The following is a 230,686-nucleotide window of genomic DNA, read 5'->3' as shown; positions in this document are numbered from 1 at the left end:
AGGTCTTTATCGATCACGGCTTCCACGCCTTTGAGCTTGCCGTCTTCGCCATACATTGTCGGAATGCCGCCACCGCCGGCGCAAATTACGATGCTGCCTTTCTCCAGCAGCCATTTGATCGGGCGAATTTCGAAGATGCGCTTGGGCCTTGGGCTGGCCACCACTCGACGGTATTTGTCGCCATCCGGTGCAATGCTCCAGCCTTTTTCCTGAGCCAGACGCTCGGCTTCTTCTTTTGAATAGACCGGACCGATGGGCTTGCTTGGGTGCTGAAACGCCGGGTCGTTGCCATCGACTTCGACTTGGGTCAGTAGGGTAGCGAAGGGTTTTTCAATGGGCAGCATATTGCCCAATTCCTGTTCGATCATGTAGCCGATCATGCCCTCGGTTTCTGCCCCGAGTACGTCCAGCGGGTACGGCGAAACCGAGGTGTAGGCTGCCGCCTGCAAGGACAACAGCCCGACTTGCGGACCATTGCCGTGGGCGACGACCAGTTCATTGTTGGGGGAAATTTTGGCGATCTGTTCGGCGGCGATGCGGATATTGATCCGCTGATTATCAGCCGTCATTGGCTCGCCACGGCGGAGCAGGGCGTTACCGCCCAGAGCAACGACGATACGCATGATGGTTTTTCCTTTCTAATATGAATGCCCGTCGAATTCTTCGCAGGCAAGCCTGCTCCCACAGATTGCGATGTTTCCCGACTCGGTGTTTGGCACACCCCTATCGGTGGTTCCCGACACTGTGGGAGCAGGCTTGCCTGAGGATCCGATTTTTCATGCGCCGATGATCTTGAATCAGCCAGCCAATGCCGCCACCAAGATCGCCTTGATCGTGTGCATGCGGTTTTCCGCTTGCTCGAAGGCGATATTGGCCGGGGATTCGAAGACGTCTTCGGTCACTTCAACGCCGTTGGCCAGGTTCGGATAACGGCTGGCAATGTCTTTGCCGACTTTGGTTTCGCTGTTATGGAACGCAGGCAGGCAATGCATGAATTTTACCCGAGGGTTGCCCGCCGCTTTCATCATCGCGCTGTTGACCTGGTACGGCAGCAATTGCTCGATGCGCTCGTCCCAGGCTTCCACCGGCTCGCCCATGGACACCCAAATATCGGTGTGAATGAAATCGACGCCTTTGACCGCTTCTTTCGGGTCTTCGGTAATGGTGATGCGTGCGCCGCTTTCTTCGGCGAAGACTTTGCATTGGGCGATGAAATCTTCATGCGGCCACAGCGCTTTGGGTGCGCCGATACGCACGTCCATGCCCAGCTTGGCGCCGATCATCAACAGCGAATTGCCCATGTTGTAGCGCGCATCGCCCAGGTAGGCGTAGCTGATGTCGTGCAGCGGTTTGTCGCTGTGTTCGCGCATGGTCATGGTGTCGGCGATCATTTGCGTCGGGTGAAACTCAGCGGTCAAGCCATTGAAAATTGGCACGCCGGCAAACTTGGCCAGCTCTTCGACGATCTCCTGCTCAAAGCCACGGTATTCAATGGCGTCGAACATCCGGCCAAGAACGCGGGCGGTGTCTTTCATGCTTTCTTTGTGGCCAATTTGCGACGACACCGGGTCGATGTAGGTGACGTGTGCTCCTTGATCGTGAGCGGCTACTTCAAATGCGCAACGGGTGCGGGTTGAGGTTTTTTCGAAGATCAGCGCAATGTTTTTGCCTTTTAGATGCTGCTGTTCGGTGCCGGTGTACTTCGCGCGCTTGAGGTCGCGGGACAGGTCGAGCAAGTAGTGCAGCTCACGGGTGGTGTGGTGCATCAAACTCAGCAGGCTGCGGTTACGCATATTAAAAGCCATGTTCAACTCTCCCTTGTAGTGGGCAAAAATCAGTAACTAACGGAATCACGAGCGATTGGGCAGGTCATGCAATGGCCGCCGCCGCGACCTCGGCCCAATTCGCTGGCACTGATGGTGATGACTTCGACACCAGCCTTGCGCAGCAGGGTGTTGGTGTAGGTATTGCGGTCGTACCCGATGACCACGCCCGGCTCCAAGGCGACAACGTTGTTGCCGTCGTCCCACTGCTCGCGCTCGGCGGCGAAGCTGTTGCCGCCGGTTTCCACCACGCGCAGGGTTTTGAGGTTAAGCGCTGCGGCCACGGTGTCGAGAAAGTGGGTGTCTTCGCGACGGATGTCGATGCCGCCCGGTTTGCTTTCGTCAGGGCGCAGGGTGAAAGCGACGATTTGATTGACCACGTCCGGGAAAATCGTGACCAGGTCGCGGTCGCAGAAACTGAACACGGTGTCCAGGTGCATCGCGGCGCGGGATTTTGGCAGCCCGGCGACGATTACGCGTTCTACCGCGTTGTACTTGAACAGGTTGCGCGCCAGTTGGCCGATGGCCTGATGCGAGGAGCGCTCGCCCATGCCGATCAACACCACACCGTTGCCGATGGGCATCACGTCGCCGCCTTCAAGGCTGGCGCTGCCGTGGTCTTCGTCCGGGTCGCCGTACCAGATACGGAAGTCAGCATTGACGAACTCGGCGTGAAATTTGTAGATAGCGCTGGCGAGCAGGGTTTCCTGTCGGCGCGCAGGCCAATGCATAGGGTTCAACGTGACGCCGCCGTAGATCCAGCAGGTGGTGTCACGGGTGAAGATGGTGTTTGGCAGCGGCGGCAGAATGAAGCTGGCATGGCCTAGAAAGTCGCGAAATATCTCCAGGGTCTTGCCGCCGAAGTCGCTGGGCAGGTCATCAGCGGACACGCCGCCAATCAGGTATTCGGCGATCTTGCGCGGCTCCAGGCTGCGCAGCCAGGCGTTGGTCTCGTTGATTAAACCGATGCCAACGGAATTCGCACTGATCTTGCGCTCCAGAATCCAGTCGAGGGCTTCGGGAGTTGCCACGATATCGCTCAGCAGGTTGTGCATTTCCAGCACATCGACGCCGCGTTCACGCATTTTGGTGACGAAATCAAAATGGTCACGCTTGGCCTGATTGACCCACAGCACGTCATCGAACAGCAGTTCATCGCAGTTATTGGGGGTCAGGCGTTGATGGGCGAGGCCGGGTGAACAAACCAAGACCTTTTTTAGCTTTCCTACTTCAGAGTGGACGCCAAGTTTGACGGGTTCAGCGGACATTTCTGTACTCCTCCAATGACATGAGTAGGGGTGTTACAGGGTCAGGAAACCGGCGTAGAGACCATAGGCAGCTACCAGCGCCCCGACCACGACGACGGCAAAAATCACTTTCTCCAGGTTGGTAAAAACCGGTTGGCCGACTTCGCGTTTGGCTTTGGCAAACAAAATAACGCCGGGGGCATAGAGCAGGGCCGAGAGCAGCAGGTATTTCACGCCGCCGGCATAGATCAGCCAGACCGCGTAGATCAGCGCAACGGCAGCGATGAACAGGTCTTTCTTGCGTTCGGCCATGGCTTTTTCGTAGGTCTCGCCACGCACCGCCAGCAGCACGGCATAGGCCGCGGACCACAAGTAAGGGATCAATATCATTGAAGTTGCGAGGTAGATCAGTGACAGGTACGTGCTGGCAGAGAACAAGGTGATGATCAGGAACACCTGAACCATGGCATTGGTCAGCCACAGCGCATTGGCCGGTACGTGGTTGGCGTTTTCACGCTTGAGGAAGGCCGGCATGGTGTGGTCTTTGGCCGCGGCGAACATGATTTCCGCACACAGCAACACCCACGACAGCAGGGCCCCGAGCAGGGAGATGATCAAACCTACGCTGATCAACACGGCGCCCCAGTGCCCAACCACGTGCTCCAGCACGGCAGCCATCGACGGGTTCTGCAGTTTGGCCAATTCTGGCTGAGTCATGATGCCCAGCGACAGCACGTTCACGAACACTAGAAACAGCAGCACGGTGATGAAACCAATGATGGTGGCCTTGCCCACGTCCGAGCGCTTTTCGGCACGGGCGGAGAAGATGCTCGCGCCTTCAATGCCGATAAACACCCAAACGGTGACCAGCATCATGTTGCGCACCTGGTTCATCACGCTGCCCAGGTCCGGGTTCTTGATGCCCCAAATGTCAGCGGTGAAAATGTCCAGCTTGAACGCGAAGACCGCGATCAGCACGAACAGCAACAGAGGCACAACCTTGGCGACGGTGGTGACCAGGTTGATGAACGCGGCTTCCTTGATCCCACGCAGGACAAGGAAATGCACCGCCCACAGCAAAATCGACGCACCGACTATCGCGGCCGGTGTGTTGCCTTGACCGAAAATCGGGAAGAAATAACCGAGGGTGCTAAATAGCAGTACGAAGTAACCGACGTTGCCCAGCCAGGCGCTGATCCAGTAGCCCCAGGCCGAGGAGAAACCCATGTAGTCGCCGAAGCCGGCTTTGGCGTAAGCGTAGACCCCGCCGTCAAGGGTCGGCTTGCGGTTGGCCAAGGTCTGAAATACGAACGCGAGGGTCAACATGCCCACGGCGGTGATGGCCCAACCGATCAAAATGGCCCCGACATCGGCGCTGGCCGCCATGTTTTGCGGCAGCGAGAATATTCCCCCGCCGATCATCGATCCTACTACCAAGGCGACTAGCGCGCCGAGTCGAAGTTTGCCAGGAGAATCAGACATCGCACAGCCCCATCCAGGAGAAGGAATTCACAACGGTAGTTCAATCGCTGTACCGGCAGATGACGCAGATCAAGGAGTTACGCTATTGCCGTGACAATTTGTCGCTGGCTAGGTCTGTAGGAGAATCCGCCACGTCTTCGACGCCGCGCTGTCGCGCAGCAAACTGTGTGGCACTTTGTGTGGTTTGAGGTTGCAGGGTGTCAGGACTGAAGCCTTCCCGAATAAATTCGGTCCCACAGAGGTGGGCGATTCACAGATTCTTTAGCTGCCGAAGGCTGCGATAAGGTCCGAAGGACCTTCGCCAACACGTTGGCTCCTACAGAGGAACCGGTTCGGGCCTTGACCAGATCCAGAGGTTGCCAAGGCTCATGCCGCCGAGGGCGAGGAACAGCGGCCAACGGTGTTCGAGCAGGGTCAGCATCGCCACGGCGCAGACCAACATGCTGACGGTGGCGCTGATTTTGGCGCGGCGGGCAATCAGGCGGCCGTTGCGCCAGTTGCTCAGCATCGGTCCAAAAAGCCGATGGTTTTCCAGCCAAGCGCTTAACCGGGGTGAGCTTTTTGTGGCCGCCCAGGCGGCCAGCAGGATGAATTCTGTGGTGGGCAAACCGGGCACGACAATGGCGATCAAGCCGATCGTCAAGCTGACGTACGCAAGAATACCGAACAGCACGCGGGCGGTTTTTGAGCCCATTGCTGTGTGAGGTTTGGTCGAAAGGGTCATGGGGCGTCTGTCCATTTAACAACCCAAGCAGTTTAACAGGGCTGGCCGGGCATGCCTGATTCAAGCGATTTCAACCTGCTGTGCGGCGACTGGGCGATCATCCAGCGCCTGAACGACGCGCAGGTAAATTTAATGCAGCGCGTCCTTAGCGCTAGAGAGGTTGCCCACTGAGCTTTGCAACGTTTGCGGTACGTCGTGCGAGGGGAAGGAAGATGTCGTTGACGCGCCACTGAGTCACGGGGTACCTGACCAACAAACCAGCAGATGATAATTTTTTATCATCTGCGATATTGGTCAAGCCGTTATTGGTGATTTATTGCGCGACTAGGCAGCCAGGTTACTCGGCGTTGTGCAGCGCCAGGCAGTTGTCCAGCATACGGTTTGAGAACCCCCATTCGTTGTCATACCAGGCCAATACCTTCAGCAGTTTGCCACTGACCTTGGTGTGATTGGCATCGAAGATCGACGACAGCGGGTTGTGGTTGAAATCGCTGGAGACCAACGGCAGCGTGTTGTAGCCGAGCACTTTCGAGTGGCGGCTGGCTTCCTTGAAGATCTCGTTGACTTCGTCGGCAGTGGTTTCCCGCTTAAGCTGCACGGTCAGGTCCACCAACGAGACGTTGATCACCGGTACCCGCACCGACATGCCCGTCAATTTGCCCGCCAGTTCCGGAAGCACCAAGCCCACGGCTTCAGCCGCGCCAGTTTTACTCGGGATCATGTTGTGCGTGGCAGAGCGCGCACGGTACGGGTCGGTGTGATAAACATCAGTCAGGTTTTGATCGTTGGTGTACGCATGAATCGTGGTCATCAAACCGTTTTCAATGCCCAGCTCGCGGTGGAGCACTTGGGCCACTGGCGCCAGGCAGTTAGTGGTGCACGACGCATTGGAAATAATCTGATGCGATTGACGCAGCACGTCGTGGTTAACGCCGTAAACCACGGTGGCATCGGCGCCTTTGGCCGGTGCGGAGATAATCACTTTACGAGCGCCGGCGGTGATATGCGCGGCGGCTTTGTTGCGGTCGGTGAACAAACCAGTGCATTCAAATACAACATCGATGTTCTGAGCTTTCCACGGCAAATCGGCCGGGTTGCGGATGGAACTGACCGCAATTCGGTCACCATTGACGGTCAGGCTTTCGTCGTCGAACTCGACGGTGCCGCCGAAATGACCGTGTACGGTGTCGAATTGCAGCAGATGCGCGTTGATCGCGCTGTCGCCCAAATCGTTGATGGCGACGACCTGCAAGTCTTGCCGGTAGCCTTGGGTATAGAGTGCGCGTAGGACATTGCGGCCAATGCGGCCAAAGCCATTGATTGCGATACGAAGCGTCATACAGCCGTCCTCTCTGAAATTTGTTGTTGGAATTACAAGATTATTCGCATAAAAATAGAAAACAAGCCTTTTTAATGGCAATATTTTGTTTTATCTACAACGAGTAACCCGTAAGCCCAGTACAGTTGTTCGAAATCGTGCCTTTGCTCAGCCTAGGCCTGACGACCGAAAATTGGAATCATCTGAACGGGTCACCTATCCGCTAGCCTGGAGTTCATCACATGCATCCCCGCGTTCTTGAGGTAACTGAGCGGCTAATTGCCCGTAGTCGTGCGACACGTGAGCGCTATCTGCACATGATCCATGGCGCAGCCAGCGATGGCCCAATGCGCGGCAAACTGCAATGTGCCAACTTCGCCCACGGCGTGGCCGGTTGCGGCACCGAAGACAAACAAAGCCTGAAAATGATGAACGCCGCCAACGTGGCCATCGTTTCGTCTTACAACGACATGCTTTCGGCGCACCAGCCGTACCAGCATTACCCGGAGCAGATCAAACAAGCCCTGCGCGAAATCGGCTCGGTGGGTCAGTTCGCCGGCGGGGTTCCCGCCATGTGCGATGGCGTTACCCAGGGCGAACCGGGCATGGAGCTGGGCATTGCCAGCCGTGAAGTGATCGCCATGTCGACAGCCATCGCGTTGTCGCACAACATGTTCGATGCCACACTGTGCCTCGGAATTTGCGACAAAATCGTGCCGGGCTTGTTGATGGGCGCTTTGCGCTTTGGTCATCTGCCCACCTTGTTCGTACCGGGCGGTCCGATGCCGTCGGGCATATCCAACAAGGAAAAAGCCGACGTTCGCCAGCGCTATGCAGAGGGTAAAGCTACCCGCGAAGAGCTGTTGGAAACGGAGATGAAGTCGTACCACAGCCCTGGCACCTGCACCTTTTACGGCACCGCCAATACCAACCAATTGCTGATGGAAGTCATGGGCCTGCATTTGCCGGGCGCATCCTTCGTCAATCCCTACACCCCGTTACGCGATGCACTGACCCGCGAAGCGGCGCACCAAGTCACTCGGTTGACCAAGCAAAGCGGGCAGTTCATGCCGCTGGGCGAAATTGTCGACGAGCGCTCGCTGGTGAACTCGATTGTGGCGCTGCACGCGACGGGCGGCTCGACCAATCACACGCTGCACATGCCCGCCATCGCCATGGCCGCCGGGATCATTTTGACCTGGCAAGACATGGCCGATTTGTCAGACGTGGTGCCGACCCTGACCCACGTTTATCCAAACGGTAAAGCGGATATCAACCACTTCCAGGCGGCCGGTGGAATGTCGTTCCTGATCCGTGAATTGCTGGAAGCCGGTTTGTTGCACGAAAACGTCAACACCGTCGCCGGGTTCGGCCTGAGCCGTTACACCCAGGAGCCGTTCCTCGAAAATGGCACGCTGGTATGGCGCGACGGTCCGATCGAAAGCCTCGATCAAGACATTTTGCGTCCAGTCGCTCGGCCTTTCTCGGCCGAGGGCGGCTTGCGCGTGATGGAAGGTAACCTCGGCCGGGGGGTGATGAAAGTGTCTGCGGTCGCCGCTGAACATCAAATCGTCGAAGCGCCAGCGCTGGTGTTTCAGGATCAGCAAGACTTGGCGGACGCATTCAAGGCCGGCCAGTTGGAACGTGATTTCATTGCGGTTATGCGGTTCCAGGGGCCGCGCTCCAACGGCATGCCAGAACTGCACAAAATGACGCCGTTCCTTGGTGTGCTGCAGGACCGAGGTTTCAAAGTGGCATTGGTCACTGACGGGCGTATGTCCGGCGCGTCCGGTAAGATCCCGGCAGCGATCCACGTCTGCCCTGAAGCGTTCGACGGTGGACCGCTGGCGCTGATTCGTGACGGAGACATTATCCGTCTCGACGGCGTTAAGGGTACATTGCACGTTCTGGTGGATCCGGCAGAACTGGCCGCCCGAGAACCTGCAATCGGTCTGCTCGACAACGGTGTCGGGTGTGGACGCGAACTGTTTGGCTTCATGCGCATGGCCTTTAGCTCGGCAGAGCAAGGGGCAAGCGCCTTTACCTCAAGTCTGGAGACGCTTAAGTGAAATTGGCTTTGGTGGGTGATATCGGCGGCACTAATGCGCGTTTTGCCATCTGGGAAGACGATACGTTGCATTCGGTCCGGGTGTTCCCGACCATCGATTACGCCAGCCCGGAAAAGGCCCTTGAGGTTTACCTCGAGGACTTGGACCTGCATCCGGGTGAAGTCGGCTCCGTTTGCCTGGCCGTTGCCGGACCGGTGGGCGGCGACGAATTTCATTTCACCAACAGCCACTGGCGCATCAGCCGTTCGGAATTCTGCGCTCATCTCAAGGTCGATAACCTGCTGATGGTTAACGACTTCACCGCGATGGCGCTGGGCATGACGCGCTTGAAAGACGACGAGTACCTGACGGTGTGCCACGGCATACCGGAAGAGGGGCGTCCCCGGGTAGTGATCGGCCCCGGAACCGGATTAGGCGTCGGCACGTTGATCGGTCTGGCGGATAACCACTGGTTGGCATTGCCAGGTGAAGGAGGGCACGTCGATCTTCCGCTGGGTACCCCTCGGGAAGCGCAGATCTGGGCGCGGTTGATGACCGAACACGAACACGTCAGTGCTGAAACCATACTCAGCGGTGCGGGTCTATTATTGCTTTATAAAACAAGCTGCTCGCTGGATAACCTCGAACCCACGCTCAAGTCACCGGCGGCTATTACCTCGGCGGCCGTGGCAGGCGATCCGATAGCGGCTGCGGTGCTGGAACAGTTCTGTTGCTGGTTGGGTCGCGTGGCGGGCAATAATGTATTGACCGTTGGGGGGCGCGGCGGTGTCTACATCTGCGGTGGTGTCATACCGCGCTTCTCTGATTTTTTCATGGCCAGTGGTTTTGCCCGATCGTTCGCTGAAAAGGGTTTGATGAAGGATTACTTCAACGGCGTACCGGTGTGGCTGGTAACAGCTGAGTATCCAGGGCTTATGGGTGCTGGAGTAGCATTGCAGCAAGCATTTGGTCAGGTTTAACTCACCCGGCCTCAACTATAAGAAACAGGTTTCATTGATAACAAGGACGCCCTCGTGAGTTCAGTCAGTAAATCAATTTTGCTGGTCGACGACGACCAGGAAATTTGTGAATTGCTGCAAACCTATTTGAGTCGTTGTGGCTTTGTTGTGCGCACCGTTGGCGATGGTGCCAGTTTTCGCCAGGCGCTCAACGATGAGCCCAGCGATCTGGTCATCCTCGATGTGATGCTGCCCGACGAAGACGGCTTCAGCCTGTGCCGTTGGGTGCGGCAACATCCGCGCTATGCCCAAGTCCCCATCATTATGCTTACCGCCAGTTCCGACGAAGCCGACCGGGTGATCGGTCTGGAATTGGGCGCCGATGACTATCTGGGTAAACCGTTCAGCCCGCGTGAATTGCAGGCGCGCATCAAGGCGTTATTGCGCCGCGCGCAGTTTGGTCATGAACGGGTCAGCGGCGACGTGTTGGTGTTCGATGACTGGCGGTTGGACATGGTCAGCCATCGACTGTTTCACCGTGACGGTGAAGAAGTCATCCTCTCCGGGGCAGATTTTGCGCTGCTCAAATTGTTCCTGGATAACCCGCAACAAATTCTTGATCGCGACACCATCGGCAATGCCACCCGTGGCCGCGAGTTGATGCCGCTGGAGCGTATCGTCGACATGGCGGTGAGTCGTCTGCGTCAGCGCTTGCGCGATACCGGCAAAGCGCCGCGTCTGATCCGTACCGTGCGCGGCAGCGGGTATTTGTTGGCGGCGAACGTGACCTTCCAGGCCAGCAATGGCTACTGACACCAAGCGCTGGCGTTTTCCGATGCCACGCTCGCTGCTCGGTCGCATGTTGCTGCTGACGTTGCTGGTGGTGTTGTTGGCGCAAGGGCTGTCCAGTGTCATTTGGGTCTCGCAGTTGCGCGCAACGCAAATGGAAGGCCTGATCACCAGTGCGCGTAGCCTCGCCCACTCCATGGCCGCCAGCGTCAGTTACTTTCGTTCGCTGCCGGTTGCCTATCGCCCGCTGGTGCTTGATCAACTGCGTAGCATGGGCGGCACCCGATTTGTCGTCTCCCTCAACGATAAACCCCTGGAAATGGAAGTCCTTGGTCCCACGCCGCGTAAGGACGCGGTGTTGACCGCCGTCGAAGAAGTGCTGCGGCAACATTTGGGCAGCGAACCGACGATTTCGGTGACCTTTGTACGACCTGAAGATCTAAGGATTTTCAATGGCGGGCTTAAACTCGATGAATTGCCCCGTTCGTGGGCGCATTACGCGTTGAGCCTGGAGCCGATCAATCCGCCGGTGCTGGTCACGCAAATCGAGTTGTCACCCGGCGAATGGTTGTACATCGCGTCGTTGTTGCCCGAACCCTATACCACGCTTGAAGAACAGAATCTGCCGACGCAGCAGGTGTGGTTCATTGGATTGACCAGTAGTTTTCTGCTGCTGTTTATTGGCCTGTTGGTGCATTGGCAGAGTCGGCCACTCAAACGGTTGGCACGGGCTGCGCGGGAGATGTCATTGGGGACGGTGGTCGAGCCGGTGATCGAGGGCGGCGGCAGTGAAGTGGTTGAAGTCAGCCGGGCATTCAACGCCATGCGCGAACGCATCAGCCGTTACCTGTCCGAACGTAGCCAATTGTTCAGCGCCATTTCCCATGACTTGCGAACGCCTATTACTCGACTGCGGTTACGGGTTGAACTGCTGGAAGACGAAAGTGTTCAGGCTAAGTTCAGCCGAGACCTTGATGAGCTGGAACTGCTGGTCAAAGGTGCCCTGCAATGCGTGAAAGACACCGATATTCACGAAAACATCGAACCGGTGGACCTCAATCATGTGTTGGATTGCTTGGTCGAACCCTACGTCTCGCCGGCCGGTAATGGCCGCGTGACCCAGCAGGGTCAAGCGGGTGCACTGTTCTTGGGCAAACCGCTGGCGCTCAAGCGTTGCATGGGTAACCTGATCGACAACGCCCTCAAGTACGGACAAAGGGCGCACCTGCACGTGACCGACGACATCAATGCGTTTGTCCTGCACGTCGACGACGAAGGCCCCGGTGTACCGGAGCAACGCCTTGAACAAGTATTCGAACCGCACTTCCGTTTAGCCAACAAGCAACAGCAAGGCTATGGGCTGGGATTGGGTATCGCCCGCAACATCGCCCACAGCCATGGCGGTGAAGTCAGCCTGCAAAACCTGCGCGAAGGCGGCCTGCGGGTGACGTTGCGCTTACCTCGGACGGTTGATTGATCAATATCTGCTTCCCTGAATTCTGTGGGAGCGAATTCATTCGCGAATGGTTTGACGCGATACGTCTGATTGACCGCTTCCCGAATGAATTCGGTCCCACAGAATCTTCGGCGTCTCCCGCGAGCCCCCATAGACCGGCTTGTACCATTTTGTGTGAATGTAACCACTCTGTGACCATTGCGCGTCCCTTCGTTACGGTGTTGCCTAATCCCTTGGTTAGAATCCATGCAGCGCAAGCACCAGACTTGCTCATGCATAACAACAAGAAAAGGTAATCAGATGAATTCAATTTCCCGCCTCGCCGTCGTCATTTCTCTCGCCTCGTTGTTCCCTCTGAGTGCTCAAGCTGCTGATTCCAAAGGTACCGTTGAAGTGGTGCATTGGTGGACCTCTGGTGGCGAAAAAGCTGCGGTCGATGTGTTGAAAGCCCAAGTTGAAAAAGATGGTTTCACCTGGAAAGACGGCGCTGTGGCGGGTGGTGGCGGTTCCACTGCCATGACTGTGCTGAAAAGTCGCGCGGTCGCCGGTAATCCGCCGGGCGCTGCCCAGATCAAGGGCCCGGATATTCAGGAGTGGGCCTCTACCGGGTTACTGGATACCGACGTCCTGAAAGACGTGGCCAAAGAAGAGAAATGGGACAGCCTGCTGGACAAGAAAGTGTCCGACACAGTGAAGTACGAAGGTAACTACGTGGCCGTTCCGGTGAACATTCACCGTGTGAATTGGCTGTGGATCAACCCCGAAGTCTTCAAGAAAGCCGGTATCGCTAAAGCCCCTACCACCCTCGAAGAATTCTACGCCGCCGGTGACAAGCTCAAGGCTGCCGGCTTCATCGCCTTGGCTCACGGTGGTCAACCATGGCAGGACAGCACCGTTTTTGAAGACGTCGTGCTCTCGGTCATGGGTGCTGATGGCTTCAAGAAAGCGTTCGTCGATCTCGACCCGGCAACCCTCACCGGCCCGGCAATGGTCAAGTCTTTCACTGAACTGAAGAAAGTCGCCACCTACATGGACCCTAACCGTGCGGGCCGTGACTGGAACCTCGCGGCTGCCGACGTTATCAATGGCAAGGCCGGTATGCAGATGATGGGCGACTGGGCCAAAAGTGAATGGACGGCGGCGCATAAGGTCGCGGGCAAGGATTATCAGTGCGTTCCGTTCCCCGGCACCGAGCATTCCTTCACCTACAACATCGATTCCCTTGCCATGTTCAAGCAAAAGGACAAGGGCACAACTGCAGCTCAACAGGACTTGGCGAAGGTCGCGTTGGGTGAAAACTTCCAGAAAGTCTTCAGCATCAACAAAGGCTCAATCCCGGTTCGTCTCGACATGCTGAACGACATGAGCAAGTACGGTTTTGACTCTTGTGCCCAAACGGCCGCCAAAGACTTCCTGGCTGACGCGAAAACCGGCGGTCTGCAGCCGAGCATGGCGCACAACATGGCGACTACGCTGGCTGTACAAGGCGCGATTTTCGATGTGGTCACCAACTACATCAATGACCCTAAAGCCGATCCTGCGAAAGCAGCGACCCAATTGGCGTCTGCAATCAAATCGGCCAAATAAGCTGTTGAATCCAACCACCGCTGGTTCGCCAGCGGTTAACCCCAGCCGCAGTTCGTGCTGATGAAACCGAGTTTGGTTTCAGGCCCGGCTGCGAACTGGAATTGATGTGTCTGACGTGGGTTTTTCGATGAGTTCTGTCGCTGTGATCAGCAAAGCCTCGCCGCTCGACGTGCTTCAACGCTGGTTACCGAAGTTGGTGCTGGCGCCGAGCATGTTCGTCGTATTGGTCGGCTTTTACGGTTATATCCTGTGGACGTTTGTGTTGTCGTTCACCACCTCTACCTTTCTGCCTTCCTATACATGGGCCGGATTGGCTCAGTACGCGCGCCTGTTCGATAACGATCGCTGGTGGGTTGCGAGTAAAAACCTGGCTGTATTTGGCAGCATGTTCATTGCCATTAGTCTGGTGGTTGGCGTTGTGTTGGCGGTATTCCTTGATCAGCGCATTCGCCGTGAAGGGTTTATTCGCACTATTTATCTTTACCCGATGGCGCTCTCGATGATCGTCACCGGTACCGCTTGGAAATGGCTGCTCAATCCCGGCATGGGCCTGGATAAAATGCTGCGGGACTGGGGTTGGGAAGGCTTTCGGCTGGACTGGTTGGTTGATCCGAATCGCGTGGTTTATTGCCTGGTCATTGCAGCGGTCTGGCAGGCGTCGGGCTTCATCATGGCGATGTTCCTCGCCGGATTACGCGGCGTCGATCAATCGATCATTCGGGCTGCGCAGATTGATGGCGCCAGCTTGCCGCACATCTACCTGAAAGTCGTTCTGCCAAGCCTGCGTCCGGTGTTCTTCAGCGCCGTGATGATCCTGGCGCACATCGCTATCAAGAGCTTTGACCTGGTAGCCGCGATGACCGCCGGTGGTCCCGGTTATTCCTCTGACCTGCCAGCGATGTTTATGTATTCGTTCACGTTCAGTCGCGGCCAAATGGGCATGGGCTCTGCCAGTGCGATGCTGATGCTCGGGGCGATTCTCGCCATCGTGGTGCCTTATCTGTATTCCGAATTGAGGGCCAAGCGCGATGAGTAGTCTGGCGAATAAACCATCTCTGAGTCTTAGCAGGATCGCGATTCACGCGGTCCTGATTTTTGCATGTTTGCTGTACCTGGTGCCTTTGGTAGTGATGTTGCTGACCAGCTTCAAAACACCAGAAGACATCAGTAACGGCAACTTGTTGAGTTGGCCAACCGTGGTGACTGCCATTGGCTGGGTCAAAGCCTGGGCGACTGTGGATGGCTATTTCTGGAACTCGATCAAAATCACCGTTCCGGCGGTGTTGATCTCTACGGCCATTGGTGCGCTGAACGGTTACGTACTGTCGATGTGGCGCTTTCGCGGTTCGCAATTGTTTTTCGGCTTATTGCTGTTCGGTTGCTTTCTGCCATTCCAGACCGTACTGCTGCCGGCGTCCTTTACCCTCGGGAAAATGGGCCTGGCCAGCACCACCACTGGGCTGGTGATCGTACACATCGTCTATGGCCTGGCCTTCACCACGCTGTTCTTCCGCAACTACTACGTGAGCATCCCGGATGCGCTGGTCAAGGCCGCGCGGCTTGACGGCGCCGGTTTTTTTACTATTTTCATGAAGATCATCCTGCCGATGTCGACGCCGATCATCATGGTCTGCCTGATCTGGCAATCCACTCAAATCTGGAATGACTTCCTGTTTGGTGTGGTGTTCTCCAGCGGCGATTCGCAACCGATCACCGTGGCGCTGAATAACCTGGTCAACACCAGCACCGGCGCCAAGGAATATAACGTCGATATGGCCGCTGCGATGATCGCCGGCCTGCCAACGCTGTTGGTGTACATCGTCGCTGGCAAGTATTTCGTGCGTGGCCTGACGGCCGGCGCGGTCAAGGGGTAAGGCATGGCAACTCTAGAATTACGTAACGTCAACAAGACCTACGGCAGCGGTTTGCCGGACACCTTGAAAAATATCGAGCTGAAGATCAATGACGGCGAGTTTTTGATCCTGGTGGGTCCGTCCGGCTGCGGTAAATCGACGTTGATGAATTGCATCGCCGGGCTGGAAAGCATCAGTGGCGGGTCGATTTTGATCGACGATGCTGACATCAGCGGCATGAGCCCCAAGGATCGTGACATCGCGATGGTGTTCCAGTCCTACGCGCTGTATCCAACCATGACCGTACGCGAAAACATTTCCTTTGGTCTGAAGATCCGCAAAATGTCCCCCGCGGCGATCGAGGAAGAGGTCGCCCGGGTGTCCAAACTGCTGCAAATCGAGCACTTGCTTAACCGCAAACCTGGGCAGCTGTCTGGCGGCCAACAACAGCGTGTGGCCATGGGTCGTGCCTTGGCGCGTCGGCCTAAAATCAATCTGTTCGATGAGCCGCTGTCCAACCTCGACGCCAAGTTGCGGGTTGAGATGCGCACCGAAATGAAATTGATGCACCAGCGCAACAAGACCACCACCGTTTACGTTACCCACGACCAGATTGAAGCCATGACCTTGGGCGATAAAGTCGCCGTGATGAAAGACGGGATAATCCAGCAGTTCGGTACGCCGCAGCAGATCTATAACGATCCGGCCAACTTGTTCGTGGCAAGCTTTATCGGGTCGCCACCCATGAACTTCATCCCATTGCGTCTTCAGCGCAAAGACGGACGCCTGTTGGCGCTATTGGACAGCGGGCAAGCACGCTGCGAACTGCCGTTGTCCATGCTCGACGCAGGGCTTGAGGATCGTGAAGTGATTCTCGGCATGCGCCCGGAGCAGATCGTTCTGGCGCCCGTTGAAGCCAATGGGTTACCGACTATTCGCGCTGAAGTTCAGGTCACCGAGCCAACCGGGCCTGACACCCTGGTATTCGTTTTGCTGAATGGCAGCAAGGTCTGCTGCCGCCTGGCACCCGATGTCGCACCGCAGGTGGGCGAGTCGCTGACCTTGCAGTTCGATCCGTCCAAAGTCCTGCTGTTCGACGCCAAGAGCGGTGAACGTTTGGGTGTCTTGGGAAAGCCACAACCCACTGAGCGTGTGGGTAATGTCACACAGATAAACCGTAGCCAGTGACGGCTGCTTGAGCACAGTTGGTTGATCGATTCTGCCGTGAAGGGCGGTCGGCCAGCAATACGGAGCAAATGCTGCAGACCACGTACTAACAAGCTAATAAAAATAAAATGAGGATTTAGGGATGAAAAAGCAACGCAACAACACCCGTTTGCTCTGCAAGCTGACAGCGGTTGCAGCGCTGGTTCTTTCTGCCAACGCGATGGCAGACGAGGCTTTCAGCGCCGATTCCAAATGGATGACTGGCGACTGGGGCGGCGAGCGGACCAAGCTGATCGAGCAGGGTATCGACATCAAGGCGGACTACGTCGGTGAAGTAGGCGGCAACCTGAGCGGTGGCTACAACAACGACAAGACCGCGCGTTACTCTGACCAGTTTGGTCTGGGCGTCGCGTTAGACCTGCAAAAGCTGGTGGGCTGGAATAACACCCAGGCCAAGATCCAGCTGACCAATCGTAATGGTCAAAACATCTCCAATGACCGTGTTGGCGATCCGCGTGCTGGCACTTTGAGTTCTTCCCAAGAAGTTTACGGCCGTGGCCACATGGTGCGTCTGACCCAATTGTGGATTCAGCATCAGTTCCTCGACAACAAGCTGGACATCAAAGCCGGTTACTTCGGTGAAGGTGAAGACTTCAACACGTTCCCTTGCGAATTCCAGAACCTGGCGTTCTGCGGTTCTCAAGCGGGTAACTGGGCGACGAACATTTGGTACAACTGGCCAGTCATGCAGGCCGCTTTGCGCGTGAAGTACAACATTACCCCTGAGTTTTATGCTCAGATCGGTGTGTACGACCAGAACCCATCGCAGTTGGAACACGGCAACGGCTTCAAGCTCAGCGGCAGTGGGACCAAGGGTGCCCTCATACCGGTCGAACTGGTCTGGTCGCCGAACCCCAACGGTCTGCCGGGCGAGTACCGTGTGGGTTACTACAAGAGCTCAGCCAACGCCAATGACGTTCTTGAGGACGACAACGGCAATAACGCAGCGACCACCGGTAACAGCTACAAAGTTCACAGCAGCAAGCACGGCTACTGGGGCGTAATACAACAGCAACTCACCACCCACAACGGCGACCCTACTCGCGGTCTGCAAGTCGCGGCCAACGTAACGTTCCACGACAAGGACACCAACTTCATCGACAACTATCAGTCGCTGATGTTTGTGTACAAAGGGCCGTTCGATATGCGTCCGAAGGATGACATGGGGATCGGTTTTGCGCGTATCCATGTTAACGATGACGTGAAGAAAAACGCCGAGTTGCTCAATGCCAGCAATGGCGTCACCGACTACGACAATCCGTTGTACGCCCCGCTGCGCAGCACCGAGTACAACTACGAACTCAACTACGGCTTTCACGTGACCAACTGGTTGACCGTGCGTCCTAACCTGCAATACATCACCCACCCAGGTGGCGTGGACAAAGTTGACAACGCGGTTGTGGCTGGCCTGAAAATTCAGACGGTGTTCTAACGCTGTTGCGATGAGCTGCTCCTCTCTGCGTCCATCTTGCGGATAGCCATGGCTATCCGCTTTTTTTTGGGAAACCGTGCAGAAACTGGGGTGGCAGCGGGCAAGCCTGCTACCACCTCTTCACCAAAGGTTTGGGCGACATGATTTTCAGGACTGTGGCATATGCTTGAGCACCCGCTACAGCGTTTTTTTACCTCGTCGCGGGCCAGGCCAACGTTTCAATGGGAACGTTATCAACAGCGTGATGTGTTGCTGATTGATCACCCTCGGTGCCAAGCGGTATTCAGTCGCCAAGGCGGGCAGTTACTGCACTTTCAACCTCGTGGTCAGCACCCCTGGCTTTGGTGCGCTGCGCATTGGCCGCAGGTCGGCGCTATCCGTGGCGGCGTGCCGATTTGCTGGCCTTGGTATGGTCGCCATCCCGCCGAGGGTGTGTGGCCCTCCCATGGCTGGGCACGGTTGCTGGATTGGAAACTGATCGACAGCACCGAAGACGAGGCAGGCGTTCATCTGCAGTGGCGCTTGAAGTTGTGGGATTGGCAGGTCGATCTTCACGCCGACTTGGGTCAAGGTATGGAGCTGCGCTTGAGCACCCAGCACCAAGACACCGAACCCTGTCTGTTCAGCCACGCCTTGCACGCTTACTGGCGCATCAGCGATGTGGCCGATGTGGCCCTGGGCGGGCTCGATGGCGCCCGTGGCTACGATCAACTGAATCGAAAGGCCTGCCTGCAAAAAGGCGAACTGCGGGTCGATGGCGGCTGTCAGCGAGTGTTCAGCCATGCCGGTGAGTTACAGCTTCAAGACCAAGCGTGGCAGCGCAACTTATGCATCGACACCAGTGACAGCACCAGCACCGTCGTCTGGCACCCCGGCAATCGGCCGCTAATGGGCGTCGGTGGTAACGAAGCGCTGGGTTTCGTCTGCGTCGAAGCCGCGTCAGGAGGCTCCAACAGCCTGAGCCTGGCACCGGGGGAGCAAGCGCATTTGAGCTTGCAGGCGCGGTCGGTGCTTTGAACCGATCGCGGGCAAGCGCGCTCCTACAATTGATCAGTGTTTGCTGTGCGACAGCGCGGCGGACCTCCCAAATGCTAGATCAACTCATCATCAATCGGGTACCGGCTCGCATTCAGGCTTGCTTTGATCTTGCGCAAATGCGGTTGGAAATCCACGCCTCGGCGCAGGGTCATGCCGGTTGCCAAGACATCGAGCACCGTGAGCTGGATGATCCGCGAAGTCATGGGCATATAGATGTCGGTGTCTTCGGGCAACGGAATGTTCAGGCTCAAGGTGCTGGCCTTGGCCAGTGGTGAACCCTCGGCAGTCAGTCCCAATACCGATGCGCCGTTCTCGCGGGCGATGCGCGCCACTTCGACAAGCTCCCGGGTACGCCCGGTGTAGGAAATGATCACGAACAACTCACCGGTATGGGCCACGGAGGCGATCATGCGTTGCATCAGCACGTCGGCGTGGGCGGTGACGGCCAAGTTAAAGCGAAAGAACTTGTGTTGCGCATCGAGCGCTACCGGGGCCGAGGCGCCGAGGCCGAAGAAGTGAATTTGCCGGGCCTGAATCAACAGGTCCACGGCTTTGCTGATCAGGTTCGGATCAAGTTGTTGCAGGGCGCTGTCCAGCGAGGCGATGGCGCTGCCGAAGATCTTCCGGGTGTAAGCCTCGGGAACATCGTCAGCTTCCACGGCGCGACTGACGTACGCCGCACCGCTGGCCAGGCTTTGCGCCAGTTGCAGTTTCAATTCGGGGTAGCCGCTGACGCCAAACGAGCGGCAGAAGCGGTTGACGGTGGGCTCGCTGACCTTCGCGGCCTGTGCCAGCGCAGCGATGCTCAACCGCGTTGCTTGTTGCGGGTTGAGCAAGATCACCTCGGCGACCTTGCGCTCAGCCTTGTTCAAATCGTCAAGCCGACCCTGAATGTGCTCCAGGAGATTACGCGTGCGGTCCATTTAATATCCTTGTCTGGCCAGCGTCAGACGGGCCTGATGGCTGCCTGTCATCGAGAGTCTTCCAAGTGCGGGCAAAGGTGGCCTATCGTACTGATGGGCCTCGTCGATCACCACTGGAATCTGGTTTTTGACGAAATGTTGTGGTTATTACTACATTTGGCCTTGAGTCCTGCCTTTAAAAAAGGTATTTGTAGCCTAACTTGATAAAAGAACAAACATTATGCCTCTGATAACGGTTGAACCGTGCACCTTTGCCTTGTTTGGCGCCGTGGGCGACTTGGCGTTGCGCAAGCTGTTTCCTGCTCTGTATCAACTGGACCAAGCCGGACTGCTGCACGCGGACACGCGCATTTTGGCGCTGGCCCGTGAACCTGGCGACGAACAGCACCATTTGGCGAACATCGACAGTCACCTGCGCCGCTTCGTGCCGGCAGCAGAATTGAACGAAGAAGTGGTCAGCCGTTTTCAGGCGCGTTTGAGCTACCTGCACGTCGACTTTCTCAAGGCTGACGATTATGTCGCACTGGCCGAACGGGTGGGCAACGCCGAGACGATGATCGCTTATTTCGCCACGCCGGCTTCGGTCTATGGCGCGATCTGCGAGAACCTAGCCTCGGTGAACTTGACTGGGCGCACCCGTGCGGTGCTTGAAAAACCGATCGGTCACGACCTGGCTTCTTCGCGTCGGGTCAACGACGCGGTGGCGCAGTATTTCCCGGAAAACCGCGTCTACCGGATCGACCATTACCTAGGCAAAGAAACGGTTCAGAACCTCATTGCCCTGCGGTTCGCCAACAGCTTGTTCGAAACCCAGTGGAACCAGAATCACATTTCCCACGTGGAAATTACGGTGGCGGAGCAGGTCGGGATTGAAGGCCGTTGGGGCTATTTCGATCAGGCCGGGCAGCTGCGCGACATGATCCAGAACCATTTGCTGCAACTGCTTTGCCTGATTGCCATGGACCCGCCAAGCGACCTGTCTGCCGACAGTATTCGTGACGAGAAGGTCAAAGTGCTCAAGGCCTTGGTACCGTTCACCGCAGAACGCCTCGCAACTCAAGTCGTACGCGGTCAGTACATCGCCGGTTACAGCGAAGGCAAATCGGTACCGGGTTACCTCGAAGAAGAGAACTCCAATACCCAGAGCGACACAGAAACCTTTGTTGCCCTGCGCGCTGATATTCGTAACTGGCGCTGGTCCGGCGTGCCGTTTTACTTGCGTACTGGTAAACGCATGCCGCAAAAATTGTCACAGATCGTGATCCATTTCAAAGAACCGCCGCACTATATTTTTGCCCCTGAACAACGGATGCAGATCAGCAACAAATTGATCATTCGCTTGCAGCCTGATGAAGGCATTTCCTTGCAGGTCATGACCAAAGATCAGGGTTTGGACAAGGGCATGCAGTTACGCAGCGGTCCTTTGAAACTGGATTTTTCCGACACCTATCGCAGCGCGCGGACCCCCGATGCCTACGAACGGTTATTGCTGGAAATCATGCGAGGCAACCAGAACCTGTTTGTCCGTAAAGATGAAATTGAGTCCGCATGGCAATGGTGTGACCAACTGATCGCAGGCTGGAAAAAGGCGGGCGATGCGCCCAAGCCATACGCCGCCGGATCCTGGGGGCCAATGAGCTCCATTGCCTTGATTACTCGCGATGGGAGGGCATGGTATGGCGATATATGAACTTGGACTGCCAGTGGGCCTTGTTGCCCACGAGTTCACAAAGCCGGCGCAATTGGCTAATGAATTGGCCGCTGCGGTGGCTGAGCAGTTAATCAATGCAATTGCGGCCAATGGCGTAGCCACCTTGGTGGTGTCAGGAGGGCGCAGCCCGGTGGCGTTCTTTCAGAGCCTGGCCGCGCACGTGCTGGACTGGTCGAAAGTGGTAATCAGCCTTGCGGATGAACGCTGGGTACCGGTGGAACACCCGGACAGTAACGCCGGCTTGCTCAAGCGCTATTTATTGCAAGGTCCGGTCGCCAAGGCGCGCTTTGTCGGCTTGTACAGCGCCGCAGCGAATCTGGAAGAGGCAGCGCAGGCCGCTGACCTGGCGCTGGCAGAGCTGCCAGCAATTGATGTGCTGGTGTTAGGCATGGGCGATGACGGCCATACCGCGTCGCTGTTCCCGAACAGCCCGAACTTGCGTGACGCACTAAACCTTGATGGTCAGCGCCGTTGCTTGCCAATGCTGGCGCCGACGGTACCGCATCAGCGATTGACCCTGACTCGCCAATTGTTGGCGTCGGCCCGTCTGCCGATTCTGTCCATTTCCGGGCAGGCCAAACTCGACACGTTGCGCACGGCGTTGGCGGGCGATGACCTCGCTCAAATGCCGATCCGTGCCTTCCTCAACTCCTCGTTAGAGATTTACTGGTGCCCATAAGCAAAGGATCCGCCGCCATGAAGCCAATCGAAAGCAACCTGCCGCTCAATAGCATGGCGAACAAGATTGCCAAAATCGACGAACTCTGCGCTAAAGCGAAGATTTTGCCGGTAATTACTATCGCTCGCGAACAAGACATTCTGCCGTTGGCGGATGCCTTGGCCGCTGGCGGTTTGACCACGCTGGAAGTGACTCTGCGTTCAGCGTTTGGCCTGACCGCGATTCGCGTTTTGCGTGAGCAGCGACCGGAATTGTGTGTCGGTGCCGGCACCATTTTGGACCGTAAGATGCTGGCAGACGCAGAGGCTGCCGGTGCGCAATTTATTGTCACTCCCGGCTGCACTCATGATTTGCTGTTGGCAGGCACCGAATCTGAGCTGCCCCTGTTGCCTGGCATCAGCAGCGCGTCAGAAATCATGGTCGGCTATGCCTTGGGCTACCGCCGCTTCAAACTGTTCCCGGCGGAGATCAGTGGTGGCGTTGCAGCCATCAAAGCCCTCGGTGGCCCGTTTGTCGACGTACGCTTTTGCCCGACTGGCGGCGTTAGCCCCGCCAACCTGCAAAGCTACATGGCCTTGCCTAACGTGATGTGCGTTGGCGGATCGTGGATGCTCGACAACGCCTGGATCAAAAACGGTGATTGGGCCCGTGTTCAAGCGGCCAGTGCCGAGGCGTTAGCGTTGTTCGGTTAATTATTCATTACGGGTGGTTGTTGTACGGTTTTTCACGGGGTGCCTTGGTCGGGTTCCCCGTGTTTTTTTTGGCCGCACGAACCTGCTTTATAGCCTGGTCATTCAGGGCGAAAGGGTCGTTTACTGTTGCGCAGCGGATCCAGTAATGCGCCCAAGCCGTTGTGATCAATTTCATGCATCAGGGCCAACAATGCGCCCAACTCGCCATTGGGAAATCCTTCCCGAGCGAACCAGTTCAAATACTGTCCCGGCAGATCAGCGATAAGTCGGCCTTTGTATTTGCCGTAGGGCATTTCTCGGGTAACCAGTAACTCTAGTTTTTCAGGGTTCATGTGTGCGCCCATTTAGTTGGATGTGCTCTGGGCCGAACACGCGGTGATGTCGCGTACGATACGTGCATTCTGCATGCAGGCCAAACGACAGTTCTTGCAGAAAGAGCGATTTTCGTGATCTTTTTAATTCATAACCTATTGAAATTAAACAATTATTATTTGAAATAAAAGCTGGCACGGTCGCTGCTCTCTCTATTGTCATCATCCACCAAAGAGGAATTGGAAATGACCGACATCAATAAAGAAGCCGTTTCAGTGCTTAACGATCTGATCGAAACCAGCAAAGACGGTGAGAAAGGTTTTCATACCAGCGCCGAGGACATTAAGAATCCGACCGTGAAGGGCTTTTTTATCACCCGTTCGCAGGAATGCGCCGCAGCAGTTCGTAAACTTCAGGCTGAAGTTCGCACACTCGGTGGTGATCCAGATGACAGCTCTAGCGTAGGTGCATCGCTGCACCGTGCGTGGGTTGACTTGAAATCTGCCGTTACCGGAAAAAGCGATGAGGCCATTCTCAATGAAGTAGAGCGCGGTGAAGACCATGCGCTCAAAGCCTATAAAGAGGCTCTGGAAAAAGCCACTTCGAAGAACTTGCCTTCCAGCGTTGTCGCGCTCATTCAAGAACAACTGATGGGCACACAACGCAATCACGACCAGGTAAAAGCCCTGCGTGATCAGGCTCGTGCTCGCAGCTAATCAGCGTGCAGTGATACAAAAACGCCAGTCAGTCTGGCGTTTTTTTAGGGCGGTGAATCGCCGAGTTGGGCGGTTAGCGAAACAGGGAAAATAGGGGCGATTCCGCATTCAACGCGGTTGCGTCCTTTACGTTTCGCCTGGTAAAGCGCCTTGTCCGCGATGCTGGTCAGGCTTGCGAGGGTGTCATCGGGCTGATTGAGCTGGGAAGCGATGCCGATGCTGACGGTGATGGGTTGCTCGTCATTGGCGAACCGTGGCAGTGCTTCGATGGTGGCACGGATTGACTCGGCAATGATTCGCGCGCCAGCGAGCGGCGTCTCCGCCAATACCACGCAAAACTCTTCGCCCCCATACCGTGCGGCAAGGTCACCAGGGCGCCGAATGCTGCTCAGTATCGCTGCGGCCACGTTGCGCAAAGCTTCGTCGCCGCCGTGGTGGCCGTGACGGTCATTGAACGCCTTGAAGTGGTCAACGTCGATCATCAACAACGACATGGGTTGGCCTGAACGCAGGCCCCGCGACCATTCCGCTTTTAGCACTTGGTCCAGCCGCCGGCGGTTGGCCAGACCGGTCAAACTGTCAGTGGCCGCCAATTGTGCTAATTCATGTTCGGCGTTTTGGCGTAAGCGTAATTCCCGGCACAGCAAGAAGGTCAGCCAGAAGATGCCAATGCACAAGATGCCGGTAGCGCCGCCCACCAGCCAGGTGTTGCGCAGCCAGATGGCATAGACCTCGTTGATCGATTGCCCGACGACCACGATAAGAGGCAACTCCCCGACTTTGGCAAAGGTATACAGGCGCTCTTGGCTGTCGATGCTGGAGACACTAATGAACGTGCCGGTGCCTTCTTGGATAAAACGCTTGAAGTTGGGCCGCTGACCGAAGTTCTCACCGACCAAATTTGTGCTGTCCGTTTCGGGTTGCCGTGCCAGGAGAAAACCGCTGGTATTGATCAGACTGACGCTGCTGTCCCGGCCGACGTCCAGGGTTTTGAAAAGCTCTTTGAAGTACACCAAGCGCATTGCTCCCGACGCAACGCCCATGAACTCGCCGGTGGGAGAAGACATTCGACGGCTGAAGCTGATGCACCAATCGCGATAGCCCGTGTGTAGTTTAAATGGGTCGCTGATCAGCAGGCCAAGGTCAGGATTGTCCCGATGCGCCTGAAAGTGAGCCCGGTCGGCGAGGTTCAGGGTTCTGGGTATGATCGACAGCGAGTCGGCCAGGGTGTCCCCGTTTTTGTCGAGCAGTAACAATTCACCTTTATACGGCGCCGCCGTAGATCGGTCGAACAACACCAGTTGGCGCATGGCCGCCGTGAGATTACGCACCTCAGGCCGTTGCCACGCGGAAATCATGCCCAGCAACGATGTGTCATAAAGCTCTGCGTTGCGTTGTACATCCGCGTCGATCAACTGAACGATGTTAGACGCCGAGCGGGCAGCGAAATCCCTCGCGCTAGCACGTTCGCGGATGAGCAATGACGTGACAATGGCCACGATAGCGATGACCGCCAGCGTGCTACCGAAAATCAAAATATTTTCCGGCCTGGACCTATTGCCTGAGCTTGCAAAGTGAGGAAACGTTGAGTTCATTTTTGAGGTCTGAGTGAATAAACAACAGCAGATTTCATAACTTATTGATTTAAAAGAAATAGATCAAATCGATTAAGTGTTTTGAATAAACGTAAATGTTTTTTATACACAGTGCGTTTCGCGGGTTGAATCAGAGTGCTTTTTTACAATTATTGCAAGTCGGACATGTCTTTAAAGAGTGTGCGATTGCATGTCGGCTGGCGAAAAAGACGCCTCGAAAGGGCGTAAAGGCGGGACATTCGTTAAACGTTACGCAAAAAAAAGCCACTGGTGACAGTGGCCATAAAAACAGTCGATCAAGAGTGAAGTCCAATCGACTGTCGAGGGAAACGGTTTAACCAGTGATCAGCTCTTTCGCGTCGTGTCGGAATTATCACGTTCCACCGACTTTTCCTGTGTCTGCTCTTTGCTTGGGATCTTCGCGGTCATTTCGGCTTGGGACTTCTCGATCGACGCGTGGCGGGCAGCGTTTTGCGCGGCGAACGACTGAGACTCTTCGGCAGATGCCTGTGCGGACAACAGAAATGAGGACAAAACGAAAATGCTGGCGATACCCATACCGGATGACATTTTTAAAACCTTCTTGCTGGCAAGTGCTAAATAAGTGCGACGAAAATATAGGGCGGGGGGCATTTGAAAAAGAGACATGTGCTCAATGAACTGTTGCGGGAACGGTAATAAAACAGTGTTTTAAAAAATCTGTACATCGCCAGAACCGTGGGACCGAATGTATTCGGGAAGGCTTCGGTCCTGACACGCTGCAATTTCAAACAACACACAGTGCCAACCAGTTTGCTGCGCGATAGCGCTGCGTTGGAGACGCTGGGGCGTCTCCTATAGCTCCGGGAACGGCAGGTTGATGCCGAAGGTGTTGATGCCTTCTTGGCTGCTTACAAAGACAGTACCGCCGTGCATCAGTGCGATGGCTTTGACGATGGCCAGACCCAGGCCATGGTTGGCGCCGCTGTTGCTGCGGGAGGCGTCGACGCGGTAGAAGCGCTCGAACAACATCGGCAGGTGTTCGCTGGCAATTTCGGCACCAGGGTTCGCGACGCCGATGCTAACGTGGTCACCTTCAGTCTGGATGTCGACCCGGATCACTTGGCCCGCAGCCGTGTGCTGCACGGCGTTGTGCAGCAGGTTGATCAGTGCCCGTCGCAGGTGGGCTTTTTCAATCCGAACGCTGGCATCGCCAACCACTTCGACGCGTACGTGCGCGTCCTCGAGGATGAAGTCCAAATAATCCAGAGTGGTGGCGACTTCTTCGGCCATTGAGGTGCAGGTCAGTGCGGTGGCTTTGCTGCCTTGGTCGGCGCTGGCGAGAAAGAGCATGTCGTTGATGATCGAACGTAATCGTTCAAGTTCTTCAAGGTTCGATTGCAGCACCTCGAAGTAATGTTCTGCCGAGCGCCCGCGCGTCAACGCCACCTGTGTCTGGCCAATCAGATTGGTTAAAGGGGAGCGCAGCTCATGGGCCACATCGGCATTGAACGATTCGAGCCTCGAATAAGCCTGCTCGACGCGCTCCAGCGTGGAATTGAAAGAGCTGACGAATTGATCCAGTTCGGGCGGCAATGGCGATAACTGTAAGCGCCCCGATAACCGGGGGGGTGCCAGTTTTTGCGCTTCCAGCGACAGGCTGACCAAGGGTTTCAAGCCGATCCGCGCCGCCCAATACCCCAACACCGACGCGAAGACAATGCCGATGGCCGCGAGGCTGATCAGCGCGAGCAATAACGCGTGTTGGGTATGCCAAAACGTATCGGTATCAATGCCGATCAAAAAGCGCAGAGGCGGACGTTCATCCTTCGCCGGAAATTGGCTCACCAACACTTTGAACGGGTATTCATGATCAGCCAGGGTCATGTCGCGCATGCCCAGCGGGCCTTTTGCAAAATCGCGAATCGCCTCGGTGGGGTTACCAAATTCATAGGCCGGGTTGTCACTGGTTACCCAAAACCGAATGCGCTTGTCGTCTTCGCTAAGCAGCTTGAGTTTGGCGCTGATCTTCGCCCAATGCTCTGGCGTGCCGAAGCGTGTAAGCGTTGATTGCAACACGCTATAACGCGCGTCCACTTCCGCGGCGGGTAATTGGCCGAGACCTTTGTTGACTTGCAGGTACAAGGCCCAGCCAATCAGCAAGAACACCAACAAGGCGACTAGCGCAAACATGCTACTCAGGCGTAGGGCGATGGAGTTAGTCGCCACTGCGGCTCTCCAAGACGTAGCCCATGCCGCGAATGGTGTGCAGCAGTTTTTCCTCGTACGGCCCATCCAGCTTGGCCCGCAGGCGTTTGATCGCAACCTCGACGACGTTGGCGTCGCTGTCGAAATTAATGTCCCAGACCATCTCGGCAATCGAGGTCTTCGAAAGAATCTGGCCTTGGCGCCGCGCCAATACACTGAGCAGTGAAAATTCCTTGGCGGTCAAGTCCAGGCGCAATCCGCGGCGACTGGCTTTGCGGCTGATCAAGTCCACCCACAGGTCGGCAATGCTGATCTGGACGGGCTCGTGCCCGCCACTGCGCCGGGTCAGGGCTTGCAGGCGTGCAACCAGTTCGAGAAAGGAGAACGGCTTGCCCAGGTAATCGTCGGCGCCTTCACGCAAGCCGCGAATGCGGTCGTCAACGTTTTCCCGTGCAGTGAGCATGATCACCGGCGTTTGCTTGCGGGCACGCAACGCGCGCAACACGCCGAAACCATCCAGGCCGGGGAGCATGACGTCGAGGATAATCACCGCGTAGTCACTCTCCAAGCCCAGGTGCAGGCCTTCGATACCCTCGCGGGCCAGGTCCACGGTGTAGCCTTGCTCGGTCAAGCCGCGATGCAGGTAATCAGCGGTCTTTTCTTCGTCTTCAATGATCAGCACGCGCATGGGCGACACTCACTTGTCTATGGCCAGAACCGGCGCTGGCCCAGCCGCAGGTTTTGGCTCGCGCCGGTGAAACAGCCGTTCAAGCTGCAGATAAATCACGGGTGTGGTGAATAGCGTTAGTACCTGACTGACCAGCAAACCCCCAACCACCGCGATACCCAACGGTTGGCGCAGCTCCGCGCCGACCCCGTAGCCGAGCATCAGCGGCAAGGCGCCGAGCAAGGCCGCCAAGGTGGTCATGATGATCGGTCGAAAACGCGTCAGACAGGCTTCAAAGATGGCGTCTTCAGGGTTTAGCCCACGATTGCGTTGTGCATCGAGAGCAAAGTCGACCAGCAGGATACCGTTTTTCTTGACGATACCGATCAATAGCACGATGCCGATCAAGGCCATGATTGAGAAATCCTGGCCCATCAACCACAGCAGCAACAGTGCGCCGATACCTGCGGATGGCAGCGTGGAGATGATCGTCAGCGGATGGACAAAGCTTTCGTATAGCACGCCTAGGATGATGTACACCGCAACCAGCGCCGCCAATACCAGCCAGGGTTGGTTGGCCAATGAACTCTGAAACGCCTGCGCCGCGCCTTGGAAGGCGCCGATGATGGTGTCTGGCATGCCGATGTCGGCTTTGGCCTGATTAACCATTAGCACCGCATCGCCCAACGCCACGCCTGGTGCGAGGTTAAAAGACAGGTTGGCGGCCGGGAACATGCCGTCATGGCTGATCGACAGCGGTCCCACGCTCGGTGGATCGACCTTGGCCAAGGCTGACAGCGGGACCATTTCGCCGCTGAGGGGCGAGCGCAGGTAGAAATAATTCAGGCTCTCGGCTTTGCCGCGTTGCTCGGCAGCGAGTTCGAGAATCACTTTGTATTGGTTGATGTCGGTCTGGAATTCATTAATCTGCCGCTGCCCGAACGCATCGTATAACGCCTGATCGACGTCGCTGGTGGTCAGGCCAAAGCGGGCTGCGGCGGTGCGATCAATGCTGATATGGGTAATGCTGCCACCCAGTTGCAAGTCGTTGGACAGGTCACGAAACGCCGGGCTTTCGCGCAGTTTTTCGGTTAGGCGTTGGGTCCAGGTGTTGAGGAGTTGGCCATCATTGCTCTTGAGCACGTACTGGTATTGAGCGCGACTCGGCCCCGAACTGAGGTTGATGTCTTGGCCCGCCCGCAAGTACAAAACGATGCCCGGCACTTTGGCCAGTTTCGGTCGCAAACGGTCGATGAACTCGCTGACGGAAACGTCGCGATCACTGCGGTTTTTCAGCGCAATCCAGAAGCGCCCGTTGGCGATGGTCTGGTTACTGCCGGTGACGCCCACCGAATGCGAGAACGCTTGAACGGCGGGGTCTTCGCCGACGATTTTCGCCAACGCCAAGTGTTTTTCGACCATGTCCGGGTAGGAAATATCGGCAGCGGCCTCGCTGGTGCCCAGCACGAACGCCGTATCCTGCACCGGGAAGAAGCCCTTGGGAATGAACACATAACCGACGATGGCGAGCACCAAGGTGATGCCGAAAATGCTCAGCATTGCCCGTTGGTGAGCCAGCGCCTTGCGTAAGCCACGCTCATACAGCGCTACTAAACGCTCGCCGAAACCGGGTTTGGCGTGAGGGTCGTGTTTAGGCGCACGCATGAACAACGCCGCGAGGGTCGGCGCCAGCGTCAGGGACACCACCACTGAAATCAAAATGGTCGCAGTGGCCGTCAGCGCAAATTCCTTGAACAGCCGCCCGACCACGCCCCCCATGAACAGCAGGGGGATGAACGCTGCGACCAGCGAGAAGCTGATGGAGACCACGGTGAAACCAATTTCGCCTGACCCTTTGATCGCGGCTTCGCGCATGCCGTCGCCCGCTTCGAGGTGACGGTGGATGTTTTCCACCACCACAATCGCATCATCGACCACAAACCCCACGGCCACCACGATCGCCACCAGCGTCAAGTTGTTCAGGCTGAAACCGGCGACGTACATCATCGCGAAACTGGAAATCAGCGATACGCCTAATACGGCGCTGACGATCAGCGTTGCGGACAATTGGCGCAGGAACAAGGCCATGACCGCGACCACCAACAGGATGGCGATCAACAGGGTGATTTCGACCTCATGCAGCGAGGCGCGAATGGTTTTGGTTCGGTCCACCAGAATCGAAACGTCCACCGAGGCCGGTAGCATTTCTTGCAGGCGCGGCAATTCGCGTTGGATGCGGTCTACGGTGTCGACAATGTTCGCGCCGGGCTGACGGAAGACCACGATATTCACGCCCTGTTGATCGCCGGTCCAGGCTTTGACGTAGGCGTTTTCCGAACCGTTGATTACCCGGGCGACGTCCTTCAGGTGTACGGGGGCGCCGTTTTTATAGGAAATGATCAGCGGTTCGTAGTCTTGGGCCTGGAACAGCTGATCGTTGGACGAAATGGTCGATACATTGTTTTTGCCGTAGAGCGCGCCTTTGGCCAGGTTCAAGCTGGTCTGTTGCAGCGCCACGCGAATGTCGGCAAGGGTCAAACCGAGGGCCGCCAACTTCTCCGGTGCGGCCTGCACTCGAATCGCCGGACGTTGCTGACCGGTAATGTTGACCAATCCTACGCCGTCAATCTGGCTGAGTTGGCGAGCGAGCAGCGATTCGGTGATATCACTGAGCTGGTTACCGGGCATCAGGTTGGAGCTGACGCTCAGAATCAGCACCGGGCTGTCTGCCGGGTTTACTTTGCGCCACGTGGGCAAGCTTGGCAGGTCGGCGGGCAGCCTGCCTGCCGCGGTGTTGATTGCTGCTTGAACTTCTTGCGCGGCGGTGTCGATGCTTTTATTGAGGCTGAATTGCAGTGTCAAGTTGGTGGAACCCAGCGCGCTGCTGGACGTCATCTGGATGATGCCGGGGACGGCGCTGAACTGGACTTCCAGCGGTGTAGCAACCGAAGACGCCATGGTTTCCGGGCTGGCGCCGGGCAAGGAGGCGGTGACCTGAATCGTCGGGAACTCAGCTTCCGGCAGCGGCGCTATCGGTAAGCGCGGAAAGGCGATCAGACCGAGCAGCACCATGGCGAATGTCAGCAGCAAGGTTGCGACCGGATGATCGACGCACCATGCAGAAGGTGAGCCTTTACCTTTCATCGTGCGTTCTCCAGCGCGGCGTCTTGGCTGGCCGGTTGATTGCCGAGAATATCAACGCGCGACCCTGGTTTTAGTCGCGACTGGCCGTCGCTGACCAGTACATCACCCGCGTTCGGGCCTTTGATCAGGGTCAGGTTGCTGTCCTGATACAGCACTTCAACCGGCACCACTTCGACTTTTCCGCCGTTCACCCGGTAGGCGAAATGGTTGTCGATGCCGCGCTGGACCACCTGGGGCGGAACCTTAAGCGCGTCACGGTCTACAGCGGTTTGAATCCTGATCGTCACCAACTGGCCCGGCCAGAGCTTTTCGTCTGGATTGCTGAATTCGGCCTTGGCGCGAATGGTGCCGGTATTGGCCGCGACCTGATTGTCGATCAAGGTCAACGTGCCTTGGCCTAACAACGTGCCGTTATCGCCGTCGCCGATATAGGCGTTAACCACCGCTGGGGTCGTGGCGTGAACAAGACCCTGCAAGGTCGGCAGCATTTGCTGCGGTAAAGAAAACTCGACGGACACCGGGTCAATTTGCGTCACAGAGAACAAACCGTCGGTGTCACTTACCCGCAGGAAATTACCTTCATCGACGGTACGAATACCGACGCGCCCGGTCACCGGTGAGTGAATCTGGGTGTAGGACAGTTGAACTTGGGAGGCACTGATCGATGCTTTATTGCCCAGTGACGTGGCTTCAAGCTGATGCACCAGCGCCTGTTGCTGGTCGAAAGTCTGCTTGGAAATGCTGTTGTCGGTGGTCAGCAAGCTATAGCGTTTCAAGTTGAGTTGCGCCACGTCTAATTGCGCCTGGCTTTGTGCCAGTTCGGCCTGGGCTTGGGCCAGCGTGGCGCGTATCGAGCGGTCATCAATGGTTGCCAACAGATCACCGGCTTTGACTTGCTGTCCTTCCTTGACCAGCAGCTTGGTCAGGATGCCGTCTACCTGCGGACGGACGATAACACTGTGCAATGACAACACTGATCCGATGCCGCTGACATAACGCGGCACGTCTTCTTTGACCACGCTGATGACCCGTACCGGGATAGCAGAGGGTGCTGAGACCTTGGCGGCAGCCGGGCGAGTGAAAAACCAGCCAATCAGCGCGATGAGCGCGATGACGATGAGGGCGGCGAATACGGTTCGGGTCGGTTTACGCATGCTGGATTGTCGCCGGGGCAGGTCAAGAAGAAGGGGGCTCGAAAGGTGGGTCGAGCATCCAGGAGTCAGCTCTTTCGTTATAGCCCTCCCATAGGGTCAGCAAACTGACGGCTAACTGACAGAATTGTCAGCAAACGCTGAGGGATCTTGGAAAAACTCAAGGCACGACTGTTTCTGCCGATAAAAATAATAGAGATCCGAAGTTGCGAATATTGTTTTTTAATGTAAATGATTGAACGCGTGTTGAAAGGTTGCTGAAAGAAAAGATAGGAAAGTTCCTACATGAAGCTTTCCTTTCTTAGAGTGAAACGCTTCAGGCGGAGCAGTGCGATGAGCAAAAAAACAGTGGGTTTTATCCTGTTTTCTATAGTGATTCTGGCTTTCAGCGCCGAAGTTGTCGCCAATGGTAACGGTATTAAATTCAAAGGCCAGGTTGTCAGATCATCGTGCGAGGTCCGGCGGTTGGTTGACATGAAATCCTTGAGGCAGACACAGCTGATTCGGGTTTCACCCCCTGTCATCGTGGGCCTGGACCGCTATCGCAATGCTTGCAGCGGCGATGACGCGGCCTTCAATGTGTCATTCGGCGGCGCCGCTAAAAATGACACATCCGCCGTCGGAGTTGTCATCGTGACCTATCAATAGTCAGTAACTCACCCTAAAAATGGTTTCAGCTTCATACACTCTCTAAGTTACCTATTCGTAATTCCTACCTTTGCCAAGGTTTTACATGTTGTGTCCGCGCTGTAAGCCCCGGTTTTTTGGGTGTTTAATCATTAATCTGAATTTGCCTACGGAAAAGGCCTGCATCCACTGTTGCCAAGTCGTTATCAATAAGATGGTTATTCTGACAGCGGCCTTTGGATCGGATCGTTATAGTTCAGCTCGTCCAGTGATGGGCAAACATGAACACACACAAGGAATGTTATTCTTATGAAAAAACTCTCTCTCGCATTAGCTGTACTGGGCGCTGTTGGTTTGGGTGCAATGAGCACTGCAAACGCTGCAAATAACGGGAAATTGGTGTTCAACGGCACGCTGACGAACATTTCCTGCGCAGTCGGCCCGGGCGCTGGCGTTGGCGCGGGTCCTAATGGGGACATCAACGTTGATCTGGGCAACGTATCGTTCTCTGATATTGGCGCTGCAAGCGATACCAAGCTGGAAACCGCTACGCCAGTTCAGTTACTGGTCAACTGCAGTGCGGGCGTTGAGCAATACAGCACGGTAAAAATGCGCTTCGTTGCCCGCTCCGGCAGCGGTTTGGATAACAACGACTCCAAACTGTTGCGCACTACGGGCGCTGCGGATGGCGTGGGTATTGGCCTGCTGAACGCTCAGAACCAGATCATGGACTTGAGCGGTACCGAAACCATCGACAAGCCATTGATCAAGGATGGTGCTGGAGGCGCAACGGCTGAGCTGAATTTCGGTGCGGTCTACGTGCTTAACGGCACGCCGACCAATCCAGGTAACGCGGACGGCTTCATGCCTTTCGTACTGGACTACGAGTAACAGCATTGACGGGGTGAGTTTTCTCACTCCGTCACACTTCGTTTTCAGGCGACTGCCATCATGGTTTACACCCCGATTCGATACGCCTGCTTATTGCTGGCGCTCATAACGGCCGCCGGCGTTCAAGCGGGCATTGTGCTCAACACCACCCGCATCATTTATCCCGCACAGGACAAAGAAGTCAGTTTCGGCGTACACAACAGCGGCGGCGGGGAAATCCTTTTGCAATCCTGGCTTGAAGCCACTGCCGAAGAGACGGGTAATTTGCCGTTCGTCATCACCCCTGCCTTAACTCGCATGCCGGGCGACGGTAAGCAACTGTTGCGGATCATGTATGCCGGTTCAGACATGCCTCAGGATCGCGAGTCGGTGTTCTGGCTCAATGTTCAAGAGATCCCGCAGACCGCCGCGGCCAACGCTTTGCAGATCGCTATTCGTCAGCGCATCAAAGTGTTTTTCCGCCCTCAGGGATTAAGGGATGTACCTGCCGAGGCACCGCAAACGCTGCGATGGCAGCTTTTACGCAATGACGTGCTGCGGGTGAGTAATCCAGGTTCATACCACGTGTCCATGGTCCGAATTGAGGCCCATGACGGCGCCACTCAGGTGATGAACAAGGAGAGTCATATGCTGGCTCCGAAACATTCGCTGGACATTACGCTGAGCAAACCGTCAGGGGACCGACCGGTGTCCGTCAGCTTCATCAGCATCAATGACTTCGGTGGGCAGGTGCAATATCGCGCCACCTTAAACGGGCGTGAAATCGCCAGTGCCGTCGTGCTCCAAAAAAGCGATCGCGCTCCCCAATAGCGATTAAAAACCTCTTCATATACCGAGCAATCCGAGTTGCGACCTGTGCGCATCCTCGGCGGGTTGCGCCTGTGCGAAAGGACTCTGCAGCGCGACTGTACTCCAAGGATTGAGTGATAACTGCACATGGAACGGTACCCGCTTAACAGCAAACGATTTTTCGCAAGCCATTTTTCAGAGCGTGCATCGAGCAAGCTGAGTGCGCTCAGTGTCGGCGTCGCCATGGCGTCGATGACTGCGCTGACCGCAACAGCCGATCAAGCCAGCACCTCTTCGCCGAGCGCTCCCGTCACCTTTAATACTGCTTTTATTCAGGGCACCAACGAGCCGGCGGACCTCGAAGAGTTTTTACGTGGGAACAGCGTGTTGCCCGGCACCTACAGTATCGACGTCTACGTCAATCGCACCTTGGCCGGGCGTCGTGACATCCGTTTTGTGCAAAGCCCGACATCGAAGAAGGTGGAGCCTTGCCTGACGCTGGACATGCTCCAGAGTTTTGGTCTCGACATTGAGCGCTTGCAGCAGGCTTCTGACTCAGTAAGCGACGGACTACCAACGGCGTGTTTTGATTTACCAACACACCTGCAGTTCGCACGCGTCGAATACCAGCCCAATAGCCTGCGCTTGTCCATCAGCGTGCCCCAGGCCGCGATGGCGCGTAGCGCTCGGGGTTACGTGGAACCAGAACTGTGGGACGAGGGCGATACCGCCGCGTTTATCAATTACAACTTCAGTGCGGTGCGCCGGCACAATCAGCAAGAGCAGACTGACCAATATTATTTAGGGCTGCGCAACGGTTTTAACCTCGGTGCGTGGCGCCTGCGCAATGAATCCTCGCTGACCTATGGCGGCAATCAGCCTTATCGGTTCGCTAGCAATCGTACCTACGCCCAGCGTGACCTGACGGCGCTCAGGAGCCAGCTCACCCTCGGTGAGGTCTATTCAAATTCATTGATTTTCGACAGCGTGCGGTTTAGAGGCGCGGCGATTGATTCGGATGACGGCATGCTGCCCGACAGTGAGCGGGTGTATGCGCCAACGATTCGGGGTATTGCCGAAACCAATGCCACGGTGGAAGTCCGTCAAAACGGTTATTTGTTGTACAGCAGCACCGTCTCCCCCGGTCCGTTCGAAATCAGTGACATTTACCCCAGCGGTTCCAATGGCGACCTTTTGGTCACCGTCGTCGAAGCGAATGGGAGTACGCGTTCATTCACTCAGACGTTTGCGTCGTTACCGATCATGATTCCGCAGGGGGCCCTGCGCTACAGCTTCGCCCTTGGGCAATACGACAGCAATAGCGACTACCAGGCAACACCCGCGTTCACCACTGGCACGCTGGTTTATGGAGTGTCCGAGCGGCTAACCGGTTTTGGGGGTGTGCAATGGGCGCAGGATTATCAGGCGGGCAACCTTGGCGCCGGTATCAACTCGCCAGTGGGGGCTTTTTCGGCGGACCTCACGCAGTCCATCAGTGAGATCCGCGCGCAATCCCGACAAGGGCAAAGCGTTCGCCTGCGTTACGCCAACACCCTGGATATGACCCGCACCACCTTTGCCGTCGCAGGCTACCGTTATTCCACGGACCAATTTCGCACGCTGGAAGACCACGTTGATGAACAGGCCGAGCGTATTGGTCAAACCGTGGTCGGTCGGGCAAAAGACCGGCTGGAAGTCAACATCAGTCAATCGTTGCCCGCGCAGTCAGGCTCGTTGAGCCTCACCGCCAGCGATCAGCGCTATTGGAACTTGCCAGGTAAAACCCGTCAGCTTTTTTTGTCGTACAACGCCGCGTGGAAAACCATCAGTTACAGTCTGTCGGTCGAGCGTAATCAGCAGATGAATGCGGATGGGCAAGCGAACACTGACCATCGCCTCTCTGTGGGCGTGACAGTGCCGTTGGGTTCAAGCTCAACATCGTCGAGGGCTTCGTTCAATCTGGTTCGCGACAGCGGCGGCGATTACAACGCCCAAGCGGGGCTCAATGGCCAAATGTTGGAAGACCGAAATAGCTTCTACTCGGTCCAGGCCGGACACGACCGTAGCGCTGGCTCGTTTGGCTCGGGAAAACTCACGACCACGAAGCCGTATGGCCGTTTCGAAGCAGGGTATAGCCAAGGCCGTGATTACGATGCAATGAGCCTCGGGGCTTCCGGTTCATTGGTGGGCCACAGCGGCGGGATTAACTTCGGGCAACCCTTGGGTGAAACCTTCGCGCTGGTGCAAGTGCCACAGGTCAAAGGCGCGAAGCTGACCAACTACAACAACGTTGAAACGTCGGCCAATGGTTATGCCGTGCTGCCTTATGCCCAGCCCTATCGCACGAATTGGGTTGCACTGGATACGCGGCGTTTGGGCGCCGACATCGATGTCGAAGACGCCATCGTTCAGGTGGTGCCCAGGCGGGGCGCGGTGAGTGTGGTGCATTTCAACGCGTCCATAGGGCGCCGGGTGCAATTCGAACTGGTGCGTGCCGATGACAGCAAAGTGCCGCTGGGCGCCACGGTTGAAGATGAACAGGGCAAGCCGTTGGCGGTGGTCGATCCCACCAGTCGCGCACTGGTTTTGAGCGATCAGGACGCGGGCGTGCTACGGGTCAAGTGGTCCGATCAAAGCTGCCAAGTACCTTACCGCTTGCCGCCTAAAGACCCGGCCCGGGCCTATGAACGACTGAAGGTCACCTGCCAATGATTCGATCAAGTTGGTTGTGGATGGGCCTGCTGCTCACCGTCAGTGCTGCACAGGCCGCTGTGTCGTTGAGCGGAACGCGATTGATCTTCGACGGTGCATTTCGCGAAGTCAGCATTGAGGTGGTTAATCGTAGCAATCATGAGGTGCTGCTCCAGGCGTGGCTCAGCGATGCAGAAGATCTCGACGCCGATCAATCTCACGACTTGCCTTTTGCGCTGACGCCGCATTTGTCTCAACTGTCGGCCAACGGCAAGCAGGCATTGCGTCTTCTGTATGAAGGCGTCGGCAGGCCTCAGACGCGCGAGTCTCTACTGCATTTGTACGTGATGGAAATTCCCCGGCGGGTGGAGGGTGAGAACCAGCTAAGCATTGCGATTCGCCAACGCATCAACGTGTTTTATCGACCGCAGGGTTTGTCTGGCGACCCGGCACAAACTGCCGAGGCGTTGCTGTGGAGTCTGATGCGTGACGAGGACGGTGCGAGTTTTCTGCGGGTCAGTAATCCCACGGCTTACCACGTCTCGTTACAACACCTGCAACTCGACGGCACAGCGGGGAAACAGCTCGTCAGCGATTATCAATTGCTGCCACCGGGGATGACCCACAACTTGCCACTGGGTGCTGTCGCGCCCGGCAATCCCGGGTGGCATCACTTGTCCTTCACGGCACTCACCGACTATGGCGGTCAGCGTTATTACAGCGCTGAGGTTGATGGGCGTTCGCCGTTCAACGCTCGTTTGCGGCAGGCCGCCGCTTCTCTCAAGGATGTTCAACCATGACCTACACCCGACGGATCCGCTCCCTATTGGCGTTATTACTGTTCATTCCGGCGACCTGTTTCGCGTTGGTGTGTAAAGACAAGGGAACGGGGGCTTCCGTGATCCAGGCTGATCTCGGCAGCACGGTCGCTATCCCTGCGTCGGCTCCAGAGGGCACGATTGTCTGGCGCTCGGAGCAGTTCAACGTTCAGGTCGAGTGCTACAAAGATGGTTTGCAGGCTCAGCAGGAAGAGGTTTTCATTTACCTCAACCCGGACAACCGGCTGATCGGGCAGGGTATCCGGGCTGGACTGACCCTCAATGGTGTCGACTATCTCCAAAACAGTGGCCGGTTCAGCACTGGCCAAAGCCTGCCGGTGTGCAGCGAAGGGGATGCGAATATTGGCGCTTGTCCGCGTATCAGCTTCAATTTGGCCTTATCGGTATTCATCGAAAAATTCGGTCCGACGCCGCCTTCGGGCGTGGCCAGCCAATTGTTGGACTACCGCTTGCTGCAATTGGACAGCGCGGCGGGGCTGAACCCGTTGCCCGGTTATAACCTCAGCTACGTCATCAATAATCTGAACGGCCTACGGTTTATCGCCTGTGATGCCCAACTGCAGGTCATTCCGGAGACCGTCGAGTTTGGCGCGATAGGTATTCAGCAGGTGGCGGTGGGCCGGGTGATTGATCGGCGGCCGTTTTCGTTGGTGACCAACCGCACCTGTGACACGCCTTTCAGCCTCGGCGCGCAGTTCAAACCGGTCTCGGGCATCGTGTCGGGGGATTTTCTGGTGCCAGTGGCCAACGACGGTGTTGGCATCCGCATCGTCAATGCCAGCAATGGGGCCACGCTGCCGTATAACCAGCCGTTCCATCTGGCCGATCTGCTGGGAAATGACGCGTCCGCCAAAGCTGATTTCGATGCTGAATTAGTCTGGCAAACCCCCAACCCCAAAGCAGGTGCGTTTGAGGCCGAAGTCATCATCGACTTGTTTTACAAATAGAAGGCGATGGGAGGTTGGAGGCGGTGGCGGCGGGCCGGCTGGGATTCAGGTATGCTGCGCGACCTTGGGCGACTGCCCATCATTCGCCACACGACTGACTCGATACTTTTGGAGCTTCCATGACTACCCCCGTACACACGCCAGCTCCTGAAGCCGTCGCCGAGCCGGGCACCGAGATCGTCGCAGGTAAGAAAGCTGCGATCATTCCCGACTTCAAGTTTTCGTTCAAACCTGCTGACTTTGCGCCGGTGAAGACCTTGGAAGAGCCGTATTACAAGAAGTCCGGCAAAGCCAGCCACAACAAGATTCCTGGTGCTGCGCCGCATGGCACGCGCAAGTCCATGGGCAAACGCTGATCCCTTAGCGTGTTTAGCGCTTAGGCATGCTGCTGAAAGCGTTCGCGGTACTGGGTCGGCGTTACCCCCAGGCGCTGGCTGAAAATCAGGCGCATGCGGCTGGCACTGCCAAAGCCGCAGTGATAGGCCACCGCCTTGATCGCTAATTGGCTGCCTTCGAGCAAATGACGCGCGGCGTCGATCCGCGCCCGTTGCACGAACTCAGCTGGGGTCACTTTCGCGTCTCGGGCGAAGATTCGCGCAAAGCTTCGCGGACTCATGGCGACCACTTCCGCCAGCCGCTCCACGGAGAATGGCTCGGCGATGTGTTCCATGACGTAGCGCTGGATTTTCGCCACCGGTGAGCTGTCATCGTCGGGCGCTATCAGATACGGGCTGAACTGCGATTGCCCGCCCTGGCGCTGCACTACCACCAACAAACGCTTGGCCACCAACAATGCCACTGCGGCCCCGTGGTCTTCCGAGACCAATGCCAAGGCCATGTCGATCCCGGCGGTAACCCCCGCGGAGGTCATGAGCCGGCCATCGCGCACATAAATCCGGTCAGGTTCGACACGCGCCAAAGGAAATTGCTCGGACAGTTGGTGCGCGTGGCTCCAGTGCGTTGCCGCCTGTTTGCCATCGAGCAGTCCGGCGTGTCCCAAAATAAATGCGCCGGTGCAGATCGACCCATAGCGCCCGGCCAACGGCACCGCTTTGCGTAACCAGGCGGTTATAGCCGGGAGGGCCGCGGTTTCCGGCAACAGCGGACCACCCGGCACCAGCACTACATCAAAGGCATAGGGAGCATCTTCGATCGCGAACTCGGCACCCAGCGGCATGCCGTTGGACGCCATGATCGGAAAGGGCGCGGTGCCAATTGTCACGATGCGGTAGCTGCTGGCCGCCGGGACAAAACGGTTAGCTTCAGCGAACACATCCAATGGCCCGGCGACGTCCAATGACTGGACGCCGGGAAAAATCACAATCGCCACGCTCTTCATTGATGATCGTTCACGTCTGTTGTAAAGGAGATGAAGGTGTAGTTCAGGGGCTCACGGGTGACCACCTGAGCGCCAGCCGATCTTAGGGTATCGGCGATTTGCGGGCCTGACACGTGAAATGACCAACCCGACTCGGCGGACAGTTGCGGCAACGTAGCGGCCTCGCCGATTTTTTGCAGGGCGGCGGCGAAGGCAGCCATGTCCGGCAGATAAGCGGTGAAGCCATCGCCCTTGAGTGCGGCGGTGCGAATCCCCAGTACCTTGCAGATGGCGTCTTTGGTGGCCACCTCATCGCGGTCTGCCTGCCGCGATTGTTCGATGAGAGCTATCAGTTGAGCGTCCACCACTTGGCCTCCGAGGATGAAGTCCGGTCCCTGTTCCCACGCTTGGGGCGGGCAGTCTTTGGCCTCGGGTCGTAACGGGATCTGGGGATTGATCTCCATTGGATAAATCCGGCACACCAGCGGGCGACGGTCATAGATGCGGCACAGGTTTTCTGCGTCAAGATTCCGGCAAGGTCCCAGGTTATACGCGGCGAAGGTGATGGCCACGTAAACACTCGCGCTGCCGCTGGGAACCTGGCATGAGCGACGCTGTGCGTGGGTACGTTGCAGCGCTGATACGCCGTATCCATCTTCAAGAAAAGCCTCGGCCAATACGATCACCGAACCGCCATCGGCCGCCCATTGTCTGGCTTCGAGCAATGTCAGGGGGACGTGATGGTCAGTGCAGCACTTGCCGCACCCTACACAAGAAAATTGAGTATTCATTGAAGTGGAAAGCCAAATTAGAGCGCGTGATGAGGGTGACAGATTTACCCGCACCGTCACTGCCGAAGCAGGTTTGTAGCAAGTTGTACGCCATTGAAGCGGGGTTGGTACGGGGGGGCGCGCGTGAGCTGTTTAAACCATGCTGGCAAGGCGGTGGCTAGTTAGGCATATTTTGGCGACCGCCCCGATCAGATCGTGTGTGCGGCGAATCAGAGGTCGCGCTTACTTTTTCGCGGGAGTTAGCATTGAGTCCCATTCGGTGACCACCGCCGTTTGGCTTTGGCGCTGATACAGGCACAGCTCGGTGCCGACTTTGTTTTTCATGTGCGCTTGTGGGTAGTGACCTTTGAGCAGCAGCGCGCTGTAGCCGATGCTGTCGTCGAACAGCGCTGCGGTGCCTGCCGGTTTCACGTCTTTGAGTTGGCTGGCTTTCACACAGCTGGCGATGATTGCTTTATCCAAATCACTCCACGCTTGGTCGCTGGATGCATTGGCTTGGGCGCCAATGACCATAAGGCCTGTGAGCAATAGCAGGGATGCTTTCATGTCGGGTTCCTCTTTGAGCAGTGTCCATTGAATGCCAAATTATGGCAGACAGGCTCGGTGGGGGCTCGTTAGTCAACGGCGGAGCGTTGGACATAACTCATGCCGGATGTTTCATACAGGCATCGAGCGGCGTGATTGGTCTCCAGCACATTGAGGTCGACACTGGCTTCGCCGCGCAGGTGGAATTGATGAAAAGCGTGACTCAGCAAGGCTTGCGCCAGCCCTTGGCGCCGAGCGCGGGGGTGGACCACCAGATCGCGGATGAAGGCGCTGGTCCAGCAGTGCGCCGCGCCGATCAAACCGTGTTCATCCGCGGCAATTATCCACAGCGAAGGGTCTGACTCCGGCCCCGTAGCGCACTTACTGCTCCAAGCCTCATACGGCGCAACGCTGCCGCCGCCGTGTTGGTAACCGATGACTAAAAGCGCGTGTAACTGCGGCGCGATGTCTGCGCTGAACCTGACTCGATGGCTGCTGCCGGGCCATTGCCGGGGACTGCTGGCTTGACGGACGTCACGCCGCATTAGCCAACAGTACGGGCCGCAATTATGACTCAGCGTTACGGACGCTTCTTCTGAGTCGGCTGGGTTTAGATGCCTTGGGCCTCGACCGTACGGGCCGCTTGAATCAAGCATTTAGTCAACTCGGGAGAAGAAAATTTAGTCAGCACAGCGTTCGCCCCGGCAGCGCTGGCTTTGTCGCTGTTCATTTTGCTGTCTAGGGAGGTGTGCAGCAGCACGTACAAATCCTTGAAATCCGGTGTCTCGCGCAACGTTCTGGTAAATGCAAAGCCATCCATCTCCGACATTTCAATGTCAGAAACCACCACATTGATCTGCTCGGCGGTGCCTTGTAGTTCAAGCAGTTGATCGATGGCTTCTTTGGCGCTGCGTGCCGTGTGGCAATGAACCCCAAGGGTGCGCAGTGTAATCAGGGATTGCTGCAAGGCCACCTGACTGTCGTCCACCAGCAGAATATTGGCCTTGGACAAAACCCGGGCTTCGTCTTCGCTCAATTGAGCGGGTTCAGTGACAATTTTTGCCGGAGCAATGCCGTGGATGACTTTTTCGATGTCCAAAACCTGTACTAGCACGCCATCGACTTGGGTGACGCCGGTGATAAATGATCGGTTACCGGAGCCGTAAGGGGGGGGGCGGATGTCGGTGGTCAGGCAATGGACAATCTTGCTCACCGCCTGGACATGCAGGCCCTGCTTGGAACGGCTCACGTCGGTGACGATCAGGCATCCACCAGACGGGTCCAACAGCGGTTGCTCACCGATGGCTCGGCTGAGGTCGATCACCGACAACGACAAGCCGCGCAAGACCGCGACGCCTTGAACGTGTGGGTGGGATTCGGGCAAACGGGTCAGGGGAGGGCAGGGGATGATTTCGCTGACTTTGAGCAAGTTGATTGCCATCATTTTGCCGCTGCGCAAGGTAAACAGCAGCAACGATAGAGAGTCTGCGCGGGCTTTATTCGAGGACATATAAACCTTCTGGAATTAAAGGCGTCGCTGTACATGAGCGGCGAACAGCTTTCGATGCCGGGTTATCGACTTGCCTGGAGCAGGCTTGAGGAGCATTTGCGCCCAAGGTCATCGGTGGTGCGTTGCATCTGTAGTCATTAAGACACGCCTGCGTCTTTTTGACTTCGATTCTGGAAGTGTCAATTTGACACGTTATATTCAAGGTGTTGATTTATATAGGATTAATACATGGCACGAAAGCTGATAAGTCAAGGTAACCCGTTAAAAAGCCTTGCGGCTCAGGAGTCATACCGTGTTGAACGCTCATGATCGTGCCATTGTTAAATCCACTGTGCCACTCCTCGAAAGCGGTGGCGAAACTTTAACCACGTATTTCTACCAAATGATGCTGCGGGAATACCCCGAGGTGCGTCCACTCTTTAACCAGGCTCACCAGGCCAGTGGTGATCAGCCTCGTGCGCTAGCCAATGGCGTTTTGATGTACGCACGGCACATTGACGAGCTGGAACAGTTGGGCAATTTGGTTGCGAAAATCATCAATAAGCACGTTGCGCTACAGATCTTGCCGCACCATTACCCCATCGTCGGCACCTGTCTGATTCGCGCCATCGAAGAGGTGCTGGGCAGCGACATCGCAACCCCTGAAGTTTTACAGGCGTGGGGCAATGCCTATAAACAGCTGTCGGATATTTTGATTGGCGCTGAGCGAGTTATTTATGAGGAGAAAGCCGAGGCGGTTGGCGGTTGGCGCGGGGCTCGGGAATTTGAAGTGGCTCGTCGCGTTGATGAAAGTACTGAAATTACCTCGTTCTATTTTGTGCCTGTCGACGGTGAGGCGGTTCTGGATTACACCGCAGGCCAATACATTGGCTTGCAGCTTTTTATCAACGGTGAGGAAACGCGCCGCAACTATTCGTTGTCGGCGATAGCCGATGGCATTCAGTACCGTATCAGCGTTAAGCGCGAACCCCATGGTGTGGCGTCGAATTTTCTGCATGACCACGTGCACGTTGGCGAGCGCATCAATCTGTTTACACCCTCGGGGGAGTTCACCTTGGTCGATAGTATCAAACCGCTGGTATTGATCAGCGGTGGGGTTGGCATTACGCCGACACTGGCCATGCTTGAAACCGCGCTGTCGACCTCGCGCCCCGTGCATTTTATTCACTGCGCGCGTAATGGCGGCGTGCATGCGTTCCGGGATTGGGTTAATGACTTGGCGAGCCTTCATCCGCAGTTGAAGCACTTTTATTGCTACGCCGAGGACGACGGCGTTAGCCCCCAAGCGCAAGCAGTCGGTTTGCTCGACCAACAACAACTGGAGCAATGGTTGCCTGAAGACCGTGACCTAGATGCTTACTTCTTGGGTCCGAAAGGATTTATGGCCTCGATCAAGCGCCAGCTCAAGGCAGCGGGCGTGCCCGAGCAGCAAAGTCGTTACGAGTTTTTCGGCCCTGCGGCCGCGCTGGAATTGTAGGCGCAGGCTTGTCCGCTCCACACTTGTTCCGCGTTTGCTCTTCGACAGCGCGGTATCGAAGATGTAGCGAACCCTCCTACAGATCCGGTGGCAGCGGTTGTGCGCTTGAGCTGGAAACGACTGCCCATGATTATCTTGGGCGATCAAGCCGTTGAGCCTTTACACTCCGTGCCACACCATTCGAAGGGTAAAGGGATGAGCGACAACTTGATGTACCTGAGACGAGAGAAGAAATTTCTGGTGCTGCTGGGGGTGATTTGCCTCGCGATGATTGGTGGTGCGTTGTACATGCAGGTGGTGCTGGATGAGGCGCCGTGCCCGCTGTGTATCTTGCAGCGCTATGCGTTGTTGTTCATCGCCATTTTTGCGTTCATTGGCGCGTGGATGCCGGGCCGCCTTAGCACAACGGTGTTCGAGGGGTTTGTGATGCTCAGCGCCATAGGTGGCGCGGTGGTGGCCGGGCGTCATGCTTATATTCTTGCGCACCCGACCGAAAGCTGCGGTATCGATGTGCTTCAACCGATCGTCGACAGCCTGCCGCTGGCGTATTTGTTTCCGCTGGGTTTCCAAGTGGATGGCTTCTGCACCACGCCCTATCCGCCAATACTTGGTTTGTCATTGGCGCAGTGGGCGTTGGTGGCGTTTGTATTAACGATAGTCCTCGTTCCGTTGGGAATAATGAGTAACCGCCGTAGCGCTCGGTGAGCTTCAAGGATAGAATTCAAATGCCCTACATTATCTGTGGATATAGGGCGTTTATCTGTACCGGGTTTAGCCCGGTATTTGATTTTTGCAGAATCTGATATGAACTGTTGCTGAATAAGTCATAGTCAGCAAATGGTTACATATCTACAATCGCCAGCATTAACCAGTCAGCACCGCTCGCAGTAGCAAGAAACGATGCCCCCAGCGTCTCTACGACCTTAGTAGACAGCGCCAGCATCAGGCGTTGACACCTCAGAACACCCGCACCAAATGGAATTGGTCTGCTAACCAGGCCGTTGCCACCATTCAAATAAGAAACCACAGATAATTTCGGATTTGTCGATCGGCTCTTGAGCTGCTTTGGCAGGCCCTTATTCAGATCAAAAAAATACGCCAACACCGGCAGGCTTTAGTGTCGGCGTTCGAATTCCAACTGACTGCGCAAGCTGCTTTAGAGGTCGTGAGATGAGTAGAAAAGGGTACCCCAGATTATTAGGCTTCTTGGCCTTTTTGAGCACGCTCGCGCTCAGTGGTTGCGGCATGTCCGTCCTTGATCCCAAAGGGCAGATAGGCATTGACGAGAAAAACCTGATCATCACCGCTACCGTGCTGATGTTGTTGGTCGTTGTGCCCGTAATCATCATGACGTTCGTGTTCGCCTGGAAATACCGCGCTTCGAACACCAACGCTACCTACGCACCGAACTGGGCTCACTCGCATAAAATCGAAGCCATTGTTTGGGGCGTTCCGACCGTTATCGTTATCGCGTTGGGCATACTGATCTGGAAATCCAGTCACGACCTCGACCCTTACAAACCGCTGGACTCGGCCATCAAGCCGGTGACCATTGAAGTGGTGATGATCGATTGGAAATGGCTGTTCATCTATCCGGACCTGGGCATCGCTACGGTCAACGAAATCAAGTTTCCGGCCAACGTACCGGTTAACTTTCGGATCACTTCCGACGCCACCATGGGTTCGTTCTTCATTCCAGGCCTGGGCGGTCAGATCTACGCCATGGCCGGTATGGAAACCAAATTACACCTGATCTCCAACGAGAATCATGTGTACGACGGGATGGCGGCCAACCTGACCGGCGAAGGATTCTCCGACCAAAAATTCAAGGCATACGCCACTTCACAGGCTGATTTCGACGCTTGGGTTGCCGCTGCCAAGAAAGCACCTAATCAGCTCGACCTGGCGCAATTCAACGAACTCGCCAAGCCTAGCGTGAAACACCCTGTCGAATACTTCGCCACCGTTCAGCCAGATCTGTTCCAGACCATCATCGATAAGTATGAAGGCATGAACAAAGGCACCGGTATGAAGCACGAAGCGGGTGAGAAGAGCGAAATGACGGGTATGGATATGACTAAGCATTCGGCTGCCGGGGCAGAGGAGTAACAGATGTTCGGTAAATTAACGCTGGACGCGATTCCCTTCCATGTTCCGATAGTGATGGTGACGCTGTGCGTCATCGCTCTGATTGGTGCGGGAGTGATCGCTCTAATTAGCTACAACCGTAAATGGGTTTATCTGTGGTCTGAATGGTTGACTTCGGTTGACCACAAGAAAATCGGGGTGATGTATATCATCGTTGCGCTGGTCATGTTGCTGCGCGGCTTTGCCGACGCCCTCATGATGCGCTCACAGTTGGCCTTGGCCAGCGCCGGTCACGAAGGCTATTTGCCGCCGGAACACTACGACCAGATCTTCACCGCCCACGGTGTGATCATGATTTTCTTCATGGCGATGCCTTTCATGGTCGGCCTGATGAACATCGTCGTACCGCTGCAGATTGGTGCTCGCGACGTTGCGTTCCCGTTCCTCAACTCGTTGAGCTTCTGGTTGTTCGTCGTCGGTGCGGTTCTGGTTAACCTGTCACTGGGTGTCGGCGAGTTCGCCCGTACCGGTTGGGTTGCCTATCCACCGCTCTCCGGCCTGGCTTACAGTCCGGGCGTCGGGGTCGATTACTACATCTGGGCCTTGCAGTTATCCGGGTTAGGGACTTTGCTGACGGGGGTGAACTTCATTGTCACCATCCTGAAAATGCGTGCGCCTGGCATGACCTTGATGAAAATGCCGGTGTTCACCTGGAACTGCCTGTGCACCGCGATCTTGATCGCGGCGTCGTTCCCGATCCTCACCGCCACCCTGATTCTGCTGACGCTTGATCGTTACCTGGGCATGCACTTCTTCACCAACGAGCTTGGTGGTAACCCGATGATGTACGTCAACCTCATCTGGGCTTGGGGCCATCCTGAGGTGTACATCCTGATCCTGCCGGCATTCGGTGTGTTCTCGGAAGTGACCTCGACGTTTGCCAAGAAAACCCTGTTCGGCTACAAATCGTTGGTCTACGCGACCATCGCAATCACCATTCTATCGTTCGTTGTTTGGCTGCACCACTTCTTCACCATGGGGTCGGGTGCCAACGTCAACGCGTTCTTCGGGATCATGACGATCATCATTGCCGTTCCCACGGGAGTGAAGATCTTCACCTGGCTGTTCACTATGTTCCGCGGTCGGCTTCAATTCACCACCCCGGTTCTATGGACGTTGGGCTTTATCGTAACCTTCACTATCGGCGGCATGACTGGCGTACTGCTGGCGGTGCCGGGCGCGGACTTTGTGTTGCACAACAGCCTGTTCCTGATCGCGCATTTCCATAACGTGATCATCGGCGGTGCGGTCTTCGGTTACCTGGCAGGCTTCACCTACTGGTTCCCGAAAGCGTTCGGCTTCTCGCTGAACGAGCGCCTGGGCAAGTACGCGTTCTGGTGCTGGCTCGTCGGCTTCTACCTGGCTTTCATGCCGCTCTATGTTTTGGGCTTCATGGGCATGACTCGTCGCCTGAACCACACCGATAACCCGCAATGGACACCTTGGCTCATCGCTGCCTTCCTGGGCTCGTTGATTATCATGGTCGGCATCGCGTTCCAGCTCATTCAACTGGTTGTCAGCATTCGTGACCGTGAGAAGAACCGTGATCTGACTGGCGATCCGTGGGATGCCCGGACCCTGGAGTGGTCAACTTCTTCGCCGCCACCGTTCTACAACTTTGCCGAGCAGCCGGTCGTTGACAACCTGGACGCGTACTGGGAAATGAAAGAGCGCGGCATCCAGACCAAAACCGCAGCTGATTACAAGAAAATCCACATGCCGCGCAACACCGGTGTGGGCTTCTACATTGGCTTTGGCAGCCTGATCTTTGGCTTTGCTTTGATCTGGCACATCTGGTGGCTGGCTGCGATCGGTCTGGTCGGGATGGTGGCAACCTTCATCATTCGCTCGAACGACGACGACATCGACTACTACGTCCCTGCCGAAGAAGTTGCGCGAATTGAAAACGAACGCCTTCAACTTATGGCTAAGCAGGCTTAAACCATGTCGAACTTAGTATTAGAAAGCCAGATTGCCCATGCTGAGGAGCATGGGCACGAGGATGCCGGGTCAATGACCGTGTTCGGCTTCTGGATCTACCTGATGACTGACTGCATCTTGTTCGCGACGATCTTCGCCGCGTACTCGGTGCTAAGCAACAACGTCGCAGGTGGCCCCTCGGGCAAAGACATCTTCGAACTGCCGTACGTCCTGGTAGAAACGTTCTGCCTGCTGTTCAGCAGTATCACCTACGGTTTCGCCATGCTGGCGATGCACAAGGGCAATAAGAAGGGCGTGATTTCCTGGTTGGCAGTGACCTTCTTACTGGGTCTCGGCTTCATCGGTATGGAAATCAACGAATTCCATCACCTGATCGCTGAAGGCTTCGGTCCTGATCGCAGCGCCTTCTTGTCCGGCTTCTTCACGCTGGTCGGGACCCACGGTCTGCACGTGACCTCCGGTTTGATCTGGATGGCCGTGTTGATGTTCCAGGTCAAGAAGAAAGGTTTGACCGCAACCAACATGACCCGCTTGAGCTGCCTGAGTTTGTTCTGGCACTTCCTGGACGTGGTCTGGATCTGCGTGTTCACCGTTGTCTACCTGATGGGAGCACTGTAAATGGATCACGCTAATATCAGCCATGCTGGCGCCGAACATGCTCATGTCGGCAGCGCCGGTGCCGACCACGGCAGCCTGAAGTCCTACGCTATCGGCTTTTTCCTGTCAGTAATCCTGACGGTTATTCCGTTCGGTCTGTTGATGCACCCGATCTTCGCGCAGCCGGTCACATTGGCTATCGTCGTGTTGTTCGCCGTGGTGCAGATCTTTGTTCACCTTGTGTTTTTCCTGCACATGAACAGGTCGTCCGAACAGCGTTGGAACATCGTCGCTTTTGCCTTCACCATCCTGATCATCGTGATCGTGGTTGGCCTGTCGTTGTGGGTGATGTACAGCATCCACACGAACATGATGGCGCACTGAGGAATCTGAATGTCCCTTAAGCACTTTATCCAAATCACCAAGCCGGGGATCATTTTCGGTAATGTGCTTTCGGTGGCAGGTGGCTTCTTCCTCGCTTCTAAAGGGCATGTCGACTTCGGCGTGTTTTTGGCTGCGGTGATAGGCACCTCGTTGGTGGTAGCGTCCGGTTGTGTCTTTAACAACTGCATCGACCGCGACATCGACGTGAAGATGGAGCGGACCAAGAATCGGGTGTTGGTGCAAGGACTGGTTTCGCTGAAACTGGCCCTGATCTACGCCACTGTTCTGGGCATCGCCGGGGTGGGCTTGCTTTACACCAAGGCCAATCCATTGGCAGCGCTGTTTGCGGTCATCGGTTTTGTGATTTACGTCGGCTTTTACAGCCTGTACCTGAAGCGCAAATCGGTGCATGGCACCTTGGTCGGAAGTCTGTCGGGGGCTATGCCGCCGGTGATTGGCTACGTCGCGGTGAGCAACAGCTTCGATCTGGCGGCACTGACGTTGTTGGTGATGTTCAGTTTGTGGCAGATGCCGCACTCCTATGCCATCGCGATTTTCCGTTTCAACGATTACCGAGCTGCGTCGATCCCGGTGCTTCCGGTGTTGCGCGGTATCGTTGTCGCCAAACGGCACATCTTGATCTACATCCTGGCGTTCCTCGTGGCGACGCTGATGCTGACCATCGGTGGTTATGCGGGCTTCAGTTACCTGGCCGTCGCGGCAGGCATGGGCATGTACTGGTTGTACATGGCTTGGACGGGCTACAAGGCGGTGGATGACACTGTTTGGGCACGCAAACTGTTTGTGTTCTCGATCCTCACCATCACCGCCCTGAGCGTGATGATGTCGGTGGATTTTCAAGTGCCCGCTGAGTTGTTGGTCACTTACGCACGTTGAAATAACGCAGGCACTCGAACAGAAACGTCCCGCTCTGCTAAGGAGAGGGGCGTTTTTTTTTGGATCTGATGGGGTAACGATCCGTCCAATTGACTTCGCGCAAAACGTGCGAACTGTAAAACTGGCAATGAGGCGATAGCCAAAGCTATCGCGTTGCAGCATGATATGCGCGATTAAGGCCTGTGAGAAAACGGTTGCGCCGCTGCTCCGAAATGTTGTCTGGCCTGACGGCCGGCACAGAGTGGACCCTGAAATGACTGCAGAGCCGCCTTCTCGGGCGTCGCTGTCGATGGACACCAGTAGAAACATCGAATGATGACTGAACAACTTACACCCAGAAAAGAACAAGCAGCGGATCTCAGTCCGCTGGTCTCCATTGTTGCGCCCTGCTACAACGCAGAAAAATACCTGGAGGAGGCGCTCAAGAGTATTTTTTCTCAGGACTACACCAATGTAGAAGTTATTATCGTCGACGATGGATCGACCGATAACAGCTATGCCATGTTAGTGGCGCTGCAAAATACTTACGATTTCCAGCTCTTTACCCAGACGAACCAAGGTGTAAGTGCAGCCCTTAATCACGGCCTGAAATATGCAAATGGTAAGTATGTGTCAACCCCGGACCTGGATGACATCATGCTTCCGGAGTCCGTGCGGGTGAGGGCTGACTACCTGGATAAACATCCTGAAGTGGGCTGTGTTGGCGCTTTGGTCGTCTACATGGACAGTGAGGGCAATAACGTCAAAACGCAGAAGCTGGCGGAAATTCAGCGTTTGGGTTTTGACGAGATTTTAAGCAACGCCATTGTGGTGGGTGCCCCGGTCTCGTTGTACCGAATGGACGCACTCCGGGCGGCTGGGTTTTACGAGCCGAGCATCAAAGTGCAAGACTTTCAGATGACGTTGAAGATAGCCGATCAGGGTTATCAGATACATGTACTGCCCATCAGTGTCACTCGGTATCGACGTCATCCGAACAACCTGTCTCGTCGCTACAAAGTTCTGCTGGATGCGGACATGAAAGCAATCAGCCCTTATCAGTCGCACCCTGGGTACGAGAAAGGCAGGACGGTTATCCTCAATAAAGCGCTTAAATACGCGGTCGTGACGGATAAAAAAGACGCCTGGCGTTTATTGCGAGCCATTCCCTTTCGCCGCTTCAACAAAACCACCTTTCGCCGATTGAAACGGTTGTTGCTACACCGCTAGTCGCGCGCCGCCGCTGCTTGGAACTTTAGCTAAATGTTCCCGGTCTCACTGCCATCTGAGAAGGGCACGTCCATGGGGTTTCTTGATTTTTTAAAAGAAAGGCGCACGCGAAAAATGCTCAGCGGCATGGACAAGCTTCATCGGTTACCCGAGAAAATCAGATTGCGCTACCCGAAGTACTCGTTCGGTGTCGGCACCTACGGTATGCCTGAGGTTATCCGGTTCGGTCAGGGCGCCGTTCTGACAGTCGGCGCCTATACGTCAATTGCCACGGGGGTCAAAATCTTGCTGGGGGGTGAGCATCGCACCGACTGGGTGACCACTTATCCATTCCCGGCGATGATCAGCGAAGTCAACGATATCCTCGACTTCTCGACCACCAAGGGCGACGTGGTCATCGGGAGCGACTGCTGGATTTGCACCGATGCAATGATTCTTTCCGGCGTTACCGTCGGTCATGGCGCTATCGTTGCCGCTGGCGCTATGGTGAACCGAAACGTCGCACCCTTCTCAGTGGTCGGCGGCAACCCATGTAAGTTCATTCGCTGGCGTTTTGACGAAGAAACCCGTGCAACACTGCTGCAATCGGCATGGTGGGAATGGCCGATCGAGGAGGTCAAGGCGATGGCGAGAACCTTGTGCAGTGCGGATATTGACGGGTTCATCCGCTATATCAATGAGCGCAACGTGGAGCAGGGGTTGGAATGACGCTGGCACATCTTGCTCAATATGGTGGCATCACAGTTATGCTTCCTGCCGCGATTGTCGTTGGCATCTGGCTTTACGTATCCGGCTCCAAACGCTCAGCATTGATATGGTTGGCGACAATGCTGTCGGTCTACGTGATCGTTGGGATAAGTAAAATTTTGTTCAAGGGCTGGGGCATTGGCCTGCACAGCCTCAATATTTCGGTCATCAGCGGTCACGCCATGCACACCTGCCTGGTGTTGCCCGTGGTCCTGAGTTTGCTCGCGCGTCAAATTGATCCACGGTTGCGTTGGCCGGCGGCTGGGGTGGGACTGATCTTCGGCTGGTGGTTTGCCACTTACTGCGTGGCGCCGTTCGTTCATCCGCTGCAAGAAGCCGTTGCGGGGGCTCTTCTCGGGACCGTAGCCGCGATTTCATTCTTGTACAGCGTGGACGGTCTCGAAATCCGTAAAATCCCCCTGGCCGCCTTAGTGCTTGGAATTTCGTTCATGGCGTTCAACGCCACGACCACCAAGTACACCGCCGAGAGCGTGCTCAACCGGATAGCCGTGACCCTTTCTGGCGGTGATCGGGCCTTCAAACAGCCGGAATGGCGAACACCTCAAGTGCAACTGCAACTCAAGCCGCCCAGCTGATCAAGCCCGCGGTCCTCAAGCCGTCTTCGCTACCCGCCGCCCCATGCGCAGTCGGTACAGACCCAGGATGAACAAAATCCATACCGGCATGATGTACACCGAAATGGCGATTCCGGGGATCATCAACATCATAATCAAAATCAAGGCCACGAAGGCCAGGCACAGGTAGTTGCTGAAAGGGGTCCAGAACGCCTTGAACCCAGGCACTACGCCTTGCTCGATCATGGCTTTACGAAACTTCAGGTGGGTCAGGCTGATCACGACCCAGTTGATGATCAGGGACGCGACGACCAGCGCCATCAGCAATTCCAACGCTTCGTGGGGCGCGACGTAATTGACCACGACACATAGCAGGGTCACCAGCGCCGAGACGCCAATGGCCAGTACGGGAACGCCTTGTTTATTCAGTTTCATCAGCGCTTTAGGGGCGTCGCCTTGTTCGGCCAGGCCGAAGAGCATGCGGCTGTTGCAGTAGACGCCGCTGTTATAGACCGACAGCGCCGCCGTCAGCACCACGACGTTAAGAATTTGCGCCGCTGTATCGTTACCGATCAACGCGAAAATCTGGACAAAAGGGCTACCGCTGTAGGCATCGCCGGATGCGCCGAGGGTCTGCAGCAACGAATCCCAGGGGTACAACGCCAGCAGGACAGTCAGCGCGCCGACGTAGAAAATCAGGATGCGGAACACCAACTGATTAATCGCTTTAGGAATGACTTTGCGTGGCTCACTCGCCTCTGCGGCGGTAATCCCGACCAACTCCAGCCCGCCGAACGAAAACATGATGAAGCACAGTGACATCAACAGCCCGCTCATCCCGTTCGGGAAGAAACCGCCGTGTGTCCAGAGGTTGCTGAACGATGCCTGAGGTCCACCGGTGCCGCTGATCAGCAGATAACCGCCGAGTACAATCATGCCGATGATGGCGACCACCTTGATGATCGCAAACCAGAACTCGGTCTCGCCGAAGACTTTGACATTGGTCAGGTTGATCAAATTGACCAACACGAAAAAAACCGCAGCGCTGACCCAGGACGGTACATCCGGCCACCAGAACTGGACGTATTTGCCGACGGCCGTTAGCTCGGCCATGCCCACCAGCACATACAGTACCCAGTAATTCCAACCGCACAAGAAGCCTGCGTAGCCGCCCCAATACTTGTGCGCGAAGTGACTGAAAGAGCCGGCCACTGGCTCCTCGACAATCATCTCGCCCAGCTGGCGCATGATTAAAAACGCAATGAAACCACAAATGGCATAACCCAAAATCATCGCCGGCCCGGCGGATTTGAGGACGCCAGCAGAGCCAAGAAACAGCCCGGTCCCAATCGCGCCACCGAGCGAAATCAGCTGAATATGGCGGTTTTTCAAGCCACGCTTGAGCAAGCCTGGCGTCAGGTCTTCACCTGTCATTGCTTTACCTTTCTGTATTTGGAATAGGGCGGAAGTGGAGCGGGTGTTGAAATTGGTCGCCATTCTAAAGCGACGAGTGCGTAGGAAGCATCCCTAAATTGCGGAAAGGGGCGCTGTGGGAGCAGGCTTGCCTGCGAAGAGGCCTGTAACTGCACCGCTAATGTTGACTTGAAACCTGGGGCGCTTGCGTTGACGCTTCGTTGGCAAGCCAACTCCCACAGGGTTATTTGGGTCCGCACGAGCTCAGCGATGGCATTGCAGAACCGAATGTGTGGGAGCAGGCTTGCCTGCGAAGAGGCCTGTAACTGCACCGCTAATGTTGACTTGAAACCTGGGGCGCTTGCGTTGACGCTTCGTTGGCAAGCCAACTCCCACAGGGTTATTTGGGTCCGCACGAGCTCAGCGATGGCATTGCAGAACCGAATGTGTGGGAGCAGGCTTGCCTGCGAAGAGGCCGGTAATCGCGCCGCTGATGTGGACCTGAAACCTGGGTCGCTTGCATTGACGCTTTCGTTGGCAAGCCCCACAGGGTGATTTGGGTCCGCACGAACTCAGCGATGGCATAGCAGAACCGAATCTGTGGGAGCAGGCTTGCCTGTGAAGAGGCCAGCAATTGCGCCGCTGATGTTGACCTGAAACCTGGGTCGCCTGCATTGACGTTTTCGTTGGCAAGCCAACTCCCACGGGGTGATTTGGGTCCGCACGAACTCAGCGATGGCATCGCAGAACCGAATCTGTGGGAGCAGGCTTGCCTGCGAAGAGGCCGGTAATCGCGCCGCTGATGTTGACCCGAAACCTGGGGCGCCTGCACTGACGCTTTCGTTGGCAAGCCAACTCCCACGGGGTGATTTTGGGTCCGCACGAACTCAGCGATGGCATCGCAGAACCCAATGTGTGGGAGCAGGCTTGCCTGCGAAGAGGCCAGCAATCGCGCCGCTGATGTCGACCCGAAACCTGGGTCGCCTGCAGTGACGCTTTCGTTGGCAAGCCCACGGGGTGATTTGGGTCCGCACGAACTCAGCGATGGCATAGCAGAACCGAATCTGTGGGAGCAGGCTTGCCTGCGAAGAGGCTGGCAATCGCGCCGCTGATGTTGACCCGAAACCTACGGCGCCTGCAGTGACGTTTTCGTTGGCAAGCCAACTCCCACGGGGTGATTTGGGTCCGCACGAACTCAGCGATGGCATCGCAGAACCGAATCTGTGGGAGCAGGCTTGCCTGCGAAGAGGCCAGCAATCGCGCCGCTGATGTTGACCTGAAACCTGGGTCGCCTGCATTGACGTTTTCGTTGACAAGCCAACTCCCACGGGGTGATTTGGGTCCGCACGAACTCAGCGATGGCATCGCAGAACCGAATCTGTGGGAGCAGGCTTGCCTGCGAAGAGGCCAGCAATCGCGCCGCTGATGTTGACCTGAAACCTGGGTCGCCTGCATTGACGCTTTCGTTGGCAAGCCAACTCCCACGGGGTGATTTGGGTCCGTATGAGCTCAGCGATGGCATTGTAGAACCAAATGTGGGAGCAGGCTTGCCTGCGAAGAGGCCAGCAATCGCGCCGCTAATGTTGACTTGAAACCTGGGGCGCTTGCGTTGACGCTTCGTTGGCAAGCCAACTCCCACGGGGTGATTTGGGTCCGCACGAGCTCAGCGATGGCATAGCAGAACCGAATGTGTGGGAGCAGGCTTGCCTGCGAAGAGGCCTGTAATTGCACCGCTAATGTTGACTTGAAACCTGGGTCGCCTGCGTTGACGCTTCGTTGGCAAGCCAACGCCCACAGAGACTTGGGTAGATTCGAAATCGTAGGGGCTGCGCTCAGATAGGCCATAAGCCTATCTGAACGGTATGCAGGATCCCGCTTTTAGCGATAGATCTCTCTACGGAAGATCATCGGTGACGGGCCTTGGTAGATGCCAAATCGAGCAACCCCAGCCGCCGCCTGGCGACCGGTGCCGTTCCAGTCATAGAAAAGCCATGACGGGGTGGCGGGCAGGCTGCCGAGTACTGAACCGCTGATGCCGGGAGGCTGCAGCTTCAACAGGCCTACACCGGCGACGGGTGCAATCATCGAGATGTTGCTATTGGGGTAGTTTGCCGCGGTAAGTTGCCCGGTATAACTGCTCACCGTTGGCGCCTGTAGAACGGCGGCGGTGGTGCAGGTATCTAGACCTTCGGCGTGGAAGCTGCCCCCCGCGATGTTTTGCCACGTCTCAATGCTCAGCGCCAGGTCGAGCTCTTCCAATTCAGAGCCGTGGGCATTTTCCAGGTGCAACCGCCCCAATCGTACTTCGCTGCCGGGGGTGCTGCTGAAGTCATAGCTGTAGGCAGTACACGCGGTGCCGTCGCCGTAACAAGCGCCATCGGCGTCGGTCAAGGTGGTGGCGCTGAAGTTCTGACGAATCGCTGCGGCAAACGGATAATCATCGGCCAACGGCAGGGCTGCCGGGGTGTATCGCAGGGTGTCACCGCTCCAGCGGAAACTTTCGGCACCGTCACCATCGTTGGCACCGGTTTGCGCCACGGTAGCGGTGGCGCTGTTGGTCAGGCGACCGGCGACGTCCAGGCTGACTTTGCCGGTGATTGAGGTGTACGCATCCCGGACCGGTGTTGCCAGTCTCCAAAACGCATCGCGGTCGTAATTGTAGGTGATGCCTTTGTTGCGGTTAAACGCGGTGACGATGAGGTCAGGTTCGTGCCCAACAGCAAACGCCATCGGTTGACCCTGATAACTGAAGGAAGTCCCGCAGCTCGGGGTCAGGCTCGCGCTGGCCTGCACGCCCAAGTAAGCCGGAATGAAGCGTCCGACCAAGCCACTTTGGCCGCCGCTGACGGTTTCGCCAAAGTAAGCGTTAGCCGCCGGGGTCGCTGTCAGCTGGAACACGCCGACTTCGGAAATAGACGTCGTTGCCGTGGTCTGGTTACCCAGCACTTGGCTGTACTGAGCCGGGGACAGTGTGCCGGCGTCGCCCGCAGCAGGCGCAACCAATACGCTGGCGAGTGGAATGTTGGGCATTTGGAAGTTGGAGGCAATGACCCGGCCGCTGCACAGCGATGCAGCAGTCAGCGGATCACCATCGGCCAGCCAGCCGACTGCCTGAACGCGAATTGGAAAGTTATCCCCCGCTCGCACACCGGGTAACGCTTTGCAGTCGGAGCTGACGCCAGCGACGGTACACACCGAGTCGGTTTGAATGCACAGGCCGTAGGGTTTGGAGACGAACTGGTCGCTGCCGCTCATGCTTAATCCGGCGTCATTGTTGGCGGTGCTGCCCAGATACGTGGCCGTAAGCATCATCTGTCCGGCGTCGTCATATTGAACGGTCAAGGACGCACTGCCGGTGCTGTCAAACGCCAAGCTAAGGCTGGTGGGTGTGCTGGTTACCGACGTGTTATTGACGATCACCGGCTTGCTGCCAGAAATGGGGCTGACGTAGGCCGAGCTGAAGTTCAAAGTACGAGTGACGTTGGAGAAACTTGGCACACACGCTTGTGAGGTGTCGCTTTTCTTCACCGCACGCAGAGAAATGCCGCTTTGTGGTCGAGCCGCGATCAGGGTCGGTACATCAAAAACAAAGCCGCTGTCGGCATAGGCGATGGTGCAGCCGGCGGTCGAACACACGGTCTGGCCATTGCTCCCCGGAATGGACGAACTCACTCCCACGCTTACGTTGCCCGGGCTGCCGCTGCTCAAATACGCTTGTGCGCTGCCACCGCTGAAGGTAATCGTGTTGCCGTTCATGATGGCGGGTGAGGCGGCTGTCCAGCCACTGGACGGACTCAGCGTGACACTGACAGGATTGGCAAACGGGCTGCAACTGGCAGTGGCGCACGCGGTGATGGTCACCGGTTGTGGATTACAGGTCAGTGCCGCGCTCGCGTAGCTGAAGGCGAAATGGTCGATAACGGCCACCGGCGGAAGAGGGGCTGGGGCCGCGCAGGAGGCATGGGCCGGGCTGGTGCTGCATCCGCCAGTGATGGACAGTGCGCCCACTGCTTGAGTGGTGCCGCCGACGCAGGTGTCAGTGGCGGTCAGAGCGGCGCCCGAGATGGCGTCTTTAATAATAGTCGCACCGGTCAGGGTCATCGCCGCTGCTGACTTGACGCCCGCGCCTACGCTGGTGCGGGTGAGCGTCATCGCAGCGCCCCCGTTTACGTCGCCACCGATACAGGTGTCAGTGGTGGTAATCACTGCGTCGGCGATGACGTTCCCCGAGACGCTTCCGCGGACCAAGGTCGCCGCTGCTTTTGTGTTGATGTTGCCGGTGATGGGGGTGTCGGTCATGGTCACCACGCCGAATGCCGTAATGTCACCGCCCACGGAGCCGCCTGTCAGGGTGATCGCCCCGGCTTTGCTGGTTACATTGCCGGTTATCGGTGCGCCGGTCGAGGTGATAGCACCCTCAGCAACAACGGCCCCAGCGATGCTGCCCCGGACAATGGTGATTGCGCCGGTGCTGCTGGTTAGATTGCCTTTGATCGCGGTATCGGAGGAGGTGGCTGCGCCATAACCCAGAACGTCGGCACCGACGCTGGAGTCAGTAAAGGTCAGTGCCCCGGCGCTGCTGGTCACCGATCCGGTAATCGCGGAGCCCGTTTTGAGGGTGATCGCCCCTGATGCCTGGACATAGCCGCCAACGGTGACAGTAGCCGCCGTAATGGCGCCTGTCGTGCTGATCAGATTGCCGCTGACCTTGGTGTTGGCGGCGGTGATCGCACCACCCGCCTGAGCATTACCGGCGATGGTGCTGCCAGCAAGGGTCATAGTGCCGTTGGTGGTCTGGACTGAGCCGGCCACCGTCGCGTTGGACAGATTAATCACCCCGGCGGTGGAGTTGATCGATGCGCTGAAGGTATTGCTTGTTCCTGCAACGGTGATTGCGCCAGCCGTCGAAACCAAGGTCACGGTGTTGCCGCTGGTACCAATCGTGTTGGTGTCCAGAGAATAGCCTTGGACCGCCACGACCGTGATATTGCCGACGATCAACGTACCCACGACCAATGAGTCGCCAGCACCGAGGATCACTTCGCCGGTACAGGTGAACGTATTACCGGTGCTGCTCCAAAGACCCGTGCAGGGTGCGTTTGTCCCAAGCAGGCTGAAGGAATAAGCCGTGGCGGCACTGGCCGTATCCGACAGCAACAGGCCACCCAAAAGCGCCACCCAAAGGCAGCTTTGCTTCACTACGTGCTTGCTCATGGAGTGCCTTTTTCTATAGTTGCTGTGAGTTGGCGGTAGGCGTAATCGGGACGGCTACCGGTGCTGCCGTTCTGTGCGGTCGAGGTGAAGTGAAAGATCTGCAGTGGCGAACCGTTGTTGTCCAAATAGTTGTTGCTGGTACACGCGACATTGACGCTGAATTGGGCCAGGTTGCTTGCGGAAAGACTCGGGCTCCCTTGGGTGCACAGGCCTGAACTGATCGATTGGGTGATGGCCCATTCCAACCCGGAGTTGGCCGATTGGTAGGCTCGGGCCTGCTGGATCGCAAGGCTGTTGGAACCGTGTTGTGCGGCAGACAGGTGCGCCATGGCCATCACCACCAGGGTGACCACTATCAGCAAAAACATCGCAGCTACCAGGCCAAATCCCTGGGCGCGTTGGGGCCAGCGGCGGTCAGGGCGCATTGTCGACGTGGACCTGTTGCAAGAGGTTGAAGCTTTCGTTGCCGATGGAGATCTGCAACGTCAGAGATAACAAGCCGCCGCGCTGGGTGCTGCCCACTTGATAGGTGAAATTCGTCTTCGAGCAGTCGACGTTTGATGCCAGTGGCTCAGGATTGGAGCCCGCCGGTGGCACGGACGGTATCGCGGAATATAGGGTGTTGTAGCTGTAGCGAATCAGTTGGTTGTTTTCACAGCGGTAACCCACCACTGACTGCGCCATGTACATGCGGTATTGCGGTGACGCATAGGCGAAGCGAAATCCGCCCACGGGCAAATTGCCCAGGGTGATCAGGCTTTCACCGGGGGGTGGTCCCGACAGTTGGGTGAACGTGGTGCCGGTCGGGGTGATAACCCCAGGGTTTGCGGGTGCCCAAACATTACTGCCGGGCACGGGTACACCGCCCGACTCGGCGCCAATGTTGTACATCACCATCCAGAGTGCGCCGGCGGTGTCGACTGACCCGTCCAATAGCTGCACTTCGTCACAGCGAGTATCGAGGGTGGAACTGCCGCACGTGCCCTTAAGGTCGGTGGAGAATCGCAGACCGTCGGTGTCCGTACGGTTCGGGCGATAACGCGCCGCACTTTGAATCAGCATGAGTTCCACGGCTTGGCCGTCTGCCGAAGCCCGCAGGGAGTTGGGGATCGCGAGGCGTACGTCGCGGGTCAATCGGTTCATGGCGCCCGCTGCTTGTTCCACCAGAACGCCGCGACGGCTCTGGTCCATCAAGCCCTGCAGCGGGTGCGCAAACACCGTGCTGATCACCACCACGATGACGCCGGACAAGGCAATGACGAGCACCAGCTCGACCAGGGTGAAGCCGCGTGTCAGTGCTGGTCTGTTCATCAATAGCGCGTCCGATAGCTGCCCAGCACTAACTTTTGGTTAGCGGGATCGGTGACGGTGACTTCGATGTACAGCGCGTTGGCTGAGTTCAGCCCCGCCCATGCTTGAGGGTTAACGGTGACGCTGATCTGATAGCTCGCCAGGGTTGAGATAGCGTTGCCGTCGGCGTCGTGGGCACCGTTGTCGTTTAGCCCGGCGTAGTCGCAGACCCGTTGGTACTGGCTACGGCTACTGGGTGGCGTGGTGCAAACGTTACCGCTGGCATCGACGTAATCCTTCAACAGGATTTCTTCAAGGTAGGCACTGGCGATGTCCAGGCTTTGCTGTCGCAGTAGCGGGTCAGCCGATTGACTGGTGATGGCCGCCATGGCGGTGAACAGTGCGGCGGCGGCGATACCGATGATCGCAATGGTGAGCACGAGCTCAACCAGGGTCACCCCCCGTTCGCGCTTCATTGCACCAGACCTGTGTCAGCGGTCACGCTGAACGAGTGGCCGCCATTCAAGGTGCCGATAGTTGCACTCGCTGCGCTGGACGGACGGCCCAGGGAATCGAATACAACGGGAAAATTGGCCGCTACCAGCGTCACATCAGTGGGCGCTGCAGCGGCAAAGGTTGCATCGCCATCCGGGCTCTGGACTTCGAGGCTATAAGCGCCGCTCGTACAGTTCATGGCTTGGCGCAGGTGGTATCCGTTGGTATCGAGGCTGACTTGAGTCAGGCAGCCGCTGGCCAGGGCAATCTTCTGCCCATAGCGCACGGCGGCCAGGCTCTCTTCGAAAAACAGGCGCTCGTTGAACACCTGTCGATCGAAGAAGCGTGGTCCTACAACAGCCGAAATGATCCCGATGATAACAATCACCAAAACCAGTTCGACCAGCGTGAAACCGCGCATGTCAGGCATTAGCAGCCGCTAGTTACAGGTGTAGAGACTACCGGGGCGCTTGATGCAGACGCTGCGGGTGTGTAGGTGAAATTACAGGTGTTACCCGGGGTTGTGGCATTTTTAGCGCCGACTGTCAGCACGGCAGTTGCGGCTACCGAAGGGGCGTCGTAATCAGTCTGAGAGATATTGGCTGCAACTAGAATGCCCACTGAGTCAGGGTAGCCATTGGCCATTGCAACGTTTTGGCCTTCTAGAACAACCGCACCGTTCGTTAAGCCTTCGGCAAGAAATGCCGAATGCGCTATGGCTGCCGCAGAGCGGATAGAACCTGCTGCGCCATTGAGGGTCGCCGCTTTTGCATCGCCAGTCAGGTTAGCGAAACGCGGAAGTGCGAATGCGGCCAGAACGCCGATGATCACGATCACCATGACGAGTTCGATCAGGGTGAAACCACTTTGTTGTCTTTTCATGTTTTTACTACCTTATGCAAAATGAGGTTCAGATGTTGCTGTTTGAAACGTCGCCGGTATTGGCGTCTTGTTGTTTGATCGATGTGAAACGGCAGTGGTAGCCCGTGCTCATCCATGTCCCTTTGCGGCCGCTGACAAATCCCACATGGGAAGAAAAACCCCCAATGCGAGAATCAGCACCATTAAGCCCATGGCCACTATCAGAATCGGTTCGATGGCATCGGCGAGTTGCTTGAGGTCGTAATCCACCTCTTGTTCGTAAAAATCTGCGACCTCGACAAACAGGTCGTCCAGTGCGCCGGCTTCTTCGCCTACGCCCATCATTTGCAGCACTAACGGGGTAAACAGTCCGCTGGCGGTGGCGGTCGTGGTTAACGATTCGCCGCGCTCCACGCCTTCGCGCATATCAAGAATGGCCCGACCGATGTAGCGGTTACTGACGGTCACGCTGTTGATCGACAAGGTTTGCAGCAGTGGCACACCTGCGCGATACATCATCGCGAAGGTCCGGGTAAAGCGGCCCAGGGCGATACGCTCAAAGAGCCCGCCAACAATCGGCAGGCGCAGCTTGATCTGATCCCAACGCAGTGCGCCGGCATCGGTTTGAGTCCATTTGGAAAAGCTATAAACGCCGCCAACCACCATCAAACCCATAGCCCACCAGTAATCCTGAAAGAACTGGGACATGCCGATCAAGAACCGGGTTGGCAAAGGCAGTTGCGCGTGAAATTGCGCGAATATTCGGGAGAACGCCGGGATCACCACCATGTTGATCACGGTCAACCCGATGCCCATGGCGATCAACACGAACATGGGGTAGCGCGTGGCTTGCTTGATGCGCTTAAGCGTTTCGCGCTCCAGCTCCAAATAAATCGCCAACTGGCGAAAGGCTTGATCCAGTTGGCCGGTGTTTTCGCCCACGCTGATCATGCTTACCATCAGCGTATTGAACACCTTCGGGTGCGAGTTGAAGGCCACGGCCAGGCTCATGCCGGCATCAAGGTCGCTGCGTACTTCTGTCAATACGTGGCAAAAGTGCTTGTTGTAGTTTGATTCGGCCAAACCGCCGATAGCGCGAATGATCGGCACACCGGCTTTGCTCAAGCTGTGCATTTGCCGACAGAAGATGATCAGTTCCAACAGCTCAACTTTCTTACTGCGCAAACGCTCGGTCAGCTGTTCCACCACGTCACCGACCGGTTCGACATGCTCAACAATGGTCAGCGGAACAATGCTCTGTGATAGCAATTCGCTGGCAAGCGCTTCTGCCGAGTTGCTGTCGCGATTGCCGCTCACCTGAACGCCACGGGCGTCCCGGCCAGTAAATCGGAATATAGTCATTGGCCCACGCCCTCAGTTCGAAAGCTCTGCGCTTGAGCGTCACCTTTAACGGCATGCAAAAAAACGCGCATTAGCTCAGCACCTCGTCAGTCCTGGAAATACTGACCTTCAGCACTTCCTCGACGCTGGTTAGCCCCTTCATCGCAAAGTCCAGCGCGCAGGTCGCCAGAGGTCGATAGAGGGGACTGGCGAGGGCTGCGTCAGCAAACCCTTGTGGGTCATTACTGCGCAGCGCGGCAATCATTTCGTCGTTCATTTCCAGCAATTCGTACACGCCTAACCGCCCGAGGTAGCCGGTGTTATGGCAGTTATGGCAACCGACGCCTTGGTAGAAAAGCTGACCGCGCAATGACCCACCGTAAAGGTTTTGCATCCAGGTGAGCTGATGCGGTTCGGGGACGTGGACCGCGCGGCAACTTTCGCAGACTCGACGAATCAGTCGCTGGGCCAAAACGGCGCTCAAGGCGGTGGCCACCAAAAACGGTTCGACACCCATATCGATCAGGCGCATGGCGGTGGTCGGGGCATCGTTGGTGTGCAGGGTGGACAACACCAAGTGACCGGTCATGGCTGCACGCAGGCCGATTTCAGCCGTTTCGTGGTCACGTATTTCCCCGATCAGCAGAATGTCCGGGTCCTGTCGAAGGGCGGCGCGCAAAACACGGGAAAAGGTCAGGTCGATCTTGGCGTTGACCTGTACCTGGTTCACCCGTGCCAGTCGGTATTCAACCGGGTCTTCGACGGTGATGATTTTCTTCTGCGGGCTGTTTAGCTCGCTGAGCCCGGCATACAGCGTAGTGGTCTTGCCCGAACCAGTGGGGCCAGTGACCAGCACCAGACCGAAAGGGCGTTGCAGCAATTGGCGAAAACGCGCAAGCATCTGCGTGGGCATGCCGCCTTTGTCCAAATCGGTGATGCCATTGGTTTGATCCAGCAAACGCATGACCACTGATTCGCCATGCTGCACCGGCATCGTCGACATACGGACGTCGATGGTGTGGTCTTTGACCCGGATATTGAAGCGGCCATCCTGCGGTAAACGTTTTTCGGAGATGTCCAGGCCTGACATGATTTTCAGGCGCATTACCAACGCGGAGGCCACCCGCGGTTCCTTCAAAATATGTTCGTTGAGCACACCGTCGATGCGCTGGCGAATGCGCAAAATGCCGTCGCCTGGCTCGATGTGAATGTCTGACGCGTTCATCTGCACGGCGTCTTCAAACAGGGTCCGCAGCAGGCGCACCACGGGGGCGTCGCTGTTATTGGTGGCGCCCAGCGCGGACAGGTCGAAGTCACTGTCTTTAAGGTCCCCTTCCAGCTCGCCAGCAATGGTGTCCAATTCGCTGGTACGCCGGTACAGCATATCGAGCGCCTTGAGCATTTCGGCTTCGCGTACGACGGCGGGGCGAACCGGAGTGCGCAACACACGCTCCATCTCATCGAGCGCGAACAGGTCGAGCGGGTCGCTCATGCCGACTACAAGGCCGTCCGCTGCTTGGGATAAAACAATAACGCGGAAGCGCCTTGCCAGGGTTTCCGGCAACATCTGGACCAGCGCTTTATCAAACTTGAAGTTCTTCAGTTCGATAAATGAAATCTTTAATTGCTCGGACAGTGCTGTCAGCAGGCGCTGTTCATCGATGAAGCCCAGGTCAACGACCGTGCGCCCAAGCTTGAAGCCCGTGCGCTTTTGTTCCTGCAGCGCCCGTTGCAACTGGAGGTCGTTGAGCAATCCGGCGTCGATCAGCAAATCGCCGAGACGCACCTTGCCACGACGTATCTCTTCCTTATCCATACAGCCTTACCCACATCAGAGCTAACCACATTGTCACTTACCTCCCAGTGCGACGGCACGCTCGCTAGCGAATCGCCGGGCACCGTCATCCAGACCTTGTCCCCGCTCAGCAAAGCGGTAATGGCGCGCCGCTTCGACGGGTTGCGCCAGTCGTTCCAAGGCGATTCCCAGCCCCAGCTGCCAGGCGGCTTGAGCGGGTCGCAATTGGGTCAACTGCTCATACAGGCCAGCACTTTTTTGCCACTGTGCGGTTTGCTGATAGCTGGCCGCGAGCAGGGCGTAATACGTAGGTTCCTGGGCCAGCGCCGGAGGGTTCTGCTCCAGCGTTGCCACTGCACCCCGGGCGTCACCGGATTGCAGTTGCGAGCGGGCAAACAACAGACGTAATTCGCTGTCGTTTGGCCATTGCTTGAGTTGAGACGGCAGCCATGTCAGCAGCAGCGCTTGTTGGCCGTTGGCCAAGTAGGCACGGGCCAGGGTACGGATAACATCCACGTCGTTCGGTCGAGACAGTTGCAGTTTTTTCAGGTCGCTGATGGCGCGCGGGTAGTCGCCGCTTTGGATGGCTTGCTGGGCTAAGCTCAGCGCATCTGGCTGGTACGGCGTGATTTTCATTTGCGGCGGGCCACTGACCGGAAGCGGTTTTACCACCGCAACCACGGCAGCGTTACGAGGCTGCTTGTCGGCTGGCGGAACAGGGGCGTTAGCCCAAGCGGGCAAAGGCGCCTCGGCCGTCGCGCTATCAACCGTGGCCGGTTCGTTTGCGGCCGAATTGTCGATGCCCATGGGTGTATTCGCCGCATCGGCAATGGTTGCCCTTACCGGCATGGGCACTTCAATCCTCAACAGCCAATCCTTGCCGGCGGGCTCCAACTGATCGCGCACTTGCAGGTTGTCACCCAGGCCGGTCAACAGCACTTGCACGTTCTGCCCTTGAGTTTGAACTCTCCAAGACAGGCTGCGGCCGTCGCGTTGCAATCGACCTTCGCGTATCGCGACGCCAAGCGGGGTGTTCAGTGTGGCGCCTAGAAGGTCGAGGGTGACTGAGCCGTTTTCATCACGGCGCTGGTAGGCCGCTGAGCGGTCCATCAATAATTGAAGGATGAGTCCGTTGCCGTCGTTTTGCGGCAGTACTTCCATAATGTGCACGGATGTGGGCGCTTGCACGATGGCCAGCGGTACCGGCGCCACAGGCACCAAAGGAATAACCAGCGAGTTCTGAGCTGGGGCGTGGGATTTGACCCACCGGTCAACGAGCAGGCCCAGTGGCAGCCCGACAATAACGACCAGCCCCAGGCCGATAAGGTTTCTCTGAAGACGTCGAGTGCGCTTGCGGCGCTCAGCCCCGGCTTCGTCAACGGCCGACAGGCCTTCTTGCTGCAACTGTTCGGAAGTTCCGGCACGGCGTTTTTCGAGGTCGCGGAGCATGTCATTGACCAAGCTCATATCAGCACCTCGCTGTAGTACATGAGGCAAAAACTGGCGGTGATCAACAGCAGCAATGCGAGTATGAGCACATGCCACCGAGACCAAAAGGTGTCTCGCTGCCCAAGAGGTTGCGCACCTTCAGTGTCATGCCAGGCCCGTTTTACGTGCTTGGCGGTAACGTGTTGGCGGCCCTCTCCGTAAGCTACCATCAACGCTTTGTGCGCAAGGATATTGATCAACCGAGGTATGCCGCCGCTGTCGTGTACCAGTCGGTGTATAGCGCCCTGATCAAATAAGGGCTCGCCCCGGTAGCCCGCAACGGCCATGCGCTCGTTTAGATATCGGGTGGTATCGTCCCTGTCCAACGTGCGCAGGCGATAGGAGAACGTAATGCGCTGGCGCAACTGACGCAGGTCGTTGCGTGCCAAGGTGGTGTCCAGTTCGGGTTGGCCGAACAGCACCACCTGAAGCAATTTTGATTGTTCGGTTTCCAGGTTGGTCAGCAGCCGCAAAGCCTCCAAGGTCACGTAGGGCAACCCTTGAGCTTCGTCGATCAACAGCACGGTGCTTTTACCGGTTTTTGCCAGGTCGATCAGGCGCCGATGCAACGCATCCAGCACGCCTTGAGTATCAAGCTCTTCGACGTCTTCAATGTGTAACTCACGGGCCAAGGCCTGGCGTAACCCGCTCGGGCTCATCCCTGGGTTGGGCAGGTACGCCAGCTGGTAGCGCGCGCTGTCCAACTGCTTGAGCAGGGTGCGGCAGATCAGGGTTTTACCCGTCCCTACCTCGCCGGTAATCTTGATAAAACCTTCGCCTTGCCCAAGTGCGACGTGCAACAAATTCAGGCATGCCTGATAGGGCGCCAGCTTGACCAGAAACTCTGTATTTGGGGTCAGCGCGAACGGTTTCTCGCGCAGGCCAAAGTAAGCTTCGTACATGGGTTTATTTCAAATCCTTGAATGTTTCGGCGGTTTTACGCAAGTCGCCCAGCCATACATCGTCGTTAACAACTTGGGGCCTCATGAGGATCACCAGTTCGCTTTTTTGCAGCGTGTTACGTTGTTGCTTGAACAGATTGCCAATGATCGGCAACTTGCTGGCCCACGGCACTGACGTGTTGCTGTCATCGCTCGAGTTTTGCAGCAAGCCACCGATCACCACTACCTGGCCGCTGTGGGCTCGGACGATGGAGTCAGACTGGCGGGTTGTAGACAACGCCAGCGGCAGCTCCAAAACGTTGTTCACGCCCAGCGTAATGGTTTTATTTTGGTCGGTAACCCGGCTGACGGTTGGGCGCACATGCAAGGTCACGGTGTCGTTCTGATCGATTTGCGGTGTCACGTCGAGCGAGATACCGGAAAAGAACGGGGTCAACGTAACGTTTTGGGTTGGCTGAGTAACGCCGGCGACGGTGGTGGTACCCGACGTGGACGACACGTCGGTCACGAAGAACTCGTCAGACCCGACCTTGATCACTGCCTTTTGGTTATTAAGTGTGGAAATCCGCGGGCTGGACAGCACTCGAACTTCTCCCTGAGTTTCAAGTAGCTGAATCAAACCGGAGAAGTCACCCACGTTAATGGTGCTGCTAAACACGCCGCCGACCGCCGTTGGGCCGGTCAGTGCCGCGCCCGTTAAGCTAGTGCCTAAATCGCCGCCCAATTTGGTCCAGCTGATGCCCGCCTGGAAGTTTTTGTTGAGCTGGACTTCAAGAATCTTGGTTTCCAGAACCACTTGGCGTTGCAGATTGCGTTGGGCCTTATCGAGAAAACGCGCGACGTTTTCTTGATCCGCGCTTTTAGCCCGCACGACCAGCAAGCTGGCTTGAGGGTTGACGATCACGCTGTTGCCGGGGTCATCACCCACGATCATTTCGACCACCTTGCCCACTTCCTTCCAGAAGTCGGCATCACTGGTGGTGGTTACTTGGCTGGCATTAAGGGTGGACTGCGAGTTGCTGTTGTTTTGTCCATTGCCGTTGCCACCGCTGCCGTAATCGCCGCCATTACCGTTATTGCTGTTGTTGTTGCCGTTGCTGTTGTTCCCGTGGTTACCGTTGCTGACCATTTGGCCGGCACTGACTCGGGTGTCAGTTTTGCCGACCCGTTGCAGGTTCAGGTAGTTGAGGTCATAGCTGCGTGTAATCACGCTGTTGGGCAGAATCTGATAGCCGTAGCTGGTGCGACGATAATCGTAGCCGTAGGTGTCTCGTACCGCACCGAGCACTTCTTCAAGCGTCACGCGACGCAGACTGAAGGTGATATCGCCGGTGACATCCGGGTTCACCACGATGTTTTGTCCGGCCCCTTGCATCAAGCTCAGGAAGAAATCGCGAGCAGGCATGTCTTTAGCCGACACGTCGAAACGAGCTTCATTCGCGGACGGGCCTTGGGTGGTATAGGGAGGCAGCAACGCCGCCTGGACCGAAGGAGGAGGCACTACGCGCGTTTGCGCTTGCTGGATGCTTTCACTGAGCAACTTGTTGCTCTGATCATAGAGCACCTGGTCGCCGCCTTTGAACGTCTGGCAGGCGGACAGCAAACACATCAGGAAAAATAGGCCGGGGCCCGACAGAAACTTCATCATGGGCATCATCGGCTCGGTTGTAGAACGGGATTGACCAGTCGCAGATATTCGCGCTTACCGTCGCGTTCAATCAGGACTGTTTGCGGATAAATAGCCAGTACCCGTGCGTCGGCATGTTTGTCGCCGACATGAAGGGTCTGGCCATCAATGACTGCTCGGCTGCCATGGGCGCCGAGTAGGATTTCTTGCAGCACCGGAATGTGCACCTGTTCACCCGGACGGACCGCCGTAAAGCGGGCAGGCGGCTGAGTCGGATCAATGGGCACTTGCGGGCTGGCTTGGGCTGTCGCGCTGTACAGCAGCGCGCTGAGAATAAGGAGTTTAAACACCGACCCACCCCGCATACCGACTCAAGGTGTACAGCTCAAGGCTGATCTGGGCGTGGGCGGCACCGTCATCGCCGACGCGATACTCGAGGCTGTCCCAGTTCAATTTCCATTCGGTGCCCTGAATCGATTGCAGGTAATGCAGAAGGTCGAAATAACCACCCTCCAACTTCAACTGCACACCGTGCCGATACAAGACAACGACGTTCGGGGCTGTTTTGGCTTTCGCTTTGGCCACCGGGTCAGTAGAGGGCAGTTCCACCGGGGCGCTGGAACTTTCCATGCTCAACAACTGCAAGCCTGGTTGGGCTTTAAGCAAGTCTCGGAGCACCGCGCGCATTTTGTCCGGGGAGATCAACTCGCTGGTGTTGTGATCGATCTGCGCCAACAAATTTGCGCTGTTGGTAGACGCCAGCAACAGGGCACGGTTGTACGGGATGTTGGGGTCCGCCTCAAGCGCTGCACGCAACTTGCCCAGCGCAGTCACGGCCTCATAGCCACGGGCCTCGGAAGCCTGGTATTCAGTGGTTTGTTTGGCCGCCGCGGTCGCCATGGAATTACCCAGCGCCATGACGTACAAAATGGCGCACAACGCCATGCCTGCGCCGTACGCCAGCCATTGCTCGCGAGGGGAGAGGATTTGCCAGCGGGCCAACCATTGCTCAGTATTCATGGGTGGTCCTTTGGATCGGTAACCCGTGAAGACAGGTCAAAGTGGAACAATTTGTCGTCGCCGCGTTGCACGTTGAAACGCGCAAACTCTCGCCCCTTGAAGGCCGCGTTCTCACCCAGCAGCCCCAGGTACTCCGGCAACATCTGTTGGTTTTGGCTAAAGCCCTGCAAACGCATCTGTGTGCCGCCGTCGCGCAAGGAAATAACGTTAAGCCACAGACCGCTGGGTGGATGTTGTGACGCCAGCGCTAAAAGCGGCGTAACAAAACCTACGCGCTGTTGGTTTGCCACCACTTTCAAATAGTCGATCAGACGTCCCAGTGCCCGGTTCTGCTCGTCCAGGTCGGCCAGCCGCAAAGGCAATTGAGGGTCCAAGACCGGCTGGACAAAAGAAGCCTTCGCCTCTTCGAGCTTGCGCACTTGCTGCTGTTCGAGGACTTGCGCTTTGGCCAACCGCTGTGCGCCCACATGCAAATTCCACCCTTGCCAGGCTAGGTGGCAAAGGCAAAGCACTGCGACTACTGCGAGTCCACCGAGAAACTCAAGCTTTTGCGGGCGGCGAGCAGATTTTTTCTCTGCTTTATAGAGATTGAGGTTCTGCATCATGGGCCTACCTGACGCAACGCGGCGCCGACGGCGGTGAAGCAAGAGGCTTGCATCTCTTCATCGATATCGGCGGCCGCTTGGCCTGGGAATAGTTGCCGCAAATCCAATGCCTTCACATTAACGGTCAGCCGTTCGTCCAGCGCCTGCAATGCTTCTGCGCCATCGCGTTTCATGGGCAGCAGCATCAGGCGGTTGATCTGACCTTTGCCCAGTTGACTTTCGAAATAATCAAGGGTGCGTTGAATTTCCAGCATGGCCGCAGAGATGTTCGCCCCGGCCAAATCGAGACCGTGCTCAATAACGCGGGCCATATACAGCTCGGCACCGTGCTGTACACAGAGCAAGCCGCCGCTGGCGCGTAAGCGCAGGACCGCGATATTCAGCTCGTCAGCACCCGCTAGCAATCCAATATTGCGGAAGGCCATTTCGGTGACATCGACGCTGACGAGGTTCAGATTCGCTTGTTTGATCAGGTTGCACCACTCCTGCAGCCGAGCCTTGTTCAGCACGGCGCAGTACGCCATGTGCGACCGGCCACGGTAGGCGTCGGTCGGCAAGGCAAATGCGTCCACGGCGACATCTTCAAGAGGTTCTTTGATGAGGTCTTTGATGCGCCAGCGCATGGCATCACCCAGCTCTGCGGCAGGGACGTCAGGACTTTCCAGCAGCAGCATCTGGTATTCGGCAGGGTGCAACACCAAATTAACGGGCAAACCCGCCAAACCCAGTTCGGCAATGAGGTTTTTCAAAACGGCAGCGTGCCGTTCCGGCGAAGACTCGCGGAACTGACAGTTGAGCAAAAGAGGCTGTTCGTTAGGACGCTGTAAAACATTAGCTAAAGCAATGCCGGAAGGGCTGAATTCAACGCCCAAGTGTCCGCTTGCAGTGGTTTTAACACGAGTAAACCACATGACTTCTCATCTCTTTACCTGGCGAGGTGCGCCAGTACCACATCGATACGCAAGAAGGCGATGTCAAAACAATAGCACGTATTGTAGGACAACCTGTTTTCTTCGATACACGGTCAGAATTCTGACACTCTCAATGATGGCAAAAAGACATATATTGTCATTTGGCTGGAAAGGCGAATGGCAGAAAAACAGTGTTGATTCGCACCAGCCTAACAGCTGCTGTTACTTAACTCCTTGTAATAACTCACTATATTGATTATTTCGGTAGTATAAAAACGTCATTAGGGAAACTCTGAAAAAGGTTTTCAAATCTGGTGAAATGTCCCCCATCACATGAGCCGAGCGGTTGCCCCCCCATGAAGCAAATTTCTTTCGCCGATGCCGAGTACGCCGGTAAACGTAAGCGAACCCGCCGTGAGATTTTCCTGAGCGAGATGGACAAGGTCGTCCCCTGGAAGGGGTTGATCGCTTTGATCGAGCCGCATTATCCAAAAGGCGAAGGGGGCCGCCCGGCGTATCCCTTGATGGCCATGTTGCGTGTGCACCTGATGCAGAACTGGTTCGGCTATAGCGATCCAGCAATGGAAGAGTCTCTTTATGAGACCACGATTCTGCGCCAGTTCGCGGGGTTGAATCTGGAACGCATTCCCGACGAAACCACGATTCTCAACTTCCGTCGCCTGCTGGAGAAAAACCATCTTGCCGGGGGAATCCTGGAGGTCATTAATGGCTACCTGGGAGACCGAGGTTTGATGCTTCGTCAGGGCACAATTGTTGATGCCACGATCATTCATGCGCCGACGTCGACCAAGAATAAAGAGGGTAAACGCGACCCCGAAATGCATCAGACCAAGAAAGGTAATCAATATTTTTTCGGGATGAAAGCGCACATCGGAGTAGACGCTGATACGGGTCTGACGCACAGCGTGGTGGGCACGGCAGCCAATGTCGCGGACGTCACTCAAGTCGATCAGTTGCTGCACGGCGAAGAGACCCATCTCTGTGGCGACGCGGGCTACACCGGCGTAGAAAAGCGGCTTGAACATGAGGGGCGCGAGATGATCTGGTCGATCTCCGCCAGGCCCAGCAGCCGCCGCAAACATGGAGAAAAAAGCGTCATTGGCCGTGCGTTGCGCAAGATTGAATACGCCAAATCGCAAACTCGGGCCAAGGTTGAGCACCCGTTTCGGGTGATCAAGCGCCAGTTTGGTTACACCAAGGTGCGGTTTCGCGGGTTGGTAAAGAACACGGCGCAGTTGGTGACACTGTTTGCACTGTCGAATCTGTGGATGGCGCGCCGACATTTGATGGAGCCTATAGGACAGGTGCGTCCGCAGTATGGAAATTAAGGGTTAATAAGTGCTTAAAACCGGCTTATTCATCAATAAAAGCCGATATTTTCGAAATTTCAGTGAAGTACTTTCTTTCGGAGCGCTTGACGCCCGATTTGCCAGAAAAAGAAGGTCTTATTTCAGACCTTCCTTAGGGGCTGAAAATAAGCAAGTTATTTATTTTCAATCCCTTCATTCGACTATGGTCTACTTTTCAAGGTTTACAAAATGCGAATGCATTGTTTAACTTAATTTAACGAAATTTCAGAGTAATCAGGCGGGGGGGTGTTTCGATGATCTGGGCTAGGGTGCCAGATATTGAATGTGCCAGAGCTGAAAACACGGCAAATCTAACAGGTAATTGACGCTCCCACTAACGGGTGTCAGATGACCGGTCAATAATCTTTTCCCACAGAAAAACCGGACTGATAACAGGTTTCTTTTCGTATTTACTAGCGGGTGCGGGGGGCCTGCAAGCCAACGGATTATCTGCTCTATAATAAGGCTCATTTGGAGCGATACTGCTCAGGCGGATGTGCAGCCGTCTGTATTGGGCGACTTAGCTAAATAGCATGACTAATCAGCTAACTGCCAGCAGATTACAACTTAATCCGCCTCCCGAAATAGTGATCCCCTGATCTTCTGAATCGGAGGGCAGTTCAACTTCAAACGCTAAAAATTCAGTTTTGTCATTATTATTGAAAGCGTTTAAATGATATTTCATGGTTCTGCCCTCCTTCTGGAATCTGCATTTTTGCTGCGCGATGATAGTTGTTCCTCATGGACGTTTCTGGTTTAACCGCCTAATGAATATGAGGCGTCGGCATAGTGCAGGATGTGGCGAATACATTCCCACGAGTGCCCTCTCGGAGCTTGCGAAACAGAGGGCACGTGAACCTAAGCCTAAGCCTCCCAGCCCGCCCCACTGACCGCCGCCTGCGCCAGTGGGTGCAAGTCCGCTCCCTGATGCGCTGTTTGCCACGCGAGCAACTCCATGCGCATGCCCGGCGTCCAGAACATCTTCAGGTGATTACGTACGCTGAGTACCGCCTGCTCCTGGTCGGGTTCACCGGCGAAGTGCTGGGCAATCTGGTTGACCATTTTGATCAGATTGGCAGTGCTCATCGGCGTACTCCGGGAGGTGTAACGGCGGTACGAGCTTGGCGGCGCTCATTGAGCAGGCTTTGTTGTTTGTCGCTGAACTCCTGATAGCGCTTTTGCCACTCGGAAGGGTGGTAAACGCGGCTGACTTCCACGGCGGTGACCTTGTACTCCGGACAGTTGGTGGCCCAGTCGGAGTTGTCGGTGGTGATCACGTTGGCTCCCGATTCAGGGAAGTGGAACGTGGTGTACACCACCCCCGGCGCCACCCGCTCGGTGACCCGTGCACGCAGTACGGTTTGCCCGGCGCGACTGCCGATGCCGACCCAGTCACCTTCGTTGATGCCACGGCTCTCAGCGTCGGTCGGGTGAATTTCCAGGCGGTCTTCGGCGTGCCAGGCGACGTTGTCGGTTCGCCGGGTCTGAGCGCCGACGTTGTACTGGCTGAGGATGCGTCCAGTGGTCAGCAAAAGGGGATAGCGACCGTTGACCTTTTCCTCAGTGGGCACGTAGTCGGTAAGCATGAACCGTCCTTTGCCGCGCACGAACTCGTCGATGTGCATGGTCGGCGTGCCATCGGGTGCCGCCGCATTGCACGGCCATTGCAGGCTGCCGTGGCGGTCCAATTCGGCATAGCTGACGTTGGTGAAGGTCGGCGTCAGGCTGGCGATTTCATCCATGATTTCGGAAGGATGCTTATAGCTCATTGGATAACCCAGCGCGTTGGCCAAAGCCACTGTGCCCTCCCAGTCGGCCTTGCCGCCCAGAGGCTCCATCACCTTGCGCACCCGGGAGATGCGCCGCTCGGCGTTGGTGAAGGTGCCGTCTTTTTCCAGGAACGAGCTGCCCGGCAGAAACACATGGGCGAACTTGGCGGTTTCGTTGAGGAAAATGTCCTGCACCACCACGCATTCCATGGCCGACAAGGCCGCTGTCACGTGCTGGGTATTGGGGTCGCTCTGGGCGATGTCTTCACCTTGGCAATACAGGCCCTTAAAACTGCCGCCCAGGGCTGCCTCGAACATGTTGGGAATGCGCAGGCCCGGATCGGGTTGCAGGGTGACGTTCCAGGCCTGTTCGAACTGCGCCCGCACCCCGTCGTTGGAGATGTGCCGATAGCCAGGCAGCTCGTGGGGGAAGGAGCCCATGTCGCAGGCGCCCTGAACGTTGTTCTGCCCACGTAGCGGATTCACCCCCACGCCTTCACGGCCGATGTTGCCGGTGACCATCGCCAAGTTGGCAATGCCCATGACGGCGGTGCTGCCTTGGCTGTGCTCGGTAATCCCAAGGCCGTAGTAGATCGCTGCGTTACCGGCGCCAGCATACAGACGAGCAGCGGCGCGGATGTCGGCAGCCGCTACACCGCAGATGGCGCCGAGGATGTCCGGCGAGTTTTCCGCGCGGCTGACGAATTCGCTCCAGCGGGCGAAATCGCTGCCCTCGCAACGGGCCTCGATAAAAGCGTGGTCGAGCAGGCCTTCGGTGACGATGACGTGGGCCAAGGCGTTGAGCATGGCGACGTTGGTGCCCGGACGCAGCGCCAAGTGCAGGTCGGCGCGGGCATGCACCGAGTCCACTAGATCAATGCGACGTGGGTCGATGACGATCAGCCGCGCGCCTTCGCGCAGGCGGCGTTTGAGCTGTGAGGCGAACACCGGGTGGGCGTCGCTGGGGTTAGCGCCCATCACCAGGATCACGTCGGCCTGCATCACCGAGTCGAAACTCTGGGTGCCGGCGGATTCGCCAAGGGTTTGTTTCAGGCCGTAGCCGGTAGGCGAGTGGCAGACCCGCGCGCAGGTGTCGACATTGTTGTTGCCGAAAGCGGTGCGCACCAGTTTTTGCACAAGATAGGTTTCTTCGTTGGTGCAGCGGCTGGAGGTGATGCCACCAATGGAGTCGCGACCGTAGGTTTGCTGCAGTCGACGGAATTCGCCAGCGGCATAGGTCACCGCTTCATCCCAGCTGACTTCCTGCCAAGGGTCGTTGATGTGCTTGCGGATCATCGGCTTGGTAATGCGATCCGGGTGGGTCGCGTAGCCCCAGGCAAAGCGCCCTTTGACACAGGAGTGGCCGTGGTTAGCGTGGCCGTTTTTGTCTGGAACCATGCGCACCAACGTGTCGCCTTTCATCTCGGCACGGAACGAGCAGCCCACGCCGCAGTAGGCGCAGGTGGTGATGACGCTGCGTTCCGGTTGACCCAGCTCAACCACGCTTTTTTCCATGAGGGTCGCGGTGGGGCAGGCCTGCACACAGGCACCGCAGGACACGCATTCCGAATCGAGGAAGTTCTCGCCACCGGCCGCCGCGATCCGCGATTCAAAACCGCGCCCGGTAATAGTCAGGGCAAACGTGCCTTGGGTTTCTTCGCACGCGCGTACGCAGCGGTTGCAGACAATGCACTTGCTCGGGTCATAGTCGAAATAGGGGTTGGAAGTGTCCTTCTGGTCGTCCAGGTGGTTGTCGCCTTCATAGCCGTAGCGCACCTCCCTGAGGCCAACCTGTCCGGCGACGGTTTGCAACTCACAGTTGCCGTTGGCCGAGCAGGTCAGGCAGTCCAGCGGGTGATCAGAGATATACAGCTCCATGACGTTACGGCGCAGGGTCGCGAGCTTCGGCGTCTGGGTGTGCACGCTCATGCCTTCGCTGACCGGCGTGGTGCAGGACGCCGGGTAACCGCGCATGCCGTCGATCTCCACCAAACACATACGGCACGAGCCGAACGCCTCCAGGCTGTCGGTGGCACAGAGTTTGGGAATCGTGGTGCCCATTAGTGCGGCGGCGCGCATCACCGAAGTGCCTTCGGGCACGCTGATGCTGCGGCCGTCGATGTTCAGGGTTATCTGCACCTGGCTGTCGCGGGCCGGGGTTCCAAGGTCAAGAGTGCCTAGGGCGATATCTGTTTTCGGGTCAAAGAGGGTGATCATTGGTCGGCCTCCGAGGGCTGCAGACCGAAGTCGGCGGGGAAGTACTTGAGGGCACTGGTCACCGGATAGGAGGTCATCCCGCCCAGCGCGCACAGCGAACCGAATTGCATGGTGTCGCACAGGTCCCTAAGGATAGTCGCCTGCTGATCACGACCACTCTGGTCTGGCGCGGCCAGCAGGCGGTCGATCACCTCCACGCCCCGGGTCGAACCGATGCGGCAGGGGGTGCATTTACCACAGGATTCCTCGGCACAAAACTGCATGGCGAAGCGCGCCATGTGGGCCATGTCCAGGCTGTCATCGGCCACCACCACACCCCCGTGCCCGAGCATGGCGCCCATGGCGGCGAAGGCTTCGTAATCGAGCGGGGTGTCGAATTGCGCGGGTGGTACCCAAGCGCCAAGGGGGCCGCCAACTTGCGCGGCCTTCAATGGTCGGCCACTGGCGGTACCGCCGCCGTAGTCTTCCACCAGTTCGCGCAAGGTCAGGCCAAAGGCCCGTTCCACCAAGCCGCCGTGACGAACATTGCCCGCCAATTGGAAGGGCATGGTGCCCAGCGAACGTCCCATGCCGTAATCACGATAAAACTGCGCGCCCTTGGCCAGAATCAGCGGCACCGAGGCTAACGTCACCACGTTGTGCACCAGAGTCGGTAACCCGAACAGACCCTTCAGGGCGGGGATGGGCGGCTTGGCGCGGACGATCCCACGCTTGCCTTCGAGTGAGTCCAACAACGCGGTTTCTTCACCGCAAATATAAGCGCCCGCACCCACGCGCACTTCCATATCGAAGGCCAGTCCACTGCCGCCGACATCGGCCCCGAGGTAACCAGCAGACCGGGCGATATTCAGCGCCTCGCGCAATGTGGCCACGGCCTGTGGATATTCCGAGCGCACATAAATGTAGCCGTAGTTGGCGCCGACGCTGATACCGGCAATCGCCATGCCTTCTATTAATAGAAAGGGATCGCCTTCCATCAACATGCGATCGGCGAACGTGCCGGAGTCGCCTTCGTCGGCGTTGCACACAATGTACTTCTGCGCAGACTGGGTGCCGCGCACCGTGCGCCATTTGATTCCGGCGGGAAACGCCGCGCCACCTCGGCCACGAAGACCTGAATCGAACACGGCGGTGGCGGTCTGCTCGCCGCCCAACGCGATGGCCTGGGTCAAACCCTCAAAGCCGCCGTTGGCCCGATAGTCATCTAAGGACAGCGGCCGGGTAATGCCGGCGCGAGCGAACAGCAGACGTTGTTGAGTCTTGAGATAAGGCAACTCTTCCACCAAGCCCAAGGCCAGTGGATGGTCGGACGCCTCGCTTTGCAGCGCATCGAGTAGGGATGGCACATCGGCAGCAGTCAGCGGGCCGAAGCCGATGCGGCCGTGCGGGCTGTCCACTTCGAGCAGCGGTTCGAGCCAATACAGGCCGCGAGAACTGGTGCGTTGCAGGTCCAGCGGCAAGTTGCGTTTCAGGGCTAGAGCGGCAAGGGCCACAGCGACCTCATCGGCACCCACAGCGCAAGCAAGCGAATCACCAGGCACATAAAAGCACGGCATCATGCGTCCTCCTGGCAAGCGTCGAGCAGGGCATTTAGGCGCTCGGCGTCGATCCTCGCATGCACCTGGCCATCCAGCTCCAGGGCTGGCGAGCAGGCGCAGGCTCCGAGGCAATACACGGGACGCAGGCTGATATTGCCGTCGGCGCTGCTGCCGTGGTCGTCCAATTGAAGGCGTTCGCGCAACTGCGCTGCAAGCTGTTCGGCGCCGCGGCTTTTGCACGACTCGGCCCGACACAGACGCAGAATATGCCGGGCCGGGGGCGCAGTACGGAAGTCATGGTAGAAGCTGATCACCCCGCGAATCTCGGCGTGGCTCTGATTGAGGGCGTGGGCGATTTCGGGGACGGCGGCATCAGGGATGAAGCCAAAGCCCGCTTGAATCTCATGAAGGATCGGCAACAGTGCGCCGGGTGAGCCCTTGTGGCTCTCCAACACGCTATTGATCATAGGCAGGTGCAACATATCATCGGGCATACAGCAATTCCTCACGGCCACGAGCGAACCAAGTGGTTGTCGATTGTCCGAAAGTGTCGGCTGCGGCACTCACACCACGTTACGGAAGCGTGGCATTTCAGGCCGCTGGCCAGGCACCCTTAGGGGCATCTTGTTGTTCCTAAGCGCGGTCTTAGCCGCACCCGTTGCAGGGATTAAAATCAGCTTGCCACGTCGGATGCGATTCTTCTACACCAAAGCGACGTGCTCGGTTCTTTTTGCGACCACCAAGTCAGCTTAGAGGCGTGCGAAGAAAGCGTAGTAAAACCCGATTTTCCGTGGCGGTGTGTCTGGTATACCGCGCCGTTGTCTTCGTGAGCAGGTTCCCACAGGTTGTTCCCCAAACGTGGCGTCAATGTAGTCAGCATTTCCCTTGACAGGGGGGGGCAAGCCGCCTAGCTTTGGCATCTATGCATACGTATGCATCCCATCCTTCTTTGCACGTGATTGCCGCCCATGACGCTCAGTCAATGAATGCGGTGGACCTTACCGCGTAGGCGCAGGGCCGAATGAAACTAACAATAAATATAAGACGAGGAAACCTATGCAAAACCCATCACTGGCAGGCAATCCTGTAGTGCCCATGGAGCAGGAAGAGCAACACCTGCTGCGAAAAGTAGCGTGGCGACTGGTCCCGCTGATTATGACCTGCTTCGTTGTGGCGTATTTTGACCGCGTCAATATCAGCTTCGCAAAGCTGCAGATGCAGTCAGAGTTAGGACTGAGTGATGCTGCCTACGGATTGGGCGCCAGCATGTTCTTCATCGGCTATCTGCTGTTTGAGATTCCCAGCAACCTGATTCTGGTGCGGGTCGGCGCGCGTCGATGGATTGCACGGATCATGGTCACCTGGGGCACGGCATCGGCGGCGATGATGTTCGTCCACACCGAAGCCATGTTCTACGTGCTGCGGTTTCTACTGGGTGTGTTAGAGGCGGGTTTTGTTCCCGGCGTCATGTACTTTTTCATGCAGTGGTTTCCCGCCAAGCAGCGGGGTCGAATCAACTCGTTCTTCTTCGGCGCGAGCGCCTTGTCCGGAATTCTGGGCGGACCGCTGGCGGGCGGCATCATGAAGTACCTGAACGGCATTCACGGACTGTCGGGCTGGCAGTGGTTGTTCCTCCTCGAAGGCATCCCGTCGGTCATTCTCGGCATTGTAGTTTTGTGTGTGCTCGATGATCGAATAGAAGATGCAAAATGGCTTAAACTTTCCGAAAAAACCATGCTGTCTGACCTTCTCCGTCGTGAGCATAAGGCGCACTCATCGCATTCGTTCAAGGATGCGTTGCGTAACCCTATCACCTACATGCTGTCGCTCATTTACTTGGGCTTGTGTGCGGGCATCTACGGGATTTTTTTCTGGATGCCGCAGTTAGTCAGAACCGCTGGCAACGCGGACCCGCTCGAGATCGGCATCATCACCATGCTGCCGTACTTCGCCGCCCTTATAGGTATTGTGCTCATTGGCCGAAGTTCGGACCGGACGGGTGAGCGGCGCTGGCACTTGGTAGGCTGTGTGCTCGCCGGACTGCTGGGTTATGTGGTGTGCGCCACCTTCGGCGATAACACGGTGCTGCTGGTCATTGGCCTTAGCATTGCAACGACAGGTCTGATTTCGTCCTTTGCGCTGTTCTGGGTATATCCGCCTCGTGTGCTGACCGGTGTAGCGGCAGCGGGGGGGATCGCGCTTATCAATTCCATCGGGCAGCTCGGCGGTGTTTTCGCGCCTTATATGGTCGGCAGGGTCAAAGACTTGACCGGCAGCGCCTCCATGGGTTTGTACGCTATCGCAGCCGTGTGCGGTGTGGCTGCCTTGTTGATCGCGTGGGGATTACCACGTGACATTCACTTTATTGAATCAAAGGAGACATCTGATGCGTCCTAACAGAGTGCTCGAATGTTGGGCCGACGGTCGTGCTGCAGTATCCGGTTGGTTGGCCATCGGCAATAGCTACAGTGCGGAAATTGTCGGATGGAGCGGGGTGGATTGCGTCACCGTGGATCTGCAACATGGCATGACCGACGTCCAACAAATGATCGGCATGTTGCAGGCCATCTCGGCAACACCGGCGACGCCGTTTGTCAGGGTGGGCTCGTGTGATGCGACGATCATGATGAAGGCGCTCGATGCTGGCGCTTATGGGCTGATTTGCCCCATGGTGGACAACGCGGGGCAAGCGCAGGAATTTGTCAGCGCGACCCACTATCCGCCCCTTGGATTGCGCAGCTTCGGCCCAACGCGCGGCCTGCTTTACGGCGGCCCGGATTATTTTCAGCACGCCGATCAAACCATCGTCCGGCTCGCCATGATCGAGACGCTGCCGGGCCTGGAGGCGGTGAAAGAGATCCTGGCGGTCGACGGCTTGCAAGGCATCTTTATCGGTCCTGCCGACCTGGGTTTAGCCTTAGGTAAAGGGCCGGTTGGGGACCCTGTCGATCCTCAGGTACTCGAAGCCATTGAGCTTTGCCGAAAAGCGGCGGTAGAGGCCGGAAAGTACATCGGTATTTTTTGCACCTCGGGCGCCGTCGCCGCACGTTACGCAGCACAAGGTTTCCATTTTGTTGTGCCTAATCACGACGCCAACCTGCTCAAGGCAGCCATGACGACGGAAGTAAAGGCCGCCAGAGGCTGATTTTGCGCTGAAGGCTATTCCTCACTGGGCGTTGATTATCCCGGTGAGGCGTTAGAAGCAATGAAGTGCTGGTCATTCCCTTGACCAGATGCTGCGAATCTCAACGATGCACTTCAATCATTATTCCGCAATACCGGCGTAAGGCACATCTTTGTGGCCATAGCGGCGGACGCGGATATTGGCTTGTTCTCCGTGTCCGGAAAAGCCTTCCAGCGCGCACAAACGAGAGCAATACGACCCGATCATTGCCGAGGCTTCGTCATTCATTATTTTCTGATACGTACAGGTCTTTAGAAACTTCCCGACCCACAATCCACCGGTATAACGCGCCGCCTTTTTGGTCGGTAGCGTGTGGTTAGTGCCGATAACTTTGTCGCCAAACGCCACGTTAGTACGCGGGCCCAAGAACAGCGCGCCGTAGTTGCGCATGTTCGCCAAGAACCAGTCTGGGTCCTTGGTCATCACCTGCACGTGCTCAAATGCCAGCTTGTTGGCGATGTCCAACATCTCTTCGTCACTGTCCGCAACGATGATCTCACCAAAATTCTCCCACGCTTTACGGGCGATGGGCGCAGTCGGCAAAATCGCCAACAGCCGCTCAATATGAGCCATGGTGTCGAGGGCCAGCGAATGTGAGGTGGTCAACAGAATGGCGGGGGAGTCCGGCCCGTGCTCCGCCTGCCCCAACAGATCCGTCGCACAAATCTCCCCATCGACGCTCTCGTCAGCGATTACCAACGTCTCGGTTGGTCCGGCAAACAGATCAATCCCCACGCGGCCAAACAGCTGACGCTTAGCCTCAGCCACAAACGCATTGCCCGGTCCGACCAGAATATCCACAGGGGATATGGTCTCAGTGCCGATCGCCATCGCACCAATCGCCTGAATACCCCCAAGGCAATAGATCTCATCAGCCCCCGCCATGTGCTGGGCGGCGACGATGGCGTGGGCTGGTTTGCCGTTGAATGGCGGCGCAGCAGTAATGATGCGCGGGACACCGGCTACCTTTGCGGTGATGACGGACATATGGGCAGACGCCAGCAAAGGATATTTCCCACCAGGCACATAACACCCCGCCGCGTTTACGGGCAGATTTTTGTGACCAAGAATGACGCCTGGCAGGGTCTCAACTTCAATGTCGTGGATGCTGTTGCGCTGGTGCTGTGCGAAATTTCGTACCTGAGTTTGGGCAAACTCAATGTCAGCGATGTCTCGTTTGGTCAGTTGTGAATAACACGCCTCAATTTCGGTAGTCGTTAACCGATAGCTGTCACGCTCCATTTTATCGAACTTGAACGCGAGCTCTCTCACCGCCGCGTCGCCGCGCGCCTCAATGTCGGCCAGTATAGTTTCAACTGTTTCACGAACCTGCCGGTCAGCCGATTTAACAGCCTCGACCCCCACGCTTCTCTTCAGCCAATTCGCCATGGTGCTCTCCAGAACTTATTTTTTACGAGTGATTGCATACGTATGCAATCTATCATAAAAGACTGTTGGGTAGTTTGGAAAGGGGTACATGGGTACGATGACGTAATTGTCGTCGAGCAGGATTTAACATTCATGGCTGAAACCATTCGCCGCCCTGTCACTGCGCACGATGTAGCGAGGCTGGCGGGCGTCTCTCAATCTGCGGTGTCACGCACCTACACCAAAGGCGCAAGCGTGGGGCAGAAGACTCGGGAGAAGGTCGAGGCGGCATCGGCAGCACTGGGTTATCGGCCTAACCTGGTGGCTCGGTCCCTCATCACTCGTCGTTCGAACCTTATCGGCGTCGTGGTACCCAGCCTGGAAAATCCGTTTTACTCCAATGTGCTTGAAGCGTTGTCCAAGGCATTTGAAGTTTCTGGATACGGTGTGTTGCTATTTTCCACAGCCGGTAAAGATGACTCCGATCCCGTACTAGAAGAAGTGCTGCGCCATCGAGTAGATGCGCTCATTCTGGTGTCTTCTAGCCTGTCGTCGCATTTCGCGCAAGAGTGCAAACAAATCGGTCTTCCGGTCGTGCTACTCAACCGAAAAAACGACAGCCTGGCGGTGTCCAGCGTGACCAGTGACAACGCTGAAGGGGGAGCGGTCATTGCTGATTTTCTGGTTGCATCGGGCCATAAATCGCTGGCCTTCATCGCCGGCATTAATGGCTCCTCAACCAGTCGAGACCGCGAGCACAGCTTTACAAAACGGCTTGAGGAACACGGGTATGAAGCACCGTTGCGAGAAGTAGGTGACTACACGTTTCAGGGTGCAATGGACGCTACGCGGCGGCTTATCGCCCGCGAAAATCGCCCCGACGGAATCTTTTGTGCAAATGATTTAATGGCCATCGCCGCCATTAACGTGATTGAGCGAGAGTATGGGCTGATCCCCGGGCGAGATATTTCGGTCATAGGCTTCGACAACATCGCCATGGCAGCCTGGCCAGCAGTCGCGCTGACTACTTATCGTCAACCTCTCGACCAATTCGTCCAAAACGCCGTCGACATTATCGAAGCGCAATTGACCAACCGCGCCACACCCGCGATACAAAAAGTACTCGCTGGGCACCTGATCGTTCGGGGAAGTGCGCGGTTGCCGGAGACAGGGTTTGCTGACGTTGATGGCGAGCGGGTATGGCGGGCGACAGTATAAACCTGCTACTGAGCCGTCCACCCACCATCGATCTTGAGCGACGTACCGGTCACCATTCGCGAAGCTGGCCCCGCAAGGTAAAGGGCCGCGCCAACGATGTCTTCCATCTGCGCCATGCGCCCCAGGGGGATTTTTGAGACAAAGCTTTCAATGGCGCCTGGTGCGCTGGCGATTTTTCGGATCATCGGCGTATCCACGAACGTTGGGCAAATCGTGTTGACCCTGATATTGCGGCTTGCAAATTCAATGGCCATTGCTTTGGTCAAACCCTCAACCGCGTGTTTGGTCATGCAATAGGCCGTCCGGTTGGCCGCACCCACATGGCCCATTTGCGAAGACACGTTGATCACCGAACCGCTCTCATGACCCGTGCGCTCCAGCATCTTCGCCACAGCCGCCTGCGCCACTACATAACACGCCCGGATGTTCAGATTCAGCATCTCGTCTAGGTGCTCATCTCGCATTTCCAACATAGGTTCTGGGTAATTGGTGCCTGCGTTGTTCACCAGAATGTCGAGGCTGGGCAGTGCATTGATCATCGCCCTAATGGCCGCGCTGTCCGTCACGTCACATACCACCGTGCGCGCCTGGCCGCCAGCCAGGCAAATCAACTCTGCGACCTCAATCAGCCTGGATTCTGTTCTTCCGACCAGCACCACACCAGCACCCGCAGCACTCAACGTATGAGCGATACCCGCTCCAATGCCCCCGCCCGCGCCGGTAATAAGTGCTGTTTTACCGTCCAGACGAAAGGACGGCATTCCAAAAAAATTGCTCGACACAACCATGATGACCTCAGTTTTGCATTCGTATGCAATCGATCATATAGAGTTTGGCAGATGAATGAAAAGGTTGAGGAGAGGAGGTGAGGTTGGTTTGATTGTATTTGACTAAGCAAGACGGATCAGGGAGGGCTTGAGTGCAATCAACTGATCCAGAAATGCCTGCATGCAAAAGCTACCAAACAAGCTTTCGCCCTAATCCAACCAATCACCCACAAAAAAGCCCGCTTTCGCGGGCTTCTTGTGTATCTAATACAAGCCGGTAGAGACCTGTACTTCCTGCTATTTGGTGCCCCGAGGGAGACTCGAACTCCCACTCCTTTCGAAAACGGATTTTGAATCCGCCGCGTCTACCGATTCCGCCATCAGGGCTTGTTGGCGGCGGAGTATAGAGATGAGACTACCGTTGGTCAACAACTGTTTCTTGGTGAATTTTAGCTATTTCCGCTAGACTCTACGGCCCTGCTAAACGAACCCCATCATGCGCGTTGCTGACTTTACCTTCGAGCTCCCGGATTCATTGATCGCTCGCCATCCTTTGGCTGAGCGTCGCGGCAGTCGTTTGTTGACCCTGGACGGGGTTAGCGGCGCGCTGGCTCATCGACAATTTACCGATTTGCTGGAGCATTTGCGCCCCGGTGATTTGATGGTGTTCAACAATACCCGGGTGATTCCGGCGCGGTTGTTCGGGCAGAAGGCGTCCGGCGGCAAGCTGGAGATTCTGATCGAGCGCGTGCTGGACAGCCATCGGGTGTTGGCGCATGTGCGGTCCAGCAAGTCGCCCAAGCCCGGCTCGATGATTTTGATCGATGGTGGTGGCGAGGCTGAGATGCTGGCGCGGCACGACACGCTGTTTGAGCTGCGGTTTGCCGAGGAAGTCTTGCCGTTGCTGGATCGGGTGGGCCACATGCCGTTGCCGCCTTATATAGATCGCCCAGACGACACGGCTGACCGCGAGCGTTATCAGACGGTCTATGCCCAGCGCTCCGGCGCGGTGGCTGCGCCCACTGCTGGGCTGCATTTCGATCAGCCGCTGATGGATGCGATTGCGCAGATGGGCGTTTCAACCGCGTTCGTCACCTTGCACGTCGGCGCGGGTACGTTCCAGCCGGTGCGTGTTGAACGCATCGAAGACCATCACATGCACAACGAATGGCTGGAAGTCAGCCAAGAGGTGGTCGATGCCGTCGCCGCCTGTCGTTTGCGCGGCGGGCGAGTCATTGCGGTGGGCACTACGAGCGTGCGCTCGCTGGAAAGCGCCGCCCGTGATGGCGTGTTGAAGCCGTTCAGCGGCGACACCGACATCTTCATCTACCCAGGCCGGCCGTTTCATGTGGTCGACGCCTTGGTCACCAATTTTCATTTGCCGGAATCCACGCTGTTGATGCTGGTTTCGGCATTCGCCGGTTACCCAGAAGCCATGGCTGCCTACGCGGCAGCGGTGGAGCATGGTTACCGCTTCTTTAGTTACGGGGATGCGATGTTTATCACGCGTAATCCCGCGCCGACCGCTCCGCAGGAATCGGAATCGGCCCCAGAGGATCAAGCATGAGTCGCACCAGTCGTATGTCTTTCGAGTTGCTGGCCACTGATGGCAAAGCGCGTCGTGGTCGCATTACTTTTCCCCGGGGCGTGGTTGAAACCCCTGCGTTCATGCCGGTCGGCACCTACGGCACGGTGAAAGGCATGCTGCCTCGGGACATTGTGGCCACCGGCGCGCAGATGATTCTGGGTAACACGTTCCACCTGTGGCTGCGCCCTGGCACTGAAGTCATCAAGCGTCACGGGGACTTGCATGACTTCATGCAGTGGAGCGGCCCGATTCTGACTGACTCCGGTGGTTTTCAGGTGTTCAGCCTCGGTGCCATGCGTAAGATCAAGGAGGAGGGCGTTACCTTCGCCTCTCCAGTGGACGGTGCCAAAGTGTTCATGGGGCCGGAAGAGTCGATGCAGGTCCAGCGTGATCTGGGTTCGGACATCGTGATGATTTTCGACGAATGCACGCCGTACCCGGCCGACGAAGACGTTGCGCGGATCTCCATGGAGCTGTCCTTGCGTTGGGCCAAGCGTTCGAAAATCGCCCATGGCGAGAACACGGCTGCGCTGTTCGGCATCGTCCAGGGCGGCATGCACCAGGATTTGCGCATGCGCTCCCTCGAAGGTCTGGATGAGATCGGCTTTGACGGCTTGGCCATCGGCGGTCTGTCGGTGGGCGAGCCCAAGCACGAGATGATCAAGGTGCTGGACTACCTGCCGGGAATGATGCCGGCTGACAAACCTCGTTACTTGATGGGCGTGGGCAAGCCTGAAGACTTGGTTGAAGGTGTGCGCCGCGGTATCGATATGTTCGATTGCGTGATGCCTACCCGCAACGCGCGCAACGGTCATTTGTTCATTGATACCGGCGTGCTGAAAATTCGCAATGCGTTCCATCGTCATGACGATTCGTCGTTGGATCCGACCTGCGATTGCTACACCTGCCAGAACTTCTCGCGCGCCTATTTGCACCACTTGGATAAGTGCGGAGAAATGCTAGGAAGTATGCTCAATACCATTCATAACTTGCGGCATTACCAAGTGCTTATGGCTGGTTTGCGCGAGGCTATTCAACAGGGTACATTGGCCGCCTTTGTGGATGCCTTCTATGCCAAACGCGGGCTGCCAACGCCGCCGTTGGATTGATTGAATACCGATTTTTTGCTGATTTCTAAAAATTTTGTAATTGGAGTGCTAAATGAGCTTTTTTATCCCTGCCGCTTTTGCGGACGCCGCTGCACCTGCCGCTGGTCCTGCTGGTTCGGGCTTTGAATGGATTTTCCTGGTCGGCTTTTTGGTCATCTTCTATTTGATGATCTGGCGCCCACAGTCCAAGCGTGCCAAAGAACAGAAAAACCTGCTGGGCAACTTGCAGAAAGGCGACGAAGTAGTCACCTCTGGCGGCATCGCTGGCAAGATCAACAAAGTGACTGATGACTTCGTGGTTATTGAAGTCTCTGACACGGTTGAACTGAAAATCCAGAAAGGCGCTATCGCCGCCACGCTGCCTAAAGGCACCTTGAAAGCGATCTAAGATTCAGTCTTTTACCAATCGACGGGGCGCGCAAGGCGCCCCGCGTTATAAGCGGGCGGCGTGATGCTGAACAAATACCCTCTGTGGAAATACGTACTGATCCTGGCAGTGCTGGTGGTCGGTGTTATTTATTCCGCACCCAATCTCTACCCTGACGATCCGGCTATTCAAATCAGCGGCGCGAGCACGGCGTTGCAGATTAATCAGGCTGACCTGGACCGAGTGAGCAAAGCGCTCGTCGACGCAGGTATTACGGTCAAAGGCGCGTCTCTGGCTGAGAATGGCAAGGGCGGTTTGTTACGTCTGACCAAGCAAGAAGACCAGTTGCCTGCCAAGGATGTCGTACGCAAGGCATTGGGCGATGATTATGTCGTTGCGCTGAACCTGGCTCGGACCACACCTACATGGTTGCGTGTCTTGGGTGCAAGCCCGATGAAGATGGGTCTGGACTTGTCTGGTGGTGTTCACTTCCTGTTGGAAGTAGACATCGACAAAGCACTGGATGCGCGCCTGAAAGTCTATGACGGCGAAGTCAAAACCTTGTTGCGCAAAGAGCGTCTGCGTTATCGCAGCCTGCCGCAGGTCGACAATGGAATCATGCTGGGTTTCGCTGATGCCGATACTCGCACTCAAGCCAGCGCACTGATTAAAAAGAACAACAACGATTTCACCTTGACCACCAGCGAGCGCGGCGATCAGTTCGTACTGCGGTTGGCCATGACTCCGGCGAAAATTGCCGAGATCCGCGAATACTCGATCAAGCAGAACTTGACCACGGTACGTAACCGGGTCAATGAACTGGGTGTCGCCGAACCTTTGGTTCAGCGTCAAGGCGCCAACCGTATTGTGGTTGAGCTGCCGGGCGTCCAAGACACCGCTGAAGCCAAACGTATTCTGGGCAAGACGGCCAACCTTGAATTCCGTCTGGGCGCAGGTCCCGACGATTCGAAAGCCACTACCGAAATGTTTGAGTTCCGTGAAGGCGGTCGCCCTGCGGCACCGGTTGAGCGTGGTCTGATCATCACCGGTGACCAGGTGACTGACGCCAAGGCGGGTTTCGACGAGCATGGTCGTCCGCAAGTGAACATCAAGCTTGATGGTCACGGCGGTGATCTGATGAGCCGTGCGACGCGCAGTAATGTTGGCCGTAGCATGGCGGTGATCTTCATCGAGCAGAAGCCTACAACGACTTACACCAAGCAGATGGTCAACGGCGTCGAGAAAGACGTGCCGGTGCAGTCGTTCACGGAAGAGAAGAAAATCATCAGCCTGGCGACTATCCAGTCGCCGCTGGGCAGTCAATTCCGCATCACGGGGCTGAACGGTCAGGGTGAAGCTTCCGAGCTGGCGCTGCTGCTGCGTGCCGGCGGTCTGGCTGCGCCGATGTACTTCGCTGAAGAGCGGACCATTGGTCCGAGCCTGGGCGCAGACAACATCACCAAGGGTATCCATGCATCGCTATGGGGCATGCTGTTTGTGTCGCTGTTCATTATGGCTATCTACCGTTTCTTCGGTCTGATTGCTACGGTTGCACTGGCGGTGAACATGGTGCTGCTGCTGGCATTGATGTCCTTGCTGGGTGCAACGCTGACCCTGCCAGGTATTGCCGGTATCGTCCTGACCATGGGTATGGCGGTGGACGCCAACGTGCTGATCTTCTCGCGAATACGTGAAGAGATCGCTGGGGGCATGACCATACAGCGCGCTATCAACGAAGGCTTCGGGCGCGCATTCACTGCGATCCTCGATGCCAACCTGACAACGTTACTGGTTGGCGGCATTCTCTTTGCGATGGGCACTGGCCCGGTCAAAGGCTTTGCGGTGACCATGTCGCTCGGGATCTTTACCTCGATGTTCACGGCCATCATGGTGACCCGCGCAATGGTCAACCTGATCTATGGCGGACGTGACTTCAAGAAGTTGTGGATTTAAGGGGCTGCCATGTTACGTACCATTAACTTTATGGGCGTTCGCAATATTGCGTTCGCTATCACCATGCTCCTTACGGTGCTGGCTTTGTTCAGCTTCTTTCATAAAGGCCTGAACTACGGTTTGGACTTTACCGGCGGTACGCTCATTGAGCTGACTTACGAGCGTGCGGCAGACTTGCCGAAAGTACGTCAGGAGTTGGAAACCGCGGGTTACCACGAAGCAGTCGTTCAAAGCTTTGGCGCAACGACGGATTTGCTGGTGCGTATGCCAGGCGAAGATCCGCAGTTGGGCAATCAGGTTGCTGCAGTGCTGCGCCAGACCGGTGCGGATAACCCCGTGACCGTCAAGCGTGTGGAGTTCGTTGGTCCTCAAGTGGGTTCAGAGCTTCGTGACCAAGGCGGCCTCGGCATGCTGATGGCATTGGGTGGCGTTCTGATCTACCTGGCCTTCCGCTTCCAGTGGAAGTTTGCCGTCGGCGCCATCGTCTCGTTGATCCATGACGTGGTGGTCACCGTGGGCATCCTGTCGTTTTTCCAGGTGACGTTTGACCTGACAGTACTCGCCGCTGTACTGGCGATCATTGGTTATTCGTTGAACGACACCATTGTGGTATTTGACCGGGTTCGGGAAAACTTCCGGATTTTGCGCAAGGCGACGTTGATCGAGAACATCAATGTTTCTACCACTCAGACGCTGCTGCGGACGATGGCAACTTCGATTTCGACGTTGCTGGCGATTGTCGCATTGTGGGTCTTTGGCGGTGACAGCTTGCACGGTTTCTCCGTCGCGCTGTTTATCGGTGTACTGGCGGGTACTTACTCGTCGATCTACATCGCTAACGTTGTGCTTATTTGGCTGAGCCTAACTACTGAGGACCTCATTCCTCCGGTGATTACAGACAAGGTTGATGATCGTCCTTAGAGGCGGCCGATTGACCATTAAGGGCGTGAGTGTTGAACTCACGCCCTTTTTTGTACTCCAAGGCTAGGATTAGCGTCGGACATTTCTATTTTATAAATGCCACGCATTACTGCCAGGAGGTTCAAGTGAACAAGTCGATGCTTGTCGGTACGGTATTGGGTGCGGTTGCCGTCACTGCCGGAGGTGCATTCGCCACCTATAGCTTGGTTAAAAGCGGCCCCGAATATGCAGATGTGCTGGGAGTCCAGCCCATCAAAGAACAAGTAAAAACCCCTCGTCAAGTCTGCAAAGAGGTGGCGGTTACCCGTCAGGCGCCGGTCAAGGACCAGCATCAGATATTGGGTAGCGTATTGGGTGCGGTAGCAGGTGGTTTGTTGGGCAACCAGGTAGGCGGCGGTAAAGGTAAAACCCTCGCTACGGTCGCCGGTGCGGCGGGTGGTGGATACGCCGGCAACCGCGTTCAGGAAGGCATGCAGGAGCGCGATACTTACACCACTAATCAAACGCGGTGTAATACCGTCAATGACATCAGCGATAAAGTTGTGGGTTATGACGTGAAGTATCAATTGAACGGTAAAGTTGGTCAGGTCCGTATGGACCGTGATCCCGGTAATCAAATTCCGGTGAACAAACAGGGCCAACTAATGTTGGGTCAAGACGCTCCGCCGCCACAAACTACACAGCAATAACGTTCCGACAGGGGCAGGCACAAAAAAACCGGCTATTGCCGGTTTTTTTTGTGCAGCATAAAACTTAGCGTTTTAGCGCGGCAGGCAAGTGCGGTGCAATCGAAGTCAACACAGCTTTAAAGCACTTGGTGTTACCGGCAACGATGTGGCCTTTTTCAAGGAAGTCGTGGCCACCGGTAAAGTCGCTCACCAAACCGCCTGCTTCTTGAATAAGCAACGCACCTGCGGCCATGTCCCATTCAGACAGGCCCGACTCCCAGAACGCGTCGAAACGACCGGCCGCTACATAAGCGAGGTCGAGACTGGCAGCGCCTGCGCGACGGATGCCGGCAGTTTGACCGACCAGGCTGCGGAACATGCCCAGGTAGTTTTCCAGGTTATCCATTTGGCCGTCACGGAACGGGAAGCCGGTACCGAGCAGGGCGCCTTCCAGGCTTTTACGCTGGCTGACACGCAGGCGGCGACCGTTAAGCGCGGCGCCACGGCCACGGCTGGCGGTGAATTCTTCCTGGCGAACCGGGTCGAGAACCACGGCGTGCTCAAGACGGCCACGGTATTTACAGGCGATGCTGACCGCGAAGTGCGGCACGCCCCGTACGAAGTTGGTGGTGCCATCGAGCGGGTCGATGATCCACAGGTAGTCGGTTCCGTCGCCGCTGCCTTCATGCAGGCCGCTTTCTTCGCCCAGAATGCCGTGGGTCGGATAGGCTTTTCGCAGGGCGGTAATAATACTCAGCTCGGCCGCGCGATCAATTTCGGTGACGTAATCTTTCGCTTCTTTTTCGTCGACCTTGATGGTATCCAAGCGCTCGATGGAGCGGAAAATCAATTCACTGGCGCTGCGGGCGGCGCGCAGCGCGATATTCAGCATGGGCTGCATGGACGTTTCACCTAGGTCGTTAAAGAAAGCCGAACATTGTAGGGGCACGGACCGATTATTTCCAGCGCGCATAGCGTCCGTAGCGTTAATCGAGGTGGTTCTGTAAGATTTGCTCCCCTTTCTCTCGTCTGTGAGAACTTGCATTGCTGCAAAATATTCGCGTTGTCCTGGTCGGTACCAGTCACCCCGGTAACATCGGCGGGGCTGCGCGCGCCATGAAAAACATGGGGCTTTCACGCTTGGTGCTGGTTGATCCGTTGGATTTCCCTTCTCATGAGGCCGAGGCGCGTGCGTCCGGGGCCAGTGATGTTCTCGCGAACGCCCACGTCGTGGCGACGCTAGAGGATGCCTTGGTGGGCTGCAATCTGGTGCTGGGCACCAGTGCCCGTGATCGCCGAATTCCCTGGCCGCTGCTTGATCCGCGTGAATGCGGTGTGATGGCGGCAGAGCAAGCAGCTGACGGCGCTGAAATTGCAATAGTGTTCGGGCGTGAATACGCTGGCTTGACCAATGAAGAGCTGCAGCGATGTCACTACCACGTGCATATCCCGTCTGACCCCGAGTTCAGTTCGCTGAATCTGGGGGCTGCGGTGCAGGTGCTGTGCTACGAAGTGCGGATGTCGTGGCTTGCCGCCCAAGGTCAGCCGACAAAAGTCGAGAAGGTCGAAGTGACCTCCACGCGTAGCTCTGAGCCTGTAACCATGGATGAGATGGAGCTGTTCTACGGCCATCTTGAAGCGACCCTGGTTGCTATCGGTTTTCTAGATCCGGAAAACCCGCGTCATCTGATGGCTCGGATGCGACGTTTGTTTGGGCGCAGTGCTGTGTACCGGTCAGAAATGAATATTTTGCGCGGCATCCTCACCGAGACGCAGAAAGTTGCGCGCGGTGAGCCCCATAAGCGGAAGGACCAATGATGTTCGAGCGTCTGCGAGAAGATATTCAAAGCGTATTCCATCGTGACCCTGCGGCGCGCAATGCGTTTGAGGTGTTGACCTGCTACCCCGGCATGCACGCGATCTGGCTTCACCGGCTGTCCCGCTATTTGTGGGATCTGGGCTGGAAATGGCTGGCGCGAGTGGTCTCTAACTTCGGGCGCTGGATGACCGGAATCGAGATTCATCCGGGGGCGACTATCGGCCGTCGTTTCTTCATCGATCACGGAATGGGCATTGTGATCGGCGAAACTGCAGAGATTGGCGATGACGTTACCTTGTACCAAGGCGTGACCTTGGGCGGCACGAGCTGGAACAAGGGAAAGCGCCATCCGACGTTGGAGGCGGGGGTGGTCGTCGGTGCTGGCGCCAAGGTGCTGGGGCCGTTCACTGTTGGTGCGGGCGCGAAGGTCGGCTCCAATGCAGTGGTCACCAAAGCCGTGCCAGCGGGTGCCACGGTTGTCGGTATTCCGGGGCGAATCATCATCAAGTCTGATGATGAGGTGGACGCCAAGCGCAAGGCCATTGCCGAGAAGCTTGGCTTCGACGCCTACGGAATCAGTGAAGACATGCCGGACCCGGTTGCGAAAGCGATTGGTCAACTGCTTGATCACATCCAAGCGGTGGATGCGCGCCTCGAAAGCATGGGCGAAGCGCTTAATAAGCTTGGCTGCGACTACAGCGCTAAAGAGCTGCCGGCGCTACGCGATGAGGTTTTTGAGTGCGTGAAAGACTGCAGCGAAACCAAAGTCGGCTAACCCTGACGCCCTGGAAGGCATAGGACCTACGGCGCGTGCCAACGCGCCTGGGTATTTGCTATGATGCTGCCGCGGTTTTGCCGGTAATCCCGACTAATTTACTAGGTCTTATAGTTGACTTAAATACTCGGGAATAGCATACTCGCCCTCATTCCGAACCTCCGCGGTACATGCCATGCGACTGACTACAAAAGGCCGATACGCTGTAACAGCCATGCTAGACCTGGCGTTACATGCGCAGCGCGGGCCAGTGTCCCTGGCCGATATTTCAGAGCGGCAAGGTATATCCCTGTCCTATCTTGAACAGCTGTTCGCCAAACTGCGTCGCAGTAATCTGGTGTCTAGCGTGCGTGGCCCAGGTGGTGGTTACCAGCTGTCCCGTGACATGCAAGGTATTCAGGTCGCGCAGGTGATCGATGCGGTTAACGAATCGGTCGATGCGACACGTTGCCAGGGGCTAGGTGATTGCCATGCTGGCGATACTTGTCTGACCCACCACTTATGGTGCGACCTCAGTCAGCAAATTCACGAATTCCTTAGCGGTATAAGCCTGGCTGACCTTGTCACTCGCCGTGAGGTACAAGAAGTCGCTCAGCGCCAGGATCTGCGTCGCAACGCATGCAGAACACCGCAGTTGGATAAGATTGAAACGTCCGCCGTCGAATGACCGTAGATGCATGAGCGGCGCGCCTGCCCGATAGGAGATATTCAATGAAATTGCCGATTTACCTCGATTACTCCGCGACGACTCCGGTCGATCCTCGCGTTGCGCAAAAAATGAGCGAATGCCTGCTGGTTGACGGAAACTTCGGCAACCCTGCATCGCGCTCTCACGTGTTCGGCTGGAAAGCAGAAGAATCCGTAGAGAATGCGCGCCGTCAGGTTGCTGATCTGGTCAACGCTGACCCACGTGAAATTGTCTGGACCTCCGGTGCCACCGAGTCCAACAATCTGGCAATCAAAGGTGTTGCACACTTTTATGCCAGCAAAGGCAAGCACCTCATCACCAACAAGATCGAGCACAAAGCGGTTTTGGACACCATGCGTCAACTGGAGCGTGAAGGGTTCGAAGTCACTTACATCGAGCCAGGCACAGACGGTCTGATCACTCCGGCGATGGTTGAAGCGGCGCTGCGCGAAGACACCATTCTGGTATCGGTCATGCACGTCAACAACGAAATCGGCACCATCAACGACATCGCGGCCATTGGTGAACTGACCCGTTCGCGCGGCGTGCTGTTCCACGTTGATGCTGCACAGTCCACCGGCAAAGTTGACATCGATCTGGCCAACCTCAAAGTTGACCTGATGTCGTTCTCCGCTCACAAAACCTACGGCCCTAAAGGCATCGGCGCGCTCTACGTGAGCCGCAAACCGCGTGTTCGCCTGGAAGCGACCATGCACGGTGGCGGTCATGAGCGTGGCATGCGTTCCGGTACGCTGGCGACTCACCAGATCGTTGGTATGGGTGAAGCGTTCCGGGTCGCCAAAGAAGACATGGCGGTTGAAAACGTCCGCATCAAAGCCTTGAGCGACCGTTTTTTCAAGCAGGTTGAACATTTGGAAGAGCTGTACGTGAACGGTAGCCAAATCTCCCGTGTACCGCACAACTTGAACCTGAGCTTCAACTACGTTGAAGGCGAATCGCTGATCATGGCGCTCAAGGATCTGGCGGTTTCGTCCGGCTCTGCGTGCACCTCGGCTTCCCTTGAGCCTTCTTATGTATTGCGCGCCCTGGGCCGCAATGACGAATTGGCGCACAGCTCGATTCGTTTTACCTTCGGCCGTTTTACCACCGAAGAAGAAATCGACTACGCCGCGCAGAAAGTGTGCGAGGCCGTTACCAAGCTGCGCGCTTTGTCGCCGCTGTGGGACATGTACAAAGACGGCGTCGACATCTCGAAGATCGAGTGGGCTGCGCACTGACAAGTCGCCAATAAGAGCGACTTTCTGATGAGTGAGGATTAAGTACCATGGCATATAGCGAAAAGGTCATAGACCACTACGAGAACCCGCGCAACGTCGGCAAGATGGACGCGGAAGATCCAGATGTTGGTACTGGCATGGTCGGCGCGCCGGCTTGCGGCGATGTAATGCGCCTGCAGATCAAGGTCAACGAACACGGCATCATCGAAGATGCCAAGTTCAAAACCTACGGTTGCGGTTCGGCTATCGCCTCCAGCTCCTTGGCTACCGAGTGGATGAAGGGCAAGACTCTGGATGAAGCAGAGACCATCACAAACACTCACCTGGCCGAAGAACTGGCGTTGCCTCCAGTTAAAATCCACTGCTCTGTACTGGCGGAAGACGCCATCAAGGCAGCTGTTCGCGACTATAAGCAGAAGAAAGGCTTGCTCTAATCCCCGAGGGAGGAGAGCCTTTACGAAGCTTGATTCAATTAAGGAGTTTCGATGTCTATCAGCATGACAGAAGCTGCCGCTCAACACGTACGTCGCTCCCTTGCAGGGCGCGGCAAAGGTGACGGGGTTCGCCTGGGTGTTCGCACTACAGGCTGTTCCGGTCTCGCCTATGTGTTGGAGTTCGTCGATGCGGCGGGCAGTGATGACACCGTGTACGAATTACACGGTGTTAAAGTGATCATCGATCCAAAAAGCCTGGTTTATCTCGATGGCACTGAACTCGATTTCGTCAAGGAAGGGTTGAACGAAGGCTTCAAGTTCAACAACCCCAACTCGCGCGGTGAATGTGGCTGCGGCGAAAGCTTCAACATCTGAGGCTGATTGTGGGTACTCCTTGTCATTTTGCTTTATTCGAGCTCAAGCCGGATTTCCGTTTGGATCTCGATCAGTTGGCCACGCGCTACCGTGAATTGGCGCGCACCGTACATCCAGACCGATTTGCTGATGCTTCCGAGCGTGAGCAGCGGTTGGCGCTAGAGCAATCAGCCAGTCTCAATGAGGCCTATCAGACGCTAAAAAACGCTCCTAAACGGGCGCGTTATTTGCTGACGTTGGGCGGCCATGAGATGCCGTTGGAAGTTACCGTGCAAGACCCTGAATTTCTTCTGCAGCAGATGCAATGGCGCGAAGAGCTTGAGGATTTGCAGGATGACGCCGACTTGGCGGGTGTTGCGGTATTCAAGCGTCGGCTTAAAGTCGCTCAGGATGAACTGAACGAAAGCTTCGCTGCCTGTTGGGATGATGCTGTACAACGCGAACTGGCCGAACGGCTGATGCGACGTATGCAGTTCCTCGACAAGCTCACCTACGAAGTGCGCCAGCTGGAAGAGCGCCTCGACGACTAACCCCGTGCCGCCTTTGGCTGCACGCCTGTGAAATTCAGATAAGCATGGCCCTACTGCAGATCGCCGAACCCGGCCAAAGTCCTCAACCGCATCAGCGTCGTCTGGCGGTTGGGATTGACTTGGGCACTACAAATTCGTTGGTCGCTGCTTTACGCAGTGGTCTTTCCGAACCGCTCGCCGATGGTGAAGGGCAGGTTATCCTGCCGTCCGCCGTGCGCTACCACGCTGATCGGATTGAAGTGGGGCAGGGCGCTAAAGACGCCGCCGCGCTTGATCCGCTCAACACCGTGTTATCAGTCAAGCGACTGATGGGCCGTGGATTGTCCGACGTGAAGCAATTGGGTGAGCAACTGCCTTACCGCTTCGTCGGCGGCGAGTCGCACATGCCCTTTATTGACACGATTCAAGGGCCTAAAAGCCCGGTAGAAGTGTCGGCAGAAATTCTCAAAGTGCTGCGTCAGCGCGCCGAAGCGACCTTGGGTGGCGAATTGGTGGGTGCGGTGATTACCGTTCCGGCTTATTTCGATGATGCTCAGCGGCAAGCCACCAAGGATGCTGCTCGGCTGGCCGGCCTCAACGTACTGCGCCTGCTGAACGAGCCTACGGCCGCAGCGGTTGCTTATGGCCTGGATCAACACGCCGAAGGCGTGGTTGCTATCTATGACCTGGGCGGCGGCACTTTTGATATCTCCGTTTTGCGTCTGACGGGCGGCGTCTTTGAAGTCTTGGCAACCGGCGGCGACACCGCGCTGGGTGGCGATGATTTCGATCACGCCATTGCCAGCTGGATAGTGAGCGAGGCTGGGCTTTCCTCCGACCTTGATCCTTCTGCCCAACGTAGCCTGCTGCAAACTGCGTGCGCTGCCAAAGAAGCCTTGACTGAAGTCGATTCGGTCAAGGTCGTGCACGGCGACTGGCATTCGGTACTGACTCGTCAAGCGTTCGACGTGATGCTCGAACCCATGCTGGCCCGCAGCCTCAAATCATGTCGGCGCGCTATTCGCGACGCGGGCATCGAAGTCGAAGACGTTGAAGCCGTGGTCATGGTCGGCGGTTCGACCCGTGTGCCGCGTGTGCGAGAGGCTGTCGCCGAGCTGTTTGGTCGTCAACCGTTGACTGAAATCGATCCGGATCAAGTGGTGGCCATTGGTGCTGCGATCCAGGCCGATACGTTGGCGGGCAACAAGCGCGACGGTGAAGAGCTGTTGTTGCTTGATGTCATCCCGTTGTCGTTGGGGTTGGAAACCATGGGCGGCCTGATGGAGAAGGTGATTCCGCGCAACACCACCATCCCCGTCGCTCGTGCTCAGGATTTCACCACCTACAAAGACGGTCAGTCGGCGATGATGATTCATGTGCTGCAAGGCGAGCGTGAACTCATCAGCGACTGCCGTTCCTTGGCGCGCTTTGAGCTGCGCGGTATCCCGCCGATGGTCGCGGGGGCTGCAAAGATTCGCGTCACCTTCCAAGTCGATGCCGATGGTCTGCTCAGTGTTGCCGCGCGTGAGCTGGGTTCGGGAGTCGAAGCCAGCATTCAGGTCAAGCCGTCCTATGGCCTGACCGACGGCGAAATCACCCGCATGCTCAAGGATTCGTTTCAGTACGCCAGCGACGACAAGGTGGCTCGCGTACTGCGTGAGCAGCAGGTTGACGCTCAGCGCTTGCTGGAAGCAGTCCAGGGCGCGCTGGATGCAGATGGTGACCGTTTGCTGGATACAGAAGAACGCAGCGTCATCGAGGCGCAAATGCGGGACCTGAATGAATTGATGCAAGGCACGGATGGCCCCGCCATCGAGCTGCAGACCAAGCGTCTGTCGCACGTGACTGACGCTTTTGCTGCTCGCCGCCTGGATTCGACGGTTAAATCCGCGTTGGCGGGGCGCAACCTGAATGAAATCGAGGATTAACTGATGCCGCAGATCATTTTTCTGCCACACGCCGAGCATTGCCCGGACGGTATGGTCGTAGAGGCTGAGACCGGTCGATCCATTCTCGATGTGGCGCACGACCACCATATCGAGATCGAAAGCGCCTGCGGTGGCGTTTGCGCCTGCACGACCTGTCACTGCATCATTCGCGAAGGCTTTGACTCGCTGAATGAGGCCGATGAACTGGAGGAGGATTATCTTGATCGGGCGTGGGGGTTGGAGCCGCAGTCGCGCCTGACCTGTCAGGCCATTGTCGGGACTGAAGACCTGACCGTTGAGATTCCGAAATACTCCCTCAACCATGCGGCCGAAGCGGCGCACTGATTCAAGGAAGTTGTATGAGTCTTAAATGGGTTGATGTGCTGGAAATCGCCATCCAACTGGCCGAAAGCAAGCCAGAAGTGGACCCGCGTTACGTGAATTTCGTCGAACTCCAGCGTTGGGTAATCAGCCTGCCAGAGTTCAGCGATGACCCGGCGCGTGGCGGCGAGAAGGTTCTTGAGGCCATTCAGGCCGCCTGGATCGATGAGGCGGACTGAGTCAACAGTGCGCGTTAGGCAATACCCCTAAACCCGCGTACAATACGCGGGTTTAATTTTTCGCTTTAATCACCGTTTCTGGAGTTTCACCATGGCTGTTCAACGTACTTTTTCCATCATCAAGCCTGATGCTGTTGCAAAAAATGTAATCGGCGAAATCGTTACTCGTTTCGAAAAAGCTGGTCTGCAAGTTGTTGCCTCGAAAATGAAGCAGCTGTCCAAAGCTGAAGCTGAAGGTTTTTACGCTGAGCATAGCGCTCGCGGTTTCTTCGGCGACCTGGTTGCTTTCATGATTTCCGGTCCGGTTGTCGTTCAGGTTCTGGAAGGCGAAAACGCCATTGCCAAAAACCGCGAATTGATGGGCGCTACCAACCCTAAAGAAGCGGCTGCTGGCACTATCCGTGCTGATTTCGCTGATTCCATCGACGCCAACGCTGTACACGGTTCCGATTCCGAAGCTGCTGCTGCACGTGAAATCTCGTATTTCTTCGCCGCTACCGAAGTAACCGCTCGTAACGCCTAAGGCTAACGAGTGAGGGTGAAAAAATGACAACATCGACTGGCAAAACCAACCTGTTGGGTCTGACTCAACCGGAAATGGAAAAATTCTTCGACTCGATCGGGGAGAAGCGTTTTCGTGCCGGTCAGGTAATGAAATGGATTCACCACTTTGGCGTCGGAGATTTCGACGCCATGACGAACGTCAGCAAGGCCTTGCGCGGAAAGCTCAAGGTCTGCGCTGAGGTTCGCGGTCCTGAAGTCGTCAGCGAGGACATTTCCACCGACGGTACCCGTAAATGGGTCGTGCGCGTGGAGTCTGGCAGCTGCGTCGAGACTGTTTATATTCCCCAGGGTAAGCGCGGCACCTTGTGTGTTTCGTCCCAGGCCGGCTGTGCGCTGGATTGCAGTTTCTGCTCCACCGGCAAGCAGGGCTTCAACAGCAACCTCACCGCCGCCGAAGTCATCGGTCAGGTGTGGATTGCCAATAAATCGTTCGGTAGCATCCCCGCTACGGTCGACCGTGCTATCACCAACGTAGTGATGATGGGCATGGGCGAGCCGCTGCTCAATTTCGACAATGTCATTTCCGCCATGCTGTTGATGATGGATGATTTGGGTTATGGCATTTCCAAGCGCCGGGTAACGTTGTCTACCTCTGGCGTGGTACCCATGATCGACGAGCTGTCCAAGCACGTTGACGTTTCGCTGGCTTTGTCGCTGCATGCGCCTAACGATGCTCTGCGCAGCCAACTGGTACCTATCAACAAAAAGTACCCGCTGAAGGTTTTGCTCGAGTCGTGCCAGCGCTATATGTCATCGCTGGGCGAGAAGCGCGTATTGACCATCGAATACACCCTGTTGAAAGACATCAACGACAAGGTTGAGCACGCCATCGAAATGGCTGAGCTGCTCAAGGACATCCCTTGCAAGATCAACTTGATTCCGTTCAACCCGTTTCCGCATTCGGGCTATGAACGCCCGAGCAACAATGCGATTCGCCGGTTTCAGGATCAGTTGCATCAGGCCGGCTACAACGTCACTGTGCGCACTACTCGCGGCGAAGATATCGACGCTGCATGTGGCCAGTTGGTGGGTCTGGTCAACGACCGCACTCGGCGCAGCGAGCGTTATATCGCTGTGCGTGAGTTGAGTGCCGAGGCTGATGTGGTTCAAAGCACCGCGACGTCGAACTGATCGGGATTATGTTCATGAGTCTGCGCACTGCGCTGTTGCTATGTTTGGTTAACGTTCTGGTCGGCTGTGTGTCATCGGGCAACATCAATCCGTTGAGTACCAGCAAGGGCCGGGACGATGCGCGCGCTGCGTACGTGCAATTGGGGGTTGGCTATCTACAGCAAGGGCAGACCGAACTGGCCAAGGTTCCGCTGAAAAAAGCCCTCGATATGGACAGCTCCGACCCTGATGCCAACGCGGCGTTAGCATTGGTCTTTCAGGCCGAAATGGAGCCGGAACTGGCGGACAAACAGTTTCTAAAAGCGCTGTCGGCAAGTCCGGGTGACGCGCGAATCCTGAATAATTACGGCAGTTTTCTCTACGATCAAAAGCGATATAAAGACGCTTATGAGCGTTTTCAGCAGGCCGCCGCCGATACCTTGTATCCAGAACGCTCCAGGGTTTTCGAGAGCTTGGGGATGACCTCGATGAGGCTTGGGAAGCGTGACGAAGCCGTGACGTTTTTCACCAAAGCCTTGGGGCTTAATCCTCGGCAGCCGCGAACATTGCTGGAAATGGCTGAGTTAGCGTACGAAGACGGGCATTATGTGCCCTCGCGTGACTATTACGACCGTTTTAGCCAACTGAGCGATCAAAATGCACGTAGTCTATTGCTCGGTACGCGATTGGCTAAACGTTATGACGATCGCAACAAAGCAGCCAGCTATGGGTTGCAATTAAAAAGACTCTATCCCGGTTCGCCGGAATATCAGCAATACCAGTCGGAGCAATGATGAAAGCGGCGCATCCCGAAGTTGTAGCAGCCACTCGTGTGAACCCAGGCGAAACCTTGCGCCAAGGCCGCGAGAGCAAAAATTGGTCGCTGCCTGATGTGGCTTCGAGGCTGAACCTCACCGTGACCTCTCTGGGCAACGTGGAAAACGGCGATTTTGAGAAGCTGCCAGGCAATACATTCGCTCGGGGTTATATCCGCGCCTATGCCAAATTGCTCGGCCTCGATCAGACCGCTCTTGTTCAGCAGTTCGATCACTACACCGGGACTGACTCCCATGGCAGCAATGTACACAGCCTGGGCCGTATCGAAGAGCCCGTGCGGTTGTCACACAATATTTTGCGCATCGTCAGCTTGTTGCTGCTGGTGGTGCTGGTAGGTGGCGGCTTCTTCTGGTGGCAAGACCAGGCGTCGATGCGCGGCAAGGAATTGGTCAACACCAATCTGGAGCATGTCGAAGTCGAAAGTGCTGACGGCACGACCCAGATTCATCCTCTGGATGAGCCGGAAGATCAGGCCGTGGCGCAAGCTCAAGGCACCACCTCGGCATTGCCGCTTCCGGCCGGTGCTCAAGCCGCTGAAGTCGCGCCTGCTACGACTGTTCCTCCAGTCGTAGCACCGAGTGCTGGCGTACCTGCAGCGCCAGTCCATGTTGTGCCTGTAACACCGGCAACCACCGTTTCGCCGACACCCGCCACCACAACGCCGGTAACTACGGCAGGCGTGCCGTCGGTACCGGAGGCAGGTGCCGGGCTGGTCACTCTGCATTATGTGGCCGATTGCTGGACCCAAGTGACCGATGGCAATGGAAAAGTATTGCTGAGCGGTGTCAAGCGTAAAGGCGAAAACCTGGATGTCAGCGGCAAGCCGCCATTTACCGTGCGGTTGGGCTTCGCCCGCGGTGTTCAGGTGACCTATAACGGCCAGGCCGTTGATCTGGCTCCTTTTTCCAGCGGCGAAACTGCTCGCCTTAAACTAGGGCAATAAGTCATGCACGGCGAATCCCCTATCAAACGTCGCGAAACGCGTAAAATTTGGGTCGGCTCCGTACCGGTAGGCGGCGATGCACCTATCGCTGTGCAGAGCATGACCAACAGCGACACCAACGATGTGGCCGCCACTGTCGCCCAGATCAATCGTCTGGAAGCGGCGGGCGTCGATATTGTGCGAATTTCGGTACCGGACATGGACGCTGCCGAAGCTTTTGGCCGAATCAAGCAGTTGGTGAAAGTGCCGTTGGTGGCCGACATCCACTTTGATTATCGGATCGCCTTGCGCGTTGCCGAACTGGGCGTTGATTGCCTGAGAATCAATCCAGGCAACATCGGCCGCGAAGACCGTGTGCGTGCTGTTGTCAGCGCCGCCCGTGACCGTGGTATTCCGATCCGTATTGGGGTTAACGCCGGTTCGCTGGAAAAAGACCTGCAGAAGAAATACGGCGAGCCGACACCGGCCGCGCTGGTCGAATCCGCGCTGCGCCATGTGGAACATCTGGATCGTCTGGACTTTCAAGATTTCAAGGTCAGCGTCAAAGCCAGTGACGTGTTCATGGCGGTAGAAGCCTATCGGTTGCTGTCTAAACAAATCATCCAGCCGCTGCACCTGGGTATTACCGAAGCGGGCGGCTTGCGATCTGGCACCGTGAAATCCGCAGTAGGTCTCGGGATGCTGCTTGCTGAAGGAATTGGCGATACTATCCGCATCTCGCTGGCCGCTGACCCGGTCGAAGAGGTGAAAGTCGGCTACGACATCCTCAAATCGTTGCGCCTTCGTTCCCGTGGGATCAACTTCATCGCCTGCCCGAGTTGCTCGCGGCAGAACTTCGATGTGGTCAAGACCATGAACGAATTGGAAACGCGCCTTGAAGATTTGTTGGTGCCGTTGGACGTCGCGGTGATCGGTTGTGTAGTCAACGGACCCGGCGAAGCGAAAGAAGCGCATATCGGCCTCACCGGCGGTACGCCGAACCTGATCTACATCGACGGCAAGCCTGCGCAGAAACTGACCAATGACAATCTGGTGGATGAGCTTGAACGCTTGATCCGTCAGAGAGCGGCCGAGAAAGTCGAAGCCGACGCAGCGCTTATCGCGCGCGGCTAAACGTGCGGCTAATTTAGTTTTTAAGGATTTTTTGTGAGCAAGTCTTTGCAAGCCATTCGCGGCATGAACGACATCCTGCCGGATCAGACGCCGTTGTGGCGCTATTTTGAAAGTACGGTTTCGCGACTGCTGGATAATTACGGCTACCGTCAGATTCGTATGCCGATCGTCGAGTTCACCGAGCTGTTCAAACGCTCAATCGGTGAAGTGACCGACATCGTCGAAAAAGAGATGTACACCTTCGAAGACCGTAACGGTGATTCCCTGACCCTGCGCCCTGAAGGCACTGCCGCGTGTGTTCGCGCAGTGCTGGAACACGGGATTACCGGTGGTGGCCAGGTGCAAAAATTGTGGTACATCGGTCCGATGTTCCGCCACGAACGTCCGCAAAAGGGCCGCTATCGGCAGTTTCATCAAATTGGCGTCGAAGTTTTCAACCTTGATGGTCCAGACATTGATGCCGAGCTGATCGTTCTGACCTGGCGCTTGTGGGGCCTGTTGGGTATTCGCGGCGCCGTCAAACTGGAACTCAACAGCTTGGGCACCAGTGCCGCACGTGCCCGATATCGTGATGCCTTGGTGGAGTTTCTTTCAGCGCGCTTGAGCGAACTCGACGAAGACAGCCAGCGGCGGTTGAAGACCAACCCTCTGCGCGTTCTCGATACCAAAAATCCCGAGACTCAAGCGGTGCTGGTCGATGCGCCGAAACTGGTGGATTACCTCGACGACGAGTCGCGCATCCACTTCGATGGCCTCAAGGCACGTCTGGATGCAGCCGGTATTCCTTACGTGATCAATCCCAAGTTGGTACGCGGGCTCGATTACTACAGCAAGACCGTCTTCGAGTGGGTCACCGACCAACTGGGCGCCCAAGGCACTGTGTGTGCCGGCGGTCGTTATGACGGATTGGTCGAACAAATGGGCGGCAAGCCTACGACCGGCGTTGGTTTTGCAATGGGCATCGAGCGCTTGGTATTGCTCCTCGAAACACTCGGGCAGATCCCGGAAGAAATTTCGCGTCAGGTCGACGTTTATTTGTGTGCCTTCGGTGAAGCTGCCGAATTGGCTGCCTTGACGCTGACCGAACGTGTGCGTGACCAGTTACCGAACCTGCGTTTGCAGGTCAATGCCGGCGCTGGCAGTTTCAAAAGCCAATTCAAGAAAGCCGACAAGAGCGGTGCGTTGTACACACTGATCCTGGGCGACGACGAGTTGGCTCAGCAAGTGGTTGGTGTCAAACCCCTGCGTGGCCAGGGCGAACAACAAAATATTGCTTGGGATGCTCTCTCAGAGCACCTGGCCTCCTGCATTGTGCAGGGTTGAAGCTGATAAACAGCCGATTTAGCGAAAAGGAGTATTGGGGTGTCGCGTACCGAAGATGAAGAGCTGGCAGTGATGAAAGACTGGTGGCAGCGCAACGGCAAACCCTTGGTCACCGGCTGTCTGGTCGCGGCGATCTTGGTGCTGGGCTGGCAGGCTTGGCACAGGTATCAAACTAATCAGTCACAAGGCGCATCAATGCTTTATCAAGCATTGCTGGAAACCACGTTGACCCCAAACGGTCAGCCCGATGCCGCACGCGTTTCGGACATTGCCAGTAAGCTGAAAAGCGAGTTTGGCGGCACGGCGTATGCCCAATATGGCAGCCTGTTTGTCGCAAAAGTTGCGGTCGATACCGGCAAGCTGGATGATGCGGCGGCTGAACTCAAGGGCATAGTCGACAAGCCAGTGAGCGAGACATTGGGTGAAGTGGCGCGTCAGCGCTTGGCTCGCGTCCTGGCGGCACAGAACAAGGTTGCTGACGCCCTGAAGCTGCTTGATGGCGATGCTGACAAGGCATTCCTGGCCAGCCGCGAAGAACTTAAAGGCGATTTGCTGGTACAGCTAGGCCGTACCGATGACGCTCATGCTGCTTATGAAAAAGCCAAATCCGCGCTGTCTGAAGAAGCGGCGGTAGGTGGCCTACAAATGAAGCTCGACGACTTGGCGAAAGGGGATGCGTGACGTGATGCGTTGGAAACATGCAGCATTGCTGGCTCTGGCCCTTTTGGCCGCGGGTTGCAGCAGCAATGGTAAAAAAGAATTGCCCCCAGCCGAGCTGACTGACTTCAAAGAAGAAGTGGTTTTGCAAAAGCAATGGAGCCGCTCGATCGGTGACGGTCAAGGCGAGATCTATAACATGCTGACCCCAGCCATCGACGGTGAGCATATCTATGCTGCCGACGTGAAGGGCGTGATCATGTCGCTGGACCGCAATACCGGTGACGTGGTCTGGAAGAAAGACCTTGATCTGCCTGTTTCCGGTGCCGTTGGCACGGGCTACGGGTTGATCATGCTCGGTACGCTTAAAGGTGAAGTCGTCGTATTGGACGCCACTACCGGTGACATTAAATGGCGTGCCCACGCGACTAGCGAGGTATTGTCAGCGCCAGCTACTAACGGTGATGTCGTCGTCGTCCAGACTCAGGATGACCGTGTGATCGGCTATGACGCCGTCACCGGTAACCAGCGTTGGATCTACGAGAGCACCCCGGCACTCCTGACCCTGCGCGGCACTGGCGCGCCCATCGTCACCAACCACCTCGCGTTGGCCGGTTTGTCGACGGGTAAGGTTGTTGCTTTGGACACCAGCAACGGCGTGCCTATCTGGGAGCAGCGTGTAGCGATTCCACAAGGTCGCTCGGAACTGGATCGTGTCGTCGATATCGATGGCGGTCTGCTGCTGTCGGCCGGCAAGCTCTACGTCGCGACTTACCAGGGCCGCGTTGCTGCTCTGGACTTGGAAAGCGGTCGCATACTTTGGCAGCGTGATGCATCAAGCTACTCGGGTGTTGCCCAAGGGTTTGGCAGCGTTTACGTGAGCCTGGCAAACGGTACTGTTCAAGGCATCGACGAACGTTCGACGACCGCTCTCTGGAGCAATGACTTGTTGGCTCGTCGCCAGCTGGGTGCGCCGGAAGTGTTTTCGAGCTACGTGGCGGTTGGCGACATGGAAGGCTATTTGCACCTGTTGAGCCAAGTGGATGGGCGTTTCGTAGGTCGTGAAAAAATTGACAGTGACGGCTTGCGCGCCCGTCCATTGGTGGATGGCGACACAATTTACGTGTTTGGTAACAGCGGCAAGTTGGAAGCCCTGAAGATCAAGCAGTAACTGTCTAAGCGCGAGGCCGCTGTCTATGCGTTGACGCATAGGGTCTCTCGTAACCTTGCTCCGGCAAGGCTCGCGGCACTTCAAGTGCCGCTCCGAACACCGGCCGCTGCTCTGCAGCGGCCTTTGTATTTTCTGAAATAACGAAGTGGAGAGCCGCATGGTTCCCGTAATCGCCCTGGTGGGTCGACCGAACGTCGGCAAGTCCACCTTATTCAACCGCCTGACCAGGACTCGCGACGCTATCGTCGGCGATTTGTCCGGTCTGACCCGTGATCGCCAATACGGTGAGGCCAAGTGGCAAGGGCGTTCCTACATTCTGGTCGACACCGGCGGTATCTCTGGTGATGAGCACGGCATGGACGAAAAGATGGCCGAGCAGTCGCTGCTGGCCATCGAAGAAGCCGATGTTGTGTTGTTCCTGGTAGACGCCCGTGCCGGTTTCACCGCCGCCGACCAGATGATCGGCGAACACTTGCGCAAGCGTGGCAAGCGCTCCTATGTGGTTGCCAACAAGGTCGACAACATCGACCCGGAAATGGCCCGCGCAGAATTCAGTCCGTTGGGCATGGGCGACGCAATTCCTATCGCTGGCGCACACGGTCGTGGCATCACGCAGATGCTGGAAATCGCCTTGGGCGATTTCCCGAAAGACCCTGAAGAAGAAATCGACGAAGAACACGTTGAAGAAGGTCAGGAAGCCAAGCGCATTCCAGGCCCGAGTGAAAAAGACGGCATCAAGATCGCAATCATTGGCCGTCCTAACGTCGGTAAATCGACACTGGTCAACCGCATGCTCGGTGAAGACCGGGTAATCGTTTATGACGAGCCAGGCACCACCCGCGACAGCATCTACATCCCGTTCCAACGCGGCGAAGAGAAATACACGCTGATCGACACCGCTGGTGTGCGTAAGCGCGGCAAGGTCCACGAGGAAGTTGAAAAGTTCTCGGTGGTCAAAACCCTGCAGGCGATCAAAGACTCCAACGTCGTGATTTTTGTGATGGATTCGCGCGAAGGCGTGGTCGATCACGATCTCAACCTGTTGGGCTTCGTGCTGGAATCGGGTCGTGCGTTGGTTATCGCGCTGAACAAGTGGGATGGCATGACGCCGAGCGAGCGCGACTACGTCAAGGTCGAGCTACAACGTCGGTTGTTCTTCGTCGACTTCGCCGACATCCACTTCATCTCTGCTTTACACGGCACTGGCGTGGGCAACCTTTACCAGTCGGTGCAGAACTCGTTCATGTCTGCGGTTACCCGCTGGCCGACTAACCGTTTGACCCAGATCCTTGAAGACGCCGTTAGCGAGCACGCCCCGCCGATGGTTGGCAGCCGCCGGATCAAGTTGCGCTATGCCCACTTGGGTGGCGCCAACCCGCCGTTGATCGTGATCCACGGTAACCAGGTTGAAAAAGTACCGAAGTCTTATGTCCGCTATCTGGAAAACACGTATCGCCGTGTGTTGAAACTGGTCGGTACGCCAATTCGGATCGAGTTCAAAGGCGGCGAAAATCCGTACGAAGGCAACAAGAACACGCTGACAGACCGTCAGGTCAACAAGAAGCGTCGGATGATGTCGCACCACAAGAAAGCCGACAAAAAGCGTAAAGATAAACGCTGATTGTGTAACGGAGTTTCTCAAGAAAGGCGCCAATGGCGCCTTTTTTTAAGCGCGCGGTATGGGCTATCCTGCTCTCTCTCACGCCGTCGTAGAGTCGGGTGCCAGCAAGGAAATAGCCGATGATCATCAGTAAATTGCCGAACGTCGGCACCACTATCTTCACCACCATGTCTCAGCTCGCCACCCAGACGGGTGCGATCAACTTGTCCCAGGGCTTTCCGGATTTCGATGGCCCGCAATCGCTGCGCGATGCAGTGGGCCGCCATATCGCCGAAGGCCACAACCAGTACTCGCCAATGACCGGACTGCCGGCGTTGCGCCAACAAGTTGCGGCCAAAATCGCCCGCAGTTACGGGCGTCAGGTCGATGCCGACACCGAGGTCACTATCACTCCGGGTGCCACTCAAGCGATCTTTTGTGCAATCCAGACGGTGATAAACCCCGGCGACGAAGTGATTGTGTTCGACCCCTGCTATGACAGCTATGAACCCTCGGTTGAACTGGCCGGGGGGCGTTGTGTGCATGTTCAGTTGAGTGCCAATGACTTCACAATCGATTGGCAAAAACTGGGCGAGGCCATCAGTCCGCGCACCCGGATGATCATCCTCAACAGCCCGCATAACCCAACGGGTGCGTTGATTACCCGTGATGAACTTGATCAACTGGCCGCTCTGATCGCCAACCGCGATATTTACCTGGTCAGCGATGAAGTCTATGAACACCTGGTTTTTGACGGGGTGAAACACGCCAGCGTTCTGGCCCATCAAGAACTTTATCAGCGCGCCTTCGTGGTCAGTTCGTTCGGCAAGACCTACCACGTCACGGGTTGGAAAACCGGCTACGTCGTTGCGCCACCGGCCTTGACTGCCGAGTTGCGCAAGATCCACCAATACGTGAGCTTCTGTGGTGTGACGCCGTTGCAATACGCGTTGGCTGACTTCATGGCCGAGTGCCCCGAGCACGTGGAAGAGCTACCTGCGTTCTATCAAGCCAAGCGCGACCTGTTCTGCGACTTGCTGGCACCCTCGCGCTTTACCTTCGACCGTGTGGGCGGAACGTACTTTCAGTTAGTGGATTATTCGAACATTCGTCCTGATTTGAATGACGTCGACATGTCGCTGTGGATGACCCGTGAGCATGGCGTCGCAAGCATTCCCGTTTCAGTGTTTTATCAGTCCCCGCCGCAGGGTCAGCGGCTGATTCGCCTGTGCTTTGCCAAACGCGAGGAGACGCTGCGTCAGGCAGCGACAAAACTATGCGCGATCTAAGCGAGTTACCTAATCTCAATGTTGCATTGGTTCAGACCACGCTGGTATGGCATAACCGCCAGGCCAACCACCACCATTTCGAGTTGTTACTTGATCAGGCCCTAGGCGCCGATTTGGTGGTGTTGCCGGAGATGTTCACCACCGGCTTCACCATGGAGTCCGAAGCTCAAGCAGAACCTGAGCAGGGGCCGACAGTAACTTGGATGTTGGCTCAGGCGAAAAAGCTTAACGCCGTGATCACCGGCAGCATCATCGTCCGTGCTGCCGACGGTAGCCATCGCAACCGCCTACTGTGGGCGCGACCCGATGGCGAGCTTCTGCATTACGACAAGCGCCATTTGTTCCGTATGGCGGGCGAGCACAAACACTACACACCGGGCGAGCGCCAGGTTCAATTCGAATTGAAAGGCTGGAGGATCAGGCCGTTGATTTGCTACGACCTACGTTTCCCCGTCTGGAGTCGCGACGCCCAAGACACCGATTTGCTGCTGTACACCGCGAACTGGCCGGGCGCCCGGCGCTTGCACTGGAACCGGTTACTGCCTGCGCGCGCCATCGAAAACCTATGTTACGTCGCGGCGGTTAACCGCGTTGGGGTCGATGGCAAAGGCTTCGCCTACACCGGCGACAGCCACGTGTTTGATTTTCAGGGAGAGAGTTTGTTGAGTGCGGGTGAGGCCGATGGAGTATTCCACGTCAGCCTGAACGCCGCCGAGTTAGCTGCCTACCGCACGCGTTTTCCGGCGAATCTGGATGCGGATGTGTTTGAGCTGCGATAGGTTTTTTTTCTGGGAGTCGAGAAGCAGCCGATGCGGTTTACCTGCAAACCGCGTCGCTCCATTCGCAGGCAAGCCTGCTCCCACAGTGTGATCGACTTATGAGTCTGTGGCTTGCCGACGAAGGCGTCCGCACAAGCGTCTGAATCTAACAGACAACAAATGGCCCCGAAGCGATCACTTCGGGGCCATTTTTATTTAAGGCGTTTAGATCAAGCCGCTTTGGCCTCGGCTTGGCACAGCGAACGGTTCAGTGCGCTGAACAGTGCACGGAAGCTCGCAGTGGTGATGTTTTCATCGACACCCACCCCATGCACCGCACGGTCGCCGTTAACGCGCAGCTCGATGTAGGCAGCGGCTTTGGCCGTGGTCCCTGCACCAATCGCGTGTTCGTTGTAGTCCATGATTTCCACGGACACCGGCAGACCGGCGACCAGTGCTTCAAGCGCGCCTTTGCCCTTACCGCGCCAGTGCTGAGTTTCGCCTTCACAATGAACTTCGGCATCGACGGCGCTGTTGCCATTCTCTTCCTGCAACCTGTGGCTGAGCAGGGCGTAAGGGGCGTTGGCTTGCAGGTATTCACGGTGCAGCAAGTTGTAGATCTGCTGCGCGCTCATTTCCAAGCCCAGACGGTCGGTTTCGCCTTGAACCACCTGGCTGAACTCGATCTGCATCCGGCGTGGCAGGCAGATGCCGTATTCCTGTTCCAGCAGGTAAGCGATGCCGCCTTTACCCGATTGGCTGTTGACCCGTATAACCGCCTCGTAGCTACGGCCGATGTCAGCCGGATCGATTGGCAGGTAAGGCACTTCCCACAAGGTGTCAGGCTGTTGCTGAGTGAAACCCTTGCGGATGGCATCCTGGTGCGAGCCAGAGAACGCGGTGTGTACCAGATCGCCCACATACGGATGGCGCGGGTGAACCGGAATCTGGTTGCACTCTTCAACGACTTTACGCACGCCATCGATGTCAGAGAAATCCAGCTGAGGGTTGATGCCCTGGGTATAGAGGTTCAGTGCCACAGTGACTAGATCGACGTTGCCAGTGCGCTCGCCGTTACCGAACAGGCAGCCTTCGACGCGATCCGCGCCTGCCATCAGGCCTAGCTCGGTGGCCGCAACGCCCGTGCCACGGTCGTTGTGGGTATGCAGGCTAATCAGCACGCTGTCACGACGGTTGATATGACGGCCGAACCACTCGATCTGATCGGCGTAAATGTTAGGTGTCGCCACTTCAACGGTGGCCGGCAGGTTAAGGATGACCTTGTTCTGCGGCGTTGGATTCCACACCTCTATCACCGCGTCACAGACTTCTTTGGCGAAGTCGAGTTCGGTGGCGCTGAAGGTTTCCGGCGAATATTCGAACGTCCACTGAGTCTCTGGCTGCTCGGCGGCAAACTTGACGAACAGTTTGGCAGCGCTAACGGCAATTTCTTTGACGCCGGCTTTGTCCTGATTAAAGACAATGCGACGAAACGACGGCGACGTAGCGTTATACAGGTGAACAATGGCTTTTTTCGCGCCGCGCAGCGATTCAAAGGTGCGTGCGATCAGGTCTTCACGGCCTTGGGTCAGCACCTGAATGGTGGTGTCGTCCGGGATGTGATTGCCTTCGATCAGGGTACGAACGAAATCAAAGTCGGTCTGCGATGCGGCCGGGAACGATGCTTCAATTTCCTTCACGCCCACTGCCACCAGCGTCTTCCAGAAACGCAGCTTTTTAACTGCATCCATCGGCTCGATCAGCGACTGGTTGCCGTCGCGCAAGTCGGAACTGCACCAGATCGGCGCCGTCGTAATAGTCTTCGACGGCCATGTACGATCAGGCAGGTCGATGATTGGGAATGCGCGGTACTTGGTCGACGGATCGTTGAGCATAGTCATGGGAAATCCTTTTGTGTCCGGGCCGGAAAAAGGCGGCCTACCGTTGAAACGAATGAGAGGGCTGAGGCATAGCGATTAGCGTGGCAGTCGTGCACTGACCAGGCTAAGGCAGCTGTGTTGGCGCAGCAGAATGAGGGTATTTGGCGTTTTCATGCCATCAACCGTAACCACTGGGGTTAACGTTGGCAAGCTGTGCTGAAAAATTGAGATAAATTCTCTATATTTCGGTTTTTAAAGAATTTTGTAGCGCGACTTAGCAAAATTCTGCTTTGTTATTGCGCATCGACCCAGCGGGTCGCATGTTTCTGCGGTGGATGGTTATTAGGTGAAAGCGCCTGGAACGGTTTGGAAGGCATTAGGGCTGAAACTCCCCAATGAATATTGCCGGATCAACCCGTGCATCATTCAAGCTGATGTTCCAGTGCATATGCGGCCCCGTAGCCCGACTGGTAGAGCCCACGCGTCCCACCACACCGCCGCGCGGCACAACGTCTCCCACCTTCACGTCAATCTTCGACATATGGCAGAACATGCTGATAAAGCCTTGGCCATGGTCAACAAAGACGGTGTTGCCGTTGAAGAAGTAATTGCCGGTCAGAATCACTTTCCCAGCCGCTGGCGATTTGATCGGCGTGCCAGCCGGTACCGCAAAGTCGAGCCCTGCGTGGGGATTGCGCTCTTCGCCATTGAAGAACCGGCGCACGCCAAACTTGCTGGATAGCGGTCCGTTCACCGGTTTGTCGAGTTGCAGATTGCTTGGAGTGCCCGGGCTAAAGCTGCGATAGGCTCGGATTTGCTCTGCAAGCTCAATGTCGATGCGCTTCAAGTCAGCCGGATTAGGGTTGACCTGACGTTGATTCTTTAGCGTGATGTGTTGCTCTGGGTACGCCTTGTTGCCGACAGTGAAGGGCAGGGTGTGTGTGCCGCTCGCGGTCTTTGCAGTGATTTGCTGGTTGCCAGGTTTGATCGTCAACGGCACGCCGATGATCGCCACCCAGTGGGCGTCTTGTTGTTTAACCACCAACACCGGTTTGCCTTGATAGCTGGCCTTGGGCGTTTGCGCGCTGGGACCGAGGTCAACCACGGCCACGCCACCGGGCACGGGTTTGTTCAGCAGGCGCGCGATGTAGCTGTCAGAAGCGGCGTGGGCGGGTAGAGCCAGCAGCAAGGCAATAATCGGTGCAATGAAACGCAGCATGTAGATCAATCCAAAAGGGAAAGGGTAACCGGCGCCAAATGGTTATCTTCGACCCGCACATGTAGTTCACCCTCACCCAGCCGTGCTTTCAAGCGCTGACCGTTATGGGTTTGTTCGGCGCTGCGAATGGCATGGCCGCGTTCATCAAGCAAAATGCTGTAACCACGGCTCAAGGTTGCCAACGGGCTGACCACGTGCAGAGTTTGGACCTGACTTTGCAGTTGTAAACGGCGGGTTTTAAGCGTTTCACGCATGGCACGCGGCAAGCGTTCGGACAAACCGTCCAACCGCTGCTTCAAAAACGCCAAGGTGCGTCCCGGATGTTGTGCGGCAAGTCGGGTCTCCAGATGGGCCAAGCGTACCGCGCGTTTGTGCGCGTGCTGTTCGAAGGCTCGACGTAGGCGCATGTCCAAATCATCCAGACGCTGTGCTTGTTGGCGCAGACGTTCGCCGGGGTGGCGCAAGCGTTGAGACATGCCTTCCAGGCGTAAGCGGTCTCGCATCAGCCGGTCCTGAATTCGCGCGACCAGTCGGCGTTTCAAGCTGTCGACCCGGCGATGCAAGTCGCTGGAGTCTGGTGCAAGCAATTCTGCGGCGGCCGATGGCGTCGGAGCGCGGACGTCTGCTACGAAGTCGCTGATCGAGACATCGGTTTCGTGCCCAACTGCGCTGACGATGGGCGTCACGCAAGCATCAATTGCGCGGGCCACGGCTTCTTCGTTGAAGCACCATAAGTCTTCCAGCGAACCGCCGCCTCGGGCCAGAATCAAGGCGTCGAAACCTCGTGCGTCGGCCAGTTTCAGCGCTCGGACGATCTGCGCAATGGCCTCGCGGCCTTGCACGGCAGTGGGGATCAACGTCAGCCGAACCTGCGGCGCACGGCGGCGGAACACGCTGATGATGTCGCGAATCACTGCGCCCGTCGGCGAGCTGATAATCCCGATGCGCTGCGGATGCAACGGTAGCGGCACTTTGCGCTCGGCGCTGAACAGGCCTTCGGCATTAAGCTTTTCTTTCAGCGCGTCGAAGGCCAAGCGCAGCGCACCTTCGCCGGCAGGCTCAACCGTGTCGAGTATCAATTGGTAGTCGCCACGCCCTTCGAACAGCGACACCTTACCCCGTACCTTCACCGCCAGGCCGTCTTTCAACACCTGCCGAACCCGTGCCGCGTTCTGCCGGAACAGCGCGCAACGCACTTGGGCGCCGCTGTCCTTGAGGGTGAAATACACGTGGCCGGAGGCCGGGCGCGACAGGTTGGAGATTTCGCCCTCCACCCAGATATTGCTGAACACATCCTCCAGCAGCACGCGCGCACGGCCGTTGAGCTGGCTAACGGTGAGGACTTCCCGGTCGAGGCCGAGTCTTGCGAAGGGGTCTTTAATCATGGCGGGCATGATACACGGAGCGGGTGGGATCGCTAAACCGGACCGTCGCACTGTCGATAGGTTGCTCAAGCTTGCTAAAGTCAGCCCCCCGGTATTCAGGACGCGAACCCATGGCCCTTTCCGATATCGCCACGTTGTTCGATCAGTTGGCCTTCTCGCCGCTGGATTGGCTGTTGATCGAATTGGGCGCGACGGCGGCGTACATCGTGTTTGGCATCGCCGGATTCGGCACCGCGCTAATCGCTGGGCCGATCTTGATCAACTTCATGTCTCTGTCGCGGATCATTCCGTTACTGGTGTTGCTGGACTTCATCGCCGCGTTCGGCAATCTGCTGCCCTCGCGCAAATCCGTGGTCAAAACCGAGCTGCTGCGCTTGCTACCCTGCATGGCGATTGGCTGCACCGTCGGCGTGGTGTTTCTGCTTAATTTGAAATCCAATGTGCTGCTGTTGTTGATGGGACTGTTCATCACCGTTTATGCGCTCTATAGCCTGTTGGTCAAAGTGCGCCCGGCGCAACTGGCGGCGGGGTGGGCGATACCAATGGGTACGGTTGGAGGATTGTTTGGGGCGCTGTTCGGCAGCGGCGGTTTTTTATATGCGATCTACCTCAACAGCCGCTTGACCTCCAAAGAGCAAGTGCGGGCGACCCAAGCCGCGTTGATCAGTTGCAGCACCATTGTCCGTTTAAGCTTGTTTCTGATCGCGGGCGTCTACGCTGACGTTTCTTTATTGATGTTGGCCGCCTGTTTGTTTCCGGCCATGGTGCTTGGTTCATGGGTGGGCCGCTCGCTGACCATGAAGCTGTCCCGTGAAGCCTTTGTGCGGTTAATCACCTGGTTGGTATTGGCCAGTGGAATTGCGCTGATTGCTCGCTACTTTTCCCTTTCGGCTGGCACTTGACCTGATGCTGCGAGGGATTAAGCTGCCGTGTTCTCAACGCGTCGCAACAGGCAGTACCATGAATTCGCAGAGCATTATTGTCCCGAAGATTTCTACGCTGGCCGTTCACGAGCCCCGGGCGCGGGCCATTTTACGTTGGTTAGTGCGCAAAAATATTGTTGAAGAAGCGCCGACTACCTGCGGCCGAAGCGGCAATCGCATGGCCCACGCCATTGCGCCGGGTGCGGCCAGCGTGGTGCTGCACCCCGAAGCGCTGCCTTTCAATGAGCCAATCAACGGGCTGGAAATCATCACCCATCGCTGCATCTACACCCCGGCTAAGGGATTTCTTGAAGAGGCGGGCTGCGCCGAATGCCGTAAAGAAGTGGGCGAGGCGTTATTTGAAAGCCTTGAAGACTGGATGCCGGGGCGCACCGACAACTTCGTCTGCCCGGAATGCGGGCACGAAGACGACATCAACGGGTTCTTGTTCTTGCAGCCCTGCGCGTTTTCCAACCTGGGCTTTATCTTCAATAACTGGGCAGAAGCCGGGTTCAAGCAGAGTTTCATCGACGAATTCGCTGACTGGCTCGACAGCCCGGTGGCCTGGGTCAAGGTTGAGCTTTGACCTCCACACCTCTGTAGAGCCAACTTGTTGGCGATGTCCGCTCTGACGCGGCTTGCCTGACAACTGCTCGCCAATAAGTTGGCTCCTGCAGGGGTGGGTTGCGGTCGTAAAAATAGCCTAAGGTTTACATTGAGCCGACAGGCATGTCTGGGTACAATAACGCGCTTCCAATTTCCCGCTCGGGAGCCCCCGCATGCTGCGTATCAGCCAAGAAGCTCTAACCTTCGACGACATTCTCCTAGTGCCCGGTTATTCCGAGGTACTTCCTAACGAAGTTAGTTTGAAGACACGTTTGACACGTGGCATCGAGCTGAACATTCCGCTGGTTTCTGCCGCAATGGACACTGTTACCGAAGCCCGATTGGCAATTGCCATGGCTCAGGAAGGCGGCATCGGCATTATCCACAAGAACATGACCATCGAGCAGCAAGCTGCCGAAGTGCGTAAGGTCAAGAAGTTCGAAGCTGGCGTCGTCAAAGATCCGATCACCATCGAGGCAGATGCCACGGTTCGTGACCTGTTCGAACTGACGCGCATGCACAACATCTCCGGCGTACCGGTGCTGCACAATGGCGACCTGGTCGGCATCGTGACGTCCCGTGACGTGCGCTTCGAAACCCGTCTGGATGCCACCGTTCGTGAAGTGATGACGCCTAAAGAGCGTTTGGTCACCGTACGTGAAGGCGCCGACAAGTACGAAGTGCGTGATTTACTGCACAAACACCGCCTGGAAAAAGTCCTGATCGTCGACGCTCACTTCGCGCTCAAGGGCATGATGACCGTCAAGGACATCGAAAAAGCCAAGGCCTATCCGCTGGCGAGCAAAGATGACCAAGGTCGTCTGCGCGTTGGCGCAGCGGTCGGTACCGGTAAAGACACCGGCGAGCGCGTTGCCGCATTGGTGCTGGCGGGTGTTGATGTGGTGGTGGTCGATACAGCCCACGGCCACTCCAAAGGCGTGATTGATCGCGTCCGTTGGGTTAAAGAAAACTTCCCTGAAGTGCAGGTCGTTGGCGGCAACATCGCCACGGGCGCCGCTGCCAAAGCGTTGGTTGCCGCTGGCGCCGACGCTGTGAAGGTCGGCATCGGTCCTGGCTCCATTTGCACCACACGCATCGTTGCCGGCGTGGGCGTGCCGCAAATCAGCGCCATCGCCAACGTTGCTGCTGCCCTTGAAGGCACGGGCGTTCCGCTGATCGCCGACGGCGGCATCCGTTATTCGGGTGACCTGTCCAAAGCCATCGTCGCCGGTGCTTCCTGCGTCATGATGGGCTCGATGTTCGCCGGTACCGAAGAGGCTCCAGGCGAAATCGAACTGTTCCAGGGTCGCTCTTACAAGGCTTACCGCGGCATGGGTTCGCTGGGCGCCATGTCCCAGGCCCAAGGCTCTTCCGACCGCTACTTCCAGGATTCTTCGGAAGGCGCCGAGAAGCTGGTGCCGGAAGGCATCGAAGGCCGTGTTGCTTACAAGGGCTCGCTGTCGGCTATCGTTCATCAACTGATGGGTGGCCTGCGCTCCTCGATGGGTTACACCGGCAGCGCCGACATCGAAGAGATGCGCACCAAGCCTGAATTCGTGCGTATCACCGGTGCTGGCATGGCTGAATCCCACGTCCACGACGTGCAGATCACCAAAGAAGCGCCGAACTACCGCGTCGGCTAAAAGCGCTGTTTAGCTGTTCCTGTGGGACCGAATTCATTCGGGAAAGCGACAACCTGGTCTAGCAGACAGACCCTGTTATCCGCTTCCCGAATAAATTCGCTTCTACAGTTAATCCGGGGCTGCTAGCAGCCCCGTGTTGTTCCTGATTTTCCGACGAGAACGAGAAGAGTCATGGCCCTCGACATTCACGCCCACCGCATCCTGATCCTCGACTTCGGCTCCCAGTACACGCAACTGATCGCCCGCCGCGTGCGTGAGATCGGCGTGTATTGCGAACTGCATCCGTTCGACATGGACGACGAAGCGATTCGCGAATTCAACCCGCGCGGGATTATCCTCGCTGGCGGACCAGAGTCTGTTCATGAAGCCGGCAGCCCACGGGCACCCCAAGCGTGTTTCGACCTGAACGTTCCCATCTTCGGCATCTGCTACGGCATGCAGACCATGGCGGAACAGCTGGGCGGTCGCGTGCAAGGCTCCGAGATGCGCGAATTCGGTTACGCCCGCGTTGATGTCGTCGGCAAAAGCCGCATCCTCGACGGCATCGAAGACCACATCGACCTCGATGGCGTTCTCGGCCTCGACGTGTGGATGAGCCACGGCGACAAAGTGACTGAAATGCCGCAAGGCTTCCATCTGTTGGCCAGCACCCCAAGCTGCCCAATCGCGGGTATGGCTGACGATAAGCGCGGCTATTACGGCGTGCAGTTCCACCCGGAAGTGACCCATACCAAGCAAGGCGGGCGCATTCTGTCGCGCTTCATCCTCGACATCTGCGGCTGCGAAGCGCTGTGGACGCCGTCGCACATCGCTGACGACGCTATCGCCAGCATCCGCGCGCAAGTGGGTACCGACAACGTACTGCTCGGCCTGTCTGGCGGCGTCGATTCTTCCGTCGTCGCGGCCTTGCTGCACAAAGCCATTGGCGACCAGCTTACCTGTGTCTTTGTCGACAACGGCCTGCTGCGCCTGCATGAAGGCGAGCAAGTCATGGCCATGTTCGCTGAGAACATGGGCGTCAAAGTGATTCGCGCCAACGCTGCGGATCAGTTCCTCGGCAACCTGGCGGGCGAAAGCGACCCAGAGAAGAAGCGCAAGATTATCGGCCGCACCTTCATCGATGTGTTTGACGCCGAATCCTGCAAGCTGGACAACATCAAGTACCTGGCCCAAGGCACCATCTACCCGGACGTGATCGAGTCGGCTGGCGCGAAAAGCGGCAAGGCTCATGTGATCAAGTCGCATCACAACGTGGGCGGTTTGCCGGACGAGATGAACCTTAAACTGGTCGAGCCACTGCGCGAGCTGTTCAAGGACGAAGTTCGTCGCTTGGGTCTTGAGCTGGGTCTGCCGTACGACATGGTTTACCGTCACCCATTCCCAGGCCCAGGCCTGGGCGTGCGGATCCTGGGTGAAGTGAAAAAGGAATACGCCGACCTGCTGCGTCGTGCTGACCACATCTTCATCGAAGAACTGCGCAAAGCGGACTGGTACCACAAAGTCAGCCAAGCGTTCGTGGTCTTCCAACCGGTGAAATCGGTAGGCGTGGTCGGTGATGCGCGTCGCTATGCTTGGGTCGTCGCCCTGCGCGCCGTTGAAACCGTCGACTTCATGACCGCACGCTGGGCGCACCTGCCTTACGAACTGCTGGAAGTGGTCAGTGGCCGCATCATCAATGAAATCGAAGGCATCTCTCGCGTTACCTACGACGTGTCGAGCAAGCCGCCAGCGACTATTGAGTGGGAATGATCATTCGGTCTGCACTCTTTGGTGATATCTGAATAAAAAAAGCCCGGCGCATTGCGTCGGGCTTTTTTATTCAGTTCAAAACTGATGCCTCAACCCTTCTTCACAAACTCCGATTTCAGTTTCATAGCGCCGATGCCGTCGATCTTGCAGTCGATATCGTGGTCGCCGTCAACCAGGCGAATGTTCTTGACCTTGGTGCCGACTTTAACCACCAGTGACGAGCCTTTGACCTTGAGGTCTTTGATAACGGTAACGGTATCGCCGTCCTGTAGGGTATTGCCTACCGAATCCTTGATGACTTTGACGTCGTCAGAGACGTCAGTTGCGCTGTCAGCAGTCCACTCGTTGGCGCATTCCGGACAGACGAATTGGGTGCCGTCTTCGTAGGTGTATTCGGAATTGCATTTGGGGCACGGCGGTAAGCTCACGGCATTTCTCGCATCTGAAGATAATAGACGCAGGATTATAAGGGTTTTTGACCGGTCAAGGTGCTGCGCTGCCTATTCCATCTTGTATTGCCCCTTACGGTGAAAGGTGCCGAAGGGAAATGACAATTCGTTTTTCGTGTGGTAATGACTGGCTCGTACCTGATCATTTAAAACTTAACGCCATCCCATTAAATTTTAGATATGCTTATGCATTTCCCGCACTAAGTTGTACGAATTTGTATTTTTTTCTGTGCCATTCAGATCGGCAAGTTTAGGGTTGTCAGCCGTCACGTCTAGCAGTTTTGTAATAGTGCATTAATAAATGGGGAGTATCTTGCTTGGTGTCAGTCGACCATAGCAGCATGTTAAATGTCATTGCTTAATCCGCATATGTATACAGCCACCTACAATTCATTTTTTTACATTGTATGCGCTAGACTATACTGACATTGCATCTTGCGGACGCATGCCTTCGTGCAGTTCTTTAATCCAGCTACGCACCATTGCTCATAGGGTGGCCATCACTCACAAAGGTGAGGCCATATCTACCTGCTTGAGTTATAGCGCTGCTAGTGGGGGGTTGCGCACTAAAGTTATCAATGCTTGAGACTTCGAAACACTAAAAGTGCAGGTTTACAGAGTTCATGTGTTCAATAGTGCTGGCCTCAGTTTGTCATTTTTATCAGTCTGCAAAGCGGTGTCCCATCATAAAAAACTCACGATTGTGAGACGTTTTAGGGCTAAACGTGCACTCACTTGGACTAATTTACGAAAATTTCATGTATGCTATAGGAATTGATGAATAAACTGCATTTAAAGAAATACCCCAGACATACAGTTAAAGACCTTGCTGTATATCTGATGCTGATGAACTACACCTTCAGATGGCGCAGAGGGGGGCGGTTTCAAGGTAGATGGATCATGGCGATTTGATCCTGATGATATAAAGCAAGGGGTTGTTGCTCGCAATATGGTCCGAAAATGTAACAATAGTTGGGTAGGAATCAAAATGCAGTTTAGCGAGCTTATACATTTAGCAAACAAAGATAGTGACCATTCTTTAATACCTAAACACGTTGTTGAAGAAGCCTTATTGATTAGATTGGTTGAGCAAAAATTCCTTGATTTATTTTCAAAAGGTAGGGTCAATGGTACTGTTCATACTTGCGTTGGGCAGGAGTTTAGTGCAGTTGCAGTCGCCGGGCAATTAACTGAAGATGACTGGGTAACATCAAATCACAGGTGCCATGGTCATTTCATCTCAAAAACAAAAAATTGGCAAGGTTTAGTTGATGAATTAATGGGTCTTGAAAGTGGCGTATGCAAAGGCATAGGGAGTAGTCAGCATTTGTATGCGCAAGGGTTCATGTCTAATGGACCTCAAGCCGCATTAGTTCCTGTGGCAACAGGAATAGCACTGCATAAAAAATTAAATAAGCTTCCAGGCATCGCTGTATCCTTTATTGGCGAAGGTACTTTGGGGGAGGGGGTTCTGTATGAATCTTTTAATCTGGCATCGTTATATAAAGTACCGCATCTAATCGTTTGTGAGAATAATTTCTATTCCCAATCAACGTCACAAGCTGATGGCGTAGCAGGAAACATTAAAGAAAGACCAGAGGCTTTTGGTATTAGAACATTTGAAGCTGATACTTGGGATGTTACTAAATTGTTTAGAGTTGCTAAGGATGCAATTCAGTTTGTTCGCGAAGGTAATCCTGCTTTTCTCATTATAAGAACTTATAGACTAAATCCGCATTCCAAAGGCGATGACAATAGAGATGCGGATGAGCTAAATTTTTTCAATTCCAAAGATCTTTTGAATGTTTTCTTAGAAGATGAAGAATGGAGAAATGTTTCTAATGGGATTTCAATAAAAATAGAAAACCATATTAATAGTTCGCCAAGAAAAACGCTTCATTATAGTGATTATGCTAAGGACCAGTTGCCAAGAGATACAACGGCAAAGTTAGGGCAAGTCCTAAATCCAAAAATTAGAATGGTTCAGGCTCTAAACGAAGCGTATAGACAAACCTTGTTAGATGGATCATTTCATATAGGGGAAGATATAGCAGACCCTTATGGTGGTGCATTTAAAGTTACAAAAGGTTTGTCAACTGAGTTTCCTGATTACGTTAGGAATTCGTCTATAAGTGAAGCTGGTTTGATTGGGGTTGCAACGGGAATGGCGTTGATGGGTACGAAAAGTTTCGCCGAGATAATGTTCGGCGACTTCATGACTCACGCATTTGATCAGCTAATTAGTAATGCTTCAAAAATGCATCACATGTATGCGTTTCAGACATCAGTACCGCTTAGGATTAGAACGCCTATGGGCGGGAAAAGAGGATATGGACCTACACATTCACAGTCATTGGAAAAGCACTTGCTGGGAATTGACAATGTTGGAGTGATTGCGCTTTCTTCTTTGCTAAATCCAGCGCTTGTTATTGAGGAAACTAAGTATATTGATTGCCCATTGGTGATTTTAGAAAGCAAGAGTGACTACGGTAAGTTTTTATGGACTGATACTACAACCCATAGTGTATTTAGAGAGCAAAAGGCGTTTGGAGCCTTGAAATTAAGCCCCACAGGGGCCACTCCAACAATTACAATCGTCTCTTATGGTGAATCAGCCCGTCACATTGCAGATAATCTTGAATTATTTTTTTATGAGACAGATTATATACCTGAATTAATTTGTGTAACTCAGTTACATCCACTCGATATAAGTTTGATTGAGAAATCAGTCAATAGAACAGGAAACGTTCTTATTGTTGAAGATGGATCTATCAGTTTTGGATTTGGCTCGGAAATTTTGAGTACGTTGGTGGAAAATAAGGTGCAACTGGATTTTGCACTGCGAGTGGGAGCGGAGCCTGTTCCCATACCGTCAATAATTTCTCTTGAATTAGAAATACTTCCAACCATAAATCGTGTCATTAATTTAGTAAACTCTCATAGAAGTAGAGGCGCTCAATGATTGAAGTATTTGTTCCTAGGGAAAATGTTAACGATGAGTCGGTGACTATACTTTCCGTAAAATTCAAGTCATCTACTAAAGTTAAAAAAGGCGACAGTATTTTTGAAATTGAGACTACAAAAACGAATGTTGAGATTGACGCTCCAGCGGATGGTCTAATTCACCATGAAATTTCCGTTGGGGATACTGTCTTGGTTGGATCTTTACTTTGCCGACTGGATGATGGGAAGAATAATCCGATAATTGTATTAAACACACCTAACGTTGAAGTTGACCCGTTACAAAATAACAATGCCAAACTTTCTAAAGCCGCAATTAAACGTGCCGACGAGTTGGGTGTAGATACATCTGTATTTAAAAACGGGCTAATTTCTGTTTCCGATATTGAAAGACAGGCATTAGTTGTTAGTGGTCAGACAATATTACATCCATTAAAACATATAAAGCGACTTAATAATAAGATAGTGATTCTTGGTGGCGGTGGGCATGCCAAGATGTGCATTGATATATTGCTGCAACGAAACGAATATCAAATTGTTGGAATCGTCGATTCTCAAAAGGCTATTGGAACTATTGTTTGTGGTATTAAAGTCATTGGAGATGATACGATTTTAGAAAAGCTATGGAGCGAGGGCGTATCTTGTGCAGTTAATGGAATCGGATCCGTCTCAAATCCTGTTGTACGTAAAGTACTTTATGCAAAGTTAAAAAATATTGGTTACTATCTTCCTAATTTAGTTCATCCTTCAGCAGTCATTGAGCCGTCAGTAAAGTTAGGAGAAGGGAATCAGGTAATGATGGGCGCTTGTGTTGGTAGTGATGTTGTTATTGGTGATAATTGCATTGTTAATTCTGGTTCGATTATCTCCCACGACTGTATACTTGAGAGCAACTCTCATGTTGCACCTGGTGCCGTCTTGGCGGGGAGTGTAATTGTTGGAGATACTGCCGTTGTTGGAATGGGAGTTACTGTTTATATGGGGGTCAATATTGGTAGGGGGTCTATCATAAATAATGGATTAAATATTTTTAGGAATATTAATCCAAATGAAGTTGTTAAGTCATAGAAAATCAATATAAGCAAATTCAAATAGTATCGAAGATTTTTTAAATTTTATTTGTATTGACTTTGTAATAATTGTCTAATAAAAATAGACAATTCACAAAATTAAGGCTGTTGGACCTCTGCAAGTAACACGTGATCTATACAGGCGGGATCAAATGACGATTTGCAGATTGTGTAACTCTTGATTTTAAAATTCCGACATCGCTCAATCACAGTTACTCGGATGTGTTCGTAGTGGTTTCACAAAAGTTATACATAAGGAAAACGGTTATGCAACCTGTTGTTTTAATTGACTATTCTATTGGTGTAATTTGAGCGGTATTGATCTTTCGGTCTGTCTTTGTCGGGATACTGGGTTGACAAGTAAATATAGCCTTATTTACGCTGTAAGCGTCCTGTTCTGTCCTGTCCTGTAGTTTTGTCTTGATATTTTATTTTTGCGTTTGGTGGTCAGTATTACTCCGTCCTGTCGGATCCTAGTACCATTTACTTCTGCACGTTGCATGACAGTAGGGTTAATAAACGGGTAATAGCTCGCCCCGTATTGAAGACCGGTATTGCCCGTATTGTCACAGAACCTTTGTATATCCTGGGCAAACCGGATGGAGTCCGGGCTGGCACCGCCGATGATATCGAATAGGCAAAGCGCTGTTTGCATCTCCTGCGCCTGCAACAACATGGCTTGCATCAAACGGCGGATATCGACTTCACCCATCTGTTCGGTGGTGACACTTAACAATTGGCGCCCTTTCTGAACTCGCCCTCAGCGCCAAATGCCGAGGTCGTTACCCTTCTTGGTATGATTCAAGCACCGCCGACTCACCGAGTTCATTGTGCTTACCTTCCAGCAAGAACAAGCTAAATCGGGCTGAGCCATTGCGCTTTGATCAAACTCGGCACTGCGTTGTCGCGCAGCAAACGCAAGCCCGCTCCGACATCGTAGGGATGAATAACCGGCAATATCGAAGGTGTTTGCGTCCGAGGTGACCTCTGACATGAGCCTGTCAATGCTGATCGGCCAGGTCACGTCGCCACAGACGGCGTTTATAACGGGGTGTGCTGGCACGCGTTAGTTAATGCCACAGTTACCAAACAGCCGCTAATAAAATCAGCGGCTGTTTCCGTAAGCCTTCAGCAGGCTAGTGGACCCACTTCATGCCCATCAATTTCAGCGCCTTTACCAATTCACGGGTACTGTCGAAACGTCGTCCGCTGACGTAAGGCCACTTAGGTCTTTCAAGATAGTAATGTCCGCCTTCGGAATGAATCACGGTGAAAACAAGGGTATTGCTTGAACTGCGGTGTATTAATGTCAGTTGCTGTCCAGACCTGCTGAGGGTGAACATTCCCGCCTTGGTCAATCGACTGGCGGCGGAGTCCAGCGGCGTAACGCTGATGCCTAGTTCCACCTGCAGCCTTAGGTCACTTTTAACAAACCCGGTTTCACTCCCGAAGCCAATAGGTATGTTTTTGCCGGGATCAATTTCGATACCGCTGGATTGACCTTCGTCAACATCTTCAATTCGCAGGCTGATAGCTCCCTCTAATTCGCTGATCCCTGGCACCCCTTTATAATTACTGGCATGGCTACTGCCGACTAAAGCGATCCATTTTGTTGCGCCCCTGGCGGTTTTATCCGCATCAATAACGGTTCGCGCGAAATAATTCATGACCTTTTGCCGGAGCAAGCCGTCTTGATCAGGCATCCCAGCTAGCCTGTAACTCGCCATGCAGTCTAGTGCCCGGACGCGAATATGATTTTCGTTGGCTACCTTGACCACTGCTAGAAAAGTATATTGGCCGCTGGGATCGGTGCGGTGCCCAGTATCAAGGTCTTTGAGATACCGCTCGAGGCCTTTAGGCATACTCCCGGTTCGGGAAAACGTATCGAGGTCAACTTGATGGAAGTCGGTAAGAAGATGTTCCATATAGAGTGTTTTAACTTTCAGTTTGGCCAGTTGCGGCATGTTTTCGATCAGCAATTGTTTACTGCCGATGCTGGCGTGGCTTTCTCCGATCACTAGGCCAGCGCTTTTCTGGAAGATCTTTTTTATCCTGTATGTGCCCACGGTCGTGGGGTCCATTACGGGTATTTCCGGTTTGAGTGGAACGTTCGGGTGTGCATAAAACGCTGAGGCGTCTTCAAGTAAGCGCGTTCGGATGGCCCTGAAGTTGACGTAGGGATCATGCCAAGTCGGATCCAGGCTTTGACGTTCGCCACTGAGCACTTTGTTGTCCGCACCCCCGGCAGCGATTTTTAGGTCAGCTTTCTCTGAGTCCCAAACCTCGTATGAACTGACAAAGGGCTCGGCCTCAATCGCCGCCTCGGTTGCCTGGCCCCAAGGTAGCCTGCCAAATACCTTGCCGCCGCCTTTAAGCCCATTGCCAACGGACGGCTCCCATCCGCCGAGCTCATTCAGCCGAACAGGTAAATTGCGATAAAACGAGTAGGGCTGAGCGGGATCAACCACCACCCAGCTTTTTAACTCGTCGACATAGCGCACTCTGTAGGCGACGTCACTTATGGATATATAGGTTTCGCCTTTATCGAGTACGCAGACGCCGCGCATTCGGCCTTCTCCCGTTGGTGCAAAGTCTTCCAGTAAGGTGTTGGTTTCGAACGGCGCCAACAGCGCATCGGTTGAGACGGGATAAACCGGTCCGGGTGCTATCGCTACAACATCGGCGACCAATCCACGGTAGTCGATAGGCTCGAATGAGGCGTCCTCTTCTTCGGGAATGGCTTGCTCCAACGCCGCTTCGCGTTCTGCCGGCTCCGCTTCCAGTCCCGCCAGAAAGGGTGCGTTGAACAACGCATCCACGCTGCTGAGGATGGCACCGACGACTCCGGCCTTGCGTTCAGCAGTTGTGTGACCGTTTACCGCTTGATCGATGTTCATGCCAGTGTTCGTCAAGCCTGCACCTACTGCCACTAACGCAACCGGCCAATCCAATGTGGCCATCCCACTGGCGACCCGCGAGAAGTTACTGAGAAAGCCGATCCACATCTGTTTCCTGAGATCGGCATTGGAGTGCAGGGAAACGTATGCGTCATCAGCCATCCGGTTTTTTGCAGCGTCGCGCATCCAGTTGAAAGCATCGCCGGTGATACCGTGGTCATTTCGGTTGATCAGGCTTGGGCCGGGTGCGCCCCACTGGCTGAATACCAGGTCGATCAGGTGATTCAAACCCACGGCGCTGTCGGTTTGCAGGTGGCTGGACAAGGGGAAGTGCGCCATGAACTCGGCGCGGTTCGGCGCTCGGCTGGTTTGCGACATGACCCACCAGTGCAGATCGTCGGGGTTTTCAAACACATGAAACGCATCCATATCCCCCGGCACATAGAGCAATTGCCTGCCAGACGCGTCAACAATGCGCAGGATATTGCTGGAGACAATACCGGCGATATCAAAGGTACAGACCCGCAGATTCGCGGCGGAGGGGCTTGCTGACCTGAGTTGTTCCAGACTGACCGGCCAGGTAACGCTGCCGCAGGTCGCCTTGACGACCGTGTTGAAATTTCTTTCAGATAACCAACCGCTGTCTCGCTCCTCCAGCGCCTTGGCGAGGAAATTGGCTTTGGCCATGGTACGGAAGTCGTCAGCGTAGTCTTGCCAAAAGTCATTCAGCTTCGCCGTATAGCGAGCGCTGAAATCGATTTGCCAGAGGTCGCTCAGCACGTTGGCGGGCAGTATCCTGATTTTGTTTGTTTCATTGAAAACCTGGGCCGACGGCCCCGCAGTGTAGAAGCCTCCAGTCACCTGGAGATCAAGGACATCATCTTGGTCATGGGCGTAGAACCGGCGCATGACCAGTTGCGGCAGTGTCAGAGACTCAACGGGTGGGTCGAAGTGCTGCCAACCGTTAAATGTTCGTGGGCTGCTGACGGAAGTGGTAAAGCGGTGCCAGTAAACCTGATCGGGTTCGATATAAAATCCGACGTGCTTTTCCAGAATTTCTTTTGCGGCGTCCCGTGCCATTTGCAGCATGTCCGGGCATGCCCAGACCAATCGTTGGCCCATGCTGTTTAGCGCTAACTGGACAGCGCTGGCAATGGATGATGGTTGAGAGGTTTCAGTTGAGGGCATCGTTATTCATTCATCAAAAAGTAGATCCTAAGCGTGATTGTTTTTTTTATCGGTTTTGCACTAATCATTTATCGGGTTTGAAAAACCTATAAAACGGGGGGGCTAGTCGCCATAGCAACAGGCAAAAGGTCGCTGCGTTTTGCCTGGCGCGTGACGCGGTGTATCGTGTTGCCCTTTTCCACGCCGTGGCATTTGATCGCGATGTTCCACTGCCATGTGATCGACCACATGGAAACCGGGCTTATGGCCGCAATTGAGGTGTCCTGATGAGGCAGCCACAGATTATTGATCGCAGTCAGGATCAGCACTTTATGCGCGAAGCGCTGGCGCTCGCCGCCCAAGGTGGGGTGCTGGGCGAAGTGCCGGTGGGGGCGGTGGTGGTGCAAAACGGCGAAATCATTGGTCGCGGCTTTAACTGCCCGATCAGTGGCCACGACCCCAGCGCCCATGCGGAAATGGTCGCGATCCGGGCGGCGGCGCAGGCGTTGGGTAACTATAGGCTGTCTGGCAGCACGCTCTATGTCACCCTTGAACCGTGCAGCATGTGCGCCGGGCTGATCGTGCATTCACGCATCGCGCGAGTGGTGTACGGCGCGCTCGAGCCCAAGGCCGGTATCGTGCAGAGCCAAGGGCAATTCTTTACTCAAGGGTTTCTTAACCATCGAGTGCTGGTTGAGGGCGGTGTACTGGCCGAAGAGTGCGGGACGATGTTGAGTGATTTTTTCAAGGCGAGGCGGGTCAAGGGCTGAATCCCCCAGAGGTTCGTCACAATCTGGGGTGTAGGAGCGCACTTGCCCGCGATAGATCGCGTAGCGGTCCCTATAGGTTGGCGCGGTTCTAACTGAAAGTATGAGTCGTTGAATTTACGGCTGCTGCGCAACCGATCGCGGGCAAGCGCGCTCCCACGGAAAAATCCGAAACTACCTGTGACAGGGATTTATAGGTTACAGCGCAGGATTTTCTTCGGTCGGTTTGGTCTTGTCGACACCCGGTACATGCAGGTTGCCCTCGGCCACTTGGCTGCCTTCGAGCTGTGGCTGAGTCACCCAAGTGAGGATGTCGTAATAGCGGCGGATGTTCGCGACAAAAGTCACCGGTTCGCCACCACGGGCGTAGCCGTAGCGGGTTTTGCTGAACCACTTCTTTTGCGCCAGACGCGGCAGCATTTTCTTCACGTCCAGCCATTTATTAGGGTCCAGCCCTTCGGCTTCTGCCATTTTTCGCGCATCGTCCAGATGCCCGCTGCCAACGTTGTAAGCGGCCAGGGCCAACCACGTTCGATCGGGCTCTTCAATCTTGTCATCCAGCTGATCTTTCATGGAGGCAAAATATTTTGCCCCGCCTTCGATGCTTTGCTTGGCGTCCAGCCGATTGACCACGCCCATGGCTTGCGCCGTGTTTTGGGTCAGCATCATCAAACCGCGCACACCGGTTTTCGACGTCACTTCGGGTTGCCACAGAGACTCTTGGTAACCGATGGCCGCAAGTAATCGCCAGTCCACCTGTTCTTGCTTGGCCGAGGTTTTGAAGTGTTTTTCGTAACGCGGCAAGCGCTCTTGAAGGTGTTGCGCGAAGGTGTAGGCACCAACATAACCCAGCACGTCCACGTGCCCGTAATAACGGTCCTTCAGGCGTTGAAGCGTGCCGTTCTTCTCTACCTTGTCGAGAAACTTGTTGATCTCGTTCAGCAGGCTGTTGTCTTCACCCGGCGCAACCGCCCAACGCTGATCGCGACCCTCGCCCAAATCGAAGCCCACCCGCACGTTTGGGAAGTACACCTGATTCATTGCCAATTCATTCGAATCGACCAAAGTCAGATCAATTTGTCCCTCATCGACCATTCGTAGTAGGTCAACGACTTCAACTGCGTCGGACTCTTCGTATTCCAGTGCAGGCATTTGCAGTTTCAAGGCCGCCAATTGCTCGGCGTGGCTGCTGCCCTTGAGCACCATGATTTTTTTTCCGATCAAATCAGCAGTCGTTGAGGGGCGCGATTGACCGTTGCGGTAAATAATCTGCGGGGTGACTTGCAGGTAAGGGTGGGAAAAGCGCACCTGCAATTTGCGTGAATCCGTCGCCACCAAACCGGCGGCGGCCAGTACCGGACCGCCGGGTTTGTGTAATTGATCATACAAATCGTCGATGTTGTCAGCTGTCTCGATCTTCAGTGTGACGCCGAGATCTTCGGCGAAACGCTTGACTAACTCGTATTCAAAACCGGTTTCGCCGTTGCGATCCTGGAAATAAGTAGCCGGACTGTTACGAGTTACGACGCGCAAAACGCCATCCTCCTTGACTCGCTCCAATGTGTTGGGTTTATCAACACAGGCGCCGAGCATCAGGAAGAGTCCGGTTGCGATGAGCCATTTGGCACACAGCGGGCGGAAAGCGGGATGGGAAAACATCGGTGCAGTATACGCAAAGGACCCTCGGCACCATATCTCGACAGAGAAGGCCATGTCTGATAAGGCGAAGCGTTATTCGGGGCGCCGACATTCGGCGATGCCAGGCGGAACCGTTTTGGGTGCCGAAAGAGGCGGTTTAGGCTAGAATGCACGGCCTCAAAGCACACCCCTTCCCGAGGCTGTCCCGAAGATGTTGATCCTGCGCGGTGCTCCTGCCCTTTCTGCCTTCCGCCACAGCAAATTACTTGCGCAACTGGAACTCAAAGTTCCAGCTGTCAGTGGCTTGTACGCCGAATTCGCCCACTTCGCTGAGGTCGCTGGCGTTCTTAGTGATGAAGAACAGCAGGTGCTCGCCCGCCTTCTGAAATACGGCCCGAGCGTGCCGGTTCAAGAACCGGGCGGCCGGCTGTTTTTGGTGTTGCCACGGTTCGGCACTATTTCGCCATGGTCGAGCAAGGCCAGCGACATCGCCCGCAATTGCGGTCTCGCGAAAATCAAGCGCCTTGAGCGTGGGATCGCCTTCTATGTCGAAGGCCAGTTCAGCGACGCCCAAGCCGAGTTGATCGCCCACTGCCTGCATGACCGCATGACTCAACTGGTGTTGGGTTCGCTGGAACAGGCTGCCGGTCTGTTTAGCCACGCCGAACCCAAGCCGCTCACGGCCATTGATGTGTTGGGTGGCGGTCGCGCCGCGCTGGAAGTTGCCAACGTCCAACTGGGCCTGGCCCTGGCTGACGACGAAATCGATTATTTGGTGACAAGCTTCGCTGCGCTGGGCCGAAACCCCCACGACATCGAACTGATGATGTTCGCTCAGGCCAACTCCGAGCATTGCCGTCACAAGATCTTCAATGCCAGCTGGGACATCGACGGCGAGAATCAGGAAAAAAGCCTGTTCGGCATGATCAAGAACACCTTCCAGATGCATGGCGAAGGTGTGTTGTCTGCGTATAAAGATAACGCCGCCGTCATCGCTGGCCCGGTTGCCGGACGCTTCTTCCCGAATCCCGAGACCCGCCAGTACGGTGCGGTTCAGGAACCGGTGCACATCCTGATGAAGGTGGAGACCCATAACCACCCAACAGCCATTGCGCCGTTCCCCGGTGCTGCCACCGGTTCGGGTGGTGAAATTCGCGACGAAGGTGCGACCGGTCGTGGCGCCAAGCCGAAAGCCGGCCTGACCGGTTTTACCGTGTCCAACTTACAAATTCCCGGGTTCGTACAGCCTTGGGAGCTGCCGTATGGAAAACCCGAGCGCATCGTCACCGCGTTGGACATCATGTTGGAAGGCCCATTGGGCGGCGCGGCATTCAACAACGAGTTTGGGCGCCCGGCACTCACCGGTTATTTCCGTACATTCGAACAATCAATCAGCACCCCCCACGGTGATGAAGTTCGTGGTTACCACAAACCGATCATGTTGGCCGGTGGTATGGGCAACATTCGTGACGAACACGTCCAGAAAGCCGAAATCGTGGTCGGCTCCAAGCTGATCGTGCTCGGTGGCCCGGCCATGTTGATCGGCCTCGGCGGCGGTGCAGCCTCGTCGATGGCCACCGGCACCAGTTCGGCAGATCTGGATTTCGCTTCCGTTCAGCGTGAAAACCCTGAGATGGAGCGCCGTTGTCAGGAAGTGATCGACCGTTGCTGGCAGTTGGGTGAAGACAACCCGATCAGCTTCATCCACGACGTCGGCGCCGGCGGTTTATCCAACGCCTTCCCGGAACTGGTGAACGACGGTGAGCGCGGCGGTCGTTTCGAGCTGCGCAGCATTCCGAATGACGAGCCGGGCATGGCCCCGCTGGAAATCTGGAGCAACGAATCCCAGGAGCGCTACGTGATGGCGGTGGGCGCGGCGGATTTCGAGCGCTTCAAAGCCATCTGCGAACGTGAGCGTTGCCCGTTTGCCGTTGTCGGTGAAGCCACTGCTGAGCCGCAACTGACCGTCACCGACAGCCATTTCGGCAACAGCCCGGTGGACATGCCGCTGGAAGTATTGCTGGGCAAAGCACCGCGCATGCACCGCTCAGCTGTTCGCGAAGAGGCGCTGGGCGATGATTTCGACCCAAGCACGCTGGACATCGAAGACTGTGTGACACGGGTTCTGCACCACCCGGCTGTTGCCAGCAAAAGTTTCCTGATCACCATCGGTGACCGTTCTATCACCGGCCTGGTTGCTCGCGATCAAATGGTGGGCCCGTGGCAAGTGCCGGTGGCTGACTGCGCCGTGACCGCCACCAGCTTTGATGTTGAAACCGGCGAAGCCATGGCCATGGGCGAACGTACGCCGTTGGCACTGCTGGATGCCCCGGCGTCTGGCCGGATGGCCATTGGCGAAACCCTGACCAACATCGTCGCGTCGCGCATCGCCAAAATTTCCGACATCAAATTGTCGGCCAACTGGATGTCAGCGGCCGGTCACCCCGGCGAAGACGCCCGTTTGTACGACACCGTCAGGGCGGTCGGCATGGAATTGTGCCCGGAATTGGGGATAACCATTCCAGTGGGCAAGGACTCCATGTCCATGAAAACCCAGTGGCGCGATGAAGATACGGACAAGAGCGTGACGTCGCCGCTGTCATTGATCGTCACCGGCTTTGCGCCAGTGACCGACATTCGCAAAACCATGACCCCCGAGCTGCGCATGGACAAGGGCGAAACCGACCTTGTCCTGATCGACCTGGGCCGTGGTCAAAACCGCATGGGCGCATCGATTCTCGCGCAGACCCACGGCAAGCTCGGGCGTATTGCGCCGGACGTGGATGACGCCGAAGACCTCAAAGCTTTTTTTGCCGTGATCCAGGGACTCAACGCCGACGGTCACGTGCTGGCCTACCATGACCGTTCCGACGGCGGGCTGTTGGTCACTGCTCTTGAAATGGCCTTCGCCGGTCATTGTGGTTTGAATCTGTTCCTTGATGGATTGGCTGACAGCTCGGCCGATCTGGCCGCGATCCTGTTCAACGAAGAACTCGGTGCCGTGATTCAGGTTCGTCAGGACGATACCCCGGATGTACTCGCACAGTTCAGCGCGGCCGGTTTTGGCGAATGTGTGTCGGTCATCGGCCAACCGGTGAACAACGACGAAGTGGCCATCAGCTTCAACGGTGATCCGGTGTTTGGCGGTCAGCGTCGCTTGCTGCAACGCCAGTGGGCTGAAACCAGCTACCAAATCCAGCGTTTGCGTGACAACGTTGAATGCGCTGAACAAGAGTTCGACGTGCTGTTGGAAGAAGATAACCCTGGCCTTAGCGTCAAGGTTGGGTTCGATGTAAACGACGACATCAGCGCGCCGTACATCAAGAAGAACATTCGCCCACAAGTCGCCGTTCTGCGTGAGCAGGGCGTCAACGGTCAGGTTGAGATGGCGGCTGCGTTTGATCGCGCGGGCTTCAACGCCATCGACGTACACATGAGCGATATCCTCGCCGGTCGCGTGGATCTGAATGAGTACAAAGGTCTGGTGGCATGCGGTGGTTTTTCCTACGGCGACGTACTGGGAGCGGGGGAGGGCTGGGCCAAATCGGCTTTGTTCAATACCCGTGCACGGGATGCGTTCCAGGGCTTCTTCGAGCGTGAGGACAGCTTCACCCTCGGCGTGTGCAACGGTTGCCAGATGTTGTCCAACCTGCGGGAATTGATTCCTGGCAGCGAGTTCTGGCCGCACTTCGTGCGTAACCGTTCCGAGCAGTTCGAAGCACGGGTCGCGATGGTCCAAGTGCAGGATTCGCCTTCGATCTTCTTGCAGGGCATGGCCGGTTCGCGCATGCCGATCGCCATTGCCCACGGTGAAGGCCATGCCGAGTTTGCCAGCGACGACGCGCTGCTCGAAGCCGATGTGTCTGGCTGCGTAGCGATTCGCTTCGTCGACAACCACGGTAAGGTGACAGAAAAGTACCCGGCCAACCCGAACGGCTCGCCACGCGGTATTGGCGGCATGACCACCCGCGACGGTCGCGTCACCATCCTGATGCCGCACCCTGAGCGGGTATTTCGCGCAGTGCAGAACTCATGGCGTCCCGATGAGTGGAACGAAGACGCTGCCTGGATGCGCATCTTCCGTAATGCACGGGTGTGGGTGAACTGAGGCCAGCGTCTACCATGTACAAGCTCAGCTTTTTTGTTCCGCCGAGTCATGTGGATGTGGTCAAAAGTGCTGTATTCGCCGCCGGTGCGGGGCGGATCGGCGCTTACGATCACTGCTCATGGCAAGTGCTCGGTCAAGGCCAGTTCCGCCCATTGGACGGCAGCCAGCCGTTTATTGGAGGCACCGGAGAGATCGAGCACGTGCAGGAATGGAAAGTCGAACTGGTCGTGGCAGACGGATTGATCGCCCAGGTGGTGGTGGCCCTGAAACAGAGCCATCCCTACGAAACGCCGGCGTATGAAGTGTGGCGATTGGCTGATTTCTAAATCAGCGCAGAAGCTCGTCGCGGTTTTGGTTTTCTGTGGGAGCGAATTCATTCGCGAAGCAGGCGACGCGGTTTGTCTGATGCACCGTGGCGTGACCTTCCCGAATAAACTCGGTCCCACAGGGTTTCAGCGATCCCCTCATCGCGGCGTTAAACCCTGCGCCAACATCGGCTGTATCGCCTCGCTCAACCCTTGTGCTCGCTCACCGACCAGCACATGCCACACGCCATCTTCCAGACGACTCAATCCCAAACAACCCAGTGCGTTCAAGCCGTTTTCGGCCATTTTCTGACCTGCGCCCAATTGAACGCGTAGCCGGGTGAGGGCGACGCACTCCAGTTTCAATACGTGTTGACCACCCAGCGCCGCGAGCCATTGTTGCGCTTCTAGGCTACTCACCGGTTGTGCCTGGTTTTCGGTACTGACGGCAATGATTGCGGCCGGCTCAAGGGTGGTGGGCAACGCAATTCGCAATTCATCCGCCAGACTGTCCGCCATCGGCCCGACTACCACTTGCAAGCTGCCCGCATTGCCAGGTCGAACGACAGCCATAGCGCCCAGGGCTTTGAGTTCGCTGTCGATGGCCTTGCTGCGGTCTGCCAGTTGCAGGCGTAAACGCGTGGTGCAGGCATCGATGCTCAGTAGGTTAGCCGCGCCCCCTAATGCACGAATATAGGCGCCGGCGCGTTCGCTTTGGGGTATTGCGACGTCCCCGCTGCTCGCCAGTTGTTCGCGCCCTGGGGTTTTCAAATTGAAGCGCCGAATGCAGTAGTCGAACACCAAGTAGTACACCACCGCATACAGCAGCCCCAGCGGAAAAATCATCCAACCATTGGTGGACTTGCCCCAGCCCAGCGCCAGGTCGATGGCGCCGCCGGAAAAGGTGAATCCCAAGTGGATATTGAGCAGATCGGCCAACATCATCGACAACCCGGTCAACAGCGCGTGAATCAGATACAGCAAAGGCGCGAGAAACATAAAGGCAAATTCTATCGGCTCGGTAACGCCGGTCAAAAACGAGGTCAGGGCCATCGACAACAACACCCCACCAATCAACTTACGTTGGTCAGACAAGGCATTTCGGTACATCGCCAAACAAGCCGCCGGCAGGCCGAACATCATCATCGGAAACATGCCGGTCATAAACTGCCCACCATTGGGGTCGCCCGCAAAGTAGCGTGCCAGGTCACCCGTTACTACGCGTCCGGTTTCCGGGTCGGTGAAGGTTCCGAAAACGAACCACACCAAGTTATTCAGGATGTGGTGCAGGCCGGTAATAATCAGCAACCTATTCATGACACCGAAGGCAAAGGCACCCACGCTGCCGCTTTCCAGCATCATTTTACCGAGGCTGTTGATGCCCTCTTGTAACGGCGGCCAGATCAGCCCGAATATCATGCCGAGCACCACGGCGGTTAACCCGGTAGCTATGGGCACGAAGCGCCTTCCGCCGAAAAATGCCAGGTACTCCGGGAGTTTGATGTCCTTGAAACGGTTATACAGCGCCCCTGCGACCAGACCGCTGATGATCCCGGCCAAAATACCCATGTCGATATTCGGGTCCAGCACCTTGAGGGCTGAGACCATCACCAGATAACCAATGGCACCGGCCAACCCCGCCGTGCCGTTGTTGTCGCGGGCGAAACCCACGGCGATGCCGATGGCGAAAATCAGCGCCAGGTTGGCGAAGATCGCATTACCGGCGGCATGGACGATGGCGATGTTCAGCAGGTCGGTATCACCGAGGCGGAGCAATAGGCCGGCGATGGGCAAAATGGCGATGGGTAACATCAAGGCACGGCCAAGCCGCTGTAACCCTTCGATCAAGTGCTGGTACATGGCGGTTCCCCTTGTTGTTGTTGTTGTTGTTGTTGTTGTTGTTGTTGCACAAAAGCGTGGGGCATCGAGTGTCGCTGACACGCCTGACGTACTGCCTGCGCGCTATTCAAGCCGAGCAACGATTGGCTCCAGCGCTGACATTCAGCCATGTTCAATTCACGCACACGTGCCTTGATTTCTCCTATCAAGGGTGGGCTGACCGACAGCTCGCGCACACCCAGGCCAATCAACGCCGCCGTCGCCAGTGGATCGGACGCCAACGCGCCGCACACACCGACCCAACGCTGATGCCGCGCAGCACCAACACAGGTCATTGCAATCAGGCGCAGCAGCGCGGGATGCAGGGCATCGACCCGTGCCGCAAGCCCCGCATGGTCCCGGTCCATGGCCAAGGTGTATTGAGAAAGGTCATTAGTGCCGATAGACAAAAAGTCCGCGTGTTCAGCCAGTTGCTCGGCCAGCAGAGCAGCGGAAGGCACTTCGATCATGACCCCGAGTTGTGCACGGTGTTTGATCCCCAACTCGGCGCTCAACACCTCCAGGCGCTGACGAATGTTCAGCAACTCATCCACTTCGCTGACCATGGGCAGCAGGATTCGGCACCGCTGCTGCGGGCTGACCCGCAGCAAGGCGCGCAATTGTTGGTCGAGAAGTTCTGGACGCAACTGACCGAGGCGAATACCGCGCAAACCCAACACCGGGTTGGCTTCGGCGGGCAGTGGTAGATACGCCAATTGCTTGTCGCCTCCGACGTCAATCGTACGGATGACCACTGGCTTATCGCCCATGGCATCCAGCACGCCCTGATAGGCCGTCCATTGTTCGTGTTCATCGGGCGCCGTGTTGCGATCAACAAACAAAAATTCGGTGCGCAACAAACCCACACCGTCAGCACCCGCCGCGTGAGCCTCAGCAGCATCACCCCGGGAGGCAACGTTGGCGGCCACTTCAATGGTCACGCCATCCAGGGTCATGGCAGGCACATGGGCGTATTGCTGCTGAGTGCGTCGTTGCTGCACTTGGGATTGGTGGTGCTCGATGACGTGATGCAGGCGTTGGGCGCTGGGTGTCAGTTCCAATTGGCCTTGGTCGGCATTGAGGACGACGGTCTTACCCGATTGCTGATCCAGCAACGCAGATCCCAAGGCCACCACGCAGGGCAAGCCTTTGCCCCGCGCCAGAATAGCCACGTGTGAGGTGGCGCCACCTGCGGCCATGCACAGGCCTGCCACAGCATGCTGGCTGAGCATCAGCAAATCCGACGGCGTCAGTTCGTGGGCGACGACGATGGCACCGATGGGAATATCAAGTCGTCGGGCATCACCGAGAAGGGCGCGCAACACCCGTTGGCGCAAGTCGCGAAGGTCGTTGGCGCGCTCGGCCAACAACGGTTTACCCAATGCCTGTAACACGTCGCATTGAGCAAGCAGGGCTTGGCTCCAGGCATGGGTCGCTGCGCAGCCTTGGTCGATGGCGAGTTTGGCGGCATCCAGTAGCCCTGGGTCTTCCAACAGTGCCAAATGAGTGGAGAAAATCGCGGCTTCTTCGTCTTCACCGCGCTGCTCGGCACTGTGCAACGTGCATTGAATATCAGCGCTCACCTGCTGCAGCGCAGTGTGCAGCGCGTGGTGCTGCACACTGGCAACCTGCTGACCCGGCTCGTCCGGCAAATGAACCGCATGCAACCGGAACAACGGACCACTGACCAGTCCAGGCGAGGCGCAGACGCCCTGTAATACGCCTTCCTCAACCGTTGCGTTCAGCGTCACGACCGGGGCTGATGGTCGCCGTGGTTGTTCATGGGCCGACGGGATGGACAAAGCCTTGATCAGTGCCAGCAGCGCGGCCTCACTGTCTTCACCCAGACAGACCACTTCAACTTCATCCTGCTCGGCGATCCCCAATCCCATGAGCCCGACCAGGCTGTTTGATGAGCTGCTTTGCCCGGCGAAATGCAATTCGCTCTGGCTGACAAAACCTTGGGCGGTCTGACGCACCAATGCTGCCGGACGCGCGTGCAAGCCGCCGCTGTGGGCGACACGAACCCGGCCGCGAGCTGGCTCAATGGTAGAACTGTGGCTCGAGTCGAGGGCTGTTTGCGACTGCACTGCGCTGACGTGCAGCAGCGGTTGGCCTACCGTGATCGATGACACACCGGCGACTGGTATCGACCTGAAACGGTCACCGTTAATCAATACCAAGGTGCTGATCAGGCTGGTGGCATGCTGCGCGATGCGGTCGAGGTCCAAACGCAGCAGCGCCTGACCTTCCTCGACGCGTTCGCCTTGCTCCACCAGCACGGTAAAACCTTCACCGGCGAGGGCAACGGTGTCGAGGCCGACGTGCAGTAAAAATTCGGCACCATTGTCCGCACGTAACGTCACGGCATGCAGGGTGCGGGCGATATGCACAACGACCCCGGCACACGGCGCGTAAAGGCATTCGTTGGTTGGGTCAATCGCAATGCCCTCGCCCAAGGCGCCGCTGGCGAACACCGGGTCGGGGACCTGTGACAGTGGCATCACCGGTCCGCTGAGGGGCGCGCTGAGAATCAAATCCTTGTTGTTATGCATGGCGCGTTCTCATTCAGTGAGTGAGGGTGACTTTGCTCAAGTGCCGGGGTTGATCAGGGTCCATGCCGCGGGCCTTGGCCAACTGAGCGGCCATGACGTAGAAACTCTGGATGGCAAGGATCGGGTCCAGCGCGGGATGGGCCGCGCGGCCCAGGGTTAAATCCCGTTGCTCGATATCGTCCGGCGCGGCCAACAACACGCGGGCGCCCTGTTTGCGCATGTCAGCGGCAAAGCTCAACAAACCGGCTTGCTCTGCACCACGCGGGGCGAAAATAAGCAGTGGGTAGTGTTCGCCGACCAGCGCCATGGGGCCGTGCCGCACTTCGGCACTGCTGAACGCTTCGGCTTGAATCGCCGAGGTTTCCTTGAACTTCAGCGCGGCTTCCTGAGCGATTGCAAACCCGGCGCCACGGCCGATCACCAACAACTGTTGGCAGTCACGCAGCGCCTCGACAGCTGGGCTCCAATCCTGTTGAGCGGCTTCACGCAGGTTGTCCGGCAGCGCCAAGCCGGCCGCCAGCAGCGCGTCGTCTTGCTGCCAATGACCGATCAAACGGGCGCTGGCGCTTAGGGTAGCGATGAAACTTTTGGTCGCCGCAACGCTGCGTTCGGCCCCCGCGCACAGCGGCAATACATATTCGCTGGCGGCTTCCAGGGGTGAATGTTCGGCGTTGACCAACGCAATGCTCAAGGCGCCGCGCTCACGTAGGGTGCGCAGGCTGTCCACCAGATCGGGGCTTTGGCCGGACTGAGAAAAAGCGAAAACCGTTTGACCCTGAACATGCATCGGCGAGTGCTGCAAGGTGACCACCGACATCGGCAACGAGGCCACCGGCACACCGGTCAGTTGCATGGTCAAGTAAGCAAAATAGCTGGCGGCGTGGTCAGAACTGCCACGGGCGACGGTCATGATGACCTGCGGTGCCGCTTGACGCAGGCGCTCGGCGACGTGCACCAAGGACCGGTCCAGCGTGCGTAACTGGCGCTCGACGGCATCGCCGGACGACAGGGCTTCTTCAAGCATTTTTGAGTTCAAGTTCAATGGCTTCTCCTTCGACCATAACGGCCTGCACCTTCAGTGAACGATCCAGTTCTACGCAATCAGCCCAGCTGCCGATTTGCAAGCGTCCACGCTCTTCCAGACCTAAATAATCAGCGGGAAATTGTGACAAACGTTGTGATGCCTCAGGCAGCGGCACGCCGATTTTCACCAGATTGCGCAGCGCTTGGTCCATAGTCAGCGTGCTGCCGGCCAATGTGCCGTCCGCCAAACGAACACCGCCCAGGCATTTGGTGACGGTGTGGCTGCCGAGCTTGTATTCACCGTCAGGCATGCCCGCAGCGGCGGTCGAGTCGGTCACGCAGTACAGGCGCGGTATGGCGCGCAGGGCGACGCGCATAGCGCCGGGGTGAACGTGCAGCAGGTCGGGGATTAATTCGGCGTAGTGCGCGTGGGCCAGCGCCGCGCCGACAATTCCCGGCTCTCGGTGATGCAGCGCACTCATGGCGTTGTACAGGTGCGTGAAGCTGGAAGCGCCCGCATCGAGGGCGGCGACACCCTCTTCGTAACTGCCCAGCGTATGCCCCAGTTGCAGCCTGATGCCGCGCTGGCTCAGCTCACGGATCAGTTGCAGATGCCCGGCAATTTCCGGGGCAATGGTGATCACTCGGATCGGTGCCAGGCTCAGGTAATGTTCTATTTCCGACAGCAAAGCGCTGTGGGCGAAATTGGGTTGTGCGCCCAGCTTGCTGGGGTTGATGAACGGCCCCTCCAGATGAACGCCCAATACCCGCGCGGTGCCGGGTGGTCGTTGCACGCAATAATCACCCAGCGCGCCCAACACCTCGGTAAGTTCTTCCGGAGGGGCGGTCATGGTGGTGGCTAATAATGACGTTGTGCCGAAGCGCAGGTGGGTGCGAGCGATGGTGTCGAAGGCGTCACGGCCTTGCATGATGTCTTTGCCGCCGCCGCCGTGAATGTGCAGGTCGATAAACCCCGGCAGCAGGTAAGGCAGGTCATTGGTTTGCGGATCGCAGGGTTGACCCGGGACAGCGGTCACGCGGCCGTCTTGATGCTCAAGATGGCCGAGAATCCAGCCCTTGGGAGTGAGAATGTTGTGATCGGACATCGGTAGCTCCGGCAGTGTGCTTTAACAAAAATCGATCAGTCAGCGCCGAAGTTCGGCGACGAAATCGTAATAGTCGTCACGGCAATAAGTGTCTGTCAGCTCAATGGGCGTGTTGTCGTCGAGGTAGCCGATGCGCGTCATCAGCAGCATGGCGGTGCCGGTTTCGATGCCGACCAGCGCGGCAAACTCGACCGAGGCGTTTATTGCGCGGATGTGTTGTAAGGCGCGCACAACCGGGCGACCGATGCTGTCGAGGTACGCGTACAGCGAGTCACCTACAGCGTGGGGATCGGGTAACAATTTTGCGGGCAGGGTGCTCATTTCGATGGCCATGACGGTGCCATCGGCTTTTCGCAATCGTTTCAGGCGCGCCACGTTATCGGTGGGCGACAGGCTCAAGCGGATCAGCTCATCGTGGGTCGGCAGGGCGATTTCGCGCTTGATCCATTGCGAACTGGGGGTAAAACCTTTCAATCGGAGCATTTCGCTGAAGCTGGAAAGCCGTGATAAGGGTTGTTCCAGGCGTGGCGTGATAAAGGTGCCGGAGCCTTGATGGCGTCGGATCAAACCCTGATCCAAGAGTATTTCCAGCGCTTTGCGTGCCGTGACTCGGGAGATACCGAGGAGTTCGCTCAAGTTGCGTTCGGACGGAAGTGCCTGCTCGGCTTTCCATTGGCCCGCATGAATAGCGGCTTCGATATTGCGAGCGAGCTGTAAATAAAGCGGCGTTGCCTGAGTGTCGTCAGGGCGCAAGGCAAGAATTGGATTCATAGTGAAGCCCGCAGTCGGTATGACTCCAAGCTAATACCACTTGGATACCACGTCAATACCAATCAAAGACCACTTGCCGATGCGAAGTGTCAGACGCAGGGTTTGATCAGGGCCGAATTTCGATCATGGTGCCGTCTTTGACCAAGCTCCAGACTTCGCGCATGTCGGTGTTGTTCATGGCGATGCAGCCATCGGTCCAGTCCAGCGTCTGGAAGTACCATTCGGGGTAGTTCTCATCCACCGGGGTGCCGTGAATCATGATCATGCTGCCCGGATTAACGCCTTCGCGACGGGCGCGGGCCGAGTCGCTGATGTTCGGGTAAGAGATATGCATCGATAAGTTGTAGGCGTCGCTGACCTTGCGCCAGTCCAACCAGTAAAACCCTTCAGGCGTGTGCCGGTCGCCTTCACGGAGCTTTTGCCCCTTGGGGAATTTGCCCAGTGAAACGCGGTAGGTTTTCAGTGCTTCGCCGTGGCTGATCAACTGCAACTGATGGGAAGATTTGAGCACCAGTATCTTGTCGACGGTGCGTTCTGAGATGTCTTGGGTATCGATGACTTTTTGCCCAAGAAACGCCTGCTCGCTGCCCTTGGGAACGATGATCTTGGTAAATTCGGCCTGCGAAAACGACGCGAAGCACAGGCAGAAAGCGGCGAGAAACCAACGCATTGAAACGGTATCCCTGGGTGAGGTAAAAGCGGCCTTCGCGGCAGCGTTGTGAAATCAGGTTTTTTTCGTCGGTTGCGAAGGCAGAATGACTCCTGATCGCACCGGGTAAACCTGCTTGATCCGGTCTGCATAAAAATATTCTAGAGTACGTCTCACGGTCTGGAAAGCCAGCTCTGACCACGGGATCTCGTGTTCTTCGAAGAGCCGCACTTCAAGACTCTCGACCCCAGCCGCAAAATCCAGGCTCACCAGATCGGCACGATAAAACACGTGAACCTGGCTGATGTGAGGCACGTCGACCAACGTGTACAGCGTCATGTTGCGCAACGTCGCGCAGGCTTCTTCGACGGTTTCGCGGCGGGCCGCGTCTTCTACGGTCTCGCCGTTCTCCATGAAACCGGCTGGCAAGGTCCAGAACCCGAGGCGCGGCTCGATGGCGCGGCGACAAAGCAGCACCTGCGTTCCCCAAACGGCTACGGCCCCGGCGACGATATTCGGGTTTTGGTAATGAATGGTCTGACATGTTTCACACACAAAACGCAGGCGACTGTCCCCTTCGGGGATGCGCTGGACGACCGGGTTACCGCACTGGCTGCAAAATTTCATACGGGGCTGGATTCCTGAAAGCAGCCGCTATCTTGGCGCGACGCATCAATGTCGGCAAGTCGCCGGTGTAATTCGCCGGTGCATTTAAGGCCAAGAGCACCGTCAACTTGTCCTACAGGGGCTTGGGCGCTTCGTTGCTTTGGTGCATGATGCCAGGTAAGCAACAGAGCCGAGATCCCCATGCTGGACAAGCTACTTCGCCGCGTAAGCAGTCACATACCCAACACGCTTGAGGCGGGCCCCGGCTTCCCAGAGGCTGCGGTGTTATTGCCCATCACGCGCAGTGAACAACCGGAGTTGATATTGACCCTGCGCGCCAGCGGTCTGTCGACCCATGGCGGAGAGGTGGCGTTCCCCGGAGGTCGCCGTGATCCCGGTGATCCAGACTTGGTGTTCACCGCGTTGCGTGAAGCCGAGGAGGAAATTGGCCTGCCGCCGGGACTGGTTGAAATCATCGGCCCGCTAAGCCCGCTGATTTCAAAGCACGGCATCATGGTCACACCCTACGTCGGGCTGATTCCCGACTTTGTTGAGTACCGGCCCAATGATGGCGAGATCGCAGCCGTGTTCAGCGTGCCGTTGGAGTTCTTCCGTCAAGACACCCGCGAACACACTCACCGCATCGATTACCAGGGCCGCAGTTGGTACGTGCCGTCATACCGGTACGGTGAATTCAAAATATGGGGCTTGACCGCGATCATGATCGTCGAGCTGATCAACGTGTTGTACGACAGCAAAATCAGCCTTCACACACCGCCCGACCGCTTCATTACCTTCGATAGCTAGCGCTTCACCCACGGCCACAGAGCCTTGAGGACCAACAAGATGAAATTCCGCCTGGGCGACTCCCGTGTAGAAACCGATCCTAAAAGTTGGGTCGCACCCACTGCCACGCTGATTGGCAAAGTGAAACTGGAGGCGGGCGCCAGCGTCTGGTTCGGCGCCGTGCTGCGCGGCGACAACGAGCTGATTCATATCGGCGAAAACAGCAATGTGCAAGACGGCACGGTGATGCACACCGACATGGGGTCACCGTTGAACATTGGTAAGGGTGTGACCATTGGCCACAACGTCATGCTGCACGGCTGCACCGTCGGCGATTACAGCTTGATTGGAATAAATTCGGTGATTCTCAATGGGGCGCGGATCGGCAAGCATTGCTTGATCGGCGCCAATTCATTGATTGGCGAGGGCAAGGTCATTCCCGACGGCTCGCTGGTGATGGGTTCGCCCGGCAAAGTCATGCGCGAACTTACCGATGTGCAGAAGAAAATGCTTGAAGCCAGCGCTGCACATTACGTTCATAACGCCCAGCGCTATGCCCGTGATCTGGCGCCGCAGGACGATTGATGAATCCTGAGCGCCGTGTCGCGTCGCCCTGCGTGAGTATCTGTTGCCTGGATGACGCCGATATTTGCCTCGGCTGTCAGCGCACTGTCGAGGAAATCACCGGCTGGAACCGGATGGACAACGCCGAGCGCCGTTTGGTGCTGGGCCTGTGTAACGAACGGGCGCGTGCCAGCGGCATGCTCTGGCAAGTGGGCGCCAAACCGTCGTCTTGATTCGGCGGCTCACTGGTCCGGCCTCAGGCCCTCTGCCGGCCGCTTCGTGGTAAATTGCGCGCCTTTGCTTCTCCCCCGAGTCGTGCGCCACAGCGGGCGAACTCGATGACCTGCTCCACGAGGACCTGAAATGACTCAAATCGGAACGCCACTGTCGCCTACTGCAACCCGTGTAATGCTCTGCGGTTGCGGTGAGCTGGGCAAGGAAGTGGTCATCGAGCTGCAACGTCTGGGCGTCGAAGTGATTGCCGTCGACCGTTACGCCAATGCGCCGGCCATGCAGGTTGCCCACCGTAGTCACGTGATCAACATGCTCGACGGCGCCGCCTTGCGTGCTGTGATCGAGGCGGAAAAACCGCACTACATCGTGCCGGAAATCGAAGCCATCGCCACCGCGACCCTGGTTGAACTGGAGTCCGAAGGCTTCACGGTCATTCCAACTGCTCGTGCTGCGCTGTTGACCATGAACCGCGAAGGCATTCGTCGTCTGGCGGCTGAAGAGCTGGACCTGCCGACTTCGCCCTATCACTTCGCCGACTCCTTCGAGGACTACAGCCAAGCGGTTGCAGACCTTGGGTTTCCGTGCGTCGTCAAGCCGGTCATGAGTTCGTCGGGCAAAGGCCAAAGCCTGCTGAAAACCACCGACGATATACAGAAAGCCTGGGAATATGCGCAAGAAGGCGGCCGCGCTGGCAAAGGTCGGGTGATCATCGAAGGCTTCATCGATTTCGACTACGAAATTACCTTGCTGACGGTGCGTCACATCGGCGGCACGACGTTCTGCGCGCCGGTCGGTCATCGCCAAGAGAAGGGCGATTATCAGGAGTCCTGGCAGCCCCAGGCCATGAGCCCGGCGGCATTGGCGGAATCGGAACGGGTTGCCCTCGCCGTGACCGAGGCTTTGGGTGGTCGCGGTGTGTTCGGCGTCGAGTTGTTCATCAAGGGCGATCAAGTGTGGTTCAGCGAAGTGTCACCGCGCCCGCATGACACGGGTCTGGTAACTCTGATTTCCCAAGACCTTTCGCAGTTCGCGCTGCATGCACGAGCGATCCTGGGTCTGCCAATTCCGTTGATTCGTCAATTCGGGCCCTCGGCTTCGGCGGTGATTCTGGTCGAAGGCAAGTCCACCCAGACCAGCTTTGCCAACCTTGGCGAAGCTCTCAGCGAGCCCGATACCGCGCTGCGTCTGTTCGGCAAACCGGAAGTCAACGGTCAGCGCCGCATGGGCGTCGCCTTGGCGCGTGACGAATCGATTGAGTTGGCGCGAGCCAAAGCCATGCGCGCTTCAAGAGCGGTGAAGGTTCAGTTGTAAGCGGGCGCCGCTTTCCCGAATGAATTTGGTCCCAGAAGGTTGTTTTTCTGTGGGACCGAATTTGTTCGGGAATGACCTTAATACGGTCTATCAGGCAATCGTATCCAGATCCCGTTCCCGGGTTTCTTTCAGGCACAGCACAGCGATCAAGCTGAGCAGTGCTGCCGCGGATACATACCCACCGACCCAGCTTAAACCACCCATTGCTACCAGCTTTTGCGCGAAAAACGGTGCCGCGGATGCGCCGACGATGCCGCCGAGGTTGTAGGCCGCTGACGCGCCGGTATAACGCACGCGAGTCGGAAACAGTTCGGGCAGCAGTGCCCCCATTGGCGCGAACGTTACGCCCATCAAAAACAACTCGATGCACAAGAACAGCGCGACGCCGCCGGTCGTGCCGTGGGTCAGCAGTGGTTCCATGGTGAACCCGGAAAGTACCGCCAGCACACCGCCAACAATCAACACCGATTTACGTCCGAAGCGATCACTGGCCCAGGCGGATAAGGGCGTGGCAGCGGCCATGAACAGCACCGCGAAACACAGCAAGCCAAGGAACGTCTCACGGCTGTAACCGAGAGACGCCACGCCGTAGCTCAAGGAAAACACCGTTGAGATATAGAACAGCGCGTAACACACCACCATCGAAGCAGCGCCGAGCAGCATTGGCCGCCAGTAGTGGCGGAACAGTTCAGCGATCGGCAATTTGACTTGCTCATGACGGGCGATGGCATTGGCGAAAACTGGTGTTTCTTCAAGCTTCAACCGCACATAGAGGCCGACCATCACCAGTAATGCGCTGAGCAGGAACGGAATGCGCCAGCCCCATGAACGGAACTGTTCGTCGGAGAGGGTCATGGCCAGGGTCAGGAACAGCCCGTTCGCTACCAGAAAGCCAATTGACGGGCCCAGTTGGGGAAACATGCCGAACCAGGCGCGCTTGCCCTTGGGCGCGTTCTCCGTGGCGAGCAAGGCCGCACCGCCCCATTCACCGCCAAGCCCCAGGCCTTGGCCGAAACGCAGCACGCATAACAGCGTCGGCGCCCAGAAACCAATGGTGGCGTAGCCCGGCAACACGCCGATCAGGGTGGTGCAGACGCCCATCAGCAGCAGCGAGGCGACCAGGGTCGATTTACGCCCGATGCGATCACCGAAGTGGCCGAACAGCGCCGAGCCCAGTGGTCGTGCCAGAAAGGCGATACCGAAGGTCAAGAATGCTGCCAGCATTTGCGCCGAGCTGGAGGTCTGCGGAAAGAATACCGGGCCGATCACCAGTGCTGCAGCGGTGGCGTAGACGTAGAAGTCGTAGAACTCGATGGCGGTGCCAATGAAGCTGGCAATGGCAACACGTCCGGCCGAGTTGGCCGGTTTGACGACGGACGAGTCGTCAGTAAACCTCATAGAACTGGTCATGCAGGTGTCCCCGATGAAATTTTTATTGTTGTAAGGCTGCGTGCTGGGTACGGCATTTTAGTACAGCGCCAGGCAGAGGCGCGACGGGCTAGACCACTGCGCGAGTCATGCCGTTGTGCCACATCATCACACGAGTGACACGATTGTCCTCGGTCTCGAGAATTTCCAGTCGGTACGGCCCAATTTTCAGGCACACCGAACTTTCCGGAATGGTTTCCAATGCTTCAGTCACGAGGCCGTTCAGGGTCTTGGGTCCGTCGGACGGCAAATGCCAGCCCAGAATCTTGTTCAGCTCACGAATCGAGGCGGCGCCTTCAATGACCAGGCGGCCATCGGCTTGCGGATGGATGTGGGGGTTATCCAAATCCTGTTCGTTTTCAAACTCGCCGACGATTTCTTCGAGAATATCTTCCAGGCTGACAATGCCTTGAACCTCGCCATATTCATCCACTACCACGCCAAGCCGGCGCTGTTGCTTGTGGAAGTTCAGGAGTTGCAACTGCAACGGGGTGCTTTCTGGTACGAAGTAGGGTTCGTAGCACGCGGCTTTCAGGTCTTCTTTGGTGAGCTTGGCCGTTGGCAACAAATGGCTGATCTGACGGGTGTTAAGCACGCCCTCAACCTGATTGATGTCGTTGTGGTACACCGGCAGCCGCGTGTGGCGAGAGATGATCAATTGTTCGATGATGCGCTCAATGGTGTCATCCAGATTGACCCCGTCGACTTCGCTGCGCGGCACCAGGATATCGTTGACGGTAATGCTGTCCAGCGCATGAATCCCGGAGATCACGTGTGAGCGCGCTTGATGCTCCTGCGCGCCGTCGTGAAGCATGACAGCGAGGGGGATTTCATTGTCGTCTGCTTTACGGATATTCGGTTTGTCGGTGACGCCGAAAGGGCGCAACAACCCGTCGGCAATGGCCGAAAACAGGTATGCCAGCGGGTAGAGCAGCTTCATGGGTAGGCGCAAGACGCTGTTGCCCAGCATCAAGATGGCATCCGGGTAACGTGCCGCCAGCTTGCGCGGCATGAACTCGGCGAAGATGAGCAGGCCACTGCTGACCAGTATCCACGCCAGCGTCGGACCGTTGAAGTACCAGAAATTCAAGGCCAGCAGCGTGCTGATGATCGTGATCAGCACTTTGATGAGGGTATTGCTTAGAATCAGGCTGGCAGGCTTGAACGCCAGTTTCGGTTTGCTGGCGTCGGTGCTGCGACCGCTAGGGCGCGATGCCTTCAAGTGCAGCGCTGCGCTTTCCACAGCGGTTAGCAGGCCGCACCACAACAGCAATAAAACCAATACGCCAAGCATTGGGCCGATGGGCAGGTTATTCATGATTCGAGTGCCCGTCAGATGTGCAGAATGAATTCGCGTACCAGCTTGCTGCCGAAAAACGCCAGCATCAACAAGCAGAAACCGCCCAAGGTCAAACGAATAGCCTTATGACCGCGCCAGCCGAGGCGATTGCGTCCCCACAACAGCACGCTGAACACCAGCCACGCCAGGCAGGCGAGCAGTGTTTTGTGCACCAGATGTTGAGCGAACAGGTTCTCGAGGAACAGCCAGCCCGAGATAAGGGACAGCGACAGCAGGATCCAACCCGCCCACAGGAAACCGAACAGCAGGCTTTCCATGGTTTGCAGTGGCGGGAAATTTTTGATCAGGCCCGATGGATGCTTATGCTTGAGGCGGTGATCTTGCACCAGCAACAGCAAGGCCTGTAACACCGCGATGGTGAACATGCCGTAAGCCAGAATCGACAGCGCGATGTGGCTCAGAATGCCAGGTTCTTCATTGATGATCTGTACCGTGCCACTGGGGGCGAATTGACCGAGCAGCGCGGTCACGAGTCCTAGCGGAAACACCAGCACCAAGAGGTTTTCCACCGGGATTCGCGCGCAGGCGATCATCGTCACAACAATGATGGCGATGGCGATCATGCTGGCGGCGCTAAAAAAATCCAGCCCCAAGCCGATCGGCCGGATCAATTGGGAATAAAGGGCGACCGTGTGTGCGAGCACCGCAAAGGTGCCAAGCAGGCAAAGCAGCCGTTTATCGGCCTTGGCGCCTTGCTTCAAACGAAGCGCTTGATAGAGGGTCGCAGCGGCATATAGACAAGCGGCGGCGAGGCTGGGTAGCAGACTGGGTGGCAAGGGGAGCATAAATCCTGTTAGGCAAGCCCGAAAGGCGCTGAGTTTCGCATAGAACTGACATTTGACGAAAGACTACAGAAGCAGACTCCATGGTGTCCGTCCAGCAGAGTCTTCGCTATAATCCGCCACCTGCTCAAGTCGCAGGCTCGTCGAAGGCTATTTTCAACAGCTGTTTAGCCTCTGCTTATAGGCAGGGCTACCACGAGCCGGGCCGCACCAACCGTGGGTTCACCAGGAACCTGAAAGGATCGCGCATGTTTGAAAATCTTACCGAACGTCTATCGCTGACGCTGCGCCATGTTACTGGCAAGGCCAAGTTGAATGAAGACAACATCAAGGATACGTTGCGCGAAGTGCGTATGGCGTTGCTCGAAGCCGACGTCGCCTTGCCGGTGGTCAAAGACTTCGTTAACAAGGTCAGAGACCGCGCTGTCGGCACCGAAGTCTCGCGCAGCCTGACACCGGGTCAGGCGTTCGTGAAGATCGTTCAGGCCGAACTTGAAGCGTTGATGGGTGCGGCCAACGAAGATCTGGTGCTCAACGTTACGCCGCCCGCTGTCGTGTTGATGGCCGGTCTGCAGGGTGCGGGTAAAACCACCACGGCCGCCAAGCTCGCGCGCTTCCTGAAAGAGCGCAGAAAGAAAAGCGTCATGGTGGTGTCAGTCGACGTTTATCGTCCTGCCGCCATCAAACAGCTGGAAACCCTGGCTAACGAAGTCGGCGTTACCTTTTTCGCCTCCGATATCAGCCAGAAGCCAGTCGATATCGCCCTGGCAGCGATTAAAGAAGCCACGCTTAAATTCATCGACGTCGTTATTGTCGATACCGCCGGCCGCTTGCACATCGATGTCGAGATGATGGGCGAGATTCAGGCCTTGCACGCGGCAGTCAAGCCGGCCGAAACCCTGTTCGTGGTTGACGCCATGACCGGTCAGGATGCCGCCAATACCGCCAAGGCTTTCGGCGACGCGCTGCCATTGACCGGTGTAATTCTAACCAAGGTCGACGGTGATGCACGCGGTGGTGCTGCCCTGTCGGTTCGGGCCATCACTGGCAAACCGATCAAGTTCATCGGCATGGGCGAAAAGAGCGACGCGCTCGAACCGTTCCACCCGGACCGTATTGCGTCGCGCATCCTTGGTATGGGCGATGTGCTCAGTCTGATCGAGCAAGCCGAGCAGGGCCTCGACAAAGAAAAAGCCGACAAGCTCGCGCAAAAACTGAAGAAGGGTAAGGGCTTCGACCTCGAAGACTTCCGCGACCAGCTGCAACAGATGAAAAACATGGGCGGCCTCGGCGGTCTCATGGACAAACTGCCAAGCATCGGCGGCATGAACGTGGCTCAAATGGGCAACGCTCAAGGCGCGGCTGAGAAGCAGTTCAAGCAGATGGAAGCCATCATCAACTCGATGACTCCGGCCGAGCGTCGTGACCCGGACTTGATCAGCGGCTCGCGCAAGCGTCGGATCTCTTTGGGTTCAGGTACTCAGGTGCAGGACATCGGGCGCCTGATCAAGCAGCACAAACAAATGCAGAAAATGATGAAAAAGTTCTCTGCAAAAGGCGGCATGGCAAAAATGATGCGCGGAATGGGCGGAATGATGCCCGGCCGCACCGGCCCGAAAATGTAATTGCAGCACCCCTCACTGGGAGGTTCGCCTCCAGTAATTCCGCTTCTGGCGGGATTGAAATGCCGCTGTTTACAGCGGCTCCATAGCAGATCTCAGTGGCATGCCGGCAGGCGCCTGAAAAAGACATTTGCAAAAGTGCGGATATTCCTTAGAATATGCGGCCTTTCGGGCACCTATGCCCGTTGTGCATCTTAGATTTGCAGCACGACTACAGGAACGATGCTTATATGCTTACCATCCGTCTTGCCCTTGGCGGCTCCAAAAAGCGCCCGTTTTACCATTTGACCGTGACCGACAGCCGCAACCCGCGCGACGGTTCACACAAAGAACAAGTTGGTTTCTTTAACCCGGTTGCTCGTGGTCAAGAAATCCGCCTGTCTGTGAACAACGAACGCGTTGCCTACTGGCTGAGCGTTGGTGCACAACCTTCTGAGCGTGTTGCTCAGTTGTTGAAGGACAATGCTAAGGCTGCGGCCTGAGCAATATGAACGCGACGCCAACCATTGCAGATGATTTGATCGTTATCGGCAAGATCTACTCTATTCACGGCGTTCGCGGCGAAGTGAAGGTTTTTTCCTTTACTGATCCAATTGGTAACCTCCTGGATTACAAACACCTCACGCTTCGGCGCGACGGTGAAGTACGACAGGTAGAGCTGGTCAGTGGACGCTTGCAAAACAAGTTTCTGGTGGCAAAGATCAAAGGTCTCGATGACCGTGAAGAAGCTCGTCTTCTGGCCGGTTTTGAAATCTGCGTTCCGCGTAACCTGTTCCCTGATCTGACCGACGGCGAGTACTACTGGTACCAGCTTGAAGGTCTCCAGGTCATCGACCAACTCGGGCAATTGCTCGGGAAGATTGATCACCTGCTGGAAACCGGCTCGAATGATGTAATGGTGGTCAAGCCTTGTGCAGGCAGCCTGGATGATCGCGAACGCTTGTTGCCCTATACAGAGCAATGCGTGTTGGCAGTCGACCTTGGTGCCGGCGAGATGAAGGTGGATTGGGATGCGGACTTCTAAGCGAAATGGCTAGCCTGCGCGTAGAAGTGATCAGTCTGTTCCCCGAGATGTTTTCCGCCATCAGCGACTACGGCATTACCAGCCGTGCGGTGAAACAAGGGCTGCTACAGCTGACTTGTTGGAATCCGCGGGACTACACCACTGATCGTCACCACACTGTTGATGATCGCCCTTTTGGCGGTGGTCCGGGCATGGTGATGAAGATCAAGCCTCTGGAAGATGCTCTGGTTCAGGCCAGGCAGGCAGCAGGGGACGCGGCGAAGGTTATTTACCTGTCGCCACAAGGCCGTCAGCTGACTCAGTCGGCGGTACGCGAACTGGCGCAAGGGGAGGCTTTTATCCTCATCGCAGGTCGTTATGAAGGCATTGACGAGCGTTTTATTGAAGCTCATGTCGATGAAGAGTGGTCGATTGGCGACTATGTACTTTCCGGTGGCGAGCTGCCGGCGATGGTCCTGATAGATGCGGTTACGCGGCTGCTGCCTGGAGCTTTAGGGCATGCGGACTCTGCGGAGGAAGATTCCTTCACAGATGGTCTGCTGGATTGCCCGCACTACACCCGACCGGAGGTGTATGCGGATCAGCGTGTTCCCGACGTGTTGCTAAGTGGCAATCACGCACATATCCGGCGTTGGCGTTTACAGCAGTCCCTTGGGCGGACCTATGAACGACGACCCGATCTTCTGGAAAGCCGCTCGCTTTCTGGAGAAGAGAAAAAGCTGCTGGCGGAATATATTCGCGAGCGGGACGATAGTTAACGTATCGATGGTAGATCTTGATGATCTGCCTTAGGAGCACAGCATGACTAACAAAATCATTCTGCAACTCGAAGCTGAGCAGATGACTAAAGAGATCCCTCCCTTTGCCCCGGGCGACACTGTTGTCGTTCAGGTGAAAGTGAAGGAAGGCGACCGTTCGCGTCTGCAAGCGTTCGAAGGCGTAGTAATTGCCAAGCGTAACCGTGGTGTGAACAGTGCTTTCACTGTTCGTAAAATCTCCAACGGTGTTGGCGTTGAGCGTACTTTCCAGACCTACAGCCCGCAAATCGACAGCATGGCAGTGAAACGTCGCGGTGACGTTCGCAAAGCCAAACTGTACTACCTGCGTGACCTGTCCGGTAAAGCAGCTCGCATCAAAGAAAAACTGTCCTGATTTCAGTTTTTTCCGATGTGAAAAAAGCAGCCTAAGGGCTGCTTTTTTGTGGGCTGAATAAAAGTTTCTGTAGGAGCCAACTTGTTGGCGAGAGGGCTTGATGTGTTCTGCCAGACTCACCGCCTCGCCAACAAGTTGGCTCCTACACAGGGATCGTCCTGCGCTCTCTTTTGTGAAAAACTCCCTCTATTCCTTTTTTTGCAGAAATCGCTCACCTATGCCCGCCATCGACCACCCTTTGATCGACCGTTTTCTAGATGCCTTATGGTTGGAAAAAGGCCTGTCGGATAATACTCGTGATGCGTATCGCAGCGACTTGGCTTTGTTCAATGGTTGGCTCCAGGAACAAGGCATTGAGCTTGATCAGGCCGGTCGTGAGCTGATTCTGGATCACCTGGCATGGCGCCTGGAAAAAACCTATAAGCCGCGCTCGACGGCGCGCTTTCTGTCAGGTGTTCGAGGGTTCTATCGGTATTTATTGCGCGAAAAGCTGATCCATGTCGATCCGACGTTGCAAGTCGACATGCCGCAATTGGGCAGGCCGTTGCCAAAATCCTTGTCTGAAGCCGACGTCGAGGCGTTGCTGGCCGCGCCTGACTTAAGCGAAGTCATCGGTCAGCGTGACCGCGCCATGCTCGAAGTGCTTTACGCCTGTGGCTTGCGAGTCACTGAATTGATCAGCTTGACCCTTGAACAAGTGAACCTACGTCAGGGTGTATTGCGGGTGATGGGCAAGGGCAGCAAGGAGCGCTTGGTGCCGATGGGGGAGGAGGCTATCGTCTGGATCGAACGCTACATGCGTGATGCTCGATCTGAGTTGCTGAACGGACGCCCAAGCGATGTGCTGTTCCCCAGCCTGCGCGGTGAGCAAATGACCCGGCAGACGTTTTGGCACCGGATCAAGCACCACGCCATGGTCGCAGGCATCAGCAAATCGCTGTCGCCGCACACGTTGCGCCATGCGTTCGCCACGCATTTGCTCAATCACGGCGCCGACCTGCGCGTGGTCCAGATGTTGTTGGGACACAGTGATTTATCCACTACGCAAATCTACACCCATGTGGCCCGCGCACGGTTGCAAGAACTGCACGCCAAACACCATCCGCGAGGGTAAAGCGCAGGTGTTTTTCCGACCGGTCCTACATCAGCCGAAGTCGGCCTCGCAGCCCTTATGTGATAGGCTTTGCCGGTTAGCAAATTGGGCATTACTAAAACGCCTTCGGTCCTGCGCGATCGCCGTTATTAGCACCCCATAGACCATCGCCCAAGGAGATCCCATGCGCGTGCCCCAGATTTTCGCCGCCGCTGCTATTGTGTTGGCCAGTTCGTTAAGTATGTTTGCCCAGGCTGACGATGCCGCTGATAAAGCCATCCGCAAAACCCTCGACACGCTGAAGCTCGACGTGCCGATCGACAGCATTGCGGCCAGCCCGCTGAATGATCTGTACGAAGTGAAACTCCAAGGCGGCCGCGTCCTGTATGCCAGCGCTGATGGTCAGTTTGTGATGCAGGGTTACTTGTTCCAGATGCAAGACGGCAAGCCGGTCAACCTGACCGAGAAGGCCGAGCGTCTGGCTATTTCAAAAACGATCAATGGTATTCCTGCCGCTGAGATGGTGGTTTACCCCGCCATCGGTGAAACCAAGTCGCACATCACCGTGTTCACCGACACCACCTGCCCTTATTGCCACAAGTTGCATGCCGAAGTGCCGGAACTGAATCGTCTGGGCATCGAAGTTCGCTACCTGGCGTTCCCTCGCCAAGGTTTGGGTTCTCCTGGCGACGAGCAGCTGCAAGCAGTCTGGTGTTCCAAGGATAAGAAAAGCGCCATGGACCGTATGGTCGCCGGCAAGAATATCGATGCGCCTAAATGCGCCAACCCTGTGCCGAAACAATACGCCATGGGCCAGTCGATTGGCGTGAACGGTACGCCAGCCATTGTGCTGGCAGACGGTCAGGTCATTCCGGGTTATCAGCCAGCCCCGCAAGTGGCCAAGTTGGCGTTGAGCGCCCAATAATCCTGCCTGGCAGGGTTAGCCTCTGACGAACAAAGGCGCGCGGTATCAACCGCCGCTTCATTAATAGAGCCACCTCGTAGCGGGTGGCGGTTTTCACGGCCGGCCTTGCGTCGGCCGTTTTATGGGGAGTTCAGAGTGAAACCGGTCAAAGTAGGCATCTGTGGACTAGGTACTGTCGGTGCGGGCACGTTTAATGTGCTTCAACGTAACGCTGAGGAAATCGCTCGCCGTGCCGGGCGTGGCATTGAAGTCGCGCAAATTGGTATGCGTCGGCCAAACCCCAAATGCCACATTGCTGATACCCCTACGACCGCTGATGTTTTCGCTGTGGCGACTAACCCTGAAATCGACATCGTTATCGAGCTGATCGGCGGCTACACCGTTGCTCGCGAACTGGTGCTCAAAGCCATTGAAAACGGCAAGCACGTTGTGACCGCCAACAAAGCGTTGATCGCTGTCCACGGTAACGAAATTTTCGCCAAAGCCCGGGAAATGGGCGTGATCGTTGCGTTCGAAGCTGCAGTGGCTGGCGGTATTCCGGTGATCAAGGCGATTCGTGAAGGGCTTGCCGCCAACCGTATCAATTGGGTGGCCGGGATCATTAACGGTACCGGTAACTTTATCCTCACCGAAATGCGTGAGAAGGGCCGGACCTTTCCAGACGTGCTGGCACAAGCCCAGGCACTGGGCTACGCCGAAGCCGATCCGACCTTCGACGTTGAAGGCATCGATGCTGCGCACAAACTGACCATTCTTGCGTCCATTGCTTTCGGTATTCCGTTGCAGTTCGACAAGGCTTACACCGAAGGCATCACCAAGCTGACCACGGCGGACGTGAACTACGCCGAAGCGCTGGGTTATCGTATCAAGCACTTGGGCGTGGCACGCAGCACCGCCGCCGGTATCGAGTTGCGGGTGCACCCGACGCTAATCCCTGCTGACCGTCTGATCGCTAACGTCAATGGCGTGATGAACGCCGTGATGGTCAATGGCGATGCTGCGGGTTCGACCTTGTTCTACGGCGCCGGCGCCGGCATGGAGCCTACCGCTTCATCAGTGATCGCTGATCTGGTGGACGTGGTTCGCGCCATGACCTCCGACCCGGAGAACCGCGTGCCGCACCTGGCTTTCCAGCCAGACTCGTTGTCCGCGCATCCGATTCTGCCGATCGAAGCCTGTGAAAGCGCCTATTACCTGCGCATACAGGCCAAGGATCACCCTGGCGTCCTGGCGCAGGTGGCGAGCATCCTGTCGGAACGCGGGATCAACATCGAATCGATCATGCAGAAGGAAGTCGAAGAACACGACGGCCTGGTGCCGATGATTCTGTTGACCCACAGCGTGCTGGAGCAACGGATGAACGATGCCATCGAAGCACTGGAAGCCTTGCAGGACGTCGTTGGACCGGTCGTTCGTATTCGCGTCGAACATTTGAACTGAGGCAGCGATCAGAGACAAGCTTCAAGCTTTAAGCTTCAAGTAAAAGCAAATCAACATCGCGGCAAGTTTCACGCCGCAAGCTGCAAGTAGAAGCCCTGCCGCTTTTAACTTGCAGCTTGTAGCTTAAAGCTTGCAGCTCCAACCGAAGGTTGCCCCCATGCGCTACATCAGTACCCGCGGCCAAGCGCCCGCGCTGAATTTCGAAGACGTGTTGCTCACGGGTCTCGCCAGCGATGGCGGCCTGTATGTGCCGGAAAACTTGCCGCGTTTCACCCACGAAGAGATCGCGTCCTGGGCGGGCCTGCCATATCACGAGCTGGCTTTTCGGGTGATGCGCCCGTTCGTCACCGGCAGTATTCCGGATGCCGATTTCAAAAAAATCCTCGAAGAAACCTATTCGTCGGGCGAAAACGGTGTGTTTGCCCACAGCGGTATTGCGCCTTTGCGCCCGCTGAACGGCAACGAGTGGGTGCTTGAGTTGTTCCACGGTCCGACCCTGGCATTCAAGGACTTTGCTCTGCAATTGCTCGGGCGTTTGCTCGACTACGTGCTGGCCAAGCGTGGCGAGCGGGTAGTGATTCTTGGTGCGACTTCCGGCGATACCGGCTCGGCGGCGATCGAAGGTTGCCGTCGTTGCGACAACGTCGACATTTTCATCCTGCATCCGAACAACCGGGTATCTGAAGTTCAGCGTCGGCAGATGACCACCATTGCGGGCGAGAACATTCACAACATCGCCGTCGAAGGCAACTTCGATGACTGCCAGGAAATGGTCAAGGCCAGCTTCGCCGACCAGGACTTCCTGAAGGGGACGCGCCTGGTTGCGGTCAACTCGATCAATTGGGCGCGGATAATGGCCCAGATCGTCTACTACTTTCACGCAGCCCTGCAGCTTGGCGGTCCGGCGCGGTCGGTGGCGTTCTCGGTGCCAACCGGTAACTTCGGCGATATTTTTGCGGGTTATCTGGCGCGCAACATGGGCTTGCCGATCAGCCAATTGATCGTCGCCACTAACCGCAATGACATCCTGCACCGCTTCATGAGCGGCAACCAGTACACCAAGGAAACACTGCACGCGACCTTGTCGCCGTCCATGGACATCATGGTTTCGTCGAACTTTGAACGCTTGCTGTTCGATATGCACGGACGTAACGGCGCAGCCATCGCGGGCTTAATGGAAACGTTCAAGCAGAGCGGCGCTTTCAGTGTCGATGCCGAGCGCTGGACCGAAACGCGCAAGCTGTTCGATTCGCTGGCAGTCAGCGATGAAGAAACCTGTGAAACCATCGCCGAGGTGTTCGCAAGCACAGGCGAAGTGCTTGATCCGCACACGGCGATCGGTGTCAAAGCTGCCCGCGATTGTCGTCGCAGTCTGGACATCCCGATGGTGATTCTGGGGACCGCACATCCGGTTAAATTCCCGGAAGCAGTCGATAAAGCCGGTGTAGGAAAAGCGCTTGAGCTACCTGCACATTTATCTGATTTGTTTGAGCGTGACGAAAAGTGCACTGTCCTGCCAAACGACTTGAAAGCCATCCAGGCCTTTGTCAGCCAGCATGGGAATCGCGGAAAACCGCTTTAACGGTATCGTCGTGTAACAACATAAGGCCCGCCATTTGGCGGGCTTTCTCATTTCCGCGTGCCACACTCGTGAGGTATTGGATCCATATGGAATGGAATAGCGGTGAAGGAAGTCAACATGCACCATACGAGTGTCCCTATAAAAAGCGTTTTTCACACAGCCCTGCTGCTGTTGCTGTTATGTATAAGTCAGATGGTGTTCGCCGCCAATAGCCTACCGTTCAGACTCGTCCCTCCCTTTGTCAGCCTGACGCCGCTGCCCCTCAATCCACCAGACCGGCAATGGCTGGATCAACGCCAGAAGTTGCGTGTTGGCATCTCGATCGCCGACTACGAGCCGATCGACATCACCAGCGATCGCAATCGTTATCAAGGCATCAGTGCTGATTACCTGAGTCTGATCGGCAGTAAGCTCTCGGTGCCCATTGAGGTCGTGGGTTTCGCCCAGCGCAATGAAGCTGTTGAGGCGTTACGCAACGGCACTGTCGATATTCTTACAACGGCCAATGGCTTTGAGCGTGGGGAAAAGGCGCTGGCGTTTTCTGTTGATTACCTTCCGGACCGCTCCGTTATCGTTGGGCGCGGCAAAGACGCAACCCTGCCATCAGGGTTGAAAGGCAAGAAAATCGTCCTGCTCGATGGTTACGCCGATGCCGAGGTGGTTCATCGGGTCTATCCAGGCAGCGAGGTGATTCTCGCTCCCAACCTGTTTAGCGCCCTTGAAGCTCTGAACCAGGGCGAGGTCGATGCTTTTATTGGCAACGAAGTCATCGTGCGTGCCTACATGGCGCTGCGGCCCTACATGGGGCTGCAGATCAAGTCCGAAAGTGCGTTGCCGCCCATAGGATTTTCATTCGCTGCTCGTTCGCAAGACGGTGCTCTGGTGGCGATGATCAACCTCGCGCTCGCGAGCATCGATGACTCGGTTCGGCGTGAAGTGCTTGGGCGCTGGACAACGGGCCTGGGATCGGACGTTGCCCGCCAGCGCATCAAGGTGAGTACTGCCGAACAAGGCTGGGTTCGCAAGCACCCGCAAGTCACTGTCGTGTCGGGGCAACACCCGCCATACCTCTACAAAGACTCAAACGACCATTGGGTCGGCCTGAACGTGGACATGCTGGAGCGGATTTCACGCATGACGGGTTTGAAGTTCGTGCATAAAGAAGTGACCTCCACCGAGGAAAGCATCAAGTTGCTGCGAAGCGGCCAGGCTGATATGAGCACGACCTTGGCTGAAAACAACGAACGCGAACGCTTTCTCGATTTCACGTACTCGTTTGGAGGCAGCAGTTGGGTGTTTGTCTCGCGTGAGAGCGAAACGTCTCCTGTCAGCCTCAAAACCTTATCCGGGCGCACCCTCGCGCTGCCTGCCAGGCATGCGCTGGAGGACTATGTTCGTCGAAACTACCCGGACATTCGCATCCTGTCGGTCGACACCTACGAACAAGCTCGGAGGATGGTTAAAGACGGTCAGGCGGATGCCACGATCCAAAGCGAGGCCGGGGCTAATCTGCCTCCGCTCGACGCGCTAAAGGTCGGCCGTAACGTTGAAGGCCAGTGGTCATCCGATCGTTTTTCAGTGGTACAGAGTGAGCCCGAACTGCTCAGTATTTTGAATAAGGCGCTGGAAGAGTTTCCGGTGGCGGAGATGCGCGCTATTCGCTTGAAATGGTTGGGCTCGGTGGCCGTGCAGCCACCGGTTTGGCAGCGTATTCCGGGTTGGGTCTACTGGGCCGTCGCCGTGGCACTGATAATCGGCCTGATCTCCCTGGTCTGGAGCGGCCGCTTGAAAGTGCAGATCCAGCAGCGGCTCAAGGCAGAGGAGCAACTCAGTGATCAGTTGGCATTCAAGCGGGCCTTGCTCGATGGCATTCCCAATCCGATCTACGTCCGCGACCTCGGCGGATGTTTGATTTCGTGCAACCGCAGCTATGAGGAAAGTTTTGGTATCAGCTTCGAGCAAATGAGCGGGCGACGCCTGATTGATATTGAGCTAATACCGCGCATGAGCGCCGAACAGATGCACGGCGACTACCTGAAATTGCTGGAAAGCCAGCAGCCGGTGTTTGCTGATCGGCGGATGGAATTGTTCGGACGCTTGATCGATGCGTACCAATGGACCGTGCCGTTCTACCGTGCTGACGGTCAGTTGCAGGGTTTGTTGGGTGGCTGGATTGATATCACCGAGCGCAAACGGCTGGAAGCCCAGCTCACCGAAGCTCGGCAATTGGCAGAGCAGGCCAATGAAGCCAAAAGTGCATTTCTGACAACCATGAGTCATGAGATCCGCACGCCGATGGGGGCGATCATCGGTTTGCTCGAACTCGAACGAGAGGCGACATTGCTGCGCGGCGAAACACCTTCTCAAGGTCTGGAGGTTGCCTATCGGTCCGCAGGAGAGCTGATTGAGCTGATCGGTGACAGTTTGGACCTGAGCAAAATTGAAGCTGGCAGCATGCAGCTGGCATTAGCAGTGACCTCGTTGCGGCCGTTTTTCGATGGCATTTGTCGGCTGTTCAAAGCCAGCGCGTGTGACAAGGGGCTCGATGTGCGGTTGGCATTTTCCGAACAGGCCGAGGGAGATTGTTGGCTCGACCCTCTGCGTTTGAGGCAGGTCATGCATAACCTACTGAGCAATGCCTTGAAGTTCACCCAAGAAGGCTCAGTCGTGGTCAGTGTCAACACATCGGGTGTGTCCCAGCGGCCCTGTCTGCTGATCAGCGTCAAAGACAGCGGTGTGGGGATCGACGCCGCGCGGCAATCTCAGTTGTTTCAGCCATTCGCCCAAGCCGCTGACGATACGGCTGCCAAATACGGCGGCTCCGGCCTCGGTTTGAGTATCTGCAAGCAACTGGTTGAATTAATGGGCGGCCACGTCAGTCTTGAAAGCTCGCTGGGGGTGGGTACCTGCGTGACGGTCGAGCTGCCCTTGGTTCGAGTCATTAAAACCCACGATCAGGCCGCCACCGCCGATGAACTTCGCGCCATCAGCCGCTCGACTCGGGTGCTGGTGGTTGATGACTTGTCTGCGAACCGTCTGGTACTGACACAGCAGTTGAGATTTCTCGGTCATGAGGTGGTGTCCACCGGCGATGCGCAAGCGGCCCTGACACTATGGCGAGACGAAGCATTCGATGCGGTCTTCACCGACTGCAACATGCCGGGAATGAGTGGTTATGCGTTTGCTGAACGCATTCGACAGATTGAGGTGGAGGAGCAACTTCAGCCCTGTCCGATCATTGGCTATACCGCCAACGCCATGAGTGGCGAGCGTGAACGCTGTGAGCAGGCAGGCATGAGTCAACTGTTAATCAAGCCCGTGCCCCTCAACCGGCTGGCACAGGTGCTTGCCGATATTGCGCCGATGCAGTCTTTTGATATTGATACGCTGCGCAGAATGACCCAAGCCAACGCGGCACAAATGCAGCACCTGCTATCAGAGCTTTGGAAAAACTTGCAGCAGGAGGTTGAGGTCTTTGCGCCCGCCATTGTTACGCAGGATTGGAAAGCGCTGAGTGCCTCACTGCACCGTTTGAAGGGTGTGGCATGCCTGATTGACGCCGTTCCGCTGGCCAAGGCGTGCGCCAGTCTCGACAGCAGCGTGGGCGAGCAAAACGGCACGGCGCTCGCCTCGCAATGGCAAACATTAAGTGGGGCCATCGACCAGTTGCGCACGGATATCCAACGCCACTTGGCGCCTCCAGTTTAGGACGCGTCTTATTGGGGACAGATGTCTTGGACTTTAAAGTACAGAGACTGTTGGCTAAAACTGCTCCGATCCGGGAGGCGAAACCGTGCGCTCACTTAACGTTTTGATACTTGAAGACAATGCATTTCAACTCATGGCGCTGCATCAGATGTTCAACGCCAATCAGGTGTTCAATGTCATGACCGCCCACAGCGTCGCTGATGCGCGGCAATCATTGGCTAATCGCGGTGATGTCGATATTGCTATCTGTGATTTGCAAATGGAGGGTCCGGACGGGCTCGAGATGATTCGATACCTCGCCGAAGGTCAGCGGGCCCGGGCGATCATCATCCTCAGCAGCAGCGACAGAAGCGTGCTCGACGGCGCCGCCTATCTGGCGCGACAGCAGGGCATGTGGGTGTTGGGCTGTGTGCAAAAGCCGGCGTCTGCCTTGGTGATTCGTGAGTTGTTGGAGGCTTATTGCGCCGGTCGGCCGGATCTCGAACAGCGCCCCTTGTTGGCTGATTGCGCAGTGTTTTCGTTGGAAGAGCTTCACCCGCTGGCGCCCGGACAGCGCATGGACGAAGCGGACATTACCGAGCAGTGGATTGCCCATTACCAACCCAAAGTCAGCATTGGTGGTGATTTACTCGGCGTCGAAGCGTTAGCTCGCTGGCAGCATCCTCGTCACGGTTTATTGTCACCGGGCGGCTTCATGGCCGCTGTTGAGGATGCCGGGTTAATCGTGCCGCTGACTTGGCGCATGCTCGAGTTAGCGTTGAAATTATCGTCCGAGGTGATGCAGGCAAGTGGCAGCGCGTTACCGGTTGCGGTGAATATTGTTCCGGAAATGTTCAATGAAGAAGACTTCGTAGAGGGCGTCGGGGCGCTCCTTGCGCGATTTGAACTGCCAGCAAACGTCCTGACCCTTGAAGTCATCGAGCGCTCGGCGCTGCAAACCACCACCGCGCAACTGGAAGGTTTGCTGCGTTTGCGCATGCGTGGCTGCACATTGTCGATCGATGATTTCGGCACAGGCGCATCGAATATTCAGCGCCTGCTGCAATTGCCCTTTTCCGAGTTGAAGATTCCGGCCGAATTCGTCCGAGGCATGGCCGACGATGCCCGCAAAGCCGCCGTGGTGGCGGGTGCCTGGGTGATGGCGCGTGAGATGGAAATGCAGGTGGTGGTAGAAGGCGTGGAGACCGCTTGTGACTATGAGGCGGTCAAGGCGTTGGGCCAGCCGTCTGTGCAGGGGTATTTAATTGCCAAACCGATGAGCGAGACCGACCTGTTGAGCTGGATGGCAGCGCGTTCCAACGTTGGTCTCAGGTCAGCCCATGCTCCTGCAAATAAATAAACAAGCCAGCATCATTACTCAGCCCTAATTTACGCATGGCGCTGACTTTCTGTGCGCTTACGGTTTTATTGCTGCGGCTTAGTTGCGCGGCAATCTCCCCCACAGAACGACCGGCGCCCAGCAGACGGAGCACTTCGGACTCCTTGGGGGAGAGATGTTCATGAGCGATCAACGTCTCTGAACCATAATCACCGGCCTCAAGCAGTTTTCTGGCCACTGAATCCGCTATGTACTGCTTGCCTTGATGGAGGCATTCAATCGCCGCCGGCAACTCACCCGCCAGGCTGGCTTTACTCAACAGCGCCGTAACACCTAACGCCAGAATCGAACGAAACAGCCCCGCATTGTTGAGCATGGTGACGACGACGATGGGCAGCTGTGGGTAATCGCGGCGAACTCGCTCCAGCAATCGCAACCCGTCGTTTTGCACATCAACGGGCATCATGAAATCAGTCACCAGCACATCGCAGGGGTGGTTTTTCAGGGCCTCGGCAAGCGCCGATGGAGAGCCAGCCTCGGCGATTACAGTGGCATTGCTGTGTTGCTCAAGCACAACCCTTAGCCCGATCAGGAAAATAGGGTGGTCGTCGGCCAGAATGACGCGCAACGGTTTAGCAGTAGCGGCGTTCAAAATCAGGTTCCTTCAAGCGGGACAATTGCCGTTGTTTTTTTTCTGTCATCTTAGGCAGGCATGCTCTGGCGTCTGGTTGCGCCAACCACCTCGGTCAGGCGAGAAGAACTTTCTCATCAGGCGGAGGGTCATTAATAAGTACCTTGCATTCAATCTGCCAAGTGGTGACTAGATGGAAAATATCAGCTTACTGCTAAGTGAAGCCCTGACACCTTATCAGGCAACCTTGGGCCCGGTGGGCGCTAATGGTGAACGGGTCGTCACTTTGAGGAATGCGGCGGGCGCGATTGTGATCGAACGCATGCTCTGCGTCGCGCAGCTGCGTGATAAGCGCCAGCTCACTGATGTGGTGGATGGTTTTCACCGAGACCTGTTGATCGCCGAGGGCCGAATTGAACCTTGCGTCATTGCAGCCATGCGCCATGCGACTCACACCCAAGTGTTTACCTCATTCCAGGCTTTTAATTGATTGCTCGGGAACCTTTCTCGCATTCGGTGCTCTGATTAATTACAGCAGCTCAAGCATTGTGCTCCGGTGATTGGCGTCTGCTGTACTGGTCCTGAGGGACCACGGTTTGCCCCGAGTAAGTACCCCACTGCTCGGGGTTTCTTTTGCCTGCGATTTGACCGGCAATCTGTAGATACTGTCTTGTTGGCGAAGGTCTTTCGGACCTTGTCGCAGTTTCGACAGCTCCTGCGCAAATGTGTGCAACGTCAACACCGTGGGACCGAATTTATTCGGGAAGGCTTCAGTCTTGACACGCTGCAACCTCAAACAACACAACGTGCCACTCAGTTTGCTGCGCGACAGCGCACCGTCAACTCAGCTACGGGCTTTCAAAAAACGCCTTGGCATCCTCCAGATACTCAACGCGAGACTGAGGGTCTAGCTGCTCAGCGTAGAGGTCGATGAGTTTGGTTCGACGCAGCACTCGCATCTGGCGGTTGATGATTTCCATGGCTTCGCGCCCTTGGGTTGTGTCCGAACAGCCGACGTGGGCGAACTGATATTTGGCCGTGCCCATGACCGGGTAGAACGCAAGGTCGTTGGGGTCGATGTTCTGCTGTGTTGCGAGAAAGCGCGCCTCGGGCCAATAACTGATTAAAGCGTGCAATCGCCCCACGCGCTCCATCTGCAACAGGCTGCCGACCGCATCATTGCCATAATGCCGACTGACCTCATCAACTGAAGTGGTCCGAAGTATTTGATCGATCACCGGACCATAGCTGCGCTCTGCAACGATACCGAGCTTGATTTCTCGACTTGCCAACACCGCCTCAAGATCAACCTGGCCGTTCTTGATAAAAGGGCTAAAGCGTGAGATGTCATCGCGGCGAATCACCATGCCGTTACTGATCACCGCATAGGTTGGAATTGAAAAAATAATGGTCTTGGCGCGCTCGGCGGTCCAGAGCAACGTTGGGTCACAGGTAAACGTCGCTTCACCGAGCATCTGCAGGCCCCGGGCGCGGTTGACATGCAGCAGCAGATGATCGTACTCAGGCATCCCGGCGATCAGCAATGGCATCAGCTTATCAATGGCGCCTTGCCCCTTCTGCGGGCCGGAGTTAATGGTGAGGGGCGGAAAGTCTCGCAGTAGCCACATCAGGGTGTCTTTGGCCATACCGACGCGCGGGATGCATAGAAACGTCAGCGTGATCAGTGCGAGTTTCGCGCTGGATTTGGCAGGTAGCAGGAAGCGGTAGGCCATCAATGATTCCATCCGCAAAAAAGTGACTGAATTATAGCGCCATATAGATGACGTCTTGTTCGCCAAATCAGAATCGTACCTCAAGTCAAGGCCGCCTTCAGCCATATGTCAGCCGAACGCTGCCCCACCCGCTCATAAATAAAGGCATTATCAAACCGTTGCCGGACCATCGCCGTCGTTGAACAGGTTTGCATCGGTTAGACTTGTCGCCTTTCCCCGTACCTAGAAGTCCGTTCATGGCCCAGCCGTCCACGACCTACAAATTCGAACTTAACCTCACCGACCTTGATCGTGGAGTGTATGAGAGCGTCAAACAGACCATCGCGCGGCACCCTTCCGAAACTGAAGAACGTATGACCGTGCGATTGCTCGCGTACGCTTTCTGGTACAACGAGCACCTATCGTTTGGGCGTGGTCTGTCAGAAGTAGACGAACCTGCGCTGTGGGAAAAAAGCCTCGACGACCGTGTTTTACACTGGATTGAAGTCGGTCAGCCAGATGCGGATCGTCTCACCTGGTCGTCGCGGCGAACCGAACGTACCAGTTTGTTGGCCTATGGCAGCCTGCGTGTTTGGGAAACCAAGGTTATTCCCGTCGCGAAGAACTTGAAAAACGTCAATATCGCCGCCGTACCGCAAGACATTCTGGAAGTCTTGGCCAAGGACATGCCACGGGTTATCAAGTGGGACGTAATGATCAGCGAAGGGACGATTTTCGTCACTGACGACCGCGGCCAGCATGAGGTTCAGCTGCAGTGGCTCACCGGAGAGCGCGACTGATTTTCGTCGTCTCTGACTACACGGCCAACGTGGCCAAACGATAAAAATACCAGCGGAAACCGAATGCGTATCGAAGCTCGCCAGTTGCCTGACACTTTGCCGTTTCTTGGCGACTTACCCCCCTTGTTGACGCGTCTATATGCCGCACGCGGCGTGGTGTCCGAGGCGGAGCTGGACAAGAGCCTGGCGCGGCTGATTCCGTACCAGCAACTCAAGGGTATTGATGCAGCGGTCGATCTGCTGGTCATCGCGCTGAAAGAGCGCCAGCGCATTCTGATCGTCGGCGATTTCGACGCTGACGGGGCAACTGCCAGCACCGTTGGCGTGTTGGGCCTGCGTCTGTTCGGCGCGGCCCATGTCGATTACCTGGTGCCTAATCGGTTTGAATACGGTTACGGCCTGACCCCGGAAATCGTCGCGGTCGCGCTGCAACGTCAGCCGCACTTGTTGATCACAGTGGACAACGGCATTTCCAGCGTCGAAGGCGTGGCGGCGGCCAAGGCGGCGGGTTTGACGGTGCTGGTCACCGATCACCACTTGCCCGGCCATGAGCTGCCCGCCGCCGATGCCATCGTCAACCCGAATCAGCCCGGTTGTGAATTTCCCAGCAAAGCCCTGGCGGGCGTAGGCGTTATCTTCTACGTGTTGATGGCCCTGCGCGCCCGCTTGCGCGACAGCGGTTATTTCGAGGCCAACCAACAGACCCAGCCAAACCTCGGTGAACTGCTGGATTTGGTCGCGTTGGGCAGCGTTGCTGACGTCGTGCCGTTGGACGCCAACAATCGCATTCTGGTACATCAAGGTTTGCTACGGATTCGTGCCGGTCGTGCACGGCCGGGGCTCAAAGCAATTCTCGACGTCGCCCGCCGGGAAGCTTCACGCATTACTTCCACCGACCTGGGTTTCATCATCGGGCCGCGCTTGAACGCGGCCGGGCGTCTGGACGACATGAGCCTGGGTATCGAATGCCTGCTCTGCGAAGACGAAACCCTGGCCCGTGAAATGGCCGGGCGTCTGGATGATCTGAACCAGGACCGCAAGTCCATTGAGCAAGGTATGCAGCGCGAGGCGCTGGCCCAGCTCAAGGACTTGCCGTTGGAGTCGATGCCGTTCGGTTTATGCCTGTTCGAGACCGATTGGCACCAAGGCGTGATTGGCATCCTTGCCTCGCGCATGAAAGAACGTTATCACCGCCCGACCATTGCCTTCGCCAGCGCGGGGGAGGGTGTGCTCAAGGGCTCGGCGCGTTCGGTGCCCGGCTTTCACATCCGCGATGCGCTGGACGCGGTTGCCGCCAGGCACCCGGAACTGATCAGCAAGTTCGGCGGCCACGCGATGGCGGCCGGGCTGTCGTTGCCGGAAGCGAATTTTCCCGCCTTTGCCGAAGCCTTCGACGTCGAAGTCCGTCGTCAATTGAATGAAGATGACCTCACCGGGCGGCTCCTGTCCGACGGCACTCTGGCCGTCGAAGAATTTCACCTGGAACTGGCCCGCGCCTTGCGCAACGCCGGTCCCTGGGGTCAGCATTTTCCCGAACCACTGTTCCACGGCGTTTTCCAGTTGGTCGAGCAACGCATCGTTGGCGAGCGACATCTGAAGATGGTACTGAAAAGCGAATGCGGATCACTGAAACTCGATGGCATCGCCTTCAGTGTCGACCGGGAGATCTGGCCGAATCCAACCATTCGCTGGGTGGAACTGGCCTACAAACTCGACCTGAATGAGTTTCGGGGCAATGAAACGGTTCAGTTGATGGTGGCGCACATCGCTCCGCGTTAGAGCAGGTAAGTAGAAGAGGGGCACGAACCCTCGCTACCTCGGGTTGTCTACTAGGCTCTAAGCACGATCGCAAACGTTAATTAGAGTCTGGAAGTTTAACTTGAGAGGTGCCCATGAGCCTGCTGCTTGAACCCTATACCATCCGCGAACTGACCTTGCTCAACCGCATTGCGGTGTCGCCGATGTGTCAGTACTCCTGCGTCGACGGCCTGGCCAATGACTGGCATCTGGTCCATCTCGGAAGCCGTGCCGTCGGCGGCGCGGGTCTGATTTTTACCGAAGCCACCGCAGTGACCGAAGACGGTCGTATCACCCCTGAAGACTTGGGGTTGTGGAACGACAAGCAGATCGAGCCGCTGCAACGGATCACCCGCTTCATCGCCGCCCAAGGCGCGGTCGCCGGTATCCAACTGGCCCATGCCGGGCGCAAATCCAGTACGTGGCGACCTTGGCTTGGCAAGCACGGCAGCGTACCGATCAGTGAAGGCGGTTGGGTACCCGTGGGCCCATCTCCGATTGCGTTCGATCCGCAACACACCTCGCCGTCTCAGCTGGATGAACCGCAGATCCAGGACATCATCACTGCGTTCGTTGACGCCGCCAAACGCGCATTGATTGCCGGTTTTAAAGTGATCGAACTGCACGCTGCCCATGGCTATTTGCTGCACCAATTTCTGTCGCCGCTAAGCAACCAACGTCGCGACCAATACGGCGGCTCATTCGAGAATCGTATTCGCCTGACGCTGCAAGTCACCGAAGCCGTGCGCGCAATTTGGCCACAAGAGCTGCCCTTATTCGTGCGCGTCTCAGCGACCGATTGGGTGGAAGATGGCTGGAACCCCGATGAGACCGTTGAGCTGGCGCGGCGTTTGAAAGAGTTGGGCGTGGACTTGGTTGACGTGTCATCAGGCGGCACGGCGGCCAAGGCTGAAATTCCGGTAGGACCGGGCTACCAAACACGCTTTGCCGAACGCGTGCGCAAAGAAGCCGGCATCGCCACCGGCACCGTGGGCATGATCACCGAACCGGCACAGGCCGAACATATCCTGCGCACCGGTCAGGCCGACCTGATTCTGTTGGCCCGTGAACTGCTGCGTGACCCCTATTGGCCCCTCCATGCCGACGACGACCTCGGCGGCCGCAAAGCCGTCTGGCCCGCCCAATACCAACGCGCCACCCACCGTGACCAACCCATCCACGAATCTGATTTGCGCGATTGAAGGGATAGGCGGCGTGTCAGGCACGCCGCAGGTAATGTCGTCGCAGCTCCTACACGAGGCGCAGGCCTCAGCTTTTTCCAACCGTCCACGCGTCCCCAGCCGGCGCCGTCCCATGGTCGTACGGTTTGCCGAGCCACATGTAGATCAAGCCCAGGCCGATGACGATGGCGGTGGTCAGGACCATGGCGTAGTTGATGTACCACGGCGCGTCCGGGGTGCGAGGCCAAGCCATGTTGATGATCGCCAAAACGCCATAGATCAGCGCACCAAGATTGATCGGCAGGCCCCATTTACCAAGGCTGAATTGACCGCTGGGTATCCAGCCCCGTGCGCGGGCGAAGAGTGCCGCGAGCACGATCATCTGGAACGCCAGGTAAATACCGATGGCGGCAAAGCTGACGATGGTGGCGACCGCATCCTGCAACACGAAGCCCAAGCAAATGATCAGTGCCGGTAATATTCCCGCCAAAAAAACAGTGCCGCGACCGGTACTTGGGTATTGGGCGACAGACGTTTGAGCACGTTGCTGCCCACGATCATTTCATCTCGGGCGTAGGCGTACAGCAATCGGCTAGCGGCGGCCTGTAGGCTGATCACGCAGGAGATAAACGAAATCATCACCACGCCCATTACCACTTTCGAACCGGTGACACCGAACGCATTACTGAGAATGGTAGTCACCGGGTCTTTGTCGGTGCCATTGATTACCGCCGCCATGTCCGGCACGGACAGAATCAGCGCCAGGCACGCGAACATTGCTGCGGCACCGCCGATGTAGATGGTCATGCGCATGGCGCGGGGAATCATCTTGCTCGGGTTGGGTGTTTCTTCAGCCACGTCACCGCAGGCTTCAAAGCCGTAATAGAGAAACATCCCTGCCAGCGATGCGGTCAAGAATGCCGGCAGGTATGAGCCGTCGATGCGGATGTCGAAGGTATTGAACAGCACGCTGATCGGTTGGTGACGTTCGAAGATCAACAAGTACAGACCAACGATCACTGCGCCAATCAATTCGCACAAAAAGCCGAACATGGCGATGCGTGACAACACTTTAGTGCCGCTGAGATTAACCAGCGTCGCAAACAGGGTCAGCACCAACGCGATCACGATATTGGTGTTGTTACTGGGCTCAAAACCCAACATTGCGGCCAAGTATGGCCCAGCCCCCACGGCCACTGCGGCAATGGTGACGCACAAAGCAATCGCGTAGATCCAACCGACCATCCACGCCCAGCGCTTGCCCACCAAACGGCGCGCCCACGGGTAAACACCGCCGGATATTGGAAACTGCGACACCACTTCACCAAAGATCAGGCACACCAACAATTGGCCAATACCCACCAATAGATAGGCCCAGAACATCGGTGGCCCACCGGCTGCCAGGCACAGGCCGAACAAGGTGTAGACGCCAACCACCGGCGACAAGTAAGTGAAGCCGAGGGCAAAGTTTTCCCACAGGCTCATGGTGCGGTTGAAATTGGAGGTATACCCCAACTTCCTGAGTTGCTCGGCATCGCTGTCGGCGGCCGCAGTAAGGGATGGAACCGTCATATGTTTCTCCTGGAAATCGGCAGATTTTGGGTATGAGAATCCGCAGCCGTGCAGTCGCGCGCGACCCGGTTCAGTCGTTATTGTTGTGATCTCGATTACGGGTGAAACCGTGAGTCCGTCTGATCGCAGACTTGGGCAGTTCCTACAGTTTTAAAGCGCTTTCTGTAGGGCTGCCCAAGGCTGCGATCAACTTTTAATGCTTGAACATCACGTGTCTAACGGTGGTGTAGTCCTCCAATCCATACATGGACATATCTTTGCCATAACCGGACAATTTCTGCCCGCCGTGGGGCATTTCGCTGACCAGCATGAAGTGCGTGTTGACCCACGTGCAGCCGTACTGCAAGCGTGCGGCGAGCCGATGGGCGCGGCCGACATCGTTGGTCCACACCGAAGACGCCAAGCCGTAATCCGACTCATTGGCCCAGGCCAAGACCTGTGCTTCATCATCGAATTGGGTCACCGAGACCACCGGTCCAAACACTTCGCGACGGACGATTTCATCATCCTGCTGAGCGTCGGCCAACACCGTTGGCTCGAAGAAGAAGCCATTACCTTCCACCGCTTTACCACCGGTGATCAGGCGAATGTGTGACTGGGCAAGCGCGCGTTCAACGAAGCCTGCGACCCGGTCCCGATGCTGGGCCGAAATCAACGGACCCAGTTCGGTTGTCGGATCGTCTTGCAAGCCGACCTTAATGCTGCTGACGGCTTCGCCCAGTTGGGTGACGAATTTTTCGTAAATACCTTTCTGCGCATAAATCCGGCACGCGGCGGTGCAGTCCTGGCCGGCGTTGTAAAAGCCGAAGGTACGAATGCCTTCCACGGCGGCTTCAATATCGGCGTCGTCAAAAATGATCACCGGTGCTTTGCCGCCCAATTCCATGTGCATGCGTTTGACGCTGTCGGCGGTGCTGGAAATGATATGCGAGCCGGTGGCGATGGAGCCAGTCAGCGAGACCATCCGTACTTTCGGGTGGGTGACCAGCGGATTTCCCACGGTTTGTCCGCGACCGAATACCAGGTTCAGCACGCCGGCCGGAAAGATCTCGGCAGCCAATTCAACCAAGCGCAACGCGGTCAACGGGGTTTGTTCGGACGGTTTGAGCACCACGGTATTACCTGCCGCCAATGCCGGCGCGATTTTCCAGGCGACCATCATCAGCGGGTAGTTCCACGGTGCAATCGAGGCGACAACGCCCACCGGATCACGGCGGATCATTGAGGTGTGGCCGGGTAAATACTCACCGGCCGCCGAACCGCTCATGCAACGGCTGGCGCCGGCGAAGAAACGGAACACATCAGCAATCGCTGGCATTTCATCGTTCAGCGCAGCGTGATACGGCTTGCCGCAGTTATCGGATTCGAGTTTTGCCAATTCTTCAGCGTGGGCTTCGATGGCATCGGCCAGCTTCAGCAGCAACAGCGAGCGGTCCTTGGGCGCGGTCTGCGACCAGCTTTCAAACGCGGCATCGGCTGCTCGTACAGCGGCATCGACCTGAGCCTCGCTGGCTTCGTTGATTTCTACCAATACACGGCCCAACGCCGGGTTGAATACCGATTGGCTGGGGCCTTCGCCCGCGACCAAGTGGCCATTGATCAACAGTTTGGTTTGCATGGTTGGCTCCTACAGGGGAATTGGTTATTTACCACCACTGCCCGCGACGCTTTCGCCGCCGCGTGTCAGGTAATACGCGCCAAGGATTGGCAGCATAGTCACCAGCATCACCAGCATGGCGACCACGTTAGTCACCGGCACATCGCGCGGTCGACTGAGTTGATTGAGCAGCCAGATCGGTAACGTCCGCTCATGGCCTGCGGTAAAGGTGGTCACGATGATCTCGTCAAACGACAACGCAAACGCCAGCATCCCGCCCGCCAACAAGGCTGACCCTAGGCTGGGCATGATGATGTAGCGAAAGGTTTGCCAGCCGTCGGCGCCCAAGTCCATCGATGCTTCGATCAAACTGTGAGACGTGCGGCGCAGTCGGGCGACGACGTTGTTGTAGACGATGACCACACAGAAAGTCGCGTGGCCGACGATGATGGTGAACATCCCAGGTTCGATGCCCAGGGTCTTGAACGCCGAGAGCAGGGCGATACCGGTGATGATACCCGGCAGCGCAATCGGCAGAATCAGCATCAGCGAGATCCCGTCCTTGCCGAAGAAATCCCGGCGGTAGAGCGCAGCGGAGGCCAGCGTGCCCAGGACCATCGCAATCAAGGTGGCGAAGCAAGCAATTTCCAGCGAGAGCTTGATCGAGTCCAGCACATCCGGCCGCGAGAAGGCCACGCTGAACCACTTCAGGGTGAATCCCCGTGGCGGAAAGCTGAACGCGGCATCTTCGGTGTTGAAGGCGTACATGAAAATTATGAAGATCGGAAAGTGCAAAAACACCAGTCCGCCCCAGGCCGCAAGTTTCAGGCCCAGGGACGCTTCTGCCGCGCCGGTCGATGAGTTAAAGCGCATCGAAGGCCCCCAAGCGTTTGACGATGGACAAGTAAATCGCAATCAGCACGATGGGCACCAACGTAAACGCCGCCGCCATGGGCATGTTGCCGATGGCGCCTTGCTCGGCGTAAACCATGCTGCCGATGAAGTAACCGGGAGGACCGATCAGTTGCGGCACGATGAAATCGCCCAAGGTCAGGGAGAAGGTGAAGATCGAGCCGGCGGCAATCCCTGGCACTGACAGCGGCAATACTACGTTCATGAAGGTCTGGCGCGGCGTGGCGCCAAGGTCCGCAGAGGCTTGCAACAGCGACGGCGGCAAGCGCTCCAGCGACGCTTGAATCGGCAAAATCATGAACGGCAGCCAGATATAAACGAAGACCAGAAAGCGCCCCAGGTTCGAAGTCGACAAGGTGCTGCCGCCGATCTCGGGGATGCTCAGGACCAACTGTAAAACCGGTTCCAGTCCCAAGTGCTGAACGAACCACTGGGCAACGCCGCCTTTGGCTAACAGCAAGGTCCAGGCGTAGGCTTTGACGATGTAACTGGCCCACATCGGCATCATCACCGCGATGTAAAAAAACGCTTTGGTTTTGCCCGTGGTATAGCGCGCCATGTAATAGGCGATGGGAAACGCAATAATGCCGCTGGCAATCGACACCGCCACCGCCATGCTCAAGGTGCGGGTAATGATGTCGAAGTTGGCCGGGTTGAACAGTGCGGCGAAGTTGGCCGCGGTCAGGTCCGGCGTGACGGCCATGGTGAAGTCGTCGAAGGTATAGAACCCTTGCCACAACAGGGTCAGCAATGAGCCGAGGTACACCGCGCCAAACCAGGATAACGGCGCAATTAGCAGCAGCGCCAAGTAAAGATTGGGGCGTCGATACAGCAAGTTGGAAAACCGCCGTAAGGACGATTGCCTGAGCTGCGTCGCCGGATGAGTCATGGTCTGGCTCATGATTACGCGCCTTCGCTCAAGGCGGTTTCATGCAGCGTAATCATGGCTTCACGGGACCAGCGCGCGGTAAGCCGCTGACCGGTTTGGTGTTGCGCTGTGGTGTCCAGCCATTGGCTATTGGCGTGGCTGATGTTCAAGGTTTGGCCGTTATCGAGCGTGAGTTCGTAACGGGTGGCGCTGCCCTGATATTGAATGTCGAGCAGCAAACCACTGACCTGAATTTCATGACTGCCGGCCTGGCCTTCAGCGAACCGAATGTGTTCGGGGCGAATTGAAAAGGGCAGGGGGGTGCCGCTGAGGTGCAGGGCCAACTCACCGCGCAGCACGTTGGAGGTGCCGACGAATTCGGCGACAAAGGTGGTGGCCGGTTTCATGTACAAATTGCGCGGGGTATCGACCTGCTCGATGCGCCCCTTGTTGAACACGGCTACGCGGTCGGACATTGACAGCGCTTCGGTTTGATCGTGGGTGACGAAGATGAAGGTGATGCCAAGCTGGCGTTGCAGCTTCTTCAGTTCGCCTTGCATTTGCTCGCGGAGCTTCAAATCCAGCGCCCCCAGCGGTTCGTCGAGTAATAGCACGCGAGGCCGATTGACCAGCGCCCGTGCCAGGGCAACCCGCTGGCGTTGACCACCGGACAGCTGCACCGGTTTACGCTCGCCGTAGCCGTCCAGTGCAACCATGGCCAGCGCGTCCTGAGCGCGATTCAAGCGTTCGGTTTTGCCGACACCTTTGACCTTCAGGCCGTAAGCCACGTTGTCCCGAACGTTCATGTGCGGGAACAGCGCGTAATCCTGAAACACGGTATTAACGTCCCGCTCATACGGCGGCAGGCCTGCCGCTTCCTCGCCGTGAATGCGGATTGACCCTGCGCTCGGTTGCTCGAAACCGGCAATCAAGCGCAAACAAGTGGTTTTGCCCGAGCCCGATGGGCCGAGCATGGAAAAGAACTCACCGTCCTGGATGTCGATAGAAACCCGGTCAACGGCTTTCACTTCGCCGAACTGACGGGAAACGTTAGTGAACTGGACTGCAAGGGTCATGGTGTATGGCTCTGAAAGGCATTCTTTGTAGGAGCCAACACGTTGGCTCCTACAAAGGTGTTGATGGGGTTGCTCAGCGGCCGCCCATGATCGCGATGTAGTCCTGGGTCCAGCGGCTGTAGGGCACGAACTTGCCGCCTTCAGCTTGCGGTGTGGTCCAGAAAGCGATTTTGTCGAACTGGTCGAAACCGTTGGTGTTACAGCCCTCTGCCCCGAGCAATTCACTGGACTTGCACGCAGCTGGTACGGCTGGCAATGAGCCGAACCACGCGGCTACGTCGCCCTGGACTTTGGGTTGCAATGACCAATCCATCCACTTGTAGGCGCAGTTCGGATGCTTGGCATCGGCATGCAACATGGTGGTGTCGGCCCAACCGGTGGCACCTTCTTTTGGAATGGTCGAAGCCACCGGCTGTTTGTCGGTCTGCAGACCATTGACCATGTAGCCCCATGAGCTTGAGGCCGCGACACCTTCGTTTTTCACGTCGCTCATTTGCACCGTCGCGTCGTGCCAGTAGCGATGAACCAGCGCGTGTTGTTCACGCAGCACACCCAGCACGGCCTTGTACTGGGTTTCGGTCAGCTCGTAGGGGTTTTTGATGCCCAACTCAGGTTGAGTGGATTTCAAGTACAACGCCGCATCGGCGATGTAGATCGGGCCGTCATACGCCTGTACTCGGCCTTTGTTGGTTTTGCCGTCGGGCAAGTTCTGTTCCTTGAACACCACGTCCCAGCTCACGGGAGGGGTTTTGAACACATTGGTGTTGTACAACAACACGTTCGGCCCCCACTGATACGGCGTGCCGTAGGTTTGCTTGTTGACCACATACCACGGGCCGTTCACCAAACGCGGATCAAGGTTCTTCCAGTTCGGAATCAGCGCGGTATTGATAGGCTGCACCCGTTTACCGACGATCAGCCGCAACGACGCGTCGCCGGAGGCGGTCACCAAGTCATAGCCACCCTTGGCCATCAAACTGACCATTTCATCGGACGTGGCGGCGGTTTTGACACTGACCTTACAGCCGGTTTCCTGTTCAAACCCCGTCACCCAGTCATACGCTTTATCGCTTTCACCGCGCTCGATATAGCCCGGCCACGCCACAATATCGAGCTGGCCCTCGCCGGGTCCCACGGTTTTGAGCATTTCGGCTGCCTGCACACCACAACTGGTGAACAAACTGGTGACAACAGCGCTGAGTACGGCGGTCTTGAGCACTGACATGGGATTCCCTCTTCTTTAATTATGGTCGGGGCAGTGTCGGGGGCAGCTGCGAGCTACAAGCTTCAAGCTGCAAGAGGTTTATTGCTCTTACATTACTTGTAGCCGGAAGATCGCAAGGTTGTAGCCATTCTTCTTGTTTTTGATTTCGCTCTTGCTTGAAGCTTGCCGCTTATAACTCCATGCCGTGCTTGGCCATAATGTGCCGCACCACGCTGTAATCCTGCAGTGAGTCGCTGGATAAGTCCTTGCCATAACCCGAGCGCTTCAGGCCGCCGTGGGGCATTTCGCTAACCAACATGAAATGGCTGTTGATCCAGGTGCAGCCGTATTGCAACCGCGCGGCGACTTGCATGGCCTTGTCCAGATTCTGGGTCCAGATCGATGACGCCAGTCCGTACTCCGAATCGTTGGCCCAATCCACCGCCTGTTCCAGTTGATCGAAGCGGGTCACGGTCACCACCGGGCCGAACACTTCACGCTGGACGATCTCATCGCTTTGCTTGCAGCCCGCCAGCAGCGTCGGTTGATAGAAGAACCCAGGGCCGGAATGCACTGCCGCGCCGGTGACGCGCTCAATGTGTGGCTGGCCCAGCGCACGTTCGACAAAACTGGCCACCCGGTCGCGCTGACGTGTACTGATCAGCGGACCGATTTCATTGTCGGCGTCGCGTCTTCCGGCAAAGCGCAGGCTGCTGACCGCTGCGCCGAGTTCGGCGACCAAGCGGTCGTGAATGCCAGTTTGAGCATAGATTCGGCACGCGGCGGTGCAATCCTGGCCCGCGTTGTAATAACCGTAGGTGCGAACGCCTTCGACCACGGCCTGAATGTCGGCGTCGTTGCAGACGATCACCGGAGCTTTTCCGCCCAGTTCCAGATGCGTGCGCTTGAGGGTCTTGGCGGCGGCCTGGAGAATTTTCTGTCCGGTAACGATGTCGCCAGTCAGCGAGACCATGCGCACTTTCGGGTGGCTGACCAAATGGTTGCCGACGCCTTCGCCACCGCCGCAGATGATGTTGATTACCCCGCGCGGTAATAACTCGGCCAAGGCAGGGGCCAAGGCCAATATCGACAAGGGGGTGTGTTCGGAGGGCTTGAACACCAAGGTGTTGCCCGCCGCCAGCGCTGGGGCGATTTTCCAGGCGGCCATCATGATCGGGTAATTCCAAGGCGCGATGGAAGCCACCACGCCAATCGGGTCGCGGCGAACCATGCTGGTGTAGCCCGGCAGGTATTCACCAGACAGTTGCCCCATCTGGCAGCGCACGGCCCCGGCGAAAAAACGGAACACATCGACGGTCGCGCTCAGATCATCCTGACGCGCCAAGTGCAGCGGCTTGCCGCAGTTCAGCGACTCAAGGTGCGCCAGCAGGTCGGCCTGTTTTTCAATGGCGTCGGCAATCGACAACAGAATGACAGAGCGTTGCTGCGGCGTGGTTCGCGACCAACTGGCGAAGGCTCGATGCGCGGCGAGAATGGCGGCTTCCACCTGCTCGGTACTGGCTTCCGCAACACGGGTCAGCACCTCTGCGGTGGCCGGGTTGATGATCGGCTCGGCAAAGCCCTGGCCAGCGACCAGTTCTCCGTCGATCAGCAGTGCAGTGAATAATGGAGTCGGATTACCGGGCATTTTCGCTGTTCTCTTTTTAGGCAGGACGTCCATGGGCATGCTTCGTTACACGCTGATTGCGCGCCCGGCCTTCGCTCTGCCACAGAGACTAGTGCGCGGGCGTGGGGGTGACAAATACTAAATACTGAAAGCAACGTTCGATTAAATAGATAGCCTGCGCCCGGCGTGGGGTTGTTCGCGGGCGACGGTCAAAAAAGGGTCGACCAAGGGCGGTCTTGCGGTACCTCGGCGCCATGCCAGGCCGACGTCCAGGGTCTGAGTGAGGTCGGCCAGTGGACGGGCTTCGATGATGTCGCCCTCCAGTGACCATGGTCGGTAAGTCATGTCCGGCTGGATCGACACGCCCAAGCCGGCGGCCACCAGGCTGCGCACCGCTTCGGTGGAGGCGGTGCGCAAGGTAATGCGCGGTTGCAGTCCGGCGCGGACCCACATGCGCAGCGCATTCACGTCCATTTCATCGACATTGAGCTGAATCAATGGCTCGCGGGCCACGTCCGCGAGGCTGATGCTGTCGTGTTCCAGCAGCGGATGCTGGGCCGGGAGCCAAACGCGGTGGGGCGAATGGGTCAAGACTTCGGTTTGCAGGGCATGCCGATCCTCCAAATTGGAAAGGATCAACACGCCGACATCAATCTCGCCGCTGACCAATAGGTGCTCGATGTACTGACGCTCGTCTTCCATTACCCGCAGCTCGACGTTGGGGTAGGCGCGCTGAAAGCGGGTCAGTAAGTCTGCCAAATAATAGCCCGCCACCAGGCTGGTCACGCCGACGATCAACTGTCCTGCAAGTTGATCGGTGCTGTGTTGCAGGCTGCGTTTGGCGTTGTCCACTGTTGCCAGAATCAAATGTGCCTGACGCAGAAATTGATGGCCTTGGTGGGTCAGGGTCATGCCCTTGGCGTGCCGGTTGAACAGGCATACGCCGATTTCTTGCTCCAGTTGTTGAATGGCCAGGGTCAGCGTGGATTGAGAAATGAACACCGCTTGCGCGGCTGCCGATATCGAGCCGGTTTCCGCGACCGCAATAAAGTGACGAATCTGACGCAGCGTCATCATGGGAATGGCTCTGGTGGCTAGCGTATTTATTGATTTTTTCGAGTGTATATCTTTTTAATCGATAGGCCAGTCAGCGCGGGTTTTGAGGCGGATAAAGGGCGCAACTTTGCCCTGTTTTTTGCCCTGTTTTTTGCCCTGTTTAATGGTTACTGCACTGCATTGGGGCTTTTCTCGAATAAGTCTCAGAAAAGTCAGAAAAGTATGTAGGAAACATGGATCTAAGGCCGAAGGGGCTGGGCTATACTCAGCCAGCTTTGGATCGCCTATCGGTCCACTTCTTGAACGCGGCAAACTGCTGCCGAGTTGAACTCTTGAGGGCAGGACCGTGAAGAATTGGACATTACGCCAACGGATAATGGCGAGTTTCGCTGTGATCATCGCCATCATGTTGTTGATGGTTGTCGTGTCGTATACCCGACTGTTATCGATTCAATCCAGTGAAGAGAGAGTCGAAACCGACGCCCTTCCCGGGCTCTATTACAGCACCATGGTTCGCAGCGCTTGGGTTAACAGCTACCTCAATATTTTGCAGTTGTTTGGCGAGGACGAAGGCCGACCCCTGACGCCTGCCGAGATCAGCAACTTCAAAGGCTACGAAGCCACGCTGGTCAGCGAGCTGAATAACTACCGAAAGACGGTTTTCGATGCAGATGATCAGGCCTCCGTCGATGAGTTCGAAAAGCAGCATGCCGACTATATAAAGATCACCGACGAGGTGCTCGCCCTCTATCAAGCCAACGATTTCGCTAAAGCGCGCACAGAGTTTACTTCACAGATGGTGCCCGCGTGGAATCGCGGCCGCGCGTTGCTGACGTCGCTGATAGTCCAGAACAAAAAGTCGGCAGACCAGTCGATGGCCTCAATCGCTTCAACGGTGTTTTCCGCCAAAATCAGCATGGCTATCTCCTTGTTGGTCGCCCTTATTGCCGCTCTGAGTTGCGGCCTGTTGTTGATGCGCGCAATCATGGCGCCGATGCGGCGGATCGTCTGGGTGCTCGATATCATGCGCTCCGGTGACCTCAGTAAGCGCTTGAATCTGGGACGCAAAGACGAGTTTGGCGCTGTCGAAACCGGCTTCAACGACATGATGACCGAGCTGACCGGCCTGGTTTCACAGGCTCAGCGTTCATCGGTGCAGGTCACCACCTCAGTCACTGAAATTGCCGCCACCTCTAAGCAACAGCAAGCCACCGCCACCGAAACCGCTGCGACCACCACAGAAATTGGTGCGACATCGCGGGAAATCGCCGCGACCTCCCGTGATCTGGTGCGCACCATGACGGAAGTCACGTCCGCTGCGGACCAGGCGTCGATCCTCGCCGGCTCCGGCCAGCAAGGCTTGGCGCGCATGGAAGAAACCATGCATTCGGTCATGGGCGCGGCCGATCTGGTGAACGCCAAGCTGGCGATCCTTAATGAAAAAGCCGGCAACATCAATCAAGTGGTCGTGACCATCGTCAAAGTGGCTGATCAGACGAACCTGTTGTCGCTCAACGCCGCTATCGAAGCGGAAAAAGCCGGGGAGTACGGCCGTGGTTTTGCGGTGGTGGCGACTGAAGTTCGGCGCTTGGCCGACCAGACTGCCGTGGCCACCTACGACATTGAGCAGATGGTTCGTGAAATCCAGTCGGCGGTGTCTGCGGGCGTGATGGGCATGGACAAGTTCTCTGAAGAAGTCCGGCGCGGCATGTTTGAAGTGACCCAAGTGGGCGAACAGCTCTCGCAGATTATTCATCAAGTGCAGGCGCTGGCGCCGCGGGTGTTGATGGTCAACGAAGGGATGCAAGCCCAGGCAACAGGCGCCGAACAGATCAATCAGGCGCTGGTGCAATTGGGTGACGCTAGCAGCCAGACCGTCGACTCGTTGCGCCAGGCCAGCTTCGCCATCGACGAGTTGAGTCAGGTAGCGGTCGGACTGCGCAGCGGCGTCTCGCGTTTCAAGGTCTGAGAACGAGCGATGATTGAGTATTCGGCCAAACGTGGTGTCGCACCGCCACAGAACATTTTATTTCTGCTGTTTCACGTCGGCCGAGAACGTTACGCGCTTGAAGCGGTGGACATCGCTGAAGTATTGCCCCGCCTACAGCTCAAGCCCATCGCCCAGACGCCACATTGGGTGGCGGGGGTGTTCGCGCATCGGGGCGCTATGGTGCCGGTCATCGACCTCAGCGCGCTGACCTTTGGCCATCCGGCAAAGGCCCGGACCAGCACCCGACTGGTGTTAGTGAACTATCGGCCAGACGCCGATCGCCCCAGCCAACTGCTTGGCCTGATTCTCGAACAGGCGACCGAAACCCTGCGGTGCGCGCCCAGCGAGTTCAAACACTACGGGCTCGATAACCAGCAGGCGGCTTACCTGGGGCCGGTGCGTGAAGACGAACAGGGCTTGCTGCAATGGGTGCGCGTGCAAGATTTGCTCAGCGATCCGGTGCGCGAACTGCTTTACCCGGCACAACCGACGGCTGCCGAGTTATTTGAGGGCGCGCCATGAGCCGCGATGAGCGCTTTTTTGCCTTCCTCAAGGACCGGATCGGCCTGGACGTCGCCTCGGTCGGCGAAGCCATCATTGAGCGTGCGGTTCGCCAGCGCAGTGTTTTGGCAAAGTCCCAAGACATCGAAGGCTATTGGCAGGTGTTACTGACCTCTGCGACCGAACAACAAGCGCTGATCGAAGCTGTAATCGTTCCCGAGACCTGGTTTTTCCGCTACCCGGAATCGTTTGCGACGCTGGGCAAGCTGGCACAGGCGCGTTTGGCTGAACTCATGGGTGTGCGACCGTTGCGCATTCTCAGCCTCCCGTGTTCCACCGGCGAAGAGCCTTATTCAATCGCCATGGCCTTGTTTGATGCTGGATTGATAGCGCAGCAGTTTCAGATTGATGCGGTGGACATCAGCCCGCTATCGATTGAGTGGGCCCAGCGTGGCGTTTACGGAAAGAACTCGTTTCGTGGCGAACAGGTCGAGTTTCGCGACCGGCATTTTAGCGCCGACGCCGACGGCTTTTTGATCAGCGAGCGTGTGCAGACGCAGGTCAATTTTCAGCCCGGAAACGTGCTTGACCCCGGCTTGTTTGCCACGCAGCCAGCCTACGACTTTGTGTTCTGCCGCAACCTGCTGATCTATTTTGACCTGGCCACCCAGCAGCGGGTGTTCAACGTGCTCAAGAATTGGACCCGGGTAGACGGCGTGCTCTTTATCGGTCCCGCCGAGGGCAATTTGTTGTCGCGCTTGGGCATGCGCTCAATCGGCGTGGCGCAATCATTTGCGTTCAGTCGCCACGCCGACAGCGTGCCGGAGCCCGTCGCCAGTTTTGTTGCGCCCGCTTTTTCCCGGCCGCTTACGCCGGTGCCGTGGCCGCCCACGCCGCGCCCGATGGTGGCGATGCCGTCGAAGGCCGCTGCGGCGCAACGCGCCTCTGATGGGCGGGTCGTCGTGAACACCGACGCCGCCGACCTGTTAAGCACTATTGCAACCCTCGCCAACCAAGGTAATAGCGCCGAGGCCCGAGCGGCCTGTGAACGCTATTTGCAGCTGTATGAGCCGGTGGCGCAGGTGTTTTATTGGTTAGGGTTGTTAAGTGATCTAGGCGGCCAGAGCGCCGAAGCACTGGGCTTGTACCGCAAGGCGCTGTATCTGCAACCGCAGCACCCCGAAGCGCTGGCGCAACTGGCGGCGTTGCTCGCCTCCCAAGGTGATCTCATGGGTGCACGACGGTTGCATGAGCGGGCCGCTCGTGGCTTGGGCAAAGAAGGACAAAAACCATGAGTGCCGAGCGGATTGACCAGAGCTTGATTCAGGAAGACACCCAGGCCATCGACGATTGCTGGAACCGTATCGGGATTCACGGTGTCCGTTCATGCCCTTTGCTCGCTGCTCACATTCATTGCCGTAACTGCGCGGTGTATTCCGCTGCAGCCACGCGCTTGCTGGACCGCTATTCACTGGTTCAGGAACACCGAATACCGACCCACAGCAGCGAGGCTTATCACGAAATAAAAACCCGTTCGATTCTGGTGTTCCGTCTGGGCGAAGAATGGCTGGGGTTGCCGACGCGTTGCTTGGTGGAAGTCGCGCCATTGCAGACCATCCACTCGCTGCCACACCAGCGTTCGCGGGCCTTGTTAGGCGTGGCTAACGTGCGAGGAGCGTTGGTGGCGTGTGTGTCGCTGGTTGAATTGCTTGGCTTGGGAACCGGTCCGGTGATCAATCCATCCGCTCGAATAATGCCTCGCATGTTGATCATTACGGCCGAAGGTGGCCCGGCGGTGGTGCCGGTGGACGAAGTGGACGGTATTTACGCCATTGACCAGCGTACCTTGGACTCTGCGTCGAGTTCAGGCCATAACGGCAACGCCAAATACACCCGGGGCGTTATCCAGTGGAAGGCGCGCAGCCTGCGCCTGCTTGACGAAGAGCAGCTGTTGTCGGCAATGAACCGGAGCTTCTCATGACCCCAGAACAACTGCGCGATGCTTCGTTGTTCGAGCTTTTTGCGTTGGAAGCCGAAGCGCAAACCCAAGTTCTGAGTACCGGGTTGCTGGCGCTGGAGCGTGATCCGACCCAAGCGGCGCATCTGGAAGCGTGCATGCGGGCGGCGCATTCGCTCAAAGGCGCGGCGCGGATCGTGGGTGTGGATGCCGGCGTCAGCGTCGCGCATGTCATGGAAGATTGCCTGGTCAGCGCTCAGGAGTCGCGTTTGTACCTGCTGCCTGAACATATCGACGCCTTACTGCTGGGCACCGACTTGCTGCTGCGTATCGCCACCCCAGGCAGTTCGGGCGTCAGGCCGGAAGACATCAATGCCTACGTGATGCAAATGAACCGTTTGCTCGCGCCGGCGGCGGTGGTTGTGCCGCCGCCACCGCCACCCCCCCCGTCACTTGCGTCGCTGCTCGCCAAGTCGGCGACGTCCACCTCGGAGCTGTCGACCGAAGATCTGGTGGCGCAGGCCTTGCGGCTCGACGCACTGGCTATGGAAGTCGCGCCCGTCGTGGCGGCAGAGCCGATAACCGTTGTCAGCCCAGTCCCTGCCCGTCCGTTACGGCGCAGGCGCCAGGACACCGAAGGCGGCGAGCGTGTTTTGCGTGTCACCGCTGAGCGTTTGAACAGCTTGCTCGATCTGTCGAGCAAAGCGCTGGTGGAGACCCAGCGGCTCAAGCCTTATTTGGCGACAATGCAGCGGATCAACCGCCTGCAAAACCACTGCGAACACGTGCTGGAAGGACTTGAAGCCAAACTCCATGAAGCGGGCGCCAGCGCCGATGCCCATGAGGTATTGGACGAAGCACGGCGTCTGTTATCCGAAGCCAAGGCGATGTTGATCCAGCAAACCGCCGAACTGGACGAATTCGGCTGGAACGCCGGCCGGCGTGCCCAGCAGCTCTACGACACTGCACTGGCGTGTCGGATGCGACCCTTTGCCGACGTGTTGGGCGGGCAGGCGCGCATGGTGCGTGACCTGGGCCGCGAACTGGGTAAGCAGGTGCGACTGGAAATCGAGGGTGAGAAAACCCAGGTCGACCGCGACGTTCTGGAGAAACTTGAAGCGCCGTTGACCCACCTGTTGCGCAACGCGGTGGACCACGGCGTTGAGTTGCCCGCGCAGCGCCTGTTGGCCGGCAAGCCTGCGGAGGGATTGATCCGCCTCAAAGCGTCCCACCAAGCCGGGCTGTTGGTGCTGGAAATCAGCGATGACGGCGCCGGTGTTGATCTGGACCGGCTGCGGCGGAGCATCATCGAACGGCAGCTATCGCCCGCCGAGACCGCCGCGCAATTAAGTGAGGAGGAACTGCTTAGCTTCCTGTTCCTGCCCGGTTTCAGCCTGCGCGACAAAGTCACCGAAGTGTCCGGACGTGGCGTAGGTCTGGACGCCGTGCAGCATATGGTTCGCCAACTGCGCGGCTCGGTCGAGTTGGAGCAAGGTGCGGGGGAGGGCAGCCGTTTTCATATTGAAGTGCCGCTGACGCTGTCGGTGGTTCGCAGTTTGGTGGTGGAAGTCGGCGGCGAAGCCTACGCGTTCCCCTTAGCCCATATCGAACGCATGCGCGATTTGAACGCCGACGAGATCGTGCAACTTGAAGGTCGTCAGCATTTTTGGCACGAAGGCCGGCATGTTGGTTTGGTTGCTGCGAGCCAGTTGCTTCAGCGCCCGCAGAGCACCTCGGTGTCGGACGTTCTGAAAGTGGTGGTGATCCGTGAGCGTGACGCCGTGTATGGCGTGGCTGTGGAGCGCTTTATCGGCGAGCGAACCCTGGTGGTGTTGCCCCTTGATCCACGTTTGGGCAAGGTTCAGGACATTTCCGCTGGCGCGTTGCTCGACGATGGTTCCGCCGTCTTGATCATTGATGTTGAAGACATGCTGCGCTCGGTGGAGAAGCTGCTGAATACCGGGCGCCTCGAGCGCATCGACCGTCGCAGCCAACTGATCGACACTGCGGTGCGCAAGCGCGTACTGGTGGTGGATGATTCGTTGACGGTGAGGGAGTTACAGCGCAAGTTGCTGGTCAATCGCGGCTATGAAGTGGCGGTGGCGGTGGACGGTATGGACGGGTGGAATGCATTGCGGGCGGAGGACTTTGATTTGTTGATCACCGACATCGACATGCCGCGCATGGACGGCATCGAACTGGTGACCTTGCTGCGCCGCGACAGCCGTTTGCAGTCATTGCCGGTGATGGTGGTTTCCTACAAAGACCGAGAAGAAGATCGTCGACGCGGCCTGGATGCTGGCGCGGATTACTACCTGGCCAAAGCCAGCTTCCATGACGACGCCCTGTTGGACGCCGTGACGGAGCTGATAGGGAGTGCGCAAGGATGAAAATCGCAATCGTTAACGATATGCCCATGGCAGTTGAAGCGCTGCGCCGGGCTATCGCTTTGGAGCCGCAACACCAACTGGTCTGGATTGCCACCAACGGCGCCGAAGCAGTGGAACGCTGCGCTCAATTGACGCCTGACTTGATCCTGATGGACTTGATCATGCCGGTCATGGATGGCGTTGAGGCCACCCGCCAGATCATGGCAGCGACGCCGTGCGCCATCGTCATTGTGACAGTCGACCGCGAGCAGAATGTCCACCGGGTATTCGAAGCCATGGGCTATGGCGCCCTGGACGTGGTCGATACCCCGGCGCTCGGTGCGGGTGACCCCAAGGATGCCGCCGCGCCCTTACTGCGTAAAATCCTCAACATTGGCTGGCTGATCGGCCAGCGCGACAGCCGCGTGCGCACGGTCTTGACCCCGTTGCGTCAAAGCGTCCAGCGTCGGGGATTGGTCGCCATTGGTTCCTCCGCAGGGGGGCCCGCCGCATTGGAAACACTGCTCAAAGGCCTGCCGAAAAAATTCCCAGCGGCCATTGTGCTGGTGCAGCACGTTGACCAGGTTTTTGCGGCGGGCATGGCCGAATGGCTGAGCAGCGCTTCGGGTTTAACGGTGCGATTGGCTTGCAATGGCGAACCCCCGCAGAGCGGTACGGTGTTACTGGCGGGAACCAATCACCATATTCGCTTATTGAAGAACGGCAACCTGGCGTATACCGCCGAGCCGGTGAACGAAATCTATCGGCCTTCTATCGATGTGTTCTTCGACAGTGTGGCCCGTTTCTGGAGTGGAGATGCGGTGGGTGTGTTGTTGACAGGTATGGGGCGCGACGGTGCCGAAGGGCTGAAATCGATGCGCCAACAGGGATTTCTGACCATTGCGCAGGATCAGCAGAGCAGTGCGGTATACGGCATGCCCAAGGCCGCAGCAGCCATAGATGCGGCCGTTGAAATAAGGCCCTTGGAAAAAATTGCATCCAGATTAGTGGAGGTGTTCGCCCAATGATCACTGAGATGAGTTTATTTCCAGCCAACCCACGGGAGCCCCGTCATGCATGACTTACAAGTAGATGGCTTCAAGAGAACCGACGAAAACTCGGCGATGGTGCTGCTCGTTGACGACCAGGCCATGATCGGGGAAGCGGTGCGGCGTGGCCTCGCCAACGAAGAAAACATCGACTTCCATTTTTGTGCCGACCCTCATCAAGCGGTGAATCAGGCCATTCTGATCAAGCCAACGGTGATTCTGCAGGACCTGGTGATGCCTGGCCTTGACGGCCTGACGCTGGTTCGCGAATACCGCAACACCCCGCAGACGCGTGATATTCCGATCATTGTGCTCTCGACCAAAGACGACCCGCTGATCAAAAGCGCGGCGTTTGCTGCTGGCGCGAACGATTACCTGGTCAAGCTGCCAGACACCATTGAGTTGGTGGCGCGCATTCGTTATCACTCGCGCTCTTACATGACCCTGCTTCAGCGTGACGAAGCCTATCGTGCCCTGCGCGTCAGCCAACAGCAGTTGCTCGATACCAATCTGGTGTTGCAACGTCTGATGAACTCCGACGGCCTGACCGGATTGTCCAATCGCCGGCATTTTGACGAATACTTGGAGTTGGAATGGCGTCGGGCGGCGCGTGAGCAAACTCAGATGTCGCTGCTGATGATCGACGTCGATTACTTTAAAGCCTACAACGACAGCTTTGGTCATTTGGAAGGCGACGAAGCCTTGCGCACCGTCGCTAAGGCGATCCGTGAAAGCTGCGCACGTCCTTCCGACCTCCCGGCCCGTTATGGCGGTGAAGAATTCGCGCTGGTGTTGCCCAACACTTCGCCGGGTGGCGCGCGGTTGCTGGCAGAAAAACTGCGCCACACGGTGACCGCCCTGGCCATCCCTCACAACTCCCCGGCGCCGGGTTCCACTTTGTCCATTAGCATCGGTTTGGCCACCATGATCCCGCAGTCGGGTTCTAACAGCCGCCAACTGATTCAAGAGGCCGACCAAGGCCTGTACTCGGCAAAGAACAATGGGCGTAATCAAGTGGTGGTGGGTGGGTAGGACATTCTTATCAGTTGCCGAAGGCTGTGAAGCCAGAATGTGACGCAGCCAAACGCCTGCAACCACAATACTGTGGGAGCAGGCTTGCCTGCGAAGAGGCTCATCATTCCCCCGCTGATTGGGCCGGAAAACCTGGGTCGTCTGGATTGACGCTGCGTTGGCAAGCCACAGTGCTTCAATAGACCCAGATAGTCGGCGCTGAACATGTATCGCAGCCTTCGGCATCTCCTCCAGAAATTGCGTATGCCCGGCGTCGATCAAGACGAAATGCCTGTTATCCCGCCAGCCCTGCTTTACGGGCTGCCGTAGCGGTCTTGTGTGGGGTATACTCGTCGGCTTTCAAAAGTTCGCCTACGAGTGCTGCCTACCATGGAAATCAACCCGATCCTAAACAGCATCAAGGACCTGTCCGAGCGTTCCGAAACTATTCGGGGGTATCTTTGACTACGATCAAAAGCATGAGCGCCTGACCGAAGTCAATCGCGAGCTTGAAGATCCGGCTGTCTGGAACAACCCCGAATACGCACAGAACCTGGGCCGCGAGCGTTCCTTGCTGGCGCAGATCGTCGACACCCTGGACGAAATGTCCTCCGGGCTGAACGACGCCAAAGACCTGTTGCTGATGTCCGCTGAAGAAGAAGATCAGGCGGCCGTGGATGACGTGGCCGCCGAAGTCGAGCGCCTGCGCGAGTCGCTGGAGAAGCTTGAATTCCGCCGGATGTTCAGCGGTGAGATGGACGCCAACAACGCGTACCTCGATATCCAGGCCGGATCCGGCGGGACCGAGGCTCAAGACTGGGCCAACATCCTGCTGCGCATGTACCTGCGCTGGGCGGATAAACGCGGTTTCGACGCGACCATCATGGAATTGTCCGCCGGTGAAGTCGCCGGGATCAAAGGCGCGACCCTGCACATCAAGGGCGAATACGTGTTTGGCTGGTTGCGCACCGAGATTGGCGTACACCGTTTGGTGCGCAAGAGCCCGTTCGACTCCGGCAACCGCCGTCATACGTCGTTCTCGGCTGTGTTCGTCTCGCCGGAAATCGATGACAACATCGAAATTGACATCAACCCGTCGGACCTGCGAATAGACACCTATCGTTCGTCCGGTGCCGGTGGTCAGCACGTAAACACCACTGACTCGGCGGTGCGGATTACCCACGTACCGACCAACACCGTGGTCAGCTGCCAGAACGAACGCTCCCAACACTCCAACAAAGACACCGCGATGAAGATGTTGCGGGCGCGTTTGTACGAGCAGGAAGTGCAGAAGCGCAACGCCGCATCGCAAGCCCTTGAAGACACCAAATCGGACATCGGCTGGGGTCACCAGATTCGTTCGTACGTGCTCGACCAGTCGCGGATCAAGGATTTGCGCACCAACATCGAACGCAGCGACTGCAACAACGTGCTCGATGGTGACATCGACGAGTACCTTGAAGCCAGCCTCAAGCAAGGGCTGTAAGCAGTTAGAGCACTTAGTTTCAAGAGCAAGCGGCGCAGATCAAGCATTGATCAATAGCCCCGATTCAAGTCCCTCGTCCTAGGCGCGGGCACCGAACCTGTGATGGAAATCCAAGACATGAGCGACCAACAACTCGACCCGCAAGACCTGCAACAGGAAGAAAACAGCCTGATCGCCCTGCGCAAGGAAAAACTTGCCGTCGAGCGCGCCAAAGGCCAAGCCTTCCCCAACGACTTCCGCCGCGACAGCTACTGCAATGACCTGCAGAAGCAGTACGCCGACAAGACCAAGGAAGAGCTGTTGGCTGCAGCGATTCCGGTCAAGGTTGCGGGTCGTCTCATGCTTAACCGTGGCTCGTTCATGGTGATTCAGGACATGACCGGTCGCATTCAGGTCTACGTCAACCGCAAAACCCTGTCGGAAGACACCTTGGCCTCGGTCAAGACCTGGGACTTGGGCGATATCATTGCCGCCGAAGGCACTCTGGCCCGTTCCGGCAAAGGCGACTTGTACGTTGAAATGACCAACGTGCGCTTGTTGACCAAATCCTTGCGCCCGTTGCCGGACAAGCACCACGGCCTGACCGATACCGAAACCCGTTATCGCCAGCGCTATGTTGACTTGATCGTCAACGAAGAAGTCCGCGACACCTTCCGCATTCGTTCGCAGGTCATCGCGCATATTCGGGCCTTCTTTATGAAGCGTGATTTCCTCGAAGTCGAAACACCGATGCTGCAGACCATCCCCGGTGGTGCTGCCGCCAAGCCGTTCGAGACTCACCACAACGCCCTCGACCTGGACATGTTCCTGCGTATCGCCCCGGAACTGTTCCTCAAGCGCCTGGTGGTTGGCGGCTTCGAACGCGTATTCGAGATCAACCGCAACTTCCGCAACGAAGGCGTTTCGACTCGGCATAATCCAGAATTCACCATGCTTGAGTTCTATCAGGCCTACGCCGACTACGAAGACAACATGGACCTCACCGAGGAACTGTTCCGTGAGCTGGCGCAACTGGTGTTGAACAGCACCGACGTGCCATATCAAGGCAAAGTGTTCCATTTCGGCGAGCCGTTCCAGCGTATCTCGGTGTTCGCATCGATCCTCAAGTACAACCCGGACATTACTGCGGCTGACCTCGAAGACATCGACAAGGCCCGCGCTATCGCCAAGAAAGCCGGTGCTGCTGTTAAAGGCTTTGAAGGTCTGGGCAAGCTGCAAACCATGATTTTTGAAGAGTTGGTCGAGCATCAACTCGAGCAGCCGACGTTCATCACCGAATACCCGTTCGAAGTGTCGCCGCTGGCACGTCGCAATAACACCAACCCGAACGTCACCGACCGCTTTGAATTGTTCATCGGTGGCCGTGAAATCGCCAACGCCTACTCCGAGTTGAACGACGCGGAAGACCAGGCCGAGCGCTTTCAGGCCCAGGTTCGTGACAAGGACTCTGGTGACGATGAAGCCATGCATTACGATGCCGACTTCGTTCGCGCCTTGGAATACGGCATGCCACCCACCGCCGGTGAAGGTATCGGCATCGACCGACTGGTGATGCTACTGACCGACGCACCGTCGATTCGCGACGTGATCCTGTTCCCGCATATGCGCCCACAAGCGTAATAGCCAATGAAAAAGCCGCCCGATGAGGCGGTTTTTTTATGCTCTATTAAAGGAGACCCATCGTGAACCGTGGGATCGCTCAAGAAGGGGCTGCGGGCATCGCAACAGCCGTGGCTCAAAGTATTCAGTATCAGGGGCGCAAAGCCAGTCGGCAGGGCAGTGAGCAGCGCCGGCAAGACATTCTCGACGCTGCGATGCGAATCGTCGTACGTGATGGCGTCCGGGCTGTACGCCATCGGGCAGTGGCCGCTGAAGCCGGTGTGCCACTCTCGGCCACCACCTACTATTTCAAAGACATGGACGACTTGCTCACCGATGCCTTTTCCCAGCACGTCGAACGCAGCGCAGCGTACATGGCCAAACTCTGGGGTAACACCGAAGTGGTGCTGCACGGCATGCTTGCGCGCAGCGATGGCAGTCTTGAGTGCCAAGCACAATTGGCCGACGACATTGCGTTGATGGCGCTGGAATACCTGCGCTTTCAACTGACCGCCCGGCGCGAGCATCTGATCGCTGAACATGCGTTTCACCATGAGGCGTTAATCAACCCTCGACTGACACAATTGGTGAGCGCCCATCAGCAGATTTTGCTGCAAGGTACCTTTCAGTTTTTGCAGGTAATGGGCTCGTCGCAACCGCAACAGGATGCTCAAGTGTTGACGGGGATTATCTGCCGGATGGAATATCAGGGCCTGCTAGACGGTCCGCAGCCTGATGCGGACGAAGCAATGCTTGGAATACTGACCCGCTACATGCATTTGGTACTGGGTGCCCCGACACTGACCAGCGAGTAACTATGCGATTTTTCAGGACATCGTCTGTCGTCATCGCCTTGTCGTTCTTGTTATTGAGCGGCTGCCTGGTGACGTTCAAGGACCCGATCCCGGCCAACGATGCAGCGCCTGCTGGGCTGCTCGGCACATGGACGAGTCAAAACGCGTGGGGCGAGCCGCTGGAACTGGAGATAACCCGTTTAGGTAATCACGAATACAAAGCCGTCAGCTACCGCAAAGGCGATCGCAAAAACCGCGACGAGTACACGTTTACCGTGTCGCGGCATGGCAGTCGCTGGTACTTGTCGGCTGGCTTGCCTGAAAAATACGGCTCTAATTTCGTCATCGCTGGGTTTGAATTGACCGAATCACACGAGTTGGTGGTCTACCCCCTCGATATTGATCGGATCAATCAGTTAATCGACCAGAAAATCCTGGCCGGTGACACGCTGGAAACCGAAAAGGGCGACGGCGTATTGGTCACCAGCCCTCTGGATCAGGTGTTCAGTTACCTGGACGATCCGGCGAATTCGGATGTATTCATCGAAATGGCGCGCTATCAGCGCCAAATTAAGTAGCGGTGCCCTGTCCGCAGCGAGCCGTCATTCAAAAGGAGTATCGGGTGGACGATTACCAGCAGACTATTCGCGCGCTGTCAGACCGTATCGTCGTGGCTCAGACCCCGATCCGTGTGCTCGATGCAGTGAAGTGGGACGACAATGTTCGTAGGGGTTTTCTCGAAGCGAAGGGCAAGAAAATGCCTGCTGTGGATCGCGCCTATTACGATAACCGCCCGCTGGCGTTTGACTCCAACGCGGTGAAGCTGGAATTCCAGAACATCGAACGCGACATTACCCGGCAGCTGGGGCAATTTAACCCGGTCGGGCAGATTATGCGGCGCATGTGCAAGGAATACCGCATGGTGATCCGCATGCTCGAAGCGCGGGGTACGCCGGACTTCGGCCTGATTTCCCAAGAGCTGTATGGCGCCGCTTCCGACGCGTTCCACGCGGGTGACCCTACCCTGGCCGACCTGGGCATGATGCTCTCCGATTACCTGAACAACATTGCCGGGCGCGGCGACCTTAAAGACGAGGCGAAAACCCTCACCGCGAAAGACGCGGTGGAGATGCTGCAATCGCGACTGAACAAAGTGTTCGGCGAAGCTGAATCAACCATCCGCGTGTTCGAGTCTGACGGCATCGTTGCTGACGCTGCGGCGGGCGCTGATTACATCAAGATTCGTACTGACGCCATGTTCAACGAGCGCGACGTGCGGGCGCTGGAAGTACACGAGGGGCTGGTCCACGTCGGGACGACCCTCAACGGCCAGAACCAACCGATCTGTACCTTCTTGTCGAAAGGCCCGCCATCGTCGACGGTGACGCAGGAAGGCTTGGCGATCCTGATGGAAGTCATCGCCTTTGCCTCGTATCCAAGCCGCCTGCGCAAACTGACCAACCGGACGCGAGCCATTCACATGGCCGAAGAAGGTGCTGATTTCCTCCAGGTGTTCGAGTTCTATCGCGAGCAAGGCTTTGAAATGGCCGAGAGCTATGGCAATGCCAGTCGCGTATTTCGTGGATCGGTGCCCAACGGCCTGCCATTCACCAAAGACTTGTCCTACCTCAAGGGCTTCATCATGGTTTACAACTACATTCAGTTGGCCGTGCGTAAAGGCAAACTGGAGCAAGTGCCGCTGTTGTTTTGTGGCAAGACCACGCTGGAAGACATGCGCACCTTGCGTCAACTGGTCGATGAAGGCTTGGTGGTGCCGCCCAAGTACCTGCCCGAGCAGTTCCGCGACATGAATGCGTTGTCTGCCTGGATGTGTTTTTCGAACTTCCTCAACCACCTGAGTCTGGACCGGATCGAAGCGGACTATTCCAATATTTTGTAAACCAGTTTGATTTGTAGGAGCCAACTTGTTGGCGAAAAGCCTGCACACCGCGTCAGCCGTTTCGCCAACACGTTGGCTCCTACAGATATGAAAAAAAGGGATCACAGGTGAAGATTTTCGCTGCATTAGCCTTGATGCTGACCCTCGCAGGTTGCAGCTCCCTGTTGTTTTACCCCGAACCCGGCTTGCCCTTTACCCCTGAAAAAGCCCATGTGCAATTTCGCGATGTAACATTGATCGCCGCTGACGGCACGCACTTGCATGGCTGGTGGCTGCCTGCAAAAGCCGGGGTGCCGGTCAAAGGCACGGTTTTGCACCTGCACGGCAATGGCGGCAATCTGGCTTGGCACCTGGGCGGCAGTTATTGGCTGCCAGCCGAGGGCTATCAAGTGTTGCTGCTGGACTACCGGGGCTACGGTTTGTCTCAAGGCGAGCCCAGTTTGCCGGCGATCTATCAAGACATCGACGCCGCGTTTGATTGGCTGAACACCGCGCCGCAGGTACAGGGGAAACCATTGGTGGTCCTTGGGCAAAGCATCGGTGGTTCGCTGGCCGTGCACTATTTGGCTGAGCATCCACAGCAAAGGGCGCGGCTCAAAGCCTTGGTGTTAGACGGCACGCCGGCCAGCTACCGGGATGTTGCGCGCTACACCTTGAGCACGTCGTGGCTGACCTGGCCGCTGCAAACGCCACTGTCATGGCTGATCCCGGACTCAGAAAGCGCCATCAAAGGAATGCCGCAGCTGGTGGGCACGCCCATCATGATGTTTCAGAGCATCGACGATACGTTGGTCCCTCTTTCCAATGGCATCAGTCTGTATCAAGCTGCGCCGCCGCCGAGGGTCCTGCAATTGACCCGGGGTGGCCATGTGCAGACGTTCTTTGACCCGACCTGGCGCCAGGTGTTGCTGCGTTATCTGGAAGACCCGCAGCACTTCAATGGGCTGCGTCGATTGGCCGAAGTCCCGAATTACCCCGAAACCCCGGTTGCGCAACCCGCAACTCAGCATTCAGAAATTGAACATTCAGAGAGTCCGCAATGAGCGAAGAACGTAACGCAATTCCCCTGATCCTTACCGGCATCGGCTGCATCCTCGGCACTGTCGGTTGCCTCTGGTATTACGGCTATCTGCATTTTGCCAAGCCAGAAGATGCGTTGTTGTTGAGCGAATTCACCATGCTCAAGACCGTGCCAGGCGAGGAATACAAAATCTCCGTGGACCCTGCTACCGAAGTCGCGCAGTGCATCGACGGTGTATTGGTTTTGTTCGACACCGCGCAGAAAGGTCTGAGCGGCGTGTTAGTCAACGGCAGCAAACAGGCCGTGCATTGCATGGGCCAGGAAACCCCGCAGCAGTTGCAGCCGTAAAGCAAAACCACAACAAAACGCCCCGCCGATTCACACCGGCGGGGCGTTTTACTGTGCCTCAGTTAGTCGATTGCATCGACGAGCGCGGTGCTACCGGTTGATTGTCGTTGGAAATGGTCACTTCCACGCGACGATTTTGCGCGCGCCCCGAGTTGCTGCTGTTGTCCGCAACCGGGTATTCCTTGCCGTAACCCTGAGCCACGATGCGGGTAGGATCGACACCCATCTTCACCAAGGCTGTGCGTACCGAATCGGCCCGGCGTTCAGACAAAGACTGGTTGTAAGACGTAGACCCGCTGGAGTCGGTGTAGCCTTCGACCACCACTTTGCGATCCGGGTTTTGCTGCAAGAACTGCGCAAGCTTGTTGACGTCCATCATGCCGGACGATTTCAGCTCCGCTTTGTTTACGTCGAACAACACATCGCCAAAGGTCACCAAGGTACCGCGAGCAGTCTGCTTGGCGTTCAAGCTGTCCTGGAGCTGTTTGATCTGCGCATCACGGGCAGCCAAGCGCGCTTGTGCTCGCATCGCGGCGGCGTTTTTCAGCTGATCTTCAGCGGTCCGTAGGTTAACGGTCTGCTTGGCCACCTCAATTCGTTGGAGGGTCAGGTAAGACAGCTGATCGACCTTTTTGGCGTCCTCTTTATTGCGATAGGCCATGTCGGCCTTATCCAGCCAGTCACTCGCGTCCTTGGTTTCCAGCGCGGCAACCTGGCTCGATTGCGGGTCGGCTTGCAGGGCGGCAAAGTTGGTCCGCGCTTGTTCAAGGCTAGGATTCGGAGGTGTTGCACAGGCGGCCAAGCCAATGCTCAGCGCGAGAAGAGCAGGAACCATCAATTGTTTACGCATGATATTTTCGTCCTTCAATTCAATGTCGATCTAGGCAATACGAATAAACGGGAGGGTGCGGCCGGCCGCGCTTACTGCGTGGTCTTCATGCCGTCCTGCCGCAGTTCATCAGCACCCTGACGGGCATCCTGGACAGCTTTTTGAGCTTTGGCCGCTTGAGCGGTACGTTCAGCTACACGGGCGTCCCATTCGGACTGCTCGGCAAGCATTTTCGCTTCGTCGTATTTCTTGTCGTGCATCGCCAGTTCCGCTGCTTTGAGCTTGTCCTGAGCCGACTTCATCTCCACGGCCGCGTACTCGGTGCCACCTGCGCTGACGGCGCTGTTCACGGCAGATTGAGTGACTGCGTACTGCGCCGTCGGTGGGTTACCCGCACATCCGGCCAATACAACGCTGCTGCCGAGTGCCAAAACAGCCAGTTTCAACCCGCGAACGCGGCTAAACGAGGGGGTGGCAGTATTGATCTTCATGGTGTTCAACTCCATTGGAGGTCTCTTGGAACCAGATTTTCCATGACAGTCATGCCTGAAGCCGGACATAGGGTTCACGCCAACTGCTATCAGGTTTGCTGCGATGGTTAATGGCTGTGACCCATGGATTTTTTGAATAGTTCAGTCAGGTTTTTCCACCGCCTGAAAAAACCTAAACGGGAGGTAGAAGGCTCTAGAACGTGACTCAAAAGTCATGCAGGCGCATGCCGGCCGCATAAATCGGCCAGGCAGACGCTGAGAGGAGGGTTAACGAGCGCGGGTGGAAACGATAGGTTTACGCGTCAGATTTTTCGTCAAGCTGATGCAGATGTTGCCGCGAAAGGGCAAGAAAGCGCGGGGTAGGACCGACGTCTTCGTACAGCGGATCACCTTCTTCATCCGTGGCCACCACATGGTTGCCTTTGACGTACGGAAAGCTGGCCTCAAGTTCTTCCAGCGCCGCGCCAATCAGTTCCCCAAGCAGTTCCTCGGGAAGACGTTTGGGGTACATCTCGGCAATGGCCGCCAAGCGCGCGGCGGCTTCGACGTCCAGATGAATCGTATAGCCGGTTTTGCTCAGGCGGCCCTTGGCATTCTGTTCCCAGTGTTTGGCAAGTTCACGAATTTTCATATGGAACCTCATGGTAAGCCCGCTTGTGGCGGGAACATCGGGGTGCAAGTCGCGGTACGGCTCACTCCACAGATTAGCTCATCCCCTTCAATCCAGGTGCTAGACAGAGGTGTGCTTGTCAGAACCCACCGCGCTGTGCACTCTTATGGATCAGATTTTTGCGCGCTTGTTCAGTCTTGTCCTTTAATCACTGAGCAGCACCCGTCAAGAAACGCTGGAGACTAGGGCCATGGCCGATATCGACGCACGTTTACGCGAAGACGTTCACCTGCTGGGTGAGCTGTTGGGCAATACCATCCGTGAGCAACGCGGGCCTGAGTTTCTCGAAAAAATCGAGCGCATTCGCAAAGGCGCCAAAGCAGGACGGCGCGGCTCGGCAGCGGGCACTGAGCAGTTGAGTACCAGCGTTGATGAGCTGAGCGAGGATGAGTTACTGCCGATGACGCGAGCGTTCAATCAGTTTTTGAACCTGGCCAACATTGCAGAGCAATATCAACTTATCCACCGTCGCGAAGACCCGTTGCCACAGCCATTTGAATCCCGTGTGCTGCCTGAGCTGCTGGAACGGCTAAAAAACACCGGCCATTCGCCTGAGGCGTTGGCGCGGCAGTTGGGCAAGCTGGAAATCGAGTTGGTATTGACGGCGCACCCCACCGAAGTGGCGCGCCGAACCCTGATTCAAAAATACGACGCGATCGCCGCGCAATTGGCGGCCCTCGACCATCGTGACCTCAGCGCCGCTGAGCGCGAAAACATTACCGTGCGCCTGCAACGGCTGATTGCCGAAGCCTGGCACACCGAAGAAATCCGCCGCACCCGCCCGACGCCCATCGACGAGGCAAAATGGGGCTTCGCCGTGATCGAGCACTCCCTGTGGCAGGCGATACCCAATTACCTGCGCAAGGCCGATCACGCCCTGCATGTGGCCACCGGGTTGCACCTGCCGCTGGAAGCCGCACCCATACGCTTTGCGTCGTGGATGGGTGGCGACCGTGATGGCAACCCCAACGTTACCGCTGCGGTCACTCGAGAGGTCTTGCTGCTGGCGCGCTGGATGGCGGCTGATCTTTACCTGCGTGACGTTGATCAATTGGCGTCCGAACTGTCGATGCAAGAGGCCAGCGGTGCCTTGCGTGCCGCCGCTGGTGATAGCGCCGAACCGTATCGCGCCGTACTCAAGCGGTTGCGCGATCGCCTGCGTGCCACGCGCAAATGGGCTCAATCTTCATTGGCCGTCACGCAACCAGCGCCCGACAGTGTGTTACACAACAACCGGGATCTGTTTGAGCCGTTGAACCTGTGTTTCCAGTCCTTGCACGACTGTGGCATGGGTGTCATTGCCGATGGACCGTTGCTCGATTGCCTGCGGCGTGCGGTGACCTTCGGGTTGTTTTTGGTGCGTCTGGACGTGCGTCAAGATTCCAGTCGCCACACGGCGGCGATGACTGAAATTACCGACTATTTGGGCTTGGGCCGCTACGAAGACTGGAACGAAGACGCGCGGATTACCTTCCTGCTGCGCGAGCTAAAAAACCGTCGTCCGTTATTGCCCAGCCACTTCAAACCTGCTGCCGATACCGCCGAGGTGCTCGCGACCTGCCGTGAAGTGTCGGCGGCGCCGGCTGCGTCGCTGGGTTCATACGTGATCTCCATGGCCGGGGCCGCTTCGGATGTGTTGGCGGTGCAACTGCTGCTTAAGGAAACCGGTCTGCAACGGCCGATGCGCGTGGTGCCGTTGTTTGAAACCTTGTCGGACCTGGACAACGCCGGTCCTGCCATCGAACAGTTACTCAGCCTGCCGGGCTATCGCTTGAGTCTGCATGGCCCGCAAGAAGTGATGATCGGCTATTCCGACTCGGCCAAGGACGCCGGGACTACCGCTGCGGCGTGGGCCCAATACCGGGCTCAGGAGCAATTGGTCGACATCTGTCGCGAGCAGCAAGTTGAACTGTTGCTGTTTCACGGTCGCGGCGGCACGGTCGGCCGTGGTGGTGGCCCCGCCCACGCGGCAATTCTGTCGCAGCCGCCGGGGTCAGTGGCAGGGCGCTTTCGCACGACGGAACAGGGCGAGATGATTCGTTTCAAGTTCGGTTTGCCGGACATCGCCGAGCAGAACCTCAATTTGTACCTGGCAGCAGTGCTCGAAGCCACGCTGCAACCGCCACCCCGTCCTGAACCGGCGTGGCGCGAAATGATGGATCACTTGGCCGCTGATGGTGTTAGTGCCTACCGGGCGGTGGTGCGCGAGAATCCTGAATTCGTCGAATACTTCCGTCAGGCCACCCCCGAGCAAGAACTGGGGCGCCTACCGTTGGGCAGCCGGCCAGCCAAGCGTCGTGAAGGTGGGGTTGAAAGCTTGCGTGCGATCCCGTGGATTTTTGCCTGGACCCAAACCCGTTTGATGCTGCCCGCCTGGCTCGGTTGGGAAACCGCGTTGAGCAAAGCGCTGGAGCGCGGCGAAGGTGAACTGTTGGCGCACATGCGTGAACAGTGGCCATTTTTCCGCACGCGTATCGACATGCTGGAGATGGTGTTGGCCAAGGCCGACAGTGACATCGCTCAACTGTATGACGAACGACTGGTCGAGCCACACCTGCAACATTTAGGCAGTCACTTGCGCGACCTATTGTCGCAGGCCTGCCAAGTGGTACTGGGGCTGACAGGGCAATCGCAGCTACTTGCACATAGTCCAGAGACCCTTGAGTTCATTAGTTTGCGCAATACTTACCTCGACCCCTTGCACCTGTTGCAGGCTGAACTATTGTCACGTTCACGCACACGCGAGGCAGCGCTGGACAGCCCTTTGGAACAAGCATTGCTGGTGTCGGTGGCAGGCATAGCCGCCGGGTTGCGTAACACGGGCTGAAGACTTTTAGCGTGCAGCGCTGCCAAAGGAAGCTGCGCTCATCAAAAAAGGGTTACTTATCGACCCTTTAAGACGCATTTTTATAAGGTTGCGCCAAGTCATACTTTGGTAGCAGCAAATTTGGGTGCCGAAGCGTCGTCGGTTGCTGCGACTTTCGGCTGCTTGTGTGGGGATAGCCTGCTGTGTATCTTGATCAGCCTTTGGCCGATTGGCTGAACATTTTTTGAGATTGGCCCAAAGAGGCGAGTCTGTTGATATCTCTATAAAAATTGAGGAGCACATTGATGCGCGTGATTCTGCTGGGAGCTCCCGGGGCCGGTAAAGGTACTCAGGCAAAATTCATCACCGAGAAATTCAGCATCCCGCAAATTTCCACGGGTGACATGCTGCGCGCAGCCGTTAAAGCCGGCACAGAACTTGGCCTGAAAGCCAAAAGCGTCATGGACAGCGGCGGTCTGGTCTCCGATGACCTGATCATCGGCTTGATCAAAGACCGTTTGTCCCAGCCAGATTGCGCCAATGGCGTGCTGTTCGACGGCTTCCCACGTACGATCCCCCAAGCTGAAGCGTTGCTGACCGCCGGATTGGAAATCGACAACGTGGTTGAAATCGCGGTCGATGACGAAGAAATCGTCAAACGCATCTCCGGTCGTAGGGTGCATGAAGGTTCTGGTCGCGTTTATCACCTTATCTACAATCCGCCAAAGGTGGCGGGTCTGGATGATGTTACCGGCGAGCCGCTGGTTCAGCGCAAAGATGACGTCGAAGCCACCGTGCGTCACCGCCTTGAGGTTTACCACGCTCAAACCAAGCCGCTGGTTTCGTTCTACCAGAACCTGGCGACTCAGAATGGCAAGCCGAAGTTCAGCCACATCGAAGGCATCGGTTCTGTCGACGACATCACCGCCAAGGTGCTGGCTGCTTTTAGCTGATACCCGATTGCAGTCATGAACTACGGCCCGCTTGCGGGCCGTAGTTGTTTATAATGCGGCACTTTTTTACGCACCTTTCAAATGGAAACACCGATGACCACCTTGCTGGCCCTGGATACCGCCACTGAAGCTTGCTCTGTCGCTTTGCTCCACGACGGCAAAGTGCTGAGCCACTACGAGGTCATCCCGCGTCTGCATGCACAGCGCTTGTTGCCGATGATCAAGGACCTGCTGGCCGAAGCCGGGGTTGCCTTGTCTGCGGTTGACGCCATCGCTTTTGGTCGTGGGCCGGGAGCATTTACCGGAGTGCGTATCGCTATCGGCGTCGTGCAGGGCCTGGCATTTGCCCTGGAACGCCCGGTATTGCCGGTGTCGAACTTGGCCGTGTTGGCGCAACGTGCGTTCCGTGAGCGCGGTGTCCGTCAGGTTGCCTCGGCGATCGATGCGCGGATGGACGAGGTCTACTGGGGCTGTTATCGCGAAACAGCCGGTGAAATGCGCTTAGCCGGGATCGAAGCGGTCTTGCCCCCGGAACTGGCTGCATTGCCGGATGATGCTCAGGGTGAATGGTTCGGCGCAGGCACGGGCTGGGGTTATGCCGAGCGGATCGCAATCAAGGTGGCTGGGCATGACGCGCAATTGCTGCCCCATGCACAAGATTTGCTGACTCTGGCGACCTTCGCTTGGGCACGTGGCGAAGCCGTTGTCGCTGACCAGGCGCAACCGGTTTACCTGCGCGATAAAGTCGCGACCCCCAAGGCTAAGTAGCTGTAGATACCGTCTTGTTGGCGAAGGACCTTCGGACCTTATCCCTTCAGGGAAGCGGTGTATTCCCGGCTTTTAAGGAAATGCGACACTTCATCAGTGTTTTTAAACCTTCTGCAAAAATTGTGGTCTAGTTATCGTTCGGACATTTGTGAAGCCATGTCCGTGCTGCTAGATTGCCACTATACGACGCCGAGTACGCATTGATGCGCATAGACGGACCCTCATCACGCTCATACCCCATAAAGCGCAAGCCTCGCAAAGGCGCTGCGGTGGTTGATGACGCGTTTGAGGAAGTCGACAGCGAGAACGAAATTTCCCCGCAACTCCCCGCGCCGACCTCTCGACCGCAAAGTACACAAGCAGGTCCGACGGCTAACGTTCCCGCACGCCAACAAGATATGATTTTCCCTCGCTCCGTCAGCAACCGTGTTGCCCATGCACTGGCCAGTTACCTCACCACCGCCAGTTACGTCGATTGGGACATGGAAGTGCTGGGCCTCGACCTTCACGTTTGAATTCTTCTCTTCCCCCTTATTACCTCGGTTGCCCGTCCTGGAGTGAAAACGCCTGGCGCGATTCTCTGTACCCGGAGAACGCCCGTCCTAACGAATTCCTCGGCTTGTACGCGCAGGTGTTCAATGCGGTCGAAGGCAATACCACGTTTTATGCCCGGCCTTCGCCCGTGATTGTTGAACGCTGGGCTCGAACGCTGCCGGAACACTTTCGAATCACCGCCAAATTCCATCGCGACATCAGCCACGGTGGCGACCTGCGTCAACAACTGCACGCAGCTGACGACTTCATTGCGCTCCTCGCGCCTCTGGGCCAGCGCGTGTCGCCGTTGTGGCTGCAATTACCGGCGAGCTTCGGCCCGCTGCGATTGGCTGAGCTGGTAAGTTTTATCGACGCCCTTGAGCGTCCGCTGGCGGTAGAGGTTCGGCACCCGGCGTTTTTCGCCAAGGGCGATGAAGAACGGATGCTCAATCGATTGTTGCTGGACCGGGGTGTAGAGCGCATCTGCCTTGATCCGCGAGCGCTGTTCAGTTGTGTGTCAACGGACCCAGCGGTGCTGCATGCGCAGTCGAAAAAACCCAAAGTCCCGCCGCGCCCCGCAGCACTGACGCAATGTCCCCAAGTGCGTTTTATCGGTCATCCACTGTTGGAAGCCAATGATCCGTTCTTGGCGCCTTGGGTCGAGAAAGTCGCCGGCTGGATAGAGGAGGGGCGTACGCCTTATGTCTTTCTGCACACCCCCGACAACCTTCAGGCGCCTGACTTGGCGCGACGCTTCCATCAGCAATTGATGACACGGTTGCCGGGGTTGTCGCCATTGGTGGTGTTGGAGAGCGAGGCGCCTGACGCGCAACAGCAATTGGGTTTGCTGTAAGGATCGGCTGCGCTTAGGCGGCCATGCGCAGGTTTTGCAGGATGATCGGCCGTGCCCAGCCGTTGTCGTAGTTCAAATGGCGCTGTTGCTCATCGACGGTTTCAGCGGCAAGCGGCAGTGCAGGCTTATCAGCCAAGTCCCATTCGAACTCGGCGATAGGAAGATGCAGTGGCCGCGTTTGCGGACCAGGGCCTGGATTTGCGTCGGCTTGGTGGGGATCGAGCACCAGCGGCCGAACCCAGCCGCTGTCGAAATCCAGGTGCCGTTGCTGCTCGATCATGTCCGCCACGCTGAATGGCTCCGCAGGCGTAGGCAGCAGGTGCAGTTCAAATTCAGCAATCGGCAAATGCAGCGGCACGGATGGGCGACGCTGTACATCATTTACCGGTAGCTCACGCTGATCGACGATTTGCCCTAGCGCATTCGTACCGCCCAGTGGCTCGCCGGTTACTGGGTCAGCCGCCGCGACGGTAGGCGTCACTGAGTCGCTGGTTTTATCCGCCGTTTGGTCTGCCATTGCACGAGCGAACGCATCCGACCAGAGCTGGGTAACGCCGCTCAGGGTTCTGGTATTGCGAAGACTGTAGTCGCCTGCGTACGACAAATAGCCTATCGGTGCGGATTCAATGTCAGACATAGCGCTCTTTGTTCGTCTGGCTCTGGCAAAATGCTGGATATTCTCGTTATCGGCCACTTTCGCCGATCATTTAAAAATAGTTGAGCGCGTGGGCAAATGAGTGAGCAACAAACGGGCAGCCGCATTCGCGTCGAGACCCTGATCAGCAACGGACAGGCCCAAGCAGAGCACTGGGCGCAGCGCCTCGGCCTGCCATTGGAAGACACCCACGCCGAATTCGCCCTGCAAGTGACCGACGACGGTTTGCAATTGCAGCAGTTGGGCGCAGACACTTCGGGGCCGGTGCGGGTGGATTTCGTCGAAGGTTCGGCGGCGCATCGACGGTTATTCGGCGGCGGCAGCGGGCAGATGATCGCCAAGGCTGTCGGTATCCAACCGGGCGTGCGACCTCGGGTGCTGGATGCGACAGCGGGATTGGGCAAAGACGCGTTCGTGCTCGCCAGCCTGGGTTGTGACATAAGCCTGATCGAACGTCAGCCGATCATTGCCGCGCTGCTCGCAGACGGCCTGGCCCGCGGGCTGAGAGATCGCGAAATCGGGCCGATCATTGCGCAGATGCGTTTGCTGACCGGCAATTCAATCGAGCTGATTCGGGCTTGGGAAGGTGAGCCGCCGCAGGTGATCTATCTGGACCCGATGTTTCCGCACCGGGAAAAAACCGCGTTGGTCAAAAAAGAAATGCGCCTGTTCCGGCCCTTGGTGGGCGACGACATGGACGCTCCAGCGTTACTCGAAGCAGCGTTGGCGCTGGCCACCCACCGAGTGGTGGTCAAACGCCCCCGCAAAGCCCCCAGTATCGATGGCCCAAAGCCTGGTTATGCGCTGGATGGAAAATCCAGCCGCTACGACATCTACCCCAAAAAAGCACTCAAAGGCTGAACCCCTTTCGAACCTTCATCGCGAAGGCGGCGCCGAAATTTTCCACCCATACGACCTGTAGATACCGTCTTGTTGGCGAGAAGCTTGATGCGGTGTGTCAGGTTTTACACCTCGCCAACAAGTTGGCTCCTACAGCGTTGGAGTGGTTTCAGGCGCGATAGGCACGCATGAACACGCTCACCACTTCCCGCACGTGCTCGTCATCCGCCCCTTCGTTGGGTGCATCGTTGCAACCGATCAGCAGGCGGAAGTTGCAGGTGCCTTTGAGCAGACACAAAAAATGCTCGGCGGCGAGGCGCGGTTTGTCGATGTTCAGGCTGCCGCTGTTGTCGATCTGAATCAGCAGCCGCTCCATCTCCTGCAGGATCCGCTCAGGGCCCGCCTCGAAAAAGATTTGTGACATCTTTGAATCCTGAGCTCCCAACGCCATCATCAATCGATGCAGCTCAATCGAGTCGGCGCTGTTGATCAGCGCATGAAAGCCCCGTCCTATCGTAGTCAACACCGTTTCTACCGGCGTGCCCTCCGGCATCTCGAAAAACAGCTCAGGCAGTTGTTCTTCGCAACGGGCCACCACCGCCGCCGAGAACAAGGTCTCCTTGTCGGTGAAATGGTTGTAAACCGTCAGTTTTGAAACCCCGGCTTCGGCGGCCACGGCGTCCATGCTGGTGCCAGCATATCCATTGCTGACGAACAGGTTTTTCGCGGCATCGAGGATGGCCTGGCGTTTTGCCAAGTCCTTGGGGCGACCAGGGCCAGAAGCGATCAATAAATTATCAGGCATCTTCGTTTTAATAGTGGACTGGTGAGTTTGGTATTTCTTAATATACGCGGCAGTACAATAATTAAAGCATCCTACGCTAAAGGTCCATCACCATGTTTCGCGATGCCTTGTCCTTTACCCCGGCCATCAGTCTGGTTTTGTTACTGACGGGCTGCGGTCATGAAGAGTCCGCTCCGACCACCGTGCGTCCGGCCATTGTCGTCCAGCCGCAAATAGCATCGCTGTCGATGGACAGCTACCCCGGCGAAGTACGTGCGCGATTCGAGCCTGACCTGGCATTTCGGGTTCCAGGCAAAGTCATCAAGCGCTTGGTGGAAGAAGGGGAACGTGTCAAAGCCAATCAGCCCTTGGCCGAGCTTGACCCCCAGGACATGCGCCTGCAATTGGAAGCGAGCCGTGCCCAAGTGGCCGCTGCTGAAGCAAACTTGCAATGGGTCCGCACTGAGCGTGATCGTTACAAGACCTTGATGGACCGGCAGATGGTCAGCCATTCGCAATTCGACAACGCCCAAAACCTGTTCCTTTCAGGTGAGGCGCGGCTCAAACAGATCAAAGCCGAATTTACCGTGGCCGATAACCAAGCTGGTTATGCCGTGCTGCGTGCCCCGCAGGATGGGGTGATTTCAAGACGGTTGGTGGAAGTCGGGCAAGTCGTTGCCGCCGGGCAAACGGTGTTTACCCTGGCCGCCGATGGCGAGCGGGAAGTGCTGATCAGCGTGCCGGAGCAAAGCTTCAGCCGCTTCAAAATCGGGCAGACCGTGGCGGTTGAACTGTGGACCCAACGCGATCAACGCTTGACCGGTCGCATCCGGGAACTGTCGCCTGCGGCTGATCCGCGCTCACGCACCTTCGCCGCCCGAATCGCTTTCGCCGGTGGCAAAGTCCCGGCAGAGCTGGGGCAGAGCGCCCGGGTGTTTTTTCAGACTGGAGAAACCGCCGCGCTGTCGGTGCCATTGTCGGCGCTGACGGCTGAAAACGGCGCCACCTATGTCTGGCGTATCGATGCCGACAACAGAATCAAGCGCACTCCGGTTCGCGTCGCCACCTACGGTCAAGACACGGTGCCGGTTCTGGAAGGCCTTAGTGCCACGGATTGGATCGTCGCGGCTGGCGTGCATGTGCTTCACGAGGGCGAAAAGGTACGCCCGGTGGATCGCAGCAATCGGGAAGTGAAGCTGGCGGCCAAGGAGTAAGCACGGATGCGTTTTAACCTGTCTGAATGGGCCCTGCGCAACCGCCAGATCGTCCTGTTTTTGATGCTGCTATTGGCCGTGGTCGGCGCATTGTCCTACACCAAGCTCGGGCAAAGTGAAGACCCGCCGTTCACCTTCAAGGCCATGGTCATTCGCACCCTTTGGCCGGGTGCCAGCGCTGAGGAAGTCGGTCGGCAAGTCACCGATCGCATCGAGAAGAAGCTGATGGAAACCGGCGAGTACGAGCGCATCCTCTCGTTCTCGCGACCAGGAGAGTCGCAAGTCACGTTCTTTGCCCGCGACGCCATGTCTGCCGCTCAAGTGCCTGAGCTGTGGTATCAGGTGCGCAAGAAGATCGGCGATATTCGGCAAACCTTGCCGCCCAGCGTTCAAGGCCCGTTTTTCAACGATGAATTCGGCACTACATTCGGCAATATCTACGCGTTGACCGGCGACGGTTTTGATTACGCGATACTCAAACACTACGCAGACCGCGTGCAAATCCAACTGCAACGGGTCAAGGACGTTGGCAAGATTGAACTATTGGGATTGCAGGACGAGAAGATCTGGATTGAGCTGTCGAACCTGAAACTCGCGACCTTGGGTTTGTCGTTGGAAGCCGTTCAGCAGGCGCTTGAGGCTCAGAATGCGGTGTCGGCGGCCAGTTTTTTCGAGACGCCCAGTGATCGTATTCAATTGCGCGTGACCGGCCGTTTTCAGTCCGTCGACGAGATAAAAAACTTTCCGATTCGCGTGGCGAACCGCACCTTTCGTATCAGCGATGTGGCTGAGGTTCATCGCGGCTTCAATGACCCACCCGCGCCGCGCATGCGTTTTATGGGCGAAGACGCCATTGGCCTGGCCGTGGCGATGAAAGACGGCGGGGACATCCTTTCCCTCGGGCATGCGCTCGAAGCTGAGTTTGCCCACATCCAGCAAAACCTCCCAGCCGGTATGCAGCTGCGCAAGGTGTCGGACCAACCGGCAGCAGTGAAAACCGGGGTCGGCGAGTTCGTCCATGTGCTGGCTGAGGCGCTGGGCATCGTGCTGTTGGTGAGTTTCTTCTCCCTAGGGGTGCGTACCGGGTTAGTGGTTGCCCTGACCATCCCGCTGGTGTTGGCGATGACCTTCGCCTGCATGTATTACTTGGGCGTAGGTCTGAACAAAATTTCCCTGGGCGCGCTGGTACTGGCGCTGGGCTTGCTGGTGGATGACGCGATCATTGCGGTGGAGATGATGGCAATCAAAATGGAGCAGGGCTACGACCGGCTCAGAGCCGCTAGTTTCGCCTGGACCAGCACTGCGTTCCCGATGCTCACCGGCACATTAATCACTGCCGCTGGCTTCTTGCCAATTGCCACCGCGCAATCATCCACCGGGGAATACACCCGCTCGATTTTCCAAGTGGTGACCATCGCACTGTTGGCGTCATGGATCGCTGCCGTGGTGTTCGTGCCTTACTTGGGCGACCGGTTATTGCCGGACTTGGCGAAAATTCACGCAGACAAACATGGTTCACATGCACCAGACCCTTACGGCACCCCGTTCTATCAGCGCGTGCGAAGTTTGGTGGGCTGGTGCGTGAGACGCCGTAAAACCGTGTTGGTATTGACCCTTTGCTTGTTCGTGTTGTCGGTGGTGATGTTCCGTTTCGTGCCGCAGCAGTTTTTCCCCGCATCCGTGCGGCTTGAGCTGATGGTCGATTTGAAACTGGCTGAGGGCGCCTCCCTCAGCAATACCGCCGGGCAAGTCACGCGGCTGGAACAAATGCTAAAAGATCACCCCGGCGTCGACAGTTACGTGGCCTATATCGGCACCGGCTCGCCGCGCTTTTACCTGCCGCTGGACCAACAACTGCCGGCGGCCAGTTTTGCGCAGTTCGTGGTGTTGGCAAAGACCATCGAAGACCGCGAGGCGGTTCGCACGTGGTTGATCAGCACGCTCAACGAGCAGTTTGCGACCCTGCGACCCCGAGTGACGCGCCTGGAAAATGGCCCGCCCGTGGGCTATCCCGTGCAATTTCGGGTCTCGGGTGAACACATCGAAGAGGTCCGTGCGTTAGCGCGCAAGGTGGCTGACAAAGTTCGGGAAAACCCGAGCGTGGCTAACGTCCACCTGGATTGGGAAGAGCCGAGTAAAGTCGTGCACCTCAACGTCGATCAGGACCGGGCGAGGGCACTGGGGGTGACCACGGCGGACCTGTCGCGTTTTCTGCAAAGTTCATTGACCGGCTCCAGCGTTAGCCAGTACCGGGAAGACGATGAGCTGATCGAAATTCTGGTGCGCGGCACTGCCGATGCCCGCAAAGACCTGACTTCGCTGTCCAGCCTCGCCATCCCCACCGCCAACGGCACCAGCGTTGCGCTGTCGCAAGTGGCGACGCTGGAGTATGGCTTTGAAGAAGGCATCATTTGGCATCGCAACCGACTGCCCACCGTGACCGTCCGTGCGGACATCTACGGCAAGGAGCAACCGGCCACGCTGATTCAACAAATCCTGCCAACGCTAGACACCGTGCGGGCTGAATTACCCGACGGTTATCTGCTGGAGGTCGGCGGTACTGTGGAGGAGTCCGGACGTGGCCAGCGCTCGGTCAACGCCGGTGTGCCGTTGTTCATCGTCGTGGTCCTGACCTTGCTGATGCTGCAACTGCGCAGCTTCTCGCGGGTGGCCATGGTGTTCCTGACCGCACCGCTGGGTTTGATCGGCGTCACCTCGTTCCTGATCGTGTTCCATCAACCCTTCGGCTTTGTGGCGATGTTAGGCACGATCGCCTTGTCCGGGATGATCATGCGTAACTCGGTGATTCTGGTGGACCAGATCGAACAGGACATCACCGCTGGGCTTGAACCTTGGCAAGCGATCATCGAAGCCACCGTCCGCCGTTTCCGCCCCATCGTCCTCACCGCCCTGGCGGCGGTGTTGGCCATGATTCCGCTGTCACGCAGCGTGTTTTTCGGTCCCATGGCCGTGGCAATCATGGGCGGCCTGATCGTCGCCACTGCACTCACGCTGCTGTTCCTGCCCGCGCTGTATGCCGCATGGTTTCGGGTGAAAAAAACGCCAGAGCCCGCATAATATTTTGTAGGCCATAACCCGCTGTCGCGCAGTAAGGTATCGCATTGCACTTCGCCTTGGGCTACGAGCACCCCTTTCGGGACGGTAATGGCCGTGTGGCGAGAGCATTGTTTTATTGGTTCATGTTCAAGAGCGAGTTTTCGGCGTTCCGCTACATTGCTATCAGCGTGCTGCTGCGCAATGCCCCGGTCAAATATGGCCGGTCGTACCTCTACACCGAAACCGATGGAATGGACCTGACCTACTTTATTGATCACCAGTGTTCGGTGATTGTCCGGGCGGTGAATGACTTTCTGACGGCCTACAAGAAAATGGCGGCCGACGCGGTTAGCTTCGACCATTGGCTCGCGGGTTCGGGGCTGTATGACCAGTTCAGTGAAAAACAGAAAGCCGTTTTTCAGGTAGCGCTAATGGGCTCGGCGAAAGCGTTTACGGCTGTCAACGTGAAGGAGAATTTGGGTTGCTCCTACAACACTGCTTCAGCGGTACTCAACGGTCTGGTGGCGCTGAATGTGTTTAAAAAAGCCAAAGCAGGCCGGGAGTGGGTATTCAGCCTGCGTGACGAATCCGAGATCAAGCGGGCGTGGCTGTAGGTTAACGATATAAACCCCAGACGCGCACGCCGAGAGGTTGAGTTACAGCGCCCCAAACACCTTCTTCGCCAAACTGGTCGCCGCTGCGGCCGGGTTTTTGCGGATGCTGGCTTCTTGCTCGCCAATCATTTTGAACAGGCCATTGAGCGCTTGTTCGGTCACGTAGCCTTCGATGTTGGCGTCTTTGGTGTCGACGACGCCCAGCGCAGCCGCTTGGCCGGCGAAGGAATTGTATTTTTGTGCCACGCCGACTTTGTCGGTGGCCTGTTTGACGATAGGCAGGAATTTGGCTCGGATCTGATCGCGGCTGGTCTTGCTCAGGTACTGGGTGGCTGAGTCATTACCACCGCTAAGGATGCCCTTGGCGTCGGACACACTCATCTTCTTCACGGCATCTACCAACAACGCCTGTGCTTGCGGCACGGCGGCTTCAGCGGCCTGGTTCATGCTAGCTTCCAGTTGATCAACCTGTGCGCCCATGCCGAACTGTTTCATCTTCTTCGCCACTTTGCCGAGACTGCCCGGCAACTCGATGCGCACTTCTTTGTTGTTGCTGAAGCCGCCGGGAACGCCCAGTTCCTTGACGGCGATCTGCGCGCCTTGGGTCAGTGCGTCCTTGAGGCCGCCAGTCGCATCCGACTGGGACAGGTCGGTCAGCGCCAAGGCAAACACGTTGGTGGACAACAGCACGCCCGCACACAGGCCGGCAAACACAACGGAAGGGCGGAGCATGGACATATCCTTTTGAAAATCGACTTAAGAAAATGGCGCTGACCGCTAGGCCAACGCCTGGGTGTTATTGAACCGAGTCCAGACGAATCCGCAACGGTTGTGGATCTTGCCCATTCAACTGCACGCCATGTTGCCCGGTGCTGATAAACAGTAGCTTGCCGTCGAGGTCAATGTGCGCGCTTACCGAGTAACGATGGCCGGGTATAACGTGCTTTGGATCATAGGTCAGTGAGAAAGGCAGGGGCACCTGGCCGTTCACCGGAGCCGTTTGCCTGGCCAGAATCACTACCGGCGCATCGGCGCGGGAAATGTCTTGCAGGCTCACGGTCATGGTCGCAGCCGGTGGCAAGGCGACGCGTTGCAGGTAGAACACCTCGCCATTGAGGCTGGCTTGATTCGTGGGTTGCTGCTGGGCGCAGGCGCCGAGCACGGTGGTCATAAGGATCAGTAAAAGCTTTTTCATCGTAATCTCCATACGGGTGGCGGCAGAAGAATCCTGACGCCATCGGCAGGAATTTAACGGATTTATCCGGCAGGGTCAGCCTCGGAAACATCTTCGCTGCGGTGCAACGCCACCTGGCGTATGGATAAACGGATCTCGGCAGGCAGTACACGCTTGGCCGCACCCTCCGCCAAATCGCCGAGTAACGGGTGATAACTGAGCTTGCCAGCGGTGTCTTTGCGCAGCACCCCCAGGTCGAGCAAGTTCTGAATAAAGTGCCGGAACAGACTTTTGTCAAAAAACTCGGGTGCGTTGAGTCCATGCAAAATGGACAGCCGTTGCGCCATGACCGTACACAGGTCTTCCAGTTCTTCGGCGCTGAGGCTGTTTTGTCCGCTGTTGAGCAGCAGCGAGATCGCCATGTAGAAACGTTGCAGGGTCTGGGCGATGGCACGAGACAGCAACGTCAGTTGCACAAACTGACGCGAACTCGGTGCCGGGCGCAGGTACACCTCATTTTCAAAGCGCAACAGACCTTGCTCGACCAACGCCTCAAGCCATTGATCAACGACTGCATCCAGTTCGTTCAGCGGCCAACGAATGAATAACTCCGATTGCAGATACGGATACAGCGCGCGGGTGTAGCGCAGGACTTGTTCACGGCTCATGCGCGAGGCGGTTTGGAAAAAGCTCGCCAGCAGCGAAGGCAGGGCGAAGATGTGCAGAACGTTGTTGCGGTAATAGGTCATCAAGACCGCGTTTTGCTCATCCAAGTAGAGGATTTTGCCTAGGGCGTCGGCTTGTTCCGAGAGCAGATTCATACCCTTCACGTAGCTGATCAGTGCTTTGCCATCGCCTTGCGGCAAAGTGGTGTGCGGCGAATAAGGCACGCGGCGCAGCAGCGTCAGGTACAGGTCCAGCACCCGGGCCATGGCCTGATCATCCAGCGCCAGCTTATTGGTCGACAACAACGCCAGCGCCACCAGATTGACCGGATTAATTGCGGCGGCTTCGTTCAGGTGCTGTGCCACGCGCTGGCCGAGGCGGTGAGTGGTTTCGTTCAACCAGGCAGGTCGGTAGAGCGGGCCAAGCTCCTGTTCACGCCAATCCGGTTGTTCATGGTCAAGGAACTCCGCCAGCTTGATCGGCTCGCCAAAGTTAACCGACACCTGGCCGAAGCGTTGTTTTTTCAGTGCCCCGATCACTTTGAAGATGTCGAAAATCGATTCTTTCTTTTTGCTAGCACCGCGTAACTCGCCCAAATAGGTACGGCCTTCGAGGACGCGCTCGTAGCCGATGTACACCGGTACAAAAACAATCGGCATCCGCGAGTTGCGCAGAAAGCTGCGCAGTGTGATGGCCAGCATGCCGGTTTTCGGCTGCAACATACGTCCGGTTCGCGAGCGACCGCCTTCAACGAAATACTCGACCGGGAACCCCTTGGTGAACAGCGTGTGCAGGTATTCGTTGAACACTGCGCTGTACAGCGGATTGCCCTTAAAGGTACGGCGCATAAAAAACGCCCCGCCCCGCCGCAACAAACCGCCGATGCCTGGCATGTTCAAGTTGATACCCGCAGCAACGTGGGGCGGCGTCAGACCATTGCGAAACAGCAGGTAGGAAAGAAGAAGGTAATCGATATGGCTGCGATGGCATGGGACATAAATGACTTCATGGCCCGGCGCGACGGCTTGCACGCCTTCGATGTGGCTGACTTTGATCCCGTCGTAGATTTTGTTCCAAAACCAACTCAGCACCACTTCCATGAAGCGAATGACGGAGTAGTTGTAGTCCGAAGCGATCTCATTGCCGTAGCGCAATGCTTGAGCCTGAGCTTTAGCCTCCGTGATGTTTGACCGTTCGGCCTCTTCGAGAATCGCCTGTTTTACCAAAGGCTCGCCCACCAGGCCACGTACCAGCGTCCGGCGGTGGGACAGGTCGGGGCCGATTACGGCGGTTTTCAGATTGCGGAAGTGCACCCGGAAAATACGCTGGGCCATGCGCAATGTGCGTTCATGGCCCTTGTTTTCATCGATCAGCTCACGCAGATGAACCGGTGCGGAGAACTGAACACGGGTTTTACGACCCAAAATCAGGATGCTGACCAAGCGACGCAGACGCCCAGTCACCGCCCAGCTGTCGGCGAATAACAACTTCCATGGACTGGATTCGCTGTCCGGCGACTGACCCCAAAACACACTGACCGGGATGATCTGCGCATCCTCGCTGGCGTTCTGAGTAATTGCGCTGAGCAACCGCTCCAAGGTCGGCGGTGCGCCACGTTTGTCTTGACGGCCGAGCCAGTCGGGTTCGGGTGTCAGGTAGAAAAATGCCGCAGGTTCCAGCAAGTTGCCCACCGCGACGGGCAGGATCGGCCGAGGCAGGCCGGCTTTGCGGCACTCGGTGTCGACTACTGCAAGGTCACTCAGCGATGGCGATTGCAGCACATAAAACACCGGTCGGCTGCGGTCCAGGTTAAGGGTGAACGACGACTGATTAATGGTTTCCGAGCGAACCCAGAGGTACAACAGTCGGCGCAAGGTGCCAAACACAAGACGGCGGAACGGGGAACGGGTCATACGGCATCTGCTGCATAGAAAAAAACGAGGCGGACAGTGTGCCGTATATGGTCGAGATGGGCAAAAAACAGGAGTTTGATGACGTCGCGAACATCACGAGATCAAGCGGTGTGCCAAACGATCTCTTCTTCGCCATCGGTGCTGATGCGGATCCAGCGGTCGGCGGTTTCGTCGCTTTCTTCTTCGACCCAGGTGCCTGGCGCGCAGCGGACTTCGACGTTCAGTGCGGCAAAGGCGGCGCGGGCGCAGGCGATGTCGTCTTCCCAAGGGGTATTGTCGCTGTCCAGGTGCAGGCTGTTCCATTTGCCCACGGCTTTAGGTAGCCAGGTCACCGCGATATCGCCCGCGACGCATTTGTAGGTTTGGCCTTTCTTTTCCCACTCGCTGCACGGGCCGATTGCAGCACTTAGCCAAGCGGCGACGGCTTTGTAATCGACGTCGTAGTCTTTGAGGTAAATTTCGATATCAGGTTGGCGCATGGATGCCTCGTCAGAAATTGGAAAATCCATTCGCGGATTCAGGGTGTCGTATCAATTTGGTGCGTGTACGGGAGCTAACGGCTCAAGCACGAAATAATCGTAGCGCATGGAGACCGTCACTTCGAACGGCGCCACTTGCTCAATGACATTGGCCCGACGTTCTGCACTGGCTCGCCAGCCGTGCGGGGTCATTGCCAGCAGGTTGGCGCGGGATTGGCCGTCCACCAGCGTCAGCTTGAATTCCAGGGTTTCGCTGTGTTGCAACTGCATGCCTTGCGGGATCAAGGCCAAATGCTTGTCATCGGCGTAATCGCGCACTTGGTCGTACAGCCGCTCGCGCAGCTCCATCAAATGTCCGCTGGTTGGGCCAACCCGCAACAACCCGCCGCCCGGTGTCAGCAGGCGCTTGGCTTCATTCCAGTCCAATGGGCTGAACACGCTGATCAGTAGTTGGCAGCTCTCGTCAGGCAATGGCACCCGCGCCATGCTGGCGATCAACCATGTCAGTGATGGATCGCGGCGACAGGCGCGTTTGACCGCTTCGCGGGAAATATCCAGCGCGTAACCGTCGGCCTCGGGCAATGCCGTGGCGATTTGCGCGGTGTAATAACCCTCGCCGCAACCGATGTCCAACCAGCGCGCCGGCAACTGTTGCGCCGCCAGCTCGGCCAATCGTCTGGCCACCGGTGCGTAATGCCCGGCGTTGAGAAAATCGCGGCGGGCTTCGACCATGGCTTGGTTATCGCCAGGGTCACGGCTGTTTTTATGCTGCACCGGCAGCAGGTTCAGATAACCCTGACGCGCGCGGTCGAAGCGGTGGCTAGCGGGGCAAACGACACCGTTATCGACGTCACTAAGCGCGGCGGAGCAAATCGGGCAGGTGAGCATCATGCGAGTAATTTGACCAGCGTCTGGAAGTAGATCTCGGTCAGCACATCAAGGTCGGCGGCCAACACGCGCTCATTGACCTGATGAATCGTGGCGTTGACCGGACCCAGTTCGACTACTTGTGTGCCCATGGTCGCGATAAAGCGTCCATCCGAGGTGCCACCGCTGGTTGAGGCTTTGGTATCGCGACCGGTGACGGCCTTGATGCTGGCCGAGACCGCATCCAACAGATCCCCCGGTTCGGTGAGAAACGGAAGGCCGGACAGCGCCCATTCCACGTGATAGTCCAGACCGTGCTTGTCGAGCAGGACCGCAACCCGTTGCTGCAAACCTTCAACCGTGGATTCGGTGGAGAAGCGGAAGTTGAACACTGCAACCAGATCGCTAGGAATGACGTTGGTCGCACCGGTGCCGGCGTTCAGGTTGGAGATTTGAAAACTGGTCGGCGGAAAGAACGCATTGCCGTTGTCCCAGTGCTCTGCTGCCAGTTCGGCCAATGCCGGAGCCGCCAGATGAATCGGGTTTTTCGCCAAATGCGGGTACGCAACGTGGCCCTGCACCCCACGGACGGTCAGCGTAGCGCCCAACGAACCGCGACGGCCGTTTTTCACCACATCGCCGACCAACGTGGTACTCGACGGTTCGCCGACGATGCACCAGTCCATGCGCTCTTTGCGCGCCACCAGCCGCTCGACCACTGCCTTGGTGCCGTGGTGGGCTGGGCCTTCCTCGTCACTGGTGATCAGGAACGCGACCTTGCCTTTATGATTCGGGTGCTCGCCGACAAAGCGTTCCGCCGCCACCACCATGGAGGCCAGGCTGCCTTTCATGTCGGCTGCGCCACGGCCGCAGAGCATACCGTTTTCGTCGATCAAGGCATTGAATGGATCGTTTTGCCAGGCTTTTACCGGGCCGGTTGGGACGACGTCGGTGTGTCCGGCGAAACACAATACCGGGCCGTCCTGACTGCCGTGAACGGCCCAAAAGTTATCCACATCCTCAATGCGCATGGGTTCCAGCGCGAAGCCGGCATTGCCCAAGCGCTGCATCATCACGGCCTGGCAGTCCGCATCGATCGGGGTCACCGAAGGACGACGGATCAAGTCGCAGGCGAGTTGAAGGGTGGGCGAAAGTTCGGCTGGGGCCGTCATGTACAAAACTCCGATTGAAGCGCAATAACCCTGTAGGAGCCAACTCGTTGGCGAGGCGTCGTGCCGGGCTGACCGCGTCAAGCCTCTCGCCAACGAGTTGGCTCCTACAAGGTTTGTTTAGGTGCTGAAACGGCGCATAGCTTAAAGCAAAACGGCGACCCGAAGGCCGCCGTTTAATACCGTCTGTATTAATCTCAGGCCGGGGTCGGCTCTACCACATGCGTCGGTTTCGGCAGGGAGGAGAGGAAGGCCATGATCAACGCGGCCAGATATGGCAGCGATTGCACCAAGAGCATGGTCACCCAAAAACGCATATCAGCGCTTGGCAGACCCTGCACCAGGCAGATCCCCAACGCAGCGCCCCACAACAGCAGCATGATGAACAGCTCTTCCCGAGCTTCGGAAATCGCTACCCACATGCCTTGACTGTCGGCGTTCTTCGGGGTGCGGAAGAACGGAATGTTGCTGGTAAAGAAGCCGTACAACACTGCTTTTGCGATGGTGGGGTACAACGAGAAGCCCGCCACAATGGCGGAAAAAGCTTCTCTGATGTCGTCAGTGACAAAGTTATCGTACAAGTAAATGACTTTCAGTAGTTTAAGTAAAAGTGCAAATGTTGCAGACGCTGTAAACACCCATGGAAGTGGGTGAACTTGATGAGGTGATGCAATGATGGCCGCTGACCATAGAATGAAGCCACAGGTGATTATCAAATTGACTCCTTCAGCGATCCAAGGAAGCCAACCCGCCAAAAAATGGTAACGCTGAGACAGCGTTAATTTGGTTCCTTTTCCTGTCAATAACGCTGTGCGGTGGTGCTTGATAATTTGTATGGCTCCATAAACCCACCGGAAGCGTTGCTTCTTGAAGTCGGAAAATGTGTCTGGGACTAAACCTTTGCCATAACTGTTTCTGACGTAGGCAGTCGAATACCCGCTTTCGAGTAAGCGCAAACCCAACTCTGCATCTTCACAGATACACCACTCTGCCCAGCCGATTCGTTCCAGCGCCGACTTTCTAATGAGTGTCATGGTCCCATGTTGAATAATCGCGTTATGGTCGTTCCGAATGACCATGCCAATGTTGAAGAAACCGCGGTATTCTGAATAGCAGCATTTTTTGAACAAGCTATCCTTCGCATCTCGATAGTTTTGAGGCGCCTGCACGACGGCAATCTGTGAATCTGAAAAGTGCGGTACGGTATGCTTAAGCCAGTTACGGTCAACGCAATAGTCCGCGTCAATCACGGCTATTATTTCTGCTGAAGGATTGGTGAATGGAAGCAAATAATTAAGTGCCCCCGCCTTGTAGCCAGTCAATTGTTCTACGTGGAAAAACTTGAAGCGCGATCCGAGGTGCAAGCAGTGCTCCTTAACGGGCGTCCAGACGTTCGGATTTAAGGTGTTGTTATCAATTACCAAGACCTCAAAGTTCGCGTAATTTAACTCGGACAGCGCATCCAGCGTTTTCTTTACTATCTCAGGCGGTTCGTTATAACAAGGTAGATGGATCGACACGTAGGGGCGATAGGCCGCCGTTTCTTTTACGGGTGCAAAAAAACGTGATTGTCGGGGCGTCCAGGTGGCTTCTATAAATTCCCGTACTTCTACCCCGCCAGCCAGCGAGATTCCCATTGGCCAAGCGAGGCTTAGCAGGAGGCGGGAGCACAAGCTATATTGTTGACTATAGTGAAACCCTGCCCACACCAGGCCCGTGTAAAATAACAAAGCCAGCAGTGCCAGGATTTTTCTTCCAGGCGAGTGGCGCTCGGGTCCCCCTAACATTCTGGAAATCAACGGCTGCCAATGAAGCGTTCTTTTGATGGGGCCCTTTAAATTGAATTTTTGCTGGCGATGAGCGTTGAATATACCCCATCTCGGCCCGGCCACGCCTTCATCGATCTTCCAGTCTTGGTCGAACGCCTCGACGACGAAGTAATCGAGGTTGGCCTGATTCAGCGCGTGCAGTTGAGTGCGCAGATAGATGGCTTGATCTGCCAATGAAGAATTATTATACCGGGCCAGTCCACCCTTGCTTGGCCAGCCTATTTCCGACAGTAAAAGCCGCTTGTGTGGAAAGGTGCGTTTAAGATCTAAAACATGCTCCATCAAGAAGGCGGGCGCCTTAACGGAAGGTGTGTTTTCCCAGAAAGGTAAAATATGAGAAGCAATGAAGTCAACGTGATCCGCCAGTTGTGGAAAGTCGGTCCATATGTGCCATTGCTCTGAAGTGCTGACTGGAATCATTACCTCTCGCCTCACTCTGTCCAGGTAATTGATGAGGGTTATTTCAGGGACGTCATTGCGGTAGAGTGATTCGTTACCAATAATAATACTTTTAACGCTGGGAATCGTGTTGGCGAGATGTATCACCAGCGCGATCTCCTGTTCGTTTCTTTTTAGGTCACGGCAAATCCATGCCCCCAGGGTAACCTGTAGTCCACATTCGACAGCCAGTTCTGGGATGAATCGCTGAGTGCCTTCCACTGAATATATTCGGATTCGTTTTGTGTAATGGCTGATGAGTTGCAAGTCTGCGCGTATTTCTTCGCGAGAGGGGAAGCATCGTGTTAACGGACTTTGCCCCGCGCGAAAAGGGGAATATGAAACGCCCCAGATTTCCTGAGGCCAATCCGGGACATGAGCAAACCGTTTGTTGTTGAGATAATGAAGGGGGCGAATAACAGCGGAAGACAAAGTCGCGATTAATATTGAGTGAGCGGAAAATATAATCACGGCCATGAATTCCATTTCAAAGCGAGGGTATTTAGTAGCTTAGTTTATGCGTAATATTTTTTATTTCACCGTTTGGAATGGTTCGAAATAAATACCGGGATTTATAGATTAAATGACAGAGTCATGAATGGGGAGTGACCACATTCATGCCTCTTTTCGACATCAGATCAGGCCGGGGTCGGTTCTACCACATGCGTCGGTTTTGGCAGCGACGACAGGAAGGCCATGATCAACGCGGCCAGATATGGCAGCGATTGCACCAAGAGCATGGTCACCCAAAAACGCATATCAGCGCTTGGCAGACCCTGCACCAGGCAGATCCCCAACGCAGCGCCCCACAGCAGCAGCATGATGAACAGCTCTTCCCGGGCTTCGGAAATGGCGACCCACATGCCGTGGCTGTCGACGTTCTTCGGTGTACGGAAGAACGGAATGCTGGTGGTGAAAAATCCGTACAAGACCGCTTTGGCGATGGTGTGGGACAACGCCAGCCCGGCCAACGCAGCGGCAAACGCGTCCTTGAGGTTGACCCCCACAGCGCGGCGGTACAGGAAGATGATCTTGCCGACCTTGAACACGAAGAGTGCCAACGGCGGAATCGCGAAGATCAGCAGCGGCGGATCGACCCGTTGCGGCACGATGATCATCGCGCCCGACCAGAGCAGGGCGCCGAAGGTGAAGAAGATGTTCATGCCATCAGCCACCCACGGTAACCAGCCCGCGAGGAAGTGATAACGCTGACCGCGAGTCAGTTGCGTGTCTTTGCCGCGCAGCAGGCTCGACGTGTGGCGCTTGATGATTTGAATCGCGCCATAGGCCCAACGGAAACGTTGTTTCTTGAAGTCAATGAACGTGTCCGGCATCAGGCCCTTGCCGTAGCTGTTATGGGCATAGGCCGCAGAAAGACCCTTTTCGAACACCCGCAGACCCAGTTCGGCGTCTTCACAGATGCACCAATCGGCCCAGCCAAGCTCCTCGAGCACCGAGCGACGGGTCATGGTCATAGTGCCGTGCTGGATGATCGCGTCGCGGTCGTTACGGGTGATCATGCCGATATGGAAGAAGCCTTTGTATTCCGAGTAGCAAAGCTTCTTGAAGGTGCTTTCGTTCTGGTCGCGGTAGTCCTGCGGCGACTGGACCACGGCGATTTTCGGATCGGCGAAGTGCGGCACCATGTGCTTGAGCCAGTTGCGATCAACGCAGTAGTCGGAGTCGATCACGGCAATGACTTCAGCGTCCGGCGCGGTGTGCGGAATCAAGTAGTTCAGCGCGCCGCCTTTGAAGCCTGCCAGCGGGGCGACGTGGAAGAACTTGAAGCGTGGGCCGAGCAGTTCGCAATGCGCCTTGACCGGTTCCCAGACCGCAGGGTCTTTGGTGTTGTTGTCGATGAGCAGGACTTCGAAATCCGGATAATCGAGGGCCGCCAGCGCGTTGAGGGTCTGCTTGACCATCTCGGGTGGCTCGTTGTAGCAAGGCACATGCACCGAGACTTTTGGTCGGTACGCGTTGTCGATTTCCACGGGCAGGAATTCACGGCGGCGCTTGTGGGTCCAGACTGCTTCGGCCAGCTCATGCGCTTCGGCCATCAATACGATGAACACGCCCAGTGCGCCGAGGGCCAGCAAGAACCCAACCGTCAGGCTGAACCAGGTGCTGTATTGCTGGCTGTAGTCGTAACCGATCCACACCAGCACCGAACCGCAAAGGAAAGCGGTGAACGTCAGGAAGGTGCGGCCGCGTTGGCGCAACGCCGAGCCGTCGATCAGCAGCAACGCCAGCGACAGCAGGGCCAAGACCCCCGATCCGATGGCCAGGACTCGCCACTGCGGGATAGCGACGATGGGCCCGGTGAAATTGAATTTCTGCTGGCGGTCGGCGTTGTACACGCCCCAATACGCGCCCACCGAACCTTCGTCACTGGCTTTCCACGGCTGATCAAAGGCTTCGATCACGAAGTAGTTGTAGCCCTGACGGTTCAGCTTGTTGACCAGCGTACGCAGGTAAATGGCTTGATCCGACTGGGTCGCATCAGCACCGCCGCGCATACGGCCATTGCTCGGCCAGCCAACCTCCGAAAGCAACAGCGGTTTTTTCGGGAACATTTTTTTCAGTTCGCGAGCGCGGTCGAGGACGAACTGACCGGCCTTGTCCACCGGGATAAATTCCCAATACGGCAGAATGTGTGCAGCGATCAAGTCAACGTGCTTGGCCAGCTCAGGGTATTTCTCCCAGATGTGCCACTGTTCGGAGGTTGTCACCGGCACTTTTACCGCCGCACGAACCCGGTCCAGCAGGACACTGAGTTGTTTGACGGTGATTTCACGGCGGAACAGCGCTTCGTTGCCCACTACCACTCGAACGACACTGCGCGTGGTGTTCGCCAGTTCGATGGCCCGGGTAATTTCACGCTCGTTGCGCTCTTGGTCAGGGCTGATCCAGATGCCCAGGGTCACGCGCAGGCCAAACTCTTCGGCCAGCTTCGGAATATCTCCCAGGGAACCGTCCACCGAGTAGGTGCGGATACTGTCGGTTTGCTTACTGATCAACTCCAGGTCCTGACGCATTTCGTCGTCGGTCGGGTAGATGCCTTCCTGCGGATTTTGCCCCGGTCGGAAGGGAGAGTAAGAAAAGCCTGAAATCTGCTCGGGCCAGTCGGGGGCGTTGACCGGGCGGTTGATTAGCGCCCAGAAACCGGTGAACAGCGCGGCAATCGCCACGACAACCACCAAGTTGAGTCCAAATTTACGCGATGACATAAATACGTCTAATTCCAAAGATTGCTATGTAACTAGGTGTGTTGTCGCTATTAAAGCAGGGGAGGGGGGCGCGCGTCTTCGCGAATTTCGGCTGGAGGACGGATCGGTAGGACCCAACTTGTTGGCGAGAAGCAGCGCTGCGGTGCGTCAGGCACGATGCCTAGCCAACAAGTTGGCTTGTGCAGCGTGCGGCGCGGTTAGAGATTGCGGTTTATCCGGATAAAGATGCTCTCACCGGTAGACCGCCCTATAATGCGCGCCGGTTTTTGGGGTTATGGTCATGAACACAGAAGATCCGCGGTTTGCTGGCGTCGCCCGTCTGTATGGCATTGAAGGCCTGAGCCGGTTGCGTGCTGCCCATGTGGCAATCGTTGGTGTCGGAGGGGTCGGTTCGTGGGCGGCAGAAGCGATTGCCCGCTGCGGCGTCGGCGAAATCTCTTTGTTCGATATGGACGACGTGTGCCTGAGCAACAGCAACCGCCAGTTGCACGCACTGGAAGGCACGATCGGCCGGGACAAGGTTGAGGTCATGGCCGAGCGCCTGCGTGCAATCAACCCGGATTGCGTCGTCCATGCCGTCAGTGATTTCGTCACCCGCGAGACCATGGCCGAGTACATCACGCCGAACATCGATTGCGTGCTCGATTGCATCGACAGCGTTAACGCGAAGGCCGCGCTCATCGCTTGGTGCAAACGCCGCAAGATTCAGATCATTACCACGGGCGGTGCGGGCGGGCAGATAGACCCGACGCTGATCCAGGTCTGCGACCTCAACCGCACCTTCAACGATCCGTTGGCATCCAAAGTGCGCTCGACCCTGCGCCGGGATTACGGTTTCTCGCGGACCATGACCCGCCACTACAGCGTGCCGTGCGTGTTCTCTACCGAGCAGCTGCGTTATCCGAAACCCGACGGCAGCATCTGCCTGCAAAAAAGCTTCGTCGGCGACGGCGTGAAGCTCGACTGCTCGGGTGGGTTCGGCGCGGTGATGATGGTTACGGCGACGTTCGGTATGGTCGCGGCGACCAAAGCAGTGGACAAGATTGTTGCCGGTGTAAGACGCCCGTCTGAACGGATAAAGCCGATTCAGGTCGTGCCGGAAGCCAACTGACGCATCCGCTGTAATACCGCGTTCAAGCCGTTGCTGCGTGACGGTGACAAGTGACGGCTAAGTCCCAATTGCTTGAACCAATCCGCTGGATCAACCTGCTGCATATCCTCTGCTGACAGGCCATTGACCCGCGCCAACAGCAGCGCCACCAAGCCTCGAATCAAGCGCGCGTCACTGGCGGCACGAAATTGCCACGCCCCCTGCTCGAAATTGCCCAGCAGCCAGACCTGGCTTTCACAGCCGTGTACCCGGTGCGCTTCGGTTTTTTCGTCGTCGCTCAACGCGGGCAAGCGTTCACCCCATTGCATCAATAGCCGCGCACGCTGCTCCCAGCTTTGTGGCTGATTGAAAGTATCCAAAGCCAGCTGGGCATCAGGCGGCAACTTCATCGCAGCAACTCCAGCGCTTGGTCCAGTCCATGGAAAAAACGCTGCACGTCGTCGGAGTCGTTGTACAGCGCCAGAGACGCGCGTAAGGCACCGGTCAGCCCCAGGTGCTTGATCAGCGGCATCGCGCAATGATGCCCGGCACGCACGGCAATGCCCTGTTCGGTCAACAGGTGAGCCAGATCGGCGTTGTGAACCCCGTCCACCACGAAGCTCACCAACGCCAATTGCGGATCTCCCAGCACTCGCACGCCCTCGCGGCTGCGCAAACCCTCGCGCAATAACCGGTGCAGCGCGGCCTCATGGGCCAGCACGGCGCCGTGGTCGAGGCTGTTCAAATAGTCGAGGGTCGCGCCCAGGCCGATGACCCCGGCTATCGGTGGCGTGCCCGCTTCAAAACCCAGTGGCGCAGGGCGAAACGTTGCGCTGTGGTAGTCAGTGGTCAGGACCATTTCGCCGCCGAACTGCCAATGACGTAACTGCGCCAGAGCTTCATTGCGGCCGTACAGCACGCCGACGCCGTCCGGGCCGTAGAGTTTGTGGCTGGAAAAGACATAAAAATCGCAGCTCAGGGCCTGCAGGTCTTGTCGGCCGTGCACTACACCTTGTGCGCCATCGACCACCGTCAGCGCGCCGTGCGCCTTGGCCATCTTCAGTAACTCGGGCAGCGGTTGCCAGGCGCCAAGTACGTTGGACAGCTGACTGACGGCCAATACCCGGGTACGTGGACCGATCAGCGTGGCAGCAACAGGAAGATCAATCAGCCCGTGGGCGTCGAGGGGCAAAACAATCAATTCGATACCGCGACGCTGTGCCAGTTGCTGCCAAGGCAGCAGGTTGGCGTGATGCTCCAGCGCCGAGATTACGATCTCATCGCCGGTTTCAAATTGATGCTCAAGCCCATACGCCAGCAGGTTCAATGCCGAGGTGGTGCCGTGGGTAAAAATGATCTGTGCGTCATCGCCCGCGTTAAGCCATTGGGCGACGTTGCGCCGGCTGTTTTCAAACAATTGAGTGGCGTTTGCCCCCGGCAGGTGCTGTGCGCGATGCACATTGGCCGCGCCGTTGGCGTAGTAATTGTTTAGCGCGTCGAGCAGCGCTTGGGGTTTTTGCGTTGTAGCGGCGTTGTCCAGATAGGTCTGGCCTTGCCGTTGCAGTGCGGCGATGGCTGGAAAATCAGCGCGCCAAGGGGAGGGCAGAAGCATGGTATTCAGCTCGATGGATCAGGGCCAACGCTGCAGGTGCAGCGTGGGCCTTGGATACGGCATCAGATCAGTTGTGAGCGTGCAGCGATTCGTTCAACTCGACGGCCGATTTGCGGGATTTGCATTCCACCGCGCCGGTTTGCGAGTTGCGGCGGAACAGCAGGTCAGGCTGGCCCGACAGTTCACGGGCCTTGACCACTTTCACCAGCTGATTCTTGTCATCAAGCAGCGCGACCTTGGTGCCGGCCGTCACGTACAGACCTGCTTCAACGGTATTGCGATCGCCCAACGGGAAGCCGATGCCCGAGTTGGCGCCGATCAGGCAGCCTTCGCCGACCTTGATCACCACGTTGCCGCCACCCGACAAGGTACCCATGGTCGAGCAACCGCCACCCAGGTCGGAACCCTTGCCGACGAAGACGCCGGCCGAGACTCGACCTTCGATCATGCCCGGGCCTTCGGTGCCGCCGTTGAAGTTGACGAACCCTTCGTGCATCACGGTGGTGCCTTCGCCGATGTAAGCGCCCAGACGTACTCGTGCGCTGTCAGCGATACGCACGCCGCTCGGCACCACGTAGTCGGTCATTTTCGGGAATTTATCCACCGAGAACACTTCCAGCATTTCGCCCTTGAGGCGCGCTTCCAGTTGACGCTCAGCCAGTTCGGCCAAGTCGACAGCGCCTTGACTGGTCCAGGCAACATTAGGCAGCAGCGGGAAAACGCCCGCCAAGTTCAGGCCGTGTGGCTTAACCAAACGGTGTGATAACAAATGCAGCTTGAGGTAAGCCTCAGGCGTCGAGGTCAATGCCGCGTCTTCGGCCAAGAAGGTGGCGACCAGCGGCTTGTGGCTTTCAGCCAGGCGGGTCAGCAGGGCGGCTTGGCCCGGATCGATCGTTTTCAGCAACTCAGCCAGTTGTGAAGCCTGAGTGGTGTTGAAAGCGATGGCCTGATTGCCACCGGTGTAACCCAGTGCGGGTGCGATAGCAGCGACCAATTCGGCAGACGGCTTAAGCAACGGCTGAGCGTAAAACACTTCAAGCCATGCGCCTTTACGGTTTTGAGTACCGATACCAAAGGCCAGGCTGAACGGGGTAGTAGACATGTGAATACCTCTAACTATTAAGAAAGGGGCTCAAGCAGCGCTTTGGCTTACTTGAAGGCCGCCTCGTACACATCGGGCTTAAAGCCAACCAGGGTTTTACCGCCAATATCGAGCACCGGGCGCTTGATCATTGACGGTTGTGCGAGCATCAGTTCGATTGCCTTGGCTTGATCGAGATCGGCTTTTTGTCCGTCGTCGAGTTTGCGAAAGGTCGTTCCTGCCCGGTTTAAAACCACTTGCCAGCCATGTTCATCACACCATTGAGTCAGGTGCTGACGGTCGATGCCGACCGTTTTGTAGTCATGGAAGTCGTAACTCACGGCATTTTCATCAAGCCAGGTGCGGGCCTTTTTCATGGTGTCGCAGGCTTTGATACCGTAGAGGTGTACGCCTTTATTGTTACTGGAGGAATTGTCCATTCCCGAAACTCCCCATGTGCCCAAAAAATTCAGCGGGTGATTATGCCACGTCGCTCCAATCAGTGCCTGGGCTGTCTCTGTAGAGGCTGCTCGCACGACACGCATAAAAAAGCCCGGCAGGTTGAGCCGGGCTTTTTAGCGTATTTCGATCATCTACCCATTGAGGCAAACACTCAGGCCGTGGTGTTAACCGCGGTGCCCGAGGTGCTGGAGCCTGCGTCGGTCAGTGCTTTTAGGAGGGCGCCGTTAGCGCTTTGCAATGAAGCGTTAGTGGATGCGATCTGAGTCTGCGCTGCGGCTACGGCGGCGGCCTTGGCGTCAGCGTTTTTTGTGCTGCTTTGGGCCTTTTGCAGCGCTTGTTCTTCTTGCTGCAACTGCTTCTGCAATGCCTGAATTTGTTTTTGCAGTTGTTTCACGGTGTCCGAAGCGGTAGTGGTGGTGGACGAGCTGGCGCTCGCGCCGCCCGCTGGCGCACCACCACCTGCGCCGGTGCTCGACGTCTTGGTCGATGCGGCCGCTGCCGACTTAGTGCCGGTGGTGTCGGTTGTATCAGTGGTCGCCGCCTTGGTGGTGGCAACGGTGGCAATGTGAACGGCGGATCCAATACTGGTGAGGCTCATCGCGTGGATTCCTTTTGAACGGAAACGAAAGAAGATTCCTACACATCGGCCACGATAGGTAAAACTTTAGTGGCCCAGACGATGAACTTCGTCGCAAGCAAACAACCCAGAAGTCAGACGGGTGTCCAACTTTTGGGGTGCAGTTCAGATTTTGGGGTTGCACATATTACCGTTCACGGCAGGCGAAACAGCAGGTAGTCATCTTTATCAAATTGGCTACTGAGCAGCGGCTGTAAGGCCGTCAATCGGTTGTCCGGCAGCGCTTGATAAACGGTTTTGGCGATCACCACGTAGACAGGCCCCTTCACCGCAGCCAATTCATCTGGCGAGGCGATGAAGATAGGTTTGAGGTCTTCGGGGATGTTGACCACGAATTTGATGGCTTTGCCATCCTTGGGCATCCCATACAAGGCCAGCGGCGCAGGGTCACGCTGGATCAGGTCATGCACCGCCACGCTAAAGCTGTGGGTGTCATAGGCCGCGCGCTCCACGGGTTCGTAGACCCAAATGAAACTCGTCCACACCGCCAGCACTGCGCACGCCGCCAAGCTCGCAGCACGCCATCGGGCCTTGAACAAGACCGCTAAAGCGATGACCTGTAACACCGCTAATACGGAGATAATTGCGCCAATCGAGGTCAGGTGCTCGGCGAAACGATGCTGAGCCACCAATAGCCCAGCGATCAACGCGCTCGGCATCAGTAACCAAATTCCTTGGAGCAAACCGCGTAAGCACGTGAACAAACGCCCTTCAGCCATCTGAAACGGATAAGCCGCAATGATCGCGGCCATGGGAATCATGGGCAGCATGTAACGGGCTTTTTTCGCCTGGGGAATCGACAGGCCGACCATGACGATTAATCCGGCCGCAGCGCAGAACATCACCAGCCTCAGCGCGGGCGTAAGGGGCTGCCGACCG

The 230,686-nt window shown here is 56.7% G+C and carries 200 protein-coding genes, 1 tRNA gene and 4 pseudogenes (2 of these 205 only partly in view); 115 read left to right on the top strand and 90 right to left on the bottom strand.

Annotation, left to right across the window (positions count from 1 at the left end):
- The 6 genes from arcC to gap form a co-directional block, all read right to left on the bottom strand.
- Positions 1 to 623: the 5' portion of a carbamate kinase gene (gene arcC / locus RHM59_RS11260; RefSeq protein ID WP_322286567.1), read on the bottom strand. Its footprint begins 307 nt before the window's first position; 623 of the gene's 930 nt are visible here — the first part of the coding sequence; its start codon is at positions 621 to 623; its stop codon lies off the left edge, out of view.
- 174 nt (positions 624 to 797) lie between these two features.
- Positions 798 to 1,805 carry an ornithine carbamoyltransferase gene (locus RHM59_RS11255; protein ID WP_322167880.1) on the bottom strand — a complete coding sequence of 336 codons (1,008 nt, stop codon included), beginning with the start codon at positions 1,803 to 1,805 and terminating at the stop codon, positions 798 to 800.
- A 29-nt stretch (positions 1,806 to 1,834) separates the two neighbouring features.
- Positions 1,835 to 3,091, bottom strand: a complete 1,257-nt coding sequence (arcA, locus tag RHM59_RS11250; protein WP_322167881.1) for an arginine deiminase — start codon at positions 3,089 to 3,091, stop codon at positions 1,835 to 1,837.
- A gap of 33 nt (positions 3,092 to 3,124) precedes the next feature.
- Positions 3,125 to 4,552 (bottom strand): arginine-ornithine antiporter, encoded by a 1,428-nt coding sequence (arcD, locus tag RHM59_RS11245; protein WP_322286566.1) that lies wholly within the window; start codon positions 4,550 to 4,552, stop codon positions 3,125 to 3,127.
- A gap of 316 nt (positions 4,553 to 4,868) precedes the next feature.
- On the bottom strand, positions 4,869 to 5,276 hold the full coding sequence (locus RHM59_RS11240; protein ID WP_322167883.1) for a YbaN family protein: 408 nt from the start codon (positions 5,274 to 5,276) through the stop codon (positions 4,869 to 4,871).
- Positions 5,277 to 5,613: 337 nt separating this feature from the next.
- Positions 5,614 to 6,615 (bottom strand): type I glyceraldehyde-3-phosphate dehydrogenase, encoded by a 1,002-nt coding sequence (gap, locus tag RHM59_RS11235; protein ID WP_322286565.1) that lies wholly within the window; start codon positions 6,613 to 6,615, stop codon positions 5,614 to 5,616.
- A 221-nt stretch (positions 6,616 to 6,836) separates the two neighbouring features.
- Here gap and edd point away from each other — a divergent pair, with 221 nt between their 5' ends.
- From edd to RHM59_RS11185, 10 genes are all read left to right on the top strand, one after another.
- Entirely contained in the window at positions 6,837 to 8,663 is a 1,827-nt protein-coding gene (edd, locus tag RHM59_RS11230) for a phosphogluconate dehydratase (protein ID WP_322286564.1), read from the top strand.
- Complete coding sequence (locus RHM59_RS11225) at positions 8,660 to 9,622, top strand: glucokinase (RefSeq protein WP_322286563.1); 963 nt, start codon at positions 8,660 to 8,662, stop codon at positions 9,620 to 9,622. Before edd ends, RHM59_RS11225 begins: the two co-directional genes overlap by 4 nt.
- A gap of 54 nt (positions 9,623 to 9,676) precedes the next feature.
- The gene (locus RHM59_RS11220; RefSeq protein ID WP_322167887.1) at positions 9,677 to 10,414 is read left to right on the top strand and encodes a response regulator transcription factor; all 738 of its coding nucleotides are present in this window, start codon (positions 9,677 to 9,679) and stop codon (positions 10,412 to 10,414) included.
- Positions 10,404 to 11,867, top strand: a complete 1,464-nt coding sequence (locus tag RHM59_RS11215) for an ATP-binding protein (RefSeq protein ID WP_322286562.1) — start codon at positions 10,404 to 10,406, stop codon at positions 11,865 to 11,867. Before RHM59_RS11220 ends, RHM59_RS11215 begins: the two co-directional genes overlap by 11 nt.
- A 279-nt stretch (positions 11,868 to 12,146) precedes the next feature.
- The gene (locus tag RHM59_RS11210; protein WP_322167889.1) at positions 12,147 to 13,433 is read left to right on the top strand and encodes an ABC transporter substrate-binding protein; all 1,287 of its coding nucleotides are present in this window, start codon (positions 12,147 to 12,149) and stop codon (positions 13,431 to 13,433) included.
- Positions 13,434 to 13,560: 127 nt separating this feature from the next.
- Entirely contained in the window at positions 13,561 to 14,469 is a 909-nt protein-coding gene (locus RHM59_RS11205) for a sugar ABC transporter permease (protein WP_322167890.1), read from the top strand.
- The gene (locus tag RHM59_RS11200) at positions 14,462 to 15,307 is read left to right on the top strand and encodes a carbohydrate ABC transporter permease (protein WP_322167891.1); all 846 of its coding nucleotides are present in this window, start codon (positions 14,462 to 14,464) and stop codon (positions 15,305 to 15,307) included. The genes RHM59_RS11205 and RHM59_RS11200 overlap by 8 nt, the downstream gene beginning before the upstream one ends.
- Positions 15,308 to 15,310: 3 nt before the next feature.
- Positions 15,311 to 16,474 carry an ABC transporter ATP-binding protein gene (locus RHM59_RS11195; protein ID WP_322167892.1) on the top strand — a complete coding sequence of 388 codons (1,164 nt, stop codon included), beginning with the start codon at positions 15,311 to 15,313 and terminating at the stop codon, positions 16,472 to 16,474.
- A 121-nt stretch (positions 16,475 to 16,595) separates the two neighbouring features.
- The gene (locus RHM59_RS11190; RefSeq protein WP_322167893.1) at positions 16,596 to 17,945 is read left to right on the top strand and encodes a carbohydrate porin; all 1,350 of its coding nucleotides are present in this window, start codon (positions 16,596 to 16,598) and stop codon (positions 17,943 to 17,945) included.
- Between the two features lie 162 nt (positions 17,946 to 18,107).
- Positions 18,108 to 18,962: a D-hexose-6-phosphate mutarotase gene (locus RHM59_RS11185; RefSeq protein ID WP_322286561.1), complete on the top strand. Its 855-nt coding sequence runs from the start codon at positions 18,108 to 18,110 to the stop codon at positions 18,960 to 18,962.
- A gap of 74 nt (positions 18,963 to 19,036) precedes the next feature.
- Here RHM59_RS11185 and RHM59_RS11180 read toward each other — a convergent pair whose 3' ends face one another.
- Positions 19,037 to 19,906 (bottom strand): MurR/RpiR family transcriptional regulator, encoded by an 870-nt coding sequence (locus RHM59_RS11180; RefSeq protein ID WP_322167895.1) that lies wholly within the window; start codon positions 19,904 to 19,906, stop codon positions 19,037 to 19,039.
- A 220-nt stretch (positions 19,907 to 20,126) separates the two neighbouring features.
- Here RHM59_RS11180 and zwf point away from each other — a divergent pair, with 220 nt between their 5' ends.
- Genes zwf through RHM59_RS11165 form a run of 3 tightly spaced genes read left to right on the top strand, consistent with a single transcriptional unit; the run spans position 20,127 to position 22,988 of the window.
- Positions 20,127 to 21,596 (top strand): glucose-6-phosphate dehydrogenase, encoded by a 1,470-nt coding sequence (gene zwf, locus RHM59_RS11175; RefSeq protein WP_322167896.1) that lies wholly within the window; start codon positions 20,127 to 20,129, stop codon positions 21,594 to 21,596.
- Positions 21,583 to 22,296, top strand: a complete 714-nt coding sequence (pgl, locus tag RHM59_RS11170; protein ID WP_322167897.1) for a 6-phosphogluconolactonase — start codon at positions 21,583 to 21,585, stop codon at positions 22,294 to 22,296. Before zwf ends, pgl begins: the two co-directional genes overlap by 14 nt.
- A 17-nt stretch (positions 22,297 to 22,313) precedes the next feature.
- Positions 22,314 to 22,988: a bifunctional 4-hydroxy-2-oxoglutarate aldolase/2-dehydro-3-deoxy-phosphogluconate aldolase gene (locus tag RHM59_RS11165; RefSeq protein ID WP_322286560.1), complete on the top strand. Its 675-nt coding sequence runs from the start codon at positions 22,314 to 22,316 to the stop codon at positions 22,986 to 22,988.
- Positions 22,989 to 23,086: 98 nt separating this feature from the next.
- Here the strand turns inward: RHM59_RS11165 and RHM59_RS11160 are convergent, their stop codons facing one another.
- On the bottom strand, positions 23,087 to 23,320 hold the full coding sequence (locus RHM59_RS11160; RefSeq protein ID WP_322167899.1) for a DUF3820 family protein: 234 nt from the start codon (positions 23,318 to 23,320) through the stop codon (positions 23,087 to 23,089).
- 225 nt (positions 23,321 to 23,545) lie between these two features.
- On the opposite strand from RHM59_RS11160, the gene RHM59_RS11155 reads away from it, so the two are divergent.
- A complete protein-coding gene (locus RHM59_RS11155) occupies positions 23,546 to 24,016 on the top strand; it encodes a PA2169 family four-helix-bundle protein (protein ID WP_322167900.1) in 471 nt (156 codons plus the stop codon).
- Positions 24,017 to 24,060: 44 nt separating this feature from the next.
- Here RHM59_RS11155 and RHM59_RS11150 read toward each other — a convergent pair whose 3' ends face one another.
- The 6 genes from RHM59_RS11150 to RHM59_RS11125 all read right to left on the bottom strand — a co-directional run bounded on the left by RHM59_RS11150 (position 24,061) and on the right by RHM59_RS11125 (position 32,763).
- Positions 24,061 to 25,611, bottom strand: coding sequence for a sensor domain-containing diguanylate cyclase (locus RHM59_RS11150; protein WP_322286559.1), 1,551 nt, complete (start codon positions 25,609 to 25,611; stop codon positions 24,061 to 24,063).
- 345 nt (positions 25,612 to 25,956) lie between these two features.
- A complete protein-coding gene (locus RHM59_RS11145; protein ID WP_322286558.1) occupies positions 25,957 to 26,259 on the bottom strand; it encodes a hypothetical protein in 303 nt (100 codons plus the stop codon).
- A 186-nt stretch (positions 26,260 to 26,445) separates the two neighbouring features.
- Positions 26,446 to 27,819: a heavy metal sensor histidine kinase gene (locus RHM59_RS11140; RefSeq protein WP_322167902.1), complete on the bottom strand. Its 1,374-nt coding sequence runs from the start codon at positions 27,817 to 27,819 to the stop codon at positions 26,446 to 26,448.
- Positions 27,809 to 28,486, bottom strand: a complete 678-nt coding sequence (locus RHM59_RS11135) for a heavy metal response regulator transcription factor (protein ID WP_322167903.1) — start codon at positions 28,484 to 28,486, stop codon at positions 27,809 to 27,811. The genes RHM59_RS11140 and RHM59_RS11135 overlap by 11 nt, the downstream gene beginning before the upstream one ends.
- 9 nt (positions 28,487 to 28,495) lie before the next feature.
- Entirely contained in the window at positions 28,496 to 31,609 is a 3,114-nt protein-coding gene (locus tag RHM59_RS11130) for a multidrug efflux RND transporter permease subunit (protein WP_322286557.1), read from the bottom strand.
- Complete coding sequence (locus RHM59_RS11125) at positions 31,606 to 32,763, bottom strand: efflux RND transporter periplasmic adaptor subunit (RefSeq protein WP_322286556.1); 1,158 nt, start codon at positions 32,761 to 32,763, stop codon at positions 31,606 to 31,608. The genes RHM59_RS11130 and RHM59_RS11125 overlap by 4 nt, the downstream gene beginning before the upstream one ends.
- A gap of 282 nt (positions 32,764 to 33,045) precedes the next feature.
- Here RHM59_RS11125 and RHM59_RS11120 point away from each other — a divergent pair, with 282 nt between their 5' ends.
- The 7 genes from RHM59_RS11120 to RHM59_RS11090 all read left to right on the top strand — a co-directional run bounded on the left by RHM59_RS11120 (position 33,046) and on the right by RHM59_RS11090 (position 39,900).
- Positions 33,046 to 33,408, top strand: a complete 363-nt coding sequence (locus RHM59_RS11120) for a hypothetical protein (RefSeq protein WP_322286555.1) — start codon at positions 33,046 to 33,048, stop codon at positions 33,406 to 33,408.
- Between the two features lie 288 nt (positions 33,409 to 33,696).
- Entirely contained in the window at positions 33,697 to 34,278 is a 582-nt protein-coding gene (locus RHM59_RS11115) for a fimbrial protein (RefSeq protein ID WP_322167907.1), read from the top strand.
- Between the two features lie 60 nt (positions 34,279 to 34,338).
- The gene (locus tag RHM59_RS11110; protein WP_322286554.1) at positions 34,339 to 35,088 is read left to right on the top strand and encodes a molecular chaperone; all 750 of its coding nucleotides are present in this window, start codon (positions 34,339 to 34,341) and stop codon (positions 35,086 to 35,088) included.
- Between the two features lie 231 nt (positions 35,089 to 35,319).
- Positions 35,320 to 37,779, top strand: a complete 2,460-nt coding sequence (locus RHM59_RS11105; protein ID WP_416195093.1) for a fimbria/pilus outer membrane usher protein — start codon at positions 35,320 to 35,322, stop codon at positions 37,777 to 37,779.
- The gene (locus RHM59_RS11100) at positions 37,776 to 38,558 is read left to right on the top strand and encodes a molecular chaperone (RefSeq protein WP_322286553.1); all 783 of its coding nucleotides are present in this window, start codon (positions 37,776 to 37,778) and stop codon (positions 38,556 to 38,558) included. Before RHM59_RS11105 ends, RHM59_RS11100 begins: the two co-directional genes overlap by 4 nt.
- A complete protein-coding gene (locus RHM59_RS11095) occupies positions 38,555 to 39,544 on the top strand; it encodes a fimbrial protein (protein WP_322167910.1) in 990 nt (329 codons plus the stop codon). Before RHM59_RS11100 ends, RHM59_RS11095 begins: the two co-directional genes overlap by 4 nt.
- Positions 39,545 to 39,663: 119 nt before the next feature.
- Complete coding sequence (locus RHM59_RS11090; RefSeq protein WP_322167911.1) at positions 39,664 to 39,900, top strand: hypothetical protein; 237 nt, start codon at positions 39,664 to 39,666, stop codon at positions 39,898 to 39,900.
- Between the two features lie 20 nt (positions 39,901 to 39,920).
- On the opposite strand, the gene RHM59_RS11085 is transcribed toward RHM59_RS11090, so the two are convergent.
- The 5 genes from RHM59_RS11085 to RHM59_RS11065 all read right to left on the bottom strand — a co-directional run bounded on the left by RHM59_RS11085 (position 39,921) and on the right by RHM59_RS11065 (position 43,688).
- Complete coding sequence (locus RHM59_RS11085; protein WP_322167912.1) at positions 39,921 to 40,883, bottom strand: GlxA family transcriptional regulator; 963 nt, start codon at positions 40,881 to 40,883, stop codon at positions 39,921 to 39,923.
- Positions 40,880 to 41,653 carry a YkgJ family cysteine cluster protein gene (locus RHM59_RS11080; protein WP_322286552.1) on the bottom strand — a complete coding sequence of 258 codons (774 nt, stop codon included), beginning with the start codon at positions 41,651 to 41,653 and terminating at the stop codon, positions 40,880 to 40,882. Before RHM59_RS11080 ends, RHM59_RS11085 begins: the two co-directional genes overlap by 4 nt.
- Before the next feature lie 222 nt (positions 41,654 to 41,875).
- Positions 41,876 to 42,199, bottom strand: a complete 324-nt coding sequence (locus RHM59_RS11075) for a hypothetical protein (RefSeq protein WP_322167914.1) — start codon at positions 42,197 to 42,199, stop codon at positions 41,876 to 41,878.
- A 68-nt stretch (positions 42,200 to 42,267) separates the two neighbouring features.
- Positions 42,268 to 42,723, bottom strand: a complete 456-nt coding sequence (locus RHM59_RS11070; protein ID WP_322167915.1) for a GNAT family N-acetyltransferase — start codon at positions 42,721 to 42,723, stop codon at positions 42,268 to 42,270.
- Positions 42,724 to 42,788: 65 nt separating this feature from the next.
- On the bottom strand, positions 42,789 to 43,688 hold the full coding sequence (locus RHM59_RS11065) for a chemotaxis protein (protein ID WP_322167916.1): 900 nt from the start codon (positions 43,686 to 43,688) through the stop codon (positions 42,789 to 42,791).
- 292 nt (positions 43,689 to 43,980) lie between these two features.
- Between RHM59_RS11065 and hmpA the strand changes: the two genes are divergently transcribed.
- From hmpA to RHM59_RS11015, 10 genes are all read left to right on the top strand, one after another.
- Positions 43,981 to 45,165 (top strand): NO-inducible flavohemoprotein, encoded by a 1,185-nt coding sequence (hmpA, locus tag RHM59_RS11060; RefSeq protein WP_322167917.1) that lies wholly within the window; start codon positions 43,981 to 43,983, stop codon positions 45,163 to 45,165.
- A 195-nt stretch (positions 45,166 to 45,360) separates the two neighbouring features.
- Positions 45,361 to 45,870, top strand: a complete 510-nt coding sequence (locus RHM59_RS11055; protein WP_322167918.1) for a disulfide bond formation protein B — start codon at positions 45,361 to 45,363, stop codon at positions 45,868 to 45,870.
- Positions 45,871 to 46,335: 465 nt separating this feature from the next.
- Complete coding sequence (cyoA, locus tag RHM59_RS11050; RefSeq protein WP_322167919.1) at positions 46,336 to 47,274, top strand: ubiquinol oxidase subunit II; 939 nt, start codon at positions 46,336 to 46,338, stop codon at positions 47,272 to 47,274.
- 3 nt (positions 47,275 to 47,277) lie between these two features.
- The gene (gene cyoB / locus RHM59_RS11045; protein ID WP_322167920.1) at positions 47,278 to 49,254 is read left to right on the top strand and encodes a cytochrome o ubiquinol oxidase subunit I; all 1,977 of its coding nucleotides are present in this window, start codon (positions 47,278 to 47,280) and stop codon (positions 49,252 to 49,254) included.
- Between the two features lie 3 nt (positions 49,255 to 49,257).
- Entirely contained in the window at positions 49,258 to 49,872 is a 615-nt protein-coding gene (locus RHM59_RS11040; RefSeq protein WP_322167921.1) for a cytochrome o ubiquinol oxidase subunit III, read from the top strand.
- Entirely contained in the window at positions 49,873 to 50,235 is a 363-nt protein-coding gene (gene cyoD / locus RHM59_RS11035) for a cytochrome o ubiquinol oxidase subunit IV (protein WP_322167922.1), read from the top strand.
- A 9-nt stretch (positions 50,236 to 50,244) separates the two neighbouring features.
- Positions 50,245 to 51,132 (top strand): heme o synthase, encoded by an 888-nt coding sequence (cyoE, locus tag RHM59_RS11030; protein ID WP_322167923.1) that lies wholly within the window; start codon positions 50,245 to 50,247, stop codon positions 51,130 to 51,132.
- Between the two features lie 315 nt (positions 51,133 to 51,447).
- A complete protein-coding gene (locus tag RHM59_RS11025) occupies positions 51,448 to 52,341 on the top strand; it encodes a glycosyltransferase family 2 protein (RefSeq protein ID WP_322286696.1) in 894 nt (297 codons plus the stop codon).
- Between the two features lie 72 nt (positions 52,342 to 52,413).
- Positions 52,414 to 53,049: a CatB-related O-acetyltransferase gene (locus RHM59_RS11020; protein ID WP_322286551.1), complete on the top strand. Its 636-nt coding sequence runs from the start codon at positions 52,414 to 52,416 to the stop codon at positions 53,047 to 53,049.
- Entirely contained in the window at positions 53,046 to 53,684 is a 639-nt protein-coding gene (locus tag RHM59_RS11015) for a hypothetical protein (protein WP_322167925.1), read from the top strand. The genes RHM59_RS11020 and RHM59_RS11015 overlap by 4 nt, the downstream gene beginning before the upstream one ends.
- Before the next feature lie 15 nt (positions 53,685 to 53,699).
- Here the strand turns inward: RHM59_RS11015 and RHM59_RS11010 are convergent, their stop codons facing one another.
- From RHM59_RS11010 to RHM59_RS10935, 16 genes are all read right to left on the bottom strand, one after another.
- Complete coding sequence (locus RHM59_RS11010; protein WP_322167926.1) at positions 53,700 to 55,097, bottom strand: amino acid permease; 1,398 nt, start codon at positions 55,095 to 55,097, stop codon at positions 53,700 to 53,702.
- 1,857 nt (positions 55,098 to 56,954) lie between these two features.
- Positions 56,955 to 60,290: a DUF6701 domain-containing protein gene (locus RHM59_RS11005; RefSeq protein ID WP_322286550.1), complete on the bottom strand. Its 3,336-nt coding sequence runs from the start codon at positions 60,288 to 60,290 to the stop codon at positions 56,955 to 56,957.
- Complete coding sequence (locus RHM59_RS11000; RefSeq protein ID WP_322286549.1) at positions 60,287 to 60,658, bottom strand: hypothetical protein; 372 nt, start codon at positions 60,656 to 60,658, stop codon at positions 60,287 to 60,289. Before RHM59_RS11000 ends, RHM59_RS11005 begins: the two co-directional genes overlap by 4 nt.
- Before the next feature lie 46 nt (positions 60,659 to 60,704).
- The gene (locus tag RHM59_RS10995; protein WP_322286548.1) at positions 60,705 to 61,601 is read right to left on the bottom strand and encodes a prepilin-type N-terminal cleavage/methylation domain-containing protein; all 897 of its coding nucleotides are present in this window, start codon (positions 61,599 to 61,601) and stop codon (positions 60,705 to 60,707) included.
- The gene (locus RHM59_RS10990; protein WP_322167930.1) at positions 61,601 to 62,056 is read right to left on the bottom strand and encodes a prepilin-type N-terminal cleavage/methylation domain-containing protein; all 456 of its coding nucleotides are present in this window, start codon (positions 62,054 to 62,056) and stop codon (positions 61,601 to 61,603) included. Before RHM59_RS10990 ends, RHM59_RS10995 begins: the two co-directional genes overlap by 1 nt.
- Positions 62,053 to 62,505 (bottom strand): prepilin-type N-terminal cleavage/methylation domain-containing protein, encoded by a 453-nt coding sequence (locus tag RHM59_RS10985; protein WP_322286547.1) that lies wholly within the window; start codon positions 62,503 to 62,505, stop codon positions 62,053 to 62,055. The genes RHM59_RS10990 and RHM59_RS10985 overlap by 4 nt, the downstream gene beginning before the upstream one ends.
- Positions 62,505 to 62,957, bottom strand: a complete 453-nt coding sequence (locus RHM59_RS10980; protein WP_322286546.1) for a type II secretion system protein — start codon at positions 62,955 to 62,957, stop codon at positions 62,505 to 62,507. Before RHM59_RS10980 ends, RHM59_RS10985 begins: the two co-directional genes overlap by 1 nt.
- 108 nt (positions 62,958 to 63,065) lie before the next feature.
- On the bottom strand, positions 63,066 to 64,298 hold the full coding sequence (locus tag RHM59_RS10975; protein WP_322286545.1) for a type II secretion system F family protein: 1,233 nt from the start codon (positions 64,296 to 64,298) through the stop codon (positions 63,066 to 63,068).
- Positions 64,299 to 64,368: 70 nt separating this feature from the next.
- A complete protein-coding gene (locus RHM59_RS10970; RefSeq protein ID WP_322167934.1) occupies positions 64,369 to 66,093 on the bottom strand; it encodes a GspE/PulE family protein in 1,725 nt (574 codons plus the stop codon).
- Positions 66,094 to 66,126: 33 nt separating this feature from the next.
- Complete coding sequence (locus RHM59_RS10965; protein ID WP_322286544.1) at positions 66,127 to 67,539, bottom strand: tetratricopeptide repeat protein; 1,413 nt, start codon at positions 67,537 to 67,539, stop codon at positions 66,127 to 66,129.
- Entirely contained in the window at positions 67,536 to 68,462 is a 927-nt protein-coding gene (locus RHM59_RS10960) for an ExeA family protein (protein ID WP_322286543.1), read from the bottom strand. The genes RHM59_RS10965 and RHM59_RS10960 overlap by 4 nt, the downstream gene beginning before the upstream one ends.
- A gap of 4 nt (positions 68,463 to 68,466) precedes the next feature.
- Positions 68,467 to 70,110, bottom strand: a complete 1,644-nt coding sequence (locus tag RHM59_RS10955; protein ID WP_322184148.1) for a secretin N-terminal domain-containing protein — start codon at positions 70,108 to 70,110, stop codon at positions 68,467 to 68,469.
- 5 nt (positions 70,111 to 70,115) lie between these two features.
- Complete coding sequence (locus RHM59_RS10950; protein ID WP_322167938.1) at positions 70,116 to 70,439, bottom strand: Type II secretory pathway component; 324 nt, start codon at positions 70,437 to 70,439, stop codon at positions 70,116 to 70,118.
- The gene (locus RHM59_RS10945; RefSeq protein WP_322167939.1) at positions 70,432 to 71,109 is read right to left on the bottom strand and encodes a type II secretion system protein GspM; all 678 of its coding nucleotides are present in this window, start codon (positions 71,107 to 71,109) and stop codon (positions 70,432 to 70,434) included. Before RHM59_RS10945 ends, RHM59_RS10950 begins: the two co-directional genes overlap by 8 nt.
- Positions 71,106 to 71,714: a PilN domain-containing protein gene (locus RHM59_RS10940; protein ID WP_322167940.1), complete on the bottom strand. Its 609-nt coding sequence runs from the start codon at positions 71,712 to 71,714 to the stop codon at positions 71,106 to 71,108. Before RHM59_RS10940 ends, RHM59_RS10945 begins: the two co-directional genes overlap by 4 nt.
- Positions 71,711 to 72,625 (bottom strand): MSHA biogenesis protein MshI, encoded by a 915-nt coding sequence (locus RHM59_RS10935; protein ID WP_322167941.1) that lies wholly within the window; start codon positions 72,623 to 72,625, stop codon positions 71,711 to 71,713. The genes RHM59_RS10940 and RHM59_RS10935 overlap by 4 nt, the downstream gene beginning before the upstream one ends.
- A 356-nt stretch (positions 72,626 to 72,981) precedes the next feature.
- Here RHM59_RS10935 and RHM59_RS10930 point away from each other — a divergent pair, with 356 nt between their 5' ends.
- The gene (locus RHM59_RS10930; protein WP_322165339.1) at positions 72,982 to 73,974 is read left to right on the top strand and encodes an IS5 family transposase; all 993 of its coding nucleotides are present in this window, start codon (positions 72,982 to 72,984) and stop codon (positions 73,972 to 73,974) included.
- A 562-nt stretch (positions 73,975 to 74,536) separates the two neighbouring features.
- On the opposite strand, the gene RHM59_RS10925 is transcribed toward RHM59_RS10930, so the two are convergent.
- The 5 genes from RHM59_RS10925 to RHM59_RS10905 all read right to left on the bottom strand — a co-directional run bounded on the left by RHM59_RS10925 (position 74,537) and on the right by RHM59_RS10905 (position 80,013).
- On the bottom strand, positions 74,537 to 74,680 hold the full coding sequence (locus RHM59_RS10925) for a hypothetical protein (protein ID WP_322167942.1): 144 nt from the start codon (positions 74,678 to 74,680) through the stop codon (positions 74,537 to 74,539).
- A 179-nt stretch (positions 74,681 to 74,859) separates the two neighbouring features.
- Positions 74,860 to 75,081, bottom strand: coding sequence for a formate dehydrogenase subunit delta (locus RHM59_RS10920; RefSeq protein WP_322167943.1), 222 nt, complete (start codon positions 75,079 to 75,081; stop codon positions 74,860 to 74,862).
- Entirely contained in the window at positions 75,078 to 77,981 is a 2,904-nt protein-coding gene (gene fdhF, locus RHM59_RS10915) for a formate dehydrogenase subunit alpha (RefSeq protein WP_322167944.1), read from the bottom strand. Before fdhF ends, RHM59_RS10920 begins: the two co-directional genes overlap by 4 nt.
- Entirely contained in the window at positions 77,978 to 79,540 is a 1,563-nt protein-coding gene (locus tag RHM59_RS10910; protein WP_322286542.1) for a formate dehydrogenase beta subunit, read from the bottom strand. The genes fdhF and RHM59_RS10910 overlap by 4 nt, the downstream gene beginning before the upstream one ends.
- Positions 79,537 to 80,013, bottom strand: coding sequence for a formate dehydrogenase subunit gamma (locus RHM59_RS10905; RefSeq protein ID WP_322167946.1), 477 nt, complete (start codon positions 80,011 to 80,013; stop codon positions 79,537 to 79,539). Before RHM59_RS10905 ends, RHM59_RS10910 begins: the two co-directional genes overlap by 4 nt.
- A gap of 601 nt (positions 80,014 to 80,614) precedes the next feature.
- Between RHM59_RS10905 and RHM59_RS10900 the strand changes: the two genes are divergently transcribed.
- Positions 80,615 to 81,916, top strand: coding sequence for an MFS transporter (locus tag RHM59_RS10900; protein ID WP_322286541.1), 1,302 nt, complete (start codon positions 80,615 to 80,617; stop codon positions 81,914 to 81,916).
- The gene (locus RHM59_RS10895) at positions 81,906 to 82,664 is read left to right on the top strand and encodes an HpcH/HpaI aldolase family protein (RefSeq protein ID WP_322167948.1); all 759 of its coding nucleotides are present in this window, start codon (positions 81,906 to 81,908) and stop codon (positions 82,662 to 82,664) included. Before RHM59_RS10900 ends, RHM59_RS10895 begins: the two co-directional genes overlap by 11 nt.
- A 120-nt stretch (positions 82,665 to 82,784) precedes the next feature.
- Here RHM59_RS10895 and hisD read toward each other — a convergent pair whose 3' ends face one another.
- Positions 82,785 to 84,092 carry a histidinol dehydrogenase gene (hisD, locus tag RHM59_RS10890; protein ID WP_322167949.1) on the bottom strand — a complete coding sequence of 436 codons (1,308 nt, stop codon included), beginning with the start codon at positions 84,090 to 84,092 and terminating at the stop codon, positions 82,785 to 82,787.
- A gap of 132 nt (positions 84,093 to 84,224) precedes the next feature.
- On the opposite strand from hisD, the gene RHM59_RS10885 reads away from it, so the two are divergent.
- Positions 84,225 to 85,289: a LacI family DNA-binding transcriptional regulator gene (locus RHM59_RS10885; protein WP_322167950.1), complete on the top strand. Its 1,065-nt coding sequence runs from the start codon at positions 84,225 to 84,227 to the stop codon at positions 85,287 to 85,289.
- A 5-nt stretch (positions 85,290 to 85,294) separates the two neighbouring features.
- Here the strand turns inward: RHM59_RS10885 and RHM59_RS10880 are convergent, their stop codons facing one another.
- Both RHM59_RS10880 and RHM59_RS10875 read right to left on the bottom strand, forming a co-directional pair.
- Positions 85,295 to 86,050 carry an SDR family NAD(P)-dependent oxidoreductase gene (locus RHM59_RS10880; RefSeq protein ID WP_322167951.1) on the bottom strand — a complete coding sequence of 252 codons (756 nt, stop codon included), beginning with the start codon at positions 86,048 to 86,050 and terminating at the stop codon, positions 85,295 to 85,297.
- A gap of 308 nt (positions 86,051 to 86,358) precedes the next feature.
- Positions 86,359 to 86,443: transfer RNA gene (locus RHM59_RS10875), tRNA-Leu, on the bottom strand.
- Between the two features lie 109 nt (positions 86,444 to 86,552).
- Between RHM59_RS10875 and queA the strand changes: the two genes are divergently transcribed.
- From queA to RHM59_RS10845, 6 genes are all read left to right on the top strand, one after another.
- The gene (gene queA / locus RHM59_RS10870) at positions 86,553 to 87,623 is read left to right on the top strand and encodes a tRNA preQ1(34) S-adenosylmethionine ribosyltransferase-isomerase QueA (RefSeq protein WP_322167952.1); all 1,071 of its coding nucleotides are present in this window, start codon (positions 86,553 to 86,555) and stop codon (positions 87,621 to 87,623) included.
- 14 nt (positions 87,624 to 87,637) lie between these two features.
- Positions 87,638 to 88,753, top strand: a complete 1,116-nt coding sequence (gene tgt, locus RHM59_RS10865; protein ID WP_322170764.1) for a tRNA guanosine(34) transglycosylase Tgt — start codon at positions 87,638 to 87,640, stop codon at positions 88,751 to 88,753.
- Positions 88,754 to 88,805: 52 nt separating this feature from the next.
- Positions 88,806 to 89,141 carry a preprotein translocase subunit YajC gene (gene yajC / locus RHM59_RS10860; RefSeq protein WP_322167953.1) on the top strand — a complete coding sequence of 112 codons (336 nt, stop codon included), beginning with the start codon at positions 88,806 to 88,808 and terminating at the stop codon, positions 89,139 to 89,141.
- Between the two features lie 63 nt (positions 89,142 to 89,204).
- Entirely contained in the window at positions 89,205 to 91,073 is a 1,869-nt protein-coding gene (secD, locus tag RHM59_RS10855; RefSeq protein WP_322286540.1) for a protein translocase subunit SecD, read from the top strand.
- 9 nt (positions 91,074 to 91,082) lie between these two features.
- Positions 91,083 to 91,994: a protein translocase subunit SecF gene (secF, locus tag RHM59_RS10850; RefSeq protein ID WP_322167955.1), complete on the top strand. Its 912-nt coding sequence runs from the start codon at positions 91,083 to 91,085 to the stop codon at positions 91,992 to 91,994.
- Positions 91,995 to 92,119: 125 nt separating this feature from the next.
- Positions 92,120 to 92,683, top strand: a complete 564-nt coding sequence (locus tag RHM59_RS10845; protein WP_322167956.1) for a glycine zipper 2TM domain-containing protein — start codon at positions 92,120 to 92,122, stop codon at positions 92,681 to 92,683.
- 64 nt (positions 92,684 to 92,747) lie between these two features.
- Here RHM59_RS10845 and suhB read toward each other — a convergent pair whose 3' ends face one another.
- Positions 92,748 to 93,563 (bottom strand): inositol-phosphate phosphatase, encoded by an 816-nt coding sequence (gene suhB / locus RHM59_RS10840; RefSeq protein ID WP_322167957.1) that lies wholly within the window; start codon positions 93,561 to 93,563, stop codon positions 92,748 to 92,750.
- A 143-nt stretch (positions 93,564 to 93,706) separates the two neighbouring features.
- On the opposite strand from suhB, the gene trmJ reads away from it, so the two are divergent.
- The 21 genes from trmJ (at position 93,707) to RHM59_RS10735 (ending at position 112,374) form a co-directional block, all read left to right on the top strand.
- A complete protein-coding gene (gene trmJ, locus RHM59_RS10835; protein ID WP_322167958.1) occupies positions 93,707 to 94,480 on the top strand; it encodes a tRNA (cytosine(32)/uridine(32)-2'-O)-methyltransferase TrmJ in 774 nt (257 codons plus the stop codon).
- Positions 94,480 to 95,256 (top strand): serine O-acetyltransferase, encoded by a 777-nt coding sequence (gene cysE, locus RHM59_RS10830; RefSeq protein WP_322170767.1) that lies wholly within the window; start codon positions 94,480 to 94,482, stop codon positions 95,254 to 95,256. Before trmJ ends, cysE begins: the two co-directional genes overlap by 1 nt.
- Positions 95,257 to 95,431: 175 nt before the next feature.
- Entirely contained in the window at positions 95,432 to 95,923 is a 492-nt protein-coding gene (gene iscR, locus RHM59_RS10825) for a Fe-S cluster assembly transcriptional regulator IscR (RefSeq protein WP_297833141.1), read from the top strand.
- 44 nt (positions 95,924 to 95,967) lie between these two features.
- The gene (locus RHM59_RS10820) at positions 95,968 to 97,182 is read left to right on the top strand and encodes an IscS subfamily cysteine desulfurase (protein WP_322167959.1); all 1,215 of its coding nucleotides are present in this window, start codon (positions 95,968 to 95,970) and stop codon (positions 97,180 to 97,182) included.
- A gap of 47 nt (positions 97,183 to 97,229) precedes the next feature.
- Positions 97,230 to 97,616, top strand: a complete 387-nt coding sequence (gene iscU, locus RHM59_RS10815; RefSeq protein ID WP_322167960.1) for a Fe-S cluster assembly scaffold IscU — start codon at positions 97,230 to 97,232, stop codon at positions 97,614 to 97,616.
- A gap of 51 nt (positions 97,617 to 97,667) precedes the next feature.
- The gene (iscA, locus tag RHM59_RS10810; protein WP_322167961.1) at positions 97,668 to 97,991 is read left to right on the top strand and encodes an iron-sulfur cluster assembly protein IscA; all 324 of its coding nucleotides are present in this window, start codon (positions 97,668 to 97,670) and stop codon (positions 97,989 to 97,991) included.
- 8 nt (positions 97,992 to 97,999) lie between these two features.
- Entirely contained in the window at positions 98,000 to 98,521 is a 522-nt protein-coding gene (gene hscB / locus RHM59_RS10805; RefSeq protein WP_322167962.1) for a co-chaperone HscB, read from the top strand.
- Between the two features lie 44 nt (positions 98,522 to 98,565).
- Positions 98,566 to 100,428 carry a Fe-S protein assembly chaperone HscA gene (gene hscA, locus RHM59_RS10800; protein WP_322286539.1) on the top strand — a complete coding sequence of 621 codons (1,863 nt, stop codon included), beginning with the start codon at positions 98,566 to 98,568 and terminating at the stop codon, positions 100,426 to 100,428.
- A 3-nt stretch (positions 100,429 to 100,431) separates the two neighbouring features.
- Positions 100,432 to 100,773, top strand: coding sequence for an ISC system 2Fe-2S type ferredoxin (gene fdx, locus RHM59_RS10795; RefSeq protein WP_322167964.1), 342 nt, complete (start codon positions 100,432 to 100,434; stop codon positions 100,771 to 100,773).
- A gap of 14 nt (positions 100,774 to 100,787) precedes the next feature.
- Entirely contained in the window at positions 100,788 to 100,988 is a 201-nt protein-coding gene (iscX, locus tag RHM59_RS10790; RefSeq protein ID WP_322167965.1) for a Fe-S cluster assembly protein IscX, read from the top strand.
- A gap of 91 nt (positions 100,989 to 101,079) precedes the next feature.
- Positions 101,080 to 101,511, top strand: coding sequence for a nucleoside-diphosphate kinase (gene ndk / locus RHM59_RS10785; RefSeq protein WP_322167966.1), 432 nt, complete (start codon positions 101,080 to 101,082; stop codon positions 101,509 to 101,511).
- A gap of 23 nt (positions 101,512 to 101,534) precedes the next feature.
- Positions 101,535 to 102,683, top strand: coding sequence for a 23S rRNA (adenine(2503)-C(2))-methyltransferase RlmN (gene rlmN / locus RHM59_RS10780; RefSeq protein WP_322286538.1), 1,149 nt, complete (start codon positions 101,535 to 101,537; stop codon positions 102,681 to 102,683).
- Positions 102,684 to 102,697: 14 nt separating this feature from the next.
- The gene (pilW, locus tag RHM59_RS10775; RefSeq protein WP_322286537.1) at positions 102,698 to 103,456 is read left to right on the top strand and encodes a type IV pilus biogenesis/stability protein PilW; all 759 of its coding nucleotides are present in this window, start codon (positions 102,698 to 102,700) and stop codon (positions 103,454 to 103,456) included.
- The gene (locus RHM59_RS10770; RefSeq protein WP_322167969.1) at positions 103,456 to 104,442 is read left to right on the top strand and encodes a RodZ family helix-turn-helix domain-containing protein; all 987 of its coding nucleotides are present in this window, start codon (positions 103,456 to 103,458) and stop codon (positions 104,440 to 104,442) included. Before pilW ends, RHM59_RS10770 begins: the two co-directional genes overlap by 1 nt.
- 3 nt (positions 104,443 to 104,445) lie before the next feature.
- Positions 104,446 to 105,555: a flavodoxin-dependent (E)-4-hydroxy-3-methylbut-2-enyl-diphosphate synthase gene (ispG, locus tag RHM59_RS10765; RefSeq protein ID WP_322167970.1), complete on the top strand. Its 1,110-nt coding sequence runs from the start codon at positions 104,446 to 104,448 to the stop codon at positions 105,553 to 105,555.
- A gap of 33 nt (positions 105,556 to 105,588) precedes the next feature.
- The gene (gene hisS / locus RHM59_RS10760) at positions 105,589 to 106,878 is read left to right on the top strand and encodes a histidine--tRNA ligase (RefSeq protein ID WP_322167971.1); all 1,290 of its coding nucleotides are present in this window, start codon (positions 105,589 to 105,591) and stop codon (positions 106,876 to 106,878) included.
- Positions 106,879 to 106,917: 39 nt separating this feature from the next.
- Positions 106,918 to 107,559 carry a tetratricopeptide repeat protein gene (locus RHM59_RS10755; protein WP_322167972.1) on the top strand — a complete coding sequence of 214 codons (642 nt, stop codon included), beginning with the start codon at positions 106,918 to 106,920 and terminating at the stop codon, positions 107,557 to 107,559.
- Positions 107,552 to 108,706: an outer membrane protein assembly factor BamB gene (gene bamB, locus RHM59_RS10750; protein WP_322167973.1), complete on the top strand. Its 1,155-nt coding sequence runs from the start codon at positions 107,552 to 107,554 to the stop codon at positions 108,704 to 108,706. The genes RHM59_RS10755 and bamB overlap by 8 nt, the downstream gene beginning before the upstream one ends.
- Before the next feature lie 157 nt (positions 108,707 to 108,863).
- Positions 108,864 to 110,327, top strand: a complete 1,464-nt coding sequence (gene der, locus RHM59_RS10745; RefSeq protein ID WP_322167974.1) for a ribosome biogenesis GTPase Der — start codon at positions 108,864 to 108,866, stop codon at positions 110,325 to 110,327.
- A 119-nt stretch (positions 110,328 to 110,446) separates the two neighbouring features.
- The gene (locus RHM59_RS10740) at positions 110,447 to 111,595 is read left to right on the top strand and encodes a pyridoxal phosphate-dependent aminotransferase (RefSeq protein ID WP_322286536.1); all 1,149 of its coding nucleotides are present in this window, start codon (positions 110,447 to 110,449) and stop codon (positions 111,593 to 111,595) included.
- Positions 111,583 to 112,374, top strand: coding sequence for an amidohydrolase (locus RHM59_RS10735; protein WP_322167976.1), 792 nt, complete (start codon positions 111,583 to 111,585; stop codon positions 112,372 to 112,374). The genes RHM59_RS10740 and RHM59_RS10735 overlap by 13 nt, the downstream gene beginning before the upstream one ends.
- 209 nt (positions 112,375 to 112,583) lie before the next feature.
- Here RHM59_RS10735 and leuA read toward each other — a convergent pair whose 3' ends face one another.
- From leuA to xseA, 3 genes are all read right to left on the bottom strand, one after another.
- Positions 112,584 to 114,254 carry a 2-isopropylmalate synthase gene (gene leuA / locus RHM59_RS10730; protein WP_322184143.1) on the bottom strand — a complete coding sequence of 557 codons (1,671 nt, stop codon included), beginning with the start codon at positions 114,252 to 114,254 and terminating at the stop codon, positions 112,584 to 112,586.
- 355 nt (positions 114,255 to 114,609) lie between these two features.
- A complete protein-coding gene (locus tag RHM59_RS10725) occupies positions 114,610 to 115,452 on the bottom strand; it encodes a peptidoglycan DD-metalloendopeptidase family protein (protein WP_322286535.1) in 843 nt (280 codons plus the stop codon).
- 5 nt (positions 115,453 to 115,457) lie between these two features.
- Positions 115,458 to 116,837 (bottom strand): exodeoxyribonuclease VII large subunit, encoded by a 1,380-nt coding sequence (xseA, locus tag RHM59_RS10720; RefSeq protein ID WP_322185376.1) that lies wholly within the window; start codon positions 116,835 to 116,837, stop codon positions 115,458 to 115,460.
- Between the two features lie 110 nt (positions 116,838 to 116,947).
- On the opposite strand from xseA, the gene RHM59_RS10715 reads away from it, so the two are divergent.
- The 4 genes from RHM59_RS10715 (at position 116,948) to guaA (ending at position 121,758) form a co-directional block, all read left to right on the top strand.
- Entirely contained in the window at positions 116,948 to 117,739 is a 792-nt protein-coding gene (locus tag RHM59_RS10715; protein ID WP_322167978.1) for a sulfite exporter TauE/SafE family protein, read from the top strand.
- A 58-nt stretch (positions 117,740 to 117,797) separates the two neighbouring features.
- Entirely contained in the window at positions 117,798 to 118,346 is a 549-nt protein-coding gene (locus tag RHM59_RS10710; protein WP_322167979.1) for a sugar ABC transporter ATPase, read from the top strand.
- A gap of 193 nt (positions 118,347 to 118,539) precedes the next feature.
- Positions 118,540 to 120,009, top strand: a complete 1,470-nt coding sequence (guaB, locus tag RHM59_RS10705; RefSeq protein WP_322167980.1) for an IMP dehydrogenase — start codon at positions 118,540 to 118,542, stop codon at positions 120,007 to 120,009.
- 171 nt (positions 120,010 to 120,180) lie between these two features.
- On the top strand, positions 120,181 to 121,758 hold the full coding sequence (gene guaA, locus RHM59_RS10700; RefSeq protein ID WP_322167981.1) for a glutamine-hydrolyzing GMP synthase: 1,578 nt from the start codon (positions 120,181 to 120,183) through the stop codon (positions 121,756 to 121,758).
- Positions 121,759 to 121,847: 89 nt separating this feature from the next.
- Here guaA and RHM59_RS10695 read toward each other — a convergent pair whose 3' ends face one another.
- Positions 121,848 to 122,186, bottom strand: coding sequence for a zinc ribbon domain-containing protein YjdM (locus RHM59_RS10695; RefSeq protein WP_322167982.1), 339 nt, complete (start codon positions 122,184 to 122,186; stop codon positions 121,848 to 121,850).
- A gap of 1,009 nt (positions 122,187 to 123,195) precedes the next feature.
- Here RHM59_RS10695 and RHM59_RS10690 point away from each other — a divergent pair.
- Together RHM59_RS10690 and RHM59_RS10685 are read left to right on the top strand one after the other, a co-directional pair.
- Complete coding sequence (locus tag RHM59_RS10690) at positions 123,196 to 125,169, top strand: dehydrogenase E1 component subunit alpha/beta (protein ID WP_322167983.1); 1,974 nt, start codon at positions 123,196 to 123,198, stop codon at positions 125,167 to 125,169.
- Complete coding sequence (locus RHM59_RS10685; protein WP_322167984.1) at positions 125,166 to 126,236, top strand: NeuD/PglB/VioB family sugar acetyltransferase; 1,071 nt, start codon at positions 125,166 to 125,168, stop codon at positions 126,234 to 126,236. The genes RHM59_RS10690 and RHM59_RS10685 overlap by 4 nt, the downstream gene beginning before the upstream one ends.
- A 378-nt stretch (positions 126,237 to 126,614) precedes the next feature.
- Here RHM59_RS10685 and RHM59_RS10680 read toward each other — a convergent pair whose 3' ends face one another.
- Together RHM59_RS10680 and RHM59_RS10675 are read right to left on the bottom strand one after the other, a co-directional pair.
- Complete coding sequence (locus RHM59_RS10680; protein WP_322167985.1) at positions 126,615 to 126,974, bottom strand: hypothetical protein; 360 nt, start codon at positions 126,972 to 126,974, stop codon at positions 126,615 to 126,617.
- A 400-nt stretch (positions 126,975 to 127,374) separates the two neighbouring features.
- On the bottom strand, positions 127,375 to 130,323 hold the full coding sequence (locus RHM59_RS10675) for a membrane-targeted effector domain-containing toxin (protein ID WP_322286534.1): 2,949 nt from the start codon (positions 130,321 to 130,323) through the stop codon (positions 127,375 to 127,377).
- A 201-nt stretch (positions 130,324 to 130,524) separates the two neighbouring features.
- On the opposite strand from RHM59_RS10675, the pseudogene RHM59_RS25515 reads away from it, so the two are divergent.
- Both RHM59_RS25515 and tadA read left to right on the top strand, forming a co-directional pair.
- Positions 130,525 to 130,590: pseudogene (locus RHM59_RS25515) on the top strand (multicopper oxidase domain-containing protein); the annotation flags it as partial.
- On the top strand, positions 130,590 to 131,072 hold the full coding sequence (gene tadA / locus RHM59_RS10670; RefSeq protein ID WP_322167987.1) for a tRNA adenosine(34) deaminase TadA: 483 nt from the start codon (positions 130,590 to 130,592) through the stop codon (positions 131,070 to 131,072). The pseudogene RHM59_RS25515 and the gene tadA, both read left to right, overlap by 1 nt.
- A gap of 195 nt (positions 131,073 to 131,267) precedes the next feature.
- Here the strand turns inward: tadA and mltF are convergent, their stop codons facing one another.
- The gene (mltF, locus tag RHM59_RS10665; RefSeq protein ID WP_322167988.1) at positions 131,268 to 132,728 is read right to left on the bottom strand and encodes a membrane-bound lytic murein transglycosylase MltF; all 1,461 of its coding nucleotides are present in this window, start codon (positions 132,726 to 132,728) and stop codon (positions 131,268 to 131,270) included.
- Between the two features lie 190 nt (positions 132,729 to 132,918).
- On the opposite strand from mltF, the gene purL reads away from it, so the two are divergent.
- Both purL and RHM59_RS10655 read left to right on the top strand, forming a co-directional pair.
- Positions 132,919 to 136,815, top strand: a complete 3,897-nt coding sequence (gene purL, locus RHM59_RS10660) for a phosphoribosylformylglycinamidine synthase (protein ID WP_322286533.1) — start codon at positions 132,919 to 132,921, stop codon at positions 136,813 to 136,815.
- Between the two features lie 14 nt (positions 136,816 to 136,829).
- Positions 136,830 to 137,141 carry a YqfO family protein gene (locus RHM59_RS10655; protein WP_322286532.1) on the top strand — a complete coding sequence of 104 codons (312 nt, stop codon included), beginning with the start codon at positions 136,830 to 136,832 and terminating at the stop codon, positions 137,139 to 137,141.
- Between the two features lie 138 nt (positions 137,142 to 137,279).
- On the opposite strand, the gene nagE is transcribed toward RHM59_RS10655, so the two are convergent.
- From nagE to RHM59_RS10620, 7 genes and pseudogenes are all read right to left on the bottom strand, one after another.
- Complete coding sequence (gene nagE, locus RHM59_RS10650; RefSeq protein WP_322286531.1) at positions 137,280 to 138,980, bottom strand: N-acetylglucosamine-specific PTS transporter subunit IIBC; 1,701 nt, start codon at positions 138,978 to 138,980, stop codon at positions 137,280 to 137,282.
- Positions 138,965 to 141,553 carry a phosphoenolpyruvate--protein phosphotransferase gene (gene ptsP / locus RHM59_RS10645; protein WP_322286530.1) on the bottom strand — a complete coding sequence of 863 codons (2,589 nt, stop codon included), beginning with the start codon at positions 141,551 to 141,553 and terminating at the stop codon, positions 138,965 to 138,967. The genes nagE and ptsP overlap by 16 nt, the downstream gene beginning before the upstream one ends.
- Before the next feature lie 13 nt (positions 141,554 to 141,566).
- On the bottom strand, positions 141,567 to 142,589 hold the full coding sequence (locus RHM59_RS10640) for an SIS domain-containing protein (protein ID WP_322170773.1): 1,023 nt from the start codon (positions 142,587 to 142,589) through the stop codon (positions 141,567 to 141,569).
- On the bottom strand, positions 142,570 to 143,682 hold the full coding sequence (nagA, locus tag RHM59_RS10635; RefSeq protein WP_322286529.1) for an N-acetylglucosamine-6-phosphate deacetylase: 1,113 nt from the start codon (positions 143,680 to 143,682) through the stop codon (positions 142,570 to 142,572). Before nagA ends, RHM59_RS10640 begins: the two co-directional genes overlap by 20 nt.
- Before the next feature lie 39 nt (positions 143,683 to 143,721).
- On the bottom strand, positions 143,722 to 144,453 hold the full coding sequence (locus RHM59_RS10630; RefSeq protein ID WP_322286528.1) for a GntR family transcriptional regulator: 732 nt from the start codon (positions 144,451 to 144,453) through the stop codon (positions 143,722 to 143,724).
- 106 nt (positions 144,454 to 144,559) lie between these two features.
- A pseudogene (locus RHM59_RS10625) lies at positions 144,560 to 144,976 on the bottom strand (L,D-transpeptidase family protein); the annotation flags it as partial.
- A gap of 201 nt (positions 144,977 to 145,177) precedes the next feature.
- A complete protein-coding gene (locus RHM59_RS10620) occupies positions 145,178 to 145,729 on the bottom strand; it encodes an NUDIX hydrolase (RefSeq protein ID WP_322286527.1) in 552 nt (183 codons plus the stop codon).
- A gap of 180 nt (positions 145,730 to 145,909) precedes the next feature.
- Between RHM59_RS10620 and RHM59_RS10615 the strand changes: the two genes are divergently transcribed.
- From RHM59_RS10615 to purT, 4 genes are all read left to right on the top strand, one after another.
- Complete coding sequence (locus RHM59_RS10615) at positions 145,910 to 146,515, top strand: CoA pyrophosphatase (RefSeq protein ID WP_322286526.1); 606 nt, start codon at positions 145,910 to 145,912, stop codon at positions 146,513 to 146,515.
- A gap of 39 nt (positions 146,516 to 146,554) precedes the next feature.
- On the top strand, positions 146,555 to 147,079 hold the full coding sequence (locus RHM59_RS10610) for a gamma carbonic anhydrase family protein (RefSeq protein WP_322167998.1): 525 nt from the start codon (positions 146,555 to 146,557) through the stop codon (positions 147,077 to 147,079).
- The gene (locus RHM59_RS10605) at positions 147,079 to 147,291 is read left to right on the top strand and encodes a DUF1289 domain-containing protein (protein WP_416194758.1); all 213 of its coding nucleotides are present in this window, start codon (positions 147,079 to 147,081) and stop codon (positions 147,289 to 147,291) included. Before RHM59_RS10610 ends, RHM59_RS10605 begins: the two co-directional genes overlap by 1 nt.
- A 130-nt stretch (positions 147,292 to 147,421) precedes the next feature.
- Positions 147,422 to 148,603: a formate-dependent phosphoribosylglycinamide formyltransferase gene (gene purT, locus RHM59_RS10600; RefSeq protein WP_322168000.1), complete on the top strand. Its 1,182-nt coding sequence runs from the start codon at positions 147,422 to 147,424 to the stop codon at positions 148,601 to 148,603.
- A 90-nt stretch (positions 148,604 to 148,693) separates the two neighbouring features.
- Here purT and RHM59_RS10595 read toward each other — a convergent pair whose 3' ends face one another.
- The 3 genes from RHM59_RS10595 to RHM59_RS10585 all read right to left on the bottom strand — a co-directional run bounded on the left by RHM59_RS10595 (position 148,694) and on the right by RHM59_RS10585 (position 152,176).
- Entirely contained in the window at positions 148,694 to 150,001 is a 1,308-nt protein-coding gene (locus RHM59_RS10595) for an MFS transporter (RefSeq protein ID WP_416195092.1), read from the bottom strand.
- A gap of 100 nt (positions 150,002 to 150,101) precedes the next feature.
- Complete coding sequence (locus tag RHM59_RS10590) at positions 150,102 to 151,349, bottom strand: HlyC/CorC family transporter (protein ID WP_322168002.1); 1,248 nt, start codon at positions 151,347 to 151,349, stop codon at positions 150,102 to 150,104.
- A 14-nt stretch (positions 151,350 to 151,363) separates the two neighbouring features.
- On the bottom strand, positions 151,364 to 152,176 hold the full coding sequence (locus tag RHM59_RS10585; RefSeq protein WP_322168003.1) for a cytochrome C assembly family protein: 813 nt from the start codon (positions 152,174 to 152,176) through the stop codon (positions 151,364 to 151,366).
- A gap of 245 nt (positions 152,177 to 152,421) precedes the next feature.
- Here RHM59_RS10585 and ffh point away from each other — a divergent pair, with 245 nt between their 5' ends.
- The 11 genes from ffh to RHM59_RS10530 all read left to right on the top strand — a co-directional run bounded on the left by ffh (position 152,422) and on the right by RHM59_RS10530 (position 166,058).
- Positions 152,422 to 153,798 carry a signal recognition particle protein gene (gene ffh, locus RHM59_RS10580; protein WP_322168004.1) on the top strand — a complete coding sequence of 459 codons (1,377 nt, stop codon included), beginning with the start codon at positions 152,422 to 152,424 and terminating at the stop codon, positions 153,796 to 153,798.
- A 227-nt stretch (positions 153,799 to 154,025) separates the two neighbouring features.
- Positions 154,026 to 154,277, top strand: coding sequence for a 30S ribosomal protein S16 (gene rpsP / locus RHM59_RS10575; protein WP_297846527.1), 252 nt, complete (start codon positions 154,026 to 154,028; stop codon positions 154,275 to 154,277).
- A gap of 5 nt (positions 154,278 to 154,282) precedes the next feature.
- Positions 154,283 to 154,819 (top strand): ribosome maturation factor RimM, encoded by a 537-nt coding sequence (gene rimM, locus RHM59_RS10570; RefSeq protein WP_322168005.1) that lies wholly within the window; start codon positions 154,283 to 154,285, stop codon positions 154,817 to 154,819.
- A gap of 5 nt (positions 154,820 to 154,824) precedes the next feature.
- Positions 154,825 to 155,577 carry a tRNA (guanosine(37)-N1)-methyltransferase TrmD gene (gene trmD / locus RHM59_RS10565; RefSeq protein WP_322168006.1) on the top strand — a complete coding sequence of 251 codons (753 nt, stop codon included), beginning with the start codon at positions 154,825 to 154,827 and terminating at the stop codon, positions 155,575 to 155,577.
- Positions 155,578 to 155,620: 43 nt separating this feature from the next.
- The gene (gene rplS, locus RHM59_RS10560; protein WP_296248607.1) at positions 155,621 to 155,971 is read left to right on the top strand and encodes a 50S ribosomal protein L19; all 351 of its coding nucleotides are present in this window, start codon (positions 155,621 to 155,623) and stop codon (positions 155,969 to 155,971) included.
- 217 nt (positions 155,972 to 156,188) lie between these two features.
- Positions 156,189 to 157,085, top strand: coding sequence for a site-specific tyrosine recombinase XerD (xerD, locus tag RHM59_RS10555; RefSeq protein ID WP_322286524.1), 897 nt, complete (start codon positions 156,189 to 156,191; stop codon positions 157,083 to 157,085).
- 163 nt (positions 157,086 to 157,248) lie between these two features.
- Positions 157,249 to 157,989 carry a bifunctional protein-disulfide isomerase/oxidoreductase DsbC gene (dsbC, locus tag RHM59_RS10550; protein WP_322168008.1) on the top strand — a complete coding sequence of 247 codons (741 nt, stop codon included), beginning with the start codon at positions 157,249 to 157,251 and terminating at the stop codon, positions 157,987 to 157,989.
- Positions 157,990 to 158,124: 135 nt separating this feature from the next.
- On the top strand, positions 158,125 to 159,429 hold the full coding sequence (locus tag RHM59_RS10545; RefSeq protein WP_322168009.1) for a homoserine dehydrogenase: 1,305 nt from the start codon (positions 158,125 to 158,127) through the stop codon (positions 159,427 to 159,429).
- A 157-nt stretch (positions 159,430 to 159,586) separates the two neighbouring features.
- The gene (thrC, locus tag RHM59_RS10540) at positions 159,587 to 161,011 is read left to right on the top strand and encodes a threonine synthase (RefSeq protein WP_322168010.1); all 1,425 of its coding nucleotides are present in this window, start codon (positions 159,587 to 159,589) and stop codon (positions 161,009 to 161,011) included.
- A 117-nt stretch (positions 161,012 to 161,128) separates the two neighbouring features.
- A complete protein-coding gene (locus tag RHM59_RS10535) occupies positions 161,129 to 164,719 on the top strand; it encodes an ATP-binding protein (protein WP_416195067.1) in 3,591 nt (1,196 codons plus the stop codon).
- 85 nt (positions 164,720 to 164,804) lie between these two features.
- On the top strand, positions 164,805 to 166,058 hold the full coding sequence (locus RHM59_RS10530; RefSeq protein WP_322168011.1) for an EAL domain-containing response regulator: 1,254 nt from the start codon (positions 164,805 to 164,807) through the stop codon (positions 166,056 to 166,058).
- On the opposite strand, the gene RHM59_RS10525 is transcribed toward RHM59_RS10530, so the two are convergent.
- Entirely contained in the window at positions 166,027 to 166,689 is a 663-nt protein-coding gene (locus RHM59_RS10525) for a response regulator transcription factor (protein ID WP_322168012.1), read from the bottom strand. The two genes, RHM59_RS10530 and RHM59_RS10525, sit on opposite strands and share 32 nt — an antisense overlap.
- A gap of 172 nt (positions 166,690 to 166,861) precedes the next feature.
- Here RHM59_RS10525 and RHM59_RS10520 point away from each other — a divergent pair, with 172 nt between their 5' ends.
- Entirely contained in the window at positions 166,862 to 167,158 is a 297-nt protein-coding gene (locus RHM59_RS10520; RefSeq protein WP_322168013.1) for a DUF3509 domain-containing protein, read from the top strand.
- A gap of 358 nt (positions 167,159 to 167,516) precedes the next feature.
- Here the strand turns inward: RHM59_RS10520 and RHM59_RS10515 are convergent, their stop codons facing one another.
- Complete coding sequence (locus tag RHM59_RS10515; protein WP_416194786.1) at positions 167,517 to 168,353, bottom strand: TIGR02285 family protein; 837 nt, start codon at positions 168,351 to 168,353, stop codon at positions 167,517 to 167,519.
- Positions 168,354 to 168,637: 284 nt separating this feature from the next.
- On the opposite strand from RHM59_RS10515, the gene RHM59_RS10510 reads away from it, so the two are divergent.
- The 3 genes from RHM59_RS10510 to RHM59_RS10500 all read left to right on the top strand — a co-directional run bounded on the left by RHM59_RS10510 (position 168,638) and on the right by RHM59_RS10500 (position 172,179).
- Entirely contained in the window at positions 168,638 to 169,180 is a 543-nt protein-coding gene (locus RHM59_RS10510; RefSeq protein WP_322286523.1) for a YaeQ family protein, read from the top strand.
- A gap of 63 nt (positions 169,181 to 169,243) precedes the next feature.
- Positions 169,244 to 170,959: a single-stranded-DNA-specific exonuclease RecJ gene (gene recJ / locus RHM59_RS10505; protein WP_322168016.1), complete on the top strand. Its 1,716-nt coding sequence runs from the start codon at positions 169,244 to 169,246 to the stop codon at positions 170,957 to 170,959.
- A 113-nt stretch (positions 170,960 to 171,072) separates the two neighbouring features.
- Positions 171,073 to 172,179, top strand: a complete 1,107-nt coding sequence (locus RHM59_RS10500) for an NADH:flavin oxidoreductase/NADH oxidase (protein ID WP_322168017.1) — start codon at positions 171,073 to 171,075, stop codon at positions 172,177 to 172,179.
- 67 nt (positions 172,180 to 172,246) lie between these two features.
- On the opposite strand, the pseudogene RHM59_RS10495 reads toward RHM59_RS10500, so the two are convergent.
- From RHM59_RS10495 to RHM59_RS10460, 8 genes and pseudogenes are all read right to left on the bottom strand, one after another.
- Positions 172,247 to 173,730 (bottom strand): annotated as a pseudogene (locus tag RHM59_RS10495) (APC family permease).
- A gap of 193 nt (positions 173,731 to 173,923) precedes the next feature.
- A complete protein-coding gene (locus RHM59_RS10490; protein WP_322168018.1) occupies positions 173,924 to 175,348 on the bottom strand; it encodes a gamma-aminobutyraldehyde dehydrogenase in 1,425 nt (474 codons plus the stop codon).
- A gap of 24 nt (positions 175,349 to 175,372) precedes the next feature.
- On the bottom strand, positions 175,373 to 176,200 hold the full coding sequence (locus RHM59_RS10485) for an ABC transporter permease (protein ID WP_322168019.1): 828 nt from the start codon (positions 176,198 to 176,200) through the stop codon (positions 175,373 to 175,375).
- A complete protein-coding gene (locus RHM59_RS10480; RefSeq protein ID WP_322170779.1) occupies positions 176,190 to 177,128 on the bottom strand; it encodes an ABC transporter permease in 939 nt (312 codons plus the stop codon). The genes RHM59_RS10485 and RHM59_RS10480 overlap by 11 nt, the downstream gene beginning before the upstream one ends.
- A gap of 14 nt (positions 177,129 to 177,142) precedes the next feature.
- The gene (locus tag RHM59_RS10475) at positions 177,143 to 178,183 is read right to left on the bottom strand and encodes an ABC transporter ATP-binding protein (RefSeq protein WP_322168020.1); all 1,041 of its coding nucleotides are present in this window, start codon (positions 178,181 to 178,183) and stop codon (positions 177,143 to 177,145) included.
- 73 nt (positions 178,184 to 178,256) lie between these two features.
- Positions 178,257 to 179,408 (bottom strand): putative ABC transporter substrate-binding protein YdcS, encoded by a 1,152-nt coding sequence (gene ydcS, locus RHM59_RS10470; RefSeq protein WP_322168021.1) that lies wholly within the window; start codon positions 179,406 to 179,408, stop codon positions 178,257 to 178,259.
- A gap of 169 nt (positions 179,409 to 179,577) precedes the next feature.
- Complete coding sequence (locus RHM59_RS10465; protein WP_322168022.1) at positions 179,578 to 181,035, bottom strand: gamma-aminobutyraldehyde dehydrogenase; 1,458 nt, start codon at positions 181,033 to 181,035, stop codon at positions 179,578 to 179,580.
- Positions 181,036 to 181,176: 141 nt separating this feature from the next.
- On the bottom strand, positions 181,177 to 182,091 hold the full coding sequence (locus RHM59_RS10460) for a LysR family transcriptional regulator (protein ID WP_322168023.1): 915 nt from the start codon (positions 182,089 to 182,091) through the stop codon (positions 181,177 to 181,179).
- A 325-nt stretch (positions 182,092 to 182,416) separates the two neighbouring features.
- Here RHM59_RS10460 and RHM59_RS10455 point away from each other — a divergent pair, with 325 nt between their 5' ends.
- The 14 genes from RHM59_RS10455 to RHM59_RS10390 all read left to right on the top strand — a co-directional run bounded on the left by RHM59_RS10455 (position 182,417) and on the right by RHM59_RS10390 (position 198,095).
- Positions 182,417 to 184,039: a methyl-accepting chemotaxis protein gene (locus RHM59_RS10455; RefSeq protein ID WP_322168024.1), complete on the top strand. Its 1,623-nt coding sequence runs from the start codon at positions 182,417 to 182,419 to the stop codon at positions 184,037 to 184,039.
- 9 nt (positions 184,040 to 184,048) lie between these two features.
- Positions 184,049 to 184,582: a chemotaxis protein CheW gene (locus RHM59_RS10450; RefSeq protein ID WP_322168025.1), complete on the top strand. Its 534-nt coding sequence runs from the start codon at positions 184,049 to 184,051 to the stop codon at positions 184,580 to 184,582.
- Positions 184,579 to 185,856, top strand: a complete 1,278-nt coding sequence (locus RHM59_RS10445) for a CheR family methyltransferase (protein WP_322286522.1) — start codon at positions 184,579 to 184,581, stop codon at positions 185,854 to 185,856. Before RHM59_RS10450 ends, RHM59_RS10445 begins: the two co-directional genes overlap by 4 nt.
- Entirely contained in the window at positions 185,853 to 186,542 is a 690-nt protein-coding gene (locus RHM59_RS10440; RefSeq protein WP_322168027.1) for a chemotaxis protein CheW, read from the top strand. Before RHM59_RS10445 ends, RHM59_RS10440 begins: the two co-directional genes overlap by 4 nt.
- A complete protein-coding gene (locus RHM59_RS10435) occupies positions 186,539 to 188,908 on the top strand; it encodes a hybrid sensor histidine kinase/response regulator (protein WP_322286521.1) in 2,370 nt (789 codons plus the stop codon). Before RHM59_RS10440 ends, RHM59_RS10435 begins: the two co-directional genes overlap by 4 nt.
- The gene (locus tag RHM59_RS10430) at positions 188,905 to 189,915 is read left to right on the top strand and encodes a chemotaxis response regulator protein-glutamate methylesterase (protein ID WP_322168029.1); all 1,011 of its coding nucleotides are present in this window, start codon (positions 188,905 to 188,907) and stop codon (positions 189,913 to 189,915) included. The genes RHM59_RS10435 and RHM59_RS10430 overlap by 4 nt, the downstream gene beginning before the upstream one ends.
- A 45-nt stretch (positions 189,916 to 189,960) precedes the next feature.
- A complete protein-coding gene (locus RHM59_RS10425) occupies positions 189,961 to 190,968 on the top strand; it encodes a PleD family two-component system response regulator (RefSeq protein ID WP_322286520.1) in 1,008 nt (335 codons plus the stop codon).
- Positions 190,969 to 191,337: 369 nt separating this feature from the next.
- A protein-coding gene (prfB, locus tag RHM59_RS10420) for a peptide chain release factor 2 (RefSeq protein ID WP_322168031.1) occupies positions 191,338 to 192,433 on the top strand; the annotation gives its coding sequence in 2 pieces (ribosomal slippage) (positions 191,338 to 191,409 and positions 191,411 to 192,433; 1,095 coding nt in all).
- 117 nt (positions 192,434 to 192,550) lie between these two features.
- Entirely contained in the window at positions 192,551 to 194,053 is a 1,503-nt protein-coding gene (gene lysS / locus RHM59_RS10415; protein WP_297840828.1) for a lysine--tRNA ligase, read from the top strand.
- Positions 194,054 to 194,127: 74 nt separating this feature from the next.
- The gene (locus RHM59_RS10410; RefSeq protein WP_322170782.1) at positions 194,128 to 194,847 is read left to right on the top strand and encodes a TetR/AcrR family transcriptional regulator; all 720 of its coding nucleotides are present in this window, start codon (positions 194,128 to 194,130) and stop codon (positions 194,845 to 194,847) included.
- Between the two features lie 2 nt (positions 194,848 to 194,849).
- Positions 194,850 to 195,404 (top strand): hypothetical protein, encoded by a 555-nt coding sequence (locus RHM59_RS10405; RefSeq protein ID WP_322168032.1) that lies wholly within the window; start codon positions 194,850 to 194,852, stop codon positions 195,402 to 195,404.
- A 44-nt stretch (positions 195,405 to 195,448) separates the two neighbouring features.
- Positions 195,449 to 196,726 (top strand): flavohemoglobin expression-modulating QEGLA motif protein, encoded by a 1,278-nt coding sequence (locus tag RHM59_RS10400; protein WP_322168033.1) that lies wholly within the window; start codon positions 195,449 to 195,451, stop codon positions 196,724 to 196,726.
- A gap of 134 nt (positions 196,727 to 196,860) precedes the next feature.
- On the top strand, positions 196,861 to 197,769 hold the full coding sequence (locus RHM59_RS10395) for an alpha/beta hydrolase (protein ID WP_322170785.1): 909 nt from the start codon (positions 196,861 to 196,863) through the stop codon (positions 197,767 to 197,769).
- The gene (locus RHM59_RS10390) at positions 197,766 to 198,095 is read left to right on the top strand and encodes a hypothetical protein (protein WP_322168034.1); all 330 of its coding nucleotides are present in this window, start codon (positions 197,766 to 197,768) and stop codon (positions 198,093 to 198,095) included. Before RHM59_RS10395 ends, RHM59_RS10390 begins: the two co-directional genes overlap by 4 nt.
- 58 nt (positions 198,096 to 198,153) lie before the next feature.
- On the opposite strand, the gene RHM59_RS10385 is transcribed toward RHM59_RS10390, so the two are convergent.
- The 3 genes from RHM59_RS10385 to RHM59_RS10375 all read right to left on the bottom strand — a co-directional run bounded on the left by RHM59_RS10385 (position 198,154) and on the right by RHM59_RS10375 (position 200,046).
- Entirely contained in the window at positions 198,154 to 198,945 is a 792-nt protein-coding gene (locus RHM59_RS10385) for an OmpA family protein (RefSeq protein WP_322168035.1), read from the bottom strand.
- Between the two features lie 71 nt (positions 198,946 to 199,016).
- Positions 199,017 to 199,430: a DUF4398 domain-containing protein gene (locus RHM59_RS10380; RefSeq protein WP_322286519.1), complete on the bottom strand. Its 414-nt coding sequence runs from the start codon at positions 199,428 to 199,430 to the stop codon at positions 199,017 to 199,019.
- Positions 199,431 to 199,710: 280 nt separating this feature from the next.
- Positions 199,711 to 200,046 carry a pilin assembly protein gene (locus RHM59_RS10375; protein WP_322168037.1) on the bottom strand — a complete coding sequence of 112 codons (336 nt, stop codon included), beginning with the start codon at positions 200,044 to 200,046 and terminating at the stop codon, positions 199,711 to 199,713.
- Between the two features lie 229 nt (positions 200,047 to 200,275).
- Here RHM59_RS10375 and ppc point away from each other — a divergent pair, with 229 nt between their 5' ends.
- The 5 genes from ppc to RHM59_RS10350 all read left to right on the top strand — a co-directional run bounded on the left by ppc (position 200,276) and on the right by RHM59_RS10350 (position 205,999).
- Positions 200,276 to 202,912 (top strand): phosphoenolpyruvate carboxylase, encoded by a 2,637-nt coding sequence (ppc, locus tag RHM59_RS10370; RefSeq protein WP_322168038.1) that lies wholly within the window; start codon positions 200,276 to 200,278, stop codon positions 202,910 to 202,912.
- Positions 202,913 to 203,196: 284 nt separating this feature from the next.
- Entirely contained in the window at positions 203,197 to 203,844 is a 648-nt protein-coding gene (gene adk, locus RHM59_RS10365) for an adenylate kinase (protein ID WP_322168039.1), read from the top strand.
- A 93-nt stretch (positions 203,845 to 203,937) separates the two neighbouring features.
- Positions 203,938 to 204,612, top strand: a complete 675-nt coding sequence (gene tsaB / locus RHM59_RS10360; RefSeq protein ID WP_322168040.1) for a tRNA (adenosine(37)-N6)-threonylcarbamoyltransferase complex dimerization subunit type 1 TsaB — start codon at positions 203,938 to 203,940, stop codon at positions 204,610 to 204,612.
- Positions 204,613 to 204,815: 203 nt separating this feature from the next.
- A complete protein-coding gene (locus RHM59_RS10355; protein ID WP_322168041.1) occupies positions 204,816 to 205,127 on the top strand; it encodes a hypothetical protein in 312 nt (103 codons plus the stop codon).
- A complete protein-coding gene (locus tag RHM59_RS10350) occupies positions 205,124 to 205,999 on the top strand; it encodes a DUF72 domain-containing protein (protein ID WP_322168042.1) in 876 nt (291 codons plus the stop codon). The genes RHM59_RS10355 and RHM59_RS10350 overlap by 4 nt, the downstream gene beginning before the upstream one ends.
- Before the next feature lie 13 nt (positions 206,000 to 206,012).
- Here RHM59_RS10350 and RHM59_RS10345 read toward each other — a convergent pair whose 3' ends face one another.
- Positions 206,013 to 206,636, bottom strand: coding sequence for an energy transducer TonB (locus tag RHM59_RS10345; protein WP_322168043.1), 624 nt, complete (start codon positions 206,634 to 206,636; stop codon positions 206,013 to 206,015).
- A gap of 96 nt (positions 206,637 to 206,732) precedes the next feature.
- Between RHM59_RS10345 and RHM59_RS10340 the strand changes: the two genes are divergently transcribed.
- On the top strand, positions 206,733 to 207,515 hold the full coding sequence (locus tag RHM59_RS10340) for a class I SAM-dependent methyltransferase (RefSeq protein ID WP_322168044.1): 783 nt from the start codon (positions 206,733 to 206,735) through the stop codon (positions 207,513 to 207,515).
- A 148-nt stretch (positions 207,516 to 207,663) separates the two neighbouring features.
- Here RHM59_RS10340 and RHM59_RS10335 read toward each other — a convergent pair whose 3' ends face one another.
- Positions 207,664 to 208,299, bottom strand: coding sequence for a TetR/AcrR family transcriptional regulator (locus RHM59_RS10335; RefSeq protein ID WP_322286518.1), 636 nt, complete (start codon positions 208,297 to 208,299; stop codon positions 207,664 to 207,666).
- 92 nt (positions 208,300 to 208,391) lie between these two features.
- On the opposite strand from RHM59_RS10335, the gene RHM59_RS10330 reads away from it, so the two are divergent.
- From RHM59_RS10330 to RHM59_RS10320, 3 genes and pseudogenes are all read left to right on the top strand, one after another.
- On the top strand, positions 208,392 to 209,492 hold the full coding sequence (locus tag RHM59_RS10330) for an efflux RND transporter periplasmic adaptor subunit (protein WP_322168046.1): 1,101 nt from the start codon (positions 208,392 to 208,394) through the stop codon (positions 209,490 to 209,492).
- Between the two features lie 6 nt (positions 209,493 to 209,498).
- Positions 209,499 to 212,570: an efflux RND transporter permease subunit gene (locus tag RHM59_RS10325; protein ID WP_322168047.1), complete on the top strand. Its 3,072-nt coding sequence runs from the start codon at positions 209,499 to 209,501 to the stop codon at positions 212,568 to 212,570.
- A gap of 35 nt (positions 212,571 to 212,605) precedes the next feature.
- A pseudogene (locus tag RHM59_RS10320) lies at positions 212,606 to 213,163 on the top strand (Fic family protein); the annotation flags it as partial.
- 42 nt (positions 213,164 to 213,205) lie between these two features.
- Here RHM59_RS10320 and RHM59_RS10315 read toward each other — a convergent pair.
- The 8 genes from RHM59_RS10315 to RHM59_RS10280 all read right to left on the bottom strand — a co-directional run bounded on the left by RHM59_RS10315 (position 213,206) and on the right by RHM59_RS10280 (position 224,925).
- On the bottom strand, positions 213,206 to 213,895 hold the full coding sequence (locus RHM59_RS10315; protein ID WP_322168048.1) for a DUF4197 domain-containing protein: 690 nt from the start codon (positions 213,893 to 213,895) through the stop codon (positions 213,206 to 213,208).
- A gap of 64 nt (positions 213,896 to 213,959) precedes the next feature.
- Positions 213,960 to 214,358: a YbaY family lipoprotein gene (locus RHM59_RS10310; protein ID WP_322286517.1), complete on the bottom strand. Its 399-nt coding sequence runs from the start codon at positions 214,356 to 214,358 to the stop codon at positions 213,960 to 213,962.
- A gap of 62 nt (positions 214,359 to 214,420) precedes the next feature.
- Entirely contained in the window at positions 214,421 to 216,916 is a 2,496-nt protein-coding gene (plsB, locus tag RHM59_RS10305; RefSeq protein ID WP_322286516.1) for a glycerol-3-phosphate 1-O-acyltransferase PlsB, read from the bottom strand.
- A gap of 101 nt (positions 216,917 to 217,017) precedes the next feature.
- Positions 217,018 to 217,395: a hypothetical protein gene (locus RHM59_RS10300; RefSeq protein WP_322168051.1), complete on the bottom strand. Its 378-nt coding sequence runs from the start codon at positions 217,393 to 217,395 to the stop codon at positions 217,018 to 217,020.
- A 51-nt stretch (positions 217,396 to 217,446) separates the two neighbouring features.
- Entirely contained in the window at positions 217,447 to 218,283 is an 837-nt protein-coding gene (locus RHM59_RS10295) for a putative RNA methyltransferase (RefSeq protein ID WP_322170788.1), read from the bottom strand.
- A complete protein-coding gene (gene dapE, locus RHM59_RS10290) occupies positions 218,283 to 219,434 on the bottom strand; it encodes a succinyl-diaminopimelate desuccinylase (protein WP_322286515.1) in 1,152 nt (383 codons plus the stop codon). Before dapE ends, RHM59_RS10295 begins: the two co-directional genes overlap by 1 nt.
- Before the next feature lie 194 nt (positions 219,435 to 219,628).
- Entirely contained in the window at positions 219,629 to 222,175 is a 2,547-nt protein-coding gene (locus RHM59_RS10285; protein ID WP_416195091.1) for a glycosyltransferase family 2 protein, read from the bottom strand.
- Positions 222,176 to 222,336: 161 nt separating this feature from the next.
- Positions 222,337 to 224,925 carry a glycosyltransferase gene (locus tag RHM59_RS10280; RefSeq protein WP_322168053.1) on the bottom strand — a complete coding sequence of 863 codons (2,589 nt, stop codon included), beginning with the start codon at positions 224,923 to 224,925 and terminating at the stop codon, positions 222,337 to 222,339.
- Between the two features lie 274 nt (positions 224,926 to 225,199).
- Here RHM59_RS10280 and tcdA point away from each other — a divergent pair, with 274 nt between their 5' ends.
- Positions 225,200 to 226,036: a tRNA cyclic N6-threonylcarbamoyladenosine(37) synthase TcdA gene (gene tcdA / locus RHM59_RS10275; RefSeq protein WP_322168054.1), complete on the top strand. Its 837-nt coding sequence runs from the start codon at positions 225,200 to 225,202 to the stop codon at positions 226,034 to 226,036.
- Here tcdA and RHM59_RS10270 read toward each other — a convergent pair.
- The 6 genes from RHM59_RS10270 to RHM59_RS10245 all read right to left on the bottom strand — a co-directional run.
- Complete coding sequence (locus RHM59_RS10270; RefSeq protein ID WP_322168055.1) at positions 226,012 to 226,425, bottom strand: SufE family protein; 414 nt, start codon at positions 226,423 to 226,425, stop codon at positions 226,012 to 226,014. The two genes, tcdA and RHM59_RS10270, sit on opposite strands and share 25 nt — an antisense overlap.
- Positions 226,422 to 227,627 carry a cysteine desulfurase gene (locus RHM59_RS10265; RefSeq protein WP_322168056.1) on the bottom strand — a complete coding sequence of 402 codons (1,206 nt, stop codon included), beginning with the start codon at positions 227,625 to 227,627 and terminating at the stop codon, positions 226,422 to 226,424. The genes RHM59_RS10270 and RHM59_RS10265 overlap by 4 nt, the downstream gene beginning before the upstream one ends.
- A 67-nt stretch (positions 227,628 to 227,694) precedes the next feature.
- Positions 227,695 to 228,729 carry a 2,3,4,5-tetrahydropyridine-2,6-dicarboxylate N-succinyltransferase gene (dapD, locus tag RHM59_RS10260; RefSeq protein WP_322168057.1) on the bottom strand — a complete coding sequence of 345 codons (1,035 nt, stop codon included), beginning with the start codon at positions 228,727 to 228,729 and terminating at the stop codon, positions 227,695 to 227,697.
- Positions 228,730 to 228,776: 47 nt separating this feature from the next.
- Complete coding sequence (locus tag RHM59_RS10255) at positions 228,777 to 229,148, bottom strand: ArsC family reductase (protein WP_322168058.1); 372 nt, start codon at positions 229,146 to 229,148, stop codon at positions 228,777 to 228,779.
- Between the two features lie 173 nt (positions 229,149 to 229,321).
- Positions 229,322 to 229,768, bottom strand: coding sequence for a hypothetical protein (locus RHM59_RS10250; protein WP_322168059.1), 447 nt, complete (start codon positions 229,766 to 229,768; stop codon positions 229,322 to 229,324).
- Between the two features lie 173 nt (positions 229,769 to 229,941).
- Positions 229,942 to 230,686, bottom strand: the end of a protein-coding gene (locus RHM59_RS10245; protein WP_322168060.1) for an ArnT family glycosyltransferase. The gene runs 875 nt beyond the window's last position; only the last 745 of its 1,620 coding nucleotides appear in the window; its start codon lies off the right edge, out of view; it ends in the stop codon at positions 229,942 to 229,944.

This window comes from Pseudomonas sp. MH10 (assembly GCF_034353045.1).
GTDB lineage: Bacteria > Pseudomonadota > Gammaproteobacteria > Pseudomonadales > Pseudomonadaceae > Aquipseudomonas.
The sequence above is the reverse complement of the archived record's forward strand: the minus strand, read 5'-3'. Positions and strand labels throughout refer to the sequence as shown.

Excerpts from the sequence above, each read along its gene's own strand:
- cyoA (WP_322167919.1), top strand. The coding sequence starts at position 46,336 with ATGAGTAGAAAAGGGTACCCCAGATTATTAGGCTTCTTGGCCTTTTTG.
- dapD (WP_322168057.1), bottom strand. The coding sequence starts at position 228,729 with ATGTCTACTACCCCGTTCAGCCTGGCCTTTGGTATCGGTACTCAAAAC.
- iscA (WP_322167961.1), top strand. The coding sequence starts at position 97,668 with ATGTCTATCAGCATGACAGAAGCTGCCGCTCAACACGTACGTCGCTCC.
- RHM59_RS10430 (WP_322168029.1), top strand. The coding sequence starts at position 188,905 with ATGAAAATCGCAATCGTTAACGATATGCCCATGGCAGTTGAAGCGCTG.
- RHM59_RS10920 (WP_322167943.1), bottom strand. The coding sequence starts at position 75,081 with ATGAGCACTGCCAATCTGATCAAAATGGTCAACCAGATTGCCCAGCAC.
- nagE (WP_322286531.1), bottom strand. The coding sequence starts at position 138,980 with ATGTACCAGCACTTGATCGAAGGGTTACAGCGGCTTGGCCGTGCCTTG.
- RHM59_RS10675 (WP_322286534.1), bottom strand. The coding sequence starts at position 130,323 with ATGCCCTCAACTGAAACCTCTCAACCATCATCCATTGCCAGCGCTGTC.
- RHM59_RS10940 (WP_322167940.1), bottom strand. The coding sequence starts at position 71,714 with ATGATGCAGAACCTCAATCTCTATAAAGCAGAGAAAAAATCTGCTCGC.
- RHM59_RS11200 (WP_322167891.1), top strand. The coding sequence starts at position 14,462 with ATGAGTAGTCTGGCGAATAAACCATCTCTGAGTCTTAGCAGGATCGCG.
- tgt (WP_322170764.1), top strand. The coding sequence starts at position 87,638 with ATGTCTTTCGAGTTGCTGGCCACTGATGGCAAAGCGCGTCGTGGTCGC.
- RHM59_RS10655 (WP_322286532.1), top strand. The coding sequence starts at position 136,830 with ATGTACAAGCTCAGCTTTTTTGTTCCGCCGAGTCATGTGGATGTGGTC.
- iscX (WP_322167965.1), top strand. The coding sequence starts at position 100,788 with ATGAGTCTTAAATGGGTTGATGTGCTGGAAATCGCCATCCAACTGGCC.
- gap (WP_322286565.1), bottom strand. The coding sequence starts at position 6,615 with ATGACGCTTCGTATCGCAATCAATGGCTTTGGCCGCATTGGCCGCAAT.
- ydcS (WP_322168021.1), bottom strand. The coding sequence starts at position 179,408 with ATGTCAGTGCTCAAGACCGCCGTACTCAGCGCTGTTGTCACCAGTTTG.
- cyoD (WP_322167922.1), top strand. The coding sequence starts at position 49,873 with ATGGATCACGCTAATATCAGCCATGCTGGCGCCGAACATGCTCATGTC.
- RHM59_RS10900 (WP_322286541.1), top strand. The coding sequence starts at position 80,615 with ATGGAGCAGGAAGAGCAACACCTGCTGCGAAAAGTAGCGTGGCGACTG.
- RHM59_RS10610 (WP_322167998.1), top strand. The coding sequence starts at position 146,555 with ATGAAATTCCGCCTGGGCGACTCCCGTGTAGAAACCGATCCTAAAAGT.
- RHM59_RS11010 (WP_322167926.1), bottom strand. The coding sequence starts at position 55,097 with ATGACAGGTGAAGACCTGACGCCAGGCTTGCTCAAGCGTGGCTTGAAA.
- tadA (WP_322167987.1), top strand. The coding sequence starts at position 130,590 with ATGAGGCAGCCACAGATTATTGATCGCAGTCAGGATCAGCACTTTATG.
- RHM59_RS10250 (WP_322168059.1), bottom strand. The coding sequence starts at position 229,768 with ATGAGCCTCACCAGTATTGGATCCGCCGTTCACATTGCCACCGTTGCC.
- ffh (WP_322168004.1), top strand. The coding sequence starts at position 152,422 with ATGTTTGAAAATCTTACCGAACGTCTATCGCTGACGCTGCGCCATGTT.
- RHM59_RS10945 (WP_322167939.1), bottom strand. The coding sequence starts at position 71,109 with ATGAATACTGAGCAATGGTTGGCCCGCTGGCAAATCCTCTCCCCTCGC.
- cyoB (WP_322167920.1), top strand. The coding sequence starts at position 47,278 with ATGTTCGGTAAATTAACGCTGGACGCGATTCCCTTCCATGTTCCGATA.
- RHM59_RS10955 (WP_322184148.1), bottom strand. The coding sequence starts at position 70,110 with ATGATGAAGTTTCTGTCGGGCCCCGGCCTATTTTTCCTGATGTGTTTG.
- RHM59_RS11135 (WP_322167903.1), bottom strand. The coding sequence starts at position 28,486 with ATGCGCGTGCTGATCATTGAAGACGAAGAAAAGACCGCTGATTACCTG.
- dapE (WP_322286515.1), bottom strand. The coding sequence starts at position 219,434 with ATGACGGCCCCAGCCGAACTTTCGCCCACCCTTCAACTCGCCTGCGAC.
- RHM59_RS10975 (WP_322286545.1), bottom strand. The coding sequence starts at position 64,298 with ATGACTATATTCCGATTTACTGGCCGGGACGCCCGTGGCGTTCAGGTG.
- RHM59_RS11115 (WP_322167907.1), top strand. The coding sequence starts at position 33,697 with ATGAAAAAACTCTCTCTCGCATTAGCTGTACTGGGCGCTGTTGGTTTG.
- RHM59_RS11150 (WP_322286559.1), bottom strand. The coding sequence starts at position 25,611 with ATGAACTCAACGTTTCCTCACTTTGCAAGCTCAGGCAATAGGTCCAGG.
- RHM59_RS10385 (WP_322168035.1), bottom strand. The coding sequence starts at position 198,945 with ATGCGTAAACAATTGATGGTTCCTGCTCTTCTCGCGCTGAGCATTGGC.
- RHM59_RS10605 (WP_416194758.1), top strand. The coding sequence starts at position 147,079 with ATGAATCCTGAGCGCCGTGTCGCGTCGCCCTGCGTGAGTATCTGTTGC.
- guaB (WP_322167980.1), top strand. The coding sequence starts at position 118,540 with ATGCTGCGTATCAGCCAAGAAGCTCTAACCTTCGACGACATTCTCCTA.
- bamB (WP_322167973.1), top strand. The coding sequence starts at position 107,552 with ATGCGTGACGTGATGCGTTGGAAACATGCAGCATTGCTGGCTCTGGCC.
- RHM59_RS10445 (WP_322286522.1), top strand. The coding sequence starts at position 184,579 with ATGAGCCGCGATGAGCGCTTTTTTGCCTTCCTCAAGGACCGGATCGGC.
- der (WP_322167974.1), top strand. The coding sequence starts at position 108,864 with ATGGTTCCCGTAATCGCCCTGGTGGGTCGACCGAACGTCGGCAAGTCC.
- trmD (WP_322168006.1), top strand. The coding sequence starts at position 154,825 with ATGGCTAGCCTGCGCGTAGAAGTGATCAGTCTGTTCCCCGAGATGTTT.
- RHM59_RS10715 (WP_322167978.1), top strand. The coding sequence starts at position 116,948 with ATGGCCCTTTCCGATATCGCCACGTTGTTCGATCAGTTGGCCTTCTCG.
- queA (WP_322167952.1), top strand. The coding sequence starts at position 86,553 with ATGCGCGTTGCTGACTTTACCTTCGAGCTCCCGGATTCATTGATCGCT.
- arcA (WP_322167881.1), bottom strand. The coding sequence starts at position 3,091 with ATGTCCGCTGAACCCGTCAAACTTGGCGTCCACTCTGAAGTAGGAAAG.
- RHM59_RS10300 (WP_322168051.1), bottom strand. The coding sequence starts at position 217,395 with ATGCGCCAACCTGATATCGAAATTTACCTCAAAGACTACGACGTCGAT.
- hscA (WP_322286539.1), top strand. The coding sequence starts at position 98,566 with ATGGCCCTACTGCAGATCGCCGAACCCGGCCAAAGTCCTCAACCGCAT.
- RHM59_RS10985 (WP_322286547.1), bottom strand. The coding sequence starts at position 62,505 with ATGCCTGACATGCGCGGTTTCACGCTGGTCGAACTGGTTTTGGTGATT.
- RHM59_RS10935 (WP_322167941.1), bottom strand. The coding sequence starts at position 72,625 with ATGTGGTTTACTCGTGTTAAAACCACTGCAAGCGGACACTTGGGCGTT.
- RHM59_RS10315 (WP_322168048.1), bottom strand. The coding sequence starts at position 213,895 with ATGCTCCGCCCTTCCGTTGTGTTTGCCGGCCTGTGTGCGGGCGTGCTG.
- RHM59_RS10585 (WP_322168003.1), bottom strand. The coding sequence starts at position 152,176 with ATGCTCCCCTTGCCACCCAGTCTGCTACCCAGCCTCGCCGCCGCTTGT.
- RHM59_RS11165 (WP_322286560.1), top strand. The coding sequence starts at position 22,314 with ATGAAGCCAATCGAAAGCAACCTGCCGCTCAATAGCATGGCGAACAAG.
- cyoE (WP_322167923.1), top strand. The coding sequence starts at position 50,245 with ATGTCCCTTAAGCACTTTATCCAAATCACCAAGCCGGGGATCATTTTC.
- RHM59_RS10310 (WP_322286517.1), bottom strand. The coding sequence starts at position 214,358 with ATGAAAAAGCTTTTACTGATCCTTATGACCACCGTGCTCGGCGCCTGC.
- RHM59_RS11255 (WP_322167880.1), bottom strand. The coding sequence starts at position 1,805 with ATGGCTTTTAATATGCGTAACCGCAGCCTGCTGAGTTTGATGCACCAC.
- RHM59_RS11020 (WP_322286551.1), top strand. The coding sequence starts at position 52,414 with ATGGGGTTTCTTGATTTTTTAAAAGAAAGGCGCACGCGAAAAATGCTC.
- RHM59_RS10390 (WP_322168034.1), top strand. The coding sequence starts at position 197,766 with ATGAGCGAAGAACGTAACGCAATTCCCCTGATCCTTACCGGCATCGGC.
- RHM59_RS10690 (WP_322167983.1), top strand. The coding sequence starts at position 123,196 with ATGCAGTTTAGCGAGCTTATACATTTAGCAAACAAAGATAGTGACCAT.
- RHM59_RS10475 (WP_322168020.1), bottom strand. The coding sequence starts at position 178,183 with ATGACCCTTGCAGTCCAGTTCACTAACGTTTCCCGTCAGTTCGGCGAA.
- adk (WP_322168039.1), top strand. The coding sequence starts at position 203,197 with ATGCGCGTGATTCTGCTGGGAGCTCCCGGGGCCGGTAAAGGTACTCAG.
- secD (WP_322286540.1), top strand. The coding sequence starts at position 89,205 with ATGCTGAACAAATACCCTCTGTGGAAATACGTACTGATCCTGGCAGTG.
- RHM59_RS10615 (WP_322286526.1), top strand. The coding sequence starts at position 145,910 with ATGCTGGACAAGCTACTTCGCCGCGTAAGCAGTCACATACCCAACACG.
- RHM59_RS10340 (WP_322168044.1), top strand. The coding sequence starts at position 206,733 with ATGAGTGAGCAACAAACGGGCAGCCGCATTCGCGTCGAGACCCTGATC.
- ptsP (WP_322286530.1), bottom strand. The coding sequence starts at position 141,553 with ATGCATAACAACAAGGATTTGATTCTCAGCGCGCCCCTCAGCGGACCG.
- RHM59_RS10270 (WP_322168055.1), bottom strand. The coding sequence starts at position 226,425 with ATGAAGTTGCCGCCTGATGCCCAGCTGGCTTTGGATACTTTCAATCAG.
- RHM59_RS11190 (WP_322167893.1), top strand. The coding sequence starts at position 16,596 with ATGAAAAAGCAACGCAACAACACCCGTTTGCTCTGCAAGCTGACAGCG.
- pgl (WP_322167897.1), top strand. The coding sequence starts at position 21,583 with ATGGCGATATATGAACTTGGACTGCCAGTGGGCCTTGTTGCCCACGAG.
- RHM59_RS10285 (WP_416195091.1), bottom strand. The coding sequence starts at position 222,175 with ATGGCCGTGATTATATTTTCCGCTCACTCAATATTAATCGCGACTTTG.
- RHM59_RS11025 (WP_322286696.1), top strand. The coding sequence starts at position 51,448 with ATGACTGAACAACTTACACCCAGAAAAGAACAAGCAGCGGATCTCAGT.
- RHM59_RS10930 (WP_322165339.1), top strand. The coding sequence starts at position 72,982 with ATGAAGCAAATTTCTTTCGCCGATGCCGAGTACGCCGGTAAACGTAAG.
- RHM59_RS11055 (WP_322167918.1), top strand. The coding sequence starts at position 45,361 with ATGAGCGACAACTTGATGTACCTGAGACGAGAGAAGAAATTTCTGGTG.
- RHM59_RS10740 (WP_322286536.1), top strand. The coding sequence starts at position 110,447 with ATGATCATCAGTAAATTGCCGAACGTCGGCACCACTATCTTCACCACC.
- RHM59_RS10500 (WP_322168017.1), top strand. The coding sequence starts at position 171,073 with ATGAGCCTGCTGCTTGAACCCTATACCATCCGCGAACTGACCTTGCTC.
- RHM59_RS11075 (WP_322167914.1), bottom strand. The coding sequence starts at position 42,199 with ATGAAAGCATCCCTGCTATTGCTCACAGGCCTTATGGTCATTGGCGCC.
- RHM59_RS10395 (WP_322170785.1), top strand. The coding sequence starts at position 196,861 with ATGCTGACCCTCGCAGGTTGCAGCTCCCTGTTGTTTTACCCCGAACCC.
- RHM59_RS11125 (WP_322286556.1), bottom strand. The coding sequence starts at position 32,763 with ATGCGTAAACCGACCCGAACCGTATTCGCCGCCCTCATCGTCATCGCG.
- nagA (WP_322286529.1), bottom strand. The coding sequence starts at position 143,682 with ATGTCCGATCACAACATTCTCACTCCCAAGGGCTGGATTCTCGGCCAT.
- RHM59_RS10295 (WP_322170788.1), bottom strand. The coding sequence starts at position 218,283 with ATGCTCACCTGCCCGATTTGCTCCGCCGCGCTTAGTGACGTCGATAAC.
- RHM59_RS11040 (WP_322167921.1), top strand. The coding sequence starts at position 49,258 with ATGTCGAACTTAGTATTAGAAAGCCAGATTGCCCATGCTGAGGAGCAT.
- RHM59_RS10535 (WP_416195067.1), top strand. The coding sequence starts at position 161,129 with ATGCACCATACGAGTGTCCCTATAAAAAGCGTTTTTCACACAGCCCTG.
- xseA (WP_322185376.1), bottom strand. The coding sequence starts at position 116,837 with ATGATTAAAGACCCCTTCGCAAGACTCGGCCTCGACCGGGAAGTCCTC.
- RHM59_RS11000 (WP_322286549.1), bottom strand. The coding sequence starts at position 60,658 with ATGTTTTTGCTGATAGTGGTCACCCTGGTGGTGATGGCCATGGCGCAC.
- RHM59_RS10925 (WP_322167942.1), bottom strand. The coding sequence starts at position 74,680 with ATGAAATATCATTTAAACGCTTTCAATAATAATGACAAAACTGAATTT.
- RHM59_RS10510 (WP_322286523.1), top strand. The coding sequence starts at position 168,638 with ATGGCCCAGCCGTCCACGACCTACAAATTCGAACTTAACCTCACCGAC.
- RHM59_RS10480 (WP_322170779.1), bottom strand. The coding sequence starts at position 177,128 with ATGACTCATCCGGCGACGCAGCTCAGGCAATCGTCCTTACGGCGGTTT.
- RHM59_RS10960 (WP_322286543.1), bottom strand. The coding sequence starts at position 68,462 with ATGTACGAAGCTTACTTTGGCCTGCGCGAGAAACCGTTCGCGCTGACC.
- recJ (WP_322168016.1), top strand. The coding sequence starts at position 169,244 with ATGCGTATCGAAGCTCGCCAGTTGCCTGACACTTTGCCGTTTCTTGGC.
- ispG (WP_322167970.1), top strand. The coding sequence starts at position 104,446 with ATGCACGGCGAATCCCCTATCAAACGTCGCGAAACGCGTAAAATTTGG.
- RHM59_RS10345 (WP_322168043.1), bottom strand. The coding sequence starts at position 206,636 with ATGTCTGACATTGAATCCGCACCGATAGGCTATTTGTCGTACGCAGGC.
- RHM59_RS11155 (WP_322167900.1), top strand. The coding sequence starts at position 23,546 with ATGACCGACATCAATAAAGAAGCCGTTTCAGTGCTTAACGATCTGATC.
- RHM59_RS10820 (WP_322167959.1), top strand. The coding sequence starts at position 95,968 with ATGAAATTGCCGATTTACCTCGATTACTCCGCGACGACTCCGGTCGAT.
- RHM59_RS10405 (WP_322168032.1), top strand. The coding sequence starts at position 194,850 with ATGCGATTTTTCAGGACATCGTCTGTCGTCATCGCCTTGTCGTTCTTG.
- tsaB (WP_322168040.1), top strand. The coding sequence starts at position 203,938 with ATGACCACCTTGCTGGCCCTGGATACCGCCACTGAAGCTTGCTCTGTC.
- dsbC (WP_322168008.1), top strand. The coding sequence starts at position 157,249 with ATGCGCGTGCCCCAGATTTTCGCCGCCGCTGCTATTGTGTTGGCCAGT.
- RHM59_RS10725 (WP_322286535.1), bottom strand. The coding sequence starts at position 115,452 with ATGCTGCGTTTCATTGCACCGATTATTGCCTTGCTGCTGGCTCTACCC.
- RHM59_RS11085 (WP_322167912.1), bottom strand. The coding sequence starts at position 40,883 with ATGAAGAGCGTGGCGATTGTGATTTTTCCCGGCGTCCAGTCATTGGAC.
- RHM59_RS10620 (WP_322286527.1), bottom strand. The coding sequence starts at position 145,729 with ATGAAATTTTGCAGCCAGTGCGGTAACCCGGTCGTCCAGCGCATCCCC.
- RHM59_RS10910 (WP_322286542.1), bottom strand. The coding sequence starts at position 79,540 with ATGATGCCGTGCTTTTATGTGCCTGGTGATTCGCTTGCTTGCGCTGTG.
- RHM59_RS10630 (WP_322286528.1), bottom strand. The coding sequence starts at position 144,453 with ATGAATCCAATTCTTGCCTTGCGCCCTGACGACACTCAGGCAACGCCG.
- fdhF (WP_322167944.1), bottom strand. The coding sequence starts at position 77,981 with ATGATCACCCTCTTTGACCCGAAAACAGATATCGCCCTAGGCACTCTT.
- RHM59_RS11070 (WP_322167915.1), bottom strand. The coding sequence starts at position 42,723 with ATGCGGCGTGACGTCCGTCAAGCCAGCAGTCCCCGGCAATGGCCCGGC.
- RHM59_RS11015 (WP_322167925.1), top strand. The coding sequence starts at position 53,046 with ATGACGCTGGCACATCTTGCTCAATATGGTGGCATCACAGTTATGCTT.
- RHM59_RS10520 (WP_322168013.1), top strand. The coding sequence starts at position 166,862 with ATGGAAAATATCAGCTTACTGCTAAGTGAAGCCCTGACACCTTATCAG.
- RHM59_RS11185 (WP_322286561.1), top strand. The coding sequence starts at position 18,108 with ATGCTTGAGCACCCGCTACAGCGTTTTTTTACCTCGTCGCGGGCCAGG.
- RHM59_RS10380 (WP_322286519.1), bottom strand. The coding sequence starts at position 199,430 with ATGGAGTTGAACACCATGAAGATCAATACTGCCACCCCCTCGTTTAGC.
- rlmN (WP_322286538.1), top strand. The coding sequence starts at position 101,535 with ATGACAACATCGACTGGCAAAACCAACCTGTTGGGTCTGACTCAACCG.
- RHM59_RS10770 (WP_322167969.1), top strand. The coding sequence starts at position 103,456 with ATGAAAGCGGCGCATCCCGAAGTTGTAGCAGCCACTCGTGTGAACCCA.
- iscU (WP_322167960.1), top strand. The coding sequence starts at position 97,230 with ATGGCATATAGCGAAAAGGTCATAGACCACTACGAGAACCCGCGCAAC.
- pilW (WP_322286537.1), top strand. The coding sequence starts at position 102,698 with ATGAGTCTGCGCACTGCGCTGTTGCTATGTTTGGTTAACGTTCTGGTC.
- suhB (WP_322167957.1), bottom strand. The coding sequence starts at position 93,563 with ATGCAGCCCATGCTGAATATCGCGCTGCGCGCCGCCCGCAGCGCCAGT.
- RHM59_RS11145 (WP_322286558.1), bottom strand. The coding sequence starts at position 26,259 with ATGTCTCTTTTTCAAATGCCCCCCGCCCTATATTTTCGTCGCACTTAT.
- RHM59_RS11090 (WP_322167911.1), top strand. The coding sequence starts at position 39,664 with ATGACTACCCCCGTACACACGCCAGCTCCTGAAGCCGTCGCCGAGCCG.
- RHM59_RS11095 (WP_322167910.1), top strand. The coding sequence starts at position 38,555 with ATGACCTACACCCGACGGATCCGCTCCCTATTGGCGTTATTACTGTTC.
- RHM59_RS10970 (WP_322167934.1), bottom strand. The coding sequence starts at position 66,093 with ATGGATAAGGAAGAGATACGTCGTGGCAAGGTGCGTCTCGGCGATTTG.
- secF (WP_322167955.1), top strand. The coding sequence starts at position 91,083 with ATGTTACGTACCATTAACTTTATGGGCGTTCGCAATATTGCGTTCGCT.
- RHM59_RS10330 (WP_322168046.1), top strand. The coding sequence starts at position 208,392 with ATGTTTCGCGATGCCTTGTCCTTTACCCCGGCCATCAGTCTGGTTTTG.
- yajC (WP_322167953.1), top strand. The coding sequence starts at position 88,806 with ATGAGCTTTTTTATCCCTGCCGCTTTTGCGGACGCCGCTGCACCTGCC.
- RHM59_RS11005 (WP_322286550.1), bottom strand. The coding sequence starts at position 60,290 with ATGAGCAAGCACGTAGTGAAGCAAAGCTGCCTTTGGGTGGCGCTTTTG.
- ndk (WP_322167966.1), top strand. The coding sequence starts at position 101,080 with ATGGCTGTTCAACGTACTTTTTCCATCATCAAGCCTGATGCTGTTGCA.
- RHM59_RS10460 (WP_322168023.1), bottom strand. The coding sequence starts at position 182,091 with ATGATGACGCTGCGTCAGATTCGTCACTTTATTGCGGTCGCGGAAACC.
- RHM59_RS10685 (WP_322167984.1), top strand. The coding sequence starts at position 125,166 with ATGATTGAAGTATTTGTTCCTAGGGAAAATGTTAACGATGAGTCGGTG.
- xerD (WP_322286524.1), top strand. The coding sequence starts at position 156,189 with ATGCCCGCCATCGACCACCCTTTGATCGACCGTTTTCTAGATGCCTTA.
- rpsP (WP_297846527.1), top strand. The coding sequence starts at position 154,026 with ATGCTTACCATCCGTCTTGCCCTTGGCGGCTCCAAAAAGCGCCCGTTT.
- plsB (WP_322286516.1), bottom strand. The coding sequence starts at position 216,916 with ATGACCCGTTCCCCGTTCCGCCGTCTTGTGTTTGGCACCTTGCGCCGA.
- thrC (WP_322168010.1), top strand. The coding sequence starts at position 159,587 with ATGCGCTACATCAGTACCCGCGGCCAAGCGCCCGCGCTGAATTTCGAA.
- RHM59_RS10485 (WP_322168019.1), bottom strand. The coding sequence starts at position 176,200 with ATGCGCTTTAACTCATCGACCGGCGCGGCAGAAGCGTCCCTGGGCCTG.
- RHM59_RS11100 (WP_322286553.1), top strand. The coding sequence starts at position 37,776 with ATGATTCGATCAAGTTGGTTGTGGATGGGCCTGCTGCTCACCGTCAGT.
- leuA (WP_322184143.1), bottom strand. The coding sequence starts at position 114,254 with ATGACTATGCTCAACGATCCGTCGACCAAGTACCGCGCATTCCCAATC.
- iscR (WP_297833141.1), top strand. The coding sequence starts at position 95,432 with ATGCGACTGACTACAAAAGGCCGATACGCTGTAACAGCCATGCTAGAC.
- RHM59_RS11130 (WP_322286557.1), bottom strand. The coding sequence starts at position 31,609 with ATGAAAGGTAAAGGCTCACCTTCTGCATGGTGCGTCGATCATCCGGTC.
- RHM59_RS10440 (WP_322168027.1), top strand. The coding sequence starts at position 185,853 with ATGAGTGCCGAGCGGATTGACCAGAGCTTGATTCAGGAAGACACCCAG.
- RHM59_RS10450 (WP_322168025.1), top strand. The coding sequence starts at position 184,049 with ATGATTGAGTATTCGGCCAAACGTGGTGTCGCACCGCCACAGAACATT.
- RHM59_RS11080 (WP_322286552.1), bottom strand. The coding sequence starts at position 41,653 with ATGAATACTCAATTTTCTTGTGTAGGGTGCGGCAAGTGCTGCACTGAC.
- guaA (WP_322167981.1), top strand. The coding sequence starts at position 120,181 with ATGGCCCTCGACATTCACGCCCACCGCATCCTGATCCTCGACTTCGGC.
- RHM59_RS11205 (WP_322167890.1), top strand. The coding sequence starts at position 13,561 with ATGAGTTCTGTCGCTGTGATCAGCAAAGCCTCGCCGCTCGACGTGCTT.
- RHM59_RS11160 (WP_322167899.1), bottom strand. The coding sequence starts at position 23,320 with ATGAACCCTGAAAAACTAGAGTTACTGGTTACCCGAGAAATGCCCTAC.
- rplS (WP_296248607.1), top strand. The coding sequence starts at position 155,621 with ATGACTAACAAAATCATTCTGCAACTCGAAGCTGAGCAGATGACTAAA.
- RHM59_RS11105 (WP_416195093.1), top strand. The coding sequence starts at position 35,320 with ATGACTGCGCTGACCGCAACAGCCGATCAAGCCAGCACCTCTTCGCCG.
- RHM59_RS11240 (WP_322167883.1), bottom strand. The coding sequence starts at position 5,276 with ATGACCCTTTCGACCAAACCTCACACAGCAATGGGCTCAAAAACCGCC.
- purT (WP_322168000.1), top strand. The coding sequence starts at position 147,422 with ATGACTCAAATCGGAACGCCACTGTCGCCTACTGCAACCCGTGTAATG.
- rimM (WP_322168005.1), top strand. The coding sequence starts at position 154,283 with ATGAACGCGACGCCAACCATTGCAGATGATTTGATCGTTATCGGCAAG.
- RHM59_RS10990 (WP_322167930.1), bottom strand. The coding sequence starts at position 62,056 with ATGAAGCGCGAACGGGGGGTGACCCTGGTTGAGCTCGTGCTCACCATT.
- RHM59_RS10885 (WP_322167950.1), top strand. The coding sequence starts at position 84,225 with ATGGCTGAAACCATTCGCCGCCCTGTCACTGCGCACGATGTAGCGAGG.
- RHM59_RS10980 (WP_322286546.1), bottom strand. The coding sequence starts at position 62,957 with ATGAAAAGACAACAAAGTGGTTTCACCCTGATCGAACTCGTCATGGTG.
- ppc (WP_322168038.1), top strand. The coding sequence starts at position 200,276 with ATGGCCGATATCGACGCACGTTTACGCGAAGACGTTCACCTGCTGGGT.
- cysE (WP_322170767.1), top strand. The coding sequence starts at position 94,480 with ATGTTCGAGCGTCTGCGAGAAGATATTCAAAGCGTATTCCATCGTGAC.
- RHM59_RS10465 (WP_322168022.1), bottom strand. The coding sequence starts at position 181,035 with ATGCCCGGTAATCCGACTCCATTATTCACTGCACTGCTGATCGACGGA.
- purL (WP_322286533.1), top strand. The coding sequence starts at position 132,919 with ATGTTGATCCTGCGCGGTGCTCCTGCCCTTTCTGCCTTCCGCCACAGC.
- RHM59_RS10355 (WP_322168041.1), top strand. The coding sequence starts at position 204,816 with ATGCGCATAGACGGACCCTCATCACGCTCATACCCCATAAAGCGCAAG.
- edd (WP_322286564.1), top strand. The coding sequence starts at position 6,837 with ATGCATCCCCGCGTTCTTGAGGTAACTGAGCGGCTAATTGCCCGTAGT.
- RHM59_RS10325 (WP_322168047.1), top strand. The coding sequence starts at position 209,499 with ATGCGTTTTAACCTGTCTGAATGGGCCCTGCGCAACCGCCAGATCGTC.
- RHM59_RS10255 (WP_322168058.1), bottom strand. The coding sequence starts at position 229,148 with ATGGACAATTCCTCCAGTAACAATAAAGGCGTACACCTCTACGGTATC.
- lysS (WP_297840828.1), top strand. The coding sequence starts at position 192,551 with ATGAGCGACCAACAACTCGACCCGCAAGACCTGCAACAGGAAGAAAAC.
- RHM59_RS10490 (WP_322168018.1), bottom strand. The coding sequence starts at position 175,348 with ATGCAAACCAAACTGTTGATCAATGGCCACTTGGTCGCGGGCGAAGGC.
- RHM59_RS10265 (WP_322168056.1), bottom strand. The coding sequence starts at position 227,627 with ATGCTTCTGCCCTCCCCTTGGCGCGCTGATTTTCCAGCCATCGCCGCA.
- RHM59_RS11120 (WP_322286555.1), top strand. The coding sequence starts at position 33,046 with ATGAAGCTTTCCTTTCTTAGAGTGAAACGCTTCAGGCGGAGCAGTGCG.
- RHM59_RS11065 (WP_322167916.1), bottom strand. The coding sequence starts at position 43,688 with ATGTCCTCGAATAAAGCCCGCGCAGACTCTCTATCGTTGCTGCTGTTT.
- RHM59_RS10965 (WP_322286544.1), bottom strand. The coding sequence starts at position 67,539 with ATGAGCTTGGTCAATGACATGCTCCGCGACCTCGAAAAACGCCGTGCC.
- RHM59_RS10335 (WP_322286518.1), bottom strand. The coding sequence starts at position 208,299 with ATGCCTGATAATTTATTGATCGCTTCTGGCCCTGGTCGCCCCAAGGAC.
- RHM59_RS10435 (WP_322286521.1), top strand. The coding sequence starts at position 186,539 with ATGACCCCAGAACAACTGCGCGATGCTTCGTTGTTCGAGCTTTTTGCG.
- tcdA (WP_322168054.1), top strand. The coding sequence starts at position 225,200 with ATGGTCATGAACACAGAAGATCCGCGGTTTGCTGGCGTCGCCCGTCTG.
- RHM59_RS11180 (WP_322167895.1), bottom strand. The coding sequence starts at position 19,906 with ATGGACCGCACGCGTAATCTCCTGGAGCACATTCAGGGTCGGCTTGAC.
- arcD (WP_322286566.1), bottom strand. The coding sequence starts at position 4,552 with ATGTCTGATTCTCCTGGCAAACTTCGACTCGGCGCGCTAGTCGCCTTG.
- RHM59_RS11215 (WP_322286562.1), top strand. The coding sequence starts at position 10,404 with ATGGCTACTGACACCAAGCGCTGGCGTTTTCCGATGCCACGCTCGCTG.
- RHM59_RS10425 (WP_322286520.1), top strand. The coding sequence starts at position 189,961 with ATGCATGACTTACAAGTAGATGGCTTCAAGAGAACCGACGAAAACTCG.
- RHM59_RS11195 (WP_322167892.1), top strand. The coding sequence starts at position 15,311 with ATGGCAACTCTAGAATTACGTAACGTCAACAAGACCTACGGCAGCGGT.
- mltF (WP_322167988.1), bottom strand. The coding sequence starts at position 132,728 with ATGTTTTCCCATCCCGCTTTCCGCCCGCTGTGTGCCAAATGGCTCATC.
- RHM59_RS10880 (WP_322167951.1), bottom strand. The coding sequence starts at position 86,050 with ATGCCGTCCTTTCGTCTGGACGGTAAAACAGCACTTATTACCGGCGCG.
- RHM59_RS10590 (WP_322168002.1), bottom strand. The coding sequence starts at position 151,349 with ATGAATAACCTGCCCATCGGCCCAATGCTTGGCGTATTGGTTTTATTG.
- RHM59_RS10710 (WP_322167979.1), top strand. The coding sequence starts at position 117,798 with ATGAATTCGCAGAGCATTATTGTCCCGAAGATTTCTACGCTGGCCGTT.
- RHM59_RS10280 (WP_322168053.1), bottom strand. The coding sequence starts at position 224,925 with ATGTCATCGCGTAAATTTGGACTCAACTTGGTGGTTGTCGTGGCGATT.
- RHM59_RS11210 (WP_322167889.1), top strand. The coding sequence starts at position 12,147 with ATGAATTCAATTTCCCGCCTCGCCGTCGTCATTTCTCTCGCCTCGTTG.
- RHM59_RS10905 (WP_322167946.1), bottom strand. The coding sequence starts at position 80,013 with ATGCCCGATGATATGTTGCACCTGCCTATGATCAATAGCGTGTTGGAG.
- hisD (WP_322167949.1), bottom strand. The coding sequence starts at position 84,092 with ATGGCGAATTGGCTGAAGAGAAGCGTGGGGGTCGAGGCTGTTAAATCG.
- zwf (WP_322167896.1), top strand. The coding sequence starts at position 20,127 with ATGCCTCTGATAACGGTTGAACCGTGCACCTTTGCCTTGTTTGGCGCC.
- fdx (WP_322167964.1), top strand. The coding sequence starts at position 100,432 with ATGCCGCAGATCATTTTTCTGCCACACGCCGAGCATTGCCCGGACGGT.
- RHM59_RS10895 (WP_322167948.1), top strand. The coding sequence starts at position 81,906 with ATGCGTCCTAACAGAGTGCTCGAATGTTGGGCCGACGGTCGTGCTGCA.
- RHM59_RS10735 (WP_322167976.1), top strand. The coding sequence starts at position 111,583 with ATGCGCGATCTAAGCGAGTTACCTAATCTCAATGTTGCATTGGTTCAG.
- RHM59_RS11110 (WP_322286554.1), top strand. The coding sequence starts at position 34,339 with ATGGTTTACACCCCGATTCGATACGCCTGCTTATTGCTGGCGCTCATA.
- RHM59_RS10375 (WP_322168037.1), bottom strand. The coding sequence starts at position 200,046 with ATGAAAATTCGTGAACTTGCCAAACACTGGGAACAGAATGCCAAGGGC.
- RHM59_RS10595 (WP_416195092.1), bottom strand. The coding sequence starts at position 150,001 with ATGAGGTTTACTGACGACTCGTCCGTCGTCAAACCGGCCAACTCGGCC.
- RHM59_RS10995 (WP_322286548.1), bottom strand. The coding sequence starts at position 61,601 with ATGAACAGACCAGCACTGACACGCGGCTTCACCCTGGTCGAGCTGGTG.